At 39.8% G+C, this 230686-nt stretch carries 208 protein-coding genes and 10 pseudogenes (1 of these 218 cut by a window edge); 159 read left to right on the forward strand and 59 right to left on the reverse strand.

Translation table 11 applies throughout. The features are described from left to right. A pseudogene (locus tag J7E52_RS00810) lies at positions 1 to 156 on the reverse strand (DUF1641 domain-containing protein); the annotation flags it as partial. Between the two features lie 321 nt (positions 157 to 477). On the opposite strand from J7E52_RS00810, the gene J7E52_RS00815 reads away from it, so the two are divergent. Together J7E52_RS00815 and J7E52_RS00820 are read left to right on the forward strand one after the other, a co-directional pair. Beyond that, positions 478 to 648, forward strand: a complete 171-nt coding sequence (locus J7E52_RS00815; protein ID WP_214743271.1) for a hypothetical protein — start codon at positions 478 to 480, stop codon at positions 646 to 648. Between the two features lie 91 nt (positions 649 to 739). Further along, on the forward strand, positions 740 to 895 hold the full coding sequence (locus tag J7E52_RS00820) for a hypothetical protein (protein WP_214743272.1): 156 nt from the start codon (positions 740 to 742) through the stop codon (positions 893 to 895). Positions 896 to 1360: 465 nt separating this feature from the next. Here the strand turns inward: J7E52_RS00820 and J7E52_RS00825 are convergent, their stop codons facing one another. After that, positions 1361 to 1945, reverse strand: a complete 585-nt coding sequence (locus J7E52_RS00825) for a DJ-1/PfpI family protein (protein ID WP_214743273.1) — start codon at positions 1943 to 1945, stop codon at positions 1361 to 1363. Between the two features lie 150 nt (positions 1946 to 2095). On the opposite strand from J7E52_RS00825, the gene J7E52_RS00830 reads away from it, so the two are divergent. The 8 genes from J7E52_RS00830 to J7E52_RS00860 all read left to right on the forward strand — a co-directional run bounded on the left by J7E52_RS00830 (position 2096) and on the right by J7E52_RS00860 (position 11611). Then, the gene (locus J7E52_RS00830; protein ID WP_214743274.1) at positions 2096 to 2527 is read left to right on the forward strand and encodes an Lrp/AsnC family transcriptional regulator; all 432 of its coding nucleotides are present in this window, start codon (positions 2096 to 2098) and stop codon (positions 2525 to 2527) included. A gap of 127 nt (positions 2528 to 2654) precedes the next feature. Then, positions 2655 to 3485: an STAS domain-containing protein gene (locus J7E52_RS00835; RefSeq protein ID WP_309476836.1), complete on the forward strand. Its 831-nt coding sequence runs from the start codon at positions 2655 to 2657 to the stop codon at positions 3483 to 3485. Positions 3486 to 4127: 642 nt separating this feature from the next. Further along, positions 4128 to 4250, forward strand: a complete 123-nt coding sequence (locus tag J7E52_RS26735; RefSeq protein ID WP_286197331.1) for a hypothetical protein — start codon at positions 4128 to 4130, stop codon at positions 4248 to 4250. A 111-nt stretch (positions 4251 to 4361) separates the two neighbouring features. Further along, a complete protein-coding gene (locus tag J7E52_RS00840; RefSeq protein WP_214743275.1) occupies positions 4362 to 5051 on the forward strand; it encodes a WxL domain-containing protein in 690 nt (229 codons plus the stop codon). Between the two features lie 25 nt (positions 5052 to 5076). Beyond that, on the forward strand, positions 5077 to 5772 hold the full coding sequence (locus tag J7E52_RS00845; protein ID WP_214743276.1) for a WxL domain-containing protein: 696 nt from the start codon (positions 5077 to 5079) through the stop codon (positions 5770 to 5772). A gap of 95 nt (positions 5773 to 5867) precedes the next feature. Further along, positions 5868 to 6887: a WxLIP family cell surface protein gene (locus J7E52_RS00850; RefSeq protein ID WP_214743277.1), complete on the forward strand. Its 1020-nt coding sequence runs from the start codon at positions 5868 to 5870 to the stop codon at positions 6885 to 6887. After that, positions 6880 to 9216, forward strand: a complete 2337-nt coding sequence (locus tag J7E52_RS00855) for an L-type lectin-domain containing protein (protein WP_214743278.1) — start codon at positions 6880 to 6882, stop codon at positions 9214 to 9216. Before J7E52_RS00850 ends, J7E52_RS00855 begins: the two co-directional genes overlap by 8 nt. A gap of 892 nt (positions 9217 to 10108) precedes the next feature. Further along, positions 10109 to 11611, forward strand: coding sequence for a BglG family transcription antiterminator (locus tag J7E52_RS00860; protein ID WP_214743279.1), 1503 nt, complete (start codon positions 10109 to 10111; stop codon positions 11609 to 11611). Positions 11612 to 11738: 127 nt separating this feature from the next. On the opposite strand, the gene J7E52_RS00865 is transcribed toward J7E52_RS00860, so the two are convergent. Then, positions 11739 to 12263, reverse strand: coding sequence for a GNAT family N-acetyltransferase (locus tag J7E52_RS00865; protein WP_214743280.1), 525 nt, complete (start codon positions 12261 to 12263; stop codon positions 11739 to 11741). 156 nt (positions 12264 to 12419) lie between these two features. Here J7E52_RS00865 and J7E52_RS00870 point away from each other — a divergent pair, with 156 nt between their 5' ends. The 3 genes from J7E52_RS00870 to J7E52_RS00880 all read left to right on the forward strand — a co-directional run bounded on the left by J7E52_RS00870 (position 12420) and on the right by J7E52_RS00880 (position 13634). Beyond that, a complete protein-coding gene (locus tag J7E52_RS00870; RefSeq protein ID WP_100298038.1) occupies positions 12420 to 12566 on the forward strand; it encodes a hypothetical protein in 147 nt (48 codons plus the stop codon). 197 nt (positions 12567 to 12763) lie between these two features. Next, positions 12764 to 13042 carry a hypothetical protein gene (locus tag J7E52_RS00875; RefSeq protein ID WP_214743281.1) on the forward strand — a complete coding sequence of 93 codons (279 nt, stop codon included), beginning with the start codon at positions 12764 to 12766 and terminating at the stop codon, positions 13040 to 13042. A gap of 37 nt (positions 13043 to 13079) precedes the next feature. After that, a complete protein-coding gene (locus tag J7E52_RS00880; RefSeq protein ID WP_214743282.1) occupies positions 13080 to 13634 on the forward strand; it encodes a hypothetical protein in 555 nt (184 codons plus the stop codon). A 102-nt stretch (positions 13635 to 13736) separates the two neighbouring features. On the opposite strand, the gene J7E52_RS00885 is transcribed toward J7E52_RS00880, so the two are convergent. Next, a complete protein-coding gene (locus J7E52_RS00885) occupies positions 13737 to 14429 on the reverse strand; it encodes an FHA domain-containing protein (RefSeq protein ID WP_214743283.1) in 693 nt (230 codons plus the stop codon). Positions 14430 to 15374: 945 nt separating this feature from the next. Here J7E52_RS00885 and J7E52_RS00890 point away from each other — a divergent pair. The 8 genes and pseudogenes from J7E52_RS00890 (at position 15375) to J7E52_RS00925 (ending at position 26304) form a co-directional block, all read left to right on the forward strand. Then, positions 15375 to 15803: a hypothetical protein gene (locus tag J7E52_RS00890; protein WP_214743284.1), complete on the forward strand. Its 429-nt coding sequence runs from the start codon at positions 15375 to 15377 to the stop codon at positions 15801 to 15803. Positions 15804 to 16142: 339 nt separating this feature from the next. After that, positions 16143 to 17600: a protein adenylyltransferase SelO gene (locus J7E52_RS00895; RefSeq protein WP_214743285.1), complete on the forward strand. Its 1458-nt coding sequence runs from the start codon at positions 16143 to 16145 to the stop codon at positions 17598 to 17600. A gap of 344 nt (positions 17601 to 17944) precedes the next feature. Beyond that, positions 17945 to 18397 (forward strand): annotated as a pseudogene (locus tag J7E52_RS00900) (amidohydrolase family protein); the annotation flags it as partial. A 442-nt stretch (positions 18398 to 18839) separates the two neighbouring features. Next, the gene (locus tag J7E52_RS00905) at positions 18840 to 20135 is read left to right on the forward strand and encodes a uracil/xanthine transporter (RefSeq protein ID WP_214743286.1); all 1296 of its coding nucleotides are present in this window, start codon (positions 18840 to 18842) and stop codon (positions 20133 to 20135) included. Positions 20136 to 20422: 287 nt separating this feature from the next. After that, positions 20423 to 20677 (forward strand): heterocycloanthracin/sonorensin family bacteriocin, encoded by a 255-nt coding sequence (locus tag J7E52_RS00910; RefSeq protein ID WP_214743287.1) that lies wholly within the window; start codon positions 20423 to 20425, stop codon positions 20675 to 20677. Between the two features lie 145 nt (positions 20678 to 20822). After that, complete coding sequence (locus J7E52_RS00915; RefSeq protein ID WP_214743288.1) at positions 20823 to 22772, forward strand: putative thiazole-containing bacteriocin maturation protein; 1950 nt, start codon at positions 20823 to 20825, stop codon at positions 22770 to 22772. Beyond that, positions 22769 to 24712 (forward strand): TOMM precursor leader peptide-binding protein, encoded by a 1944-nt coding sequence (locus tag J7E52_RS00920; protein ID WP_214743289.1) that lies wholly within the window; start codon positions 22769 to 22771, stop codon positions 24710 to 24712. The genes J7E52_RS00915 and J7E52_RS00920 overlap by 4 nt, the downstream gene beginning before the upstream one ends. 23 nt (positions 24713 to 24735) lie before the next feature. After that, entirely contained in the window at positions 24736 to 26304 is a 1569-nt protein-coding gene (locus J7E52_RS00925) for a SagB family peptide dehydrogenase (protein WP_214743290.1), read from the forward strand. Positions 26305 to 26493: 189 nt separating this feature from the next. Here J7E52_RS00925 and tnpB read toward each other — a convergent pair. From tnpB to J7E52_RS00940, 3 genes and pseudogenes are all read right to left on the reverse strand, one after another. Then, positions 26494 to 27660: pseudogene (gene tnpB, locus J7E52_RS00930) on the reverse strand (IS200/IS605 family element RNA-guided endonuclease TnpB). A 66-nt stretch (positions 27661 to 27726) separates the two neighbouring features. After that, positions 27727 to 30762, reverse strand: a complete 3036-nt coding sequence (locus tag J7E52_RS00935; RefSeq protein WP_396020227.1) for a Tn3 family transposase — start codon at positions 30760 to 30762, stop codon at positions 27727 to 27729. Between the two features lie 102 nt (positions 30763 to 30864). Further along, positions 30865 to 31497, reverse strand: coding sequence for a recombinase family protein (locus J7E52_RS00940; protein WP_214743554.1), 633 nt, complete (start codon positions 31495 to 31497; stop codon positions 30865 to 30867). Positions 31498 to 32023: 526 nt separating this feature from the next. Between J7E52_RS00940 and J7E52_RS00945 the strand changes: the two genes are divergently transcribed. From J7E52_RS00945 to J7E52_RS00975, 8 genes are all read left to right on the forward strand, one after another. Beyond that, the gene (locus J7E52_RS00945) at positions 32024 to 32728 is read left to right on the forward strand and encodes a lantibiotic protection ABC transporter ATP-binding subunit (protein WP_034313281.1); all 705 of its coding nucleotides are present in this window, start codon (positions 32024 to 32026) and stop codon (positions 32726 to 32728) included. A 2-nt stretch (positions 32729 to 32730) separates the two neighbouring features. Next, a complete protein-coding gene (locus tag J7E52_RS00950; protein ID WP_034313279.1) occupies positions 32731 to 33483 on the forward strand; it encodes a lantibiotic immunity ABC transporter MutE/EpiE family permease subunit in 753 nt (250 codons plus the stop codon). Positions 33484 to 33536: 53 nt separating this feature from the next. Then, positions 33537 to 34181 carry a BsaG family lantibiotic immunity ABC transporter permease subunit gene (locus tag J7E52_RS27335; RefSeq protein ID WP_396020228.1) on the forward strand — a complete coding sequence of 215 codons (645 nt, stop codon included), beginning with the start codon at positions 33537 to 33539 and terminating at the stop codon, positions 34179 to 34181. Next, a complete protein-coding gene (locus J7E52_RS00955; protein WP_034313274.1) occupies positions 34174 to 34869 on the forward strand; it encodes a response regulator transcription factor in 696 nt (231 codons plus the stop codon). The genes J7E52_RS27335 and J7E52_RS00955 overlap by 8 nt, the downstream gene beginning before the upstream one ends. Next, positions 34854 to 36257: a HAMP domain-containing sensor histidine kinase gene (locus tag J7E52_RS00960; RefSeq protein ID WP_214743291.1), complete on the forward strand. Its 1404-nt coding sequence runs from the start codon at positions 34854 to 34856 to the stop codon at positions 36255 to 36257. Before J7E52_RS00955 ends, J7E52_RS00960 begins: the two co-directional genes overlap by 16 nt. Positions 36258 to 36619: 362 nt before the next feature. Beyond that, positions 36620 to 38050 (forward strand): MocR-like pyridoxine biosynthesis transcription factor PdxR, encoded by a 1431-nt coding sequence (gene pdxR / locus J7E52_RS00965; protein WP_214743292.1) that lies wholly within the window; start codon positions 36620 to 36622, stop codon positions 38048 to 38050. Between the two features lie 678 nt (positions 38051 to 38728). Continuing rightward, positions 38729 to 38923 carry a hypothetical protein gene (locus tag J7E52_RS00970; protein WP_214743293.1) on the forward strand — a complete coding sequence of 65 codons (195 nt, stop codon included), beginning with the start codon at positions 38729 to 38731 and terminating at the stop codon, positions 38921 to 38923. A 244-nt stretch (positions 38924 to 39167) separates the two neighbouring features. Beyond that, on the forward strand, positions 39168 to 39617 hold the full coding sequence (locus J7E52_RS00975) for a YfmQ family protein (protein WP_214743294.1): 450 nt from the start codon (positions 39168 to 39170) through the stop codon (positions 39615 to 39617). Positions 39618 to 39778: 161 nt separating this feature from the next. Here the strand turns inward: J7E52_RS00975 and J7E52_RS00980 are convergent, their stop codons facing one another. The 3 genes from J7E52_RS00980 to J7E52_RS00990 all read right to left on the reverse strand — a co-directional run bounded on the left by J7E52_RS00980 (position 39779) and on the right by J7E52_RS00990 (position 43027). Beyond that, positions 39779 to 40621: a MurR/RpiR family transcriptional regulator gene (locus tag J7E52_RS00980; protein WP_214743295.1), complete on the reverse strand. Its 843-nt coding sequence runs from the start codon at positions 40619 to 40621 to the stop codon at positions 39779 to 39781. A 146-nt stretch (positions 40622 to 40767) separates the two neighbouring features. Then, a complete protein-coding gene (locus J7E52_RS00985) occupies positions 40768 to 41460 on the reverse strand; it encodes an N-acetylmannosamine-6-phosphate 2-epimerase (RefSeq protein ID WP_214743296.1) in 693 nt (230 codons plus the stop codon). Between the two features lie 31 nt (positions 41461 to 41491). Continuing rightward, complete coding sequence (locus J7E52_RS00990) at positions 41492 to 43027, reverse strand: maltose/glucose-specific PTS transporter subunit IIC (RefSeq protein ID WP_214743297.1); 1536 nt, start codon at positions 43025 to 43027, stop codon at positions 41492 to 41494. Between the two features lie 367 nt (positions 43028 to 43394). Here J7E52_RS00990 and J7E52_RS00995 point away from each other — a divergent pair, with 367 nt between their 5' ends. The 9 genes from J7E52_RS00995 to J7E52_RS01035 all read left to right on the forward strand — a co-directional run bounded on the left by J7E52_RS00995 (position 43395) and on the right by J7E52_RS01035 (position 53294). Beyond that, complete coding sequence (locus tag J7E52_RS00995; protein ID WP_095679093.1) at positions 43395 to 43745, forward strand: DUF2294 domain-containing protein; 351 nt, start codon at positions 43395 to 43397, stop codon at positions 43743 to 43745. A 192-nt stretch (positions 43746 to 43937) separates the two neighbouring features. Then, on the forward strand, positions 43938 to 44975 hold the full coding sequence (locus tag J7E52_RS01000; RefSeq protein ID WP_214743555.1) for an ABC transporter substrate-binding protein: 1038 nt from the start codon (positions 43938 to 43940) through the stop codon (positions 44973 to 44975). A gap of 21 nt (positions 44976 to 44996) precedes the next feature. Continuing rightward, positions 44997 to 45926, forward strand: a complete 930-nt coding sequence (locus J7E52_RS01005) for a nucleoside hydrolase (protein WP_214743298.1) — start codon at positions 44997 to 44999, stop codon at positions 45924 to 45926. A gap of 24 nt (positions 45927 to 45950) precedes the next feature. Then, entirely contained in the window at positions 45951 to 46775 is an 825-nt protein-coding gene (locus J7E52_RS01010; RefSeq protein WP_214743299.1) for an ABC transporter permease, read from the forward strand. Between the two features lie 6 nt (positions 46776 to 46781). Further along, positions 46782 to 47570, forward strand: coding sequence for an ABC transporter permease (locus J7E52_RS01015; RefSeq protein ID WP_048687496.1), 789 nt, complete (start codon positions 46782 to 46784; stop codon positions 47568 to 47570). Between the two features lie 15 nt (positions 47571 to 47585). Further along, positions 47586 to 48650 (forward strand): ABC transporter ATP-binding protein, encoded by a 1065-nt coding sequence (locus tag J7E52_RS01020; protein ID WP_214743300.1) that lies wholly within the window; start codon positions 47586 to 47588, stop codon positions 48648 to 48650. Between the two features lie 16 nt (positions 48651 to 48666). Further along, positions 48667 to 50385, forward strand: coding sequence for an adenine deaminase C-terminal domain-containing protein (locus J7E52_RS01025; protein ID WP_214743301.1), 1719 nt, complete (start codon positions 48667 to 48669; stop codon positions 50383 to 50385). 198 nt (positions 50386 to 50583) lie between these two features. Continuing rightward, positions 50584 to 50736: a hypothetical protein gene (locus tag J7E52_RS01030; RefSeq protein WP_153246156.1), complete on the forward strand. Its 153-nt coding sequence runs from the start codon at positions 50584 to 50586 to the stop codon at positions 50734 to 50736. 653 nt (positions 50737 to 51389) lie between these two features. After that, positions 51390 to 53294, forward strand: coding sequence for an endonuclease MutS2 (locus tag J7E52_RS01035; protein WP_214743302.1), 1905 nt, complete (start codon positions 51390 to 51392; stop codon positions 53292 to 53294). A 547-nt stretch (positions 53295 to 53841) separates the two neighbouring features. On the opposite strand, the gene J7E52_RS26740 is transcribed toward J7E52_RS01035, so the two are convergent. Continuing rightward, positions 53842 to 54648 carry a hypothetical protein gene (locus J7E52_RS26740; protein WP_225989170.1) on the reverse strand — a complete coding sequence of 269 codons (807 nt, stop codon included), beginning with the start codon at positions 54646 to 54648 and terminating at the stop codon, positions 53842 to 53844. A 165-nt stretch (positions 54649 to 54813) separates the two neighbouring features. Between J7E52_RS26740 and J7E52_RS01045 the strand changes: the two genes are divergently transcribed. From J7E52_RS01045 to J7E52_RS01060, 4 genes are all read left to right on the forward strand, one after another. Then, positions 54814 to 55080: a hypothetical protein gene (locus J7E52_RS01045; protein WP_192824874.1), complete on the forward strand. Its 267-nt coding sequence runs from the start codon at positions 54814 to 54816 to the stop codon at positions 55078 to 55080. 330 nt (positions 55081 to 55410) lie between these two features. Beyond that, positions 55411 to 55824: an Rrf2 family transcriptional regulator gene (locus J7E52_RS01050; RefSeq protein ID WP_214743303.1), complete on the forward strand. Its 414-nt coding sequence runs from the start codon at positions 55411 to 55413 to the stop codon at positions 55822 to 55824. A 66-nt stretch (positions 55825 to 55890) separates the two neighbouring features. Continuing rightward, positions 55891 to 56793, forward strand: a complete 903-nt coding sequence (locus J7E52_RS01055; protein WP_214743304.1) for an NAD(P)/FAD-dependent oxidoreductase — start codon at positions 55891 to 55893, stop codon at positions 56791 to 56793. 46 nt (positions 56794 to 56839) lie between these two features. Beyond that, the gene (locus tag J7E52_RS01060) at positions 56840 to 57466 is read left to right on the forward strand and encodes a class I SAM-dependent methyltransferase (RefSeq protein ID WP_214743305.1); all 627 of its coding nucleotides are present in this window, start codon (positions 56840 to 56842) and stop codon (positions 57464 to 57466) included. A 256-nt stretch (positions 57467 to 57722) separates the two neighbouring features. On the opposite strand, the gene J7E52_RS01065 is transcribed toward J7E52_RS01060, so the two are convergent. Continuing rightward, positions 57723 to 57866, reverse strand: a complete 144-nt coding sequence (locus tag J7E52_RS01065) for a YrzO family protein (protein ID WP_133350491.1) — start codon at positions 57864 to 57866, stop codon at positions 57723 to 57725. A gap of 10 nt (positions 57867 to 57876) precedes the next feature. Beyond that, entirely contained in the window at positions 57877 to 58860 is a 984-nt protein-coding gene (locus tag J7E52_RS01070) for a DMT family transporter (RefSeq protein WP_214743306.1), read from the reverse strand. 134 nt (positions 58861 to 58994) lie between these two features. On the opposite strand from J7E52_RS01070, the gene J7E52_RS01075 reads away from it, so the two are divergent. The 5 genes from J7E52_RS01075 (at position 58995) to J7E52_RS01095 (ending at position 63109) form a co-directional block, all read left to right on the forward strand. Continuing rightward, on the forward strand, positions 58995 to 59891 hold the full coding sequence (locus J7E52_RS01075; protein ID WP_214743307.1) for a LysR family transcriptional regulator: 897 nt from the start codon (positions 58995 to 58997) through the stop codon (positions 59889 to 59891). A 374-nt stretch (positions 59892 to 60265) separates the two neighbouring features. After that, a complete protein-coding gene (locus J7E52_RS01080) occupies positions 60266 to 60442 on the forward strand; it encodes a hypothetical protein (protein ID WP_164855090.1) in 177 nt (58 codons plus the stop codon). A gap of 299 nt (positions 60443 to 60741) precedes the next feature. Next, positions 60742 to 61482 carry a hypothetical protein gene (locus tag J7E52_RS01085; protein WP_214743308.1) on the forward strand — a complete coding sequence of 247 codons (741 nt, stop codon included), beginning with the start codon at positions 60742 to 60744 and terminating at the stop codon, positions 61480 to 61482. A 210-nt stretch (positions 61483 to 61692) separates the two neighbouring features. Beyond that, the gene (locus tag J7E52_RS01090; RefSeq protein ID WP_095391537.1) at positions 61693 to 62562 is read left to right on the forward strand and encodes an RNA polymerase sigma-70 factor; all 870 of its coding nucleotides are present in this window, start codon (positions 61693 to 61695) and stop codon (positions 62560 to 62562) included. 85 nt (positions 62563 to 62647) lie between these two features. After that, a complete protein-coding gene (locus J7E52_RS01095) occupies positions 62648 to 63109 on the forward strand; it encodes a carboxymuconolactone decarboxylase family protein (protein ID WP_214743309.1) in 462 nt (153 codons plus the stop codon). 64 nt (positions 63110 to 63173) lie between these two features. Here the strand turns inward: J7E52_RS01095 and J7E52_RS01100 are convergent, their stop codons facing one another. The 3 genes from J7E52_RS01100 to J7E52_RS01110 form a co-directional block, all read right to left on the reverse strand. Then, on the reverse strand, positions 63174 to 63401 hold the full coding sequence (locus tag J7E52_RS01100) for a hypothetical protein (protein ID WP_214743310.1): 228 nt from the start codon (positions 63399 to 63401) through the stop codon (positions 63174 to 63176). Further along, positions 63401 to 63721 (reverse strand): YbjQ family protein, encoded by a 321-nt coding sequence (locus J7E52_RS01105; RefSeq protein WP_095391560.1) that lies wholly within the window; start codon positions 63719 to 63721, stop codon positions 63401 to 63403. Before J7E52_RS01105 ends, J7E52_RS01100 begins: the two co-directional genes overlap by 1 nt. Before the next feature lie 349 nt (positions 63722 to 64070). Further along, a complete protein-coding gene (locus J7E52_RS01110; RefSeq protein WP_214743311.1) occupies positions 64071 to 64604 on the reverse strand; it encodes a response regulator transcription factor in 534 nt (177 codons plus the stop codon). Positions 64605 to 64864: 260 nt separating this feature from the next. Here J7E52_RS01110 and J7E52_RS01115 point away from each other — a divergent pair, with 260 nt between their 5' ends. From J7E52_RS01115 to J7E52_RS01130, 4 genes are all read left to right on the forward strand, one after another. Further along, positions 64865 to 66682 (forward strand): sensor histidine kinase, encoded by a 1818-nt coding sequence (locus J7E52_RS01115; RefSeq protein WP_286197340.1) that lies wholly within the window; start codon positions 64865 to 64867, stop codon positions 66680 to 66682. Next, positions 66654 to 67400 (forward strand): LytR/AlgR family response regulator transcription factor, encoded by a 747-nt coding sequence (locus J7E52_RS01120; RefSeq protein ID WP_214743312.1) that lies wholly within the window; start codon positions 66654 to 66656, stop codon positions 67398 to 67400. Before J7E52_RS01115 ends, J7E52_RS01120 begins: the two co-directional genes overlap by 29 nt. Positions 67401 to 67541: 141 nt before the next feature. Continuing rightward, positions 67542 to 69335 carry a carbon starvation protein CstA gene (cstA, locus tag J7E52_RS01125; RefSeq protein WP_214743313.1) on the forward strand — a complete coding sequence of 598 codons (1794 nt, stop codon included), beginning with the start codon at positions 67542 to 67544 and terminating at the stop codon, positions 69333 to 69335. A gap of 143 nt (positions 69336 to 69478) precedes the next feature. Beyond that, a complete protein-coding gene (locus J7E52_RS01130; protein ID WP_065310844.1) occupies positions 69479 to 69634 on the forward strand; it encodes a DUF1540 domain-containing protein in 156 nt (51 codons plus the stop codon). Positions 69635 to 70131: 497 nt separating this feature from the next. On the opposite strand, the gene J7E52_RS01135 is transcribed toward J7E52_RS01130, so the two are convergent. The 3 genes from J7E52_RS01135 to J7E52_RS01145 form a co-directional block, all read right to left on the reverse strand. After that, positions 70132 to 70782, reverse strand: a complete 651-nt coding sequence (locus J7E52_RS01135) for an O-methyltransferase (protein WP_214743314.1) — start codon at positions 70780 to 70782, stop codon at positions 70132 to 70134. Beyond that, positions 70769 to 71071, reverse strand: a complete 303-nt coding sequence (locus J7E52_RS01140; protein ID WP_214743315.1) for a hypothetical protein — start codon at positions 71069 to 71071, stop codon at positions 70769 to 70771. The genes J7E52_RS01135 and J7E52_RS01140 overlap by 14 nt, the downstream gene beginning before the upstream one ends. Before the next feature lie 81 nt (positions 71072 to 71152). Further along, entirely contained in the window at positions 71153 to 71818 is a 666-nt protein-coding gene (locus J7E52_RS01145) for a GntR family transcriptional regulator (RefSeq protein ID WP_214743316.1), read from the reverse strand. A gap of 552 nt (positions 71819 to 72370) precedes the next feature. Between J7E52_RS01145 and J7E52_RS01150 the strand changes: the two genes are divergently transcribed. The 4 genes from J7E52_RS01150 to J7E52_RS01165 all read left to right on the forward strand — a co-directional run bounded on the left by J7E52_RS01150 (position 72371) and on the right by J7E52_RS01165 (position 76439). Next, positions 72371 to 73330 carry a U32 family peptidase gene (locus tag J7E52_RS01150; RefSeq protein ID WP_214743317.1) on the forward strand — a complete coding sequence of 320 codons (960 nt, stop codon included), beginning with the start codon at positions 72371 to 72373 and terminating at the stop codon, positions 73328 to 73330. A gap of 43 nt (positions 73331 to 73373) precedes the next feature. After that, a complete protein-coding gene (locus tag J7E52_RS01155; RefSeq protein ID WP_214743318.1) occupies positions 73374 to 73697 on the forward strand; it encodes a UxaA family hydrolase in 324 nt (107 codons plus the stop codon). Beyond that, positions 73669 to 74835: a UxaA family hydrolase gene (locus J7E52_RS01160; RefSeq protein ID WP_214743319.1), complete on the forward strand. Its 1167-nt coding sequence runs from the start codon at positions 73669 to 73671 to the stop codon at positions 74833 to 74835. Before J7E52_RS01155 ends, J7E52_RS01160 begins: the two co-directional genes overlap by 29 nt. Before the next feature lie 467 nt (positions 74836 to 75302). Next, positions 75303 to 76439: a 2-keto-3-deoxygluconate permease gene (locus J7E52_RS01165; RefSeq protein ID WP_214743320.1), complete on the forward strand. Its 1137-nt coding sequence runs from the start codon at positions 75303 to 75305 to the stop codon at positions 76437 to 76439. A gap of 260 nt (positions 76440 to 76699) precedes the next feature. Here J7E52_RS01165 and J7E52_RS01170 read toward each other — a convergent pair whose 3' ends face one another. Both J7E52_RS01170 and J7E52_RS01175 read right to left on the reverse strand, forming a co-directional pair. Continuing rightward, on the reverse strand, positions 76700 to 77086 hold the full coding sequence (locus tag J7E52_RS01170) for a MarR family winged helix-turn-helix transcriptional regulator (RefSeq protein ID WP_214743557.1): 387 nt from the start codon (positions 77084 to 77086) through the stop codon (positions 76700 to 76702). Positions 77087 to 77275: 189 nt separating this feature from the next. Then, complete coding sequence (locus tag J7E52_RS01175) at positions 77276 to 78367, reverse strand: low temperature requirement protein A (protein WP_214743321.1); 1092 nt, start codon at positions 78365 to 78367, stop codon at positions 77276 to 77278. A 236-nt stretch (positions 78368 to 78603) separates the two neighbouring features. On the opposite strand from J7E52_RS01175, the gene J7E52_RS01180 reads away from it, so the two are divergent. The 7 genes from J7E52_RS01180 to J7E52_RS01210 all read left to right on the forward strand — a co-directional run bounded on the left by J7E52_RS01180 (position 78604) and on the right by J7E52_RS01210 (position 85590). Further along, positions 78604 to 79164, forward strand: coding sequence for an NADPH-dependent FMN reductase (locus tag J7E52_RS01180; protein WP_214743322.1), 561 nt, complete (start codon positions 78604 to 78606; stop codon positions 79162 to 79164). Between the two features lie 170 nt (positions 79165 to 79334). After that, positions 79335 to 79973 (forward strand): isochorismate family cysteine hydrolase YcaC, encoded by a 639-nt coding sequence (ycaC, locus tag J7E52_RS01185; protein WP_214743323.1) that lies wholly within the window; start codon positions 79335 to 79337, stop codon positions 79971 to 79973. 746 nt (positions 79974 to 80719) lie between these two features. After that, positions 80720 to 82786, forward strand: a complete 2067-nt coding sequence (locus J7E52_RS01190) for a BglG family transcription antiterminator (protein ID WP_214743324.1) — start codon at positions 80720 to 80722, stop codon at positions 82784 to 82786. After that, positions 82783 to 83049, forward strand: a complete 267-nt coding sequence (locus tag J7E52_RS01195; protein ID WP_048883162.1) for a PTS sugar transporter subunit IIB — start codon at positions 82783 to 82785, stop codon at positions 83047 to 83049. The genes J7E52_RS01190 and J7E52_RS01195 overlap by 4 nt, the downstream gene beginning before the upstream one ends. Positions 83050 to 83065: 16 nt before the next feature. Beyond that, positions 83066 to 83332: a PTS sugar transporter subunit IIB gene (locus J7E52_RS01200; RefSeq protein WP_214743325.1), complete on the forward strand. Its 267-nt coding sequence runs from the start codon at positions 83066 to 83068 to the stop codon at positions 83330 to 83332. 31 nt (positions 83333 to 83363) lie between these two features. Then, on the forward strand, positions 83364 to 84632 hold the full coding sequence (locus tag J7E52_RS01205) for a PTS ascorbate transporter subunit IIC (protein WP_214743326.1): 1269 nt from the start codon (positions 83364 to 83366) through the stop codon (positions 84630 to 84632). A gap of 112 nt (positions 84633 to 84744) precedes the next feature. Then, positions 84745 to 85590, forward strand: coding sequence for an HAD family hydrolase (locus J7E52_RS01210; RefSeq protein WP_214743327.1), 846 nt, complete (start codon positions 84745 to 84747; stop codon positions 85588 to 85590). Between the two features lie 193 nt (positions 85591 to 85783). Here the strand turns inward: J7E52_RS01210 and J7E52_RS01215 are convergent, their stop codons facing one another. Then, the gene (locus J7E52_RS01215) at positions 85784 to 86203 is read right to left on the reverse strand and encodes a hypothetical protein (protein WP_214743328.1); all 420 of its coding nucleotides are present in this window, start codon (positions 86201 to 86203) and stop codon (positions 85784 to 85786) included. Positions 86204 to 86643: 440 nt separating this feature from the next. On the opposite strand from J7E52_RS01215, the gene J7E52_RS01220 reads away from it, so the two are divergent. The 14 genes from J7E52_RS01220 to J7E52_RS01285 all read left to right on the forward strand — a co-directional run bounded on the left by J7E52_RS01220 (position 86644) and on the right by J7E52_RS01285 (position 101770). Continuing rightward, positions 86644 to 87669, forward strand: a complete 1026-nt coding sequence (locus tag J7E52_RS01220) for a LacI family DNA-binding transcriptional regulator (RefSeq protein ID WP_214743329.1) — start codon at positions 86644 to 86646, stop codon at positions 87667 to 87669. Between the two features lie 244 nt (positions 87670 to 87913). Continuing rightward, positions 87914 to 88681, forward strand: a complete 768-nt coding sequence (locus tag J7E52_RS01225; RefSeq protein ID WP_286197342.1) for an SDR family NAD(P)-dependent oxidoreductase — start codon at positions 87914 to 87916, stop codon at positions 88679 to 88681. Between the two features lie 34 nt (positions 88682 to 88715). Beyond that, positions 88716 to 89903 (forward strand): iron-containing alcohol dehydrogenase, encoded by a 1188-nt coding sequence (locus J7E52_RS01230; RefSeq protein WP_214743331.1) that lies wholly within the window; start codon positions 88716 to 88718, stop codon positions 89901 to 89903. A gap of 4 nt (positions 89904 to 89907) precedes the next feature. After that, the gene (locus tag J7E52_RS01235) at positions 89908 to 91341 is read left to right on the forward strand and encodes an aldehyde dehydrogenase family protein (RefSeq protein ID WP_309476844.1); all 1434 of its coding nucleotides are present in this window, start codon (positions 89908 to 89910) and stop codon (positions 91339 to 91341) included. 63 nt (positions 91342 to 91404) lie between these two features. Next, the gene (locus tag J7E52_RS01240) at positions 91405 to 92028 is read left to right on the forward strand and encodes a cupin domain-containing protein (protein ID WP_214743333.1); all 624 of its coding nucleotides are present in this window, start codon (positions 91405 to 91407) and stop codon (positions 92026 to 92028) included. Between the two features lie 2 nt (positions 92029 to 92030). Beyond that, the gene (locus J7E52_RS01245) at positions 92031 to 92741 is read left to right on the forward strand and encodes an alpha/beta fold hydrolase (RefSeq protein ID WP_214743334.1); all 711 of its coding nucleotides are present in this window, start codon (positions 92031 to 92033) and stop codon (positions 92739 to 92741) included. Between the two features lie 43 nt (positions 92742 to 92784). Next, positions 92785 to 93561, forward strand: coding sequence for an HpcH/HpaI aldolase family protein (locus J7E52_RS01250; protein ID WP_214743335.1), 777 nt, complete (start codon positions 92785 to 92787; stop codon positions 93559 to 93561). Positions 93562 to 93634: 73 nt separating this feature from the next. Next, positions 93635 to 94873: an ester cyclase gene (locus J7E52_RS01255; protein WP_214743336.1), complete on the forward strand. Its 1239-nt coding sequence runs from the start codon at positions 93635 to 93637 to the stop codon at positions 94871 to 94873. A 64-nt stretch (positions 94874 to 94937) separates the two neighbouring features. After that, a complete protein-coding gene (hisD, locus tag J7E52_RS01260; protein ID WP_214743337.1) occupies positions 94938 to 96191 on the forward strand; it encodes a histidinol dehydrogenase in 1254 nt (417 codons plus the stop codon). 206 nt (positions 96192 to 96397) lie between these two features. Next, a complete protein-coding gene (locus J7E52_RS01265) occupies positions 96398 to 97624 on the forward strand; it encodes an MFS transporter (RefSeq protein ID WP_214743338.1) in 1227 nt (408 codons plus the stop codon). 272 nt (positions 97625 to 97896) lie between these two features. Continuing rightward, positions 97897 to 98862 carry an ABC transporter substrate-binding protein gene (locus J7E52_RS01270; protein WP_214743558.1) on the forward strand — a complete coding sequence of 322 codons (966 nt, stop codon included), beginning with the start codon at positions 97897 to 97899 and terminating at the stop codon, positions 98860 to 98862. 89 nt (positions 98863 to 98951) lie between these two features. Then, positions 98952 to 99956 carry a FecCD family ABC transporter permease gene (locus J7E52_RS01275; RefSeq protein ID WP_214743339.1) on the forward strand — a complete coding sequence of 335 codons (1005 nt, stop codon included), beginning with the start codon at positions 98952 to 98954 and terminating at the stop codon, positions 99954 to 99956. Next, a complete protein-coding gene (locus tag J7E52_RS01280) occupies positions 99953 to 100966 on the forward strand; it encodes a FecCD family ABC transporter permease (RefSeq protein WP_214743340.1) in 1014 nt (337 codons plus the stop codon). Before J7E52_RS01275 ends, J7E52_RS01280 begins: the two co-directional genes overlap by 4 nt. 15 nt (positions 100967 to 100981) lie before the next feature. Next, complete coding sequence (locus J7E52_RS01285; RefSeq protein WP_214743341.1) at positions 100982 to 101770, forward strand: ABC transporter ATP-binding protein; 789 nt, start codon at positions 100982 to 100984, stop codon at positions 101768 to 101770. A 64-nt stretch (positions 101771 to 101834) separates the two neighbouring features. Here the strand turns inward: J7E52_RS01285 and J7E52_RS01290 are convergent, their stop codons facing one another. Continuing rightward, positions 101835 to 102173, reverse strand: a complete 339-nt coding sequence (locus J7E52_RS01290; protein WP_214743559.1) for a YmaF family protein — start codon at positions 102171 to 102173, stop codon at positions 101835 to 101837. Between the two features lie 210 nt (positions 102174 to 102383). Between J7E52_RS01290 and J7E52_RS01295 the strand changes: the two genes are divergently transcribed. From J7E52_RS01295 to J7E52_RS01305, 3 genes are all read left to right on the forward strand, one after another. After that, positions 102384 to 103361, forward strand: coding sequence for a zinc-dependent alcohol dehydrogenase family protein (locus J7E52_RS01295; RefSeq protein ID WP_214743342.1), 978 nt, complete (start codon positions 102384 to 102386; stop codon positions 103359 to 103361). A gap of 205 nt (positions 103362 to 103566) precedes the next feature. Next, positions 103567 to 104877 (forward strand): amidohydrolase family protein, encoded by a 1311-nt coding sequence (locus tag J7E52_RS01300; protein ID WP_214743343.1) that lies wholly within the window; start codon positions 103567 to 103569, stop codon positions 104875 to 104877. A gap of 306 nt (positions 104878 to 105183) precedes the next feature. Continuing rightward, on the forward strand, positions 105184 to 105384 hold the full coding sequence (locus J7E52_RS01305) for a hypothetical protein (protein WP_214743344.1): 201 nt from the start codon (positions 105184 to 105186) through the stop codon (positions 105382 to 105384). A gap of 35 nt (positions 105385 to 105419) precedes the next feature. Here J7E52_RS01305 and J7E52_RS01310 read toward each other — a convergent pair whose 3' ends face one another. After that, positions 105420 to 106373, reverse strand: coding sequence for a bile acid:sodium symporter family protein (locus J7E52_RS01310; RefSeq protein ID WP_214743560.1), 954 nt, complete (start codon positions 106371 to 106373; stop codon positions 105420 to 105422). 297 nt (positions 106374 to 106670) lie between these two features. Between J7E52_RS01310 and J7E52_RS01315 the strand changes: the two genes are divergently transcribed. From J7E52_RS01315 to cobT, 4 genes are all read left to right on the forward strand, one after another. Then, complete coding sequence (locus J7E52_RS01315; RefSeq protein ID WP_095392471.1) at positions 106671 to 107087, forward strand: RrF2 family transcriptional regulator; 417 nt, start codon at positions 106671 to 106673, stop codon at positions 107085 to 107087. A 114-nt stretch (positions 107088 to 107201) separates the two neighbouring features. Further along, positions 107202 to 107909, forward strand: coding sequence for a nitroreductase family protein (locus J7E52_RS01320; RefSeq protein ID WP_214743345.1), 708 nt, complete (start codon positions 107202 to 107204; stop codon positions 107907 to 107909). 251 nt (positions 107910 to 108160) lie between these two features. Next, complete coding sequence (lepB, locus tag J7E52_RS01325; protein ID WP_214743346.1) at positions 108161 to 108706, forward strand: signal peptidase I; 546 nt, start codon at positions 108161 to 108163, stop codon at positions 108704 to 108706. 132 nt (positions 108707 to 108838) lie between these two features. After that, a complete protein-coding gene (cobT, locus tag J7E52_RS01330) occupies positions 108839 to 109885 on the forward strand; it encodes a nicotinate-nucleotide--dimethylbenzimidazole phosphoribosyltransferase (RefSeq protein WP_396020220.1) in 1047 nt (348 codons plus the stop codon). A gap of 88 nt (positions 109886 to 109973) precedes the next feature. Here cobT and J7E52_RS01335 read toward each other — a convergent pair whose 3' ends face one another. Further along, positions 109974 to 111374: a sigma-54 interaction domain-containing protein gene (locus J7E52_RS01335; RefSeq protein ID WP_396020221.1), complete on the reverse strand. Its 1401-nt coding sequence runs from the start codon at positions 111372 to 111374 to the stop codon at positions 109974 to 109976. A 266-nt stretch (positions 111375 to 111640) separates the two neighbouring features. On the opposite strand from J7E52_RS01335, the gene J7E52_RS01340 reads away from it, so the two are divergent. Continuing rightward, positions 111641 to 113317 carry an alpha-keto acid decarboxylase family protein gene (locus J7E52_RS01340; RefSeq protein ID WP_286197345.1) on the forward strand — a complete coding sequence of 559 codons (1677 nt, stop codon included), beginning with the start codon at positions 111641 to 111643 and terminating at the stop codon, positions 113315 to 113317. A gap of 588 nt (positions 113318 to 113905) precedes the next feature. Beyond that, positions 113906 to 114058 carry a hypothetical protein gene (locus J7E52_RS01345; protein WP_214743348.1) on the forward strand — a complete coding sequence of 51 codons (153 nt, stop codon included), beginning with the start codon at positions 113906 to 113908 and terminating at the stop codon, positions 114056 to 114058. A gap of 155 nt (positions 114059 to 114213) precedes the next feature. Here the strand turns inward: J7E52_RS01345 and J7E52_RS01350 are convergent, their stop codons facing one another. From J7E52_RS01350 to J7E52_RS01370, 5 genes are all read right to left on the reverse strand, one after another. Then, the gene (locus tag J7E52_RS01350; protein WP_214743349.1) at positions 114214 to 115398 is read right to left on the reverse strand and encodes a C40 family peptidase; all 1185 of its coding nucleotides are present in this window, start codon (positions 115396 to 115398) and stop codon (positions 114214 to 114216) included. 288 nt (positions 115399 to 115686) lie between these two features. Further along, complete coding sequence (locus tag J7E52_RS01355) at positions 115687 to 116523, reverse strand: TIGR03943 family putative permease subunit (RefSeq protein WP_214743350.1); 837 nt, start codon at positions 116521 to 116523, stop codon at positions 115687 to 115689. A 14-nt stretch (positions 116524 to 116537) separates the two neighbouring features. Then, the gene (locus tag J7E52_RS01360; protein ID WP_214743563.1) at positions 116538 to 117416 is read right to left on the reverse strand and encodes a permease; all 879 of its coding nucleotides are present in this window, start codon (positions 117414 to 117416) and stop codon (positions 116538 to 116540) included. A gap of 418 nt (positions 117417 to 117834) precedes the next feature. Beyond that, a complete protein-coding gene (locus J7E52_RS01365; RefSeq protein WP_214743351.1) occupies positions 117835 to 118467 on the reverse strand; it encodes a DNA-3-methyladenine glycosylase in 633 nt (210 codons plus the stop codon). A gap of 111 nt (positions 118468 to 118578) precedes the next feature. Further along, positions 118579 to 120144, reverse strand: coding sequence for an MDR family MFS transporter (locus tag J7E52_RS01370; protein ID WP_214743352.1), 1566 nt, complete (start codon positions 120142 to 120144; stop codon positions 118579 to 118581). A 241-nt stretch (positions 120145 to 120385) separates the two neighbouring features. Between J7E52_RS01370 and proC the strand changes: the two genes are divergently transcribed. Continuing rightward, positions 120386 to 121192 carry a pyrroline-5-carboxylate reductase gene (gene proC / locus J7E52_RS01375; RefSeq protein ID WP_214743353.1) on the forward strand — a complete coding sequence of 269 codons (807 nt, stop codon included), beginning with the start codon at positions 120386 to 120388 and terminating at the stop codon, positions 121190 to 121192. Between the two features lie 83 nt (positions 121193 to 121275). Then, positions 121276 to 122643: pseudogene (locus tag J7E52_RS01380) on the forward strand (FAD-binding oxidoreductase). A gap of 338 nt (positions 122644 to 122981) precedes the next feature. On the opposite strand, the gene ald reads toward J7E52_RS01380, so the two are convergent. From ald to J7E52_RS01410, 6 genes are all read right to left on the reverse strand, one after another. Further along, positions 122982 to 124115, reverse strand: a complete 1134-nt coding sequence (gene ald / locus J7E52_RS01385; RefSeq protein ID WP_214743354.1) for an alanine dehydrogenase — start codon at positions 124113 to 124115, stop codon at positions 122982 to 122984. A 171-nt stretch (positions 124116 to 124286) separates the two neighbouring features. Continuing rightward, positions 124287 to 125108 carry an EcsC family protein gene (locus J7E52_RS01390; RefSeq protein ID WP_214743355.1) on the reverse strand — a complete coding sequence of 274 codons (822 nt, stop codon included), beginning with the start codon at positions 125106 to 125108 and terminating at the stop codon, positions 124287 to 124289. 49 nt (positions 125109 to 125157) lie between these two features. Beyond that, on the reverse strand, positions 125158 to 126414 hold the full coding sequence (locus J7E52_RS01395; protein WP_286197346.1) for a PucR family transcriptional regulator: 1257 nt from the start codon (positions 126412 to 126414) through the stop codon (positions 125158 to 125160). A gap of 130 nt (positions 126415 to 126544) precedes the next feature. Next, complete coding sequence (locus J7E52_RS01400; protein ID WP_214743356.1) at positions 126545 to 127543, reverse strand: inorganic phosphate transporter; 999 nt, start codon at positions 127541 to 127543, stop codon at positions 126545 to 126547. 15 nt (positions 127544 to 127558) lie between these two features. Next, positions 127559 to 128179: a DUF47 domain-containing protein gene (locus tag J7E52_RS01405; RefSeq protein WP_076367635.1), complete on the reverse strand. Its 621-nt coding sequence runs from the start codon at positions 128177 to 128179 to the stop codon at positions 127559 to 127561. 238 nt (positions 128180 to 128417) lie between these two features. After that, complete coding sequence (locus J7E52_RS01410; protein WP_214743357.1) at positions 128418 to 129416, reverse strand: inorganic phosphate transporter; 999 nt, start codon at positions 129414 to 129416, stop codon at positions 128418 to 128420. 395 nt (positions 129417 to 129811) lie between these two features. Here J7E52_RS01410 and J7E52_RS01415 point away from each other — a divergent pair, with 395 nt between their 5' ends. Together J7E52_RS01415 and J7E52_RS01420 are read left to right on the forward strand one after the other, a co-directional pair. Then, the gene (locus tag J7E52_RS01415; protein WP_214743358.1) at positions 129812 to 130642 is read left to right on the forward strand and encodes an aldo/keto reductase; all 831 of its coding nucleotides are present in this window, start codon (positions 129812 to 129814) and stop codon (positions 130640 to 130642) included. A 478-nt stretch (positions 130643 to 131120) separates the two neighbouring features. Next, entirely contained in the window at positions 131121 to 131375 is a 255-nt protein-coding gene (locus tag J7E52_RS01420; protein ID WP_179086047.1) for a GlsB/YeaQ/YmgE family stress response membrane protein, read from the forward strand. A gap of 151 nt (positions 131376 to 131526) precedes the next feature. Here J7E52_RS01420 and J7E52_RS01425 read toward each other — a convergent pair whose 3' ends face one another. Then, complete coding sequence (locus J7E52_RS01425; protein ID WP_286197347.1) at positions 131527 to 132438, reverse strand: RluA family pseudouridine synthase; 912 nt, start codon at positions 132436 to 132438, stop codon at positions 131527 to 131529. A 232-nt stretch (positions 132439 to 132670) separates the two neighbouring features. Here J7E52_RS01425 and J7E52_RS01430 point away from each other — a divergent pair, with 232 nt between their 5' ends. Then, positions 132671 to 133090, forward strand: coding sequence for a DUF5365 family protein (locus tag J7E52_RS01430; RefSeq protein WP_214743359.1), 420 nt, complete (start codon positions 132671 to 132673; stop codon positions 133088 to 133090). A 68-nt stretch (positions 133091 to 133158) separates the two neighbouring features. On the opposite strand, the gene J7E52_RS01435 is transcribed toward J7E52_RS01430, so the two are convergent. Continuing rightward, a complete protein-coding gene (locus J7E52_RS01435) occupies positions 133159 to 133629 on the reverse strand; it encodes a thioredoxin family protein (protein WP_214743360.1) in 471 nt (156 codons plus the stop codon). Beyond that, positions 133629 to 134066: a disulfide oxidoreductase gene (locus J7E52_RS01440; protein WP_214743361.1), complete on the reverse strand. Its 438-nt coding sequence runs from the start codon at positions 134064 to 134066 to the stop codon at positions 133629 to 133631. The genes J7E52_RS01435 and J7E52_RS01440 overlap by 1 nt, the downstream gene beginning before the upstream one ends. A 190-nt stretch (positions 134067 to 134256) precedes the next feature. Between J7E52_RS01440 and J7E52_RS01445 the strand changes: the two genes are divergently transcribed. The 3 genes from J7E52_RS01445 to J7E52_RS01455 all read left to right on the forward strand — a co-directional run bounded on the left by J7E52_RS01445 (position 134257) and on the right by J7E52_RS01455 (position 138380). Further along, complete coding sequence (locus tag J7E52_RS01445) at positions 134257 to 135804, forward strand: carbon-nitrogen hydrolase family protein (protein WP_214743362.1); 1548 nt, start codon at positions 134257 to 134259, stop codon at positions 135802 to 135804. A gap of 152 nt (positions 135805 to 135956) precedes the next feature. Further along, positions 135957 to 137687: a phospho-sugar mutase gene (locus J7E52_RS01450; RefSeq protein WP_214743363.1), complete on the forward strand. Its 1731-nt coding sequence runs from the start codon at positions 135957 to 135959 to the stop codon at positions 137685 to 137687. Positions 137688 to 137852: 165 nt separating this feature from the next. Beyond that, positions 137853 to 138380, forward strand: a complete 528-nt coding sequence (locus tag J7E52_RS01455; protein WP_053533937.1) for an NADPH-dependent FMN reductase — start codon at positions 137853 to 137855, stop codon at positions 138378 to 138380. 131 nt (positions 138381 to 138511) lie between these two features. Here the strand turns inward: J7E52_RS01455 and J7E52_RS01460 are convergent, their stop codons facing one another. Then, the gene (locus J7E52_RS01460) at positions 138512 to 138754 is read right to left on the reverse strand and encodes a YhdB family protein (RefSeq protein WP_048689737.1); all 243 of its coding nucleotides are present in this window, start codon (positions 138752 to 138754) and stop codon (positions 138512 to 138514) included. Positions 138755 to 138886: 132 nt separating this feature from the next. On the opposite strand from J7E52_RS01460, the gene J7E52_RS01465 reads away from it, so the two are divergent. The 3 genes from J7E52_RS01465 to J7E52_RS01475 all read left to right on the forward strand — a co-directional run bounded on the left by J7E52_RS01465 (position 138887) and on the right by J7E52_RS01475 (position 141348). Beyond that, positions 138887 to 139855 (forward strand): M14 family zinc carboxypeptidase, encoded by a 969-nt coding sequence (locus J7E52_RS01465; protein ID WP_214743364.1) that lies wholly within the window; start codon positions 138887 to 138889, stop codon positions 139853 to 139855. Between the two features lie 49 nt (positions 139856 to 139904). Next, positions 139905 to 140225 (forward strand): DUF3889 domain-containing protein, encoded by a 321-nt coding sequence (locus J7E52_RS01470; protein ID WP_214743365.1) that lies wholly within the window; start codon positions 139905 to 139907, stop codon positions 140223 to 140225. A 241-nt stretch (positions 140226 to 140466) separates the two neighbouring features. Further along, complete coding sequence (locus J7E52_RS01475; protein ID WP_214743366.1) at positions 140467 to 141348, forward strand: radical SAM/SPASM domain-containing protein; 882 nt, start codon at positions 140467 to 140469, stop codon at positions 141346 to 141348. Between the two features lie 94 nt (positions 141349 to 141442). On the opposite strand, the gene J7E52_RS01480 is transcribed toward J7E52_RS01475, so the two are convergent. Beyond that, the gene (locus tag J7E52_RS01480; RefSeq protein ID WP_214743367.1) at positions 141443 to 141589 is read right to left on the reverse strand and encodes a hypothetical protein; all 147 of its coding nucleotides are present in this window, start codon (positions 141587 to 141589) and stop codon (positions 141443 to 141445) included. A gap of 576 nt (positions 141590 to 142165) precedes the next feature. Here J7E52_RS01480 and J7E52_RS01485 point away from each other — a divergent pair. The 8 genes and pseudogenes from J7E52_RS01485 to J7E52_RS01520 all read left to right on the forward strand — a co-directional run bounded on the left by J7E52_RS01485 (position 142166) and on the right by J7E52_RS01520 (position 148969). Beyond that, on the forward strand, positions 142166 to 143008 hold the full coding sequence (locus tag J7E52_RS01485; protein ID WP_214743368.1) for a MurR/RpiR family transcriptional regulator: 843 nt from the start codon (positions 142166 to 142168) through the stop codon (positions 143006 to 143008). Between the two features lie 63 nt (positions 143009 to 143071). Continuing rightward, positions 143072 to 144226 (forward strand): M20 peptidase aminoacylase family protein, encoded by a 1155-nt coding sequence (locus tag J7E52_RS01490; RefSeq protein WP_214743369.1) that lies wholly within the window; start codon positions 143072 to 143074, stop codon positions 144224 to 144226. 142 nt (positions 144227 to 144368) lie between these two features. Next, on the forward strand, positions 144369 to 144572 hold the full coding sequence (locus J7E52_RS01495) for a hypothetical protein (protein WP_214743588.1): 204 nt from the start codon (positions 144369 to 144371) through the stop codon (positions 144570 to 144572). Between the two features lie 163 nt (positions 144573 to 144735). Continuing rightward, positions 144736 to 146151 carry a SpoVR family protein gene (locus tag J7E52_RS01500; RefSeq protein WP_214743370.1) on the forward strand — a complete coding sequence of 472 codons (1416 nt, stop codon included), beginning with the start codon at positions 144736 to 144738 and terminating at the stop codon, positions 146149 to 146151. 160 nt (positions 146152 to 146311) lie between these two features. After that, positions 146312 to 146797 (forward strand): annotated as a pseudogene (locus tag J7E52_RS01505) (arsinothricin resistance N-acetyltransferase ArsN1 family A). 22 nt (positions 146798 to 146819) lie between these two features. Continuing rightward, on the forward strand, positions 146820 to 147020 hold the full coding sequence (locus J7E52_RS01510; protein ID WP_214743371.1) for a sodium/proton-translocating pyrophosphatase: 201 nt from the start codon (positions 146820 to 146822) through the stop codon (positions 147018 to 147020). A gap of 52 nt (positions 147021 to 147072) precedes the next feature. Then, complete coding sequence (locus tag J7E52_RS01515; protein WP_214743372.1) at positions 147073 to 147528, forward strand: MarR family winged helix-turn-helix transcriptional regulator; 456 nt, start codon at positions 147073 to 147075, stop codon at positions 147526 to 147528. A 67-nt stretch (positions 147529 to 147595) separates the two neighbouring features. Continuing rightward, on the forward strand, positions 147596 to 148969 hold the full coding sequence (locus J7E52_RS01520; RefSeq protein ID WP_214743373.1) for an NAD(P)-binding domain-containing protein: 1374 nt from the start codon (positions 147596 to 147598) through the stop codon (positions 148967 to 148969). 113 nt (positions 148970 to 149082) lie between these two features. Here the strand turns inward: J7E52_RS01520 and J7E52_RS27240 are convergent, their stop codons facing one another. Continuing rightward, positions 149083 to 149226 (reverse strand): helix-turn-helix domain-containing protein, encoded by a 144-nt coding sequence (locus J7E52_RS27240; protein ID WP_309476845.1) that lies wholly within the window; start codon positions 149224 to 149226, stop codon positions 149083 to 149085. A 12-nt stretch (positions 149227 to 149238) separates the two neighbouring features. Next, a pseudogene (locus J7E52_RS27245) lies at positions 149239 to 149511 on the reverse strand (recombinase family protein); the annotation flags it as partial. A 322-nt stretch (positions 149512 to 149833) separates the two neighbouring features. Between J7E52_RS27245 and J7E52_RS01530 the strand changes: the two are divergent. Genes J7E52_RS01530 through arsC form a run of 3 tightly spaced genes read left to right on the forward strand, consistent with a single transcriptional unit; the run spans position 149834 to position 151945 of the window. After that, positions 149834 to 150175, forward strand: coding sequence for an ArsR/SmtB family transcription factor (locus J7E52_RS01530; RefSeq protein ID WP_214743375.1), 342 nt, complete (start codon positions 149834 to 149836; stop codon positions 150173 to 150175). Positions 150176 to 150193: 18 nt separating this feature from the next. After that, positions 150194 to 151492: an arsenic transporter gene (locus tag J7E52_RS01535; protein ID WP_214743376.1), complete on the forward strand. Its 1299-nt coding sequence runs from the start codon at positions 150194 to 150196 to the stop codon at positions 151490 to 151492. A gap of 33 nt (positions 151493 to 151525) precedes the next feature. Next, positions 151526 to 151945 (forward strand): arsenate reductase (thioredoxin), encoded by a 420-nt coding sequence (arsC, locus tag J7E52_RS01540; RefSeq protein WP_214743377.1) that lies wholly within the window; start codon positions 151526 to 151528, stop codon positions 151943 to 151945. Positions 151946 to 152029: 84 nt separating this feature from the next. Here arsC and J7E52_RS01545 read toward each other — a convergent pair whose 3' ends face one another. Then, positions 152030 to 152800 (reverse strand): SurA N-terminal domain-containing protein, encoded by a 771-nt coding sequence (locus J7E52_RS01545; protein ID WP_214743378.1) that lies wholly within the window; start codon positions 152798 to 152800, stop codon positions 152030 to 152032. A 633-nt stretch (positions 152801 to 153433) separates the two neighbouring features. On the opposite strand from J7E52_RS01545, the gene J7E52_RS01550 reads away from it, so the two are divergent. The 14 genes from J7E52_RS01550 (at position 153434) to J7E52_RS01615 (ending at position 170552) form a co-directional block, all read left to right on the forward strand. Beyond that, positions 153434 to 154426 carry an alpha/beta hydrolase gene (locus J7E52_RS01550; protein ID WP_214743379.1) on the forward strand — a complete coding sequence of 331 codons (993 nt, stop codon included), beginning with the start codon at positions 153434 to 153436 and terminating at the stop codon, positions 154424 to 154426. Positions 154427 to 155183: 757 nt separating this feature from the next. After that, a complete protein-coding gene (locus J7E52_RS01555; RefSeq protein WP_214743380.1) occupies positions 155184 to 156542 on the forward strand; it encodes an MFS transporter in 1359 nt (452 codons plus the stop codon). Positions 156543 to 156606: 64 nt separating this feature from the next. Further along, entirely contained in the window at positions 156607 to 157062 is a 456-nt protein-coding gene (locus tag J7E52_RS01560; RefSeq protein WP_214743381.1) for a DUF3237 domain-containing protein, read from the forward strand. A gap of 77 nt (positions 157063 to 157139) precedes the next feature. Next, positions 157140 to 159350 carry a helix-turn-helix domain-containing protein gene (locus tag J7E52_RS01565; protein ID WP_214743382.1) on the forward strand — a complete coding sequence of 737 codons (2211 nt, stop codon included), beginning with the start codon at positions 157140 to 157142 and terminating at the stop codon, positions 159348 to 159350. Between the two features lie 150 nt (positions 159351 to 159500). After that, on the forward strand, positions 159501 to 160355 hold the full coding sequence (locus J7E52_RS01570; RefSeq protein WP_214743383.1) for a 3-hydroxyacyl-CoA dehydrogenase family protein: 855 nt from the start codon (positions 159501 to 159503) through the stop codon (positions 160353 to 160355). Between the two features lie 20 nt (positions 160356 to 160375). Next, on the forward strand, positions 160376 to 161152 hold the full coding sequence (locus J7E52_RS01575; protein WP_214743384.1) for an enoyl-CoA hydratase/isomerase family protein: 777 nt from the start codon (positions 160376 to 160378) through the stop codon (positions 161150 to 161152). 187 nt (positions 161153 to 161339) lie between these two features. Beyond that, the gene (locus J7E52_RS01580) at positions 161340 to 162515 is read left to right on the forward strand and encodes an acetyl-CoA C-acetyltransferase (protein ID WP_214743385.1); all 1176 of its coding nucleotides are present in this window, start codon (positions 161340 to 161342) and stop codon (positions 162513 to 162515) included. Positions 162516 to 162795: 280 nt separating this feature from the next. After that, a complete protein-coding gene (locus J7E52_RS01585; protein ID WP_214743386.1) occupies positions 162796 to 164343 on the forward strand; it encodes a class I adenylate-forming enzyme family protein in 1548 nt (515 codons plus the stop codon). Between the two features lie 25 nt (positions 164344 to 164368). Next, on the forward strand, positions 164369 to 164788 hold the full coding sequence (locus tag J7E52_RS01590) for an acyl-CoA thioesterase (RefSeq protein WP_214743566.1): 420 nt from the start codon (positions 164369 to 164371) through the stop codon (positions 164786 to 164788). 4 nt (positions 164789 to 164792) lie between these two features. Continuing rightward, on the forward strand, positions 164793 to 166499 hold the full coding sequence (locus J7E52_RS01595) for an acyl-CoA dehydrogenase family protein (protein ID WP_214743387.1): 1707 nt from the start codon (positions 164793 to 164795) through the stop codon (positions 166497 to 166499). Between the two features lie 177 nt (positions 166500 to 166676). Next, entirely contained in the window at positions 166677 to 167741 is a 1065-nt protein-coding gene (locus J7E52_RS01600; RefSeq protein WP_214743567.1) for a cupin domain-containing protein, read from the forward strand. Positions 167742 to 167761: 20 nt separating this feature from the next. Continuing rightward, entirely contained in the window at positions 167762 to 168610 is an 849-nt protein-coding gene (locus tag J7E52_RS01605) for a fumarylacetoacetate hydrolase family protein (protein WP_214743388.1), read from the forward strand. Positions 168611 to 168695: 85 nt separating this feature from the next. Then, complete coding sequence (locus J7E52_RS01610; RefSeq protein WP_214743389.1) at positions 168696 to 169925, forward strand: FAD-dependent oxidoreductase; 1230 nt, start codon at positions 168696 to 168698, stop codon at positions 169923 to 169925. Positions 169926 to 169994: 69 nt separating this feature from the next. Next, the gene (locus J7E52_RS01615; RefSeq protein ID WP_214743390.1) at positions 169995 to 170552 is read left to right on the forward strand and encodes a hypothetical protein; all 558 of its coding nucleotides are present in this window, start codon (positions 169995 to 169997) and stop codon (positions 170550 to 170552) included. Between the two features lie 234 nt (positions 170553 to 170786). On the opposite strand, the gene J7E52_RS01620 is transcribed toward J7E52_RS01615, so the two are convergent. Genes J7E52_RS01620 through J7E52_RS01630 form a run of 3 tightly spaced genes read right to left on the reverse strand, consistent with a single transcriptional unit; the run spans position 170787 to position 173377 of the window. After that, positions 170787 to 171329 carry a TVP38/TMEM64 family protein gene (locus J7E52_RS01620; RefSeq protein ID WP_214743391.1) on the reverse strand — a complete coding sequence of 181 codons (543 nt, stop codon included), beginning with the start codon at positions 171327 to 171329 and terminating at the stop codon, positions 170787 to 170789. 1 nt (position 171330) lies between these two features. Continuing rightward, complete coding sequence (locus J7E52_RS01625; RefSeq protein ID WP_214743392.1) at positions 171331 to 172008, reverse strand: response regulator transcription factor; 678 nt, start codon at positions 172006 to 172008, stop codon at positions 171331 to 171333. After that, positions 171986 to 173377 carry a HAMP domain-containing sensor histidine kinase gene (locus tag J7E52_RS01630; protein WP_286197352.1) on the reverse strand — a complete coding sequence of 464 codons (1392 nt, stop codon included), beginning with the start codon at positions 173375 to 173377 and terminating at the stop codon, positions 171986 to 171988. Before J7E52_RS01630 ends, J7E52_RS01625 begins: the two co-directional genes overlap by 23 nt. Positions 173378 to 174371: 994 nt before the next feature. On the opposite strand from J7E52_RS01630, the gene chrS reads away from it, so the two are divergent. Beyond that, a complete protein-coding gene (gene chrS, locus J7E52_RS01635) occupies positions 174372 to 174848 on the forward strand; it encodes a chromate efflux transcriptional regulator ChrS (protein ID WP_214743393.1) in 477 nt (158 codons plus the stop codon). Between the two features lie 35 nt (positions 174849 to 174883). Here the strand turns inward: chrS and chrA are convergent, their stop codons facing one another. The 4 genes from chrA to J7E52_RS01655 all read right to left on the reverse strand — a co-directional run bounded on the left by chrA (position 174884) and on the right by J7E52_RS01655 (position 178144). Next, positions 174884 to 175435 (reverse strand): chromate efflux transporter ChrA, encoded by a 552-nt coding sequence (chrA, locus tag J7E52_RS01640; RefSeq protein WP_214743394.1) that lies wholly within the window; start codon positions 175433 to 175435, stop codon positions 174884 to 174886. Beyond that, entirely contained in the window at positions 175435 to 176022 is a 588-nt protein-coding gene (gene chrB / locus J7E52_RS01645; RefSeq protein WP_214743395.1) for a chromate efflux transporter ChrB, read from the reverse strand. The genes chrA and chrB overlap by 1 nt, the downstream gene beginning before the upstream one ends. Positions 176023 to 176407: 385 nt before the next feature. Continuing rightward, entirely contained in the window at positions 176408 to 177280 is an 873-nt protein-coding gene (locus J7E52_RS01650; RefSeq protein WP_214743396.1) for a DMT family transporter, read from the reverse strand. A gap of 651 nt (positions 177281 to 177931) precedes the next feature. Next, the gene (locus tag J7E52_RS01655) at positions 177932 to 178144 is read right to left on the reverse strand and encodes a hypothetical protein (protein ID WP_214743397.1); all 213 of its coding nucleotides are present in this window, start codon (positions 178142 to 178144) and stop codon (positions 177932 to 177934) included. 401 nt (positions 178145 to 178545) lie between these two features. Here J7E52_RS01655 and J7E52_RS01660 point away from each other — a divergent pair, with 401 nt between their 5' ends. Beyond that, positions 178546 to 179220 (forward strand): response regulator transcription factor, encoded by a 675-nt coding sequence (locus J7E52_RS01660; protein WP_214743398.1) that lies wholly within the window; start codon positions 178546 to 178548, stop codon positions 179218 to 179220. Beyond that, on the forward strand, positions 179217 to 180215 hold the full coding sequence (locus J7E52_RS01665; RefSeq protein WP_214743399.1) for a sensor histidine kinase: 999 nt from the start codon (positions 179217 to 179219) through the stop codon (positions 180213 to 180215). Before J7E52_RS01660 ends, J7E52_RS01665 begins: the two co-directional genes overlap by 4 nt. A 22-nt stretch (positions 180216 to 180237) precedes the next feature. Here the strand turns inward: J7E52_RS01665 and J7E52_RS01670 are convergent, their stop codons facing one another. Continuing rightward, positions 180238 to 182202 (reverse strand): ABC transporter permease, encoded by a 1965-nt coding sequence (locus tag J7E52_RS01670; RefSeq protein ID WP_214743400.1) that lies wholly within the window; start codon positions 182200 to 182202, stop codon positions 180238 to 180240. Beyond that, a complete protein-coding gene (locus J7E52_RS01675; protein WP_286197353.1) occupies positions 182199 to 182945 on the reverse strand; it encodes an ABC transporter ATP-binding protein in 747 nt (248 codons plus the stop codon). The genes J7E52_RS01670 and J7E52_RS01675 overlap by 4 nt, the downstream gene beginning before the upstream one ends. Before the next feature lie 409 nt (positions 182946 to 183354). Here J7E52_RS01675 and J7E52_RS01680 point away from each other — a divergent pair. The 3 genes and pseudogenes from J7E52_RS01680 (at position 183355) to J7E52_RS01690 (ending at position 184948) form a co-directional block, all read left to right on the forward strand. Continuing rightward, positions 183355 to 183701 (forward strand): annotated as a pseudogene (locus J7E52_RS01680) (group I truncated hemoglobin). Between the two features lie 125 nt (positions 183702 to 183826). Then, a complete protein-coding gene (locus tag J7E52_RS01685) occupies positions 183827 to 184216 on the forward strand; it encodes a cupredoxin domain-containing protein (RefSeq protein ID WP_214743401.1) in 390 nt (129 codons plus the stop codon). A 177-nt stretch (positions 184217 to 184393) separates the two neighbouring features. After that, positions 184394 to 184948, forward strand: coding sequence for a hypothetical protein (locus J7E52_RS01690; RefSeq protein ID WP_214743402.1), 555 nt, complete (start codon positions 184394 to 184396; stop codon positions 184946 to 184948). Positions 184949 to 185028: 80 nt separating this feature from the next. Here the strand turns inward: J7E52_RS01690 and J7E52_RS01695 are convergent, their stop codons facing one another. Further along, the gene (locus J7E52_RS01695; RefSeq protein ID WP_214743403.1) at positions 185029 to 186441 is read right to left on the reverse strand and encodes a PQQ-dependent sugar dehydrogenase; all 1413 of its coding nucleotides are present in this window, start codon (positions 186439 to 186441) and stop codon (positions 185029 to 185031) included. A gap of 555 nt (positions 186442 to 186996) precedes the next feature. Here J7E52_RS01695 and J7E52_RS01700 point away from each other — a divergent pair. The 15 genes from J7E52_RS01700 to J7E52_RS01770 all read left to right on the forward strand — a co-directional run bounded on the left by J7E52_RS01700 (position 186997) and on the right by J7E52_RS01770 (position 205038). Continuing rightward, the gene (locus J7E52_RS01700; RefSeq protein ID WP_214743404.1) at positions 186997 to 187668 is read left to right on the forward strand and encodes a GntR family transcriptional regulator; all 672 of its coding nucleotides are present in this window, start codon (positions 186997 to 186999) and stop codon (positions 187666 to 187668) included. 468 nt (positions 187669 to 188136) lie between these two features. Further along, entirely contained in the window at positions 188137 to 189603 is a 1467-nt protein-coding gene (locus tag J7E52_RS01705) for a 4-hydroxyphenylacetate 3-hydroxylase family protein (RefSeq protein ID WP_214743406.1), read from the forward strand. A gap of 28 nt (positions 189604 to 189631) precedes the next feature. After that, positions 189632 to 190423 carry a carbon-nitrogen family hydrolase gene (locus J7E52_RS01710; protein WP_214743408.1) on the forward strand — a complete coding sequence of 264 codons (792 nt, stop codon included), beginning with the start codon at positions 189632 to 189634 and terminating at the stop codon, positions 190421 to 190423. Further along, entirely contained in the window at positions 190420 to 191097 is a 678-nt protein-coding gene (locus tag J7E52_RS01715) for a DUF2848 family protein (protein ID WP_286197355.1), read from the forward strand. The genes J7E52_RS01710 and J7E52_RS01715 overlap by 4 nt, the downstream gene beginning before the upstream one ends. Position 191098: 1 nt before the next feature. Beyond that, a complete protein-coding gene (locus tag J7E52_RS01720; RefSeq protein WP_214743410.1) occupies positions 191099 to 191815 on the forward strand; it encodes a cupin domain-containing protein in 717 nt (238 codons plus the stop codon). 574 nt (positions 191816 to 192389) lie between these two features. Continuing rightward, positions 192390 to 193211, forward strand: a complete 822-nt coding sequence (locus J7E52_RS01725) for an FAD synthetase family protein (RefSeq protein ID WP_214743412.1) — start codon at positions 192390 to 192392, stop codon at positions 193209 to 193211. Beyond that, entirely contained in the window at positions 193211 to 193672 is a 462-nt protein-coding gene (locus tag J7E52_RS01730; RefSeq protein WP_214743571.1) for a flavin reductase family protein, read from the forward strand. The genes J7E52_RS01725 and J7E52_RS01730 overlap by 1 nt, the downstream gene beginning before the upstream one ends. A 147-nt stretch (positions 193673 to 193819) precedes the next feature. Beyond that, a complete protein-coding gene (locus J7E52_RS01735) occupies positions 193820 to 194587 on the forward strand; it encodes an IclR family transcriptional regulator (protein ID WP_214743413.1) in 768 nt (255 codons plus the stop codon). Between the two features lie 437 nt (positions 194588 to 195024). After that, complete coding sequence (locus tag J7E52_RS01740) at positions 195025 to 196368, forward strand: MFS transporter (protein WP_286197356.1); 1344 nt, start codon at positions 195025 to 195027, stop codon at positions 196366 to 196368. 249 nt (positions 196369 to 196617) lie between these two features. Further along, a complete protein-coding gene (locus J7E52_RS01745) occupies positions 196618 to 197451 on the forward strand; it encodes a carbon-nitrogen hydrolase family protein (protein WP_214743414.1) in 834 nt (277 codons plus the stop codon). 238 nt (positions 197452 to 197689) lie between these two features. After that, positions 197690 to 199045 carry an APC family permease gene (locus J7E52_RS01750; protein WP_214743415.1) on the forward strand — a complete coding sequence of 452 codons (1356 nt, stop codon included), beginning with the start codon at positions 197690 to 197692 and terminating at the stop codon, positions 199043 to 199045. A gap of 27 nt (positions 199046 to 199072) precedes the next feature. Next, on the forward strand, positions 199073 to 200698 hold the full coding sequence (locus J7E52_RS01755; RefSeq protein ID WP_286197357.1) for an amidohydrolase: 1626 nt from the start codon (positions 199073 to 199075) through the stop codon (positions 200696 to 200698). A 34-nt stretch (positions 200699 to 200732) separates the two neighbouring features. Beyond that, on the forward strand, positions 200733 to 201632 hold the full coding sequence (locus J7E52_RS01760; protein ID WP_214743416.1) for a carbon-nitrogen hydrolase: 900 nt from the start codon (positions 200733 to 200735) through the stop codon (positions 201630 to 201632). Positions 201633 to 202059: 427 nt separating this feature from the next. Further along, positions 202060 to 203403, forward strand: a complete 1344-nt coding sequence (locus tag J7E52_RS01765; protein WP_214743417.1) for an APC family permease — start codon at positions 202060 to 202062, stop codon at positions 203401 to 203403. A gap of 18 nt (positions 203404 to 203421) precedes the next feature. Further along, positions 203422 to 205038 carry an amidohydrolase gene (locus tag J7E52_RS01770; RefSeq protein ID WP_214743418.1) on the forward strand — a complete coding sequence of 539 codons (1617 nt, stop codon included), beginning with the start codon at positions 203422 to 203424 and terminating at the stop codon, positions 205036 to 205038. Between the two features lie 191 nt (positions 205039 to 205229). Here J7E52_RS01770 and J7E52_RS01775 read toward each other — a convergent pair whose 3' ends face one another. Continuing rightward, a complete protein-coding gene (locus tag J7E52_RS01775) occupies positions 205230 to 206453 on the reverse strand; it encodes a chromate transporter (RefSeq protein ID WP_214743419.1) in 1224 nt (407 codons plus the stop codon). Further along, positions 206440 to 206648 (reverse strand): annotated as a pseudogene (locus J7E52_RS01780) (helix-turn-helix transcriptional regulator); the annotation flags it as partial. The gene J7E52_RS01775 and the pseudogene J7E52_RS01780, both read right to left, overlap by 14 nt. A 452-nt stretch (positions 206649 to 207100) precedes the next feature. Between J7E52_RS01780 and J7E52_RS01785 the strand changes: the two are divergent. Continuing rightward, complete coding sequence (locus J7E52_RS01785; protein ID WP_155727232.1) at positions 207101 to 207241, forward strand: hypothetical protein; 141 nt, start codon at positions 207101 to 207103, stop codon at positions 207239 to 207241. Between the two features lie 260 nt (positions 207242 to 207501). Here the strand turns inward: J7E52_RS01785 and J7E52_RS01790 are convergent. Beyond that, positions 207502 to 207922 (reverse strand): annotated as a pseudogene (locus J7E52_RS01790) (transposase); the annotation flags it as partial. Positions 207923 to 208831: 909 nt separating this feature from the next. Here J7E52_RS01790 and J7E52_RS01795 point away from each other — a divergent pair. The 6 genes from J7E52_RS01795 (at position 208832) to J7E52_RS01820 (ending at position 215927) form a co-directional block, all read left to right on the forward strand. Further along, positions 208832 to 209749, forward strand: coding sequence for a class II fructose-bisphosphate aldolase (locus tag J7E52_RS01795; RefSeq protein WP_214743420.1), 918 nt, complete (start codon positions 208832 to 208834; stop codon positions 209747 to 209749). A gap of 147 nt (positions 209750 to 209896) precedes the next feature. Continuing rightward, positions 209897 to 210427 (forward strand): thiol peroxidase, encoded by a 531-nt coding sequence (tpx, locus tag J7E52_RS01800; RefSeq protein WP_214743421.1) that lies wholly within the window; start codon positions 209897 to 209899, stop codon positions 210425 to 210427. Positions 210428 to 211064: 637 nt separating this feature from the next. Further along, complete coding sequence (locus J7E52_RS01805; RefSeq protein WP_286197358.1) at positions 211065 to 211730, forward strand: GntR family transcriptional regulator; 666 nt, start codon at positions 211065 to 211067, stop codon at positions 211728 to 211730. A gap of 374 nt (positions 211731 to 212104) precedes the next feature. Then, a complete protein-coding gene (locus J7E52_RS01810; RefSeq protein ID WP_214743422.1) occupies positions 212105 to 213502 on the forward strand; it encodes an NCS1 family transporter in 1398 nt (465 codons plus the stop codon). 120 nt (positions 213503 to 213622) lie between these two features. Further along, positions 213623 to 215005: an allantoinase AllB gene (gene allB / locus J7E52_RS01815; protein ID WP_214743423.1), complete on the forward strand. Its 1383-nt coding sequence runs from the start codon at positions 213623 to 213625 to the stop codon at positions 215003 to 215005. A 166-nt stretch (positions 215006 to 215171) separates the two neighbouring features. Further along, positions 215172 to 215927: an IclR family transcriptional regulator gene (locus tag J7E52_RS01820; RefSeq protein ID WP_214743424.1), complete on the forward strand. Its 756-nt coding sequence runs from the start codon at positions 215172 to 215174 to the stop codon at positions 215925 to 215927. 154 nt (positions 215928 to 216081) lie between these two features. Here J7E52_RS01820 and J7E52_RS26745 read toward each other — a convergent pair. Continuing rightward, positions 216082 to 216227, reverse strand: a pseudogene (locus tag J7E52_RS26745) (IS5/IS1182 family transposase); the annotation flags it as partial. A 682-nt stretch (positions 216228 to 216909) separates the two neighbouring features. On the opposite strand from J7E52_RS26745, the gene J7E52_RS01825 reads away from it, so the two are divergent. From J7E52_RS01825 to J7E52_RS01850, 6 genes are all read left to right on the forward strand, one after another. Continuing rightward, the gene (locus J7E52_RS01825) at positions 216910 to 217734 is read left to right on the forward strand and encodes a transketolase (protein WP_309476840.1); all 825 of its coding nucleotides are present in this window, start codon (positions 216910 to 216912) and stop codon (positions 217732 to 217734) included. A 1-nt stretch (position 217735) separates the two neighbouring features. Next, on the forward strand, positions 217736 to 218683 hold the full coding sequence (locus tag J7E52_RS01830; RefSeq protein WP_214743425.1) for a transketolase family protein: 948 nt from the start codon (positions 217736 to 217738) through the stop codon (positions 218681 to 218683). Between the two features lie 33 nt (positions 218684 to 218716). Next, positions 218717 to 220177 (forward strand): four-carbon acid sugar kinase family protein, encoded by a 1461-nt coding sequence (locus J7E52_RS01835; protein ID WP_214743426.1) that lies wholly within the window; start codon positions 218717 to 218719, stop codon positions 220175 to 220177. Continuing rightward, positions 220178 to 221935 carry a thiamine pyrophosphate-binding protein gene (locus J7E52_RS01840; protein ID WP_214743427.1) on the forward strand — a complete coding sequence of 586 codons (1758 nt, stop codon included), beginning with the start codon at positions 220178 to 220180 and terminating at the stop codon, positions 221933 to 221935. A 103-nt stretch (positions 221936 to 222038) separates the two neighbouring features. Continuing rightward, positions 222039 to 223019: a sugar phosphate isomerase/epimerase family protein gene (locus tag J7E52_RS01845; RefSeq protein WP_286197359.1), complete on the forward strand. Its 981-nt coding sequence runs from the start codon at positions 222039 to 222041 to the stop codon at positions 223017 to 223019. A gap of 208 nt (positions 223020 to 223227) precedes the next feature. Next, positions 223228 to 224478 carry an allantoate amidohydrolase gene (locus J7E52_RS01850; protein WP_214743428.1) on the forward strand — a complete coding sequence of 417 codons (1251 nt, stop codon included), beginning with the start codon at positions 223228 to 223230 and terminating at the stop codon, positions 224476 to 224478. A 351-nt stretch (positions 224479 to 224829) separates the two neighbouring features. On the opposite strand, the gene J7E52_RS01855 is transcribed toward J7E52_RS01850, so the two are convergent. Next, entirely contained in the window at positions 224830 to 226482 is a 1653-nt protein-coding gene (locus J7E52_RS01855) for a PucR family transcriptional regulator (RefSeq protein WP_214743429.1), read from the reverse strand. A gap of 785 nt (positions 226483 to 227267) precedes the next feature. Between J7E52_RS01855 and J7E52_RS01860 the strand changes: the two genes are divergently transcribed. The 4 genes from J7E52_RS01860 to J7E52_RS01875 all read left to right on the forward strand — a co-directional run. Beyond that, positions 227268 to 228620: an allantoinase gene (locus J7E52_RS01860; protein ID WP_214743430.1), complete on the forward strand. Its 1353-nt coding sequence runs from the start codon at positions 227268 to 227270 to the stop codon at positions 228618 to 228620. A gap of 390 nt (positions 228621 to 229010) precedes the next feature. After that, entirely contained in the window at positions 229011 to 229775 is a 765-nt protein-coding gene (allE, locus tag J7E52_RS01865; RefSeq protein WP_214743431.1) for a (S)-ureidoglycine aminohydrolase, read from the forward strand. Between the two features lie 127 nt (positions 229776 to 229902). Next, positions 229903 to 230286, forward strand: a complete 384-nt coding sequence (locus J7E52_RS01870; protein WP_207117649.1) for a cupin domain-containing protein — start codon at positions 229903 to 229905, stop codon at positions 230284 to 230286. A gap of 217 nt (positions 230287 to 230503) precedes the next feature. After that, positions 230504 to 230686, forward strand: the 5' end (the start) of a protein-coding gene (locus tag J7E52_RS01875) for a uracil/xanthine transporter (RefSeq protein WP_214743432.1). The gene runs 1122 nt beyond the window's last position; 183 of the gene's 1305 nt are visible here — the first part of the coding sequence; its start codon is at positions 230504 to 230506; the stop codon falls past the right edge of the window.

Here is a 230686-nt window from a genome sequence, read left to right on the forward strand (position 1 = left end):
TAAAATATTCACTAACTCAGTTAGTTTTGGTAACTGTTCAACTAAAGTGTTCAATGATTCCTGAACCTCAGGCTTTAATAATTGGTCCAGTACATCTAATTGTTTTTGGCGGGCATTAAGTTGTTCAGTTTGTGATTGGGTAATCGTTTCTGACATATCCAATTCTCCTTTGCAATACGCATTTTGTTGATGTAAATAGAAAAACTTGTAAAATATTACACAATGTGTGGCAAGAAAAAATACTAACAAAAATGTAATAAAAGCTAAACTATAGTATATCCCTTTAGTGGCTTGAAAACAGCTGATTTTTTAAAAAAGATTCATAAAATAATCTTTTCCTGCTTATTCGAAGAACGGATTCAAATGGAAGGCCCCATTCTTTACCTGAAATGGACGTTAAGAGGGAGTCTCTCATGGTCGCCTGTCATACATATTTCCAGCTTGATTTGCCATCCTAAATGATGGAGGTGAAAAAATGTGACGGATTCAGAATCTAAACTTACAGAAGAGAATGATGATAAGAAGCTTCATAAACTGGTTGGCAGTATGGAATATACTAAAGCACAACTATTGGAAGGTTTGAATGGAATTTCTGAAGTTTACCTCAAAAACAGTGAGGAAGGCACATCGGAAACACCTGATAAATAATCATGTTGTGTAAGCATAGCGAACCGGTTATGCTTACTTAAAATATCAGAAACAACCGAAAAGGGAATGGCTTGAGGAAAGCATACAAAGCGTGGAAGATAAATTCGCCAAGGGCGAGCTGGATTGTCTCGATGTCATTCGCCAGTATGGTGTCATCATCGATTATGCAACGAATAAAGTCCTGCCAGAATCAACAAAACAGTTCCGTGAATCCATGAAAACCCGTTCATTGGCTTATTGGAAGTAACGTGAAAAAGGTTCCGAAATCATTCGGAACCCCTAACTGTAGACAAACTCGAAGTAAAGTGAGTTTGCCTGCAGTTTTTTTATTTGAAAAAAGTTCATTTCAGTAATCCGCTCCCTTTCCGCAAACTGTCTGCCAAGCCTCCTTGCCGCAAGCGTCTTTGGGGTCTTGGATAGACAGTTATTCGGCAGGTGTGTCGCAAATTTCTTCAATCTAATGAGGTTTAATACGTACAAAAATCATGGTACTGGATGGGAACATTCCGTACCATGATATTGTCAACAAAGTTTCTATCTGAATTTTTAAAACAATGTTGATTGGAACGGAAGGTACGAGACTCCTGCGGGAAAAGCGCGTCTAGAGGAGACCCCGCAGGCGCAAGCCGAGGAGGCTCCACGACCGCCCGCGGAAAGCGAGTGCCTAGAGCGGAAATCAACATCCAAATCGTGTAGGTTTTTGAAGACATTCTTAATGGAAGCCCATCAATTCCTTCACATGTTTACAATTATCTTTCGAAGTGAGCATTTCCAAGAGCGTAAAGGCAACATCGAATGCAGTGGATGGATTGTAGGATGTTATGATATTGTCCGTGACGACAATCGGTTCATTAACGACAATCGCCCCAAATTCTTTTAGCTGGCCCTGCCTCTTACTGGTTGGATGGTTGTACGTAGTGGCCTTTCTTCCATTCAATATCCCGCTTTTTCCTAGTGGGAGAGAACCTACACAAATGGTTGCTATGATTTTGTTCTTATTATGAAAATACTTGATCACATCAAGAAACCTCTGATCATAGGCATCCTCATAGAAACCGGCTTCTTCAAAACCTCCTGGAATGGCCAAAGCATCGAAGTCATCAAGGTTCACTTGATCGATGGTCAATTCTGGCTGTACGATGAAATTCCATGTGCATTTCAATTGTTCGTGAAGTCCCACCGTAACCAGATCAGTCGTACCATCACCCTCTAATTTATTCCAGCCCAATACATCTGTAAATACACTCGCTTCAACCGCTTCGAATCCATTGGATAGCAGCATCAATACTTTTTTCATAGCAGCATCCCCCTTATTTATATTTGTGTTTATTATATAAAAAGCAAATCCCTTAATACATACGATTAATTACGTAATCATTTCAATTCAATTTATTTTATAATGTATTTAGACGAATTCTATTAATAATAAAAAGTGAGGGCGATTGAATTGGATCGAACGGATAAAAAAATACTTTCCTTGCTTGAGAATAATGGTCGCATGTCCATGAAAGAACTGGCACATGAAGTTTCCTTAACGGCTCCAGCAACGAAAGAACGTGTGAATAAATTAGAGGAAAGCGGAGTTATAAAAGGTTATAAAACGGAAATATCCCTTGAAAAACTTGATAGAAGCATAACGGCATTCATATTATTCGAAACGGATAGATGCAAAGACTTTTATCAATTTAGCTTGAACCATCCGGAAGTTCTGGAATGCCATCGGTTAGCCGGTCAATACAGTTATCTTATTAAAATAAGTACATTTTCCATGGAAACACTGGAAGACTTCGTCGATGAAGCCATTAAATATGGGAAATCGTCAACCCATCTGATATTTTCTTCCACATCAAAGAATGTACTTACAGGCGAGGAGATGTAACCGGCTTTAACCCATTTACTTTCCAACTTTTTATATATGACCAACTAGCAGGAAAAAGCTCCACCAATATAGAAAGTAATTAGTAACAAAAATCACAGTTGGAAGTTCAAAAAGGGAGTGGGGAAGAGTGAGTTTTGTTTATGAGGAAGAAAAAATCATGGAATTCCTTTTGCAGAATAAAAGTGAGTTTGAAGAATATCTTTTATCAGCAGCAGTCAATGTCAGGGATAAAATCGAAGAAATCCTGCTGATTGGAAATGTCGACCTTTTGAATAATGCACATAAGCTAATCCGTTATATAGTGGAACAGAATGAAACGGATATGATTACCTTTGCCGAAAAAGAGGGAGTTACGTGGGCCACCCACTCCTTGACGCTTTCATTCAAGCTTGAATGGATTCAGGCCCTCCGCAGAACGCTTTGGACCTTTCTGTATAAGTTTGAACAAGAAAAGAAAGCGTTTATTGAGGATTCCATGGTCTTTTTTGAATTAGAGAAAATAGTGAATGAAAAGGTCGATGTATTTCTTAAATCCTTTTTCGTCAGTTACTCCGATTACAAAGACAAATTGATTCTGGCTCAGCAAAACTTGGTGGAAAATCTATCCGTTCCGATCATTCCCATCACTTCCACCACCTGTGTCCTTCCGTTAATTGGGACAATCGATAATTCACGTATACAGATAATCGAGGAAAAAGTATTGATGGAGATAGGTAAACTGCGGATACAGACCTTGATCTTGGATTTATCCGGTATCATCGAAATGGAAGTTGAAATGATCAATGATTTGTTGAAAATCCTCGATGGAACGGCAATGATGGGATGTAAAGCTGTGGTGACTGGATTACGCCCTGAAGTGGTAACGAAAATGATCCGTTCAGGGGTTCAGATCGATAATAGAGCAGAAACAAAGGGTACACTGCAGCAGGCCCTGAAGGACTATCTTGTAGTCACCTAATCGTGAAGTGAAGTCGCCATGTTGTGGTGACTTTTTTTTGTAGGTAATTTGGAATATTGAGGAAATTTTTTTGCTGTTTTTTTCGACTCGAATAAGTAGATATGTATAGAAATTGACGTACAACGATACATTTATTCATTATAAGTACAAACTTTTACTGATTCTCGAAATGTAGGTATGTAGGAAACTAGGGAGATCACAGTAGATCAAGATCAACGGATCGTTTGTAGGTGTAAAAAATTCCTAATGAAGGTTAGCCTGAAGTAGGTTAACTTTTTTATTAATCGTTAAGTAGCGGCCGACTATCCGCAAACACCCTCATTCTATATGGTTTAAGATCCACTTCTGAATCTCCATCTTCTAAAAAAAACTTTGTGCCGACTTCTTCCCCTTACATTCCAACCAATAACACCTTTCTATAATTATAGCGAACTTTCTTTCTCACTTGATGCATAAAAAAACAACTTGTAAGTCACTAAAGAAAAGCAAAATCATGAGTTTCTTAAATGGAAACGCAAAAATCATTATTGAAACAACGTTTGAACTTTTTACTTATATAATGATTTTCATGAAGTTGAATCAAATACATGCAACCTTTCTTGTTCCTTTCCCTATCTCGATAACTTAGGAAACTCATTTTTATTGAAAGTCGCAAATATTCTAGTGATTGGCATCTTGTATGTATTAAAGGCATTGGGTAGCTTCGATATTTATGCAGCAGCCTATAAACCTACAACAGGAGGAATGGAGATGGTGAAAAAATAAGAGGTATGTTCATAGTTTTAAGGTCTTAGGAGAGGGATTCAAGAAAGATATTGTAGCAACTTCATTTATAGGCATTTAAATCTTCATAAAAATTAAAGGGGAATTGAAAAAATGAATTTGAAAAAAGTTTTATTTAAAGGAATGGCAGCAACAGCCTTGCTAGTATTCGTGACACCTACATTTGCAAGCGCGGTTGATCCAACTGAAGTATTAGGAAGTGAAAGCGGTAAAGGAGCCACTTCTCATGGCCATATCACAATAACGCCAGCAGATGAAACAACAGGTCCAACTGACCCGATCGTTCCTAGTGAACCGGATGGGGAAACAGGAAATACAGGGGCGTTAACAATTGATAATGTCTCGCCTTTAGAATTTAATACCCACCAATTATCCGGTGGAGCTGTGGAATATTCAACAACTGCAAAAAATCCAAACGTTCAAATTACGGATATTCGTGGTACTGGTGCTGGCTGGACATTACAGGTGTCAACTTCACCATTCAAGGATCAAACTGATGAAACGAAGATTCTAAAAGGTGCTTCTGTTACACTTCCAATCGGAACTGCAGTTACAACTCCAGGAAATGTTTCACCTGCACCAGAACTAAGGGCAGTACAATTAGGTACTGATTCTGCAGTAACTACACCACAAATCCTTATGACTGCTGAAAAATTAAAAGGAATGGGAACGTGGGTGGATCAATTTGAACCAAGCAGCTTGAAAATAAATGTTCCTGCAGGAAACTTAGCTGGAGAGTATGTCTCAACATTAACTTGGAGTCTCTTGGATGCACCACAATAATAAAAAAAACCATGAGGTGAGGAAGATGAAAGCAATCACCCTGTCAATAGTAGGAAGTGTGATACTGGTTGGAATGATCTTTTCGACAAATTCAGCCGAAGCAGCTGTCGTGAATAGCGCTATTTCCAAAAATTACATTAATTTTATTGCGGATGAGGGTATTACCAAACCGGTAGATCCTGCTAATCCAGACAACCAAGCTCTACCGAGTCCGATTGATCCTATAGATCCAGACAATGGCGGAACGGGAAATAGTGGATCTTTAACTTTGGACTATGTCTCCAACATCCATTTTGGAACACAAAAAATTATGAGTGGGAACACTACATATAACGCAAATAATAAAGATCCCTATGTACAAGTTTCAGATAAACGCGGAACGGGTGAAGGATGGGCTTTGACAGCAAAGGCTTCTGAATTAAAAATTAGCACTGGGGAACCTTTACAGGGTGCTGAGTTAACATTCAAAAATGGACAAGTAAAATCACAATCATCAAATGTTTCTGAACCGCCAACGGCTTATGACGTTACATTTGATAACCGTGATTCAAAAAAATTCATGGATGCACCTTTAGAAACTGGCCGTGGAACATGGCTGGACGTATTTTCAGGTTCTGACGGCGATAATAGTAATGTGCAACTAAAAGTTTTGGCTGGTTCAGCTGAAGCCGAAAGTTACAGTGGTACCGTAACATGGGAGTTAACCAACGCACCTAGCTAAATACTCAATAAATAGAGCTTGGCTTTATAAGAAATTATGTAAGCCAAGTTCCATTTATATATATCACATCATGTTGAAACTAGAGGGGGATATAGATGAAAAATGGGTTCTTTATTTTGATGATGTCCTTATTGATTGGATTAGGAATCATTTCGCAAAATGAAACAGCCTTTGCTGGAACCATGGAATATTCAATCAAAGCCAATATTCCAAAAAACCAAATCAATAAGAAGTTGACTTATTTTGACTTGTACATGAAACCGGGGGCCGAACAAACGATATCTTTAACAGTGAAAAATAACTCGAGTGAAAAAATCGACTTAATGATTGAACCGAATACAGCCGTAACCAATCAAAATGGAGTGATTGATTACAGTAAAAATAATCATAAAAAGGATAGTTCATTAAAGTATGCATTAACTGATCTCATTTCTCCAAAACAAAAAGTAACGTTAAAAGGAAATCAAACGAAAAAAGTGCCTTTTACGATTCAAATGCCAGATGAATCATTTGATGGAGTGATTTTGGGTGGATTCTATGTGTATGAAATAAATCAAGGAGACAAAAAACAAGAAAATGATAATGTTCAAATCAACAATGAATTTTCGTATGTGATTGGTGTCAAATTGACCGAAACGGATAAAAGGGTAAAACCTAATCTGAAGTTAAATAAAGTTCAAGCAGGGTTGATGAACTATCGCACAGTGGTGACTGCGAATCTACAAAACACGGAAGCTGTGATTGTGAATAACTTGGAAGTAAATGCTCGAATTACGAAAGAAGGAAAAAGGAAGATGCTTCACTCAGCAGAGAAAAGTGACGTATCCATGGCCCCGAATTCTAATTTCGATTTCCCTATTAGCTGGGATAACCAAGCGTTAGAGCCTGGCAAATATCATATATATATAACGGCAAAAGACGGCGATCAAACCTGGAAATTTGACAAAATGTTTGAGATTAAAGGTGATGATTCAAAGAAATTAAATAAAGAAGCAGTTGAATTGGAAAAAGACTATACACTTATTTTTGTAGGAATCGGCGTGCTAATTGCGGTATTAATCATACTGATTAATATTCTACTAAGAAGGAAAAAAAGCGGGGAAAAGAATGAATAAGAGTAAGATATTTACTAGAATCACTTTCTCATTTCTCATTATTATTGGCTTATTTTTTTCAAGTCTTCAAAGGCTGGGGCCAGTGGACATTCAAGTGGAGGCAGCCGGTCCAGTAGAAGATAATCCTCCATCCAGTATTATTTTGGATGGTCTATTTACCACTCCATCAACAGGGTCAAATAGCTCCATCATTAACAGTCAACTGGTTTCAATAACCCCTGGAACCGTAAGTCAAAAGGGGGCAATTTGGTCAATCGACGATCTTAAAATGGATTTAACCAAAGATTTTACAGCATCTATGTATTTGTATTTTGGGAATAATGGGGCTAATGCAGCAGATGGTATGGCATTTGTGATGCATAATGATTCAAGAGGTGTAAATGCTATAGCAAAATCTGGGTCAAGCTTGGGGGTTTGGGCAGACGAAGGCTATAATGAATCGAAAACATCGGGCATTCAAAATAGTTTTGCTGTTGAGTTTGATACCTATAAAAATGATGGTGATAATAGTTATTTTGATACTAATGTTAACGATGACCATGTTGCATGGGGTTACCCAGGGAAAGCCGATACTTATATAGATTATTCCTTTGGTGTTTGGCCAGTACAAAGTAATAGGAGAACCATGAAACATAATAACGTAGATGGCAATACTGGCGTACAGTATCCTGGTCTGTTATCAAATGGTACATGGCGTAAATTCGAAGTGACATGGGATGCTGCAAAACAAGCACTTACGTATCAATTAGAAGGATTAAATGCGGTTACTGTTGCTGTAAATGCACAAGATGTTTTTGGCTCTACAAAAGTTTATTGGGGATTCACTGGTTCAACAGGTCCTACTTACAAGCAAACCAATCGTGTCACTTTTGATAAAATACCGGCTTTAGTAAATGCAGAAGTTGAGCAAACGATAACTAGACAGGATGATTCTGTTGTTGGAGAGGGCTCTTCAGTTTTTAAAGGTGATGTATTAACCTATACGCTTTATTCGAAATATAACGGTGGTTTACAAAATTGGAAAAATATCATCTTGAACATGGTCTTGAATGATCATGTTACGTTTATCCCAGGCTCTATGACATTGACAACCCCTGGTGAGTCTGCAGCATTAGATGATACTTCGTGGTCAGGGCAATCCTTGGCACTTAGTATTCCAAATATGAATTCCACTCAAAATGTAGCGACCGTCTCTTTTCAAGTGAAAGTCAATGCAACAACGGAAGCTACCTCAGTTACTGAAACAGCTAGGTTTAATGGAGATAACTTGGTGATTGATACCAATTCAATTGATTATGTCATCCAGCCTAATCAAGCACCAGAAGTAGCAATAAATGATGCTGGCCCTGTTTACGTATCCGAAGGTGAAGATTATGAAGTGACAGGAACTTGGAAAGACAGTGATAATTCTAAAGGCACTTTTTACTATGAATTGAATTCAGAGGAAATCCAATCTGAAGAAAAAGAGAAAGATGTGTCTTCCGATAGTGCCGACTGGAGTTTTCTCCTTTCAAAAGACCAATTACATATGGGGGAAAACACTTTTGAAGTGTATGTAACGGATGAAAATGGAGGAAAGTCCAATGTAGCAACGCTACAAATCATTGTTTTAGAACCGCCATCTCTTACACTGGTTGATGCTGATACGGAAATACCTATTGATTTAGGAAGTGGCTATACAATAAAAGGGACATGGAGTGATGCAGATAGTGACAAAGTGGATCTATACTATGTGCTGGATAAAGGTGAGCCAATTACATTTGCATCTGGTTCAGCAAATGTTGCTGATAAAGGGGAAGAAGTCAGCTACGAGTATACCATTCCAGCAGATCAATTATCAGTAGGGACACATGCTGTAAATGTTTATAGTGTGGATGATACTGGTAGACAATCGAACGTGGAAAAACTCACCTTGAACGTCATTGGACAAGTTAGTTTCACCAATGTTGCTACGGATGTTAGTTTTGTAGACATGGAGATTCCTAATCAAGCGACATTTGCAAAACGAAATGCCGATTGGGATATTCGCGTGAAGGATACTCGTGGTACCGGTAGTTCGTGGCGGCTGACGGCTACTTTAAGTGAAGATTTTTCTGATGGAGCTGGACATTATTTATTAGATGCCTTAACTTTTGTTGATAAATTTGGAAAAGAAGAAAAAATGGTACTAGGAGTTGCCATGAATGTTTTTGAACATACAACCAAAAGTATGGATGAGATATCCATACATTGGCGAGAAAATCAGGGAATATTATTAAAAATGGAACCTTTTGTCTATATAGGTGATTATAAGGGGAGGATTAAATGGGATTTAGTGGATGCGCCATGAAAAATAAAGACTATGGTTAATAATTTTTTAGATGATCGAATATAACCAAATCAAACGTGTTCTTCTCCTTTTTTAAAGTGACGATAAGTGAATTTAAATTGAACGAGCCGAAGCTGATAGAACATTGGCTATCGTTTGAATGGACGACTTTACAAGGCTCAAGGGATGTCCAATTGGGCATGTCCGTTAATTTGCGTCAGGCATGCTCATTACGTAGCTAGCTAAAACATCCTATGCATACGATTGGGTCTAGTTAAAATCTAGTTTCAAAATAGGGCAAGTGTACCTGATTTATATAAAATGAAAAATGTAAAAAGCTCGGTTGCGCTTTTTCTTGTACACTAGCTCCTAATAGACAGCTCATTTTCGTTTTAACAAGTTGGTAAGCCCTTCGATGCATACTGGCTTCCTCTAAACGTGAATGAGGCTTTTTTTGTATATTCCTTTTCTAAAGAAGTGAATATAGGAAACCTGTATAGCCCTTATGATCGGTCAATACAGGTTTCCTTTTTCTTACATATAGATCCTTACTGCGCTTCTCTAAAACGTTCATAGCACTTAGTTCCGGAGAAAGGTTTCCACTGAATAAAAGTCTCCTTCTTTATGATCTTTATACATTTAATCCAATTATTTAGATCCGAGTTTGGAATAGAGGATTCTTTTTCTTCTTGCACTACAAATTTAGCAGCAGAAAATCATTTTAATGACCTTATTGGGTAGGTTCAAAAGCGGTATATAACAATTCATATTTGAACTAGTGTTCCAAGAAAGAAAAGGCGCAGATAAAAATGGGATTATTCAGGGAGTTTACTTAAGTGTTTAATGGGTATAAGGTAAATGCATTTAGGGCTAAGGTCTTATTTTAAGTGGACAAGTAGGAAGAGGTGATAGTATGAATCGATTTTATAAACGTTATTCAGACGTGATTTTTCACTTATTTAAAGATAATAAATGGAGTAATTTGACTGAATTATCCGATAAAACAGGGTATTCAAAAAGTACAATCCGACGTGATTTAAAATTCCTGGAGACTTTAATCCCCGAGGGATGGGGTTTTGAGAAAAGTGAAAGTCTTGGAATATGTCTTATTAAACCTGAAAATGGTACTCTAGAAAGTTTATTGGTGCAAATAAGAGAGAAGAATTCCTATTTTCACATATTAAAGTTAATCCTTTTGAATGATGGTGTTGATATTTCACAGATTTCTCAAGAGGTGCATATTAGTCGTTCCACCGCATATCGTCACCTTGAAAAATTACAGGAGGTAGTACGGGAAGCAGGTGTTGACTTATCTGCTAGCCCATTCAAATTAGTAGGAGATGAAAAAAAAATCCGACGCTTTATCATGCAAAATTTGGATTTTGCGACATTGGAAACCTATCCCGATAAAGATTCTCTCGATGAAAAGGAATTTCAAACAACTTTACTTCAATTGTTTTCAAAACATTCGATGTCATTTCGGACTGGTGCCTTACACCGACTTACAATGATTTTATATATATCTAACCTTCGTGTTTCCATGGGTTATTTCGTTTCATATCCAAAATCAGTCTTAATTAATTATGAAGGCAGTAAGTATTTTGAATTCTCCAAAGAACTAGGACATTACATGGAAAGATGCCCCACACGAGATATCCAGCTTCAGGAAATATTTTACTTATCGATTTATCTCATGAGTGAGGAAAAACCACTTAATAGATCACAACATCTTCGATACCTTCGAAACAGAATGAAAAGTAAACGAGGGTTTCCGTTGACTCAATTTTTAGACTCCCTTTCTGAATATGTTTGTTTTAATCTATCACAAGATGATATCTTCTTGTTTCATTTATACCAAACATTAAAGAGAATATCACTTGAAACAGAATTTGAAATGGAGACTGTAAGGAATTCCATGTTGCAATATCTTCCATATTTCGAATATAATCCAATTTTTCAGACCATAGAGGAGCTGGCTACTAAATCTTTCTTGACAGTTCCGCTTAAAATTAAGAAACTGGATGTTTTGGAAATATTCTCACTCCTTCAGGCAGCCATTTTACGAAATAAGAATCAACACACAATAATAGTTGCTTTAGTATGTCGTACATATACCGAAAAAGATTATATAAGGGAAGTGTTAAAGTATCACTACGGAAATCAGGTTAGAATTTCAACATTCGATCCCTCCAGCAGAGAGTTGATTTACAAGTATGAAGAGGTTGATTTAATCATTTCGACGGAAGAAGACACTGGTTTATTTCAGAAAATTCCGGTAATTAAGGTATCCTCTTTTCCAACTCCTTCAGAATTAATGCAAATTAAACAATTTTTTGAAGATCATTTTTTTGACCAATTCAATATGGACCCGGGATTGATTTATCCATATCAAAAAATGAATGCCGTTGTTAAATGATTCACTATGCAAAAAACAGATTCGACTTTATTTTGCACAAACGAATGCACCAATGGCAGGAAAACGTTGGTAAAGGGAAGAACCTAAGAATATCCGTTTCTGGGGTACTCCCTCTTTACCAGGGGTTTCACTTCAGCAAGGAATACACATATGTATCATGAGGGATACCGTTTTGGTAAATATAACTCCTTAATATTCCTTCCTGGATGAAGCCCAGCTTAAGCAAGAGCTCACTTGATGGCTGGTTTTCCAGAAAAACGACCGCGCCGATGCGGGTTAAATCAAGGTCGTTGAAACCGTAAGCGATAATTTCTTTTAGAGCTTCTGACGCAAATCCTTTACGCCAATGTGCTGGATGGATTTCATAACCGATTTCCGCCCGTCTGTATTTGGGACTGTGGGCATGAAAACCAATGGTACCAATCAATTCCTGTGTATCTTTTCTTTCAATTCCCCATCGGATAGCTCGTTTTTCAAGATAGTTTTTCGCAAAAGATGCTATGATATCCTTCGCCTGTTCGACATTTTCCAAAGAATCCTGGCCATAAAAGCGGGTGACTTCATCTTTTGATAAGCATTGGAAAACAGCTTCCGCATCACTTTCACGAATTTCCCGAAAGCGTAACCTTTCCGTGTTCAATACAGGAAACATTTTTTTCCCTCCTTATACATCAGTTTTACATCTATTCGGTCTTCGCGGCGGTTTTTCCTTTATTATGAAGTGCCTATTTTTCCGGTATTTTCGGTGGTAATCGGACAAGCTAACATTAGTTCAACATAAATAGCTTTGAATAAGGGGAGATAGATCATGGGAAAAAAACATCGTAACCGTATCGCTTCACCGAAAAAGAATAACCACATTCCGAAAGCGGATATTATTGCAGAACATGAAGCACACGGTAAGGAATATTCTGCGAATAAACGAAAGAACGGTCCTGGCTCCAATACAGATTGAGTAACTAACTTAGTGACCGCTCTTGCCTTTAAAGGGCAGGGCGGTTATTTGTGTTTCTTGCCAAATTTGGAAAGGACCATCCGCAAGGCATATCCGAATAAAATCATACATGATTCATATTTGGAACCGAACGAAGATGGAAAGCCCTTCTTCGTAGTTCAGTCGGACATTATTTGAAATACCGCAGCGGTCCCGTAGTGGACGGGGTGGTATTGGTGAATCCGGAAACGGGGGACACGATATACTATCCAAAAGGAAAAAAACCTAAATGGGTAGATCGGACATTCACATTGGAAACAGCCCTGGAATATTGGAGTTACTGGGGGAAATATGTTCACGGGTGGAAAAACCAGTCCTTGATTGGGCCGAAGAAAGATGTCCTGATCCCTAATGAGGATAATATGCAAGTTACGTTTAACGAAAAAGGCGAATTGATTTATGTAGTGGACTTTACCCGGGCAAAATCAAAAAGGTAACTCCAAAACCCTTGTAGGCTATGCCAAAACCGGTGAAATGACGTACTATAAAGGCGTCACGTCCGTTCTGACTGGAAAGGAGGCAAAATCCAACGCAAATGCGAGTGAGTTTTTGTCCAAATATCCCGGCTGGAAAGCCACTAATGGAATTTTCTATACGATTTACGGTGCTCCCACTTATGTGATTCCGGTTACAAAGGGCAGCAAGTTCCAAGGTGTGGAGATCGTTTACGCCAATAGCGATAATCCCCAAGTGGTCTTTGCAAAAACGAAAGACGAAGCTTTCCGTAATTATAAAAAACTGATTGCCTCTTTAGGGAAAGTGAGCGGTGTGACGCCTCAAAAAGGATTTGAGATGAAAGAAATAAAGGGGAAGGTAATGAGGATCAATGATGCCAATCTCTCAAATGGATACGTATTCCATATCGTCGAAGGCAATGCCAAAAGGTTCTCGGCGGACCCTGGTGTCAATGCGCTATCTGATATCGTGTTGACGAATGTAGGAGACCGGGTTGTGCTGAAGGTGATGGATATGGAAGAAGACATCGTTCCAGTCGATGAATTCACTAATCTGGACTTGCCAAAGAAATGATAATGGACCGGGTGGATACCTGCTTGCCGTCTTAGATATAAACATGGAAAAAAAAGCATTGTTATCAGCAATGCTTTTTTTCATGTCTTCGAATGATTGTCATTATAAGTCCGATAGATTGAATGAATGGATGGATTCCATATAATATCCTTTTTGAATGACGGCTTTTATTGCGAAGTGCCCATTTATCCGTTTCCGCACCCGGTACAGAAGTGAAGCGATTTCTTCTGCCGTCACAATTTGCTCGGGATCACCGACTCTCTCAGGCCATACTTGCTGGACAATCTCTTCCTTAGAAATAAGGTTGTCCAAATTTTCATAAAGCAGCTTAAAGCAATTGAATTCCTTTGTCGGCATTTTAATGGGTGCTTCCTCATTGATGATCACGGTCTGAAGGTGCTCATTGATAGTGACGATTTGCTGGAACTCGGGGTTCACCGGAGTGAAATCCCGTGTTAAATCGTTGTCGATGGAAATCATGAATTCAATCAGTCCATTAATCAAAGTAATCGAATCCCCCGGTTCAATACGACAGGGATTGCCCGGTACGAGCGGCATCTGGTTCACCGAGGTACCGTGTTTGCTTGCCAAATCCTCAATGAAGAGCTGTCCATCCTCCATATAAATCCGGCAATGTTCTCTGGAAACGAAGTCATTGTAAAGCGTGAAATCAGCTTTTGAGTGTTGGCTTGCACGGCCGATCAACAGGCTTTTCCCTTCAAAAACATAAGCGAATTCCTCGGTTTGGCCTTTGTGCAAGGCTCTTAATACAACCTTGAAAGTTTTATAGATCATTCACTTCATACCCCTTAAAAAGTCTGAATATTTAAATTATTTTTATGGATTTATCATTTTGGCTACATGGCTGTTTAGCGGGTTCAATTTTATAATTATAAATTATCAGTCGCTTACTTACTAACGAAAAATGAAAAAATACAAATTAGGCACAAAGCCATTATAACAAAGTGGAATGAAGGATGAAGAAGAAACTCTATTTTTGCTGATGTTCGCTTTGACTGTGGGAGGAGTGCTTCCTCAAAGCCGGCCAGGCAGCACCGGAAGAAGTTTGCGATGAAAATGTACCTTACGCTTGTGGAAAAGGAGTTGACCAAAGGTGAGTATGTGGAGAGATAGGATAAATGCCTTCAGCATCCTGCTGATGATCATTAGTATGATAGTATATATTATTTTTCCCCAGCCCTTTACCCTCATTCTGTACTGTATATTTGGCATTGCCTTTATCAGCCTGACTTTACTGAATTAAGCCTATCCTGTATTGGAAGTGGGATGTGTGAGACGAAGCGGGAAGGAAGAAAACAGAAAAGGTGGGGGAGGCATGCTGAAAACATGAATCCTCCACACGATTAGCAAGTTTCTGTTCACCTGTTTGGGAAAATCATAGATGATTAAAAAAAGCCTGCCGAATCAACGGCAGGCTTTTTTTACAAGCTAATTTTATAACGTTCCTTTCCTTATTTTATGATAAAAATGATACCAAAAGCACATATACCTGTTGTATTTTTAATGAAAAAGTTATTTTTATAATAATATATACCTATATTAACCGTTACTGTATTAATATTACTTAAGGAGGGGCGGGGATTTTGATTGATAGGGTATTTTCCTAGTTAGTAATGTTATGTCGGAAAATATTGACCAAGCTCTGCAGCAACTGAATTTTGGGTATTCCTATGATGGTTTTTCGAAAAAGAGAATTCAAGGAGGAGGGAATAACAGTATATGAAAAAATTAATATGGGTTATAGGTGCTTTCTTACTGCTTGGATTGATCTTAATGAATGTTTTTACTGATTCAGGAACAATGGCAGGTGATGGACTTGAAATTAATACAACCTATTTTAAAAACTCAAATGAATTAATGGCTGATATGAATATCTCTGGCTATATTCATAAAAGGAAACAGCTTGAAATAAAAACTATTTTAAAAGAAAAAAATACAATTTCAATAAAGAAAGATCGAACTGGTAGTGAATTAGAATATATAGTAATCGATTCAACGGGAGAAAAGGTATTCTCTGAAAAAATAAAAGGAGATACAATTCGTTCATTTGAATCAATGTCAGGAGAAGGAATCATCAAAATAGTTTTAAGTAGCGGGAAACATGATGCGATGATTAGTATAAATGAGGATGAGCTTAATAATGAATAGAGCAGAACTTGAAATCTTGAACCAATTCCGTACGGGGCTAAACCGTATCACAATTGTAAAGGCAGAAATGCTGATATTCTTAGGAGAAGAAGCAGGAACCCATTAAGGGTACCTGCTTTCTTTCTTTCTAAGGGAACCGATGAGGATATTGGCGCTTCCACAATCGTTTCATGGAATCCCGGAATGCGTCATGGATTTAACGCTACTTTAAAAGAGCCATTTTTATCCTTAGACGGTATAATTAATTGGCAGAAGTAGACATTAATATGGACTGCAACTGAGTTGAATCTTGAGAGAAAGAACCTTTATACAAAAGTCACAATAAGAAAAGGAGAAACCATGACTAATGAAACAGGATGGAATTTAGACAATAGCTATGCACGTCTTCCGGAAAAGTTTTTCACGAGCACGAACCCGACTCCTGTACGTTCACCGGAGTTGATCATTCTCAATGAACGTTTGGCGGATTCTCTTGGTTTGGACGTGAAAAAGCTGCAAAGCGAAGCTGGTGTGGCGGTGTTTGCCGGAAACGAGATTCCCGAAGGTGCTTCGCCTCTTGCCCAAGCATATGCTGGGCATCAATTCGGTCATTTTAACATGTTAGGGGACGGCCGGGCGATACTTCTTGGCGAGCAGGTCTTATCCGAAGGCGGGAGGGTCGATATCCAGCTGAAGGGTCCAGGAAGAACGCCATACTCCCGTGGGGGCGATGGCCGGGCTGCACTTGGACCGATGCTGCGCGAATACATCATCAGCGAAGCGATGCACGGGCTCGGCATTCCTACCACCCGAAGTCTGGCAGTGGTGACGACGGGTGAAACGGTAATCCGTGAAACCGGCCTTCCTGGTGCCATCATGACCCGTGTGGCTTCGAGTCATCTTCGTGTCGGAACCTTTCAATTCGCTGCGAAATGGGGCACGCTCGAGGAACTCAGGACACTTGCCGACTATGCAATTAAGCGTCATTTTCCAGACATTGAAGCCGATGAAAGCCGTTATCTCTCACTGCTGCAGGAAGTGGTCAAGCGTCAGGCTGAGCTTATCGCCCAATGGCAGCTGGTTGGCTTCATTCATGGGGTGATGAACACCGACAACATGACGATTAGTGGGGAAACCATCGATTATGGCCCTTGCGCCTTCATGGATGCCTATGATCCTGCAACGGTATTCAGTTCAATTGATAGACAAGGCCGCTATGCCTATGGCAACCAGCCGGTTATTGGGGGTTGGAATCTTGCACGATTCGCTGAGTCCCTATTGCCGCTGTTGCATGATGACCAAGATCAGGCCGTTACACTGGCCCAGGATAAGATTTCTGTTTTTAATGATCTGTATCACGCTAATTGGTTAGCAGGCATGAGGGCGAAGCTGGGGATATTCAACGAAGAGACTCAGGATGAAGCCCTTATTAATGGCATCCTCAGTATGATGAAGAAGCATGGTGCCGACTATACCAATACCTTCCGTGCTTTGACCTTTGATAAAGTGGAGGATACGGTCCTTTTCGGGACACCGGAATTCGCTCAGTGGCAAGAGCTCTGGCAGGCGAGACTGGGCAGGCAGAAGGAATCGAAAGAATCTTCGAATCAGTTGATGCAGAACAGCAATCCTGCAGTGATCCCACGGAACCACCGGGTGGAAGAGGCGTTGGAAGCGGCAGTGGAACAAGGGGACTACAGCGTGATGGAACGGCTTTTGGCTGTTCTTGCAAAGCCTTATGCACACTGCGAGGAACAAGCAGAATACGCCGCACTTCCTGTGTCAACAAAACCTTACCGGACCTTTTGCGGTACCTGATTATAAAACATGCATGGAGATTATGAAGCAGCTCCCGAGATTGAAGTCGATTCTTTGTCAACTTCAATCTCGGGAGCCATTTTTGTGTATCCATGCCATGGCTTAAGCTTTTCATAGTTTTGTTTTCAATTTTTTCTTGATAAGCGTAAGAATCGTACAGATCACTAGGATCGTCAATGAAGCCAATCCGCTAAACCATATGCTTTGGAATTCACTTGCATAAGGCCGAATGATGTATGAAGCGACAATGGCCAGGACCGCGCTTATCGGTATGTAATCAGCGACTTTCCCTTTGCTTAATACGATAACCAGGATTGGAGCCAGCAATGCCGAATATATATTTCGAAGAAGCCAATGAACTGGCTGACATTCTTAGTGATGCGGGGATTTCCATCGTCACCAGTGTCCCGATTAACAGGCAGATGCCCCCTGTCGATTTATTACATGAAAGAGGGGTTGAAGTATCAGTAGGCAATGATAATATCTTTGATGTATGGTCACCTCTTGGAAATGGTGACATCTTGGAGAGAGCAGGAAGGCTCGCGGAACGTTTCAGATGGATTGATGAAGTCTCACTTTCCCGAACACTCGGGTATATAACTGGGGGAAAGACCCCATTGGATGAAAAGGGTAACCAGGTATGGCCGAAGGCGGGGGATGTCGCAAGTCTTGTGTTGATTGACGCAAGCTGTTCGGCAGAGGCAGTTGCCAGGCGTTCTGAACGTAAAGCGGTCATTTATAAGGGGAACTTGGTTTCCGGTTCATTATTTAAACAAAAGCAGTCAATTGAACGGTAGTACTAACGAAAAAGGAACTCTGGATACTTCCGGATTTCCTTTTTCGTTTTGGGTATGGAACGGCTTCCATGTACTTTTACTTACTTATGTTATATGCTGTGGAAGTGATTTTTTTGGCTATATTGTATAGCCCTCCCATTTCATTATCGTTATTACCCCGATATATTTTAAACGGGCTGACTTCTGCTTGTCCATTTGCCTTGCAACCTTTAGTCAAGCCAACAAATTAGCAGGTTGCCTCAGTCTTTGTTACTATTAATGGTAACGTTATCATATGCGTCTGCAAAGGTCATATGACATAAATCATGTGTCCAGCAATGGCAGCAGACCATCCGGGGACTGTGTTTATTATATGATGTTGCCCTATCGCCTTTGTTAAGGGAAGGGCAATTGAAATTCACCATGAGCTTTAAAAGTATCATGTTCAAAGGAGATGGAATCTATGAAAAGTTGGAGATCTTCTGTGACTCTATTTTCTTCTTTTCAATGGTTGTTTTTTATTTTTGCAAATACGGTAGTAGTGCCCATATCGATTGGCGCAGCTTTTGACCTTCCTCCCAATGTCACGGAAATGACCATGAGAAGCTCGCTCATTTTCACCGGGATCGCTTGCGTGTTTCAGGGGTGGAAGGGGCATAAGTATCCACTTATGGAAGGTCACTCCGGTCTATTGTGGGGAGTAATGTTGAATTTAGGCTTATCTGCACCATCCATAGGGCTCGGTTATGCTGAGATAGGGGGGGGAATTGCTACTGGCCTCATTGCAGCTGGTGTCGTGACCCTCATTATTTCTGCCTTCAACCTGATTTCTTATGTCCAGAAGATTTTCACTCCCATGGTCATGACGGTTTATTTATTCCTTCTGACGTTCCAGCTCATTTTTGTCTTTTTTAAGGGGATGCTGGGGATTACCGAGAATGGGGAAATCAACATCCCGGTCAGTTTCCTATCAGTGGGGATTGTACTTTTAGTAAGTATATTAAAGGTAAAAGGACCAAGGACCATAAGCAATTTCTCCATATTGATCGGGATTATGGTGGGATGGATTTTTTACGAGCTGCTATTTCCGGATGCCGGGGGGGAAATGGGATCGACGGGTGTTGCTTTTTCATTTTTCCCATTAGGTGCTCCAAACCTGGAATTCGGGATCATAGCGATTTCCTTTTTTGCAGGATTACTGAATTTGTGCAATACGTTCGCTTCGATTCAGGCCGCATCGGAATTAATCGGTGATGAAGCTGAACACAAGCAGTATCGAAATTCTTTATTCATGACTGGCGGCTTTACCATTTTCGCTCCCGTGCTTGGCCTTGTTCCGTATACACCTTTTACTTCATCCATCGGATTTTTGCAGAGCACTCAAATCTATGAGCGGAGGCCCTTCTTGCTTGGAGGTATATTATTGACCATAATCGGGCTCATTCCTCCTTTCATCTCTTTCCTGGCCACCATGCCGATAACAGTCGGGAATGCAGTATTGTTCGTTGCTTACCTTCAGCTGTTCGGTACGGCTTTCAACAGCGTCAAGGGTCAGCATTTCACTTCAGACACGATTTTCAGGCTTGCCGTTCCAGTATTGATTGGTGTGAGTTTGATGAACATCCTGCCTAATGCGTTTTCAAACGTTCCCACGCTTTTACAGCCCTTTTTGACGAATGGGCTCATAATGGGCGTTTTGATATCAATCGTGCTGGAAAAATCGGTGAACTGGAATCGTTATGAACAACTGGAGAACTAATGTGACTCCGATGTAATTGGCTATACATAAAGGAAAACGAAAATGCCAAGGGACTTGTAATGACTTAATTTAAGAAGCGATCATGAAAACCGGAAGGGTGTTAACCTTCTGGTTTTCTGTTTTTCATTGCTCTTTTAATGTGAAAATAGGCGTTTTAATCAGTAGCAATACCCACTCCCTTTACATATTTTGTTGAAGGCAGTACTTGACGTGGTGTTAATTCCCTGACCATTTCGTTTCCTGTTCCAAGCATTGCCTTATTTATTAATACACGGAGGTTATATAAAATGTATGAATTTCAAAATCAATTGCAAAACCTTAATGTTGATGATTTCCAGGTAACTCAGCCAATTCCTTGGGAACAAAACCAGTACAATTTGGATGATTCGTCTCGACAATTCATTGGTGTGGGTGGTTGCTTTGGTTGTTTTGGCTGTTTCTTGTGCTTTGGCTGCTTTGGTTGCGGCGGTCGCTGTGGTCGCTGTGGTCGTTGTGGACGCTGCGGCGGGTGCGGCGGACGTTGCGGACGTTGCGGACAATAAGGATTCAGGTCTTCTAAAGAAAAGTCCCTGCATGTGCAGGGACTTTTCTTTATTGAAATAGACATAAGAGACAAATTGTCGTACATAGGATTAAAGTGAAGTGCTAATAGCAGTACTTAGAATGCTTCGGGTTAGGAGGAGCGGAATGGTGAATTTGACCCCTTCCATGCGTTTAAAAGTGAAAAGGGATACGTTTTTTCTTCCGGAACCAAATAGAGGTGTGTATTTCAGGAATAACATCAGTTCGTTCCGTATGGAGGGCAGCTCGATCGTCCAGTGGATTGAAAAGCTATTACCGATGTTCAATGGGAACCATACATTAAGCGAGTTGACGGATGGATTACCTGGCCCATACCGGAACCGGGTGATGGAAATTGCCGAGGTTTTGTACGGTAATGGGTTTGTTCGGGATGTAAGTCAGGACAGTCCCCATCAATTAAGTAATCAAGTTCTTGAAAGGTATGCTTCGCAAATCGAGTTTCTGGAAAGCTGCGGCGATTCCGGGGCACACCGTTTTGAAGCTTATCGAAAGAAAAAGGCGTTGGCTATAGGCTCTGGCCCATTGTTCCTTTCATTGGTGTCCTCCCTGATCGAATCCGGATTGCCTGCGTTTCATATCCACATTACGGACACGGTACCGACCAATAGAAAAAGATTGAATGAGATCGTGGCACATGCGCGTAAGACGGATGACGAGGCAGCGATAGAGGAGGTCGTGCTTGATGCGGGAGCAGAGATTGAATGGCAGGAGATCGTGCGGCCATTTGACTCGATATTATATGTGTCACAGGAGGGTGATATAGAGGAATTAAGAGAACTTCATTCGGTTTGCAGGAAAGGAAAGAAGACACTGTTTCCTGCAATGATCATCAATCAAGTAGGCATGGCTGGTCCGCTTGTCCATCCGGATTCAGAGGGATGTTGGGAGTCGGCATGGCATCGTTTACATCAAGCTGAGCTGGAAAAAAATCAGGCATCAGCTTCCTTTTCCGCCACAGCCGGAGCGATGTTAGCCAATATAATGGTATTCGAATGGTTTAAAGATGCTACAGGCGTTACGACAGCAGAACAAGCACATCAGTTTTATCTGTTGGATATGGATACATTGGAGGGAAAATGGCATCCATTCATTCCCCACCCGGAGGTGACGGGAAAAGGGACTGCTACATGGATTGAAGATTTTGATCATCGGCTCGAACAAAAATCCGGGCCGGGTGAGCCTGGGAAGGTGTTTATGTATTTCAGCCGGTTAACATCCTCGGAATCCGGAATCTTTCATATTTGGGATGAGGGAGATTTAAAACAGCTGCCGTTGGCTCAATGCCGCGTTCAGGTCGTCGATCCGCTGTCGTCAGGTCCGGCCGAACTGCTGCCCGAAATTATCCGTTCAGATCTGACGCATGAGGAAGCGAGGAGGGAAACCGGTCTTGCAGGAGTTGAAGCATATGCATCCCGAACACTCAGCCAGCTCGTTACGACTCTTCCGCCGCTTCAGGGGGCAGATGATATAAAGGAATCGATCGGTGTCGGGGCAGGGGAAACATTTGCTGAATGTGTTTGCCGGGGACTGCAAAGCAGTTTGGATACGGAGTTTTTAAATAAGCGGTTCAACCAGGAGAAACTAGTGACGGTGCAGTTGGATCAAGTGGAAGATGAGCGCTGCAGGTATTATTTACAAGCGCTGACCCGGCTGCAGGGAGATCCGATCATCGCGTTGGGTGAGGAAGTGTCCGGTTTCCCGGTAGTTTGGGCCGGAACGAGCGATGGCTGGTCAGGCGCTGTCGGTTTGAATGTAACGATCGCTTTACGGAATGCCTTGCAAAAGGCCGTCATGAAAGTCCAAAACCAGACCGTTTGCCTCACAGCTCCAGGTCTAGTGGCATCGCCTGTTCTTGAGGAAGAAAAGATGCCCCTGAATCTTGTGATTCCTTCGTGTGAGGTGAACGGGAATCCCGACCTAGTACAGTCCGCCATTCAAGTCTTGAAGAAGAACAGTAAGCGAATCCACGTTTTCGAAATGGATCTGGAACCTTTCTTGAAGGAAGAAATTGCAGGTGTGTTTGGGGTGTTTTTGCGAGAGGAGGAATCAGGGTGAAAACTGACATATTGGTTGTCGGGGAAGGAGTGTTGGCCGACCATGTTCATGGGAACCTGTCCGGCCAATATCAGGTGAACCGCCAAACCGATTTCGAGGCAGGAATACCGCAAACGACGGCTATGGTCGTTCTGCTGCAAGATGCTTGGAATCCCGCTGTCCATGTAAAGGCGGAAGAGGTGATAGGGCAAGCGGGCATTCCATGGCTGCGGGGGTTCGTGTCATTTGGAGAGGGAGTGGTAGGTCCGCTGGTGCGCCCGGGTGTTCCTGGCTGCTCACAGTGCGCGGACCAAAGGCATCTCATGGCCGGGCGTGATCGAAAAGAAATGTGGGGAATTCGCAGACAACTGGAGGAAAATGGGGGGATAGAGCGTGATGCTGCGGCATCCCGCACAGGCCTTTTACAGATGGCCCACTTGATTTGTGCAGAGGTAAGGAAGGTGATGAAAGGGGAGCGCGCCCGGTCGGAAGGACATGTATCATTAATCAGCCTGAAGACGCTGAATGGTTCGTGGCACTCTTTTTTACCTGATTCATTGTGTCCGGTTTGCTCAACATTACCTGATGACTCGAAGGAGCGTGCAAGGATTTCGTTGCAGCCAAGTCCAAAAATCAGTCCCGACAGTTACCGTACCCGTTCAATGGATGAGCTGAATGAAGTTCTGGCCAAGGATTACTTGGACCACCGCACAGGATTCTTGAATAATAAAATGATAGACCTTGTACCGCCATTTGCCGATGTAAGTGTTAATTTGCCTTTGTTTATAGGAGATGAGGGGGCGGCAGGCCGGACTCTCTCATATGCGGTCAGTGAGATGACTGCCATATTGGAGGGGTTGGAAAGGTATTGCGGAATGGAGCCCCGCGGCAAACGGACAGTCATACATGACAGCTACAACAACCTGAAAGATTTTGCGCTCGATCCCATCAGGATAGGGGTACACTCGAAGGAAAATTATGCAAAGCGGGATTTCCCGTTTCAACCGTTTAATCCTGACCGCTCGATAGATTGGGTGTGGGGCCACTCATTTTTGCAAGAGCGGCCAATCTTGGTCCCGGAATTGCTTTCCTATTACAGCCTGGGCTGCGGTCATGGATTTGTCTATGAAACTTCCAATGGCTGTGCTTTAGGGGGAAGTTTGGAGGAGGCCATTTTCTACGGCATCATGGAAGTGGTCGAACGTGATTCGTTCCTTCTGACCTGGTATGCGCAGCTGCCCCTCACACGTCTTGACCCTTATTCTGCAAATGACAAAGAACTGGAGCTGATGATTGACAGGGCGAGGGCGGCAGCGGGATATGATATCCATTTGTTTAATTCGACAATGGAACATGGGATACCGAGCGTATGGGCGCTGGCAAAAAACAGGAAACAAAAAGGATTGAATATCATATGTGCGGCAGGGGCCCATCTGGACCCGGTCCGGGCGGTGAAAAGCGCTGTCTTCGAGCTGGCTGGCATGATGCTGACCCTTGACGATAAATTGGAAGAGAACCAGGATGAGGTTGAGAAAATGCTGCATGATTCCTCACTGGTACGGAAAATGGATGATCATGGCATGCTGTATGGTTTACCGCAAGCTGAAGAGCGACTGCAGTTTCTGCTGGATGAAGACCGCCCGATGCGAACATTCGCTGAAGAATACGGGGAAAAGGTCAATCATCCGGACTTGACGGAAGATTTGCAGGAAATCCTTCAGGAGTTTCGCCGATTGAAACTCGAGGTGATTGTGGTGGATCAAACGACACCGGAAATTGCACGGAATGGATTACATTGCGTGAAAGTGCTGATCCCGGGGATGCTGCCGATGACATTCGGCCATCATCTTACCCGGATAACGGGGCTTGAGAGAATACTGAGGGTTCCGATGGAACTTGGATATGCAAAACGGCCGCTTGAATTCGAACAGCTCAATCCGCATCCGCATCCATTTCCATAAGCGGTGACTTAGGAGGTTGGAGGATGAGTCTAGAGGCATTTTTGCACAATTTGCATTTTGATATCGAAAAGGCAAGTCCGCCGGATTGGGAAGTGGATTGGAATGATGCACCGCTAACGTATAAGCTTTACCGTGACTTGCCTGTTTTTCCGTTATCACTCGAGGTGCCGCTGACGCTTGAGGGGGTCAGCGGGCCTTCAAAGCAGGACCTCGAAGGAATCGGTCATTTCCTCTGGTATGCATATGGCCTGACCCAAGTCAGTCAGGTACCGGGATCCTCGGAATCTGAGGACCTCATGCAGTCATTCCGGCGTTTTCCGCCATCTGGGGGAGCTTTGTATCCAAGCGAATTGTACGTATACTTGAAGATGGAGGGATTACCTGCTGGCGTATACCATTATGATGCAGCACACCACCGTTTGGTTTTGCTGCGGGAAGGGAATTTCGATTCCTATTTAACAAAGGCTCTTGGTGAAACCTTTGATATGTCCGCATGCTTTGGTACAGTTTTTGTATCGACGATGTTTTGGAAAAACTTCTATAAATATAATAATTTTTCATACCGTCTGCAAGGTCTGGATGCGGGCGTGCTTCTTGGACAGTTGCTCGAAGTGGCGAAACGGTTTGGAATCGCAGCCGGGGTGTGCTTCCAATTCCTTGATCGGGCCATCAATCATCTGCTTGGGCTTTCGGAAGAGGAAGAGAGCACGTATGCGGTGATCCCCTTATCGGCAGAACCTTCTTTTAGATTTAGAGAAGAAAGGAGTATGGACCGAACTGTCACCTCGACGGAATTATTGCTGGAATTGACGGATATTCAGCCTAAACACTATGTTCGGTCGCAGAGGATCAGGGAATTTCCGATGCTAACTAAAATGAATGAAGCATCCATGATCGAATCCACCCAATCATTTCGGCGGATCACTCCAAAAAATGGGGCGGAATCCGAGGGACATATGGTAGCCCTTCCTATCGTGAAGCGGTTGTCCTATGACTTGGCATCAGTTTGCCGAAAGCGATTTTCACCTGAAATGGACTTCGTACTCGGGAAAGTCAGTCAATCGCAACTGGCGGCTCTCCTGCAGGAGGCGACCGAATCGTTCTCCTATCGAAATGACTTGGATGGAACAAACGAGAACAACGAACATCGCGTTTCCTTATATGCTTGTTTGTATAATGTGGAAGACATTCAAGATGGTGCATACCATTATGACAGCACGACACATTCATTACGACAGATACAATCAGGAGATCATCGCCTCCGATTGCAATACGGAATGTCCCTCGATATCATGAATTTTCAGCAAGTGCCGATCTGCATCCATGTAGTTGGTGAGCGGGACCATTCCAAAACGCAACTTGGATATAGAGGATACCGCATCCAGCAAATGGAGGCGGGGATGCTCGTTCAGAAATTACTGTTAGCTTCGTCAGCCCTCGGAATGAACGGGCACCCGCTGCTCGGCTTTGATGTGAATATGTGTGATGAACTTTACAGGATAGGCGGTCCGCAAAGGAAAACGAGCCTGATCCAAATCCCGATCGGGCACTATCGGAATCGCCCTTGGCTGAAGGGTAGCCTGCATAGTTGAAGAAGATAAAAACGGCCTCCATTTCAATTAAGAATGGAGGCTTTCGTTTTTATTTTGAAGTACGGCAGAGTGCAATAATCTCGGCTGAAGATTATACTGAATTGAACTCCCCCCACTTATCGACCTTACACTCTGATTGAAGTGGGGGATTCCTAAGAACATTAGCCTATCGGCCAATTTTTAATTAGGCTATCCCGTAGTTCCTACGGTTAGAATCCTTATGGCTTCATTCATTAGATTGAGTCCTGCGTTAATATCTCGATCGTGGTGAGTAGAACAAGAAGGACAATCCCATTCACGAAGATTCAGATGTTTAACGCCTTTATTTTGGTACCCGCAGTTAGAACACAATAGGCTAGAAGCAAACGTTTTAGATACGGTCACGATTTGTTTACCATACCATTTTGCTTTGTATTCCAACATTTTTTTGAATTGGTACCAAGATACTTCACTAATCGCTTTAGCTAGTTTGTAATTTTTCATCATATTCGACACTTGCAAGTCTTCCATTCCAATAACATCGTGGTTTTTAATGATTTCGGTAGAGACTTTATGTAAGTAATCCATTCGGGCATTTGAAATTTTTTCGTGTAGGATGGCCACTTTTCGTTTTTGTTTTTGATAGTTTTTGGCTTCAGCCAATGGTTTCTTTTGAATCAAGGCTATTTCTTGTCGCCTTGAAAGAATTCGTTGTGCTTTGGCCAATTTCTTTTCGACCGTCCGGAAGAATTTTGGGTTTTAATAGACCGTACCATCTGAAAGAATCGCAAAGTTCTTCAAACCAAGATCTACACCGCACGAACGATTCGTTTTAGGAAGTACTGGTACATTGGTTTCCGCTAAAACGGAAATGGAATATTTACCCAAAGGGTTACGCCTGATTGTGGCATTGATGATTCGCCCTTCGACTTGCCGGCTTTTAGCAAAACGAACGAAACCGAGTTTGGTCAATTTGATTTTGTTTCCAATCATTTCGATATTTCCATTCGTATGTTTAGTCGTGTAGGACTGGACCGGATTCTTTTTCGATTTGAAGCGTGTTGACTTGTTTTGCTTTTTATAATATCGACTATAGGAATCTGCTAGATTTTCCACCGATTTCTGTAAGGCAATACTGTCTACTTCTTTCAGGAAAGAATACTCGTTCTTTAAAGCTGGAAGTTCTTTGATTGTTGCGTATTTATTCAGAAAAGAACCTTTCCATTCATTAGAGGGGAATTGGCCGTTTTGCTTCATTTCTTCACAGATATATCAGTAGGCATCTTTCTCCTTTTGTTTGCATAAAAAGAAGTTATAGACAAAACGGGAGCAGCCGATCGTTTTATTGATGAGAACTAGTTGGGTGTTCTTGCCCATCCCCCCGAAAAGGTGGAATAAGGAGTACTTCACTGAAAGATTAGGGAAGTACTCCTTAAACAGTGCTTACTCTGTTTCTGATATTACGTTTAATTGAGCTAATTCTTGAATGATTGCATCCATGTCAACAGACTCTTGTTGTATATTAAACTCGTATCTTCCATAGAAGTTAATATGTTGCCATGCAACTGGAGATATTTGTTTCATAACATCTGAATCTAGCCCCTTTTTTTCTCTGTAAGCCAACAAATTAGATAAAATACTAGCATTGTAATAAATAATGCAATTAGAGAGTAAGCGAATGCATTCGCCCCAGACATGTTGATCATTTTCATTTTTAAAACGTAACTTTCCAAAATTAGCAAAGGATACTGCTTTGCGTAATTTATGATAACTTTCCCCCCGATTTAATGCCTTTTGCACATTGCGACGTAAAGGGTTGGAATCAATGTAATTCAGAAAATATAGACTCCTTATGATGTTATCGTACTCCCATAAAGCACGTTTGGTTTTGTTCTTCCGTGCATAAGCACTCAGCTTACCAATTATAATGCTCTGTGTGGTTGTTTTAACTGCAAGGGATAGCATAATTCGTTGAATATTTTCCCATTCTTCTATAATGAGATTCGTATTAATCTTTCGAACTGGCTTGATCAGTTTATCTCCATATTGGCTTGGATGTTTAAATCCGTAAAGAGATTTGTTAACTTTATCGTGAATATCCTTGTAGCGAGGCGCAAACTGATAACCAAAAAAGTGAAGAATAGCAAAATTAACCTCATTGGTTCCGTGTGTATCCGTGGAATGCATATCAGGCTGAATATCCGTTGTGTTGTTGAATAGAATATCAAACACATAATGACTTTCATGCTCATTGGCCCCAATAATTCGAGCATTAACAGGGATATGGTTAGCTACCATTGTGTAGGAAACAATTTCTTTACCAAAACCAAAGTATTTAGGTGAATGACGAGAATTAATGGTATTGATTCGGGTCTCAATTTTCTGCCCGTCACTACTAGAATGAATCGTCTCACCAATGTCATAATGTTTAAAAATTGGGAGTTTGGCTATGGCATTACTGATAAAATCATTCGCTTCTTTTAAAGTCTCCAGACGAATAAAGTTATCAGATGTGGCAGCCAGTAACGGATAGCTAATATCTGAAATTTCTCCCATTCTACCTAAGCCCATGTTGGTTCCCCAAGCGATCAGACAGGCAACAAGAATTCGATTGTCTTTATTCTGTTTGGCATAACGCCCCAGAATGTGCTCAAATGAGTCAAGAAATTGACAGTGTTGTTGAACAAAATGCAAGACACTTCTAATGTCTATTTGCCTTAATGTATCATAGAATGAGTGATTAATGGACTCTGTATCCCGAGTATAAGGTAATGTCCATCGGGTATGTGAACCCCGTTTTTTGATTTGAAGATGTTCATTTTCCCCTGATGAAATGCTTCGGTTAACCTCATTAATTCGTTCTTCTAATTTTCTCTCAAGCTCCACTAAATGACTATGAATGGGTTGAGTGAAAATCATCAGACCAGTATCAGCGATTAACGTTTCTTTCTGTTGCCATTGACAATCATTGATCAGATCATCCTCAAAACTTCGAAATCGGATACTGTCACGACAAAAAATATCACCTGCTTCCAAACGGTTGCGCAGAAGGCGATAGACTAAAAATTCATAGCGATCAGCTAAAATTGTTTTTTGTTCATAGATATAACGCTTCACACCATCGGGTATGAAACCATCTGGTAAGTGTGCTGAACGGTATTGTCCTAGCGCTTTATTCTTATTAAAAGCCGTCTTCATAAAATTAACTGCTTTAATTAATGGATCATTAGGTGAAGGAGCTGCGAAATCAACCTGCAAAAATATGGGTCTTAAATAACGTTTAAATCGGCGTGCTTGCTGATCAATCTGTTCCCATTGGAAGGCAGTTTCATCATATTTTATATTTGTAGTGATCTGATTCGCTATGGATTCCAGTTTTTGACGTTCCAGAATAGTAAATGCACGACCTTGAATATCCTTAAAGGGAGTATCGGCAGGAATATGATCATCAGTGAATATTTTGAGAAGTTCCCCTGCTTTTTTCATGTCTTGATTACTCTCTGTATAGCACTCATAAACTCGTTCTTTCGCTGCTAATTTAGCTTCATCTGTATAACCTCTTACGCTATAAATGAAGGTGTTGATCAGATTGTCATGCATCCGTTGATAACGATGGGATACAAAACATAATAAATAAACATAAACAATCCACACATTTAGACGTTTGAGCTTGTAGACAGAGTAGTAACTGACTAATGAAGCATAGTACTTGATGCTTTCGTTAGAAATACCTAACATTGGTAACAGTTCTTGAGCAAGGTGATACAAATGCTGTATTTGTTTACCACGATTCATTTCAAGCTTTATTTCAGTGGCTCTAAAGTCTTTCGGTTCGTGTTTCAGTAGTGTAATTTCATACAGCCCTGAAGAGTCTTCAAGTAATCGATCTAAGGATTCAATATCAGTCTGTTTAAGATAATCCTGCATCAATGTGATTAATCGGTTTTGCTCATGGATTATTGCCTGTCCTATCATATCTTGTATAAAACTATAGCCGGGAACAACAATACAGTTTTCAGACAAATAATTCATGAGTTCTCGAAAGATATAAATGGGCTTACCACAAAACGCTGCAGCTTTTTGAGCTTTTTCCTCCATCTTACGCCGTTCTTCGGCACCGCAACTACGGTAGTTAAATAATTTAAGAATCAATTGTTGTTGTTTTAACCTAGTAAACTTATCAATTGAACTCAAGTCATCAATCTTACTATTGTTGAAATGTTCCTTTAGAACATGCTGAAGATCCTCTTCTACCTCATGGAAGTCAAATGTTAAAAATAGTTGTTTAGCTTTGAAATAGCCAAGTTGTAGAACGAAATAAGCCTTAGATTTTATAGAACGCAATGTGTGTAGCAACTCTTTCTCTGGCTGTGAGAGAGAAAAATAAGAACAGCGATCTTCGTATGTGAAGCTTGGTCGATCATAAATAATCTTTATTTCATCCTCACTAAGAATCTTCAACCGTTTTTGGCTAGTTATATTTTTTCCATATTCATTTACCCTTTCCATATGGGGATGTGAGCAATTCAGGGAATGAACTACATCTGAAAAATTCCCCAATAAAATAAGGAGCTTCAAAAATCAAGGGAGCATTCCAATCTCAAATTCCCTGATTACCTTATAAAATGAGTTCTTTTTCAGCCTAAGTAACTTCATGAATTCTACACCTGTGATATCTTTGTTTTTCCATTTCGGATAGTGAGAGTTTAATAGTTGGCGCTGTTCATGGGAAAGTGTCTGTAAATTGAGCTTAGGTCGTCCTAAATGCCTACCTTGAGATTTGGCCAGCGCTATGCCTTCGGCTTGGCGTTGTTTAATTTTCTTTCGCTCTTGTTCAGCCACATAAGACAGCAGACTTAGAAACTGATCTTCCATCAGTTTGCCAATATCGCCCATCTCCCTATATTTTCGACTATCAAACAACGTTTCGTTTTCCAACACTACAATATCTGCTTGAATGTTTCTTGTAATGTGTTTCCATTCATGGATAATCCCCTCGTAATCCCTCCCTAAGCGATCTAGAGCATCCAGATAAAGAAGATCCCCTTTTCGCAGGATACGCTTCATCGTCTGGTAGCTGGGGCGATTGAAATCTTTTCCACTTTGTTTATCAACAAAGATCATTCGTACCTCGATGCCTAGAGCAAACATTTTTTTGATTTGACGTTCTTCATTCTGATCTGTAGATGAAACACGAACATAACCGATCTTCACCATGAACTTCCTCCAGAAGATTTATTTTCATCTACTATTTTACTTTATTTCGTTTCCAAAGGTATATTGAATTTAATAAACGTTTGTAAAATGATTTTCATACATTTTCAAACGCATGAATTAGACTTTATCATACGGATTTTAAAGGTACACCTTTATAAACGAAAAAAGATCCTAAGAATTGAGTGTTGAATAGCAATAAAGTTGTTCCGCAAACAGGCCATTTAACGGGTGCGAAATGTTCCTAGCTTAAATGAAATGAGGTCACACATTTTCAGTAAAGGTCAGGCAGTTTTAGATTTCTAAAACTGATGGGTTGTGTCGAGGAGTCGGATGAGGAGGTAACTTTTTGTTTTGGGGTAGAAATAGGGGAGGATTGGGGAAGGTCATGACTCAATTAAGTCATGACCTTCTTTACGAATTCCTTTATGCAATAAAACATTGGTAAAAAACAAATTCCTTATAGTTTCCTTATTTTTGTTTTTTATAATTACCTAAGAAAAGATAAAGAAGGAGCTTGATAATAATGACAAATTATATATTAACGACGAGACATTTAGAAAAAAAATTCACAAATGAAACAGCCTTATCGGATATAAATTTGCACGTAGGTTATGGAGAAATATATGGTCTTTTAGGATTAAATGGAGCCGGTAAATCAACGTTAATGAAAATTATTTGTGGTATCTTCAACAAAACAAAAGGGGAGATCATGTTTGAAGGGGATCAATGGAAAAGGAGTGATTTAAAAAAAATAGGATCTTTGATAGAAGGTCCTGCAATTTATGGAAACTTAAGTGCTTATGATAATTTGAAACTTTTTTGTTTGCAGGAAAGCATCCCTTTTGAAGAAATTAATCAGGTGTTAAATAAGGTGAACCTAACCAATACAGGAAAGAAAAAGTCAAAGGAATTTTCATTGGGAATGAAACAAAGATTAGGAATTGCTATGGCATTAATAAAGAGACCCAAGTTTTTGGTGTTGGATGAACCGGCGAATGGATTAGATCCAGCAGGCATAAGGGAATTAAGGCAACTGTTGAATGATTTAAAGAGTGAAGGCATCACAACCATGATTTCTAGTCATATCTTGAATGAGATTCAGATATTATCGGATACTATCGGCATTATTCATAATGGAAAACTAGAATATGAAAATAAAATCGATCCTAGAGAAAACCTTGAGGAATTATTCTTTAAAATCACGTCTGGTAATAGAAAGGATGTATAAGCATGACTACTTTTATTAAAGCTGAATTGCTGAAAATGAAATCATCTTTATCTAAGAATTTATTATTAGCGATGCCAGTCCTCTTTTTGCTTTTTGCTGTCTTTTCAAGTATTTATGCTGAACAACAGCCGAACACAAATATATTTTTGACAATTATTTATAATCTTTGGCCCGTATTCTTTTTACCAATAGGGTTGGCTATGGCGTGTGGTATTAATATCAATTTAGAAAAAAGAAGTGGCAATTATAAAGGCGCATTATCGAATAATATACCTTTACCCAAACTGTTGTTTTCAAAAATTATTTCAATGGTGATTTATCAATGTATTTCATCGGTATTAGTGATCATAGTGGCTATAGTGGGTTCGTTACTGATTAACAAGGAATTGCCGATTATACCGCAAATAATTTTTGCGACAGCATTAATAACGATTGCCTCATTACCATTAATACCTTTTTCTTTAACATTAGGTCAGTATGTCGGTGCCATTATAACAACTTTAATAAGTCTTGTTGGTTCAATTGGATCTGTGTTTATTGCTTTAAAGTCTTACTTCTGGATTCTTCCATGGGGAAGTATGTTAAGGGTTCCTGCAGAGACAATGGGGATCCATCCCAACGGGACACCAATGGAAAATTTCGATCTAGTACCAGATTTTTATACCTTAGCCATCGCCATGATTGTTAGCATTATTTATTTTGTCGTTTTATCTTGGTTCTCAATATTGCTCTTTAAAAGGAAAAGATCTGTATGAGTTATTATAAAGTAATGTTATATAAAATGGCGAAATCTTATTGGTTTCTTATAATGGCGCTGGCTCCAATTCTATATGATATTTGTGCATTTTTATATCTAAAGAGGTATGATAACTCAGCAAGCATATTCCACGGCTACACAGTCTACTTTAATTGCGCCATACCATTTGGAATCTCATTAATGATAAGTCTATATATTAAATACGAGGAACAGATAGGGCATTTTAATCATTTACTACAATTGTCGGATAGGAAAAAGTGGAGTATGGATCTAATTCTCATTAGTGTCGTATCTATTATGGGAAGTGCTTTAATTAGTTGCGTTCCACTATGGTTACTTATAGGCAATCGATTTCTAGGTAACATATTGTTATACTTCATTTTAACCACTATTTTTTCATTGACTGTGGTCCTTATCTTATGGTTTATTGCATTAAAAATAAATACAAATGTTTGTCTCGGTATAGGCGTCTTTTTTAGTATATTTCTTATCTATTTTGGTGCGAACAGTTTAGGCGATTCTATATGGCAGTACATCCCTCTTTTATACGGGACAAGATATTTATATTGGTTGACGACGAATCATTATGAAGTAACATCTATTGTGGCTAGCCTATATGTTATTGTCAATGCCATTTTATTAGGAGCGTTTATGCTTTGGTTTAATAAATGGGAAGGAAGAACAATTAATGAATAAACGTATATTGATTGCAGAAGATGAGGAAGATATGCGGAAAATACTTTCTCTTCATTTAAATTCAAAGGGCTATGAAGTTTTAGAAGCAAAGGATGGCATTGAAGCAGTTGACAGGGCAAAACAAAATATAGATTTAATTTTGCTAGATATCATGATGCCGGGAATGGATGGTTTGCAAGTGTGCAAGAAAATTCGTAGTCAAGTGGCTTGTCCAATAATATTTATTAGTGCTGCTTCAAATGACATGAATAAGATGAAAGCTTTTTCTTTGGGTGGAGATGACTTTATATCAAAACCCTTTTCTCTAAAGGAATTAATGTATAAAATTGAAGCTTTATTTAAAATGAAGGAACGCCTTTTGCAAAATTATGAAGAAAATAAGAGGCAAAGAATGATCATTGATGACTTACTTGTTGATATTTCATCACGAGAAATGATGTATAACAAACAGGTTATACCATTTACGAAAAAGGAATTTGACTTGCTCGTATTATTACTTTCGTCACCGAAACAAATTTTCACCAAAGATCAAATATACGAAAGCATTAGTGGGATTGATGGACAGGGCGATGCAAATTCTGTAGTGGAGCACATTAAAAATGTCCGGAGTAAATTGTCCTCTGCAGGTTTTCCTGACAATCACCTTCAAACCGTTTGGGGAATTGGGTACCAATGGAACAATCGATAATTAAAGATATAAGAAGGTTATATACAAAGAGTATACTATGGACCATTATAATGACTGTGATCACAGTCATTATTTCGCTTTTAGTCATTTTTGGAACCATTGAAAGACCAGCAAATTATAACGAAAAACTGATTCAAAAACAGAGCGAAATCATGAAGAATCATCCATCGAAATATATGAAGCCGTCTGAGTTCAATAAGATGAAAAGATATCTCGAAAAGAACGATGTCATCCTAAACAAATATAGCCCTAGTGGGAAACTCATTGATGGCAGTGAGTTTAGTGGTTTATTTCAGGGGAAAAATGTTATTGATATGTTTAATCAAATCCACTTTTATAAAGGTTATTATCATTTAGTGCAACCTGTGGTTATAAATCATCAAATCAAGGAAATATGGGTTTATTCTTATCAGATAAAAAGTCGAAATACAGTCCCACGTTATATTATTTTTGGTTTTACAGCTTTATCTTTTGTTTCACCGATTGTTTATTTTATATTATTTTCGAGATACTTTATCAATAAGCTCTATCGATCCATAAAGGAACCGTTGGAAGAATTATTAAATGCCTCAAACATGATTCGAACAAAAGACTTGGAATTCAGTCTGAGTTACAACAGCAATAATGAAATTGGTCAATTAACCCAGTCTTTTGGGCAAATGCAAAGAGAATTAAAAAAGTCTTTATATGAAAATTGGAGAAAAGACTCAGAATGGGCAGTCATGATGTCAAGTTTGTCACATGATTTAAAAACGCCTGCGACACTCATTGCGTTAAGTACGGAAATACTGAATGAGGTAGATGAGCTAACACCCAATCAGCAATCACAGGTAGACATCATAAATAGAAATATCACGAAGGTAAATAACATATTAAAAAGCATGGGTCATGCAAGTAATGTAAAGGATCCAACCTTGATTGACAATGTGATGTCCATTAATGAATTAATCCAAGGTTTAGAAAGTGACATTATTCCTTTAATAGAGAAGAAGAATATTCAATATAAGCATGATTTAAGAGTAAATCAAGACCTAAGAATCCCCTATTTAAAAGTTAATCGAATCTTAGAGAATCTATTTGCAAATGCCATTCAATATACACCTGAAAATGGAGAAATCCGTTTTTTTATCGAGGAAAAGAACAATCATATTCACTTTGCAGTTGAGGATTCTGGATCGGGAGTAAAAAGGGAAAATCGAGATTTGGTGTTTTCTAAACACTTTAGGGAAGATAGGTCAAGGTCCAATTCGTTGGGTAACGCTGGATTAGGTCTGTTTATTGTTAAAAACCTTGTTGAAGAATTAAACGGAAGCATAGAGATCGTAGATCCCTTAGTGTTGTCGGGAACACGTATTGAATTTGATATTCCACAATTGCGCTTTTCTTGAATAAGGAAGCGCCCATTCTCTATTTAACGGGGATTTGTTTTTCGGAAAATCCCTTAATCCACCTTTTCGAGGGGATGGGCAAAAACACCCTAGTTGTTCCTTCGTTGGATAGATTCGAAATTTATAAGTTTTTACAACCATTGGTTTCACCCCCTTATAGTTATTATTAATCAGGGAACGTATGTTTGCCAAAAGATTACTTTGGCTTATGCCAACCGCCATTCATCTCCCCCTTCACACGCTTGAAAAGTGAGTCTTCTGGAGGGAAATGATAAAAGGTTTTACTGCTTTTGGGAATGAATAAGTATATAAAGTTAATAATTTAGTACGCTTTTAACTAAACATTTTAAAGGATGTAGCTTATGGAATGGAAAACTGACAGAAAATCCAAGAAGCCTTTATATAAACAAATAGCTGCTTACATCGAGAGTGGCATTGCTGATGGAACATTTTTATTGGATAAGCCGCTACCGTCCGAACGCTTCTTGGCAAGTGAACTGGGAGTTAACAGAAGCACAGTTGTTGCCGCTTATGATGAATTGGAAGCAAATGGACTGGTTGAACGAATAAAAGGTAGCGGAACGATGATCAGCAAGGATATCTGGGGAATTACACGAAAACGTATACCTAGTTGGAATAGATATATCGAAGCGGGTTCCTTTTTGCCCAATATGCCAGTAACCCAAAGAATACGTAAAGAGACGGAAGGGCATAACCTTTTTAACTTTGCTAGTGGGGAGCTTTCAGAAGACTTATTTCCAGTCCAATCCTTACGTGAAATCATTTCTAATAGGTCCTTCATTGGTAGTTTGGGTTATGATCACCCTCAAGGCAATGCGGTTTTGAGGGAAACGATAACCAATCATGTTAAACGTTATAGGAGAATTGATACGCATCCATCTTCCATACTCATTACTTCTGGTGCACAGCAAGCCCTACATCTGGTGGTCCAATGCTTGTTAAAGCCAGGAGATGCCGTTGTTTTGGAAGATCCATCATATAGTTACAACCTTCCCATCTTTCAATCCGCGGGGCTAAGAATTCTTCCTTTACCAGTTGATAAAGATGGCATCAACCCGGAGGATTTACTTGAACTCCATAAAAAACATCGGATCAGGATGATTTTTTTGAACCCTGTATTTCAAAATCCTACAGGAACTGTGCTTCATATCAACCGTCGCAAACGGATTCTGGAACTTTCCTCCGAATATGGAATACCGATCATAGAAGACGATCCTTATAGTTTAACTTCCTTTGCCGGTGAAGAAATTTCCACTCTTAAATCGATGGACAACAACGGAAATGTTTTATATATAAGCTCGTTGTCAAAAATTGTTGCTTCCGGATTAAGGATTGGGTGGATTATAGGACCGAAACCAGTTATAGAGAGACTGTCTGATGCTAAGCAGCAGGTTGACTTCGGCCATGGCTCATTCACTCAATGGATAGCAAATGATTTTTTGGATTCAGAGTATTTTCCTGCCCATATTGCCTACTTAAGGGGGCAACTGGAAAAAAGAAGGGATGCAATAGTTTCGAGTCTTCAAAAATTCCTGCATAAAGAAGTTGAGTATTATTCGCCAAATGGTGGAATTCATTTGTGGTGTAAGCTGAAAGTGCCATTGAACGAAATAAAGTTACTGGAGGAATCCATCAAAAGGGGAGTCATATACGTTCCCGGTTCAACATTAGGTACAAATAAGGAATATGTACGCTTTACTTTTGCAAGGGAAAATGAGGATTCCATTCACGAAGGCATCAAAAGGTTTGCAGAGGCTGTAAAAAGTTTATAAACATATGCTTTGATATTCACAAGAGAGAATCATGATGAATCCATGATTCCAGACTGTAGACAAAATCGATGAAAATCGAGTTTGTCTACAGTTTTTTTATGGATTGTACAATGTAGACTTTGATTTCCGCTGCAGGCACTCGCTTTCCGCGGGCGGTCCGGGAGCCTCCTGGGGGGTCTCCCCTAGACGCGCTTTTCCCGCAGGAGTCTCGCACCTTCCTCTCCAATCAACTATTTATAAGCTTTAGATAGAAACCATACCCGAGGTGTTGAAGGTGTTGTTTTGAGTCAGTTCAGGAACATCATTTGATCAAAGTTACGTTTTCCGAACCCCTTTTTTGTCTTTTTCGTGGAAGCAAGTTAGGTCTGGGTTGCACAAGACCTGGTAACTTAGCCGTTCCTTCAGAGGCGCTTTGCACTTTGCTATGTATATTAAGAAAAAGATATCAGCAAGTGGATGGTGGAAATTTCACTTGATTGGATGGTCCTAAAATTGGTTGTTCTTTTATTATAGAGAAGTAGGGTTTTCTAATATATTTACGAAAAGCGATCTACCTGGACAATTTAATTTTGATATGCAAATTAGGAACGATTTTTTATGTAGTTACACTACGATATACGATGGAATAATTTGAAATGGTTCAAGTAAATAGATAATAGTATGGGGAGGCGTTGAATCATGACAATAAGTGTAATATTAGTAGTAGCCATTAGTTTAGTTGCCTTGGTTGGCACCCTTTCGTTAGCGGGGAAGAGTGATAGTGATTATTCTGCAGCAACGAGAGGGAATTTGTTCAACCTTAGTTATATTTATATTGGTCTTGCCCTAGTATTAACTGTGTGCATCATCTACTTCGTAATAAAATTAGCCTAACATACCACGTGAATCAAAATGCATAAAAATAAAGGCTTAATTGTATAAAGGTCATGTTTTGTACGAGTGATTTACAAGACATACTCTATTTATGGAAAAATGTGAATTTATTCACAAATTTGACGAAAATATGAACGGAAAGATTCTGATAGATACCTTAAAAAAATTACCTTTGTAAGCTGAGTGAACAATCAAATGAAGCTTTTGACATTTGATAAAAAATTTATAGCGGAGATGATCAAATATGACATTGCCTGTATTGATTTTGACAATTATCTTAAGTTTGCTTAAATTATTAGTTACCTGTCTTCCAACCGATGCAGTGAATTGGATTCTGAGTAAATTTAAAATACATTCAGAAATCAGTGACGCGAATGCAATCGTAACCTTTGATGGAAAACGTTTGGAAGGTGAAGACAAAATTCAAGTAATTAATTATTTTAACGAAGCTAGGTTTTTGAAAAAAAATCATATATTCCCAGGGAACGAGAAATTGTTTTTACACCCAGAGAACAGTGGGACTCAAATAATAATTGATACTAAAAGAGGAAAAAACGATGTTAGATTATATGTGTACATTTACAATGATCACGTGGATGTAGTCAAACAATACAAGCATAAAGTAATTGCGTATAGCCTTCTTTCCGAGAGCCTCCAAGAACGTTCCATGCCAGTAATGAGGAATTTAGCTTAATAAGAACAAAAAAAGACGTCATTTAAAGTGAACTGCACCCCAATTGTTAGTAACATCTAACCAATTGGAGATGCAGTTTTTTTTATAAGATGAATAACGAAAATGACTTTCGTTCAGGTTCAGCTAAACAAACAAGCTGATTTTAACGAATCGTCCAAAACTCAGTCGGTCTCGGTTAATACCTTTAAAGTCTTTTCCCTGATGCTTATCCTGTTTTTATAATCTTTAGCAACCAACTCTGTATATATTAAATCAAAAAGTAATAGTAGCGGAAGCAATGGAGAGATGTTTTGTCCCATATGCATGCTGTTTTTGCTCGTGACCAATAGCGATAAATCGCCAAGGTGTGAGAGCTCGGAATTCTTATCTCCAGTAAAGACCAAGATGCGTGAGCCTTGTTTCTTTGCGATTTTAACTGCAGAAATCACTTCTTTCGTAGTTCCGGAAATGGAAATGCCAATGACAACGCTATTCTCGTTACTTAAAGCTGCATCCATCATTGACTGATGGGGATCTGTAATGGCTTCAACAGTTAAGCCGATACGGAAAAACTTGGACTTGAACTCCTGGGCCGCTATACCTGAACTCCCAATTCCATATACATGTATCTTAGTTGCCTGTGTAAGGAAAGATACCGCTTTCTGGATATCGTCATATGTGGTTATATGAAAGGTATTATCAATGATACCTAAGTGATCTTGATACAGTTTAGCGAAATAATCCACCTGCTTGATGTTCTTCATGTTTTTCGGTGTATTTCGGAGGTCCACGAACCTTTTCAACTCATGCCTGAACTCATTGAATCCGGAAAAGGCTAATTTCTGGCAGAAACGCGTAATGGTTGCAGGTGAAATATGAAGCTTTTTAGCTATTTGACTAATGGTTAACTGACTTACTTCTTCAGGGCGCTGCAGAATATAATTGGCCAATTCTTCTTCTGTTTTGGTGAATTTGTCCATGCTGCACTCTATGCCATATATGAGGTTTTCTGCTAGATATTCCATGTGATCACCCATTTCAAATTTCTTATATGTATGTATTCATAGTTTAATGTATCCATTACGGACGTCAATAACCTGAGGAACCATGAATCGTAAAAAAGACCCAAACTGTTGCCAGTCTGGGTCTTTTCATTATTATTTGCCATTCACTATTTTTGGATCGCATCCACGAATCTTTTAGTGATTTGCTGCGGTCTGGTAATGGCACCGCCCACCACTACAGCATGGACATTCATATCCAATACAGAGCGGGCGATTTCTGGTGTTATGACATTTCCTTCAGCGATCACTTTCGCTTTTTTGACTGCTTTTACTATCTCTTTGAGCACAGCATAGTCATCCTGATATATTTTCTGGCCGAGCGTTTCGTCCGTATAGCCATATAAAGTGGGCGCTACAATATCGAACCCTAATTGTTCGGCGAATATGGCTTCCTCTATGGTGGATACATCCGCCATTAGTAAAACATCCGGATATTTTGCTCTTATTTCACCATAAAACTGCTTTAATGTTTTACCGTCCGGTCTTACCCGGGATGTAGCATCCGTCGCAATGATTTCCGCTTTGGTTTCCATCAATGCATCAATTTCGGCCATGGTGGGAGTGATATAGACATCGTTTTGTCCATATACCTGTTTAATGATCCCTATGACTGGAAGGTCCACATTCTTCTTGATTTCCATTATGTCAGCTACAGAGTTTGCGCGAATGCACTTTGCACCGCCTTCTTTGGCAGCAATGGCCATGCGTCCCATAATAAAAGAGCTGTGGAGCGGCTCATTCTCCAATGCCTGACATGATACAATTAAGCCTTTGTGAATTTTATCCAGCACCTGTTGCATGTTTAACACGTCCTTATCGTTATCTATGTTCTCAATGACCCAAGTATTCTTCCACTTCATTTTTGATGATCGTCACTTGGGGACCGTAAACTATTTGAATGCCATTTCCTTTTTTTACGACGCCTTTTGAACCGGTTTGTTTAATGACGTCCTCTTTCACCAATGATCCATCCTTTACCGTGACACGCAAACGGGTTGCACAGCAATCGACTATATCGATATTTTCCTGTCCGCCTAATCCATTGACGATGGTCTGGGTTCTCTCTGATGCCGTTACTTGTGTAACAGGGACCTGTTCATCATCTTCACGGCCAACCACTTTTAAATTCTTCTTCCTGATCAAGAATTTAAATGTGAAGTAGTATAGGAAAAACCATGGAATGCCGACGAGCAGTACATAAACCCAGTTTGTTTTACTGATACCCTGGAGTATCCCGAATAAAGTAAAATCAATAAATCCTCCAGAAAAGGTTTGACCGATCGTTATATTGAATATATCTGCCATCATGAAGGCAAGTCCGTCAAACAAGGCATGAAAAACATAAAGGATCGGGGCGACAAATAAGAAACTGAATTCAAGCGGTTCGGTGATCCCTGTCAAGAAAGATGTTAAGGCTGCTGAAAGAAGCAAACCGGCCACGACTTTCTTATTTTTAGGTTTAGCGCAGTGATAAATGGCCAGTGCCGCGCCAGGTAAACCAAACATCATCGTGATGAACCGTCCGGACATGAACCGGGAAACACCCTCATAGTACTTGACGGTTGTCGGATCGGCCAATTGCGCAAAGAAGATATTCTGGGTCCCGCTTACAATCTGCCCTTTAATCTCCATCGTTCCGCCTAAAGCTGTTTGCCAGAAGGGAAGGTAGAAAATATGGTGCAGCCCTAACGGCCCGAGCATCCGTAATATGAATCCGTAAAAGAAAGTCCCGATCGTACCTGTGCTCGTTACCAGCGCACCTAATTGGTTTATGAAAAGCTGGAAATAAGGCCATACGATAAAAAGCGCGGCTCCAACCAAGATGGATGCGAAGGAAACGATGATGGGAATGAAACGTGAACCCCCGAAAAACCCTAACACTTGCGGAAGCTGAATTTTATTATATTTATTGTGCAAAAGTGCGGCAACGATCCCTACTACGATACCGCCGAACACACCGGTCTCCAGTGTTTGGATCCCGACCGCCATTCCCTGTCCGGCACCTGCCAAATTCTCTTTGGCAAGTTCCCCGTTTATTTGAAGCAGTGCATTTATTGAACTGTTCATGACGAAATAGCCGATCATGGCTGCCAGTGCAGCGGTCCCTTTATCCGAACGTGCCAATCCTACTGCAACACCTACGGCAAAAATGACCGGCAAGTTGCCGAATACGATGCTTCCTGCAGAACTCATGATCGTGAAAATGGCCTGCAGCCAAGCAAAGTCTAAAAAAGGATAGGCCTCAACTGTATTTGGATTGGAAAGAGCACCGCCAATTCCCAGCAATAAACCGGCCGCTGGCAAAACGGCAATCGGGAGCATAAAAGATTTACCGAACTGCTGCGCTTTCTCGAAAGCTTTCTTCATAATGATTCCTCCCTTATTTAACGAGCCTTTGATACTCTTTATTTTTTATCGCTCTACGCTCTATACTAGCTATATTAAATCCATTTGAGAGCGTTTTCAATGCGATGCAAGGTTATATCAACTGTTTTCAATCTTGTGCTTATTTCTCTGAAAAAGTTTTCATTAATAGAAGGTGCTGGAATGAATAAAAAGTTATATGAATATATTGAAATCTTTATTGCTTATTTTTATAATTCGTGTATTGGTGAGTAAATGTACTATTTAATAAGAAAAAACATTTTTTTTATCCAAAATCCGAATATTATCTTGTGCAATCAAGAAAAAGTATATATAATTACCTCAAACGATAGTTTGGCAGGTGATAGTCATCTTACCGATAAACGCTAACGAAACAAAGAAATTGCTTTCTCATATGTATAATGAGGTATCGAAGGAATTGTTCGGCTTTGGTACGACGCTGCTGAAGGTTACTGTTGAGCAGAATGTGATTACATTTCAGGCCAAACATCGACGTGCCCCGCGCTCTGAAGCTTTAGAAGGGGAAGTTCCCAGCCTGAAGCAGGAGGTTGACTTTCATATGTCCCTGCTTTATAAAAAGAAACTGAAACAAAAGCTGGAAACGCAAACGAATTGGGATATTGAAGCCGTCCTGAGGGATTATGACTCAGCGACGCAGCTGGCATTCACCAATATTGTATTAAAGGAAAAAATTATATAATCATATAAATGGATTTCCCTTCGGATTTATCTGGAGGGAACGCCACTAGATAACCAAATGATAAGTTTATCTTTGTTTACAAAGAAAAGACAATCTTGGGTAGAATTTCAATTCTATTTAAGATTGTCTTTTTTTTACATTTAAATATGTAGAAAGGAAATTATAAACAATATAAAATTGGAGGTTTGAATGATGAAAAAAATATTGATGATGTTATCGCTTTTCACATTAGTTTTAGCTGCATGCTCTTCTAAGGAGGATGGAAAGGAAAAACCAGCCAAATTAGTCGTTTCCACTTGGGGATTCGCCGATGATTTCTTCCGTCCGGAAGTCTATGAGCCATTTGAAAAGAAGCATAATGTCGAGATTGTCGTTGATTCAGGAAACAATGCAGATCGATTGAACAAGGTACGCCAAGCTAATAGTGATGTGGATGTTATCTATTTATCCGACTACTATGCACAGCAGGGCATCGATGAAGGGTTATTTGAGAAGGTTGACCACAGCAAAATTCCGAATATTGATAATATATACGACAAAGCAAAAGCACCGAATGGCGAGGACTTTGGACCTGCCTATACGATTGCACAATTTGGCATAGCTTATAATCCCGATGAAGTGAGTAAACAGATCACCTCTTGGAAAGATCTTTGGAGCAAGGATATGGCAGGGAAGATCACGATCCCATCCATCACTTCAACAACTGGACCGATGTTTTTGGATGCCGCTTCAAAAGTTAGCGGAAGTAAAGAATTCAATGAAGATAAAGCGTTTGATCAAATGAAAAAGATCATGCCGAATGCAGTTAAGGAATATGGGCAAACATCAGAGTTCGTCAACATGTTCTCGCAAGGGGAGATCGCTGCAGGCCCAATCATGGAAATGTATTTTGGCGATTTACAGGAAGCCGTTCCTAATGCTATGTTCATTTCCCCTGAAGAAGGCGGCTATGCAGTGATGAATACGGTGAATATTGTTAAAGCCAGCGATCAAAAAGAATTGGCCGGCGAATTCATGAATTACATCTTAAGCAAGGAAGTTCAGGAAAAATCAGCGAAAGCGAAAGTGGATTCCCCTGTCAATACGGAAGTCAAGCTCTCCAAGACGGAAGCGAAAGGCTTAACATATGGAGATGACGTCATTGACAGCCTGCGTGTATTGGACATGAAGTTTGTGAATGAAAACTCTAAACAATGGATCGATCGCTGGAATCGTGAGCTTACACACTAAGAAAGAAACGAGGTGTGCTTGATGAAGAAAAAAATGATTCTTGATGTGGATACTGGAATAGATGATGCGATCGGGATCATTCTTGCTGTTAAAAGCCGCCAATTCGACATATTGGCGGTAACTACAGTGAATGGGAATGTATCACTTGATACGGCCACACTGAATACATGTAAAATATTGGATTTATTGAATGAACAGGACATTTCAGTCATAAAGGGGGCAGATAGCCCAATTATCAGGAGCCCCTTTTTTGAACACCGGATCCATGGGGAAGACGGGATTGGCGGAGCCTTGAAGGATGTGCCGGTCAAAAAGCAGCCTGATGATGGATTTGCTTCTGATTTCATCATCAATTCCATTTTGAATTTTCCTAGTGAAGTGACGCTTGTCATGACGGGACCTCTTACGAATTTGGCATTGGCGGTGAAAAAGTGCCCGCAAATCACCAAGCTCGTTAAAGAAGTCATTTTTATGGGCGGAGTTGTCCAAGGAGTTGGCAATGTCACGCCAACCTCTGAATATAACACGTATGTCGATCCTGAAGCAGCCAAAATCGTATTACAGGCGGGATTCACATCGATCACGCAAGTGGGTCTTGATGTCACGAGAAAGGTTCTATTGGGTGAAGAGCTTATCCAATTGATTCAAAACCATGAACTTGCTGACTATATAAGGCAAAGTACATCAGATTATCGGAAAAGGTATTTTGAACGTAACGGCATATGGGCATGTGCGATGCATGATCCATTAGCTGTAGCCATTGCTTTGCAAGAAGATCTTGTCACCAGAGAAGAATATTATGTGGATGTTGAAACAAAAAGCGAGCTTTGTGACGGACAGATGGTTTGCGACTTCCAAAATAGGCTGAAGAAGCAGCCGAATGCGCAAGTTTGTCTGGACGTCGATGCGGAAGCGTTTTTCGACCTGTTCATTCGCATAATCAATTCATAAATAATACGAACAGGGGGTTCCGAGGTGAAGAAACGCTATCTATACCTGTTGCTGTTACCAGGCGTTCTATTTTTAACGATTTTCATGATCATTCCGATCCTAATGACGATTGGCACGACCTTTTTTCATGAAGGCGGCGGTTTTTCCATACAAGGATATCTCGAATTTTTCCAAGACCGATACTTTTTTGAAATTCTGCTGACGACACTTAGGGTGAGTCTGTTCACGACAATCATTTGCATTCTATTGGGATTTCCAGCAGCTTATTATATTTCAAAACTGAAACAACGAAAAAAAGCCATCATGCTTTTGCTGACGATCTTCCCGCTATTAACAAGCCCTGTTGTCCGCTCATTCAGCTGGATGGTGATCATCGGTAAAAACGGTGTGGTGAATAAATTGCTTATGGGCATGGGCTTGATTGAAAAGCCGCTTGATATATTGTACACGCCCACTGCCATCATCATCGGATTGGTCCATTTATTCCTGCCATTGATCATCGTGACGCTGGTGGGTGTGATGGAGAACATCGAGATGGACTTATTAAAAGCGGCGGAAAGCCTTGGAGCATCAAGATTGGCCGTATTCTCAAAAGTGATCATTCCGCTTTCGGTTCCAGGTTTGGTCATTGGCAGCATCCTTGTTTTCGTAGGAAGCTTCACGGCTTATACTACGCCTGCTTTATTAGGCGGGAAACAGCGGGTCATTTCGACCTTTCTTTATCAAAACGCGATTACATTGAACGAATGGCAAGTGGCATCGATAGTCGCTACGATAATGATTGCCGTGACAGTCCTGATCATATCGATCATGAATGGTTTGGCAAAAAAATTAAATCCAAAGGGGTAGAGGTGTATGCAGGAAAAAAATCGAGGATTGGCCCTGTTTACATTCCTGGTGTTCCTTTTTTTACTAGGGCCTTTGCTTATCATATCCGTTACGTCATTTGAAGGCGGAAATATTTTGAAGTTCCCGCCAGAAGAGTTTTCTTTTAGATGGTACGAAAATATTTTTAATGTGGACATGTTTTTGGTCGCTTTTAAAACGTCCATCCTTGTTTCACTGGGTGGCAACCTTTTGGCACTGTTACTGGGAGTGCCGGCTGCCTATGCATTAAGCCGGTTTGATTTCAAAGGGAAAAGCGTGATAAATGCCTTTTTCGTTTCGCCGATATTAATACCGGGAATTGTGCTGGGCTTTGCGTTTTTACGTTACATTGTGGGGACTTATCAGCTTCCGATATATGCGGCCCTGTTTGTGGGACATACTGTTATCATGCTGCCTTTCATCATCCGTGTGATTTCTTCAAGCTTATCAAACTTTGACTTTTCCATTGAAGAAGCGGCCGAGAGTCTTGGAGCGAGTAAATTGGGCACATTCTTTACAGTCGTCCTCCCGAATATAAAATCAGGAATTCTGGCGGCAGTCATGATCGCCTTCTTGGAATCCTTCAATAATGTAGACATTTCAGTTTATATGACAGGCCCTGGGGTAAGTACGTTTCCGATTCAGATGCTGACGTATGTGGAGAACTACTTCGATCCCACCATTTCGGCCATTTCCGTATTGCTCATGTTCATAACGGCTTTCTTCATGTTTATAGTAGAACGGCTCATGGGATTGTCTTATTTCACAAAACGATAAAGGAGGTAATGATGGGTGGCTTTATTCACTTTACAAGATATATCTGTAGCATATAACAAACAGAATATATTAAAGGATTTCAATCTTGAGATTGAAAAAGGGAAACTGGTATCCCTTCTTGGCCCGAGCGGCTGTGGGAAAACGACGACCCTGCGTTTAATTGCCGGGTTTTTACAGGCGAATGAAGGGAAGTTTTTATTCAAGGAAAAGGACTATACGAAAGTGCCCGTCAACAAGCGGAACTTTGGCTTTGTGTTCCAAAACTATGCATTATTTCCGCATTTGTCGATATTCGATAATATCGCATTCGGTCTCCGTCTGAGAAAGAATGCTAAAAGTGAAATCGAAAAAAAAGTAATGAATGTGCTTGAGATCGTTAATTTGAAGGGTTTTGAAAAACGATATCCCCAAGAGCTTTCCGGAGGGCAAAAGCAGCGGGTCGCGATTGCCAGGGCGCTGGTGATTGAACCGGACATCCTCTTATTTGACGAGCCATTGAGTAATCTTGATGCCAACTTACGGGTGAATATGAGAGTCGAGATTCGCCGTATCCAACAAGAGCTGGGGATTACAACGGTGTATGTTTCCCATGACCAGGAAGAATGCTTTTCGATATCCGACCAGGTGGCGATCATGAATAAAGGGATCATCGAACAGCTTAGTGACCCTGCGACCATTTACAAATATCCTGAAACCAAATTTGTCGCGGACTTCATCGGCTTCAAGAACTTCATTGACTTCGATAAGCGGACAGATCATGACGGTAAAATCGAACTGAACAAATCTGGATACTCATTTGTGCTGTACAAGGATCCGCAGATGAGCAATTCAACGGGAAAAATAGGCGCCATCAGGCCGGACGATCTGTTGATCAGGGAAAAAGATAACACAGGAGCTGTTCAGGAAAATAGTTTACCTGGCCGAGTCAAGGTAAGTACGTATCTTGGAAGAAGCTATCAATATGTCGTTGAAACTCCAATAGGGGATTTCACTGTGAACAAGGAAATGGCGGAATCCTATCGGACGGGTCAGGAAATCATCCTTGAAATTCCGAGAAACCAGATGGTGCTTGTTGACTAGCTTAGGAGGGTAAGTTATGCGAATAGATATGCTTGTAAGGGATATCAACGTGTTTAACAGCTATTTTAAAAGATTCATTAAAGGGAATGCAGCCATCAAGGATGGAAAGTTCTATTATATTGGTGAACGTGAATTGGATGCCTTCGAGCCGGATATAATCGTTGATGGACAAGGGAAGTATATGATTCCAGGTCTGATCGATATCCATCTCCACATTGAAAGTACGATGGTGACGCCTGCGACTTTTTCCTACGGGTTAATCAAAAATGGCGTGACGACGATCGTGCCGGAACCGCATGAAATGGCCAATGTTTTCGGCATTTCCGGTGTGAAGGAAATGATCAAAGCAAGTCAAGATTGCGTAGCGGATATGTTTTATGCCATCCCTAGTTCCGTTCCAGCCACTTCGATGGAAACAACAGGCGGTTCGATCGAAATAGATGATATAGACGAATTGATGCAAACGGAGAACATTATATGTCTCGGCGAGATCATGAATTACTATGAGGTCATAACCGACCCGGATTGCAAAACGAATAAGATCTTGTCCCATATCCGTTCCCGTTATCCAGATCTGATCATAGAGGGGCACGTTCCAAAGCTGCTCGACTTGGACTTGCAAAAGATTATTAATGCCGGAGTGAACTCAGATCATACACACCAGACCGTGGAAGGGATGGATGCGAGGATCGCTGCCGGGATGTTCATTGAGATTCAAGAGAAATCAATGACTGAAGAAGTGATAGATTACTTGAAGGAAAATCAGGTGGATGAACATTTCTGCTTTGTCACCGATGATGTCATGACCGACTCTTTCCAAAACAGGGGACATCTGAACGTCCTTTTAAAGAAAGCCGTTCAAATGGGGATGACTCCGGAAAAAGCCATTTATGCATGCACCTATACACCTGCACAGCGGATGCGGATGTATGACCGCGGCGCCATTGGACCTGGAAAAACAGCAGATTTCCTGCTGCTATCGGATTTGGAAACATTTGAAATTGAACAAGTATACAAAAAAGGTGACCTAGTTTATGAATCTTCACGCCCATATGTCCAAGAAGTGAAGGATAGACAATTTCCTGAGCATTTCTATCAAAGTGTGAAGCTTGCGGAACTTACGGAAAATGATTTTACCATCACAATCCCGGATAAACTTGAACGCAGCATGTGCCGGATCATCAATGTGCAGAATGGTTCTACTTTCACATCTGAAACCCATGATCGTTTAGAAGGGAAGAATGGTGAATTATGCTGGGAAGGAAGCCCTTATGGTTTAATCGCCACATTCGAACGATACGGGAAAAACGGTAATCGGGCGCACGGGTTGATCACCGGCGATGTATTGAAACGTGGAGCTGTCGCCACAACCTATTCGCATGATAACCATAATCTTCTGGTGATTGGCCATAATAAGCAGGATATGATGATTGCCGCTAACGAAGTAATAAGGAAGCAAGGCGGTGTCTGCTGCGTCCATGATGGCAAGGTCCTATCGATGATTCCTCTTCCGGTTGGAGGGATTCTTTCCGAAGAGCCGATGGACATCGTATCAAAGCAAGTTCAGCACCTGACAGATGCACTTAAGTCGTTAGGCTACGAACATTATAATGTCATCATGTCTTTAAGCACCTTATCGCTTCCTGTCAGTCCGGCACTGAAAATAACCGACCATGGATTGATCAACGTGAACGAAGGGAAAACAGTCCCTCTCATAATGGATGATGAAGCTTAAACCGAAAAGGGGATTATCCAATGGATAATCCCCTTTTCTTAATGACTTACCTGGCGTCAAATGTTAGCTGGACTTGTTTGTTTTCATATAATTACCATTAAGGGGAATATATGTTAAAATAGAGGAACAACTGAGGATAGAGTGGTAGGTCATGCTTTGCTTTTCCATCTAATGATAGATTGGAAAGGAGGTGACCGCTTGATTCATTTCTTATTGAACTTGATTACAGATATGGGTAAAGAGATATTTGTTGCTGTAGCAACCAGTCTTATCCTGTCTATGTTCGCCAAGAAACGGAAAAAGAACCACTCATCCTCCCAAGATGGCAATGGTTCTTCTTCTGACGATTAATTAAGTTAGTTGTGACCAACCACTCTTGCTAGTTGTCGGCCTCATGTTAGCGCATGAGGCTGTTTTTAGTTTATGTCAATATAAGGATAACATACCCCAATTTTAAAGTAAATATTCAGACAATGAAAAGGGGAGTACTATGGGCTTGGTTGCATTTTTTTCTTGAATATTTTAATAAAACTTTGGAAAATGGCAGAAAATGAATTGACTCTTTCTTACTGATATGGTATGTTAATTCCAATCTAAGAAAAGGTGTGGTGTTTTATGTCGGGAGTAGGTATCAACTAATTTAGTTGAATAAGGTATTTAATCACTGATATGTCAGTGGATTACGTATGCCTTTTTTTACAGTGCAATTCTGCATTGTGAATACCTACCTTAAGACTGCTTCCTTTTCCATAAATCGTGTAACATGCAGGTGTTACGGCGAAAAGCATGGTGGGATTTGTCCTATCATGCTTTTTTGTGTACGCAGGTCTATTCGAGCTGCCCTATTTGTTATCGATTTTAGGTACTTATCCATGGATAAGGCCGATGCCCGCAGGAGCTTTCTACTCAAATGGCTTGTTCATTTGTAAAGGTAGGGGGACCATTGCGGGCATTTTTTGGATTCGGGAATTTTAATCACTCACTCATTCAAGGAGGATCATTAGATGAATACAATGACTTATGAAAAATTACAATATACCCAACTCAAGGAAATGGTCAAAAACCATTGCGTAAGCGGTTTAGGAAAAGCGTTATTAGATCAGCTTAAGCCGAGCAGCACCTTGAAGGTCGTTGAAAATCGTTTGAACGAGACCACGGAGGCAAGGAACTTACTGAATGCGGAAAGCCATATTCCCTTAAAGGGCATTTCACATATTGGCCTCCATATCGACAAACTGGAAAAAGGAATGATTTTGGAGCCGTCAGAGTTAGTGGCGATAGCGGACTTCTTAAGAGGCTGCAGGAATATAAAGAAATTCATGACCGATAAAGAGTTCTTTGCACCGACACTGCATTCCTACGCCCGCTCCATGACTGAATTCAGGAGCATTGAAGAAGAAATCCAATTCACCATAAAGGGAAATGCTGTCGTTTCCGAAGCAAGCAAGGACCTGAAACGGATTAGGAACCAAATCATCAAGACAGAAAGTAAAATAGAGGAACGGCTGAATAAGTTCTTGAAAAGCGGAGCCAATAAAGAGTTCATTCAGGAATTTTTCATCAGTAAAAAGGATGATCGCTACACCATCCCGATCAAAGCTTCCTATAAAAATCAAGTGGCCGGAACGATCGTGGAAGTATCGGCAAAAGGGGCTACCGTTTTCATTGAACCTGTCTCTGTTACGAAATTGAATGTAGAATTGGCAAGTTTAAAAGCGGAAGAATCGATGGAAGAGTATCAACTTTTGGCCACATTATCCGGAACGGTTTTCGAACAGCTGAAACCGATCAAGATAAACATCGAGTTGATCAGTCAATATGACATGATCTTCGCAAAAGCCAAGTTCAGTAAAAGCATGGATGCCATCGAACCGAAAATCAATGATCACGGTTATATTAAATTAACGGGCTGTAAGCATCCACTTTTGCCCCAAGACAGCGTACCTTTGGATTTTGAAATCGGTAAGGACTATCGCAGCTTGATTATTACAGGCCCAAATGCCGGGGGTAAAACAGTCGTCCTTAAAACGATCGGCATCCTTACTTTGGCTGTCATGTCAGGACTGCATGTTGCCGGGAAAGAGGGAACGGAGCTTGCCGTCTTCGATCAGGTATTCGTCGATATCGGTGATAATCAAAGCATCGAAAATGCACTGAGCACGTTTTCATCGCATATGAAAAACATCTCGGAAATCATGGGGGCAATAACCAATAACTCCTTGCTGCTGTTCGATGAAATCGGGAGCGGAACGGAACCGAATGAAGGAGCCGCATTAGCGATTAGCATCCTTGAGGAATTTTATCAAAGGGGGTGCATAACCGTTGCGACCACCCATTATGGTGAAATCAAGCGCTATTCGGAAATACACAGTGATTTCATGAATGCGGCCATGCAATTCAACAGTGAAACACTTGAGCCAAAATACAAGCTGTTGATCGGTCAATCCGGGGAAAGCAATGCCCTTTGGATAGCTAAAAAAATGAATGTCCGTGAAAAGGTTCTGCAAAAGGCAAAGCTCTATATCGAAAATAAAGACTACGACTTGGAGCGTGTCCAGGAAGGTAAAATCAAAAAAGCGAAGCCAGCAGCCGTTCCTAAAGAATCAGCTTATGAATATGAAGTCGGTGACAAAGTGAAGGTAAGCGAACTGAATGGATACGCGATCGTTTATAAGAAAAAGGATTCCTTCAATAATGTCACCGTACTTTTCGAAGATACTTTCAAGGAAGTTCATGCCAATAAGCTCGAGCTTGAAATAAAGGCCGTCGATTTATATCCTGAAGGCTATGATCTCGATTCTTTATTTGTCAGCTACAAAGAAAGGAAATTGAACCATGACTTAGAGCGGGGATCGAAAAAGGCATTAAAGAATGTAGCAGCGGATATCCGGAAAAAGCTTGGTGAATAAACTGATGATTAATGAAATCGTAATATAGAGGTTGTAAAAACCGTGTTCCACCCAAAAGTTAGACATCGGCAGGGTATGAGTTCTGTTTAACAGGGCTCATACCCTTTAATTTTGTTTTAATTTCTCGTGTGGAGAAAGAAGGATTAGGCTCTAGATGCAGATATAAAGGTATTAAACAATCAAAAATTGTAAAGAGGGAATTTTAATAGTAATCAAGTTTAATAGCTATTGAATTTAAAAAAATATTCAAAAAACGAAGTAACAACAAAATCAATTAGAGATGAAAGATAAAATAAGAAAGGGATACATACATCATCTGAAAAAGGTTGTTAGTATCACCTAGATATTTAGCTTCTTACATCTTTTGAATAATCAAACATCTTTAAAATGAAAATTGAACTTAGAAAAAGTACTGGTATTCCTACAACAAAATAATAAATACCTTTGGGCATATACATATCAAAGAAATATAAAAATAATACTACCCAGAGAAATAGGACAATATATTTTTTTGATTTTTTCATTATTAATCAATCATCCTTTGAATTTAATAAAAATCTATCCAACCATTATTAGGCCTTTTATCTCTTTTATCAAGTTGTTTTGCTATCTGATTGCCAACATCTAAATAATTTAAAGCTATAGTTACACAAGCACCTGTAGCTAAAGCTAATTTTGGAGCTCCCCATGCCTTTAAACGACTAACCACAGTTTTTGTGAATAACTTTTCTGCTTCTTTTTTACCTTTTTTAATAATAAATGCTTGAATAGCCCCAACACCGCCGCCTATAGCAAAGCCAATTGCTCCATTAAATACAGCGCCAGCAAACTTTACACCAACTTTCACCTGAACAGCATGTGCCTTTTCAATGGCAAATGTTTTGTCAAAAATCTTTTTGGCAGAAACTTCTATTTCATCATCATTTTCATAAGTTGTTGTGTTAATTTCTTCAACTTGTTCTATTAACTCAGTTTGTGCCAATGAAAGATCATTATATGTTTCTGAATTTTCATCAAAAAAATCAACCATGGCATTAGCAAATAATTTTTCTTCTTCTTCATTTTCTAATCCAGCCAAGGCTACTTGTTCTTCTACAATGGAATCAAATAATTCTTTTTCTTCAGTAGTCATTTTATCAATGGATGGCATATTTGCAACTTCATCTTCTAGGTCAAAATCTTTAGATACGACATATTCATCTAAATCAACTTTAGTTGAAAATCCCTCCACTTTTTCTGTAGCTAAAACATTTTCAAGGATTGGTTCTTCGCTTGCAAAACTACTTATAGATGTTAGTGAACTGCACAATAACATTAAAACTGTCAGTATTGATACCTTCTTAAATAACGACATTTTACTCCCCCTTCAATAAATTAATTAACTCAAAAAATCTCAGAAATATATTTTAACGGTGCGTTCAGGGGTAAACTGCTAACATAACTGCCTAGAATAGTAGTCACAGTTTACTAAGCCTTGTTTCCAAAAATAAACTATTTTTTTAGTTGGTGGGTTCCAAAAATGACCAGTACAATTTCAAAAATGATACGGCTCTCCTTGTTTAGCGGGATAGATGTCACCGTACTTTTCGAAGATACCTTCAAGGAAGTTCATGCCAATAAGCTCGAGCTTGAAATAAAAGCCGTCGATTTATATCCTGAAGGCTATGATCTCGATTCTTTATTTGTCAGCTACAAGGAAAGGAAATTGAACCATGACTTAGAGCGGGGATCGAAAAAGGCATTAAAGAATGTAGCAGCGGATATCCGGAAAAAGCTTGGTGAATAAACTGATGATTAATGAAATCGTAATATAGAGGTTGTAAAAACCGTGTTCCACCCAAAAAGTTAGACATCGGCAGGGTATGAGTTCTGTTTAACAGGGCCCATACCCTTTTTTGCTTTACTTTCTCGTGTGGATATACTTGTTCTAAAAAGGAATACATAATATGAGCGTACTGTTGTTTAAATAATGTAAGTTTAGATTATTACAAGGAAAAATTTTAGCAGTATGATCATCGTTAGGTGAGGTGAAAAGGTTTGCGGTTTTTCGTAGCTTGAGTTACAATCAATTACGGATATTAAAAGTCTGTAATAGTTTTAATTATGAGGTGCATCAATGAAGTATTCAAAGGCAACCAATTATGCACTACATACAATGGTGCATTTAACGATGGAACCAAAAGGTCAGACGGTAAGCGTGGATCAGCTGGCGTACATGCAGGATTTGTCCCCGACGTACTTGTCGAAGATTTTGACGAAGCTTGTGAAGGCTGGATTAATTGAATCAGTGCCAGGGGCAAAAGGCGGCTATAGCATATCACGCCGCGCGCAGGACATTTCGTTTCTGGATGTTATTGAAGCGGTGGAGGGGCAGTCGGTGCTTTTCAACTGTGAGTTTGACCATGAAGAAAGCGAGTGTTTAATTGAGCGCGTGATGATCGAGGCGGAAGGCAACATGAAGAAAGAACTGGCTGGACGGACGATTCAAAGCATTGCGGAGCAGAGCCAGGAGACAAAAAAAGAAAAATAAATTTTTTTACACAAATTAAGGATATTAAGGGTCCTTAATAGATATTATGAAGAAGGAGTGTTGCATGTGTTGGATTGTGTAATTATTGGCGGAGGACCTGCAGGACTGAATGCCGCATTGGTCATGGGGCGTGCTGGACGGAAAACAATTTTGTTTGATGAGGATAAACCTCGTAACCGGGTGACGCAGGAGTCGCACGGATTTATCACACAGGATGGGGTAAAGCCGTCAGAATTCAAGAAGCGGGCAAGAACGGATGTCCAGAAATATCCGTCCGTCTCCATTAAGGAGGAGCGGGTGGAGATTATTGAAAAAGCCAGTGGTGTGTTCCGAATTCAAACGAAAGGCGGAACGGATTACATGGCGAAAAAAGTGCTTCTCGCAACAGGTCTTCGGGATGTTTTGCCGGAGATTCCAGGCATACAGAATGTATACGGAACGAGTGTTTTCAGCTGTCCTTTTTGTGACGGCTGGGAAATGCGCGGCAAAGCATTGGCGGTAATTGCAGAAAATGAACGGGCTTTTCATATGGGAAAACTGCTGTCAAACTGGAGCGGTGATGTAATGGTGTTTACAAATGGCTATCAGGTGCTTGATGAGGAGAAGGATATCTTGGCTAGGCAGCACGTGACAGTCGTGAAAGAAAAGATTGAAGTTAAATCGAAAGGAGGGCAGCTGACATCGATCCGGCTGCAAAACGGACAGGAAATCAAAAGGGAGGCAGGTATTGTGGTGACAGACTTGGTGCAGTCTGCTCCTTTTGCGGAACAGCTCGGCTGCGAAATCACTCCGAACGGCGGGATTAATGTGGATTCATTTGGACGAACAACGGTTGAAGGGGTATATGCATGCGGGGATACATCACTCAGCACGCCTTCTCAGCTAGTGATTGCGGCGGCGGAGGGCAATAAAGCGGCGGCTGGAGTCATCATGGATTTAGTTGAAGCTGCATTTCTTTTGGAGGCATAAAATCCTTTTTTAAAAGAAAGAGACCATTTGTAGAGGAGAATGAAGTATGACGGAAATCTGGGAATCAAGTTTTATAGAAAATCAAATGATGTGGGGACTTGAACCTTCAGACTCTGCAATCTCGACAAAGGATTTTTTCCTTGAAAAGAAAGTTAAGGATCTATTGATTCCTGGTATTGGATATGGCAGAAATGCCAAGATTTTTACGGACAACGGAATAAATGTAACAGGTATCGAAATTTCAAAAACAGCAATTGAATTGACAAGGAAAAATGGGCTTAATCTTAATATTTTTCATGGTTCAGTAACCGATATGCCTTTTGATAATAAACTTTATGATGGTATATTTTGTTATGCCCTTATTCACTTATTGAATAATCGTGAGAGAGATAAGTTTATTAAAGATTGCTATAATCAGTTAAAGCCAAACGGATATATGATTTTCACCACTATTTCAAAAGAAGCCCCAATGTTTGGTAAGGGCAAACAACTGGATAAAGACTATTTCGAGATAATAGAAGGGATGAAAATGTTTTTTTATGATCCTGACTCGATTAAACAGGAATTTGGAAATTATGGGCTGATAGAGTTTTCGGAAATTGTTGAGCCCCATAAGAATATGGAAAATAAACCTCCATTTAAATTTATAATGGTAAAATGTCAAAAAGACTAGAATGGCTTTATTCATAAAAAGGGCATGTTTTGATCAATCATTTTTTCAATCACATGCTCTTTTCTATTTGCTTTCAGCCGCCGAGCAAAGTGAAGGCAAGTGGACTGTGGACATGCAATCAAGGAGGTTCATGCCAATAAGCTGAGCTTGAATATAGGGCCGTCGATTTAGCTTGGTGAATAGTACGATCATCAAAAATGCAAAAAAGCCCCTCTAAATGAGGAGCTTTTTTGCGTTGTATTTCCAAAAGTCTATTTTATTGAATTCTTTTCCTTCTTTCATTATATAGATTGATCAATTCTGCATTTTGCTCATTCATCTTTTTCACATTCTTATTAATCGTTGCCAATTCCCAAAGTACAGCCAATCCAAAGATTAGCATAAGCGTTAATAAATCCATTGTTGCCCTCCTATTGATGTTGTGTACCTTTAATTAAATGATTCTTTTCACTTGGATTCATTTCCTTAACCCGGGAAGGCAAGTTCGTTCTTTGAAAATAATTGTTTTGAATCAAAGCATATATCACTAAAAAAGTTCCGAGTAATTCGAATGATGATAGTGATCCTCCTTGGATGAAAACGATGGCCAACGTGGTGATTGGAACTAAATTGATAAATAGGATTCCATTGATCGGCGTTAAAAGTTTAATGCCTAAATTCCAGCTTAAAAGGGCTATGGCACCAGGGAAAATAATCATGAAGATCATCTCGCCATAAATGGATTGCATAACCTCTGCCGTAGGGACGGACAGACCCATTGCCGTTGCGAGGAAGGTTATGATGGCTGATACTGCTGTTCCTAAAATGCATGTTAAAGTCGAATAGCGAAGTGTTGACCATCCGTTAAATTGGTTGCCGCCCATCGTATAAATAACCCACCCTATAACCCCGATAAGGATGAAAAGGATAGGGATGACGCTATCTTTCAATAAAAATACGAATGATAAGCTGCCGTTGGTAATGACAAGAATGGCCCCTATCAAGGCAAGTAACATGCTGGCGATGGTATACTTCATGGGTCTGGCATTTTTGAAAACCCACAGAATTAAAATTGAAATCAAGGGCATTAATGATTCCATGATGGAAGCAACAATCACCCCGTTATGTCCCAGTAAATCTTGACCTGCGAAAATGAGAAAATTGTAGACAGTGAACGCCATCGTCCCAAAAAACAATAGCTTCTTTCCTTGCCCTTCCAGGCTAAAAGACTTCTTACCCTCTTTAATTAAAAGCAATATCCCTAAAATGACGCTAACAGCTAAATATCGCAAAAAAGCGAAATAAAAAGGATCAATATACATTAAGGCCCTTTCTGCAACTGGAAACATCGCTCCCCAAGAAATGCTGGCAGTCAAACATAAAAGTGCACCGATTAAAATTTGATTTTTTTTCATAAAAGCTTCCCCTCGAAAATAATGATTGATTTAATTCCTATACACATCTTATGATAAAGTCATTATCATGTAAAATGACTTAAAATGAATATAATCATCATTATTAATGATAGTTGAGAAAGAGGGGCACTTTTGTGGAAATGAGGGATTTGCAAATATTCCAGTGCGTCGCTAAATATGGCAGCGTAAGTAAGGCGGCTGTTGAGTTGAATTACGTCCAATCCAATGTAACGGCGAGGATTAAGCATTTAGAGCAGGAGTTACGGACGCCTTTATTCAATAGGCATAAACGTGGCATGTCACTAACTGCGGAGGCCAGAAAGATGCTGGAGTATGTAAACAAAATTTTGCTTGATGTAGAAGAACTCAAGCAAGTATTCCTGGATAGTGAAACACCTACAGGGATATTGAACATCGGTACAGTTGAAACGGTCAGCGATCTTCCCAAGATTCTGGCCTCCTATCATAAACAGTATCCAAATGTCGATTTATCCATAAAGGCGGGGTTAACGGAAGACTTAATCAAAGATGTCATTGAACACAGGCTGGATGGCGCTTTTGTTACAGGACCGATCAAACATCCGCTCATTCAGCCATACGATGTTTGTACAGAAAAACTTGTATTAGTTACAAGAAATCAAACATTTAACCTTGAAGAAATCATAACAGAGCCATTTTTAGTATTCAGTCAAGGGTGTGGCTATCGCTCCAAACTGGAACAATGGCTGAGGGAAGAAGAAGTGATGCCCAAAAGGATCATGGAGTTCAATGTATTGGAAACGATCTTAACCAGCGTAACACTCGGTCTTGGCGTTACCCTCGTACCACAATCGGCGGTGAATCATCTAACAGCCAATGAAAAAGTCCACGTGCATGCAATTCCGGAAGAATACCGCAATATCTCGACAATCTTCATTCACCGTAAAGATGCTTATATGACAAACTCCATGAAAAGCTTCCTGCACACGATTGAAGCTCATCATGAAGACCGGTTCAAGCAAAGCCCAGAAACAGCTCCTGAGCTGATATGAAGGAAGGGGAAGCAGCAAATCGCTTTACATGGAAGGATAGAGGATCGCTGAATAGGCTACGAAACTATTCATAAAAAAGTAAAACATAAAAAACATGGGGATACTGGGACAGCGATATAGCATAGTATGGTATTTATTATTGCTTCGGTTTCCTTATGCTTGTCGTTTATTAATCATGTTCTAACGTTAACTTGGAAAAGCATTGTGAATCATTTAGACAAAAGCCAACGATTTCGTTGGCTTTTTGTCATACATTCAAATTAGAGAAAAGATATCCTTCTATAGCTAAACTGGTAGTTTAGCTATAGAGAAATTGTATTGTTTCTCATTTATTGGGAAAATATATAAATAGGAGTAAGAAGGAGGGAACAGAGATGGAAGTAAATATGAGTGTTGAAGAAGTCGTGAATCAAATTTCTGCATTGGTAGAAAAAGAAGGGAAGCCGCCTCGAAAGAAAGAGGTAAAGAAGTCAGATCCAGAGTTAATGAAAAATGCATTGTATTATTTTCCTAGTTGGGATACTGCAGTGGAACATAGCATTGGATCTTGACCATAAACGATACATAAACATTTATTTTTCAATTAGTCTATATGAGGCAATGGAAGTTATGAAGGCCGCCAATTGGCGGCCTTTTAAACGTGCGATTCTTTACTGTCTATCGAGTAGTTTAGTTGAATAAAGATATGGACGCATCAAAAGGAATCAATTTCATATTTTCCTTTTCGGAACGAGTGGAGTATCGATCCTTTTTAGTCGATAAAGTCTGATACTTCAATGAAGCATAGTGTAACTTTTTTACATATGGGACCGTATAATAATTTGTTAAAACACATGAAAAGAGGGTTCCAATGAAAAAGATATTGTTGATTTTGGCAGCCGTTTTTTTGGTAACAGGACTTAGTGCTTGTAAAGGTGTCCAGGAGGAAAATAAGGAATCCCCACCAATTTCAGAAAAGCCAAATGATAATCCTAAGCAAACCGACGGACAAGATGAAGATCCTCCAGGTGAATCGGTCGATGATCCGGCAAAAGATCGGCCAAATACGAAAACGGATATGATCATATTGGAAGGTATGGAAGAAACATTCCGATTCACGCTTCATCATAGTCAGGCATTGGGATTCTCAACCTACATCGTGGATGACATGGTCGTTGAAGAGGCTAGTTCTGGTGAAGGAGATGCAATGATTGTTTTTGCGAATTTTGCAGGCAAGAGAAATGAGGATGCCAAAGTTCAGATATTTTCCAAAAGTGAAGGTACGAATGCGACAATAGAAGAACAGGCGGAGTTTGCGAGGGAAGCTGTGAAAAGCAACGATTTTGAGATTAAACAGCGATCTGATAATACGCCTAACCGATTCGATTGGTCTGAGGTCGAATTTGACATTAGTCAGAAGGGCAGTAATTACTCCATATTGGGTACAGTGTCGGTTTTTCAACATGGCGACCGCGTTTACCATGCGATCGTTCAATACCCGGAAGATTATGAAGAAGGCTTCATGCCGCGGGTTGTAAAAATGTTTGATGATATCGTATGGTATGAAGTACCATTGATAAATGGGTATCCGAAATTTGGTACACCATTTTAATAGAAAATGGTAATGAATTTGTCGGAAAAGGAATCCTGTTGAACGGTAGAGAGCTAGTTTGTCTACAGTCTGAGAGCAGCTTTTTTGCTGCTCTTTTTTGTATGATAGGATTGTCTGCTTTATTCAGATCAAGAAGGATAAATGATTGGGTTAGAGAATAATTAGTGATAGGTTTCGAAAAACGAATTTGATAGAAAATAGGTGAAGCAAGTGGAGTTGGATACATTATATAAGACATATCGACCTTTTCTTTTTTCCATCGCATACCGGATGCTTGGATCGGTTACCGATGCAGAAGATATCGTTCATGATTTATTCCTGCAGCTTAAGCTTGATACCGACGAAATTAAGGACATGAAAGCATACCTTGCGAAAATGACGACAAATCGCTGTCTGAATTTTTTGAAATCAGCCCGTAAGAGAAGAGAGGTTTACACAGGACCTTGGCTGCCAGAACCTCGGGTGAACGAAACAGATCAGCCTCTAGATAAGGTCGTAACGGATGAAACGGTTGCATATGCCTTCCTCGTTTTGCTGGAACAGCTTTCACCTGTTGAAAGAGCGGTTTTCGTGCTTAGGGAAGCATTCACTTACAGCTATGAAGATATCGCCGAGATGCTAGAAAAGAATGAAGTGAACTGCAGAAAGATCTACAGCCGGGCTAAGCGGAAATTACAGAATGATAGGCCAGTCCATCCGGAGGATACGAAACATGTCGATCTGTTGGCAAAAACATTCATAAAAGCATCTGCGACAGGAAACTTTGAGGAGTTTTTGGATCTTCTTACAGAAGATGTTGTCCTTGTTACTGACGGCGGAGGAAAAGTGCTTTCTGCATTAAACCCAATTGTAACCAAACAGCGCGTATCCTCCTTTCTTAAAGGCGTTTCTGCTAAAGGAGGCTTCATAGGAGAACTTCTTCCGGTGATGGTCAATGGCCAGGAGGGAATTTTGCAAATGAAAGAAGGAAAGCCTATCAAAGTCATCTGCTTTGAATTAGATCCAAAACAAAAAAATATCCGCAAAATCTTCATTGTCACCAATCCCGATAAATTAAATCATATTCCTGTGATAGATTGAGGGCTCTCATTTTTGGATGTCACAAATCAAACCTCTATTTTGTCTTATAAGTGGAACCTAAAAAGATTTAATGGGGGAGATTGACATGGAACAACGGATTAACTACATGAAGACAAATCGTGAAGTGGTCAAATTAATGATGGGTTTGGAGGAGTACAAGAAAACAACGGAAATCGATAGCGCATTAATCGAATTGATTAAAATTCGCGCGTCTCAAATCAATGGCTGTGCGTACTGCTTGGATATGCATACAAAGGATGCCCGGGCAATGGGTGAAACGGAACAAAGAATTTACTGTTTGAGTGCTTGGCGTGAATCACCATTCTATTCTGATTCGGAAAGGGCAGCTCTGGAATTGACGGAAGCGGTCACGGCCATTTCTGCCAACGGTGTACCTGATGAACTGTATGAGAGGGTTCGCCTTCATTTTGATGAAAAACAATATATCGATCTCGTTACCATAATCATCACGATCAATGGCTGGAACCGATTGGCCATTTCAGCCCAAAACATACCAGGGCACTATAAGCCTGTAATGGAAAAATAATGTCGTTATCAAAACCCCTTGTATGGTTACAAGGGGTTTTAATTGTAAAAACGTGGCTTTTTAATTATTTTTCTTTTTTATAAAAGCGTTCACCCGTATCAGGATTATAATACACCCTTGTTTTTTCTCCTGTCACGGGGTCAATATTTATTTCATCTGTCGATTGAAATCCATCAGGAACTTTTACACCGTGATTGCGTTTAAACCGTTTATCATAGATAAAGTATCCAAGTAAAATGCATAAGATAACTATAATAATTTGTAATATATAGTACCCTATGATGAATATCATTATATTTTCTCCACAATGACGGCGGTTCCATATGCAACAATTTCGCTCATATTCGTACCGATTTCCCCAGAATCATATCTCATCATTATAATTGCGTTTGCACCCATTTCAGTGGCATTTTTTATCATACGGTCCATAGCTTCTTTTCTTGAATCTTCAAGCATCGCTGTATATTGCTTGATTTCCCCGCCTACCAGGGATTTTAACCCTGCCATGATATCGCCGCCAATCCCTCTGCTTCTTACAATTAGACCGAAGGCAGGCCCTTTTACCTCTACAATTTTGTATCCTTCAATTTTTTCTGTGGTAACTACCAACACATTAATCGCCTCCGACTTATTTACTTTATTATTTAAAACTTTTCATGAACTTTTCCTGAACTGAAGGCATAAACAAATGGTCTAAGTTCGCATGAAATTTAAATATTACATGTAGTTCCTTGTTTATCAAGCGCAGTAATCATTCGTTTAAAATTTTAACATAATATAAGCTTTATCCCTCTTACAATAGGGATTTCACTTCTTTAACATGTAACATATTTCGGGTAAGCATAAAAAATCCCATTTCGCAGAAAAGAAATGGGATTAAATTCATCAGTGTTTTTCCTGCTGTTTTTTGAGCTAATTGCCCACCTTCAAAATGAATTTTTGCTTTTTATTTCTAAAGGTACTATAAACTGCGGTTTTCCATCTTAACTTCATGAAGAATTTCATGCAATTTATTCTTATAATACAAGCTGATTAATTGTGATCTGGAGGCTACGTTTAATTCTTCAAACAATTTATTTACATGGTTACGAACTGTAGAAATACTTATATGCAGATTATCAGCTATTTCTTTATCTTTGAGACCTTGAGTTATGCTCTGGATTATCCGCAAATCAACTTTATGAAGCGGTTCCCTGGTGAATAAAGTTGATTTATCTGTTTTTATTATTTCTTCAATTAATAATTTCTCACGGTACACATGTAACTCGTAGGAGATTTGATTAGCGAGCATTTCAGAAATCATTTTAAAATGTTCACTATCATCCGTTGTGAATATACCTACATAGCCTTGCAATTCCTTATTTTTAATTTCATGGAACGGGGTAGATATAACACTAAAATCCTTTCCGGAAATTTGATTTTTAGTTTTTACAGTAGTATTTTGCAATGAACTTAAAGCAAATGCATTATTTTCAACAGCTTCTTTTATAACCAATTTACATATATCTTTATTTTCTGAATTGCTATAGCTTGTTTACTTTACTCGTTTCACAATAAACTATTTTGGGGTGTGGTTGGTTCCAAAAAAGACGACTGCTGTTTCAGAAATGACACGGGTCCTGGAGATGGTTTTTAGGGAATTATGTGATTGGTATTTCCACACCGAGCATTGATGAAATTCTATAAATAATGCTTATACACCCATTCTCCTAAACCTAAAACAAAATTCGACAAGGATTTCATTGCTGGTGTAAGATGAATGAAAAAGCCAGAAATGGGGTGAATGCATTGGTTGATTTATTACCGTCGCTGTTTGAAAAAGTGGGGATCATCGTAATTGCTGCATTCCTGCTTTCTTATATGAAACCCTTTCGGCAAATGATAGGCCATGAACATGAAATGTCAAAGAAAATCATGTTTATCGCACTTTTTGGAGCATTCGGCATCATAAGCAACTATACAGGAATCGAAATCGGGAAGCATGCCATGCCAGAGGGTGATTGGCATGCTGAGATTGCTCCCGATAACGCGATTGCCAACACAAGAATCATGGGCGTGGCAATCGGCGGTTTGCTGGGGGGACCATTTGTTGGATTGGGAGTAGGGTTGATTGCAGGGCTTCACCGTTATTTTCTTGGGGGTTTTACGGCGGGGGCTTGTGCGATCGCCGCGATTTTTGCTGGGGTTTTATCGGGTTTTTTGGGGAAAAGGCGGCGAAAGCATGGGACAATCACCCCTTGGTTTGCCCTTCCCATTTGCATGGCATTGGAAGCGATCCAAATGGGCATCATCCTGGTGACGGCCAAACCATTTGAAAGGGCGTGGGAGCTCGTACAAGTAATCGGACTTCCCATGATCATCATCAACGGGTTCGGGACTTTACTATTCATGCTCATCATTCAATCGATCACGAGGGATGAAGCACGGACCCGGGCCGTACAAACGAATCTTGCGTTTTTGATTGCAGATCAAACATTGCCCTTTTTCCGGCAAGGTCTGAATCAAACTTCATGCAAGAGAATAGCCCAAATCATCTTGGAGCTGACTGAGGCCGACGCCGTGGCCATTACCAATGAACATAGCGTACTTGCCCATGTTGGTGCTGCGTCCGATCACCATGTCCCAAAGGTGGGAATAGCGACAGGCTTAACGAAAAAAGCCCTTGAACAAGGGAAAATCATCGTGGCCAAAACAAAAAAGGACATTTATTGTTTTCATGATCAATGCCCATTGCAGGCGGCCGTAGTCCTGCCATTGCAGGTCCAGCAGAAAACGGTCGGGACTTTGAAGATGTATTTCAAGCATCCGGATAAATTAAGCCAAGTGGAACAGGAGTTAGCTGAAGGATTGGCTAAACTATTTTCCACTCAATTGGAACTCGCTAAAGCGGAAATGCAAACGAAATTATTAAAAGATGCTGAAATTAAGGCCTTGCAGGCACAGGTCCATCCTCATTTTTTATTCAATGCAATCAATACGATATCCGTTTTATGCCGGACGGATGTAGAGAAGGCAAGAAATTTATTGCAGGAGCTCAGTGCCTTCTTTCGCTCTAATTTACAAGGGGCCCGACAAATATTGGTGCCGCTGGAAAAGGAATTGGAGCATGTTAACGCTTATTTATCACTGGAGCAGGCGCGTTTTCCAGATAAATATCATATCGACTATCGCATTGAACCAAGGCTTAAGGAAGTTCTCATCCCTCCATTCACGTTGCAGCCACTTATTGAGAATGCGGTACACCATGCATTTCCACATGTGAAAAGCAAAGGTGAAATCATCATTCACGCATACTTTAAAGACGATATGATGCGCATTGTTGTGGAGGATAACGGAAAAGGGATTTCAAGCGGGAGAATAGATGAATTGGGTAAGCATGCTGTAGAATCGACTAAGGGTACAGGAACGGCCCTCCATAATATCAGTGAACGGCTGGAGGGGATCTATAAAGGTCAGGCCGGCCTTTCGATAGAAAGTGAAGCGGGGCACGGAACACAAGTGAAAATATCAATACCACTCAACGAAAAAGGAGCATATGTCAACGATGATGAAAGCATTTATCGTAGAGGATGAACCACTGGCAAGAGATGAATTGAAATATCTATTGAAGAGGAGCAGGCAAGTAGAAGTCGTGGGTGAGGCCGAGGGGATAGAAGATGCCATGAGGGATATTTCCCGCCTTAAACCTGAACTTGTCTTTTTGGACATAGAGCTTGCAGATGGTAATGGTTTGCATTTGGCTAAGCAATTGGCGGGACTTGACCCGGCACCTTCGCTCATTTTTGCGACCGCTTATGATGAGTTTGCCCTCCAAGCCTTCGAGTTATATGCATTTGATTATCTATTAAAGCCATTTAATGAAAAAAGGATTCGTCAAACATTGGATAAGCTCATGAAGCAGCGTCAAATCGGGGAAGACGAATCCAGGATTGCACCTCCCACCAGCCGGACGGCGGTGGAACAGACAGGTAAATTGGCTGTAGTGATAGATGATCGGATCGTTTTGATCGACCGGGATAATATTTTATTCATAGGACTCATGGATGGAAAGACGATCATTAAAACGGAAGAAAATGAATATAAAATCGGTGACCCTCTCATCGTGCTTGAAAGGAAGCTCGATAAGCGCTCATTTTTACGGGTGCATCGCGGTTTTATCGTGAATGTCATCCATATATCCGAAATACAGCCTTGGTTTAACTCGACTTATAATCTCATCATGAGTGACGGATCAAACATTCCGGTTAGCCGCACGTATGTGAAGGAGCTTAAGCAGCTTATCGGCTTTTAAAAATTTTCATAATTCTGCATTTTAGCTTCTTCATAATGCAGTCCACCCCTCGATATCTGCATTATAACTTGAAAACCCATTGAAGCCGCTTTCATTGTGATATCATTTTTTTACGATGTAAGAAATAGAGGGGGTTCAAATATGAATGCGGTTACAATTGTCATAGGCTCCATTTGTATATTAATGATTGCCTACCGTTTATACGGGACATTCATAGCACTGAAAGTATTAAAACTCGATGATTCCAAGCCGACACCGGCCCATAAATTAGAAGATGGAAAAGATTATGTTCCAACAAATAAATGGGTGGCATTCGGCCACCATTTTGCAGCCATTGCAGCCGCTGGTCCTTTGGTGGGGCCGATCCTTGCTGCACAATTCGGCTATTTGCCAAGTTTATTATGGCTTTTAATCGGGGCTGTAATCGGGGGAGCCGTCCATGATGCCGTCGTGCTTTTCGCCTCGATGCGTAAAGACGGCAAATCCCTTTCGGAAGTTGCGAAAGAAGAACTTGGACCTGTAGCAGGCTTCTGTACAGGACTCGCAATGCTTTTTATCATTATGATCACGATGGCAGGACTTTCAATGGTCGTTCTTCATGCTTTGGAAAATAATCCATGGGGCACGTTTGCAGTCGGGATCACCATACCAATCGCCATGGGTGTAGGGCTTTACCATAAAAAAACCGGCAACCTGAAAGGGGCGACCATCGTCGGGTTCGCGCTCATCATGGCCGCAATTTTACTTGGTCCGAACATTCAAGGAACGGCACTTGGTGAATTATTGACACTTGAGGCGAGCACCCTTGCCATCATTTTGCCGATCTATGCTTTCTTCGCTGCCGCATTGCCTGTTTGGCTGCTGCTGGCACCTCGTGATTACTTGAGTACTTTTATGAAAATCGGTGTATTTGCCGCATTGATTATCGGCGTTTTCGTCGTGAATCCAGAAATTCAGTTTCCTGCGTTTACAGAATTCATTAATGGCGGGGGCCCGATTGTAGCCGGTCCTGTTTGGCCATTCATTTCAATAACCATCGCCTGTGGGGCGATTTCAGGATTCCATGCATTTGTCGGATCGGGTACAACTCCAAAAATGTTAAACCGTTGGAGTGATATCAAATCCGTTGGTTTCGGAGCGATGCTTGTCGAATGTGTCGTTGCCATCATGGCTTTGATTGCTGCGGTTTCACTGCAGCCAGGTGATTATTTTGCGATTAACTCCACACCTGAAGTATTTCAAACATTAGGCATGGAAACCGTACACCTTGATGAACTCAGTGAAGAAATCGGCATTAATCTGGAGGGACGGACAGGCGGGGCAGTTACACTTGCTGTCGGCATGACCTATATTTTCACCGAAATACCCTTCTTTGACAAACTGGCATCGTTTTTCTTCCAATTCGTCATCATGTTCGAGGCGGTGTTCATATTAACCGCAATCGATTCAGGGACACGTGTTGCCCGTTACTTAATCCAGGACTTTTTCGGGGAGTTCTATAAACCATTAAAACGAGTCGATTGGCTGCCGGGGAACATCTTCGCCAGCGCATTAGCCTGCTTTATCTGGGGATACCTGCTTTACTCTGGGGACATCGGTTCGATCTGGGCACTCTTTGGCGTATCCAACCAGCTCATGGCTTCGATTGGACTCATCATCGGTGCCACCGTCGTACTGAAAATCGCAGACAAACGCTGGTATATCTGGACATGCCTCGTACCTCTTGCCTACTTATATGTAACAGTCAATGTAGCAGGGTACTGGATGGTGAAAAACGTATACCTGAACCCGGACTCTGCAGGATTCAGCATCTTGAACGGAATACTATCGATCACCATGTTAATCCTGGGCTTGATCATCCTGGTTGCCGCCTTGAAAAAATGGAGGGAGCTTTGGAAAATCCCTCAAGCAGAACTATTGAAAAGATCCGCATGAGCATACAAAAATCCGGGCGGAAACTGCCCGGATTTTTGTTCGTTATGATGCCCGCATTTAAAATGAAGACACCAAAACCTGAAAAAGGAAAGTATCAATAACCCCAACTTTGTTAATGATAGCAAATGAGGAGGTGTGATAAGATGGCAAAAGATGTTCTATGTGAAGTGAATAATTGTAAATATTGGGATTCTGGAAACAAATGCAGTGCAGATGCTATTTATGTTGTCAGCCATAAAGGGAACCAAGCATCAAATAGCAAAGAAACGGATTGCAAAACATTTGATCCAGAAATTTAAATCATCCGGGGTAACCATCAACTGGTTACCCTTCTTTCATATTTATTATTGATAATAAAAATCATTTTCATTCAAGAATATAGAAATTCATTTTATTTTTTTCTTCATGACTTAGTGAGTTTGATTGATATAATCGAGAGTTTGATCGATAAATTCGAGAGTTAGGGCGATATACTCCTGAATTATGCTGTTTACTCTTGATTAGAGCACTTTACTCGTGAATTAGGGCAGTTTACTCGTGAGTTAGAGCGCTTTACTCGTGAGTTCGCAGTTTACACGAGAGTTTGAGCACTTCTCGTGAATTAGGGCAATTTACTCGTGAGTTAGAGCGCTTTACTCGTGAATTTAGCAGTATTACTCGTGAATTAGGGCAATTTACTCGTGAGTTCGCAGTTTACACGAGAGTTTGAGCAGTTTACTCGTGAGTTTTGGCAATTTACTCGTGAATTAGGGCAATTTACTCGTGAGTTCGCACATTACTTTTGAATTTGAGTATATTACTCGTTAGTTTGCACGATTACTTTTGAAATCGTCAGCCCATCACCGATTGGAATTAGCATGGATTCCAATTGAGGGTGATTGGCAACCGTTTCATTGAATGCCTTCATGAATGCAGTGTAATGTTTAGGTTCAGCATCCGGATCTGCGACACTGCCCCTCGCAAGTACGTTATCCATGACGATCAAAGCACCCGGTTCTGCCAGTTTAATGCAATATTGCAGGTAATTTTCATAATTGTCCTTGTCAGCATCTATAAAGAAAAAATCAAATTTCTTGTTATCACGAACGAGTTTTTCAAGGCTTTGGAGAGCTTCTCCCGTCATATATGATACTTGATCGCCAAAGCCAGCTTTGGATAGATTGCGATAAGCTAGCTTTGCGTATTCCTCCTTTAATTCAAGGGAGGTTAATATTCCTTCGCTGCCGAATCCCCTGGCAAGGCAAACTCCGCTATAGCCCCCAAGAGCGCCTATTTCCAAAACATTTTTAGCTCCTGAAATGGATACAAGCATGGTAAGGAGTTTTCCAGATGAGGGGGATACCGATATGGACGGCAATCCGTTTTCTTGTATGGATGTAATGACTTCTTCCAAAAGGACATCTCCGGTATAAAACACTGAATCGATATAACTGTTAATTTGTTTCATTCATTTCCATTCCTTTCTCACCATTATTGGAAGTTTCCTTTTCTACACTTTTCTTATCGGCTGCTTCATTTTCTTGTATTTCAAATAATTGAATGAAATCGTTGATTAACATATCAATCGCTTTTAATTCACCGACTAAGATTTGATTGATGGATTGAAACTCTGGTTTATCTAACTGTTCCATAATGATTGAACGTTTAAGATTCATCATTTCTAAAAAAGCAATTGCCCTTCCACGGCGAAATGTTTTTGGGCCACACTTCATTGGCGGCCTTCTTTCTATTATCATAATCTGTTGAAAGGGGTAGCATTTTTGGGTACACCCTGTCAGGGAATATCACAATCCATCACAAATAGCCTTATTTCTCAATTAGAGGTTCATAGGGGACAAGCGTTTGAATGAACCCTTTAAATGTTGCTCCATTGCATGTAAAGATTGTTTTAAATCTTTATTTCGTAGGGATTTGATGATTTCTTGATGTTCCTCTGTACCTTCTCTAATGTCGACTTGGCCTTTAGGATGGTATAAACGAGAGTGATGAAGATGGATGTTCAAACCTTTCCATGAATGAGTTAAAAATGGATTTCCTGCAATATCAAAAATCTTAGAATGGAATTTCTCATCAGCATCTATAAATGGTCGAAATTGTGTATAGATTGGTTCGTCCGGAATGCTCACTTCCCCCTCTTCAAGAATGCATTCTAATCTTTTGAGATATTCTTCCGTTATTTTGCTTACCGCTAATTCCACTGCCTTTAATTCAAGAACTTCACGAGTTTCAAATAAATGTTTGAAAGCAGTTTGATCAAGTAGAGGAGTAACAATATAACCTCGATGCGGTGTGAATTCTACAAGACCTTGGGCATGAAGGCTAGATAATGCTTCACGTACAGGAACAATGCTGCACTTTAACATTTCGGCTATTTGATTGATTGTAACTCTTTGTTGGGGTTTTAACCGTTGATCGAGTATTTCTCCTTTGATGAATTCACGAATTTGACTTACAACAGATGGTCTTTCGAGATTCATGACCATAATATTTCCTCCTTACTTAGTACTGTCAGTTACCGTTTTTTTTTACTTCTTCAACTATTAGATGTATAAATTGTTTTTTATGAAAATAAGAAAGTTAAGCCCAGACTAATCCAGATTCCATCAGAAAAATCGAAGCTAGAAGTTATCTCAACTTTTCAAATCATGTAGAAGACCTTTTTTGCCCGCTTGAGTTGTTATGCATAAGCATTGATAAGCTTTTTACTACTTATCAGTCTTTTTTGGATGACTTAAACCCATCTCAAGATATACTGAATAATTACATGAGAAGTGTACATTCTAATTTTTGCTCTCTTTAAACATTTTACACAAAATTCTAATAAATGTATTGCCTAAACAAAAATATTGTATTAGGATAAATCGTATAATGATATATCATAATATGATTTATTATATCATAGCCTCTCTAGTGTATGGTTCTTAATGTTTGTTGGATTGTTTGCTACTTCTTTTTTCAAAGCAGAAGATGAAACATATTCCGTTGTTAATTTTCTGAATAATCAAATTAATTTTGTTTTCTAACAGAAGGGTGGAATGTTGATGAATGAATCAAGAGAATTTCTTAGATTATTGGGTTATCCGAGTGGAGACCTATATGATCTTCCTACATCTACTAAGCGTTTCCCGGATGGTGCTCAATATCGGATTGAAATACCAAGTGTAGAAGGACCTCGTGCGCTACAAGCAACGTTAGAAGAGGCTGACCGTTTGGGTGTAACGATTCACAGGGTATCGCAAGGCAGTGGGATTATGTTGTTAGCAGATGATGAGATTAAAGAAATGTGTGAAATGTGTGCTGAACCTGGAATAGAGTTAAGTCTCTTTGTAGGTCCACGGGGAACATGGGATATTAGCGCACAGCCATTTACAACCGCAGGAAAAGTGGCAGCTCTTAGACATGAAGGGGCAGACCAGCTTGTTTATGCGATGGAAGATTTAAAAAGAGGAGCAAGTTTAGGTTTACGTGGAGCATTAGTTGCCGATGAAGGGCTGTTGCTCTTAACAAAGGAAATGAAAAAACAAGGAATCCTGCCACAGGACTTTGTGGTAAAAGTGTCTGTTCAGATGATGGCTTCTAATCCTGTATCTATTAAATTAATGGAAGATTTGGGAGCGGATACATACAATGTCCCAACAGCTTTGACGTTACCTAAGCTTGCGGCGATCCGGCAGGCTACAGACATGCCAATTGATCTATATGTAGAAGTTCCTGATGGATTTGGTGGTTTTATTAGGCACTATGAAATTCCAGAGTTTATTCGCATTTTGGCTCCTGTCTACATCAAGTTTGGATTACGTAATCACCCAGATGTGTATCCATCAGGAAAGCACTTGGAATCAATTAATGTGGATTTATGCAAAGCGAGAGTGCATCGGGCTTCATTAGGAATGCAAGTAATCGAGCGCTACTTTTCGGAAGCGGTTACATCTGAATTAGGGGCAGAGGGATTAGGTATTCCAGTCAGTAAATCATTGAATAAAACAAGCATATAAATTCCAAATAAATTATGGAATTAAATATAAAGGGGGAGCTTATATGACTACTTTGTATCGAACCGTTATGATGCAACCGAATGACAATGTGGCAACTGCTTTGACTAACATTCCAGCTGATAATCTAGTTCATGTCTCATGTCAGGGGAAAGTATACGAAATTAAGGTAAAGGATGACATCGAATTTGGTCATAAATTTGCTGTTGTCGCGATTGAAGCAGGAAATGATGTATTCAAATACGGTGAAGTAATTGGGATTTCTGTAAAGGATATTGAAGTGGGTGAACACGTGCATATCCACAATGTAGATGGAAAAAGAGGAAGGGGAGACAAAACGAATGAAACAAAATCAACTATGGGGTTATAGACGACCGGATGGTCGAGTGGGTATCCGTAATCATGTTCTTATTTTGCCTACAATTGTATGCGCAACACAAGCTGCAAAAAATGTAACAGATCTTGTCCAAGGCACAGTATCCTTTATTCATCAGCACGGTTGTGCTCAAGTTGGAGTCGACTACGATCAAACGTTTCGAACATATGTAGGAATGGCTACTAATCCAAATGTGTATGGTGTTGTCGTCATGGGGCTTGGATGTGAAACGCACCAGGGAAGAAGTGTTGCTGCTGAAATTGCAAAGTGTGGAAAGCCAGTTGAATTGGTATCCATTCAAGACCATAGTGGAACGCTTGGGGCAACAGCAGAAGCTGCAAGAGTTGCAAGTCAAATGGTACAGGATGCTTCTGCCTTAGTTCGAGTGCCATTCGATATTAGTGAATTAATTGTTGCAACAGAATGTGGTGGGTCAGATGCTTGTTCTGGGCTTTCTGCAAATCCAGCGGTAGGTTTTGTCAGCGATATGATTGTTGACAGAGGAGGAACAGCGATTTTGGCTGAAACAACAGAGCTAATTGGAGCGGAGCACCTTTTGGCAAATCGTGCTGTAGATGAGAGAGTAGCAAAGAAAGTGTATCAAGTTATCGAGGCAATGGAAAATCGTGCAATTATGATGGGTGTTGATATTCGTACTGGAAACCCAAGTCCTGGTAACCGAAAAGGTGGTCTTACAACATTAGAGGAAAAATCACTTGGAGCAGCAACTAAAGCCGGAACGAGACAATTACAGGAATTAATTGACTATGCTCAAATGCCGACGAAAAAAGGGCTTGTTTGGATGGATACTCCTGGTCAAGACATTGAGCAATTAACAGGAATGATTGCGGGGGGAGCCCAGGTCGTTTTATTTACAAGCGGACGTGGAACACCAACTGGTTCACCTATCGCTCCTGTAATTAAGATTGCGACCAACACTCCAATGTTTGAAAAAATGAGAGAAAATATGGATGTCAATGCTGGAAAAATCGTTGAAGGATCAGAATCTCTAGAATCTGTCGGCCAACGAATCTTCGATGAGATTATGTTAACAACCGCTGGAAAGCTTACGAAATCAGAAATTCTAAAACAACATGACTTTGGAATATGGCGAATTGGTCCAACATTTTAATTTAAAGTTAGTAAGGTAGGTTATTAGAATGACAGTATTAAGAGTAAAAACCGAGATAAAAACATACAAGAACTACATAAATGGTGGGTGAGTTTTTCTTCTATAAATAAGGTAGGTATTAGTATCAATCTATGATGAAGACGGGTATGTTCAACAATCCAACGAAAAAATGTTAATGAACCTGTAGAAGTTGCTAAGAGAGCACAAATTCACTGGAGAAAACTATAAGGTACGCAAGAAGAAAATATCTCTATAGGATTTGTATGAAGGAATTATTGAAACCTATCATACTAGAAGTTGGTTTGTAAAAAAGCATTATTGATTATTCTACTCGAAAGCTTCCTAATGAAAGCGTTGTCAATTGAAACGGACCAAAAACTATAATGCACTTACTGGGACAAATATTACAAAGAAAACAATGAATTTTTCATACCCTTAAAAGTTAAAGAAAAATGGAGGTTTGAATAATGAAAATAAAACAATCAATTGAAAAAGTCCCTGGTGGATTGATGGTTGTCCCTCTTCTTTTTGGTGCTCTGGTAAATACAATTGATCAATTGCACCTCCCTTTCATAATGAATTTTCTAAAGAGTGTTGGTGTTGCTCCGAATGAAGCCGGATATTATGAATTTTTAATGATTGGAGGATTTTCACAGGCTTTGTTTAAAGAGGGTGCTCTAACATTGTGTGCATTGTTTTTATTTTGTGCCGGGAGCCAAATGAACCTTCGAGTAGGTGGAAAGGCTTTAAAGAAAGGGGTCATATTAACTACTTCTAAATATATAGTCGGCGTTGCTATTGGAGTTTCTTGGGGCCTTCTCTCCGACCCTGTCAATGGTTGGCTTGGTTTATCTAGTATGGCCATAATTGCAGCTATGACTAATGGTAATGGTGGAATGTTTGCGGCGCTGACAGGCCAGTATGGGAATCGTTCGGATGTGGGTGGGACAGCTGTCCTTTCTCTCAATGATGGTCCATTTTTCACTTTAATGGCTCTTGGAATGATGGGGGCAAGCTTCCCTGTAATTGCTTTTGTTGCTGTACTTTTACCAATAATAATTGGAATGATATTAGGTAATTTAGACAAGGAAATTCGTGGTTTTTTAGCTTCTGGAGAATCTCTTGTCATTCCTTTTTTCGCCTTTGCACTAGGGGCAGGAATGAACTTATCAAACTTTTTTAACGGAGAAGTTGTTGGAGCTGGAATTGTCCTTGCATTGATGACTGTTATTTTCACTGGTGGTATAGGAGCACTTGTATTTAAGTTATTTCGCGAGAAAAGCGTTATTGCCCCTTGGGCAGAAGCATCTACTGCTGGAAATGCAGCGGCTACACCTGCAGCAATTGCGGCTGCTGCGACCGTAGCAGGTGGTTCCGGATTAATGACAGTATCAGAAGCACAAGTATACAAAGATCTGGTCAGCATAGCCACGGCTCAAATTTCTGTCGCAACTATTACAACAGCTCTCCTCTGTCCAATTGCGGTTATTTTAGTAGATAAGTATCAACAAAAAAGAGGAATTGATGGAAAACTAGAATTTTATGACCAGTCCAAAAAGGCGATGAAAAACGGCGAAATTTCAGTCGAAAATGATATTATTTAAATGATTGTTGTCTTCAATAATAGATCTCATAAAACCCCATATTAACAATCAGTATAAAAACTTCAGGTGTTCCTATGTAGGCAGTATCATAAACCCAAAACCTCGTATCCTAACAACTTAACTACTGAAACTGTCTGTTTTTATTCCTAATTACTTTAGTTTATTACCAAAAAGTTTCATAACCTAATTTTACACGGCATCACGTTCGAATTTAATTATCAATAAAAAAACAGATCACCATTCAAGCAGGTGACCTGTTTTTATTTTTGAACTTTACTAAGTAAATCCAAAAGCTGTTGTTTTTCCGTCTCATTCAAGTTGGCAAATTGTGAAGCCTGAAAATGCTCTTGTTTTGGAACAACTTCATGAAAAAACTCTTTTCCTTCCTCAGTCAATGAAAGGTATTTTGTTTTCCATTCCTGTTCCCGTTTAATCAATCCCAATTCTTCCATTTTCCTTAATAGTTGAGTGATATTGCCTTTCGTCACAAAAAGCTTGTTTGCCAGTTCTTGTTGAGACAATCGCTCATGCGAACCCACTTGAACCAAGATATCGAATTGGGCTGCCGTTAGATTCCATTTCTTTAAATGTTGATTGGATTCACGGATACTTTGGTTATATATTCGCGTCATTCGGAACCATAACATTAAACCCAGTCGTTCCTCATTATTAGATGTGGAGGGATTTGTTATGTCTTCTTTCAAGAATGTCACCTCATTCTTTCTTTGTCACAGTCAGTTTATGAATAAACTAATTTGATGTCAAATGCAAAAACTTCCAAATTCGATATAAAGAAACCAGTATTACGTTTGATACTGGTTTCTTTGATTCCATTATTATGTGGTCGTTAGTTTAGCAAAGATGATAAAAAACAGAGTTAATTCGCCTATTATCACAATATTCGGTACCGCGAAAATCAAATTACAAATAAAAAAGACTGCTAAAATCCCTAAAAATAACCCCAAATGATATATTTGCAGCCGTTGGTGCTTATGTCTATATTGGTGGAAAACAAAAGTGGTTGAAATGAAATAGAGCAATACGGAACCAAAAACAAAATATAGAATAAATGAATAATGGACCTCATGTAAAAACAATAATCTGATGGCTGCTGCAATCATGCTTATAGACATTAAAATAAACAGATGACCGTAAATGATGATTTGGCCGGAAGATTGTACAGACTTGTCGACTTTCTTCTCCATGTTATCGAAATATTGCCACCACATAGCTATTATCAGGGCAAATGAAATGATGGAAAAGGCTATAGAATCCCAATTTCCTTGTTTAGGTTGAATGACAGCAAGAGTGCTGACAAGAGCTTCCCCAAAGAGAATGATGGTAAATAGACCAAAGCGCTCCAACAAGTGGGCCGTATTTGTAGGAACCTTTTCCAAGCACTTTCTACCAAGGATCGGGACAATGATATCGATCAGGATGCCCAAGTACAACACAGCATATCGAAGCCAAGAATCAAAAAGGACGGAGAATAAAGAAATGACGATTCCAATCCAAAAATACCTTCCCAAAAAAAGTGCTGCCTTTTTTCGAACTCCCTCTTCCATCCGTTGTACAACAAGATATTGGATGGCAGTCACGGCTCTTAAGCCAATATAACCAATTAAAAAAGAAAGGTAATAAGGATCAAAATCAACAGATAAGCTTGATGTCATAATCAGGACAAAAAACATTTGCAATATCAAAAATAGCCGTTGATGAAATACATCCTTTCCAAACCGGTTAATAAATATGGTTTGCCCTACCCAAGCCCACCAGATAGGAATAAAAATCAACACGAACTTAAATAAATATTCTGGATGGATATATCCATCCTCAACATGCAGTAAAACATGAGTTGCGCCCGCAACGGCCGCCACAAATAACAAATCATAAAAGAGCTCTAACCATGTAACTTTCTTTTCATCCATTTCTGCACTCCTCCCAATCGCCTTATGGTTTATAGTATGTTGGAAAAATTCAGAAAATGGAAGAGGGTTCAATATGACTTTGGAGAATGGAATTTAGAATTCATGATCAATTATAGGAAGTTCTTTTTACCCAGCTATTATGTTTTGCCATATATAGTGATTAGGAATAATGTCACTTTTTACTATTGGTATATTATGGTATTGCAGGAGATGATTTCAAATAGGGAGGGAATTAGATGACCAGAACCATCGGCCTTATTTGCGGCAGTTTACGGGAAAATTCTTATAATCGAATCATTGCTCAATCATTGACAGATTTGGTTGATTCTTATCAATTTCGCTGGATCGAAATTAACGATCCTCCGTTGTTTAACGAAGACTTAGAAATAAGTGGCGTTCCCGAAGCAGTATCATCATTTAAATCTGCCATTCAGGACGTCGACGGTATCATTATCGTAAGTCCAGAGTACAATTCTGGAATACCAGGCGTATTAAAAAATGCATTGGACTGGGCATCAAGACCCCGGGAGTCTGCCGTTCTTACCAAAAAACCAGTTGGCCTGATCGGAGCCACTCCTGGAGGAATGGGTACTGCATTTGCCCAAATGCAAATCAGGCAAGTACTGGAGGCCATGCAAGTTCATGTTCTTCCATTTCAAAAAATGCTGATTTCGCAAGTACATAAAAAGATTGATTCCGATCAAAAAGTGCTTACTGACGATCAAACAAAACGTTATCTTGAGCGTTATTTACAACAATTCATTCATTGGATCGATCACACTCCAGTTCTAGATTAATAATCAATGATTCTTAATATATATATATAATTGACAGGTTATAAGTTTATAGATAAACTTATAACAGCAGTCAGTTAAGTTATAAACTGACTGGAACCAACGAAGGAGTTGGGGGAATTTCCCTACATATGAACTTTCTTCGATGCTTTAATAAAAGGAGGACTTTAAAAATGTCTGATCTCTATTCTCGTCTTTCAAAAGATGATGCTGCTGTTCTTTTAGTGGATCATCAAACCGGTCTTATTTCCGGCCTAGTGCGTGATTATGGTGTTGATGAATTCAAGAACAATGTGATGGCTCTTGCCAACACCGCTAAGTTTTTTGATTTACCAGTCATTTTAACGACAAGCTTTGAAAACGGACCAAATGGACCGCTCATGCAAGAATTGGAAGAACTCTTTCCTCATGCACCGAAAATAGCCCGTCCTGGACAAATTAACGCATGGGATAATGAAGATTTTGTTAAAGCAATCGAAGAAACAGGAAAAAAACAACTTATCATCGCGGGCGTAGTTACAGATGTCTGCGTTGCTTTCCCGGCACTTTCCGCTTTGAACGCTGGTTATGAAGTATTTGCTGTCACTGATGCTTCTGGAACTGTCAGCAAACAGGTAGCTGATGCGGCATTATCGCGTATGGCCCATGGCGGTGTGCAGCTTATGAACTGGTTTAGCGTAGCGTGCGAATTACAGCGTGATTGGCGCAACGATGTCGAAGGTTTTGGTGCTTTACTTTCCAGCCAGCTTCCTGGTTATCAAAATATAATCGGAAGCTATAGGGGAGCTCAGCGCGATCTCAGCAAAATATAAAGTTAACGCACTGATTGAATAAAGGGGGGCACATTTGTCCCCTCCCAAACTGTAGGCAAACTTGATGAAAATCGAGTTTGCCTACAGTTTTTTTGGGATTAGTACAATTTGTCCACTCCAGGCACTCGCTTTCCGCGGGCGGTCCGTGAGCCTCCTCGGCGCTCTTTGCTCCTGCGGGGCTCAGCTGGGCACGCTTTTCCCGCAGGAGTCTCGCACACCCGTTCCAATCAACTCCAACTTATTTAATAATAAAAACTGCAGGCAAAGGGAATGGTCATCCCGAATCCTGTTACCGAGGTGATTTTAACCAAATTTTTTAAACAAAGCTTGGTTAATGCTCCATGATTTTTTTATTTTTTATATGGGATGAAATCAAGCTAGAACTTTTTTTGAGGGTTTGTAAAATATGAACATTGATTTCCCCTTCATTTTTGATTTGGTAAATGATAAGTTTAGCCCTGTCATCTTATTAAAACGGCTTATCATTCCAAACCCTTCTTCACCCTCGCCCCCTTTCATAGCCCGGTCTCATGACCTCACTGCGCCTCCAGACTAAATGCCAATATGCCTCAAATCGTACAAAGTATCCTTCTAAATATTGTCTGTATTGAAAATTGCTTACGGTATTGTGCACAAATGTTCAAAGAGTATATTATTGTGCAGTACCTATGACAACATTCGGACTTAGAAACGCTACTTTTTTAATAAGAAGTGAGATATCGTAGAAGCAGGGAGAGGGATTGAGAATGTTTTTAGATGAAAGAAGCGCCAATTTACTAAAACTATTACAGCATTCGCCCATTTCGAAAATGAAAGAACTTGAAGCCCAAACAGGCTTGACAAGAAGGCAAATCCAATATGGTCTGAGCAAAGCGAATGACTGGCTCCAATTTCATGGATATCAACCGATTCAATATAATCGTGAAATGGGCTATTCCTTTTCTGAAACGATCAGGGATGAAGAATTGAATGTAAAACTGACAAAACGCAATTATATATTTTCAGAGACAGATAGGGAAAAAGTTTTTTACCTCATGATCCTGTTAAGCTCAGAGGAATTGTCCGTCCATCATTTCCAGACGATCACCGGGCTTTCACGAAATACGGTGTTGAAGGATTTGAAAAGGCTTAAAGAGAAAAACGGGGACATATCGCTCAAAATTCAGTATTCCAAACAAGATGGCTACGTGGTGATTGGGGAAAGCCGAATAAAGAGATATATTATTGAACGTCTCGTGCATGATGTACTGAACAGCCCCAATAGTGAATTGATCATGGAGTGCATATGGGGAAATCATGAAAAGCAAATCGGCGCGATCCGCTTACAGCTTGAAAGGATCGAACGTAAATTGGGCATAACCTTTACGGATGAGCGCCTTCATGAACTGAGCTATTTATTTTTATGCACAGATCAGCTCATAGGAAAAGGGGAAGAGTTACAGGCCGACCAGAGCTGGGCTCCGTTTGTTGCGATGGAAGAATACAAAATGGTTAAAGAAATGACGAGAACGAATGCCTTTCGATCGGTATGGAGCGAAACGGAAAACTTATACGCAACCTTACATTTACTGAGCATGAATCGAACGAAGGACATTTCCCCGCTTAAGGATGATGAAGTCATTCAACACCTTTTGCAGGAAATCGTGGAAGAGTTCGAGAGGCTGGCATTTGTTCACCTGAAAGACAAAGAACAGCTATGCCAACAATTATACGTTCATTTCAAACCGGCATACCATCGCCTGCGGTATGGTCTCCCGCAAATGAACCCGATGACGGGCCGGGTGCAGAAGGTCTATCCTGAACTGCATCATTTGACAAAAAAATCCCTGTGGGTGTTGGAGAAGGAGATTGGCTGTCCAGTATCAGAAGAGGAAGTGGCATACTTCACGATTTATTTTGGCGGCTGGCTGCGCAGGCAAGGGACGACATTGGATGATCGAAAACGGGCGATTGTCGTATGCCCGAATGGTATTGGCATCAGCAATATCCTCATTTATACATTGAGGGAATTATTTCCGGATATTTTGTTCCTGGATGTTCTGTCCGTCAGGAATGCGGCTGAATACCCACTGTCGTACGATCTTGTTTTTTCAACAGTGCATATGAGAACAAAAGCGGCATTATTCGTTGTACCGCCCATTTTGGAAATGCAGGACAAACATACATTGCGCCAGCAGGTCATGCAGGAATTGTATGGCTATACGACGGAAAGTGTGGATGTTGCAGCTTTATTAAAAATCATATCCAAGTATGCAACCATCCATGAACAGGATCAGCTTGAAAAGGCTTTGAAGTCGAATATGTATACCCATACACCAAAAATAACCCAATTTTCATTAAAGGAGGCAGAGAAGCCTGTGTTAGAAGAACTGCTGAATATGCAAACAATCCAATTAAAGCAGCATGTTTCCGATTGGAAAGAAGGCATTCAAGTCGCCGCCAAGCCTCTCGTGGACTTAGGAACCGTCGAAGAACGATATGTGGATGCCATGATCGAGGCAATAGAAACGAACGGACCATATGTAGTGATAACGCCCGGAGTGGCGATTCCCCATGCACGTCCGGAGCAAGGGGTCAGGTCTTTATCCATGAGCTTGCTGAAATTGGATGTAGCCGTTGACTTTGCGCCGGATAAACCGGTTCGCCTGATCATCATTTTGGCGGCCGTGGATAACGATTCGCATCTGCGGGCATTGATCCAGCTCACTCAATTATTGAATGAACCAGCCAATATAGAAGAAATCTTACGCACTTCAGATAAATCGGTCCTTATGGAGTACGTTCATAAATATTCGAAGGAGGAAACGGAATGAAAATCATGGTAGTATGCGGGAACGGATTGGGAAGCAGCTTCATCATGGAGATGAATGTGAAGAAAGCATTGACGGAAATGGGGAAGACGGCCGAGGTGGATCATACGGATCTGGCATCCGCAAAAACGGTTCAGGCGGATATTTTCCTGGGAGCGGCGGATATTGTCGGTCAGCTGGATGATGGAACCCGGACGATCGTCACACTGGAGAACATGATGAGCATCCCTGAAATCAAATCTAAATTGGAAATGCATGTAGGATAAAAAAGGAGAGAGTGATATGAAGAAAATCATGGTAGTATGCGGGAACGGATTGGGAAGCAGCTTCATCATGGAGATGAATGTGAAGAAAGCGTTGACGGAAATGGGGAAGACGGCCGAGGTGGATCATACGGATCTGGCGTCCGCAAAAACGGTTCAGGCGGATATTTTTCTGGGAGCGGCGGATATTGTCGGTCAGCTGGAAGATGGAACCCGGACGATCGTCACACTGGAAAACATGATGAGCATTCCTGAAATAACATCGAAATTGGCTTCACATCTATAAGAAGAAAAGATAAAGAAGTGGGGGAGAGGCAATGCTGGAACTTATCATGAATGACATCTTGGGTACACCTTCCATACTTGTGGGGCTGTTTGCCCTCATTGGACTGCTGTTACAGCGGAAAGCAGTAGCGGATGTTGTATCTGGAACGCTTAAAACAGTCATGGGCTTCATTATTATTGGAGCGGGAGCGGCAGTGCTCATTGGCGCCCTTGATATATTCAGTAAAATGTTCGATCATGCATTCAATGTACAAGGCGTCATACCGAATAACGAAGCCATTGTCGCAGCCGCCCAAAGTGATTTTGGGACTTCGACTGCACTTATCATGGTTTTTGGTATGGTTGTCAATGTTTTGCTAGCTCGTTTCACGCCATTTAAATATATATTCTTAACGGGACACCATACCTTATTCATGGCTTGTTTACTTGCAGTCACCCTATCGGTCGGCGGGCTTAACGGTTTTCCGCTTATCTTGGTCGGTTCCATTTTATTAGGAGTATGCATGGTGATGTTCCCAGCCCTCCTTCAGCCATACGTACGGAAAATTACCGGAAGTGATGATTTTGCCATCGGCCATTTCGGAACAATCGGATATTTTGTATCCGCGACTGTTGGAAAATGGTTTGGAAATAAGGAAAAAACGACGGAGCAAATCAAGGTTCCTAAATCTTTAGGATTCCTGAGGGACACATCAGTCGCTGTATCGCTTACGATGACGATTTTCTTCGTGATCGTCGCATTGTTTGCCGGACAGAACTATATCGAAACGGAATTATCCGGCGGTTCGAACTTCATCGTATTTTCTTTCATCCAGGCGATAACATTTGCCGCAGGAGTCTACATCATCCTTGCAGGGGTACGGATGTTAATTGCTGAAATCGTTCCTGCATTCAAAGGGATTGCCGATAAAGTGGCGCCGAATACAAAACCTGCATTGGACTGTCCGACCATCTTTCCATTCGCTCCAAATGCAGTGATCATCGGGTTCCTATTCAGTTTCCTGGCTGGACTATTATCGATGTTCCTCCTTCCGGTACTAGGATTGAAAGTTATCGTTCCGGGACTCGTACCGCATTTCTTCACCGGAGCTGCAGCAGGTGTATTTGGAAATGCCACAGGTGGCAGACGCGGAGCGATGCTCGGGTCCTTTGCCAACGGACTCATCATTAGTTTCCTGCCGGCGATACTCCTGGTCTTCTTGGGGAATGTAGGGTTTGAAGGTACCACATTTGGTGATTCGGACTTCGGTGTGGTCGGTCTCTTGATCCTAAGCGTCATGAAACTTTTAGGATTATCCTAAACTGTTATACTAATAAGGTAACAAAATAAATGAATGAAACCAGCAGCCTAAGATCTTATAGATAATGGGCTGTTGGCATTTCATCATCATTCGGATATTTGAGGTGATTTGCATGACCAACAAGGCAATTGTGCTCGATTTGGATGGCACGACATTGAACGAAAGAAATACTGTGAATGAGACGCTGGAACAATACATAGGCGAACTTAGAAAAAGCGGTAAACTGATTTTCATTGCAACAGGAAGAACACTGGAAGAAGTGAGGGACGTTTTGCCGTCCGGCATGGAAGCCGATGGAATGGTGACAGCCAATGGAATGTCCGTATTCATCGGAAAGGAACAGATTGTCGAACACGCCCTGTCGACGGAACTTGTGGAAGAATTGGTCGCCAAAGCAGGGGCGGAAGAGATTTATTACGAAGTTCACCCGAACGATGGAACAAGGATGGCATTACTTAAGGATAAAGACTATATGGTTAAACAAGGTTTGGTAGCAAAGCCTGAGACAGTCGATGAAAATGAATGGTTATCAAGGCAAGATGCAGTGGAAGACAAAATAAGATGGTCAGAACAACTGGATATAAGCAGCGTCGCCAAAATCTACTTTTTCAGCAATGAAATGAATACGATTCGAAAATGGAAAGCGGAGTTGGGTAAAATCAAGCAGTACAATGCCTTTACTACAGCTTCCTCCACCCATCATAATGTAGAAGTGACAGTGGAAGGCATCACAAAAGCAACAGGCGTTCAACTGCTGCTGAAACATTTCAAGCTAGCACCGGAAAATATTCTGGCAGTAGGTGATGGCGAAAATGACCTCCCGCTATTCAAACTGGCCGGGCATTGCGTCGCCATGAAAAACGCCACTGACCTGGTCAAAGAACAAGCCGATGAAGTGACGGAGTATTCATATCGGGAAGATGGACTGTATCGCTTTTTGAAGGAAAAGTTTCACTAAATAACCTGGAAGGCAAAAAGATCCAATCTTGTTTGTGAGATTTGAACGTAGGGCACTCGCTTTCCCCTGGCGGTCCGGGAGTCTCCCCAGCGCTCTTTGCGCCTGTGGTGTCTCCCTTGGACACGCTTTGTAGGATAATCGAGGTCCATAAATGGTAAATAAATAGACAGCATTTCTGCTGTCCAATTAATATCTACCTAATCTGAACAATATCGTTATAAATTTCATCATCGTGTTCCCAAACTACGGACACAACTGTGCCTTTTAATGGCTTGGGGCCTAAATAAAAATCATCTGAAAAAGGATGCAGAACAGTAATTTTGCCATCTTCCGCCCTTCCTTCATCAAAACTATTGATACTTGTTTTAACTCTATCATTTTCTTCAACTACAATGGCTTTTACAGTTACATTATCGTTATTTCTTTGATTTAAATGACCTTCCCATCCATATGGTTCACTGGAATCTATATTTTTCGAATAAGTTACCTTCCACATTCCATTTTCTGAAGTTCCTGATATTACTATACTTGAGTAATACCAATAAACGCAGATTACAATGAGAGCTAACGGTACTATAACTTTCAAATATTTATTTCTAATCATATAACCCACTAAACGTTTCCTCCCAATACTTATCAATTACTTTTAGTTTCATCTACATTTTACCATAATGCGGAAAAAATGAGGTTTATTATACAACTCATTTTGCTTATTTGTTTATTCAGATGAACCCTCAATGGATTTCTGAAATCAGCTGGAAGGTTTTTTTAAAAATTGCAGGCAGGCTCAATGTATACAGTCTGGAGCCCATCTTTAAAGATCGGCTCTTTTTTCTATAGGATAAGATAAGCAACAAACGCTGTTTCATTCCTCATATCTTGCGAAAAGTGCAAGCTGACGCAATCCAAAACCCAAAACAGTTCCATTACTGGAAGTAAAATTTTAAATATTATGATATATTAAAGGGAAATCATAATGTTTATATTGATATAAATACGTTATTTTAGTTTCCTAGGATAACAATTTCCAGACGTAGAAAGGATTAATGAAGTATGAAGAGAGTGACGACAGAAGATGTGGCAAAAATTGCGGGTGTTTCACAATCAACAGTTTCCAGGGTGTTGAATGATTACCCCTATATTAAGAAAAATACGCGTGACAAGGTTCTTGCTGTAATTAATGAGCTGGGATTTACAAGGGATGAAATTGCCAGAAGCCTCGTTGAAAAAAGAACCAAATCAATAGGTTTAATATTAGGGAGCATTTCAAATCCATTCTTTGCGGAAACGGCGGAAGTCATCATAGAAAGGGCACAAGAATTAAAATATGATGTCATCGTTTACAACACTGGGCATAAAGATGAAAATTTGGAACAAGCCATTAATTTGCTGATTGGCAAAAGGGTAGAGGGAATCATCCTTACGAGCGTTAGTAAAAACTATACTGAAAAAATCAAGAAGTTAAATGATAATGGATTTCCCGTATTATTATATAATAGTTTCCTCGATATCAAGGACGTTAACTTTATCGTAATGGACAATAATAAAGGTGCAAGGCTCGCTGTTCAGCATCTAATAAAATTAGGACATAAAAAAATAGCGAAAATATCCGGCCCATCCAAATACTTGGCGACTTATGAGCGAACGATAGGTTATAAAGAAGAGCTGATGGAGAACGGATATGAAATTGATGAAGGTTTGATTTTCAATAGCGAATTTTCCTATGACAAGATTTATTCATTTACAAAAAAACTGCTGAAAAAGAAGGACAGGCCGACTGCAATCATAGCCGCTTCGGATCAGATGGCTCTAGCGGTCCTGGATGCAGCCTCAAGCCTGAATTTGAAAATTCCTGATGATTTATCCGTTGTTGGGTTTGATAATATAAGATTGTCCGCTAATGAATTTATAGGGCTGACCACAATATCTCAACAAATGGATCAAATGTCTTTAACAGCACTGGAAAAATTAATCTTTCTCATAGAAAATAAAGAAACATCATCTTCATCCATACAAATTTTCCTGAAGCCTGAACTGATGGTCCGCAAAACAACAGGGCCAGCCCCCATACAAGATTAAGGGGAATGGCCGGTTTTGGATTGGACATTAAGTGTATTATCTCTCCTTAAAAAGAAATTGGTCATTTTAAAAATTTTTGACTTAAAATCATTTTTACTATTTACAAAAGTCAGAAAGTTGTTTATATTTTAATTTGTAATCGGTACCAATAATTTCGCTTCATTTTGAATACGTATTCAAAATGGAAATGCAAAATGCCTGAATGTACAAAAATCGCCTCGATGAGGTAAAGATAGGTGATAGATTGGATATAAATCATTTATTTAATTTAAGCGGTAAAGTGGCCATCATTACAGGGGCAAGTAAAGGAATCGGTAAAGACTTAGCCCTTTTGCTTGCGCGGGCTGGGGCCGATATAGCGATAGTTGCCCGCAATAAAGAGCAACTTGAAGAAGCTGCACATGAAATTGGGCAAACCGGTGCAAATGTTTTACCCGTTTCATTTGACTTAACAAAGGTTGAAGAAACGGCGCAAGTAATGGAAGGGATATACAAACACTTCGGTAAAATTGATATTTTAATAAATAATGCAGGAATAAACGTGGCCAAGCCAGCTGAAGTGTTGACACCGCAAGATTGGGATATGGTACTGGACATTAATTTAAAAAGTGTATTTTTTACGAGCCAGGCTGCAGGGAAGTATATGATCGACCAAAAAAAAGGCAAGATCATAAACATGTCTTCGCAAATGGCATTCGTCGGTTATTACAAACGGGCTGCATACTCCTCCAGTAAAGGGGGAATTACACAGCTGACGAAAGCGCTTGCGATAGAATGGGCACCGCATCAAGTCAATGTCAATGCCATTGCTCCAACCTTCATTGAAACACCGATGACCAAGCAGATGTTTGAAGATGAAACATTCAAAGAGGAAGTATTGAGCAGAATTCCGCTTGGCAGACTTGCTAAAACGGAGGATTTATTTGGCGGTGTGGTATATCTGGCTTCAGATTGTTCAGATATGATGACAGGTCAAACATTGGTGGTTGATGGCGGTTGGACTGTCTGGTGAGTTTTTTGAATACGTATTCAAAGGAGGGTGAATAATGTCTGCTGCTCAAAGTATTATCCAGGATTTTCGAATGCCGACTGTTTTCCGGGTTGGTGTTGGGGCATTTACGACGTTAGTGAAGGAAATAGAAGAGCTGGGAGCAAAGAAGGTTGCGGTTGTTAGTGATAAAGGTCTGGAAAAAGTGGGCGTCGTTCAAAAAGTGTTGGATCATATTAAGCCCCTTTCCGTACAAATCATTACATATACGGAGATTTCGGGAGAGCCAACGTTTCAGCTATTGAAGGATGCCGTACAAACGCTGGATGCCGAAAAATGTGATTTAATCATCGGAATCGGCGGGGGAAGTGCGCTGGATGTAGCAAAAGCAACAGCTGCATTATGCGGGAAAGGCGATATAACATCCTATATAAACGGTGAAAATGTGGTTGAATCGAGAACGGTCAAATGCATTCTTTTGCCGACAACTTCAGGAACAGGTTCGGAAGTTACGATGAATGCCATTTTCGGCGATGAAGAGCAGCAAGTAAAAAGGGGGATCGTAAGCCCGGTATTCCTTCCGGATGTAGCAATCATCGATCCGGAATTGACCATTTCCTGCCCGTCACGTGTAACTGCGGCATCAGGGGTGGACGCCTTTACACACGCCATTGAATCTTATATTGCCATCAAGGCTACACCGCTTACGAAGGTTTATTCCGAGAAAGCAATGAAACTGTTTTCTTCGAACATTACGAGAGCGGTCCATAACGGGAATGATTTGGAATCTCGAACAGGGATGAGCTGGGTAAGCTCGTTAGCGGGTGTGGCTCTGGCAAATGCAGGGGTTGGGGCGGTTCATGCACTGGCATATCCACTAGGCGGTAAATACCATATTGAGCATGGAGTCGCAAATGCCCTATTAATGCCATTTGTTTTTGAAGTTATTGGGAAAACATGCACGGAAGAAATGATGGATGTAGCGTCCTTTTTACAGCTGGGGGATTTCAAATCAAAGCCAAGCGAAGCGTTAAAGGCAGTTGTTGATTATATGTATCAGCTTCTGGAAGATCTTGATTTACCTACATCGTTATCAGAGCTTGGTATTGAAGAGGACTCATTACCGATGCTGGCGGAACAGGCTGCAAAAATTGATCGCTTGCTATCGAATACTCCTTATAAGCTAAATGAACAAAAGATTCTCGGAATCTATCAAAGCGCCTTTAAAGGAAGGGTGGGAAACTGACTTGATCACGACAAATTCCGATAAAAAGAGATTATACATTGGCGGCGAGTGGCTGGAAGGAAAGAATCATTACGATCTTCTATCGCCTTATTCCGGAAAAGTGATTGCGCAAGTGCCTTTGGCAGAGAAGGAAACCGTTCTAAAAGCGATAGAATGTGCTGAACAAGGTGCAAAAGAAATGAAAAAGTTAACGGCCCTTGAGCGCTCAAATATCTTGGAGCGTGCAGCTAGAATTTTTAAGGAAAGGCTTGAGGAGTGTGCATTAATACTCGCTAAGGAAAATGCCAAGCCCTTAAAGGCTGCAAGAGGAGAAATTTTACGCACGATTGAAACATACAAGTTTGCAGCAGAAGAGGCAAAACGAATTCATGGTGAAACGATTCCGATGGATGCCGCTAAAAATGGCAAAGGCCGTTTCGCTTATACAAAGCGTGAACCGCTTGGCGTTATTGCTGCCATCACACCCTTTAACTTTCCATTTAATTTAGCTGCACATAAGCTTGGTCCTGCGTTTGCTGCTGGCAACTCAGTCATTTTAAAGCCAGCTTCACAGACACCGCTTAGTGCGTTGGCCGCAGCCGAAATTTTTGAAGAAGCAGGCTTACCTAAAGGTGCCCTGAATGTTGTCACAGGTAAAGGAAGCGTCGTCGGCGATGTATTGGTCACTGATCCGAGAATTAAAATGGTTACATTTACAGGAAGTGTCGAAGTCGGTTTGGGGATCAAAGAAAAAGCGGGCTTGAAAAAGGTGACATTGGAGCTTGGTTCAAATTCAGCTGTCATCATTGACAGTGCCGATGACTTGGATGCCGTTGCGCTCCGCTGTGTAGAAGGTTCATTTGCCTATTCGGGCCAGGTTTGCATCTCTGTCCAACGAATTTATGTACAGGAAGATTTATATGAGGCATTTTTGCAAAAGTTTACAGAAAAGACGAAGCAACTTAAATTTGGGGATCCGGAATCCGAAGATACAGATCTTTCCGCGTTGATCACCATTAATGAAGCCAAACGAGTGGAAGGGTGGATTGAATCGGCTAGAAAGGCTGGAACGGAAATCGCATATGGCGGTCAAAGAACAGGTGCAGCCCTTCATCCAACCATTATCAAAAATGCAGGTTCAACACAGGAAATAAGCTGTCAAGAAGCATTTGCCCCAATCGTTTCAGTGAATTCCTATAAAACATGGGATGAAGCGATCGACCTTGTGAATGATTCTTTATACGGTCTTCAAGCAGGTGTGTATACGACTTCCATGCCAAAAGCCTTTGACGCTGTTGAACGGCTTGAGGTCGGGGGTGTTATCGTGAATGACATACCATCATTCAGGGTTGACCAAATGCCATATGGCGGTGTGAAAAACAGCGGGACTGGCAGGGAAGGTGTTAAGTATTCAGTCGAGGAAATGACAGAATTAAAACTAGCCGTCTTTACCCTCTAAATAGACCGGTCATGAAAATTGAGAAATAAAAAAAAATTAACGAACACGGAAGGGGAAACTAAAATGTCAGTACAAGAGCCTAAAGTAAAAAAATCGGTAACGAATGAGGAAATGGAAAACAATTGGATCGTCCGATTTGATCAAATGAAATCAAAAGGAATACCGTTAATGTTCATTGATAGCATCATTCCGGGTCATCAACGTATCAACTATACATTAATAGGCGATACAGCAAGTGAAAATGATAATTTCACTCCTGAAATTACCGAGCCGCATGGTTTTCAAATTGGAATGGTGAAAGCCCAAAAAGGAAACGGGCCTGCTTACCATACACATGATTACATTGAATCCTTCCTTCCTCTTTCAGGAAAATGGCGTTTCTACTGGGGGAAGGGTCCAGACGAAATTGATGGCGAAACGATCATCGATCAATGGGACTTAATTTCATTACCGCCAGGCTTATGGAGAGGTTTCGAAAACATCAGTGAAGAAGATGCTTGGATCTTCGCCGTTCTTGAACAACATAAAGTATTTGATGGAAAAGACCCTTACTGGTCGCCAAAAGTGATCAAGGATGCAGCTGAATATGGATTTTTTGCCAATGATTTAGGCAAAATGATTAAACCGGATAACTTTGAAGAACTTGAAAAGGAAATTGCCGATAAATTGAAAATGGGTGAAAAATAAGGATGAATAAAGTACCGCTCATTTTGCTTCCGGGTACACTTTGTGATGAACGTCTATGGGAAATGGTGAACCTATCAGATCTTGCAGATGCGAAAGTCTGTGATGTATCAAAGGCTGATACTATAGAAGGAATCGCAAAGTCGGTATTGGAAGAGGCGCCTGATATGTTTGCACTTGCAGGCTTATCACTGGGTGGCATCATTTCTCTGGAAATCATGCGCCTTGCACCAGAACGGGTCATGAAATTGGCATTGCTTGATACAAACCCAAATCCTCCTAGCCTGGAACAAATCGCAGGCTGGGAGAGGTTCATCGATATGGCGAATGACGGTCAATTTCTGGATATTACAATCAATCACCTTCTGCCGGTGTTAATCCACCACGACCGGAGAAATGATGAAGCATTAGTTTCGAAGATTATCGATATGGCTGAAAAAGTCGGTATCGAAGGATATATCAATCAGTTAAAAGCAGTGATGACGCGCTCTGACCAACGTTCCATCCTTCCTGCCATTGCATGCCCGACCATGATTTTGGTAGGAAGGGAAGACAGGGTGTGTCCCCTGCACATGTCCGAGTTTTTAACGGAAAACATCCCGACGGCGAGACTTGAAATCATAGGCCATTCGGGCCATTTAAGCGCTTTGGAACAGCCTGAAAAAGTAAGTGCTGCATTGAGGAAATGGTTGTCATGTGATGGGAACTGGACGTGATCTTTACAGCATTGAACGAGTCTGTAGAAAGAGAGGGAAGACGATGAATAATAATGCCATAAAGGAAAAAATAAAACGTGGGGACCAAGTTCTTGGTGTGTTTTTAGGAATAAATTCCCCGCCATTAGTCGAAATGCTCGGTTATGCCGGCTTTGATTTCGTCGTAATAGATGACGAGCATGGTGCATTCAGTCCATCAGAGCTTGAAAACATTATCCGTACGGCAGATTCTGTCGGGCTTGTCCCGATCGTCCGGGTTTCATATGATCCTTCCAGTATTCAAAAGGCTTTAGATCGCGGGGCAAAAGGTATACAAGTACCAATGGTCAATTCAAAAGAAGAGGCATTTGATGTAGTTAAGCGGGCTAAATTCCCTCCATATGGAAATAGAGGGGTGTCGTATTCAACAAGGCCAGCTCGTTACGGAAAAGATAGTGGAAAACCTTATTTAGATGAGAGTAATGAAAATGTTATGATAATTGTGCATATTGAAACGCTTGATGCAGCAAACAATTTTGAAGCCATTGCAACAGTTCCTGGAATTGATTTGGCATTTATCGGTTCCACAGACCTCTCGGTGAACATGGGATATCAACTAGAAGGTGCAAGTCATCCTGAAGTGCAAAAGGTCATCAATGAACTGTACATAAAAGGTAAAGAGCTCGATGTGCCGATCGGTACCGTAGCCGGTGATAGCAATGCTGCTAATGGGGCTTTTGACAAAGGCGCAAAATACGTTGGAGTCATATTAAATAATTTGCTTACATCTGCATTAAGTGAAGTTGTCTCTGCAAGCAAGGCCACTCAATCTGTTAAATGACTATAAAAGGAGTCCCTGTATTTTGGTTATGGACTTTTCAACGAAACTACTTTATACGAAAAGGATGGGTATTATGGCAGAAAAGAAGACAGGTTCAATCGAAGTAGCTCCAAAAGAAGAAAAAACAGCAAAGAGCACAATCCAACCGGTCAAGAAATCACCAAACTTCATCTTCTATGCTGATGCTGAAGACGTTAATATGCTCGATACAAAAGATGATTATGACTACATTAATATAGAAGAAACGAATCAAAAGAAACAGAGGATGAACGGTTTTAACCCAGAATACAATAACATCGTTGATTATATAGTGAAAATTACACGTCAAATCTGGAAAGAGAAAGACATCGGGCTTATTTACGATACGTATAGCACAAGCATATCTGTTCATAAAGGGTTGATCAATAGCCATGGGGTTAACGAAGTCATCTCAGGTACGCTGCAAACATTGCACGCTTTTCCGGATCGGAAGGGACTGGGATGGAGTGTAATCTGGTCAGGTGATGATGAAGCAGGGTTTTTCACTTCACACCGAGGGCGTTCAGTTGCAACGAACCTTGGAGATAGTTTATACGGTCCTGCCACCGGAAAGAAAGTGATGTTCAGAACAAGCGCTGATTGTATGATTTTAAATAATAAGATTTACGAAGAATGGCTTGTAATGGATACATATCATCTTGTCCAGCAACTTGGATTGGATCCGGTCGAGTTTGCTAAAAAAATGGCTAAAAGTACGCAGAAGCTTGCTCCTTCGATACAGTTTGGGTTTAAAGAGACAGCAGAAACGGGACTTCCTCCAAAACTATTCACTCCATCTTCTGATGAGTTCGAGATAGGGGAGTTCATGCAGCTTGTATTCAATCGGATTTGGGCTCGACGCTCATTTAATTTTGTTCGGGAATATTATGAGGAAAATGCGGTCGTACATTATGTCTGCAACAAGGATGTAATCGGAGTAAGTGAAATTCAAGGAATGTTCATGAGCCTCTTTGCCTCCATACCGAATGGGAAAGTGATCCTTGAACGGGTAACTTGTAATAGACGCGGATCTGACAGTGATTGGGATGTAGCAGTTCGCTGGAGAATACAGGGAGTGCACGAAGGAACAGGATACTTCGGAGCCCCTAGCGGAAAAGCCATTGATATTGCTGGAATCAGCCACTATAAAATCCGTAATGAAAAGATTTCGGAAGAATGGCTATTGTTTGATGGAATGGAAGTGTTGCGTCAGATCTATTTGCCTGATGAAAACGAATCACAACAAGATGGTGAATCCACGATCGATGATGGGAACTTTACCGGCGTATCTTGATTGTCCAGTTGACGGCTGTGCTGCAGCCGTCTCTTCACTAAAAAATGATTAGGGGGAAAATAGGATGGAATATATAAAGAAAGCGGACGTATTTGAACAGACCTCTTCACATGAAGTAGAACAAACAGTGAAGTCCATCATTGAAAATGTAAAAGCAGGCGGGGATGATGCCGTACGGGAATATGAAAAGAAATTCGGTGATTCCGATCGTCCGGTCCGGGTTAGTGAAGAGGAGATCGAGCGTTGTATCAGGACTCTTCCTGAAGAGGTAAAAGTGCTGATTGATCGGGTCGTTGAAAGAGTTTCCGAATTTGCTAAAGCACAGTTGAGCTGCCTAACTCCATTCGAAAAGGATTTTGGCGAGGGAATCAGGATGGGGCATAGAATCGTACCGATCGAAAAGGTGGGTGCTTATGTACCAGGCGGGAGATTCCCGTTATTATCATCAGGACCGATGGTCGTTGCCCCAGCAAAGGTAGCGGGAGCAAAAAGAATCGTTGCCTGCAGCCCAGCCAATTATGAAGGCGGCATCCATCCGGCAGTTTTATACGGCTTGCTCCGCTCCGGTGCTACAGACATTTTTGCAATTGGCGGTGCGCAGGCAATTGCGGCCATGGCATATGGAACCGAATCCATCCCGGAAGTGGATATCATCGCTGGGCCAGGAAACCGGTTTGTAGCAGAAGCAAAACGCCAAGTGTTCGGTAAAGTGGGCATAGACCTTATTGCTGGACCGAGTGAAGTGATGGTTTTTGCTGATGATTCCGCATCACCTGTGAAAATAGCGGCCGATTTACTTGCACAAGCTGAACACGATCCGTACGCACGGGCCATTCTTGTCACAACTTCCCGAACGGTTGCCGAAGAAACTGAAAAAGAAATCGAAGGCTTTTTGAAAACCTTCTCACCATCTTCCCCTGCACACGAATCATGGGAAAAAAGAGGGGAAATCATTTATGCAGATTCATTTCAAGAAGGACTGGATATTTGCAATGATTATGCCATTGAACATTTACATTTGCATATCAATAATAGCCGCGAATTGATGGATAAACTAAATAACTATGGATCATTGTTCCTTGATGAAGGCAGTTCAGTCGTCTTCTCTGACAAAGTCTCTGGAACGAACCATACATTGCCGACTCAAAAAGCAGCAAGATATACCGGGGGACTTTGGGCAGGAAGTTATGTGAAAGTCATGACACATCAGGAAATCACAGGCCAAGGCATTCAATTCCTGGCATCCCATGCGGAAGATCAATCAGAAATCGAAGGCTTGGAAGGCCATAAATTATCGGCAACTGTCAGGTTGACATGAGTGTGCTCTAAATGATAGAAATTGCTGAAAACGCATTCAATTAGTGGTGCAGCCGCTAGAATAAATGGATACTCCCATTCTGCCTGAAATGTCGGGTGGATGGGCTGTATCAACCCTGGAAAATATATGAAAATATGTGTAATCACTAAGAGCATCGCCTTTCTGTCCAGTGGGGCGAAAGGGAGGGGAATGAAAGGGTGGAATATATGAACAAAACTAATAAAATTAATAATCGAAAAGAAACCATCTTATTCTTTATCATTAGCTTGTTGTTCTTTGTCACCATTACGGCATTTGATCCATTTATCTCCTCTTATGCTAAAGATCTTGGGTTCGATTCAGTTATAATAGGCAGTATTATCGGAATATCAGGGATTGTTGCTTTATTGACACGACTTCCGATAGGTGTATTTTCGGATATGCTGCATAAACGAAGATTATTTATCCAAATGGGGTTGCTGATAACCATCGTAATGTGGACGCTAGCCTTTTTCATACCAAGTTCAACAACATTGTACCTTGGGAAAATTTCGGACGGTTTAACTGGTTCCACCTGGGTTATTTACAATGTTATGTTCGCCTCTTATTTTGGAGTGAGGGAAGCTGCAAAAGCCGTAGCGATATTGGGTGTTGCATCGCCGGTTGGCTCCATCCTCGGGACAACCATCGGTGCATTAGTGGCCAATAGCTATGGGTATCGGTATAGTTTTTTAGTAGCGGTGGCCGCCGCCATACTAGCGCTTGTTTTAACTTTTTTCACAAAAGACCTCAGTATTAAAGGGGTAAAAGTAAAATACGATAAGAAAATACTTGTCGAGCAAATCACCGATAAAAAAATCTGGGTCATTTCGGTTTTGGCAACGATTGCTTTGATGGTCACCATTGGAACAAGGGATACATTCACACCTTTAGTTGCAACGGACCTTGGAGCAAATCCACTCTTGATTGGCATGCTGGCAAACACTCACCTGGTGATATATGGTTTAGCGGCTGGATTATGCGGAGCCCTTTTTTATAAAAAAATCGGTTTAATGAACACGGCGATTTTGGGAGCGGTTTTACAAGGGGTCATCATCATATTGATTCCTTATGCTGAAAATTTAACGATGCTTTTTCTACTACAGGCATTTCAAGGTTTCGGTTATGGGCTGATCTTTACGGTTGTCACTTCCTGGGCTGTTGAAAATATTCCTGAGATTAAACAATCCACGAGAATGGGCTTGTTCCAAAGCTTATATTCTGCTGGAATGTTTTTAGGACCCGTCCTGATTGGCATCTTGATCGAAGTGTTTTCAAGATCAACAGGCTACTTGATCATGGGGGCATTATCAATTGCTTCAACCATTCTTATTAAAACTTCCATAAAACGCTCAAAAAAAGAAGCTACAAATGAAGAATATCCTCTTGAAGAGATGCTGATGGAAAGAAAATAGATTCCTTGAACAGGCAAGGGTAAAAGGAGCAGACCTTAACGGGTTTGCTCTTTTTTATTTTGACTGTTTTTAAAGTTCAACTTCATGTAATCAATAAAATGCATGCAGGTTTTCTTAATGGCCATAATGATTTTTATTCCCAAAATTTCATTAATATTGACGGTATCAATCTCTGACTTTATCATTACAACAGGATAATGATAATCATTTTCAATTATGTGTTCGTTTGATAAGAAAGTAAATAGGTATAGATGTAGGAAAGGGTGCAAAAAATGAGAGAATCTAGAAAAGTAAGAACATTTGGGGGAGGAGCGTTAATCCTGTTATTTGCGATTATGATGATGTTAACAGGATGTAATAATTCTCAAAAAACAACAGAAGCAGAGAAGACATCTACCGAAACAAGTAATCAAGAAATAAGGACGATTAAGCATGAAATGGGAGAAACGGAAATTAAAAATACTCCTAAAAAAATAGTTACGCTTGAGTTATCTTTCGTTGATTCTTTAAATGCCCTAGGGATAAAACCTATCGGGATTTCAGATGACAACAAAAAAGATATGATTACAAAACTTGTAGGTCAAGAAATGGATTATACTTCTGTTGGAACACGTGAGCAGCCTAATTTAGAGGTTATCAGTTCTTTACAGCCGGATTTAATCATTGCAGATGCTGAGCGGCATAAAGGGATTTATAAAGATTTACAGCAGATTGCTCCTACCGTTGTCTTAAAAAGTCGTGAATCTACATATCAAGAAAATTTGGATTCTTTTAAAACGATCGCTAAGGCAGTAAATCAGGAAGATGCTGCAGAAAAAAGATTGAGCGAGCATGAAAAAACGATTAAGGAACTTAAATCAAAACTTACAGTTGATTCAAATATGACGGTTTTACCTGCAGTTGTACGAGATACTTCATTCCAAGCTCATACTTCTTCTTCTTATGATGGAGAATTGCTGGAACGCATGGGATTGAAAAATGCCATTCAGCAGGAACAGCCACATGCCGAGATGAATCTGGAGCAGCTTGTCGAGATTAATCCGGATGTGCTGCTTCTAGCGAACAATGAGGGTAAGTTACTTACTGATGAGTGGAAAGACAATCCTCTTTGGAAAAACTTGAAGGCTGTAAAAAACGGACAGGTGTATAGTGTTGATCGAGATTTATGGACGAGATACCGTGGTGTTGTATCGGCAGAGGCCATTGCTAAAGACACTTTAAAAATGCTTGGTGAATAATAGAGGAACAAAAGCGAAGTAAGAGAACACATTCTTACTTCGCTTTCCATTAGTATCAAATCTTTGTTAGGAAGTGTGTTGTATAGTCAATGGAAACTGTAGTTAGAAGTAAACTGAAAGTGTATTCTACAGCTATCGCTGGAATCGTTTTGCTGATTATAGGAGTACTGACGAGTATTTCTGTGGGAGCGGCCGATATTGATGCATCAATGGTTTTGAAGTCTTTTTTTGAGGTCGACTCTTCCAAGGAACAGACGATTATAAGGACTCTTCGATTGCCCCGAGCTTTAGTTGGAGCATTGGTCGGTGCTAATTTAGCGGTGGCGGGTGCTCTCATGCAGGCAATTACCCGGAATTCATTAGCTTCTCCACAAGTGTTTGGTGTTAATGCCGGTGCCTCATTTTTTATTGTGTCAGCTTTTGTTTTCTTTCCTAACCTTTCTTCCGTCTCTCTAGTTTGCGTTGCATTCATTGGTGCAGCAGTGGGAGGGATGGCGGTCTATTCTTTTGCTTCGGGAGGAGGAATGACACAAGTAAAGCTGGCATTGGCTGGAATGGCTGTTCACTTTTTTTTATCTTCTTTAACGCAAGGCATGATCATCTTTAATGAACAAGCGAAAGATGTGCTCTACTGGTTAGTCGGGTCTATTAATGGGAAAACATGGGCGCACGTAAACATGATTCTTCCTTGGTCTCTTTTCGGGCTAGTTGTAGCTGTCTTGTTCTCTCGATCTGTTTCTATCCTTGTCTTAGGAGAAAATATGGCGCAGGGACTTGGGCAACGGGTGTATCGAATCCGTATTTTAGCAGGAATTTTGGTGATCATATTGGCAGGATCTTCGGTTGCCGTCGCAGGCCCAGTGGGCTTTGTAGGATTGATCATTCCTCATATCGTCAGGAGACTGGTGGGCGGGGATTATCGAAGAATCATCCCTTTTTCTGCATTATTCGGTGCTTTGCTCTTAGTTTACGCAGATATTCTCGCTCGGTTTATCGCTTATCCTTTTGAGTCGCCGGTAGGAATCGTAACAGCTATGATCGGTGCGCCATTCTTCCTTTATTTAGCGAAGAGGGGGAGGAATATTAAGCAATGAAACTAAAACGGACATTTGGGTTGAAATCAACTTTGCACCCTTTTTCTATTATCCTATTGCTGACGGTTACCATGCTGATTTTATCATTGGTGAGCCTGGGCTTAGGGGCGATTTATATCTCACCTTTAGAAATTCTCCAAAATTTCCTTGGAAATGGCATGCAAAGTCAGGCATTCATTCTGCACAACTACCGTATACCACGTATTTTAATTGCCGTGATAGTTGGGGCCGGATTGGCAACGGCAGGAGCCATTCTGCAAGGAGTCCTTAGAAATCCATTGGCTTCTCCCGATGTGATTGGGGTAACAAAGGGGGCCGGTTTGGCAGCTGTTATAGTCATTGTTTTATTTCCGCAATCGCCCATCATGATACTGCCTCTTTCAGCTTTTATCGGAGCGGCGGTCATGGCGGCAATTTTGATGATTTTCGTTTATAAAAAAGGAGCTCAACCAAATACAATAGCTTTGGTGGGAATTGCTTTAGGGGCCATATGTCAAGCGGGCATAGAGTATTTCATGGTCAAGTTCCCGGATGATGTAAATACGACACTGCTGTGGTTGACAGGCAGTCTATGGGGAAGAGGATGGGATCAAGTATTCATTTTGCTTCCATGTCTTGTCCTTGTCCCGGTATTGATTGCATTAACTTCAAAAATGGATGTACTGAGCCTTGGCGACGATATAGCTACAGGTCTCGGTGAAAGATCGAAATTACTGCGTTATATATTGTTATGTGTTTCTGTCATTTTAATCGGAGTCTGTGTAGCAGCGGTTGGTTCCATCGGGTTCATTGGTTTAATTGCCCCCCATATTGCCCGGAGAGTGGTAGGGTCAAAATTCAAGGTTCTGCTTCCTGCTTCAGCTCTTTTCGGTTCTATCTTTCTGCTCGTTGCCGATAGCCTGGGAAGAGGGTTATTCCCTCCAATAGAAATACCCGCCGGAATTATCACTGCGGTGATTGGGGTGCCATATTTTTTATATCTATTACGCCGTGAACGAAAAATAACATAAGGAAGGCTGAATATCATGACAACATTATCAGCAGAGCATCTTTCCCTCTCTTATGGGTCAACTCAAATCATTGATAATATCGATTTAGAAATTCCTGAAGGTAAGATCAGTATAATCATAGGTTCCAATGGTTGTGGCAAATCCACCATTCTACGGTCTCTAGCTAGATTATTAATGCCACAGCAAGGCACGATCTATTTAGATGGAAAAGCGATTCATCATCAATCTTCCAAGGAAGTGGCAAAGAAATTGGCTATCTTACCCCAAGCTCCGGAAGCTCCTGAAGATATAACCGTTAAAGAACTATGCTATTATGGCAGGCATCCGCATAAAGGCTTATTTTCCAGGCAAACCCCGGAAGATCATGCCATTGTCGACCGTGCATTATCAGCAACAAAAATGACGGAGTTTGCTGATCGGACATTGGATGCATTATCTGGAGGACAAAGGCAAAGAGCCTGGATTTCGATGGCTTTAGTACAAGAAACCGACCTATTATTGTTAGATGAACCGACAACCTATCTAGACTTAGCGCACCAAATTGAAATATTGGAATTACTGCGCGATTTAAACGTAACTTATGGGCGTACGATTGTTATGGTTCTGCATGATCTAAATCAAGCGGCACAGTATGCCGATCATCTGATTAGCATCAAGAAGGGGAAAATCTATAAAGAGGGACCGCCTGAAACGGTATTTACAAAAGATATGATCAAGGACGTCTTCAGACTGGAATGCTGTATTATTGAAAACCCTGTTGATCAAACGCCTCTTTGCATTCCTATTGGCTTATCTCAAGATTAGATATAATAAAATGGGAAGCAAGAAAACATCAGGGGGATTTCAATCCCCCTGATGTTTTTTTATCTTATTTATTCCCTGGAGCAGGTTGATCGACCCCTTTAATTCTATGTCTATGCCCATCATCTTCCGTTGTGTAAAAGTCGTAATAATGGACGTGCATTCCATTTCCAACCGGAATGGGTGGTCCCGAATATGCCTTATAATAATGGGTATGTCCATCCTCAAATAATACATATCCTTCAGTATAATGAATATGTTCTCCCTCTTGTGATGGAATGGGCGGGGATGTTACATCTAAACATTGATGGACATGGCCGTCCGCTATGGAAGTATAATCAACAGATCCATGATTATGATGTGGTACAAACCCAGATACAAAATCATTTTTTCCTACATTATTCAGTCTCTTCACCCCTTGTACATGAATAAACAAACGTTTTATAAACCATATGCTTGGAACAATAAGAAGATTCTTAACGTCAAGTTTATGGAAAGGGGTAAAAAGCGGAAAACCAGGATACATGAACAGTTAAGTTTTTTAGAATACTGGCCAGTGGGATCAGTTTAAATGATAAAATAGATAGACTTATATTATTAAAGGAGACTTATTATCTTGGAAGCCAAATGTGTTAAATTCTATGAGTTTGGGAATCCGCAAAAGGTTTTAAAAGTTGAAAATAAACTTATTCAAAAACCTTTCGAAGGGGAAGTCCTCGTTCGGATGAGCACACGTCCCATTAACCCGTCTGACTTGCTGCCCATTCGCGGTGCATATTCCCACCGAATTCCCTTGCCTTCCATCCCTGGTTATGAAGGGGTCGGCATTGTCGAAGAGGTGGGTCCATCGGTTTCGAAAGAGCTGTTAGGCAAGCGTGTTCTGCCTTTGCGCGGTGAAGGGACCTGGCAGGATTATGTTAAAACATCTGCGGAGCTGGCCATCGTCATTCCGGATTCGATTGAGGACCATATTGCAGCGCAATTATATATAAATCCGATAACCGCATGGCTAATCTGTACAGAGGTATTAACATTGAAACCGGATGATGCATTACTCGTAAATGCTTGCGGATCTTCCATTGGCCGTGTACTTGCCCAGTTATCCAAGATTCTTGGATTTAAGCTGATTGCTGTAACGAGAAACAATAAGTATATGGAAGAACTGCTTAAACTTGGTGCTTCATATGTGATCGATACGTCCCGATCATCATTGCATGATACAGTGATGGAATGGACGAATGGGCGCGGAGCGAAAGCAGCCATAGATTCAGTGGGCGGCATCGATGGTTCAGAGCTAGCTTTTTGTGTTCGGCCTAATGGCATCTTATTGACGATTGGCCTTTTATCAGGACAGTCTGTAAATTGGGCAAAAATTTCACAAAGGACAAAAGTGAATGTTAAAATGTTTCATCTTCGGCATTGGAATCAGCAGGCTTCCGTTCAAACTTGGCATGAAACGTTTAACCTTTTGATGGGTTTCATTGCTGATGAAAGGTTGAAATTCATGATGCCGGATTCCTACTACAGCCTTCAAGATGTGCAAGAAGCCATAAATGTCACGGGCAATAGAGGGAAGATTTTTTTAAGCAGCTGATCTTGCATGCTGAATTGCAATGGTGGTTTGCTGATTGAACGGATATATTGAGGGAAGCATTCATCTTGGAGCACTTCCAATAGGTTCCTAAGGTAAATGAAAATGGCCCCTGATAATATGGAATTACTTGATTACCTGTTTGGTTCTAGTTTAGAATGCGGAATAGAACATGTTGATGCATGAGACGACTTTGGAGGAAATACTTATGAAAACAATATATATGAATGCTACATTTTTTACTATGGACAAGGAAAATCAAATCTTTGAAAACGGCATGATGATTGTACAGGATCATACGATATCCTACATCGGCCAGCATGTTGAAGAACAATTGGCAGATGCAGACCAAGTGGTCAACCTTGGCGGTAAATGGATTATGCCAGGCCTTGTGAATGCCCATTCGCATATTGTAATGACCCTTTTACGCGGTATCGGGGACGATATGCTGCTGAAGCCATGGCTTGAAACGAAAATATGGCCGATCGAAAGCCAGTTTACAACGGAAATCGCCGCTGTAAGTTCACAGCTTGGCATTATGGAAATGATGAAATCAGGAACCACGACATTTTCGGATATGTTTAATCCTAATGGAATTGATGCAGGTGCTGTAATGGAGACGATCGGCGAAACAGGAATGCGCGGAGCCTTTTCCTACACGATCTTCAGCTTGGGTACGGAAAAAGACCAAAAAGCGAACCTCATGGGGGCTGAACAGTTTTCAAAAAACTATAAAACATTTGCCGATGGCCGCCTGACTACAATGGTCGCACCACATAGCCCATATGCCTGCACACCTGAAGCGATCATGGAAAGTGCACGGATTGCAAAAGAGAATGATTTGATGGTGCACATTCACGTATCGGAAACGGACTTTGAAATCCTCGACATCGAAAAACGTTACGGGTCCCGTCCAGTCGAGCACCTTCGCCGTCTAGGGCTGTTCGATCAGCCTACAGTGATGGCACATGGTGTGGTTCTCAATGATGAAGAGCGGGCGATCCTAAAACAGCATGATGTTCGCGTTGCCCATAATCCAATCAGTAACCTGAAGCTCGGATCTGGAATAGCAGACGTAGTCAGCCTTCTAGATGCAGGCATTAAAGTGGGAGTGGCAACAGATGGCGTCGCCTCCAATAATAACTTCGATATGTTCGAAGAAATGAGGACAGCTGCATTACTGCAAAAAGGAATCTATAAGGATGCCACTAAATTCCCTGCCCAAACGGCACTCGCCATGGCCACAAGAATGGGAGCCGAAGCAGTAGGCATGGGCCATACAGGATCACTGGAAGCTGGTAAAAAAGCAGATTTCATCACCATTTACCCATATGACAAAGAACATCTGCAGCCGCTGAGTGAAGCCTATTCGCACCTGCTTTATGCAGCACGCGGAAATGATGTATGTGATGTATACATTGATGGCAAAAACGTCGTGAAAGATGGCCGCTGTTTAACGATCGATGAAGAAAAAGTAATAGCCGAAACCAATCGTCTGCAAGGTACCCTATCACGATAACGCTGATGGGAAAACAGAAGAAGGAGCTGCAAATGGCAGCTCCTTTTTTATGGATTAAGTGACGGGGCGAAAAATGGTGTATGTCGAATTAATCTGGTTGTAGGTCGGAATAAATTGGGTGTAGGTCGAATTATTTTGATGTAGGTCGGAATAATCTGGTTGTAGGTCGAATTCACCCACTGATGGCCATATTATTCCGTTTTAGTCAGGAATGATTCTATCAAATGGCAGTCATAAGGGAATTACCGCTAGTATTATGGTATAAATAGATCTTAACATTTAGAAAGCCGTCGTGAGTCCAGTTTCTTGGAAATATTGAAACAAAGGAATCCGGTAGAAAATATTAATAAGAAAATAGGTATCGCAAAAACTGTTAAAAACGAAAAGACGAAAAAAATGCTGCTGACCGCCAATATTAACCAACTGATAATCAGCAAGCAACTGGATAAAAAATCTTTGACAGCATGGATCATGAATTTCACCACCCTAGGAAGATCTATGTATTAATATACATAATTTTACAATTGTGTTGTTTCGGCTGATCATCCTTCATTCACACCACGATGAAAATGCTTTTTCATGACATAGCCAAAAAAGGAAGCAAGCATTTGTTGAAACAGCATGCCAAGTACAACGGGTACCGCGACGGCAGCAGGGAAATAGGTGGTTGCAAGAACGGCTCCAGCACTGATGTTTCGCATACCGCCTGTAAATGTCAAGGTGATGATATCCGCCTTATCCCATCTTAAATTTGCGCCGACCATCCAAGAAATGGCATAACCAGAAGCAGCTATGAACAAAACCAAGAAGGCCATGATCATTAATTTCTTATCGAACTGGGTTAAGTAAGGCGCGATTTTTGAACTGTTCAATATGACTACGATTCCAACGCTTATCTTGGAAAATGGAGCTAAGCGGGGGGATAGTGTATACTGTATCTTCCCTTTTGTAGCTTGATTCAAGAACATGGCAAGCATGGAGGGAAGAACGACCATTCCGATCAATCCTTTCACCATCGACCCCAAATCCATTTCAATCGAACCGCCTCCAAAAAAGGAAACGCTATAAGGAACGATGAATGGCGAGAGTAGGGTGTCTATCAAGATGATGGTTAGGGCAAGTACGGCATTCCCATTATAAATGGATACCCAGATCATACTGGTGACACCGGTTGGAATCACTACAGCCAGGACTAGGCCGGTAATTGTGAAAGCATCACCATGAAACACTAAATGGCCGAGACCAAAAGCCCAAACAGGCATAAATATATGAAGGATGATCAATACGATGAAAACAGGTAAAGGGTGGGTGACTGCCTGTTGCAGAGATTTAAAGTTGGAGCCTAAACTTCCGGAAAATGTAATGAAGGCAAATATCCATGGAACAAGAAAGGTGTAATCCATTAGATGTTCGGCCAATAATACCCCAATAACCACGCTTATCGGCGTGATAAGGGGCATAACTCTATCCAATTGTTCATTTATTGTTTTCAGCATCATCCATCCACTTCCTGAGCAAAGTAAATTCTATTAAGTAAGTTTACCATATTCCTAAAAATATATTTTGTAAGACAAGCAATTTGTCTATTTATTTTTTCTGGATTTTAAAAGATCTGGTGAGGGATTCCTCGTTCCTATTACTATCACTGCCCTGGAACTCGCATCGTTCCAAAAAGGGCTTCAAGCTTTCCACGACGGATGGTTCTTTAAAAGGAGGTTTTAGGCAGGATTGTTCGATGCAGCGTTGTATATTCATCGAAAAATAGTTTAAAGTAGAGGAGAGAGGTGAAAGAAATGTCAGAAAAGGTTTCCAGTATCATGTGGTTTAGTCTTGCCGTACAAGCCCTGCTTGTTCTTGCTGATCATGATGGATTATGTAATAGTAATAAATTGGCCGTTAAGCTTGATTCGGAGTCAGGTTTTCTTAGAAAAATATTAAGTAATTTAGTGAAGGCAGGGCTGATTCAAGCGAAGGAAGGCAGGGATGGGGGATATTCACTTGCCAAAAATCCCGAACAAATCATTCTTGCAGATATATACTCTGCAATTAAATCCGAACCTTTTTCAAAAGGCTTTCTTGATGTGAATGATAAACAATGCTTCCAACCATCTTCCCGCGAAGCGTTATGCGGTTTGAAAAACGAGATGGAGAGCTGGATTATACAAGGCTTGGAACAAAAGACGATTGCTGATTTACTATCTAAATCTTAATGTGAAAAACGAAATTGACAGGGTTTCGTTTTTATTTAACTGTATTTGACAAAAGAACAGTATGAGTTATATACTGTTCCTGTGTTAATTACAGTTAAATGGAGGTCATTATAAATGGCAAAAAATATAATGAGTAAAGAAGAGTACCTAAATAAATCGAAAGAATTGAATATACCGTTTGAAAAGCCAAAAGTCCTTAATGATACGGATTTCATTACGGTAGCTAAAGAACGGAGATCTGTTCGCCAGTACGATGCTGAATACGTTATGACTGAAGATGAAATTCGTGAAATCCTGGATATTGCGATTCAAGCACCATCTTCTTCCAACTTGCAGCCATGGAGATTCCTTGTGATTCAAGATAAGCAAACCCAACAAGAATTGCTTCCCATCGCAAATAACCAACAACAAATCGTCGATGCATCTGCTGTCATTGCCGTTTTAGCTGATATAGAAGGTTACAAAAATGCAGAGCGGATTTATGGTGAATTAGTCAATAAAGGGATCATGCAGAATGAAATCAAAGAGCCATATGTTGCCTCCATTCTGCATAATTACGGTAACTTTTCCGCTGAAAAGGCTTTAAGCGTAGCCATGATTGACGGTGGCTTGGTTTCCATGCAGATCATGTTAGCCGCAAAAGCAAAAGGATATGATACAGTCCCAATGGGAGGGTTTGATGAAGCCAAGTTTGTGGATGCATTCAATGTACCGGAAAACTTCAAACCGGTCATGTTAATTTCCATTGGAAAAGGAACTAAAGCAGGGTTTGAAAAAGTCCGTTTGCCACTCGATACTATATTGACTTGGAATAAATACTGAGGAACAAACTAAGTAAAAGGATAGCTAAAATTCGCTATCCTTTTTTTCATGGTTTGAGTTTGGCTCTGAAAATCATTTAATCTCGCAAGCGATAAATGAATATGTTACAATTTTTCCAGATATTTCTTTGGAATGTCTCCTCAAAAGTCCCCGACCGCAAAAGGATCTTTAAGGGGATAAACAGAGCAAAAGAATTGCGCTGCAAGCCAATAATTGGTTTAGCCGTTCACAATGGATGGGAGGGAGTCCTTATGAAGAATATGAAAAGTGAAGTGTTTTCGTGGGTGAAATCCATCTTATTCGCGTTAATGATCGTGTTCATTTGCCAACAGTTTTTATTTACGCCAGTCACAGTAAAAGGTGAATCAATGGAGCCGACTTATGAGAATGATGACCGGATCGTGGTAGCTAAACTCGGAAAGCCGGAGCGCTTCGATATGGTCGTATTTTATGCTCCGGACGCGGAAGAGAATTATATAAAAAGGGTGATCGGTTTACCAGGTGACAGTGTCGAAATGAAAGATGATGTCTTATATATCAATGGGAAAAAGTATACAGAACCATATTTGAAAACAAAAAAAGGCGAAATTCCGCCTGAAGAAAATCTGACTGAGAATTTCACCCTGAGTGATTTACTTGGGAAATCCAAGGTACCTGCGGGTCATTTATTTGTCATGGGGGATAATCGAAGGAATAGTTGGGATGGAAGAAGATTTGGTTTTATTTCAGAAGAATCACTTGTGGGCAAAGTGAAATTTCGCATCTACCCATTAAATGAAATGGGAGTGCCGAAGTGAATGGATCACAGTGACCACAAGTAAAAGCTTAGAGGATAATTATATGGACTAAGTTGCATTTATAGCAGATGATGGATAGGAACCTTTTCCTGTGGTTAAGGTTTTTCATTTTGGATTGTGGGGGGTATTAATATGACGAAAGGGTTAGCTGCCATCTCCATCCCGATGCTGGATGAAGAAATGGGACGGCAGGTTAAAGGCCATGTCGATTCGCTGACGGTTCCTCAAGGAAGCTTAGGACGGCTTGAAGAATGGATAATCGAATTGGCCAAGATGACAGGGGAGGCATTTCCGGACATTTCAAAACCGGGGGTGATTGTGTTTGCAGCCGACCATGGAATTACGGAAGAAGGGGTTTCGGCTTATCCAAAAGAAGTGACGGAACAAATGGCTCTCAATTTCCTGAATGACGGTGCGGCCATCAATGTATTAAGCAGGGCGATAGATGCTTACTTGGACATTGTCGATATAGGGATCGATGCAGATATCGAAGCACCGGGATTAACTTCGAGAAAAGTCCGCTATGGAACTCGAAACTTTTATAAGGAAGAGGCGATGACAAAGGAAGAAGTAATTCAAGCGCTTGAAATTGGATATGACCGTGCAGAGAAAATGATTGCCCGTGGAGCGAACTGCCTGATTCTTGGTGAAATGGGAATCGGAAATACGACTTCCAGTACCGCCATCATCTCCATCGTAAGCGGGAAAAGCGTCGACTCACTAGTGGGGCAGGGAACAGGATTGAAGTCAGAAGGCATTTTACATAAGAGAAGAATAATTGAAGAAGCGATTTCATTAAGAAATCCTAATCCTGATGACCCAATCAATATTTTGATGAATATCGGTGGATTCGAAATTGCAGGTATGGCAGGGGCCATGCTTGCAGCAGCGAATAACCGTATACCGATTCTTGTTGATGGTTTCATTACAACCACGGCTGCTGTATTGGCAAACCTTATTTCCGGACGTGCAGCCGATTATATGTTTGTTGGACATCGATCTGCAGAACCGGGTCATGGAACGGCCATAGAACTGCTTGAAAAGGAGCCGATCCTTGACCTGGGAATGAGAATTGGGGAAGGAACAGGGGCTGCCCTGTCATACCCCATCCTTAAGGCAGCGACATTGGTCATTAAAGAAATGGCAACATTTGAATCTGCAGGTGTGTCAAATAAGTAAGGAATAGGAGACCTTCGATACGCTGGTCTCCTATTGATATAGGCTAAAAAAGGTGGATGCTGCAGTGGAATATTCTTTCATCCAACTGTTAATTAATGGGCAGATGATCTTTATATTTCTTCATTTTCCTGACGACTGAAGGCTGGCTGATACCTAAGAATTTAGCCATTTCATATGTGGACTTACATTGTTTACTCGCTTTCATCATCATCCATTTTTCGACTTGTTCGAGGGCTGTATTGAGATCACTATCATCAACCATCATATTGTCGATCATTAGGGTATCATCTATTTTCTCCAAAGATTCTTGTCCATGGAAATGGGAGGGGAGAAAGCCTGGGAAAATGATGGAGTCTTCCGAGGTCAAAATGAGCCGTTCAATCAGGTTTTCCAACTCACGCACGTTTCCTGACCATTTATGCTGAATCAGTATTTCGTAAGTGGAAGGATGCAATTTCTTATCTGACTTATATTTCTTGTTGATGATTTCGAGATTATGATTGATTAAGATGGCAATATCTTCTTTTCTTTCGCGCAATGGCGGTATATGGATGGGAATCACATTTAAGCGGTAATACAAATCTAACCTGAATGTTCCCTTTTCCACCATTTCCTCAAGGTTTTGATTGGTTGCCGTTACAAGCCGAAAATCGATCTTATGCTCTTTTTTTCCGCCCACTCTTTTAAAGGTCTTCTCTTGCAGGACATTTAATAATTTCACTTGCATATCCAGGGGAAGCTCCCCGATTTCATCCAGAAATAAGGTTCCGTTATCCGCTTGTTCGACCAGCCCCTGCTTCCCCTGCTTCTGCGCACCGGTGAAGGATCCCGCTTCGTATCCAAACATTTCAGACTCAAAGAGACTTTCTGGGATGGTACTGCAGTTGACTTCGATGAATGGCTCTTTGCTGCGGTAACTCTGATTATGAAGCCGGCGGGCGAAGACGCTCTTTCCCACACCGGATTCCCCAAGAAACATGACCGTTGCATCGGTTTTGGAAACACGGTGTATCGTTTTGGAGATTTGCCGCATTTCCTTGCTGCGATAGATCAGCTCCTCCTGTTCCCTAAGTTCCTCGACCTCCGATTGGTATTCTTGAATCTTTTTCTCTAGTTGACCGTACTGATCCTGGAGGTTCCTGATTTCAGTTTGATCTTGGGCATAGCTGACGACACGAATCAATTCACCATTACCATCAAAGATGGGATAGGCAGTCGACATGACGATTTTTCCCGTCTTCGTTTGCTGCATGATCTGGACAGGTGTTTTCTCTTTCAATACCATGGCGGAAATCGAAGGTGAAAGGATTCCTTCCGTTTCGAGCTGGTAAACGGATTTCCCAAGATAATGTTCGGGTTCAATTCCATATATCCACCAATGGTTAGGATTCGTGAATAAAATGAATCCTTTTTCATCGGTCACGGTAATATTGTTATTGGATGTGTTGATTATGCATTCCAAAACTCTTTTGACATTGTTATCACTCATCATTTTCCCCCTTATCCACTGTTCCGGTGATTCAAATATAAATCAAAAACAGAGCTGAAATCAAGAATTTTCAGATATTTTGATTTGGAATTGAATCATTTTTTAAGAGAGCATGCCTGCGATAATCTCACTTCCTTCATACATCAAAGCTAAAAGTAGAGTAATAGAATAGTGAAACTACCTTAAGTATATGGAGACTTACGGTTAACCTACTTATGTTTGGGTATAAATATAGTAAAGAGTAATCGATTGAAGGAGTGATTGAATTGGCTTTGAACAGAACCGTGGGACAATATTTATACGACTGCTTAAAAGCAGAAGGCATTACAGAGATTTTTGGTGTGCCTGGAGACTATAATTTCTCATTGCTAGATACTTTGGAAGATTACGATGGGATTGAGTTTATTAATGGACGAAATGAACTCAATGCTGGATACGCAGCGGACGCTTATGCCCGGGTGAAGGGCATGTCGGCACTCATCACCACCTTTGGTGTCGGTGAAATGAGCGCATGTAATGCGATTGCTGGCGCGTACAGTGAAAATGTGCCGCTCATACATATTGTCGGCTCGCCAAAGTCCATGATGCAACAGGAGAAGGAGCTTGCCCATCATACGTTAATGGACGGGGATTTTGATGTTTTCCGTAAGGTTTATGAGCATATCACCAGTTATACAGCAATTCTTACACCAGAAAACGCAGCTAGGGAGATACCTGCTGCAATCCGAGTCGCGAAAGAAAAGAAAAAGCCCGTTTATTTGGTAGTGGCTATCGATCTCGTTGAAAAACCGTTGCTTTCCCACAGTGAGACTTCTGAAAATGTGGCCAAATCGAATGTAGATGGGTTGCAGTCAGCAGTAGAGCATATAAAAGGTATGTTAGAACATGTAAACAAAGCGGTTCTGCTTGTCGACGTGAAAACCCTTCGTTACAACCTGCAGAAACCCGTAATGCAGCTCGCCGAGAGGTTAAACGTTCCAGTTGCATCATTAATGCAGGGAAAAAGCGGATTTGATGAGAGCCATCCCCAGTATATTGGTGTATACGGCGGAGCTTTCGGATGTAAGGATGTAACTCAGACTGTTGAAGAAGCGGATTTCATCATAGCCGTTGGTGCTGTTTGGTCAGACGTCAATACTTCCAAAGGTACAGCAAAGCTTGATCATTTGAAAATGGTGGAAATTCAACCTGACACATTAAAAGTGGGAGCAGCCAGTTATCTGAATGTCAGGGCGGAGGATATTCTAAATGCGCTTCAGGACATTGGCTACCGGCAGAAAGAATCTTTTGGAAACATCTCGTTTCCTTATGACACAATGGTGGAAGACCCCTCAGCACCACTGGAAGCGGCTTCCTATTATCCTCGGTTTCAGCAAATGTTGAAGGAAAATGACATTGTTGTCACGGAAACAGGAACATTCTCTTATGGAATGTCACAGGTCAGGTTGCCGAAAGGGGCAACCTACATAGCTCAGGGAGGCTGGCAAAGTATCGGATATGCGACGCCCGCAGCTTTCGGTGCTTGTATAGCGGATAGAAACCGGCGTGTCCTTTTGTTTACCGGGGACGGCTCGATACAGCTGACAGCACAGGAAATAAGCTCGATGCTGGAGAACGGCTGCAAGCCCATCGTGTTCATCCTCAACAATAACGGCTATACGATAGAAAAATTCTTAAACGTAAAAGTCGAGATAGAAAAACAGAAATACAACGAGATACCGGAGTGGGATTATACAAAACTGGCTGAAGCGTTTGGTCAAGAGGCATTTACAGCAAGAGTCGGGACGAATGGTGAACTGGATGAAGCCATTACAAATGCTCAGGACATGAACGGCGATAAACTTTGCCTTATAGAATTGGTCGTAAAAGATCAAATGGACGCACCGGATTATTTGCGAAAAATGAGGCAGTATCTTGAAAAGCAAGAGAAACTTCAGGATTAGTACAGTGTCCACTCCAGGCACTCGCTTTCCGCGGGCGGTCCGGGAGCCTCCTCTGCGGAAAGGGAGCGGATTTCCGAAATCAAGCTGGAACGTTTTTTTAGAAAAAACCTGCAGGCAAACTTGCTCTTCTTATTAGTATACAGTCTGAAAGGTCTTCTGTGATGAAGGCCTTTTTTTGTTGGTAATGTAGATATTGTACTTGCTATATATCTACAAGGCACGATCAAGGACAAGAATGGCAAGCTGTACAGGCAAACAGGATATATCCAGAATGACAATACCAGTATTGGTACCTGTCATTTCAAAATTGAAAACAAGAAATTTTAAACTAAGTGTATTATGAAAATGTCGCGAAGTAAGAGGGAATATACTTTTCCATAGAGAAAACCATTCTTTTTACGCTTGGCAATTTCTGTAGATAAGGGGGCACAAAAACGCGTAAAAATGTATCATTAGCGCGGATAATAGAGTCGAATATAGAAAATCTCAACAATAATCCGCTATTCATAGATCTTATTGAAGAAAAGGTTCATAAAAAGCAAATGGAAATGCAGGAAAGACATTTAACAAAACAGGCAGGTGAGGAAAATGTTATTAAGAAAAGCTTGGTTATTACAACAAACGATGGCCTATCATAGAAAAAAGAAGGATGAAATAGCCCAACGAAAGGAATTATCAAGCTCGGAAGGAGTCCGTATCAGTAAACAACTCAATTATGCGATTATGGAGATGCAAAGGTAATGCGCGAGTGAGGATGGATTCAAAAAAGATAAGGAGAAGAGTTAAAAGCCATAACACCAGTTGGCGGCTATTTGGTATTATGATACGCGAAAAAGCGTGTATGATATTTTATCAAAACACGCTTTTTGCTCTTGATTGTTTATTGCCATCATCACTTAGTTAAGGACTCTGACTGCCTTCACAAAGCTAGGTCCCCAGTAAGAACTGTTAATGTTAGCGTAGGATACACCTTTAGATGTGGAAGCATTCAGCATTTGACCGTTACCGGCATAAATTCCTACATGGTTGATTACACCATCATTATTGGTATCGAAAAATACTAAATCCCCTTTTTGGAGGGATTTTGAAGATACAGACGTACCAACGTGTGATTGTGCCACTGAATTTCTAGGCAAGGAAATACCTGCACTTTTGAATGCCCTTAATGTGAATGAAGAGCAATCAAATACGTCAGTGCGTGAAGTGCTCGCACCGTAAACATACTTGGCTCCCAAGTATTTAGCGCCAGCAGCCAAAACTTGATCCGCTTTGGTCGATTTGGTCGGTTTGGTCGGTTTATTAATTGAAGATGCCGAGGCTTTCCCTGAAACACGGATTGTTTGGCCTATACGAATACGATCTGAATTAGAAATATTAGGGTTTATTTTAAGTAAGGCACTAAGGGAAAGGTTATATCTTTTAGCGATGGTTGATAAGGAATCCCCTAATTTAACCACATAAACATCTGTTGTACTTTTACTATTATCCGGAGTGCTTGTAAGGGTATTAACCTTCAAGACCTGGCCGGGAAAAATAAGAGTACCAGTCAAATGGTTTTTAGACTTTAATTGTTGTACAGTCATATTATTGACTCTGGCGATTTTGTCCAGGGTGTCCCCGGATTTGACTTTATATGTAGCATTTGAAGTACTGTTGTTAGCCGTAGAGCTGGATGCAGGAGCTTGTCCGGAAACACGGATGGATTGGCCAATATAAATGCGATCCGAATTAGAGATGTTAGTGTTTAATTTAAGCAGGGCACTAAGGGAAAGGTTGTATCTTTTAGCAATCTTAGATAAAGTATCCCCCAGTTTAACCACATATTTTTCGGTTTTATTTATATTTTTATCTGTCTGGGTGTTAGGGGTATTGAATTTCAAGATTTGCCCGGGAAAAATAAGATTACTAGTCAAATGGTTTTGAGATTTTAATTGTTGTACAGTTGTATTATTAGCTTTAGAGATTTTATCAAGGGTGTCCCCTGATTTAACTTGATAAGAACCAGCATACGCAGAAGTGCCGGCGATTAGGGTACCTATAATGGTTCCTGCAAGAATGAAAGAGTTTTTCGAATTGTTCATTTAGGAAAGTTCCTCCTGATGTGGTAAAAAAATATGTAGCATTTATATTATAAAGGTAAGGTATATAAAAAACATGACCCATATAAATAAAATTCAACTTTTTCGTCATTTTTCAGGTTATTTTGTAGATCTGTCATATCGAGTGGATTCAAGTGGAAGGGTCATATCCTTAATATCGCTTAAAGAGATAACCAGTCTAAAAGATATTTCATAAATGGAAGTTTTGAGGCAATTAAAAAAAGAAAGGTAAGAATAATATAATATCCTCACCTTTCCATGATGAATTTTTTAATATTGTCTATAAACATAGGGATCGTCAGGTTCAGCGATTTTACTTTGTGATGATACTTTTAGAAGGGGAATGGTTTTCTTGAAAGGCTGATAATAAATGGATTCCAATTCACCTGTCACGGAATACCACTCATCATTTTTTGGATGCATCCCTTCAGGAAATTCGATTAGCATACCGAATACCCCAGAGTCTGCGACACAGTGAATGACCCCAAAACGAAACAGGAATACCTGGTTTTTGGCTAGCTCATCTGAATTGTACGAAAACCCGGTTAACGTTATTTGTTTGCCAGTGAACTTTCCAGGTGAGTAATAGATGGCTTCTAAGTCGTTTAGATAGCTTTCATCGGTTAAATGAAGACTATCACGTTCAACTAAGTCTTTGAGCGAGTTATCCATTAAAGTTAAATAGTCATCCTTGCCATAATAAAGACTCGTATCCGGCTGCAGAAATTGATGCTGGCTATAATCATCTGAGTCATCATACACCGGGAAATGAAATCCTTTTTTTTCTACGATATTCGAGTCCATAGTGGCAACAGGCAAAAAGAGACCGGTGAAAATGGGAATGGCGTATAGGAAGTAAGTCAGGTTCCTTTTCCATTTCTTGTTTTCCTGGGAGTGATCATGTCCGCACTGACAATTAAGACATTCTTCTTGATTACCTTCTTTAAAATATAAGTAGGATCCCATTAACGTGAAAATCGCCAGTATATAGATGGCAATCTGTGAAACATAAGAATATTCCATATTGATGTATTTCGATATATTCCCTGAGGCGTTTAAATGCATGAATAAAAAAGTAAGTCCAAGTAATATGAATAATCTTCCCATAAAAAACACCCTCTTTAAGAAATAAACAATAAAGTCAGGCCTAAGACGGAAATAAATATATAGGCCATCAAACATAAAACGAATTTTGTTTTGAAGGTACCTAAAAGCATGATCGTATTTTTAATATCGAACATGGCCCCAAATACAAGAAAAGCAACTAGTGAAGAGGGCGAGAAGGTACTTCTAAAAGAACTTGCAACAAAGGCGTCCGCTTGGGAACACAAGGACATGACATAGGACAAAGCCATCATGACTACATTCCCGGATAGTTTTCCTTGCCCGATTTCAAGCAATAGGGATGTTTTCAAAAAGGTTTGAATGGCAGCGGCCAGCAGTGCACCAATGATTAAGTATTTTCCAACAGAAAAGAACTCTTCAATCGAGTGTTTAAACATACCCGTTATTTTGCCTTTAAATGTAAGTTTATGGTGATGTATATGTTCGATATGTTCGTGTTTAAGCTGATTTGTCTTGAATTGAAAAGACAGGATGCATGCAATGATCAGGACGACCGCAAATGCAATTCCGCCACGATAGAAAACCATGCTCCAGCTATTGCCAAACGCGATATAGGTGGAAAACAGGACGATCGGATTGAGAATCGGCGCAGAAAGCATAAAGGCGATGGCCGCTGAAAGAGGAACCCCTTTAGCTATCAAACGGCGGGTAATCGGGACGATCCCGCACTCGCAAGCAAGAAAAAAGACCCCTGCACCTATTGCCGATAGAACAGATAAGATCGGATTTTTCGGTATGATTTTTGCAATCATCTCTTCTGACACAAATATTTGGATGATTCCAGATATAAGGACTCCCAGTAAAATGAAGGGAAGGGATTCAATTAGGATACTAATAAAAATCGTATTCATTTGCAAAAGTGCTTGAACGTTCATCATAAACCACCTTCCATATTGCTGACTTAACTATAGTAGGTATGTAGTGGAAGGAAGTCAATTTATTATTACTGGGGTAATAGGCTGGAAGTTGAATAGGGAGGGGAATGGTGGAAATTAGATTATATTGAGGGATGTTGAAAAGGGGACGGAATAGTGAAAGGTTATTAGTAGTCACTATAAAGAAGGGTAAGAATTACTTCAACTAACGCCTTGTTCCTTGATATGTATTTCGTGATGCGAAGGCCATTGTCATTACCCCATAATCAGGCGACTAGGATCTCCCTGCTAATATAATTCCCTTTTCAGAAATCGAATGCCTTGTATTTAGCTGTTCTTACGGACATAGTAAAATCCCCTCAAAGTTGTATTGTGTAACATCCACAGAATTTACACTGTTCACTTAGAGGGGATACTATCATGGTTTTATTTTCGGAACAGCTTTATTAATTAGGTTCTTACGGGATATGAACGGATTGTCGGTAACCCAGAAGCGCCAAGGGTAATCTTTTGCTGCCCCGGAGTTGTCGATTCCGACGCGGGGGCCGCTGGATATGTGTTCAGGCTGTTTTCCGGCAGCTAGATATAGCGGGGGAACCGTAAAAGATCGACCATAATCATCCATGGTGATGCCTAGTGCCTTTGTTAACTTCCCTGGTCCATCGGTCCATTTACGAATATCGGCAATTCCGCGTCTTTCATGCATTAACTCGAGCCCGGAATAGGGTTCAACCGCCCGGATTAAAATGGCTTCCGGATTTTCAGGCCCGCCGCTTACGACATTGACCAGTGTATGTGTGTGCATGACGTATGTATAGATCAATCCGGAATTATCGAACATCACTTCCGTCCGTTTTGTCCTTCTATTTCCAAAACTATGTGCGGCCCTGTCCCCAGGTCCAATATAGGCCTCTGTTTCAACAATGAATCCAGAAGCGGTTCCATCCGCTGTTTCTTTTACAATGAGGCAGCCAAGAAGGGATTTTGCCAGTTCAAGGGTGGGTTGCTGATAAAAATCGGCAGGTAAAATTGAATGGTTTATCTTGTTCATGGTATCACTCCATTTAGTCTCATACAGATAAAATTCCCTTATCGACGAAAAAGAAACATGATGGGATAAAAAAGGCCGGCTGATTATATCAGCCGGTCCCGAGCATATTTTTTAGCCTAATTCTTTTTCTGTTTCTTGATCTTTTTTAATTCGGCCTGAACCCACGGAAAGGGCAACTAATATCCCCGCGGAAACAAAAAAGATACCGGTGATGAAAACACTGGAGAATGCATCGATCCAAGCATTCTCAATCGTTTTTACAAGGACATTGCTGACTTCTGCGGGCATTTTAAGGTTTTCCGGATAAAGCATGATGTTGAATAATGCATCCGTTTTATCAGCTAATGCCTTCAGTGCCTCATGTAATATAGGGTCCTTTTGGCTTACGACCGCATCATCCATATTTTGCTGGAGATTATGATTCATGACAGCATTCAAAATCGTGATGCCCATCGTTCCTCCTATTGATCGGAAGAATGTCGAAGCCGCTGTAACCGACCCTAGCTGTGATTTTGGAAATTCATTTTGAACGGCAATCATCAATGTCGGCATGACAAGACCCATACCTATCCCAAGGATGGCCATGAATGAGTAAGCAGTGAATATGGTCGTACTGCCGTCCATCATACTCATTAGGAAAAAGCCAAGCGTCGCAAAGGCCATTCCAAATGTAAGCACGGTACGAAAACGGAATTTCAACAATAACCGCCCGCCAATGATGCTGGAAAGAATCATACCGATCATCATCGGAGTCATCGTCGACCCCGCTTTTGTTGGTGAAACTCCCAGTACCCCTTGCATGAACAGCGGGACGAACATGATTGCCCCGAACATGCCAAGGCCAAGCAAGAATCCCAAAATATTCGTGGTGGAAAAAACTCTATTTTTAAAAAGGGATAAATCAAGGATCGGTTCGACTGCTCTTCTTTCAAAAATGATGAATAGGGCAATGAAGACAATGGTGCTGCCGAAAATCAAGAGAGATTCTAATGATAACCATTCGAACTTATCACCACCGAAGGTCAAGCCCAGCAGTAACAGGACAATACCAGGTATCAAGGTGAAAATCCCTAGATAATCGATATTCACTTTCTCTGTTTTCCTTATGGCTTCATGTTTCAATCCTACATAAATCAAAATCGCAGATAGTAAGCCCGTCGGTACATTGATCAAAAAGATCCAATGCCAGCTGATATGGTCAACGATCAGGCCGCCCAGAAAAGGGCCGATGACAGAACTTAAACCAAAAAGGGCTCCGAATACACCCTGCCATTTGGCTCTTTGTTCCGCCGAGAATATATCGCCGATTATCGTTTGGGATAAAGGCATGATCATCCCGCCGCCGATTCCCTGCAGCCCCCTGTAGATGATCAACTGCTCCATCGAAGTGGCTGTGGCACATAAAAACGAACCGATTGTAAAAATGATCGTGCCAAGCAGATAAAGGGAACGTCTGCCATATAAATCAGATAGCTTTCCAACAATGGGTACAACAGTCGTTGAGGCTATTAAATAGGCAGTCGTTACCCATGCAAAGATGGTAAAACCATTCAATTCCCCGATAATTGTCGGCATGGCCGTACCAACGATCGTCTGTTCCAATGAACTGAAAAACATTCCAATGATCAATCCTGTTATGACAAGCTTGGTATTGACCGCTTTTTTTTCCATTTGCATAGCATTTCTCCATTCCTATAACTGTATTCCTTATTCGTTTGTGACTAATAGGTCAAAATTATAAATCTCTAATGACCATTTAGTCAACATTTTTTTTTTGCAAAGATTCATCCATATCACTTAAGTAATTCGACCGGAAACCACCAAATCCTTCCTAATTAATGTCTCCAACGTGTTTCCATTTATCATATCCGATATAATAAGAAGGAATATAGTGAACTTATGATTGGAAGTGTAAGATATGAATAAAAAAATCGGATTTATTGGATGCGGCAAAATGGGTAAGGCAATGCTTGAGGGCATGCTGCTTGCAGAGGTCATTTCACCTGAAGGGATCATGGTCAGTACTGCGAGTGTGGAGACCAAAACTAAAATCATCACGAAATATAACGTTAAAGGTACTCTGGATAATAAAGAGGTTGCCAGTTTTGCCGATTTTCTCTTTCTAGGGATCCAACCTGCCATGCATAAGCAAGTGCTTGAAGAAGTGAAGAATCATGTGAAAGAAGACGCTGTGATCATTACTATGGCGGCTGGGATCACTATATCCCTAGTTGAGAGCAACCTTGAAAAACAAGTGAAGGTTGTCCGGACGATGCCAAACACTCCTTCGCTTGTCGGTGAAGGCATGACGGCCATGAGCATTAATGATCAAATTACCGATGCTGATATAGAGGATGTGACTGCCCTGCTGAACAGTTTCGGTAAAACGGAAATCCTCCATGAAGATTTGATGGACGCAGTACCGGCCATCAGCGGTTCGTCGCCTGCATATGTATATATGTTCATCGAGGCACTGGCTGATGGAGGGGTCCGTGATGGCATTCCACGAAAACAAGCATACCGAATGGCAGCACAAGCTGTAATGGGAGCTGCTAAAATGGTACTTGAAACGGAAAGACACCCTGCTGCTTTAAAGGATGATGTCTGCACGCCGGGCGGTTCAACTATAGCTGCGGTAGCGTCTTTAGAAGAGAATCAGCTAAGATCCAGCATTCTACAAGCAATGAAGGCCTGCACGGATAAAACGAAAGGTTTCAGTAAATGAAGAAAGACGGGTTGCCTATTAGCGGGCAATCTCGTCCATTTGCCATTTTCAGAATGTTTTGTGAAAAAGAAGGAGGCTGCATAATGACTGGTTATATAGAAGAATTAAGGAAGATATTGACGGAAGAACAAGTAACGGTGAATGAAACAGTATTGGAGCAGCACAGCCATGATGAATCATATCACACTCCGCACCTACCGGATATGGTCATATATCCAAGGGATACTGCGGAAGTAAGCGCAGTCATGCGTTATGCGAATCAGCATGAAATACCGGTCATTCCATTTGGATTAGGATCAAGTTTGGAGGGGCATGTCGTTCCAGTCAAAGGGGGAATTTCCCTGGATTTGTCCTTAATGAATCGAATATTGGAAATCAGGGAAAATGATTTCCTTGTGAAGGTCCAACCAGGTGTGACAAGGACGCAGCTCAATAAAGAATTAAAAAAATACGGTTTGTTCTTTTCCGTCGACCCTGGTGCCGATGCTACATTGGGAGGGATGGCAGCTACGAATGCAAGTGGGACCACCTCGGTCAAATATGGGATAATGCGCGATCAGGTCAGGGATTTGGAAATAGTTTTAGCAAACGGTGAAGTGATTCATTCCGGAAGCTTAGCGACAAAATCATCTTCAGGCATTCATTTGAATGGCTTGTTTGTCGGCTCTGAAGGTACGCTAGGCGTATTTACTGAACTGACATAAAAGGTATATGGCATTCCTGAAGTCACAATGGCCGGGAGAGCCTCATTCCCAACCGTCGAGCAGGCAGTATCTGCGGTTAATGGGATCATGCTTGCTGGAATCCCGATTGCACGAATTGAATTGGTAGATGCCGAGTCCATAAAAAAAGTTAATCAATTCATGGACAAATCCTATGAAGTGAAACCAACTTTATTCCTCGAGTTTCATGGGAATTTTGCCGGACTGGAACAGGACGTCAAATTTGCCAAGGAAATCGTAAGTGATTTTGGCTGTGGGGATATCCAGTTTGAAACCGACTCAAAAGCACGTAATGCCTTATGGGAAGCGCGCCATAATCTCGCGTACGCATTCATTCACAGCGCCCCGGGGAAGAAGCTGATGGTGACCGACGTAAGTGTGCCCCTTCATGAATTATCGAATGCCATACTGGATACAAGGAGGAAAGTCGAACAATCCAAAGTGGAGGGGGCGATTGTAGGACATGTAGGTGACGGGAATTATCACGTATTGTTCATGATCGATCTGCAAAATCCTGAAGAAGTAAAAGAAGCGAAGAGGTTAAATGAAGAAATCGTCGAATATGCATTAACAAAAGGCGGTACATGTACGGGTGAACATGGGGTAGGCCTTGGAAAATCGAAGTATCAGCGAAGGGAGCATGGAGGAGCTTACGAAGTGATGAAAACGATCAAACAGGCATTGGATCCGAAAGGAATAATGAATCCTGGCAAGATCTTCATAGATTAAGAGGAATATTTCATTTTGTTAGATTAGTAATCAAACAGACGTGATCCCATATAAAATGTAGTGGCAAATCTTTGCCTATTATATATCCGGAAAAATCGCCTGTTCGTGCCGATAATCCGACTATATTCGGAAAAATCGTCCGTCCGAGCTGATAATCCGACCTATATCCGGATAATTCGACCGTTGTGCAATTTAATTCGACCTATACCCAGATAAATCACACGTAGTGCAAGATAATCCGGCCTGATTCAGATATCGTACGAAGACGTACAGATTCATCGAGGTTCTCGTCCAAAAAAAATAAGACCCCAGACAAGATTCTGGAGTCTTATTTTTTATTAAGCGTTAATGTTATTTGGGTTTACGGCGTTTTCAACACTTACGTAGTTGTAGCCAAGGTCTGTGGCAACTGCTTCGAACGTGATTTCACCGTTCGCCACATTGACGCCTTTTGCAAGGGCATCATTTTCAAGAATTGCTTTGATGGCGCCTTTGTTTGCAATTTGAAGTGCAAATGGCACTGTTACGTTAGTTAAAGCAACTGTAGAAGTTTGAGGCACTGCTCCTGGCATATTCGCCACTGCATAATGCACTACTCCATGTTTAACATAAGTAGGGTTATCATGAGTTGTTATGTGGTCGACCGTTTCAAAGATACCGCCTTGGTCGATTGCAACATCGACAATGACTGAACCTGGAGACATCGATTTAACCATTTCTTCAGTAACGAGCTTAGGAGCTTTAGCACCTGGAATCAATACAGCACCGATAACCAAATCGGCATCTTTGACTGCTTCTGCAATATTATAAGGGTTGGAGATGAGTGTAGTCAGTTCATTTCCGAAAATATCATCAAGTTGACGAAGGCGGTCTGGGCTTAAGTCAAGAATGGTAACATCTGCGCCTAATCCAATAGCGATTTTAGCAGCATTCGTTCCAACCATGCCTCCGCCGATAACAGCGACTTTACCACGTTTAACTCCAGGAACTCCGCTTAAGAGTATTCCTTTACCGCCGTTATTTTTTTCAAGGAACTGAGCACCGATTTGTGCAGCCATGCGTCCTGCAACTTCACTCATTGGTGTCAATAAAGGAAGTGTGCGGTTTACTGCAACCGTTTCATAAGCAATGGCCAAGACACCGCTTTCTTTTAAGGCCTGAGCTAATGCCGGTTCTGCCGCAAGATGTAAATATGTGAAAAGGATCAAATCTTTCCGGAAATATTTATATTCAGATGAGATAGGTTCTTTTACTTTCATGATCATTTCTGTGCTTGACCAAACGCTAGCAGCGTCCTCGACTATAACAGCACCAGCTTCTTGATATGCTTCATTTGTAAAACTGCTTCCTAGACCTGCGTTCATTTCGATTAATACTTCATGTCCTGCATTGACTAATGCTACGACCCCAGCTGGAGTGATAGCTACACGATTTTCATTGTTTTTGATCTCTTTTGGAATTCCTATTCTCATCTTAATCCCTCCAATAATATGTTTTACTATTTGTATAACAAGTATAGTTGGAAAAAGAAACAGTTAGTATGTGGAAATCAGAAAAATGAAAAAGGTGTATTTGTGGAATTCCACAAACGCAGTTTCAAAAAACAAGGACTCGCCAGGATCAAGATCCAATTTAAGCTGAATTCAATCCTTCGCAATAGGTTCTTGAATGCGCTCTAAAATCCTTCTTTTCTTATAAAGCATGATTCCAGTATCGGCTATATCGGCAATCATGGAACGATTTGTAAGGGCGCCAAATATTATTCCGGCAACAGGAACCATTTGCAAAAGCTTTTTCCAGCCAAACTGGTCGCGATATGTATAAACGACTTCTCGCCATCCTTGCAGTTCGGATGCTATTTCCCTTTTTGATTGCGAATCAGTCTGGTTCATTTTTGACAATTCATTTAATAGAGCCTTTTTGCCGACAACATCCGATGTTGTGAATTGCAGACATTTGACGATGAAAATACGTTCTTGGCGGTCTCTAGGATTAAAGCCATATGTGATGGCGATATCCTGAAGGGTTTTGATCGACATGCCGAGAAGAAGGGGGATGTCGATGGCCAAGGTGAAGATTCCGCCAATCCCGGTAGTGGCACCTTGAACCGTTGCCAATTTGCTGCCTGAATTTTTAATATCCTGACTCACGCCATCCATGGTATGGAGGGGGATGCTTGAAACATCTTCCAGGGCAGTGATATTCAACTCGGGATTCTTGGTTTGCAGCTGACTTAGAATATGAGCTTCTTTCGTTAAATATTTTCCGCCATTCTGAATGTAGCTGCCGATTTCATCAAGCATGACACCCAATTTTTTCTGAATGAAATCCGGTGTCAACTTATCCAATAGCTTGAAGGGGATTCGCCCAATCCGTTCCCAAAACCATAGTCCTTTCTGATCCTTCTCCCATTTTTCAATGATTGCTAATTCTTTTTCAAGTTCTTCTTTTGTTTCAAATTTCATAAAATCAACCTTTCCACACTTCTAGTATTTCATATCAGGGAATATATCATTAATGTTTCTTGTGAAATTCATCATATTGATTAAGTTTAATGTTAAGAAAGAGGGACATTTTTTGAATCGGGTCTTTTAACCGGATATTTCCCACTTCCGAGATCCTTTTTAATCGGTAATTCAATGTATTCACATGGATATGAAGATTCTTTGAAGCCTCATTTGGGTTGCAGTCTTTCTCAAGATAGACAGTGAGTGTTTGCAGCAATTCCGTTTGGTTTTTCATGTCGTATGCTTTTAGCTTAAGGATGGAAGGATGAACACGACGCTGTTTGTTGCTTGCGAGTGATTCAATCATTTGAAACATGCCAAGTTCTTCATAATGTAAAATGAGTTTCATGTCATCAGGGAAAATATTCTTCATTTTTAAGGTGTATTGAGCTTCTTCGTAACTTGATTTAACATCCATTAGGTTTTTATACATATTGCCAGCCGTTCCAAGGATATGCTCAACACCGAAACGCCGTTTCATCTCCAGAATGAAAAAAGGAATGAACTCATAAATCGATGAAGTGAAAGAAGGGCTGTTTTCCTGGTTGGCTCCCGCGAAAAGAATGAGTTTGTTATGGTCTATGGCAAATAAGGAACTGTTTATCTTTTGCGTGGTCGTTAACATGTATGAAATGTAGCGCTCCACTTCACGATTGATCTCTTTAGGAAACTCGAATACCAATATGGAAAAAACCACTGGAACATGGATGGAGATTTTCGTGTAATTTTCAATTATTTCCGATTCTTCTTGGTAATGCCCGGTCAACATGCGCCAAAGGAACTCTTGATGACCTGCTTCTTTCCTTTTCTTTTTCAATTGCAATTGCTGTAACTGGTTCTTCGCCTCCTTGGCAGCGAATTGCAGAAATTTCATATCTTCTTCGGAGAAAGGTTCATTTACTTCCAAAGCCCAAATGAATCCAAGTACTTCATTATTTTTCCGGATGGAAACCGCAACCCTGTTACCGAGACCTACATCATTGATGGCCCCAATTTTAATGGGGGCATCTTCTTTCAATAATGCGGGGATGAAGCCATCTTTCCATAAACTGTTGATGACCTTTTCAGGGACACGTCTTCCGATTATCGTCATGATCCGCGCCTGATCCGTAGTATCATCGTGTGTGCTATAAGCAAGTAAGCGGTGGTTGCCGTCCTCGATTGTAATGGGGCAACCTAAAACAGAACTGATTCTATCGGCAAACTCCATCATATCTCCATAAAGGTCTTTAAAAATATCTCTATTTTTTTCGATTTCCTTCATTTTTTTTGCCCCTCGCTATAAAAATTCCTTCTCCTTGAATTTTAAACGATTTCTTATTAATAAGCATAGATAAATCCTTTGTCAAAAACAGAAAATCCCTACCGATGGAAACCGGAAGGGATTTTTCATTTTAGAATAGGAAGTTTATTAAAAGATAAATCAAACCTGCTAATGTTGCCGAGATGGGAATGGTAATGAACCAAGTGATGATCATTCGTTTTGCCGTTCCCCATTTTACGCCCTTGACACGATGCGCTGAACCAACACCAAGGATTGAAGACGAAATAACATGGGTTGTACTGACTGGCATGTGTATCACGGTCGCGCCGAAGATGATGAAGGCACCGGTTAAATCCGCTGCAACACCATTGATCGGACGGATTTTCATGATTTTGCCGCCAACGGTTTTAATGATTTTCCATCCGCCAACGGAAGTTCCAAGTCCCATTGCTAACGCACAGGAGAATTGAACCCAGAAGGGGATATCGGTACTTGATGCATAACCATTTGCAATAAGGGCCATCGTGATGATACCCATCGCTTTTTGAGCGTCGTTCGTTCCGTGGGTATACGATTGAAGTGCTGCAGTAGCAATCTGTATAGTACGGAATTTTTGGTTTGTTTTTGTCAGGTTATTGTTTTTAAAGACTACTTTAAAGATGCTGTATACGATAAACCCGATTGCAAAAGCAATTAGCGGGGAGAAGATCAAAGCTTGAAGAATTTTCATGAAACCTCCCCAGTTAAGTCCAGCGAATCCTGCTGCAGCAATGGCTGCACCAGCAATCGAACCAATCAATGCATGGGAGGAACTGCTTGGTATTCCGTAATACCATGTAAGAAGGTTCCATATGATGGCGGCAAGAAGAGCAGCCAGAATTACATATGAACCATTCGGAAGCGTGAACGGATCCACGATATCCTTCGTTATGGTCTTCGCCACTCCAGTAAATGTCATGGCTCCGACGAAATTCATGACGGCTGCCATGATGATGGCATGCCTAGGCTTCATGGCCTTAGTTGAAACAGCAGTCGCTATTGCATTGGCTGTATCATGAAAACCATTGATGAAGTCAAATGCTAAAGCAAAGAAAACGATTAATATTGTTAAAATTAATAAAGTATCCATTTATTGTGGTACTCCTTAGGCGTTTTTCATTATGATTGTTTCAAGTGTATTGGCCACCGCTTGACAGTGATCGGCGATATCTTCAAGGCTTTCGTAAATTTCTTTATATTGAATGATTCTGATTGGATCTTTTTCAACTGTAAACAAGTTTTTGATTGATTGACGTTGGATTCCGTCACAAACGGATTCAAGATCTTTAATTTTGATTGCATTTTCACGAATCATTGGCAATTTTTTAGTGGATAGTGTATCGACAGCATTTTCAATCTCATACGTACACTGTTTGATTGCATCCACAAACTTAAGCATATACTCATCTGCATTGACAATTGAGTACATTTCGAATAGTGCCGCACAGTGTTCCAAACCGTCTATGACATCATCCATTCTCATGGTTAATTCAAGGATATCCTCCCGTTCGATAGGAGTGATGAAGGCGTTGTTCAGCTCTTTGATCACATTATGGACCATTGAATCACCTTTATGCTCATAGTCTTTCATCGTATCTGAAAATACTTTTAGATCGGAGATATTTTTCAGTTTATAATCCGCGAAATAGTCAGCACCTTCTTTAAGGTTTTGAGCGATGTTAAAAAGCATTACCGCGAATTTGTCTTTTTTTGATTTAAAAGCCATGTTAAAGCCTCCCAATTAGTCATGCAAATTTACGCACTTTAGTCGTACGTTTAGTATTAACAAATTGATTGTATCGAATTCATGTAGTATCCGGGAAGGTTTTTCGACGAAAATTTACAAAATCTTAATAAAACTTTACATAAAAAAACAAGGAAAATTAAAAAAAGGGAAAAAACCTACCAATTATAAGGGAAAATCTCAGAAAAAAAGCCTTTCCGATATGGAAAGGCAAAAGGTTCTATAAAAATAAAGCAATCAAATAGTAAATGATTCCAGCTAAGGAAGCGGAAATTGGCAGTGTAATGAACCAAGTGATCAACATGTTTTTTGCGGTTCCCCATTTTACCCCTTTGATGCGGTGTGCAGAACCGACCCCAAGTATTGAAGAGGAAATGACATGTGTCGTGCTGACAGGCATATGCAGGAAGGTTGCACCGAAAATGATCGCAGCCCCAGTCATATCGGCAGCAACACCATTAACCGGCCGGATTTTCATGATTTTACCGCCAACGGTTTTGATGATCTTCCATCCTCCGATTGATGTACCAAGCGCCATGGCTATTGCGCAGGATAATTGCACCCAGAAAGGAACTTCAGAGGTAGAGGCATATCCGTTGGCGATCAAAGCCATCGTGATGATACCCATGGATTTTTGAGCATCATTCGTTCCATGTGTATAAGACTGGATGGCTGCCGTGAGAATTTGTATTCTCCTGAATCGCTTATTGGTCTTTCCTAAATTATTATTTTTGAATACAACCTTGAAGATACTGTATACAATGAATCCAAGCGTAAAGGCAAGGATGGGAGATAGAATCAATGCTTGTACAATTTTAGTGAATCCACTCCATTTAATCGCATCGAATCCACTAGCGACGATGGCAGCTCCCGCTATTGAACCAATGATCGCATGGGAGGAACTGCTTGGAATGCCAAAATACCAAGTGATTAAATTCCATATTATGGCCGAAATCAGGGCAGCAAGGATTACATAAGTACCATTGTTCAATGTGAAAGGATCAACGATATCCTTCGTAATGGTATGCGCAACACCGGTAAAGGTCAGTGCTCCTAATAAATTCATGACCGCAGCCATGATGATTGCATGACGCGGTTTAAGCGCCTTGGTTGATACTGCTGTAGCGATGGCGTTAGCCGTATCATGGAAACCATTGATAAAGTCAAAGACTAAAGCAAAAATAATAATTAGCACTGTTAAGATGAGTATGCTATTCATACATGGAGGACTCCCTTGATTTCAAGTATGTAAAGTGTATTTCGATTATGGCCTATGAATGGGCGCAAAACAGTTTGCAACTCCTCAATATTTAGAATGGGAGTTTTACGTTTGATTATTCTTTAAAAGCTGGCACCTTCTTTTTTTGGGTTTTAAGTCGAACTATTCAATTGTAACGAATTTCATATCTATAAGGATAGATGTTTCGTCATTTTTTTACAAAATATTTAACTTAGTGAATGATTTAAAAGATAAAATGTTTCCTTTTATATATATAAATGGTATTCAAGGGGGCGTTTTCGCTTAAGGAACACTATAAATCCCGAGGCTTATGGTTAGAAATAGAAGGTGAAGGGATGTATAATTGGTAAATAAAAGTAAGGGGGAATGATGGAATGATTTCAAATATTGGGGAAATGATCACCTTACATAATGGAGTTAAAATGCCACAGTTGGGTTTTGGTGTATTCAAAGTGAAAAACGGCAATGAAACCGTTGAGTCCGTCAAGAAAGCGATCGAAGTTGGATATCGTGCGATCGATACGGCGGCCATTTATGAAAATGAAGAAGGTGTTGGTCAGGCGATTCGGGAATGCGGCGTGCCTCGTGAAGAATTGTTCATTACATCTAAAGTGTGGAATACAGAACAAGGATTCGAAACGACGCTCCAGGCATTTGATGATAGTTTAAATCGCCTTGGCTTGGAATACCTGGATTTATACTTGATCCATTGGCCGGGAAAAGATAAATATCTGGAAACCTGGAGAGCTTTGGAAAAGCTTTATAAGGATGGAAAGGTGAAATCGATCGGTGTAAGTAATTTCCATGTTCATCATTTGGAAAATTTACTTGCAAACAGTGAAGTGAAGCCGGTCGTCAATCAAATTGAATTGCATCCACTTTTGACTCAAGTCGAAATTCGTGACTACTGTGCAAAGCATGAAATAAAGGTGGAATCTTGGAGCCCGCTAGGCAGAGGGAACCTATTGGAAGAGCCGACAATTAATCATATAGCGAAGAAGCACGGGAAAAGTTCAGCACAAGTGTTGATTAGATGGCATCTGCAACATGATTTAGTTGTAATACCTAAGTCGATTACGCCGTCCCGTATCGAGGAAAATGCACAGGTATTTGATTTTTCATTAAGCCTGAATGAAATGAATCAAATAGATGCCTTGAACAAAAATGAACGGTTCGGCAGCAATCCCGATGAACTTTTGTTCTAAAAAGAATACTGCAATTGATAGGAGGGTGTCCCGATAATTGGGGCATCCTTTTTCTTTTTCCTTTATGAACATAATTGAGACAGTTACTGCTTATACTAACAATGTGACAAAGTTAAAGCCTATGGTATACCCGTTTAATATGTCTGATAATCCTGTTTTCGTTGCCAAATATTTTTAAAAAAATTAGGTTTTAGATTAATTAAACGGGGAAAATAATGAGTACAGCGGCAAACAAAAAGAAAAAAATCACTAACATGAGGGATTGTCCAATCAGTTACTCAAGGGCTATAGCTAGCTAACTCTACCCAATAACTAAAACATTCACATTCATTAGATATTGTGCGAAATCGGCATCATACCATTTGAATGTAAAAGTTAAAATAACTGAAAAAAGGCATGACAATATGGAAGTGATTTGATTTCTTGGAGTCTGCTGCAGAAATGAAAAAAATAACTAATTTGAAGGAGGAAATATATTATGGGATTTTTATGGTCATTAATTATCGGAGGTATCATTGGTTGGTTAGCAGGTATGATCGTTGGACGTGACGTACCATTTGGAATTATCGGTAACATTATCGCTGGTTTTGTTGGTGCATGGTTAGGTTCATTAATTCTTGGAAACTGGGGACCTTCAGTAGCTGATTTCGCTATAATTCCAGCATTGATTGGTGCAATCGTATTTGTCTTCGTCTTAAGCCTTATCTTAAAAGGCATGAGAAAAGCTTCATAAATACAAAAATAAAGCTGGCCCAAGTGGCCAGCTATTTTTTTTTGCCAAAATGAACGGATTTCGTTCCGACATGCGTATATTCGGCCGTATAGCGGAAGAATCCGAGCCAAAAAGCAGAAACTCCGTCCGAAATGGAACGGTGTTTTTCTGTTTAAATGGTCCCATCGAATATTTCAGGTTCATCAATGAAAGGAGCTTCAACAATCATTTTTTCTTCTGAAATGGGGTGGATGAATTCGATTTTCCTTGCATGAAGGGCTTGACGTGGAAATGTCCTTTTTCCGCCATATAAGGTATCTCCGGCCAAGGGGTGGTTCAAATGACTGAAATGCACCCTGATCTGATGGGTTCTGCCGCTTTCCAGAGTGCAGCTGACGAGCGTCAAGTGTTTCTTAGAATCGCGTTTGAGCACCCGATAGTGGGTGACCGCCGTCTGTCCTGTAGGGGAAACCCTTCTTCTCGTGGCATGGTGGCGGTCGCGGCCAATTTTTTCTTTGATTTCGCCTTCATCCTTTTTAATGTTTCCTTCGACTAAAGCTAGGTAAGTCCGCTTGATTTCCCTTTCTTCCAACATTCTATCCAGCATGGACCCAATGAGGCGGTTTTTGGCAAAAAGGACCGCGCCGGTAGTATCTTTATCAAGCCGATGAATATGCTTGATCATACAGGTCTGGCCGGTTTGTTGAAGATGGTGCGCGACTCCATTGAGGAGGGAGCGTGCTTCCCCCGGTTGAGATGGGTGAGTATCCATTCCAGCCGGTTTATTGGCTATCAACAACACATCATCTTCATATAAGATGGAAATTCCTAAGTCTGCCGCTTGAACTGTTTCATTTTCAGCGTGATCCAATAAGGGGATGCTGATCGTATCTCCTTCATTAAGGCTAGTTGACCATGTGACGGAATTCCCGTTCACTGTCACTTCTTTACTCATCCTCCATTCATGCACTAATTTCTTTGGGGCCTTCCAACGCTCCCTAAAAAGCTTTTCCAATGTTAATCCATTACAACTTTGGAGAACTTCCATTATTAAATATTGGTTAGTTATTCTGAAATTTTCCAATTTAACTCCTACTTTCGACTGCTTTGATTTTTGATTAAATGAAAAAAATATATAATAATTAAGAATTAGTCATGAAAAAGTAACCTTGGACCTATTGCTGAAATTTTCGTGGTGGAAATTACCACATATTTTTTACAATATTTATGTTATTCTATTGGGAAAGAAATCGCTTGTCCTAGAATATACATATAATAGATAGGTCTAACGGATCTGAAAAAAGGTGGTTTTTTTAGTGAAGACGGTCTTTTCTTCAACGGAAGAACAAGAGCAAGAAATAGCGAGTCTCGTTTCTTGTTTCTACGAAACTGTATTTCCAAAATACTTTACGGAAAGTGAAATCCTTCATTTTCGCGAGATTGGCGTTTTAGAGCCCAATCAAAGTTCTGCTACTTACTTGGCAACATTAAGAGACGCATTTCAAGTAATGACATGTCTTCAAGTCCTTATGTCGATATTAGACAAACAAAAGAGAGAAGATTTTATAGTGATGGAACCTGAATCTGAAGAATTGTTCCAACATAACATCACTCTATTGAATGAATGCGGAATATTCTTCCCCTTTTATTATGACCATTTTTCAAGTATGAACCATGAAGCGGATAATGATATGCAGATGATGGACATCCAAGTGGCGAATCAATATTTAGTATAAGGCAAAAAAAATGAGCCGGCTATAACGGGAGAAGCATTTCCGTTAGGGCCGGCTCATTTTTTCTTTCCTTAATTAATATCGTGGTCCTTGAACCATTTCTCGAACGTTTCCGCATCTTTATAGCCAACGATCCGTTCTTGTTCCTGACCATTTTTATAGTGAACGATCGTCGGTGTGCTTTTGATGCCATAATCGCTAAATCCTTGTTCAAACTCCAAAAGATTGTATTGAACTAGATCGATTCCCAATTTTTCTGCCAAAGGAGCTACGATTGGCGTGGTCTTTTGACAATGCGGGCACTCAGGACTATAGAAATAAACGGTCACATCTTCATTATCCTGGAGGTCCTGCTCCAATTCTTCCGGCAGGATCAAGTTTTGATAATTGGGGTCATCCAGCTGATCGACAGTAGCGGGTTTAAGCTTATCCTTACCGTATGGATTTCCTTTTGATTTTTCTTCTTTTTTCATGTTTGTAAAAACGCCCAGCAGGACAAATATCGCGACGATTATCACTAAAAATATAGCCATTTTCTTCATTAAGCTGCAACCTCCTTGGATCTTGTCCATATGATGTAACTGCATATGAAAATAATGATGAATGCAGTCAAGGCTAGGAACGGGATGGTGATGAAACCAAATACGTTTATATATTGTCCTGTACATGGAACCCTTCCGCATGCAAGGGTGTGGTCAGAAAAGAATGAAACCTTTTGTATCAAGAAATGGTACGTGGAAATGAATGCACCGATAGCGGATAATATCATCGTATAAAAGCTGATCCAATAATCTTTTCGAATGATTGCAATTCCTAAAATGATCGTAAAAGGATACATGATGATCCGCTGATACCAACAGAGCGCACAAGGTTCATATTGCTTGATTTCAGAAAAATATAAGCTTCCAAACATAGCAATGATGGAAGCAGCCCAGGCTACAAATAATAAGTTTTCCACACTGCGTTTTGTATTGTTCATGGTTCCTCTTCCCCATCTCTTTTTACTCTCATGAAAAGTATAGTATGTAAGGACCGCGTCTGTAAAATATATATTCTTTTAACGGACATTCAGAATGTTTTTATTTGAAATCCTTGGGTAGGTTCGGTTGTTTTAATTTTTGAATAAGGGGTATAATTCTTATGGAAGAGATTAAAGGAGTCTGAGGAAAATGCCTAATTTGGACCTGCATAAATATGAAAAAATAATGGAAATACGTAATATGAGGCAAGGAGACATAGATGAAATAATTGCTTTGCAGTCGAGTTGCTTTCCTGGAATGGTTCCCTGGAAGCGAGATCAGCTTGAGAGCCATCTGGCAATTTTTCCGGAAGGGCAGTTTGTGGCTGAATATGATGGAAAAGTGATTGGCTCATGTTCCAGCCTCATTATTAATTTTGACGAATATGATGATCGCCATACATGGGATGATGTAACCGATAATGGGTACATCACGAATCATAATCCGGACGGTTATAATTTATATGGAATCGAGGTCATGGTTCATCCTGAATTCCGCAGGATGAAAATTGGTCAAAGACTATACGATTCAAGGAAAGAACTTGTTGCCCATTTAAATTTAAAAAGCATCATTATCGGGGGAAGGATCCCGAATTACCATAAACATGCGGATGAACTGTTACCAAGGGAATATGTGAAAGAAGTGCAATTGCATAAAATATATGATCCGGTTCTTTCGTTCCAGCTACTAAATGGTTTTACACTTATGAGGATCAATCCGAATTACTTGCCGGATGATCTGCAATCCAATAAGTATGCTACGCTCATGGAGTGGAATAACGTTGATTATCAGCCGAAAACAAAACGTTATTATAAAACATCAGAACCGGTACGGATTTGCGTCGTGCAATACATGCTGCGTAAAATCGATTCATTCGAAGACTTCGCTAACCAAGTCGAATATTTCACAGACGTTGCTTCGGATGCTAATGCGGATTTCGCCGTGTTCCCGGAATTGTTCACCACCCAGCTGATGTCTTTCTTGAATGAAAGATCACCAAGCTTGGCTGTCCGGAAACTGTCGGATTTTACGGAGCAATACATTGAATTGTTTACCACTTTAGCTGTAAGGTATAACGTCAATATCATCGGCGGTTCCCATTTCGTTAAAGAAGATGATGACAATATCTATAATATCGCTTATTTATTCCGTCGCGATGGGACAATTGAAAAGCAATATAAGATTCATATTACACCGAATGAAAGAAAATGGTGGGGGATTAACGCAGGTGACCGCGTTCGTGTCTTTGATACGGACTGTGGAAAAATCGCGATACAAATTTGTTATGATATCGAGTTTCCGGAACTCGCCCGGATCGCTACCGACATGGGAGCCAAAATCATATTCACTCCATTTTGTACAGAAGACAGGCAAGGCTACCTGCGAGTTCGTTATTGTGCCCAGGCCCGTGCCGTGGAAAACCAAATTTATACCGTCATTTCCGGAACGGTCGGAAATCTTCCGCAAACGGAAAATATGGACATCCAATACGCCCAATCGGGAATCTTCTCTCCATCTGATTTCGAATTTGCGCGTGACGGCATAGTCGGGGAAACCAGCCCGAACCTTGAGATGGTCCTCATTGGCGATGTTGATTTGGAGATCTTAAGGCGGGAGCGTCAGTCTGGTACTGTTAAGCAATTGAAAGATCGCCGCCATGATATTTACCATTTGCATTACAAAGATGGTGAAAAATAAAGAGGAAAACGAGCTCGGATGTGAAGAACGCTGGATTATGTTCTTTTCATTACGAGCTTTACTTCATTTATTGGAATAAATGTGATAATTTTGTATATGTAAGGCAGATACATAATGATTACAAATAAGGCGTTTTGGAGGAGATGTTGGAGATGAACTGGAAATCTTTATACACCACTTGGGCAGGGTACCAGAATTTAAATGGGGAATTACGTGTCCTCCTTGAGGAAATGCACCGGGATGAAGCACAACTCGAAGATGCCTTTTATAAAAATTTGGAATTTGGAACAGGCGGAATGCGTGGGGAAATCGGGGCGGGAACGAACCGGATGAATCTTTATACTGTAAGGAAGGCAACGGTTGGTTTGGCTCAATATATCTCTTCGTTTGGGGAAGAAGCAAAAGGAAGGGGGGCGGTGATCGCTTATGATTCGAGACATAAGTCCCCGGAATTTGCACTCGAAGCAGCTAAGACCTTGGCTACATTTGGGGTGAAGGCTTATTTATTCGATGAATTGCGCCCGACTCCAGAATTGTCATTTGCGGTTCGAGAGCTGAATGCTTTTGCTGGAATCGTCATCACGGCAAGCCACAATCCGCCTGAATATAATGGTTACAAGGTTTATGGGCCAGATGGGGCACAATTGCCACTGGAAGCAGCGGATCAAGTGATCAGCTACGTGAATGCCATAGAAAGTGAGCTTGAAATTCAGGTTGAAGAAGCTGAAGTCCTTAAAGGGCAGGGCCTCATCGAAATGATCGGGGAGGAATTGGATGCAGCATATAATCGTGAGCTGCTAACGGTTCCCGAGAATCCGCAGCTTGCCGAGGAAATAGATGTGTCAATCGTCTTTACACCGCTTCATGGAACGGCAAATAAATCCGTCAGGCGGGCACTGCAAAGCTTAGGGTATCAAAATTTGCATATCGTTAAGGAGCAGGAATTGCCAGATCCGGATTTTTCGACAGTTCAGTCACCAAATCCAGAGGAACCAGCTGCATTTGAAATGGCCATTGAGCTTGGAAACAAGGTGGAAGCGGACTTATTGATAGCAACGGACCCAGATGCCGATCGTCTTGGAATTGCCGTGAAAAACGAGATGGGCCAATATGTTGTCCTGACTGGAAATCAAACAGGTGCCCTTTTCCTGGACTATTTACTGTCCCAGAAAAAAGAAAAAGGGAAGATTCCTCAAAATGGGGTCGTCTTAAAAACCATCGTCACTTCTGAAATCGGGCGGACGATCGCCGAGTCATATGGCTTGAAGACGGTTGATGTACTTACAGGGTTTAAGTTCATCGCCGAGAAAATAAATCAGTATCATGAAAGCGGGGAAAATAGCTTTTTGTTCGGATATGAAGAAAGCTACGGTTATCTGATTAAAGACTTTGCACGTGATAAGGATGCCATTCAAGCTGCAGTGCTTGCTGTCGAAGTCTGTGCCCATTATAAAAAGCAGGGATTGACACTATATGAAGGGCTGCTGAATGTGTTTGAAAAGTACGGCTTTTACTTGGAAGGATTGCGTTCATTGACTTTAAAGGGCATTGAGGGAGCGAAACAGATTTCTGGAATATTGAATCAATTCCGTCAAAATCCCCCTTCCCGAATAGCTGGCATTCCGGTAGTCGCTGAAGAAGATTATCAAAGCAGCAGAAGGCGTACATTACTTTCAAATGGTGAAGAATTGATCGAGCTTCCGAAATCAAATGTATTGAAGTATTTCCTTGAGGATGGTACATGGGTTTGCCTGCGTCCTTCAGGCACTGAACCGAAAATTAAATTCTATTTCGGGGTCCAAGGTAAATCAATGCAGGAAGCTGAATCCAAGTTATCGGGAGTCATGGAAGATTTCATGAGCAAGATCGAAGCGTTGGTTTAAATGTATGAAAGCTAAACGAAAGACTTCTTCGGTCTTTCGTTTTTTTTTGAGGGCAATTTTTAGTTGCATGAAAAATCAAAATTCTAGGAAATTCCTTTTCTGTTTTGGTATACTGTATTGGCGACTGATCTCGGAAAACATCGGGAATAATGGAGGTATATATTCATGAAATTAGTAATCATTAATGGTTCACCACGTAAACAAGGGCGTACGGGGATTGCCTCACGCTACATATCCAAGAAATACGGAGCGGAACTTATTGATTTAAGCAATAGCGAAATCCCTTTATATTCAGGTGAAGGTGAGCAATATCAATTGGAAGTGATTCAAGGTCTTCGGAAAAGCATCGAGGAAGCTGATGGCGTAATTCTGACCACTCCGGAATATCATGGTTCCATGAGCGGAGCCTTGAAAAATGCCTTGGATTTTCTAAGCAGTGAACAATTCACGCATAAGCCAGTCGCTCTATTGGCTGTCTCGGGCGGAGGAAAAGGCGGGATCAACGCCTTGAATTCCATGAGGACAGTGGGTCGAAGCCTTTATGCAAATGTGATCGCCAAACAATTGGTTCTGGATCCACATTGCTTCGATTACGAAAATGATGGTTTATTTGAAGAATCTGCGGTACTTGTAGAAGGCATGATTGAAGAACTTAAAATGTATGCAACTGCATATGCCACAATGAAAAAATGATGAGATGAGGGTCAGGTATTAAAATACCTGACCCTTCCTTGTTTTTATAGGGTTTCACCAGCCAAAGTTATATCCCCGAAGATCAATCCTCTTGTATAAATTTTCCCGTTTTGCAAAAACTATAGTTGATTTTAGCTTGGAAGTTCACTTAAATAATCACTTGTTTTCTCTGCCGCATGATCCAGATAACGAAGCAGTGCATACAGCTGGGATTGAACGATTTGATAATCATGCTCAAACCTGTAAGCGTGCAAAAAATGTTCTATTTTTTTCGAAAGAAAGTGATCTTTCGTTCGAACCATCAATACTAACAAGCTGTCCCAATCAGAACGGTGTGTGTGAAACAATGCCTGATCATAATCCGCAATCCTCATGTTCTTCTCCCCCTTAATAAGGAGCTATTTGTATTTTGTTCAGATATGACAGAACATTTCCTTACAATAAGTGGCGATGTATTTGGACCGCGGTTGTTGCTTTTTACCTGAATAAAAATAAAAGGTGAGTACATGAGAAAAATAATGGTAATTGGAATGCTGGTGCTGCTTTTTTTCCCTGAACCATCGCTTGCGGCAAAAGTGTATTCCCCTGAACAGATGGAAATGGATCTGAAAGTAATCCAAAAGCAGTATGGATTGGACGTTCAAATAATCGGGCAAACTGAAAAGGGGAAAAATATAAAGGCAGTCAAGTTAGGAAAAGGGAAAAGATCGATTTTGCTGGTGGGATCACATCATGGACGGGAATGGCTTAGCTCCATACTTTTAATGCGTATGCTTGAAGAGTATGCAGCCGCCTATCAAGCGGGCAGACCTGTTGGAGAATATCAAACGGAATCATTGGATAAGGTGAGCATCTGGTTCATCCCGATGCTGAATCCAGATGGGGTCAGCATCCAGCAAGGAGATTTATCCAACTTAAATGTTCTTGAAAAGGCTGCAGTATGGAAAATGAACCGATTTAGCAGGAATTGGTCCCGGTGGAAAGCCAATGCTAAAGGCATTGATTTAAATAGGCAGTATCCGGCTGGATGGAAAGAAGTCATGAGTCATGAAACAAAACCGACGTATCAATTTTATAAAGGCCGGCAGCCACTGGAAGCAGCTGAAGCGAAAGCGCTCACGGATTTCACGAAGGAGATCGATCCTCTTATTGCCGTTTCCTATCATACCTCAGGAAGGGAAATCTTTTGGCATTACAAAAATAAACGAAAAAATATGGCAAGGGATTATGGGATTGCCAAAAAGGCTGCCGAATTGACTGGATATGAACTGACATTTCCGGAAAAAGAAGCGGTTGGAAGCGGGTTTACGGATTGGTTCATAACTGAATTCCACCGCCCGGGAATGACGATCGAGCTTAGTTATTTAGTGGATGAAACTAATCCGCCATTGACTGTGTTTCCTGAGGAGTGGGAGAGGAATCGATTAGTTGGAATCATGCTTGTAAAAGAAGCGAAGCAGCTGCATAACAACTGAATAATTTTACATAATAATACTAAGCGGAAAGTATGAGGAGGAAAAGATTTTGAAAAAAGTCATCGTGATGCTAATGGGGATTTTTTTGATTATGCAAGCAGGATCCATTTCAGCGCATGCCCAAAAACCCGATTACGAAAAATACGGAAAAATTGCGATTACAGTAGTGCAGGCAGATTATCCTGAAGTTGAGATTACCGATTACGAATATAAGGGCAGAAAAACTGTAGCGAAAAATCTAGTCGAAGACGATTTCAGATTTTCAGTCAAGAATAATGGTCAGGAGTTCAATGTCATCGTGACCGTACAACATGATTTGAAAAATGAAAAATTACTTAGTTTGAAGGTCACAGAACAAAAAGGAAAGTGAGATCGGAACAAACGGAATACTTAGGGTATGCACCTTACCGAACATCTTCACCTGGAGAAGATGTTTTTTTCTGATTTTTTTTAAAAGGTTGTCCAGAAATGGTGGATATCGGATTAGCTGCCAATGGGAAGTGATGCCAGCCGTTCAGCTGCCATGAAGTTTTCATTGCATTTATGAGCAACTAACCAGTATAGTTAGTATCAGATTGAAACAATAAGCTTGATTGTAGGGGTATCAGAAAATGAGAAAGTTTAAGAAAGTTTATGTGGAAATTACGAATATATGTAATTTGAAGTGTAATTTTTGTCCAAGCTCCAGCTTGCAAAGGACCCTGAAATTCATGGATCCAGAAGGGTTTACGGAAGTTATCAAGAAAATCAAACCACACACCGATCATATTTATTTTCATCTGATGGGTGAACCGTTTTTAAATAAAAATTTGGGTACATTCCTGGATATCAGTGCTGAAAATGACCTGAAGGTTAATATTACAACGAACGGTACTTTGATTCAAAAGGTCAAAGACAAGCTGCTCTCCAAAAAAGCCCTTCGGCAGGTGAATATTTCACTTCATAGCTTTGAGGCAAACGATACGAGCAATAGTCTTGACTCTTATGTCAGTAATATTGCCGATTTCATAAATGAGGCTAATGAAAAAAGTGAAGTGATTTGTGCCATTCGTTTATGGAATATGGATACGGATGAATTAAAAGCGAGTAATGGCCTGAACGACGATATTCTGAGCATGCTGGAGGAGAAGCTTTCATTGGACATTCGCTTAAGTGAAGCTCTTCAGCAAAAGAATAATATAAAGTTGAGGGACCGGGTTTATATAAACATGGCCGAAAAATTCGAGTGGCCGGAATTGGACCGTGACATCATCGATGAAAATATTTTCTGCTATGCTCTTAGAGATCAATTAGGCATCTTGGTGGATGGTACAGTCGTACCATGTTGCTTGGATAGTGAAGGAAAAATACCGCTGGGAAATATATTCGAAACATCACTTGAAGACATTTTAAATGGTGAACGGGCGAAAAATATGTATGATGGTTTTTCAAGAAGATGTGCAGTTGAAGAATTATGCAAACGATGTGGCTATGCAAAGCGTCATAAAAAATAAATGAAGGAAAACCACAGAGTCCATCTTCGTGGTTTCAGATTGCAGGCAAACTCGATGAAAACTCAGTTTGCCTCCAGTTTTTTATTTGAAAAGTTCAGTTGATTTCAGAAATCCGCTCCCTTTCCACTGACTGTCTGCCAACCCTCCTCGGCGCAAGCGCCTTTGGTGTCTCGGCTAGCCAGCCCTTCGGCAGGAGTGTCGCAAATTTCTTCAATCCAATGAGATTACAGAATAAACCCATAAAGACTGGACACTTTATTCGGCAGTTCACGCAGTTTATCGACCTAAACCACACTTTATTCGGCAGTTCACGCAGTTTATTCGACCTAAACCACACTTTATACGACGGTTCACGCAGTTTATCGACCTAAACCACACTTTATACGACGGTTCACGCAGCTTATCGACCTTAAACCACTCTTTATTCGACGGTTCACGCCCAGTATTCGACCTACCCCGTACATTATTCGACCGTTGACGCCCAGTATTCGACCTACTCCGAACTATATTCGACGGTTCACGCCCAGTATTCGACCTACTCCGCACATTATTCAACCGTTGACGTATTTTTTTCGACCTTCACCTCACTATTCGGACTCCGACCCCCATTTTGTCGCCAAACTGAAATCACGGAGTCTCTCTTCATGGTTTTTTTGTGATTGAAGCATTGCTCTCTCATTTTTTATTAAAAATTCAGAATATTATTGTTTTATTAAAAGTCCCGTGATAAAATACTCTCTATTATTGATGAAGTGAAAACTTCATATTGTCATATAAAATGTTTTGGATTCATATCTTGCTTTAGAGGGGATGTTTTATGGATTTACAGCAAAAAGTTAAAGAAGTATTCCCTGGTTTATCTACTGGTCAAAAAAAGGTAGCAAAATACTTGTTAGTGCATTCACATACATTTGCAGTCACTTCGGCTCAAAAGATTGGAAAGGATATAGGAGTGAGTGAAACGACCATAATCCGTTTTTGCTATTCATTGGGGTTAAGTGGATATGCGGAACTTCAAAAGCTCATTCGCAATCAGTTGATATACGAGAGAAGCAGTTTGGATGAATATCATTCTTCAAAACTTGAAGCCGCGAATCAGCCAAACATCATGGCTCAAGTGATGGGGCAGGATATCATCAGCATCGAAAAGACAATGAAAAATTTATCAAATGAAGATTTCTCCAAAACAGTCGATAAATTGGCGGCAGCTGATAATGTTTTGATATCCGGACACCGATTATCATTTTCGGCAGCACATTGGTTAACCTTTACGCTTAGGCTTGTTAGAGAAGAGGTTCATTTATATAGGCCTGATACAGATGATATTTTTTTACTGTTGAATAAAATGACTGAAAATTCCGTTTTCTTAGCCGTTTCATTTCACCGCTATGTTAAAGAGACTGTGAAAATAACGGAAATGGCCAAAAAAGCGGGGGCATTTGTAATTGGTGTTACGGATTCCGAACTGGCTCCGATTGCTGAATACACTGACATTTTATTGCCCATTTCAACACCAAGGACTTCCACTATCGATACGGCACCGGTGTTATTCTCATTATTGAATAGTTTAGTAGCTGGTGTATCGATTAAGGACGAACAGGGTTTCAAAGAAAGAAAAGCTATATATGATGCGTTCAATCAAGACGATTTTTTCTTTTGAGATAAAACTTCCAGCAGTTCGGTGAACAAGCCGATTAAACCGGTTTACAAGGGGGAGACAGAAATGGATATCACACAATCTATCGAAAAATTAAGGCCTCGTATACTCGATATCTTTGACCATTTACACGCACATCCTGAAACGAGTTGGAATGAAGTGAATACGACAGCTTTCATTTCAAATATTTTAACGGAGAATCAGTGTACGGTGAAAACATTCGAGGACTGTACAGGAGTGATTGGGGAAATCGGGGATGGGAATTTCACGGTCGGGTTACGATCGGATATCGATGCACTTTGGCAGGAGGTGCATGGGACGTTTCAGGCCAATCATTCCTGTGGACACGATGGGCATATGACCTTGGCACTTGGAGTATTCCTGGTATTGAAGGAAATGGACTTTCGACCAAGAGGCAAGCTGAAATTCATTTTCCAACCTGCTGAAGAAAAAGGTACGGGTGCCTTGAAGATGATTGAAGAAAAGGTATTGGATGATGTCGATTTCCTTTATGGAGTCCACTTAAGACCGGTTGAGGAAGTGAAGGATGGGCAAGCGGCACCAGCCATTGTCCATGGAGCCGCTCAGTTCATTAAAGGTGAAATAGCGGGAACTGATGCGCATGGGGCCAGACCGCATCAAGGGCAAAATGCCATCGAGATAGGGGCGGCATTCATCACTTTATTAAATGGTATCCATCTCAATCCATCCATCCCTTATTCGGCAAAAATGACGCAGTTTTTTGCTGGCGGCGAAAGCTCCAATATCATCCCGGGGAGAGCCACTTTTTCATTGGATTTACGGGCACAGGATAATGCTGTGATGGAAGAGCTCACCAAAAAGGTGGAAAAGGTTGCAGAATCCTTGGCCATTGTCCATGGAGTCGAAGTGAAACTCGAACCGGGAACCACTGTTGCTGCAGCAACCGTAAACGAACAAGCCCAGGAAATAATGTCTGAAGCGATAGCCGATACGCTCGGGGAAGAAAATCTGGTAGCGCCTGTCATTACAACCGGGGGAGAGGATTTTCATTTTTATACGGTGAAAAGACCTGAACTCAAAGCGACGATGCTTGGATTGGGCTGTGATCTGGCACCAGGGCTCCATCATCCGAACATGACGTTCAACAAAGATGCCCTGTTATCGGGAATCGAAATCCTGGCCAAAGCCATCATCCTTACTTTCGAGAGATATGGAGAGGGGGGCCGCTTACATGACTGATGAATTAATCATTAAATCCCTATCCACACTGGAGGATTTACAATAAGTGCAGCACTTGAAATCCTTGTATGGGGTATGGTTTGTGTTCCGACCCATCAGACGATTACCGCATTCGCCACGCTAGCCCGTAATGGGAGGGACCATGAGGAATAAGCTATGTGGTATCGGATTGGGGATTGGGTATCCTGTTTTCCTTGCAAGTTTCGTTGGCTTTATTAAATTGGTTGGGACGGTATACCCAGTCACAGGTTACTTAGGTTTTGTCATCATTGTAGCACTTATCATTTCCCGGATCCGTTCAAAAACGAATAAAGAGGCTGTGAATACGGATTTCGCGAAATTTTAATATCAAAGGGATTTGGTGCAGAACTGCATGAAACATTTGGCCTGACATCTTCTACATGGAGGTGTTTTTTTTCTGTTATCGAGGACCTTTACTCATGATCACGGCATTTTTCCTCCTTTTTTTCATACATTAGTTTAAAGGCGGAAGACAAGGGGGATATCGGATGAATGAAGCGGAGCAAAAGGCTCTGGAATATGCCATTAGTGAAATTACCGAAATAGCAACTGGGTTCGGGTTGGATTTTTACCCGATGCGTTATGAAATTTGCCCTTCAGAAATCATTTATACATTTGGTGCCTATGGGATGCCGACCCGTTTTTCTCATTGGAGCTTTGGGAAGCAATTTCATAAAATGAAGCTGCAGTACGACTTTGGATTAAGTAAAATCTATGAACTGGTCATTAACTCTGATCCTTGTTACGCTTTTCTGCTGGACTCCAATTCACTTGTACAAAATAAATTGATTGTTGCCCACGTTTTGGCGCATTGTGATTTCTTTAAGAATAATATACGCTTCAATAATACTAAGAGAGATATGGTAGAAAGTATGTCGGCAACGGCAGAAAGAATCCGTGAATATGAAATACTGCATGGCAAAAAGGAAGTGGAAACCTTCCTTGATGCACTTTTAGCCATTGAAGAACATATCGATCCGTCGCTGATGAGACCGAAGCTTGCCTGGACGATGGAGGATGAGGAAGAAGAAGAGGAAATAAAACCGACAGCCACACAATACGATGATTTATGGAACCTTGAAAATAAGGATAAACCGAAGAAATCCAACATTAAAAAAAGAAAAAAATTCCCGCCAAGGCCTGAAAAGGATATTATGCTTTTCATTGAACAGTACAGCAGGGATTTAACCGAATGGCAACGGGATATCATGACGATGATCAGGGAAGAGATGCTGTATTTCTGGCCGCAGCTGGAAACGAAAATCATGAACGAAGGCTGGGCATCATACTGGCATCAGCGCATAATCCGTGAATTGGATCTATCCTCAGGGGAAGCCATTGAATTCGCGAAACTGAACGCAGGCGTCGTTCAGCCATCAAAGACCAGCATCAATCCTTATTATCTCGGCTTGAAAGTGCTTGAAGATATTGAAGAACGCTATGATAATCCAACCGAAGAAATGATCAGGCTGGGCGTCAAGCCTGGATCTGGCCGGGAAAAGATGTTCGAAGTCAGGGAAATCGAATCGGATATCTCCTTTCTCCGCAATTATTTGACGAAAGATCTGGTCATGCGGGAGGATATGTATTTATTCCAAAAGCAGGGCAAGGATTATAAAATCGTCGATAAGTCATGGGAACATGTTCGTGATCAACTCGTCAGTATGAGGGTTAACGGCGGTTTCCCTTATATCACAGTAAATGATGGGGACTTCATGCGCAATGGGGAACTTTATTTAAAACATTGGTATGAAGATATTGAACTGGATCTGAAATATCTCGAAAAGGTCATGCCATATATCTATCAGCTTTGGGGCCGCCCCGTGCATATGGAATCAGTCATGGAAGGAAAAGAAGTCCTGTTTTCCTATGATGGAAAAGGCATTCACCGGAAATATTTATAAAGCTGAAAAAACTGCCGGTCACTCGGCAGTTTTCTTGTTTTATCTTGTTAAAGACTACTTTGAATAAAAAATCCATAATACTTGTAATTTGCAATTATTAATGTTATAAATCGACTATAGAATATTGAAAAAATCATGTGGCAAACGAAAGGGGAAAGGCATGATCATTCGTGAAGCGATTGAAACGGACATGGACTCTGTCAAAGATATGTACAATCAAGGGATTGAGGATAGAATTGCCACGCTGGAAACGGAAACGAAGGATAAAACCTACATGGAGGAATGGTTTGCTAAGCACGTCGGGCGTTATAAGTTAATTTTCGCCGAGCAAGAAGGGGAAATTGTTGGTTGGTCTTCCTTGAACCAATATAACAGCCGCAATGCTTAAAAAGGGGTTGCCGATTTATCCGTTTACATCTCGAGAGATCATCGAGGAAAAGGGATAGGCGGTTTATTGCTGCAATCGATCGAAAAGCTCGCAATAGAAAATGACTTCAATAAAATTGTGTTATTCACTTTTCCTTTTAACCAGATTGGTCAAGGATTGTACAGAAAACAAGGTTTTCGCGAAGTGGGAGTGTTTAAAAACCAGGGAATAATGGATGGGGAATATGTCGATGTCATGGCTATGGAGAAATTACTGTAAAGTAAATAGGGGGGTGGAGGTTATGACCGTTAACCATTCAAGCATATTGTCTGTTGAATATTTCGAGGCCTATTTCAAGCTGGTAATAGCATCTCGTGAACCTGTGGCGGATAATGCAAAGAAATACATCGAACAGAATTTTTTCAAAGGCAAGAAGTGTTATTATGGCGAGCAGACTCGACGGAAATTCATAACGGCTTTTAATAAGCTAATGGATAAATAAAAAAGTTGCAATTTGCAAATAATACAGGTATAAATAAAGTGAGGTGACAGAAATGGAAAATGAAAACCTTAGAGGTCTCTTCCAACTCTTGACTAGACGGTTTGGATTATTGAATAAAAATTGCTGCAGCGCAGATGGGATAGAGATTTCACTCGTTCAAAGCCATATCCTGTATGAAATAAACCGACAAAACAATTCTTCCATCCAGCAAATTGCAGAAACACTGGGGACGGACATTACGACGTTCAGCCGACAAATCCAATCCTTAATAAAATTGAATTTGGTCAAAAAAACGCAAGATGCTGAAGATCGGAGAATTTCTACCCTTTCCCTGACCGATGAAGGAATGAAGGTCAATCAATTAATCGATCAGCAAATGAATGATTACTTGAATGAAATCTTCAAGACAATGAATGAGTTTGAAAAGGAATCCGTCGTGCGTTCTCTGAAACTGCTTAATGATAAAATGCTGAAGTCTTCCGTATGCTGTACTACTCCCTGGGGGTAGTATAATTTTTCAATAATACTTGCAACTTACAACTTTTTAATGGGTGAAAATATAGGAGGGAATATTTATGGTTCAATTTGATAAAAGAGGATTGCCGGTAGCCATTATAGGCGGGGGTCCTGTGGGGCTTGCCGCAGCCGCTCACTTACTAAAAAAAAGGGAGAAGTTTATCGTTTTGGAAGCGGGGGACTCAGTGGGTTCCAGCCTGCTGGAGTGGGGACACGTCAGAATGTTTTCCCCATGGCAGTATAACATCGATCAAACAGCAAAGGAATTACTTGAGCAGTCTGGGTGGACTTCACCCAACCAAGAAGCTTTGCCAACAGGTCGTGAAATGGTAGAAGAATACCTTCTGCCACTAAGTAACCTTCCAGAAATAAAAGAACAGATCATGTTAAGGGCAAAAGTAGTCGGTGTTGCTAAAATGGCACACGATAAATTGAAAACTGGAAAACGGGACACCGTTCCCTTTCAACTCTATGTAGAGGTGGAGGGTGGCACAAAAGTCGTTGAAGCGAAGGCTGTTATTGATTCATCCGGTACTTGGAGGAATCCAAACCCGATCCTTTCCAACGGTATCTGGACGAATGCCGAAAGAAAATTACACAATCAAATTCACTATGGCATTCCAAACGTCGTCCAACTGGAAAATAGATATCAAAATAAATCAATCATGGTGATTGGGAGCGGTCATTCTGCAATAAATGCCCTATTGGATCTCGCATCATTACAGCAAAAGTTTACGGATACAAAAATCTACTGGGTTCTTCGTAAAAAACAGATCAATGAAGTGTACGGCGGTCAAGAAAACGACGGCTTGGCGGCTCGTGGAGAACTTGGCATTAGAATTCAGCAATTAGTGGAGTCTGGACGAATCAATATCCTCACCCCCTTTCATATTAACGGAGTTTATCCAGCAAAAGGTAAAATAACTGTGACGGGAGAACTGAACGGGGAAGAATTCACTCTCGGCGATATCGAGGAAATCGTTGTAAGTACGGGTTTTAGACCAGATACATCCTTTTTAAATGAAATTAGGATAAACCTCGATTCAGCTGTCGAAAGCATAAACGCGCTTGCTCCGCTTATTGACCCCAATATCCATAGCTGCGGAACGGTGCGACCGCATGGTGAACAAGAATTACGGCACCCTGAAAAGAACTTCTACATTGTTGGCATGAAGAGTTATGGAAGAGCACCTACATTCTTACTGGCAACAGGATATGAACAAGTCCGTTCCGTGGTGGCTTATTTAACAGGGGATGTCGAGGGGGCAAAAGAAGTGCGCTTGGAACTTCCTGAAACAGGAGTTTGCAGTGTGAATCTGGCATCCAGTTCATGCGATTCTAATATTCCTGCAACTAAAACAAACGAAAGTTCTTGCTGTGGGAGTCCTGTTCCAGTGAGATTGGAAATTAAAAATAATACCTGTCGTAAATAAAATAGAAGACCAGTCTGAAGTCAGGCTGGTCTTTTCCTAAAAACATGATTAATGGCGGAGCAGCTTTATCCTTAATGGCTTGTCAGATTACCATTAAAAAGTTGATAGCAAAATTAATTTTCTAAGTATCTATATAAAGTGGATTTACTAATCCCTGTTTCGTTTTTAATTTCAGCTAGACTGAATTTTTTACTTTCGTACATGATAATCGCACGCTGTACATTTTCATCGGGTTTTCTAGGTCGGCCCGTTGTAATTCCTTTTTGTTTTGCGTCTGATAATCCTTTTTTTGTTTTTTCGCTGATCACATCACTTTGAAATTCTACAAGGTGCTTTACGATATCATAAAAGGGATATCCAGATTGATTTTCAGTGTCAATGTCCTCTTTAAGTGAGTGGAGAAAAGCTCCTTTACCATCCATCATTTCCAATAATTCAACTAAATGCCGTGTAGAGTATGCTAAAGCAAATAGATTTGTAACAACTATTTTATCTCCTCGATCGAGGTTGTTCATCAGGTCATCAAGTTGCGTTCTTCTTTTAGCGGATGAATGTTTTCTTTGGAAGGAGCCTTCTTATTTATTTTAAAGGGGTGTCTTCAGAATATCAGGAAAAAATATAGAGGCAGAGTGTGCCCAATATTCCCTTTTCTTTGAGTTTTTACTTGTATGTTGATCTCGGTCTTTTTTTTTAGAAAAGGTAAGAAATACAGTCTTTCAATGGTAAGTACAAAAGCTTTATTAGGTTAAAATTATATTGCTGAATATTTAATGCTTGATTAAATAAGAATATGCTTATACAATGATACTGAATAATTACATAAGTATATACTTATTTACTTTAGGATAGGAGGGATGAAATGCTATGAATGAAGCGTTGGATTTGGAAACCACGGCAAACATTCTTAAATTACTAGGTGATAAAACCCGTTTGACCATGATTAAGATCATGGCTGAGCATGAATGCTGTGTCTGTGAATTTGTGGATTTATTCGAGATGAGCCAGCCAGCTATCAGCCAGCATTTACGAAAGTTGAAAGATAGCGGAATCGTGAATGAAGCAAGGAGGGGACAATGGGTTTTTTATTCGTTAAACCCGTCTTCTTCCTATTACTCATTTATTCAGACGGTCATCAAGGACTTGCCAAGTCAAAATTTTAAATTAGAAGAATTAACAGCACAAGGAAAACGGATTTGTTGTGACTAACTAGGAGGTACTACTTCAGTGGGATCAGTTATTTTGGCAGTTATCATCTTTTTATTAACACTCATATTCGTCATCTGGCAGCCAAAGGGATTGTCGATCGGATATTCAGCTTGTGGCGGTGCGGTTTTGGCCTTACTTGTTGGAGTCGTGGATTTTACTGATGTCATAGACGTGACATCGATAGTCTGGAACGCCACACTCGCCTTCATCGCCATCATCATCATCTCGCTCATTTTGGATGAGATAGGATTTTTTGAATGGGCAGCACTGCATATGGCTAGGGCGGCCAAAGGAAATGGAGTAAGGATGTTTGTCTATGTAAGTATCCTCGGTGCTCTTGTGGCTGCTTTTTTTGCGAATGACGGAGCGGCACTTATTCTTACACCGATTGTATTAGCAATGGTTCGGGCCTTGAAATTTAGTGATAAAATGATTTTCCCGTTTATCATCGCCAGTGGGTTCATTGCCGATACAACCTCACTGCCTTTGGTGGTGAGTAACCTTGTAAACATTGTATCCGCAGACTTTTTCAATATCAGTTTCGCCGAGTTTGCTTCAAGAATGATCGTACCGGACATCTTTGCACTTGTAGCAAGCATCTTGGTTTTATATTTGTTTTTCCGTAAAAGCATACCGAAAAATTACGATGTATCACAGCTTAAAAAACCAGCGGAAGCCATTCAAGACCACAGAATGTTTAGGCTGTCATGGATCGTATTAGGGATATTGCTGGTTGGTTATTTTGCAAGTGAATTTATTGGGGTTCCTGTATCCATCATTGCAGGCATCGTCGCCATCTTCTTCCTCATGATGGCTAGAAGGAGTCCAGCGGTCAACACGAAAACCGTTATCAAAGGCGCACCATGGGCAATCGTCTTTTTCTCAATTGGAATGTATGTAGTGGTGTACAGCCTGCGAAATGTTGGATTGACGAATGTATTAACAGATTTAATCCAAGTTACCGCCGATCAAGGATTATTCGTAGCAACGATTGGGATGGGCTTCATCGCTGCCATTCTGTCATCACTTATGAATAACATGCCAACCGTCATGATTGATGCCCTTGCCATTTCCGACACCCATACAACAGGCGCAATCAGGGAGGCCCTTATCTATGCCAATGTCATCGGTTCGGACTTGGGCCCGAAAATCACTCCGATCGGTTCTTTGGCTACGTTATTGTGGCTGCATGTCCTTTCTTTAAAAGGCGTGAAAATCTCATGGGGAACCTATTTTAAAACAGGAATCATCTTAACCATCCCAACATTGTTCATCACATTGGTCGGCTTATATATATGGTTACAAATTATTCATTAAACACTTACTTTACCAACAAGGGAGAGAAACAGCATGGCTAAAAAAACACTTTACTTCTTATGTACAGGGAACTCTTGCAGAAGCCAAATGGCAGAGGCATGGGGGAAGAAATATTTAGGTAACGAATGGGAAGTGCTTAGCGCAGGAATCGAGGCCCACGGGTTAAATCCAAAAGCTGTAAAAGCAATGAATGAAGTTGGATTGGACATCTCCAATCAAACATCGGATATCATCGACCCTGACATATTGAATAATGCCGATTTTGTCGTTACATTATGTGGCGATGCGGCAGACAAATGTCCAATGACGCCACCGCATGTTAAACGTGAACATTGGGGCTTTGATGACCCGGCAAAAGCCGAAGGAACAGATGATGAAAAATGGGCTACCTTCCAACGTGTTCGTGATGAAATAGGAGAAAGAATTGCACGTTTCTCTAAAACGGGTGAATAAATAAAATTGAAAAGCCGTGAGTGTTAGTAGGCGGGCAAAAGACCATAAAGAAAAAGCTGCCAAAATTGGCAGCTCTTTTCATCATTAAATCTTAATATCGACCTTAGCATTTTTCTGAAGTTCTTCCACATGCTTCACAAGCTTTTCTTGTTTCTTTTGCTGCTCTAGTTGTTCCTTGATTTGCGGCTTCATTTCTTCGAGTTTCTGTACCTTCTGTCCGCTTGTTTTAGCTTGCTCTGCAACCTGGTCGTAATACTTTTGGATTTCTTCATCAGTTGCTTCTTCCACTTTAATCTCTTTTTCAACGTACTTCGTATATGGGATGTTCTCTGCGATCTGAGCATTCAGCGTTTCCGTATTCAGACCTGCTTGCTTCATCGCTTCCTTGAATTTCTCTTCACTCTCATATTGCTTTTCAATTTCGGCAAGTTGCTTTTCAATTTCGGCCTTGGAAGCTGTGTAGCCCTTTTTATCAGCTGCTTGAAGCAGCAATGTTTGCCCCACTAAAGAGTTGAGCGTTTGCTCTTTAATTTGTTTGGCTCCCTCCTTGGTTGTTGGGTCTTGTCCGAATTGCTGCATCTGCATTTGTGTGGTTGACAGCACGGTATTATATTCCGCACCTGAAATTTTTTCGTCATTGACGATGGCCACCGTTTTCTTTTCATCCACCTTTTGCTTGTCTAGTTTCTTCTGCATTTCTTCCATCTGTTTTTGCTGTTCCTCAGTTGCTTTAGCCGTTTCTTTCTCAGTTGTCTCTTTCTCGTCATTTTTCTTATCTGCTTCATCGTTCGAACCACAAGCCGTTAGAACAACTGCCAATAATCCAATGATGATTGGGTACAATAGTTTCTTCATATTTCAGTCTCCTCTCGTATTCAATGCTAAAAAATCATCTAATGCGCATTATAAAGGAATTTCCCATTAAAACACAATAAATTCATTCTTTTTTTCCAGAAAACAGGAAGATAGTATAGGCATTATCTCATTATATAAGTGTAACATTCGCGGAAATGAACCCATTTACCCTTCGACATGCAAAATTCTTAATGGGAATGCGAAGGCTTGATACTTGGTGGCAGTCAGAAACTTGTAATCAATCTCTTAATCACAAAACGTAACTACTGTAAATTGGTTTAGTAAAAGAAAGACTCGTCAGAAGATTCTTTGATACTCTTCTAGAATTAAGCGGTTTAAACTCCAGGTTAGTATTCAAAACATACAAAAACACATTTCCTTTTTCCTACAGAAAGCGCCTAACAATTTTAAAGGCAAGTTATTAATATAAAGACAAGGAAAAAAATCCAATTTAAAATAAGAGACTATCTGTTGATTTGTCGGAGCTTCCATTACAGTTTGGTCCTAATAAAGGAGGATACAATTCATGGACGTGGTTGAGTAAGAGTGTAGATTATGTAAGCGCTCATAAATCAATACATCCTATGGGTTATTATCATTAATCTTTAAATTATATTCTAGGAGGATAATTGAATGAAAATAAAAAAGTCTCCCTTTCTTTCTTTACTAATGGTTGGTATTCTCGCCGTTGCTACTCCACTTGCTAGTGCAGCTGACAACAAGGCTAAAATGTTAGAAGTCCCTATTAAGGAACCTTCTGTTAATTTAATATCAGAAGTTGTTTACTCTCAGCAACCTATTTATGGTGATTCCAATGTTCCACTAGAAATGGATATATTACAGCCTGAAGGTAAAAAACCACTTCCTGCAGTTGTATTTGTACCAGGAGGTGGATTCATGTCAGCTAATAAAGATAAGTCTGTACAACAAAGAATGACTATTTCAGAGGCAGGTTACGTTGTCGCTAGTATTGAATATCGGGTTACACCTCAGAGTACCTTCCCTTCATCACTTGAAGATGTGAAAGCGGGCATTCGCTACCTGCGTGCCAATGCTGAAAAATTTAATATCGACCCTGAGAATATCGTTGTAATGGGTAGTTCAGCTGGCGGATATCTTGCTGCGTTTGCTGGAATAACAAATGGTTTGGCGGAATTCGATAAAGGGGAAAATCTAGATCAAAGCAGTGATGTGAAAGCGGTTATCGATTTATATGGACTTTCTGACTTAACGAGAGTTGGAGATGGCTTTTCAGAAGAGATTCAGGCACTTCACAAATCTCCTTCTGCACCAGAAGGTATGTGGGTAAATGGACCTTCCGTAATGAGCCCTGGTGGTTCAATTTTTGATAATCTTGAAAAAGCAGCCAAAGCAAACCCCATCACGTATATCACTAAGAATGCACCTCCGTTTTTAATCATGCACGGAGATAAAGATACACTTGTTTCACAAAACCAAACTGAAATATTACACGAAAATTTAATTAACAAAGGGGTTGATTCCACTTATTATGTTGTAAAAGGTGCTGGCCATGGTGGAACTCACTGGGTGCAACCAAAAGTCTTGAAAATCTTGATTAACTTCTTAGATAAACACGTAAAAGGTAAAGAAAATAAAAAGAACTAAAGTGAGAAAAATGAATTGAAGCTAAATCCTTCCGTGAATCGTACGGAAGGATTTCTTAGTGTGCAGTGGATTCCAATGGATATACGAAATTTTCATCTCAGTAAAACAAGAAACAAAAAGTCTGCAAAGGTCTTCTTCCAGAAAAGCTTTGCAGTCTATTTGAAATCAAACGAAAAAGTAGAAAGAAAAAACTCTACATAAACATTAATACGAAACTAACAAGCAATTTTCAAATGAATAGTAGACTCGGTAGAAGATACTGATAAGGCCATAACAAACAAGGTTTAATAGCTTGGGTTAACTGAGAAGTCTACATAATATTATCTTACTAATAATTTATGGCTCGCCCTTTATAAATTGTTTAGGAATCGGCAGAGAGTAGGATCAAGGGAGATTTGAAAACGGAGTTCCCTGCTTTTCTAAAAACGCTATAAATATTATTCGAATGATTGAAGTCTAAGAAGAATACTGTGCAAATTAAATTAGCGAACGTCTTCTTTCTTATATATCACTAAGCAGTTTTACTAGTTGGATAGGTTGCACTATCCGAATAGACTACATAATAACTGAAAATAAACTTCTTTTTTCCTACATTAAGTGGCTAACATTCCTTACCGCCAGCTAATAAAATTAGATTATGGAAAAGTCAGATACTTAAAAAGGAGGGAGCAGAGGTTACAAAAAAATGAAAGCGTTTCCTATTGGTGCAGGGTACGATTTGTTAAATGAAATCTAAATTTAAAGGGGGGCAATAATAATGAAGTTGATTAACCCAATGAAAGTAATTGACGGAAGCCGCATTCATTCATTCCATATTTGGCTTGTTTTTTGGCTTTTTCTCGTCATTTTGTTCGATGGATATGATGTTGTCATTTACGGGGCTGTCGTTCCATCCCTTATTAAGGAATGGGGAATATCGGATGTGACAGCAGGTGCAATTGGTAGTTATACGGTAATGGGTACAGCGGCCGGCGCAATCGTATTCGGGTTACTTGCAGACAAATTGGGCAGGAAGAAAATTATCTTGTTGACCATTTTCCTCTTCAGCTTTTTCACACTGCTATCTGGGTTCGCCAATGGACCGACAATGTTTATAATTTTTCGGGTCATTGCAGGTATTGGCCTAGGGGGAGTCATGCCAAATGTTATTGCCTTGACCACTGAATTTGCACCTAAGCACATCCGTTCTGCTCTAGTGTCATTCGTTTTTTGTGGTTATTCGGTTGGAGCTATAGCAGCAGCACTTACAAGCCGGTCGCTTCTGCCGACTGTTGGCTGGGAGCCCGTTTTCTGGCTCGCGGGAATCCCTCTTTTGTTCTTTCCATTGTTAATCAAAATCATACCGGAATCTGTTAGCTTCCTAATTCAAACTGGTAAAGTGGAAGAAGCCAAGAGAGTTCTTGCCAAGATTGATCCAACTATAAACGTGAAAGAAGCAATAGAACTTAAGAAACCTGATGAGAGAGCACCAGGTTCACCTGTTATAAAATTGTTTGAACAAAAACGTGCAATAAGCACCGTAATGTTCTGGATTTCCTGCTTCAGCGCTTTTATTTTGATTTACTCGATGAATACATGGCTTCCACGCCTTATGATGCAGGCTGGTTATGACCTTAAATCAAGCCTCACCTTTATTGCGGTCATGCAAATCGGAGCTATTGTAGGGACCATCGTATTTGGCCGATTGGTGGATAAACTGGGCTTTAAGAAAGTACTTGTTCCCCTGTTCTTCTGTGGTGCGATTGCCCTGTCGCTCATCGGCTTCACGAACAGTCCATTTATCGCATATGGCCTGATTTCAGTAATAGGTGCTGCATCGGTGGGTGTACAGAATATGTCAAATGCATTTGTTTCCCAGTATTATCCTACTGAAATGCGTTCCACGGCCCTAGGCAGTACCATGGCTTTTGGACGTATGGGGGGGATAGTGGCTCCAACATTCGTAGGTATTCTTCTTACAATGAACTTGCAGCCCCAGTATAACTTCGCAGCAATTGCAAGCGCCGCTGTGCTTGGGGGATTCGCGATGCTGTTCGTTCAGGAGAAGCATGGTAATTATAATAAGGAAACGGACAAACCTGAATCGGAAGAAGATCGTTTGAATGCCGCTAAATAATAGTCGTAAATCCCGATGAGATACTCTCTTCGGGATTTACGACTGAGAGGAAGGGAAAGAGGAAATGAGCATAAACCTGAAGCATATTTTTACGGCGAACATACATGTGGACGATCCTCTTGAAGTAGGGGATGTGGGAACGGGTATAAGAAGAGTCATCCCTATAACGGGTGGAACGTTTTCCGGGCCTGGGATAAAAGGAATTGTTTTACCGGGTGGCGCGGATTACCAGATGATTCGATATGACGGCATGACGGAGGCACTTGCCCATTATACGATTCAAACAGAGGAGGGGGTGCTTATTTATGTTGTGAACAAAGGTTACCGGCATGGTCCCAAAGAAATTATTGACCGTATCATCCAAGGGGAAGAGGTCCCAATTGGATCTTATTATTTTAAAACGGCTCCCTTGTTTGAGACAGGGAGTGAAGAATATGCCTTTTTAAATCGAAATATTTTTGTAGGAGAAGGCATTAGAAGACCTTCTGATGTGCAGATGAAATTTTATCAGGTACTATGATTTTTAGTTTTCCCTCTTTCATTATGTGTTTCTTCATTTACAATAGGATTAGGGAGAATTAGGAAGGAGGGATGGTTTTGTCTAGCAGTAAAAGAGAAAAATTAATGAGAAAAGTAGATAACCATTTGCGAAAGACATCGCGTTATCTGATTAAGATTGACACCGAAGAAGAGGCACTGCAGTACTTGACCGATTCCTTTCGATCTGAACTATACTGCGATTTTGTTGGTGTCGTGTTAGAAGAGGGCGGGCAGCTTTTACCGAAAGCGTGGAGCGGCAACATCCCTTCTGTAACCGAGGCCTTTCCATTTTCCACAGATGACTGTTCCTCCAAATTATTTCGTCAAAGTATGACGTATAAAACAGCGGAAGTGCCGGAAAAATGCCATATGGCAAAAGTATTGAAGAAGGCCAACATTAAAACCTGGTTTACTGTCCCCCTCAAAGACGACATTCACCATTTTGGCTTCTGCATAGTTGGTTTCTTAAGCTTCGTCCCGCTTTTGGATATGGAAGTTCACTTCGAGGAATTTGGAAAGGATATGGCAGTTGCCATGGCAATGGCGAGGGAAAAGGAAACACAGCTGAAAAAAATAGAAGGCATTGAATGGATTAGCAAAAACCTCTCACTCGATGCACCTCTTGAACAGCATATCGCCGAACTGACGTCTAGGGCAGGAAAAGGGACCAATGCCGATTTTGCCTGCATTTATTTATATAATGAAAAAGAAAACTGTTTTGTTTTCCAACAACCTGCTTACGGGAAGATGGAATACGCACACAAAATCATGATCCAAGACAATTATATGCTGAAAGACTACTTTCCCTTTCTGGAAACACCTGGTGGGAATCAGCTAACGATTCCTCTTTTCAATGATCTGAAACCAATAGGAGTCCTGCATGTTGGGAACAAAGGCACAGGTGTATTTTCAGAAGATGATTTGAGAATGTTGGAGCTGTTGTCCAAACACGTTGCTGCTTTGCTCGAAAATGCTCGTTTATATCATAGCGAAAGAGATCATAAACACAGGCTTCAATTTCTTTTGGATTCTCAGCAAGCGCTTGTAAAGGAAACCGTTGAAGTTGACAATTTTGATGGCATCACAACCATGCTCGGCGGAATATTTCAAAGTTCGGTCATCTTATTTGACCGGTTTATGCGGGAGTTATCAGTTCTCGACTCTGGACATGAAGGTGGTCCGCTATATACACATCAGTTGGCTGAAAGAGCAAAGGAAGAACTCGGTAATCAAAAAGGGAACGAACTTATCACTATGCAAGATCCCACTAACGCAGACTATTATTTTTCATTCTGGCCAGTTAGTGGCGGTGGCAATTTACTTGGCTACCTAGCCATTCGCAGGTCTGGTGTAGAAATGGATGAGTTCGACCGTCTGACGGTCGATTTGGCTCGGAATATTTGCTCAATCCAGTTTATAAAGCAAAAGCTCGTCCTGGATGCAAAAGAACAGGCAAAGGATAGCTTCATTAGCAAATTGCTGACAGAAAAAATTGATAATGAAGAAAGCATTATCCAATATGCAAACTTATTTCAATGGGACCTGTTCAGCCGCCATCGGTTGGCTGTTTTGTCCATAGAGCTTGATGGAAGTGAAATGGAAGGAAGCAATCTTCTTGAACAGCAGACGAAAAAAACGCTTGTTTGGGACTCAATAAAATCTCATCTGTCGGAGCTCGATCGCACTTTTATATCTGCATCACATGACGAAAAGTTTGTTCTACTTGTTTCAACTGAAATGGAAGGGGATAAGCCGAAAAAGTTTTGGGCCACGCTTTTTGAAAGTATTCAGAGCTGGGCCGCGAAGGGATCTATCGAATGTAAAGTGCTGATGGGGATCGGGAGTGAAACGGAGAATATCCAGGATTATTATGTGAGCTATCAGCAGGCCGTTCAAGCATTGAATATAGTAAGTAGTCGGTTCGCAAACACAGGTTATTCACTTTTTAAAGACCTCGGTTCCTATACCATTCTCCATCACTTGGGTCATTCAACTGCCATTGATTTATTTGTGAAGAGTCAACTAGGACCTCTTATCAAATATTCAGAAGGGAAAAACATCGATTTGTTCAATACTCTCCATGTTTTCCTTCAAAATAACGGGAATGTAAAAGGCACGGCTGAAGAACTCTATATTCATCGGAGTTCCCTCATATACCGGCTTGAAAGAATCGAATTGCTTCTGGATGCCGAATTAAATGATGCTGAAGTCCGGTTCAATTTGATGATGGCATTAAAGCTTTATGATATGAATGGTGGACTTTTCTAAAACAGCCTATATAGGCTGTTTTTTTATCCTACAAAATAGCCGAAGTAATTATAGTTTTTTCCCTCATTTTGTAGGTACAAACCTAAGATTACCAAGGTTATAATTAATTTACAGAATATTGATAATTTTATATAGTCGGGAGATGGAGAGATGGCAATTCAAACAATCGGGGTAGTTGGTGCAGGTTCAATGGGTTCAGGTATAGCGAATCTAGCGGCAATGAATGGGTTTACTGTTATCTTATGTGACATTGAAGACAGCTATTTGGAAAATGCAATAAAACGTATTGGAAAGTTTATGGATAAAAGTGTTGCAAGGGGAAAAATGACCGAAAATCAAAAACAGGAAACGCTTGGACGCATCCAAACCACAACGCACCTCGAAGAAATGAAAGACGCGGACGTCGTGATTGAAGCCGTTCTGGAAGACCTTAATCTAAAAAAGGAAGTGTTCTCTGCCCTCGACCAAATCGTTCGTGAAGGCGTGATTCTGGCAACTAACACATCATCGATGTCGATTACAGAAATTGCAGCAGCGACACAACATCCGGAACGGGTGGCTGGTATGCATTTTTTTAATCCGGCACAATTAATGAAACTTGTAGAGGTGGTTCGTGGATATCAGACAAGTGATGAAACTGTAGAGGGATTGAAAGCGCTCTCTAAACAGCTGACCAAAGAGCCGGTGGAAGTGAAAAAGGATACGCCGGGATTCATTGTCAACCGGATCATGATTCCACAGTTTATCGAGGCGATCAAGCTGCTTGAAGAAGGCGTGGCATCTGCTGAAGATATCGATAAGGCCGTTACTCTAGGCCTGAACTATCCTATGGGTCCATTCACACTGCAGGACTTTGCGGGTGTGGATATTGGGTACCATGTGATGGAGTATTTCAAAGAGGAATTCAACGATGATCACTTTGCTCCCCCTCTTCTTCTGAAACAGCTAGTCAGGGCGGGGAGACACGGTAAGAAGACAGGCGCTGGGTTTTACGACTACGAATAATAAGAATGGGGTTGAATTGAATGTATAAATTTTTATTGTGTGAAATCGAAGATAAAATCGCGGTTGTAACCATTAACCGGCCGCCCGTCAATCCATTGAATACAAAGGTATTCCAAGAACTTTCAATCATATTTGATGAGCTTGAAGCCAATGAAGATGTTCGAGCGATTGTCCTTACTGGCAGCGGAGAGAAAGCATTCGTTGCAGGAGCTGACATCAATGAAATGGCAAGTCTTGATCTTGTCGGAATCAATATGATGAACAAGACATCCAGAACGGTATTTACGAAAATTGAGAATGTGACAAAGCCGGTCATTGCTGCGTTGAATGGAATGGCGCTGGGTGGGGGTCTCGAGCTCGCGCTTGCCTGTGACCTGCGTATAAGTTCCGATCGTGCGAAGTTTGCTTTCCCGGAAGTTGGCCTCGGTATCATTCCAGGGGGAGGAGGTACCCAGAGGCTACAGAAGATCGTCGGACAGGGTGTTGCCAAAGAACTGCTTTATTTCGGCGATATGATCGATGCGCAACGGGCATTGGATTTACATATCGTCAATAAATTGGTCGCAGCTGGTGAGGTGCTGGAGACAGCGAAGGAATGGGCCGGGAAATTGGCAAAAAAACCACCTGTTGCTCTTCAAATGGTGAAGACTGCAGTCAATGCAGGAGGCAATACTGACCTTGAATCGGGTTTGATTATCGAAAGCGTATGCTTTGGCAATGCATTTTCAACGGAAGATCGGAAAGAAGGACTTAAGGCTTTCGTTGAAAAAAGAGAACCAATTTATTCAGGAAGATAAACAGTGAAGCAACACTAGATAAGTAAAACCCATAAACGTAGATATGAAGGCAATTAAAGAGGTTTTCAACTGTAGATTCCAGGACATTTAATGGTGGTAGCTAGGAACATGAGGCGAAATGATCTGCCCAAAACTACGAGTATTGATTATCAGGTTTAAAATAAAAAATTAAAATGAGGTGAATGAAGTGAAGGAAATCTTATTGTTAGAAGGAGCAAGGACGCCATTTGCTGAAATTTCCGGATCATTCCGTGATATCACAGCAACGGACTTAGGCGTCTTTGCCGCAAAAGAAGCCATACGGCGAGCCAAAGTTTCTGGTGAAGATATCGATCAAGTTGTATTCGGGAATGTGCAGCAATCAAGCAAAGATGCCCATTTGCTGGCGAGACATGTTGGGTTAAAAGCTGGTACCCCGATTCACGTCCCTGCATTGACCATTAATAGACTGTGTGGAACGGGTGTTGAATCTATTTTAACAGCGGCACGTTACATTTTAACAGGAGAAGCGAATGTCATATTAGCAGGTGGAACTGAAAGCATGAGTCAGGTACCACATGTAATTCGCGGAATGAGATGGGGAAGTCAACTAGGGGCGCCTGTTGTAGAAGACTGGGTATGGGACGGCCTATACGATACTTATGGAGAATGTACAATGGGTGAAACCGCTGAAAATTTGGCTGCCAAATATAGTCTGTCCAGGGAAGAAGTCGATCAGCACGCTCACGCAAGCCATGAACGTGCCCTTGCTGCAAGAAAAAAAGGCTATTTAAGTGAAGAAATTGTACCTGTGAACGTGAAAGGCAGAAAAGGCGATAAAGTCATAGAAAACGATGAACACATTCGGGAAACTAGCATGGAACAGCTTGGGAAACTGAAGGCGAGGTTTGTTGAAAACGGGGTAGTTACACCAGGTAATGCGAGTGGTATGGTTGACGGAGCGGCGGCAGTCATTGTCGCCTCAAGTGACTATGTGAAAGTAAAAGGACTGAAGCCGATTGCTCGACTTGTTTCCTGGGACGTAGTCGGAGTAGAGCCAAAGTACATGGGGATTGGACCTGTTCCGGCCATTCAAAGTGCATTAAAAAAAGCTAACTTAACAATCGCAGGCTTAGATCTGATTGAAATCAATGAAGCATTCTCAGCTCAGTACCTTGCTTGTCAAAAAGAATTAGGCTTTGACCTTGAAATAGGAAATGTAAACGGCGGGGCAGTTGCAATGGGGCATCCGCTAGCGGCGAGCGGAACAAGAATCGTAACCGCACTCATTTATGAATTGAGAAGACGCAATAAAAAATACGGGGCAACAGCTGTTTGCATTGGCGGGGGTCAGGGAATTGCGGCAATTTGGGAAGCATTATAAAGTTGTGATTTATAGAACCGTATAATCAAAGTTTAAGGCAGTCCTTTCCCAGGGATTGAAAGGATTTTGTGTACAGATGACGAAATAACTGATGAAAATGCAGGGATTCATGGTCATTGGGATTAGGATTCCATAACGAGGCGTTCATGCTGAAAATAGAAGTTAATGTAGGCTAAATGGTACAGTTAAAAGGGAAAACAAGTTTCTGGTTAGAAAAATCACATTTAGAGGCAGGAAAAAATGGCGAGATTTTTAGAACCATACGGGAGCGAGTGAGTATATGGAAAAAGATCAGAATCTTTTGACAGTTTATGGCTTATTGGAGCGTGCTGTTTCAGTTAATGGGGATAAAGAAGCGATATATGATTTGAAGAGACGGGTCTCCTACCATGAAATGAAAAAGGATGTGGAACGGTTTGCCGGGACACTCTACAATCTGGGCATAAAAAAAATGGACCGGATTGCAGTGTCATTGCCCAACTGGTATGAAACAGCGGTTATATTTTTTGCTGCAGCCAAAATTGGGGCGGTGATCGTCCCCTTTAACCATAAATATCGAACACATGAAGTCGAATACATCTTAAAGAATTCCGAGCCGAAAGCGTTGATAGTGACGGAAGAATTTGATCAAAACTTTGGGTTAAAAGAAGCGCAGTCGATTGTGCCGTCATTGATTTCTGTACGGTTCACACGGGATGGCCTCCATCCATATGAGGACCAAACCGATTGTGATGTCATGGAAGCAGAAATTAATGTAAATAACGATCTATTTTGTATTTTATATACGTCCGGGACAACCGGCGTGCCAAAAGGCGTTATGATCACGCATAGAGGTGTGGTACAATCCGCGAATACATTGGCAGGCGAACTTAGATGTACTGAAGAGGACGTTTTTGTTGTATCAGCGCCGCTGTTTCATATCTTTGGCATGGCATGCAACTTGTTTTGCGGCGTATCCGCCGGGGCACGAATGGTGTTACAGGAAAAATATCATCCCCGTGAAACTCTTAAACTGATTGAACAAGAAAAAGTTACGATAAAGATGGGTGTACCGACAATGTTCATTAAAGAAATGGAACTGGATGATTTTGATAGTTACGACTTATCGACATTGCGTACAGGCATGGTGGGATCTGCTCCAATTCCACCAAGTAAAGTCAAGGAAATACGAGATCGCATGGGCATAAAACTTTGTCAATCATTTGGGATAACGGAAACGGTTACGGTTACATTGACTCCTTATGATGATGACGAACAGAAAATAACGAAGACACTAGGAAAACCGATTCCTGGGGTTGAGTTGAAAATTGTTGATGAAAACCGGCTTGAAATCCCATTAGGGGAAACAGGAGAGATAGCCCTCAAAAGTTTTGGGATAATGAAAGGCTATTACAAAATGCAAGAACATACGGACCATGTTCTAGATCGGGAAGGCTGGTTCTATACCGGTGATCTAGGTGTGCAGGATGAAGAAGGATATCTGCATTTTGTAGGCAGAAAAAAAGAAATGATAATCCGTGGGGGCTATAACATATATCCTCAGGAAATTGAAAGTGTGCTGACCAAACATCCAAACATAATGGTTGCTGCAGTCGTGGGCATTCCAGATGAAGTGCTTGGTGAAGTGGTGTGCGCGTTCATTCAGTTAAAAAAAGGAACAGAAATTTCAGAAGGTGAAATTAAAGCCTTTGTAAAGAAACAAATAGCAAATTATAAAGTCCCGGAAAAACTCATGTTCATTGAGGATTTTCCAATGACGGCTAGCGGAAAAATCCAAAAATCGAGACTTCTTGATCAGATGGATGCGAAGATCAGTCGTCCAGTCTGAAATTGAAAGGAGCATATCTAACATGATAGCAGAATATTCGTTCCAGGTAAGATGGGGTGACACGGACGCAGCAGGAATAGTGTTTTATCCCAACTTTTATAAATGGATGGATGAAGCCACTCATGAATATTTGTCAGCCCTAGGGTATCCATCCTCCAAACTTTATGCAGAACAGCAAATTGGTGTCCCTTTATTAGAAGCTAACTGCATTTTCAAATGTCCTCTTCTCTTTGAGGATAGCGTGGTTGTGCAAAGTACAGTTGAAGAATTACAAAACAAAGTATTTAAATTGCGACATGCTTTTATTAGAGGCGAACAAATAGTAGCTGAAGGGTATGAATTACGTGCCTGGACATCATTTGAGGGTAAGCCGAAGGCGCTACCGGTTCCTGAAGATATCCGAAAAAAAATGATGCCGAAAACCCACCAGTCTATGAAGAGGTGAATACATGCTTACGGAAAAAAAGGAAATCAAACATTTTTTGAATACTGAAATCCTTCCTGACGAAATTTTCACACCCGAAGACTTTAGTGATGAACATATTATGCTGGAAGAGATGACTGGGAAATTTGTGAAGAACAGAGTTTATCCTGCATTAGGAAACATAGAAAACCAGGAGTTTGATGAAACAGTGCGTCTTATCAAAGAGGCAGGTGAACTCGGGCTGATCAGCGCAGATATTCCAGAGCAAGATGGCGGGCTAGAGCTTGGCAAAGTCAGTGCGTCCATCATATCTGAAAAAATGGCGCTTGGCCGTTCGTTTTCCATTACATTTGGAGGGCAAACCGGAATTGGGGCGTTGCCAATTGCCTATTTTGGAACTGTGAAACAAAAGGCGATGTATCTCCCAAAAATGTTATCTGGTGAGACTATAGCTGCATATGCATTAACCGAACCTTCATCCGGCACGGATGCAATGAGTGCAAAGACAACAGCGGTACTTTCAAAATGTGGGAAATATTACATTTTAAATGGAGAAAAACAGTTGATTACCAACTCTTCCATCGCTGGCCTATTTATTGTGTATGCAAAAGTGAACGGTGAAAAGTTTACTGCTTTCATTATTGAAAGAGATTACGAAGGAGTCTCCATTAGTCCTGAAGAAAAGAAAATGGGATTGCGGGGGTCTTCCACATGTTCTCTTATTTTGGATAATGTAAGAGTACCTTCTGAAAATGTTATTGGTAAAGTAGGGCGTGGGCATATTATTGCGTTTAACGTATTGAATATCGGCCGCCATAAGCTTTCAGCCACTTCATTGGGAACTGCAAAGAGATCGATTGAGCTAGCAGTTAGCTATGCCAATGAAAGGAAGCAATTTGGCCAGCCTATTTCCAGCTTCAACTTAATCAAAAATAAACTGGCTGATATGGCTATAAAAACATACGCTAATGAAAGTTCCGTGTATAGAACTGCAGGCGCGATGCAGGAAGGGTTTGCAAATATGAAACAAACGGGCTCCGATGACTTTTGTGAAACGATTTCCCGTTATGCTTTAGCATGTTCGATCAACAAAGTTATGTCCACGGAAGTTCTTGACTTTATCGTAGATGAAGCCTTGCAGATCCACGGTGGATATGGCTATATGGAAGAATATGAAATAGAGTCACTATATCGTGATTCCAGGGTTAATCGGATTTTTGAAGGTACGAATGAAATTAATAGAACCCTGATTGCTTCAACATTACTGAAAACCTATGAATTGCCTAGTAAGAAAGGAAATGTTGACGAAGGTACGCTGCTACGTGAAAAGCAGACACTTCACCTGATGAAAAAGCTTTATCATTCTACAATAGAGTCTGTTCGGAAGAACGGCCTGATAAATCTAAATCAAGAACAGGAAACAGCTGCATTTATCGCGGACCTAGTCATCGGAATTTATTCGGCGGAAAGCTCCATTTTACGAACGGAAAAAGCAGTACAGATAACAGGGAAAGATAAAAACAGCCAAAAAATTGCTTATACGAAAGTATTTATACATGAAACATCCCAAATGGTCGCCATCAGAGCCTTAAATATTCTAAATCATCTCGGTGATGATGAAGCATTTTCGCGGATTGCTGGCCGTCTTATCATGAGTTGCCCGGAAAATATTGTGGAAGTGAAGCGTAAAATTGCGGATGTAATTATTGAAGATGAAAAATATGTTTCTTAGTTATTAGTGCAGATACTTGATCAGCTACCGAGATAATTGGGAGAGGTAAATAAAGTTCAATTATTAGATTTAATTATGGAATCGCTTTCAAATCGTGAATTTATTTTAAAAGGAGTGAATTGAGTGGCTAAAAGTGAAGTTTATACACAGGAAAAGCTAGATCAGTATTATGAAGGAATGAAGAAAGGAAATCTTGGCCCTCTATGGTACGACCTTGGCCATATGGTAACCAAAGAGCCTGTACATGATGTAGAGCCGTATTTATGGAAGTGGAAATCCATCCGTGAATATGTGCTTACTGCAGGGGAATTGCTGGAGCCGGGGAAAGACGCAGAACGCCGTGTAGTGTATCTTCAAAATCCGAGCCTTCTGAAGCGAGGTCTTGTTGGCTATGGGACACATACTTTATATGCTGGCATTCAGCTACTGTTACCTGGTGAGAGCGCCCCCTCCCATCATCACTCGCAATCTGCGATCCGTTTTGTTATTGAAGGGGACGGGGCATATACTGCGGTTAATGGAGAGAAAACGTATATGGAACGTGGAGACATGATTTTGACGCCGGCCTGGACTTGGCATGAGCACAAGCATGAAGGGACAGAGCCGATGTTTTGGATGGATGGGCTAGATGTAGGTCTCGTCCGCACGATGGCTGCATCGTTTTTTGAGCCATATGAGGAAGAGTCTTACCCGATGGAGGCACCAGAAAACTATGCTAATCAGCAATTTTCAATGGGAGCGTTTAAAAAGCTAAATGAAAAATCAAATCCTGATTATCCATCACCAATTTTCGGTTACAAATTCGATCGTGTTAAATATTTGCTTAATCAGATGACAGAAGCAGATTTTGACCCGTTTGACGGCTATGCGATTGAATATATTAACCCAACCACAGGTGGCTCTGCTGATTCCCGTATTGGCACAATGATGCAAAAGCTGAAACCAGGTCAGCAAACGAAAGCGCACCGACATGTTCACAGCGCAATTTTTCATGTTCTTGAAGGTACAGGCTATACGGTCATTGATGGTCAGAAGTTTGAATGGGAAAAAGGGGACTTCTTTATTCTACCACCATGGAGCAATCATGAGCATGTGAACACGGGATCAGAAGATGTGTTCCTATTCTCCTTCAATGACAAACCCGTCATGGAAAAATTAGAGCTTGAATTCAGCGAGGGATACCAAGAAAATGCTGGACACCAGGTAGTGAAAAAAGTCTTTATTCCTGACAGAACCGTTTGAGAAGAGAAGGGGGAGGCATTGTGAAGATTGCTATTTTTAATGACGATTTACTTGGAGTGGTAATGGGAGACCGTGTAACAGATGTATCAAAAGTAGCAGGGTGGGATAAAGCTGACCCGAATTCTTCTTTCCTCAAGCTCGTTGAAAATTTTAATGAACTAAAAGAGGAAATGAATCGGGAAGCGGAAACAGGAACTTCTTATTCATTGAACGAGGTGACATTGAAGTCCCCCGTACCAAGTACACGGAAAATTTGGGCTGCACCTGTGAACTATCGAAAACATCAAGAAGAAATGAATGAAATATTCAACAACGCGCCTAGGACAATTGAAGAAATTGCCTTGTTTCTTAAATCACCTGAGTCCTTATCTAGCCCCTCCGATCCCATTTTACTTCCTTATAAGGATCGTCGTACGGACCATGAGGCTGAGCTTGGATATGTGGTCGGTAAAAAGGCGAAAAATATAAAGGTGGAAGAGGCAAAAGATTATATCTTTGGTTACTTTGCCTTATTGGATATTTCCATTCGGGGCAATGAAGAGCGGACCTGGAGAAAGTCGTTTGATTCATTTACTCCGATCGGACCATGGATTGTGACTTCCGATGAAATCGAAGATCCAAATGACTTGGCCATGACATTATGGGTGAATGGAGAAGTGCGTCAGGATGGAAGTACAAAACATCTCATTTACGATTGTTACAAATGTTTTGAAGTGGCATGCGATAATATGACGCTCCTTCCTGGAGATATTGTGGCAACGGGTACCCCTGAAGGAGTTGGTCCGATTGAAGAGGGGGATTGTGTCCGCATTAAAATTGACAAAATTGGTGAATTCACCGTAGATGTTAAACTAGCCGGTGAAGTTTAAGGAATTGTAAAACTGAAAATGTCTATTTGCCTTATAATTCTAACCACAAATAATCATAAAATATTAAATAAGGAGAATCTCATCTATGGAAAAAATAAATAAATGCGATGTAATAGTTGTTGGCGCTGGCCCGGTTGGTTTAGTTGCAGGTCTTGCATTGAAGCAAAAAGGAATTTCTTCTGTAGTTATAGAAGCGGATCCGCACGGACGTCCTCGTCCGGGTAGCCGGGCGATCTATATGCACAGTGCGACTCTAAAACTTTTGGAAGAAATTTCGAAAGGACTGGGGTTCACACTGGGGCGCAATGGGATTATTTGGCCTGTTAAGCGAACACTTTATAAAGGAAAAGAAGTATATGTTCGTAATTATGGATTTACGGATAATACCGATCAAAATACATTACCCCATTTCACGGCATTGCACCAAGATGATATCGAAAACCACCTTTATGATGCCTGTCTTGACGCTGGTGTTGAGTTCGTTTGGAATTCACCAGTGAAAAAATTGGATATTACCGGTGCTGGGGTGAGATTGACTACAAAATCCGGTGAAGTGTGGGAAGCACAATACATTATTGGCAGTGACGGATCACATTCAGTTGTAAGAGAACAGGCTGGTTTAAAATTTGAAGGACCGCGAACGGCAGATACATTCCTTGTAGTTGATGTAAAAGAGGATGAGGAAAATCCCCTGCCGCTTGAGCGTACATTTCATTATCAACACCCAGCAATGGGAGGAAGGAATGTGATGTTTGTTCCGTTTAAAGGTGGCTGGCGGGTGGACCTTCAGCTTTTAGAAGGGGACAATCCGGATGACTATACAAATATCGATGGTGTCAAAAAGTGGCTTCCAAAAATGATGGATGCTAAATATGCAGAGCGTATTACATGGGTATCTACATACCGTTTCCACCAGGTCGTTGCCAATTCCTTTACAGATGAAAAAAGGCGAGTTCTTCTCGCCGGTGAAGCAGCCCATTTATTTGCACCTTTTGGTGCCCGTGGATTGAACTCCGGAGTACCGGATGCAATTATTTCTGTACGGGGGATTAAGAAAGCGCTTCAATCTAACTCTGAAACGGAGCGAAAAGAAGCAATTGATGCAGCTGCCACCGAAAGACGTATTGCCGCAAAGTGGAACCGTGATGGATCAACCACTGCATTACATCACCTTCAAGGGGATGCCCCTGAAATGAACCTAAAGCGTGAACTTGCAGCATCCCTCGTATCCATAGTTCCAAGACTGGGACGCTGGCTCGATGAAGGGCCATATGGACCGAAATTTGGTCCTCCAGAACTGACAACAAAATATTAACAGACATTGGTCGGCAGGGAAATCCCAGTCAGCCTGATAAAACGGAAGGTATGAAAGGAGCGGACTAATATGGCTTTAGCCGGAATAATCAATGAAGAAAAGTACGGTACGGACGCACGGCCTGCCAATGAAATGATTTTGCGACTTACATCCATAGACTGGTATTCACAAGTCGGGGTGAAGTGTAATGAAGCAGAGAAAAAAGTAGATCAGTTTATGAACGCAATTGGCGTCAGTGAATATAAAATAAAGTGGCTTTCGGCAACTCAGGTTTCAGAGGCAATCAGCTGTCTTTCGTTTGAAAGCAGTACACTTTGGGAAGTTCTAAAGGAAATACCAGATCAACTTAAGGAAAAGATCGATGCCGCTGGAAATGAAAAACTGCTTGCAGATATCGTGGACAAAGTGCCGGAGGCCGTTTTTCATGGAGCATATAAACATGCATTCAACGCATTTAGGGATGAAAAAGCAATAAAGTTCCTCGTTGGACATGCCATGTATATAAGTGTTCTTGCTTGTGCAGCTGAACTTGCTGGTGAAGAAAACCCATTTTCCTTTATTGTAGAATTGCTTGAAGCTGGACATCTGCCACTCGGTCCTGAAGGAAATACATTTTATCTTCTATAATTTAAGAAGCAAACATGATAGTGATGTTTGCGTGCTAATATCACCTACTCAGACATATCTACCGGATAACATATTGTAGTGTTAAGAACAATTGCAAACAGAGACTTTTGAAGACTACCATCTTCCAATAAGAAAACAAGGTTGCCAGAAACGGAAAATCTGGTGCAGCCTTGTTTTCGCTTCAGTTTTATATACGAATAGTTATATGCCTAAGAACAACTTGTTAGATTCGGATTATAACTTATTTCTATAAAAGTAATAAATGACTGCGATTACCAGAATCAACAGTATCAAAACGATCCTTACATCGTCCGATGCTTTCAATACCTGTGTCACCGAATACGCCTCGACAAGGAGGGCAGGCAGTTTTCCGATGGATGTGGCGAGGAAGAAAATCATCATTCCCGTCTTGCTTAATGCTGCTGTAAGGTTGATCACGCCGGATGGTATAAAGGGAAGGAGCCTAAGCATCAGGATCATCCAAAATGCATGAATCCCATGTGACTTCTGCAGCTTCATGACCCACCGGTTCTTCATGAACGTCGGTTGGAATATTTGAAAGCCCTTTCGATATAACCAAAAGCTGACCACTGCACCGGCAATTTCTCCCACGTAAGAAAGGATCAATCCCTTTTCAAATCCAAATACGGTGATATTGGCGGCAGTGATGAATACGCTAGGAATAACGCCAAGCACGCTAATCAATATATTGAATACTAAACTTACAGCAATGGAAAAAGGGCCGCTGGAAAGTAATGCCTCAGTAATGAAATTCATATCAATCCACTGAACTCCATTTATATCCGATGCCCCAAACCGTTTTCAAATGTTGATCTGCTGGAAAACCGGCATGACGCAATTTCTCTCTAATATTTCGAATATGGGAATCGATTGTCCGATCTTCCGTATCCGTTTTAAATCCCCAAATGGTTGAAAGCAGGTGGTCTCGGGAAAAAACTTGATCTGGGGAGTTTACAAACAAGCACAACAGTGAGAATTCTTTTGGTGTTAATGGGATCGTTTTGGAATCATAATGGGCTTCATAAGCGGATTCATTTAATTTTAGCCCCCTAAAGATCACATGATCAGCTTGATTATGCACTCGCCGCGTCACCGCTTCGATTCTGGCAAGTAAAACATCTTCATTGAAGGGCTTCGTAATATAATCGTCTGCGCCCTTTTTCAACCCTTTCACCATTTCTTGTGCAGCATCCCGGGCGGTGAGCATGATTACGGGAATATTGGAAAACGCACGGATCCTTTCGCACGTTTCCCACCCATCCATCTCAGGCATCATTACATCAAGAAGGACTAGGTCCGCATGTTTATGCGCTAAGAACTGTAAGGCTTCATGTCCAGATTTCATCTTACAGCATGTATATCCGTGAGGCATCATGTATAGCTCTAATAGATCAAGCATTCTCTGTTCATCATCAACCAGTACGACTGTCTTCATTTGTTATCTCCTTAAATGTGATGGTGAAGCATGTCCCTTTCCCTAAGTTGCTTTTAACCGAAATGCTTCCTCCTTGTATCTCCACTAATTGCTTGACGATGGAGAGCCCCAATCCGAATCCACCGGTATCTCTGGCGCGTGATTTCTCGACACGATATAAACGGTCAAAGATATGGGGGATATCTTCAGGGGGAATGCCGACCCCTTGATCGATTATGGAGATGGAAATCCTGCCAAGGCATTCAGTGGCTTTGATGCTGGTGACTGTGTATTCGTTCGAGTACTTCAGCGCATTATCCAGCAGGTTAAGCATGACTTGCTCAAACCGTGAGGGATCTATATCTATAAATAAATCATCTTTACATTCCAGATTCAATTGAATTCTTTCATTTGCAAAAGCCGGTAACACTTTTTCATGAATGTTTTGCAGGAATGAAGAGAGCTGGACGGTTTCTTCTGATATGGTGAATGTATTTACATCCATTCTAGCCATATTGAATAGCTCGTCCAATAACCTGTTTAATCGTTCTGATTCATCATGGATGATCTCTAAGTATCGTGTTCGTTCGGCAGCATTCAAGTCTTTCCGGCGGGCAATATCAGCGTATCCCTTGATATAAGTTAGCGGCGTGCGCAGTTCATGAGAGATACTTGCCAAAAATTCATTGCGTTCCTTCTTTAAATAGTTCAATTCATTAGCCAAGCTTTGAATGGATTGGGCAAGCTCCCCAAGTTCATCATGAGATCGTACTGGTACAGCCACTGAAAAATTCCCTTTGCTGAGTTTGGTTGTCGCTTCCTTCATCGCTAACAGCGGTCTTGTCAAAGCTTTTGATAGAAAATAAATGGTGATAAGCATGAAGAAAAGGAGCAATGCAGTCGCAAGAAGGAAATGCCTATTCAATTGTGCGATTAAATCCTCAACATCTCTCGTATCTTTGAACATATAAACATAGCCTTTTTTTTCTTCATCACTGATAAATGGCGTAACGGTGGCTATATATCTTTCATCCTTCCAACTTGATTGGATGATCTGACCTTTTCGGGGGACTTGCGGGAGGTTTTTTGCCAAGATTTTTTTCATTCCCCCATTTACCTTTTCGGAAGATATCAGAATATCTCCTCTTGTGTTCGTAATCACGACATCAGTATCGGTATGGTATTCCATCAGGCCGATATGCTGAAGGGTAGAGCCGGAATACGTGATTTCCAACACATCACGATGACTATTGCCACGGGCCTTCAGTGATTCCAATTCCTGATTGATACGGGAATGGATCACTTTATTATGCAAGTAAACCATGGAAACGGTTTCCATCAAAAAAATGCAAACAAATATAGATAGTCCGAGCTTAAAGGAGATTTTCAAGGAGCATTCACCTTCTTATAGAATAAAGTCAGTTTAGCGAAAAAGTATGAAGAAAGTATGCAGTTTTTTTCAATTTCTTTGCATCTCTTAAACAACGATAATCCGAATGATGACTTGATGCAAGAAGTACAACATTTTTCATGGGTCCGAACTGTCATTTTTTCAGTCTTGGATATAGGGTAATGGGAAATCAGGTTGTTTTTTGATGCTTCCTCCAAAAAAATATACTTAGCATTGCTAAGCAGCCCTTTGTATAAATCAAATGGGAATATACATACCACTTCTCCTATGGTCCGGTCTTTTAACTTCAATTCTATCATTCATTATATTTTGGAAGCGGTGCACCTGAAGGCTCGTTTTATTATCACTATCCTTAAGGAAAAGAACAACTATGACAAATTGAAACTGCCGGGAAAATGGGCAGTTTTTTGGTTTTAGTCTATTAAAAATGTTTTGTATTAAGGAAACATTTTGTCGTGAATGAATATTATGTAAAAAAGGAGCTGATCCATATGAATTGTACAAACCGTACGCAGAAAAAAATAATGGCTTATTCCGCATTATTCAAAAAAATGGGCATTCTCAATGATGAGGAATACAAAAATATCGCAAAGACCTTTCAAACAAAGGATTGAGGAAGTGTCCATTGGAAATTCATAAACTTTTATCCTGCATTAAACGGGCTGTAAAACCCCCGCCTTCCAATTTTCGAAGCAGGAGGGGGACTGCAGTCCATTAGGAACTTAAGGGGGTGTCGGCGATGCCGTCAATATGTCCGGCTCTTATTCCTATCGAATTACATCTTTTTGGGGGCTGAACTCAGCTGGATGAACTACATATATGAAGGACATACATGTGTAAATAGGAGGGGGATCATTGAAAAGGGATGCCAAAAAAATTTCTGATGCTATTAGAAGTGAAAAGGAAGATTGTTGTGATCCGATGGTGTTCTCTGCGATAATGGAATAAAGAAATCGAAAAGGAGTTACGTAGGATGGCAGAGGACTTTAAGATTCCCAGCTTGAAAGTTGATGAGATCGATAAGAAAATCATATCGGTTTTACATGAAGATGCACGAATTTCGTATACCGACTTAGCGAAGAAAGTGGAGCTTTCCAGAGTTGCGGTTCAGATGAGAATTAATCATCTTGTTGAAAACGGTGTGATCGAGAGGTTCACTGCGGTCATAAATCCAGCTAAGGTCGGCATCCATGTTTCGGCATTCTTTAACGTTGAGGTTGAGCCAAAATATCTGGAATCGGTCGCGCAGCAATTAGAAAGTGAATCGGCTGTAACGAGTTTATATCATATGACCGGTCCGAGTAAACTCCATATGCACGGAATCTTTACTGATAATCAGGAGATGGAACGTTTTCTCAATGAGAAGCTGTATGCGGTCGCCGGTGTTGTCAGCGTTGATTGCCAAATTCTCATTAAACGTTATAAAAGTCGGATGGGCATGAAGCTTTAATAGAAAATCCCCCTATATATAGGCGGATTTTTTTATTATGTGAGCGGGATGATAAAGCCGCCGTACGCAAAGGCAAGAATGATTACGAATGCAGGGTGGATCTTGAATTTACCTAAGGCCAAGAATGCCAATCCAGCGATGACGATTGAATGGATGTAGCCGATGGAACCGACGGCATCCGCGGCCATATTCCAGGTGAGCAATAACATCATGATCGCAATCACGGGCTGTACAAGCAGGGACATGCCTTTTACGATAGGCGATTGCTTGTATTTTTTCAGGATTTTTAATAAATATATCAAAGCCACGGCTGAAGGGATGATCGTGCCTGCCAATGCAGCTAGAAATCCTGGCCAGCCATATACATCATATCCGACATATGCGGCTATTTTCGTGGCGATCGGTCCTGGGAGTGAATTTCCTAACGCAAGCATTTGTGAGAACTCGGTATTATCAAGCCACCCATAACGGGTGACGATTTGATCATACATTAGCGGAATCGAGGCTGGACCTCCGCCGTAACCAAGAATATTGGCTATGCAAAACGCTAGAAAAACAGCAACTCCTATTGGGATAATAAGACCCATTAAGCGGATTCCTCCTTTCCATCAGCCTTGTTATTTTTCAATCTATCCTTTAATGTAAAATGAAACGCCCCATATAAAAGAAAAATCATAATGACGATACCCGGATGCAGGGAAATCACCTGCAGAAGCAAAAAGGAAATCGCAAAAAAGGTGATTCCGAGCACCTTTCCTAACCCTTTTACCGCCTTTTCGCCAAATTCATAAGCCATTTGACCAAGCATGACAGCAACGACCGGCATTACAGCAGCGATCATATTACTGATCATTGCCGAATTACTTAGAACATTAATGAATGCAATCAAAAAAACCATTGCAATGCATGAAGGTAACACGTGAGCGGCAACACTTACGATGGCTCCCGGCCAACCTTTTAATTTATAACCAAGATATGCTGCCATCTTCGTGGCAATCGGTCCTGGGAGTGTATTGGCAATCGCCAAAGTGTCCCCGAATTCATCATCGTCGAGCCAGTGATAACGGGAAACTGCTTCATGGCGGATGAGCGGGATGACTGATGGCCCGCCGCCGAAACCTAATATCCCCGTTCTCATCATCCCAATCGTCAATTCCGTAAATGGATTTTTCAAAAACGATTCCTCCTTTGTTATAAAATTTAGCATTCATTTCCAAAAGATTATAAAATAATGATAACAAAAAATGCTTTCGCAATGTACATAAAATAATGATAGTAATTACGTAATGAATGTATATTTGGGATTTTTCAATATAATCGGCTGAAAAAAACAAAGGAAAACATCTTTTTGTCTTAAGGAATGAAGGTTTGAGTTAATCAAGAAAGACTCGTTGGGACGGTGCAGCGGTGAGTTCTTGGATTCCGCCATATTATGGACATAAAGAACTTTTCCCAATCCCCTTTTTTAACACAAAAGTACCCTATAGGCAGCTTTTTTAAAGTGACTGCTCCATAGGGTGCATTTTAATATATCACTCTAATAAACTTGTTAATGTGGGTTATTCTTCCCGAATGACTAATAACACACCGATAAAAATTAATATTGTACCGATCCAGAAAGACAAGCCGATTTGTTCACCTAGTATTAACCAACCTAAAAAAGTACCGACTATAGGCTGTAAAAAGAAAAATAATCCACCACTTGAAGCGGTAAGCATTTGCAGTCCGCGATTCCACAGTAAAAAGGCACATGCTGTGGAAATAACGCCCAAGTATAAAAGGCCGCCCCATATGGATGGATGCATGATTGCTTGGAAATCGAGCTCATCCAATCGACTAATCGTAACAGGTGTTAAAAGGACAATTGCCACAAGCACTGCATAGGTCGTTATAACAATTTGTGAATATTGCCCAGGTACACGTTTAATTAGAACAGACATAAGTGCCCATGTTAATGCCGCAATAAGCAGCGATACGCCACCAAGTTGGTGAGATGAACCGATATGGGCATTTCCGACAATGATACCGACACCGATTGTCGCTAAAATAACAGAAATTGATTTTTTAAAAGTGATCTTTTCTTTTAAAATGATGCGTGCAAATATCACCATAAACGCAGGTGTTGTTGAAGTGATGATGGCTCCCATTTGCGCAGAAGAAAGTAGTGTACCAACTTCCTGGGTTACGATGGAAATTGTGTTTCCAACAAGTCCTATAATGAAAACCAAAAGCCAATCCCGTTTTTCGATCCGCCAAGATTGTTTTGTTATGAAACCAATTGTCAGCAATGCCAAAATCGCAATTACATATCGTAAAAATACTAATTCAAGTGGCGGAACAACGTCTACCACAACTTTTACCACAACATACATCCCGCCCCAAATGCTAGCAGCGAGTGATAAATATAAAGAACCTAATATAGTGTTTTTCATTTTTGTACCCTCCGTTTTAACTAAACATTCCAGTCCCTAACGGAGATGCAAGTTTTCTGCCGTTAAGGAAGAATAACTGCAGGTACATCATTTTCGAATAGTGGTGACCACATCATCAGCTCTCAGCTCACTTTCAAAAAATATTTATTTTCAATGATTTTAGTTAATTATAAAGCTATTCCGGGCTGCTACTAATCATTCGATTGAAAAATCAGTAAGTTATAACTCATACTCAATTTAAATATACAAGATTTTAGTTATTAATAAAATACCATTAAAAAACAGCTCCTAAGAAAAATTAAGAGGGTGGTTCATTCAAATTTGCAATCTTACCATAAAATAAAAGCGAAAGATCATTCGTCAATCAAGGTAGTATACTAAAACTTAAAACACATGAAAAACCCCACCTGTTCCTATTAACAACTGGTGGGGTTTCTATTTGGCTTAATGGATTCTAGTTGGAAAGAGGGATTTATAGGGAAGGGAAACAAATGGTACAGTAATAATAATGTTGGTTAAATTGTCGTAACGGTAATGATGTAAGTGATAAAGCTGGAAAGAAAGCGTGGATTAGGATTGAAAGGCTCCCTTAAAGTGTTTAATCCTAATCCACCGTTAAGTTAAATGTAGTGCATGACCTTTCCGTAAGCATCACAATCCGTTATATTTTCTTTCAATTTTCCTGAACTCATCTGATAGTTCAAATAGGGTGTGTAATACGGCTGTTTGAATATATAGATTCATATAATTATCATTGCTTTTCTTTTGAAAAGATAAATCATGTTTTTCATTAATTTTCCGAGTTATACATTCATTAATTTCGCTCCACATTTCTTTTGTTCCTTCTTTAATTTTAGTCTCCATAATCTCCCACTCCTTTTTTATTAGTTTATCCACTCTATTACATTCTTATACTTGTTTTTTGGCCAAGCTGGTTACTTTTTTATCTTAAAATTAATTTCTACTGTTCAAGTCATGATTCTTTGCGCAGGAAAAGGGAGAGAAGCGATTGTAGCAATTAATAACTACTAATGGGTGATGAATGCTCCTGCTTTTCGGGTTTGTTTTCAAACAGCAGGATACCCAAAGTGGGATTTCTAAGGAGTCACTATCGCATCTCATATCTATAGTTTCTTTGTTTGGGCCATATTCTGGAGTGACGTATTGTATAAATGACAGGAGTTTGGAATAATTAGCATGATGATATAAAAATATAAAAAGCATGTTAAACCTTTATCGATTCAGTCCATGAATAGGAGATTGTTATGTTTAAAATTATGATAATTGAAGATGATGAAAAGATTAGAAACATAGTGGCGGATACCCTAACAAAGTGGAAATATGACGTTGTGGGGATTATGGAGTTTGACCACATTTTAGATGATTTTGAGAAATTCCAGCCTGATTTGGTACTATTGGATATAAATTTGCCAACCTTCGATGGCTTTTATTGGTGTCAGCAGATCCGTGCAATCTCAAGTGTGCCCATACTGTTCCTTTCCTCTAGGAATCAAAACATGGATATCATCATGGCCATTAATATGGGAGGGGATGATTTTATCCAGAAGCCATTTGATTTAGATGTACTTGTAGCAAAAATCAGTGCATTGCTACGCAGGAACTATACTTATCAAAATGGACATAACTTAAAATTAACGCACCGGAACTTGTCATTGCATGTAACAAACTCAACTATCGAATTTGAGGAACAGACCATTGAACTTTCACGTAATGAGTTCATCATAATGCAATTGATGATGCGCAAAATCGGGAAAATTGTTTCAAGAGATGACTTGATGCAAGCTCTTTGGAATGATGAACAATTTGTCGATGACAATACACTGACTGTTAATGTAAATCGATTAAGGCGTAAGATCTCTGGAATTGGATTAGAAGACTTTATTGTGACACGTAAAGGAATGGGGTATCTGATCGAATGAGGTTCATACAATTTTTAAAACATGAGAAGCCTTATATCTTTTTAATGGTTTTTGTCTTTTGTATGGTTTCTGCCGTTTATCACACTGACCCCAATATGACATGGAACTGGAACACTTTTCTATATGCTGGTGTATTGACTCTTTTCGTATTGATTTTTTTCTTTTTGTACCGGTATCAGCAGAATGTACGCGCGATCCGAGCCATGGGCGACGAAGATCATGAGAACCTTTCTTTAGAGGCAGCCTCGTTACAGCAGTTGATTGAAGAGAAGGAAAGGGAACAAATAAGGTCACTTAATCTGATTCATGAGAAACAAAACGAGTATTACGATTTTATTGTATCGTGGTTTCATGAAATCAAAACACCCATCTCAGTGCTGCGATTGATGCAGCAGACAGAGATCGATGCCAAAAGCTTTCATGATGAGCTATCTAGGATAGAGCATTATGTGGATCAAGCACTTTATTATGCAAAGTTGGATAACTTCAATCAAGACTATGACATCAAGAATTGTGATTTGGACCTATTGCTGAAAGAGGTCATAAAAACTCATTCCAAAACATTTATTTCCAAGAAAATCCGCCTGCAGTTACAGATAGAAACAACCACCATCCAAAGTGACCCCAAGTGGCTGCAATTTATCCTGAATCAATTAATTTCAAATTGCTTGAAGTATACGAAAGAAGAAGGAGAAATAAAGATTGAGACAGGTTCCGATTTAAAAGAAAAGCAGCTGATTATTAGAGATAATGGAATTGGTATAGAAAAAACGGATTTACCACGGATATTCAATAGGGGGTTTACAGGATCCAACGGGCGTACCTACACAAAATCGACAGGGATGGGGTTATATTTAGCACAGCAGTTATCCAATAAACTTGGTCACTATATCACATGCACCTCTGAAACAGGTTTGTATACCGAATTTGTCATGCACTTTCCTAAAAATGTCGATCCCTATTTCATTATGCAAAAAAACGCAATGAGACCTTGATGAAGTCCATTGCGTTTTTTAATTAATATTTCTGATTTACGATTTTGTAGTAGAGATTCGCAGAAGACAGATAAAACAATACATAAATCACGAAGTACATAGCAAAGATGCACCAGAGCATCGAAGTAAGCTGCGGAAAATCTTGTACAGAATCCAGGATATAGTATTTTAAAATGAGCCAGCTATGCAGAATGCCTAAAACTAGCGGAGGGAAGAAAACAAAGAGAAGTTGTTTACGAATCACGCTTTTCAATTCACGGTCTGCGGTCCCTATCTTTCGCAGAATGGAATACTGTCTCTGTTCTTCCGTTGCTTCCCGCAATTGTTTAAAGTAAATAACGCTAGCCAATGCAAACAGTGCAATGACAGCCAGGAAAGCAGCTGCAAATAACATTAAAGATGAACCTTCTATTTGCTTTGAATACACATCAGCAAATGAAGAATAGTAAGTGTCGGGCTTCTTCGTAACAATGGCATGTATATCACTTGATAAGGATTCAGCCTGCTTCTCATTTTCGATTTCATAAATTTCAAAAGGGATCGTTTTGGCTTTGCTTTTTAAGTTTTGATAAGCCTCATCTGAAATGATCAGGACTGCGGGCTTTAATAACATGGATTGAACAGGGTCGCTGGCCCAGCCTAATAATGCGTAATCTTTCTTCTCTATTAGTTTTAGAGTGATATCTTCATTTACACTCACTTTAAAACTTGGAAACTGACCGGAGGGGAAGGATTTTGGGGAATCCATTCCTTGTGACAGAGTTACAGCTTCCATATCTTCTAAATGGATTTCCTCCTGATTTCCACGCAATGAGATGATTTCGTTATATGATTTTTCTGGAAAAAGGAAAACATCCTTTGTAAAATACTCAGGGTTCTCAAAAGCAAGGTCCATGTTTGTAGTTGGCTTTCCTACTATAGCTTCCAAAGTTTTGTGATACTCTATTGAGTGGCCGGAATTTTCTATTTTAGCGTCAATTTTCTCGTTTGTTTCATCATCCAATGACTGAAACGCAATATCATTCGGTAAATTCCTGCCGACAGCTTCAAACTGGACAGCATAATTGATCGAAACGAATCCAATCAAGAAAATAATGGTCGCACTGAACAAAGAGATGAAGGTAAGGTTTAACGTATTCGACCTTATTTGGAAGCGCAATGACGAGATCCACAATACCCGATTGCCTTCATGGAAATTATGCTTCTGGCGGATCTTTTGCAGCAGCCAGCCGGAGAACTGGCGGAAGAACAAATACGTTCCGCCGATCATGCCGACTGTGACAGCAATCATGGCAAAAGTTGCGTGTTCTTGCCATATGCTTGATTCTTTGCCCCGGCTTATCAGAACGAATTCCGTTGCTAATAACACTAACGAAAAAGCTGCCATAATGAACGAAGAAGGTATCGGTTTTTCCATTTTTTCTTTGGCATGAAACAACTCCACAAGCTGTACGCGACTGATCATGAAGAAACTTTGGATACTTGCGATGATCGCTAACAAGAGAAACAGGATGATTGTCGAGCCGATCGCTTGATAAGGAAAATTTAGCGTAATGACATTGTCGTATTGCATTAAGTTCATTAATGCCATGCCGAAAAACTTGGACAGTAGACCGCCAAGAAGTATTCCAATTACAAGCGAGAATGATCCAATGAGCAAATTTTCAACGAAAACCATTCGTGTAATCTGGCTTTCTTTCATACCTAGAAGCAAATAGAGTCCAAATTCCTTTTTTCTTTGCTTCATAAAGAAAGAGTTAGCATAAAGAATAAAGAAAATGATAAAGAGGAAGATGACCACCGAGGCAATCGACACCCCCGTTTGAAAACTCTCCTTATTATTGAGTACATCCAATATATCCTGGTTATACATCAGTGATGAGAAGGTGAAATGGACCATCACACCTGTAATCATGGCAAATAGATAAATCGTATAAACACGGAAATTACGCTGAACGTTCCGGAACGTTATATTCAGTAAGTTCACCTTTGATTCCCTCCCATGGCACTCTGGATGTGAAGGATTCGATTAAAGAAGTCACTTTGACTTTGGTCGCCTTTATAAAGCTCGTTTACGATTCCTCCATCTCGCAAGAAGATAACTCGTTTACAGAAGCTTGCTGCATAGGAGTCGTGTGTAATCATAAGAATAGTCGTTTGGAACGTTTCATTCAAGCTCGATAACTGTTCCAATAATTGTGTTGCTGATCTGGAATCAAGAGCGCCTGTAGGTTCATCTGCAAAGACAATCGCAGGGTTTGTAATAATGGCGCGCGCAGATGAGGCCCGTTGTTTTTGACCACCTGAAACTTCTGTAGGGTATTTATCCTGAATTTCTTCTATGTTCAATGCCTGAATGACTGGTCTCAGCCGTCTTTCCATCTCATCCGTTGAAAATTTCCTTAATGAAAGGGGCAGAAGAATGTTCTCTTTAATCGTTAAAGTATCAAGCAAGTTGTAATCTTGAAAGATGAACCCCATTCGTTCTTGGCGAAATGTACGCAATGCTTTTTTGTTTAAATCCAACAGGGCCTGCTCTTCAAGCCAGACCTCCCCGCCAGAAAATTTATCAATTGTCGATAGCACATTCATCAGTGTTGTTTTTCCTGAACCGGAAGGCCCCATAATAGCCGTAAATTCACCCGAAGTAATGGTCAGGTCAATATTTTTTAAAACCTGTGCATTTCCATAGGATTTAGATAGGTTTTTAGTTTGTAATACTTTTTTCAACGTAAATCTCCTCCTCATGTTACATACTATAAAATTCATCCTTTTTTCCCACCATAGATGTAACAGGAAGTAAGATTACAATTTTGTCACATTGCAATTTGAATATAAAAAAAATCAGAGAACAGTAAATGCAATAATTGGAATTCCCTAAATCAATTATGCATATTCAGCAGCTTGGTAGCAACAAGTTGAATATAACCGAGTCCTTCTTCAGTGAAAGGGAGCGATTAATGACAATCATTTTCTAATGAACTAACGGGTTCTTCACTTCATTATGGGAGGTTGCTTTGGAAGGATAGTTATAGTGAACATAGGTGGGGGGGCAGCTTAATAAAGGGATTTGGATGAAAGAGATTGGAATAAAAAAGAAATTAATACTTCTATAAAATTACAAATTAGGAGTGTATATATGGAACAAACACTTTATGAAAAAGTTGGCGGAGAAGAAGCGATAGCAAAAATTGTGGACTATTTTTACTCCGAGTCGGTCCTTAAGGATGATACAGTCAATCATTTTTTTGAAAAAACCGATATGGAAAAACAACACCGTCATCAAACAAAATTCATTAGTTTTGCATTAGGTGGTCCAAAACAATATTCTGGACAATCCATGGCAAAAGCTCACCAAGGATTGAATCTGCAACCAGCCCATTTTAATGCCATTGTAAAACATCTCACTTTGGAGTGAACCAATCTGACATAGATACAGCTTTAACTAAAGTTGCTACACTAAAAGATGATATTTTGTATAAATAATTGTTATTGAGTTAACAGGTGCTTTGCTTCAGGAGCTGACTAGCTGCTCCTGAAGCAACCAAATTAATAGTAATAATATTTTATGAATTAGAAAAAAATAGTGTTTAAGAAAGGAGGGATTGCGAATGTCTGTGAAAAAGTGGGTAACAAGATTGGTCGTTGTGCTTGCAATGGTTTTAGTTGTGACAACAGTAGGCTCACTCGGCGTATTTGCCGAATCCGGTGTTGTAACACAGCCTACGGAGACGAGGAAATCGATTGAGGTCGAATTGAACGATGATTTCTTTAATCCGAAAGTCATTACTATTCCGAATGGAACAGCCACAACGTTGATATTGAAAAACAAAGGCAGTAAAGAGCACACCTTCACACTGGAAAAGCTCGGAATTGACGTTGAGGTCCAACCAGGTGAAGAAAAAAACATTGACGTGAATCCGAAACAGCCCGGTACATATGAACTGATATGCCGGTACCATTTCCAGGAAGGAATGGTTGGGAAAGTAATAGTCGAATAAGAGGCAGGGCCAAAAGGCCTTGTTTTTTTAATAGGCGATTAAGTTTTAGAGAGATTTTTTATTAAGCTTATTTTACATTCACAGGATAATGATGTTTGGATTATTAATTGTTCCACCTCTAATGAATGGTAATATAATGTATCGTAACGTATAAACCATTTAGAATGAGGTGGAAAGATGTACTTTTTTAAACCTATTTCTGATGAGGTTCGTTTATCTCAAATAATATTCAATAAACATAAAAAAACGATGAAGCTCATTTTAGGGTCTATTTTTGCCTGTATTGCTGCCATTCTGCAGGCAGCTGCTGGCATTTTTCCAGGTATCGGATATTTTATAAGTCCGCTGGCCACTGCACCTATTCTGTTATGTTCCATGTTTTCCATTCCATTTGGAGTAATGTCCTACTTTCTGACCATTATGTTGTTATTCATCCTACAGCCAACTGAACTGATTGTATTTCCTTTTACAACAGGATTGTTAGGACTTGGCATAGGGGCATCTTTTTACTTTTTTAGGAAGAGATTAAGTGTTATTGCTACTGGAGCAATTCTTTTAATGTTAGGAATTATGGTTCTAATATTTATTTTTCACTTTCCAGTTTTAGGTCCAGCCGTCTCTGTTTCCTTTTCATTTCTTACAACAGGCTTTTTATTTGCTTTCATTTATAGCTGGTTATGGGTTGAAATTGCTTTAATCATTTTTAAAAGATTAAAAATGATTATAATTTAGTGATTCTCCATCACTTGGTTTTAATCTCGATTCATTAAAGCCATGTAAGTCCAAATTAAGTAGAATTTTATAGTTTAGATTCATGGAATTATTTCAAAAACAGCGCCTTGGTTAAAATCAGTCACTTTCATAGAGCCATAAACCGCTAAATATAATCTGGTTTGATTCAGATTCGTTCCCAAACTAACATAATAGGCTGATTGGGACCCAAAATCATAATCGGTTTGTATCACACTAAAATCATTTTGTTCACCATTTGGTTTTACGATGGTATAAGCTAAAGCACCTCTAACCTGAGGTTGAGATCCTTTCCGGGCAAGATCGGTAAACACAACGCTTCCTGTTAAACCAGGGATTCTTTTTCCCATATAGGCTTGCACTCCTGTAAGTGCAGTTCCTCCAAACTTATCGGGTCTGGTATCTTTATGAAAATAACTAGTTAAAGGCTGAAGACGACTCCCTGAAAGTGTTATTGCTTCATTGTAATAAGCAATTGTTTTCTCATCCAAAGTCGGATTATCATTGCAGCCTCTTATAATCGAAGCAGGAAAAGCACCTTCCCAACCCCGCCAGCCAAAGTTAATAAATCCTTCTTTGTCAGGTTCAGAATTCATGAAAGAAGCTTGAACAAGCTGAGTAACCGGTATTGGTTTATAATGAACGAATGAAAAAATCGACTCGACCAAACTCTGGCCGACATTTCCCGCATATTTAATATATTGATTATAAAACCTTTGAAATGAAATGCCTGGTAAATTGCGAACCCCTTTAGCCATTACCATGAGCGTTTCCTGAATAGTTGTGGGAAGTTCATTAAAACGTGTGACAATGGGTGGATCATTGATGGATATATTCTTACCTACATCAATTTCAATTATTTTACCGGCGATTTCCAGATCGTCCTGGCTTAAGTTAAATGGATCATAGCCTGATCCGCCATCTCCGGTTGTTAAAACAAGGTTTCCTGTTTCAGGTGAAAAGTTTAAACTATTGACCCCATTATGATTTGAAAATGGTCTTCTTAAGTTAAGTAATGTCCGTCTTTTTTGGGGTAGACCATTCGTGTGTAAAGTCCATTCTTCAATTGTATCAATATGATCATATTGAGTTTCCCTATTTATCCACCTTAGGTTTAAGGTTCTAGGATCACACGGGTTAGGCTTAAAAGATTCAGGAATAGCACCTGGTCCTTGTGTTCCAGCTACTGAATAATGAAGATAAAACAGACCGTTATAATAAAATTCGGGGTGAAACGCTAGCCCTAGCAATCCCCGTTCATCATATCCGCCACCAGAAACACCTAGTTTTAGGATTCGCGGGCGAATATCTAAAAAAGTCCTTATATCTCCATTTCCTATGTAAAAGATCTCTCCTACCTGGGTTGCAATAAATAATTTTTCAATTGAGTCACCTGGAAGTATGGTTGTTTTCAAAACAGTAGGTAAATTTAACTTACTTGCAATGGGCTGTAAACCAACCGTAACTTTTATCAACTGACTTCGCATCCTTCCTATTGTTTTCTTTTATAAGAATATGATTAGTACTATCTATTAGTACCAAATTAGCCCGGGGAATCTGATAAGGCATTGCACCACTTTCCGCACGAGCGTAATTAAACTGTAGGAGTGCGTTAGTTGAACTAAAATAAGTGGAATTTTTTAGTTTTACGTCAGCCATAGTTGGAGTTATGACTCCATTTATTTGCTGCAATTGAAATAATTGAGTACAAGTTAAGTGATATATTACTGATTAGCAGTTTGAGCCTGTATGGTGTTTCTATTGTTTGTATGATTATGGCTGTATAAAGGAAAGAAAAAATAAGATAAAAAACATGGTTTTGACTTCCATAAGGCTAAATGACTTTGCGTTTCATGAAAATTACAAAGGCGCTGGCCGGTTTGGGAAAATTCTGAAAAATAAAAAATATATTATTGACTTATGTCTAAGTTGTTATGTATTATGTATACATAACACATATGGAGTTTTAGCCAATCATATAGATTCAAATTGTTCATATTGTAAAGACTTATCAAAAAGGACGGATTAATATGGCAGGAATTCATTTAAAACCAATCGAAAAGGAAAAAACCACGCAAGATAAAGTTTATAAGCAAATAAAAAAAGCCATTTTATTTGGTGGTATTACCAGTGATGAAATATTTACAGAAGTTCAATTAGCGGAAAGGTTAAATACTTCAAGGACGCCGGTAAGGGCAGCTATACAAGATTTGGTGAAGGAAGGATTGCTTGTTTCCATTCCAAGGAAGGGTTTAACGGTAAGAAAGATTACACCAGAGGAACAGGATGAAATCTTTTTACTAAGAAGTGCTATTGAAGTTGAATCGGTGAAAAAACTAACAAAAGAAATTACATCACCTGAACAACTGAGGTTACTTAAATTAATTCTGAAGCAACAAGAAGAAGCATTGCAAAATGATGATGCTATTAGTTTTATCAGGCTGGACCATGAATTTCATATCTCGCTGACAAGGCTAGCAAACTTCACCATAATAGAGCAAGTTTTGAACAATCTTCATAACCTTACTCAGCTTATGGGTTTAAAAGCAGTCAGTAAACATGGGAGAATGAAAAATGTTTTAATGGAACATACTCAGATTATCCAAGCCTTAGAGGAGAAAAATCCCGAACTGGCTTCACAGGCGATTTTAAACCATTTAGAAAAAACAAAAGAAACATTAATTATTGTTGATAATTCCTGATTTTCTATCAAATGCTTGAAGGGAGGGATTGCTCCTAGTAAAAGGCAGTTTACTAAACTCCGGGAATTAGAATAAACTTCAGCCTATGAAATTGATGATTTTTACTCAAGGTCAAACCAATTCTTTTTCACCTTTAGAGCAAAAGCCTTGTGAAAATTCTTCCGAATGCTTTTTCCTTGGTTTTTGCTTAGATAGTAAGCCATAGTGTTGGAAGATCCGTCTATAGTTCATTGCAAATGAAAGCGTTTACCCGTCGTTAATGTTCATAGGTAAAGAGTAAAGGATATGAAGGTCGATATGTCATGTCTTTACCTACCATAATTACATGATTGGAATTGGCAAAGCCTTTAATGTATACATAATACATAATACACCATACACAATACAATTAAGGTTCGCCTGTTAAGCTGTTAAATCGTTTCTTGTTTTAGAACATGTACTTATTCAAACATATAGGAGGAATCAGGTATGGTTAGAACAGGTAAAGAATATTTACAGTCATTGAAAGATGATAGGGCAATCTATATAAATGGGGAACGAGTACAGGATGTTACGACCCACCCAGCTTTTACAGGAATTACAAATACCATCGCAGGCTTATACGATTTAGCATGGGATGAATCTCAGAATATGATATACAAAACTGAGGACGGTACACTAGCAAATAAAATTTATATGATTCCAAGGAGTCAGGAAGAACTTAAAGAAAGAAGATTGGCGATTTCTAAATGGTCTGAAGCAACTTGTGGATTTGTCGGAAGAAGTCCTGAACACGTGGCCAGCTTTTTGGCTGCGTTTGCCAGCTCACCCGAAGTGTTTGATCGTGGAGGAGAAGGTTATGGAAATAATGTTTTGAATTTCTATAAACATGTGCGAGATGAGGATCTTTATGTAACATACGTAATTATTCCGCCACAAATTGATCGAAGTAAAGCAGCTCATGAGCAGGAAGATAAATTTCTCCCGGTTGGAGTGTACGAAGAAAGAGAGGACGGAATTATTGTTCGGGGTTCTCAAATGCTCGGTACTGCATCAGCAGTATCAGATTACTTATTTGTAAGTTGCCTTACACCACTCAGACCTGGTGATGAAGATTATGCTTTGTCTTTTGTACTGCCGATTCATGCTAAAGGATTAAAATTTTATGCGAGGCCTGGTTATGCTGAAAAATCACCAAGCACGTTTGATTACCCATTGTCCTCTCGTTTTGATGAAAGTGATTCATTAGTTGTTTTTGACGATGTATTTATTCCTTGGCAAGATATTTTTGTTTACAAAAATATTGACATCGTGAGAGCCCAGTTCCATGAAACACCTGCTCACGTATTAGGCAATAATCAAGCGCAAATAAGATTTAGCACTAAATTGAAATTTTTGATTGGTGCTGCTCGAAAGGTTTCTGCTATGAATGGAATTGATAAAATCCCTTCAGTCCAAGAGAAATTAGGGGAACTTGCTTCTATTGCGGCTTCTGTAGAAGGTAATCTTTTAGCTTCTGAATATAATTGTATCATCGACAAAAACGGTGTGGCACGACCGAATCCACGTTTTCTTTATGGTGTAGTGGGTCAACAGGAAACCATCTATGCTTCCACTATTAAAATCTTAAGGGAGCTATGCGGTGGAGGTGTTTTACAATTACCATCTTCATATAAAGAACTCATCAATCCTGAAACGAAAGATGATATGTATCAATATATACGTTCTACGGGAGTTGGGGCTGAGGAGAAAATTAAACTATTTAAGTTAGTATGGGATATCATTGGTTCAGAATTCGGTGGCAGGCATCAACAGTATGAAATGTTCTATAATGGTGCACCCTTCGTCACGAAAGGCTTTTCATTTAGAAATTACGGCTATGATGAGCCAGTTCAAATGGTGGATAAATTTTTAGGAAGCTATTCTCTTCCCACTCAGGTGAAAGAACTAATATAAGAAATATAAAGAAAAGGATGTTGCAGAAATGAAAATTGCATCAATACAATTAGAGATTAAAGATAGTGAATCTAAATCTGCTCGCATAGATCGTGTGGAGTCAATGATTGATGGATTAAAAGGACAAGATTTAATAGTTTTGCCTGAAACGTGGGCAACGGGGTACTTTTCATTTGATCGTTATATTGAAGAATCAGAAGAATTGAATGGGGATTTTGTACAACGATTCTCCTCAAAGGCCAAAGAAGTTCATTCATATATATTTGCAGGCAGTTTTATAGAAAAAAATAATGGAAAATACTACAACACTAGTGTTCTATTTTCTCTTGATGGGACACTTATAGGCACCTATCGAAAAATGCATTTATTCCGTTATGGTTCAAAAGAAGGTCAAATATTGACGAGAGGAAATGAAACAACTGTTGTAGATACAGAATTCGGGAAAGTTGGCTTATCAACTTGCTATGATTTGCGATTTCCTGAATTGTATCGTGCAGAAGTGGATTTAGGAGCAGAATTACTTCTTGTTACATCTGCCTGGCCGCATAGAAGGCTGGAGCATTGGAAATTATTCAATTCAGTCCGAGCATTGGAAAACCAGTGTTTCTTGATTTCAAGTAATTGCGTCGGTAATACTAATGACGTCCTTTTAGCTGGCCATAGTCAAGTGGTTGACCCATGGGGGATTGTTGTGGCTGCTGGAGGAGATGAAGAAACTATTATTAAAACAGAGATTGATCCATCTCAGGTTACTAAAATTCGTGATGTATTCCCTAATTTGAAGCACCGAGTTTTAGATAGACAGGAGGAATTCAGTTGATAAACATTAATGTTTGTGGAAGAAATATTGTCGCAGACCCTAAACGATTACTTATTGCCGGCTATACGGGAAAAGACCAGGAATCTGTAAAAAAACATATTGATGAATTGAAGGAGATCGGCGTTCCAGCTCCTCCACAAGTTCCGATGATTTACGATCTTTCAACAAATCTTATTACGACCAGTAACTCAATTTCAGTTATTCAAGAAAGTAGCAGCGGAGAAGCAGAAGTGGTCATCATGAAAATTGAAGGGAAATGGTATTTAGGACTAGGCAGTGATCACACGGACCGCGGGCTTGAAAAAGTGTCTATTCAGAAATCCAAACAAGTATGCAGCAAGCCTATTTCAACACAATTTTGGTCCTTGGATGACGTAAAAGATCGATGGGATGACATTGAAATGAGAAGCTGGATGATTGTTGATGGGGTGAAAAAAGAGTACCAAACAGGCAAACTAGGAGAATTCCTGCATCCTGAAGAATTGCTCAAAATTATCGAGGAACGTGGATATGATAGTGAGAATATGATTGTGTTTTGCGGAACATTACCGATTAAAAATGGTGAATTTATTTATGGGGAAGCATTTTCAGCAGAATTATATGATCGTTTAACAAATAACAAAATTCAATTGAATTATCAAGTTCATATTTTAACGGATGCGGAGGTAGTTTGACATGGAAAAATCAAAAATAGAAATTGATAGAAAACCAGAAATTGAATTTGTTGAGTATAAAACCTTTGAGGCTGTTCCTTCAAAAACTGTAGAAGGTGCATCTCAACGAATTATTGCGCAGATTCCAGATACTAATGTAGCAACTCGCATTCTTGAACTAGAGGCAGGTACTGATACATCCCCAGATGGAGTGCAAGTCCATGATTTTTGGGAAGAATTATATATTATTGAAGGATCCTTAATTGATTTACGTCTAAATGAGGAATTTACAGCAGGAATGGTTGCTTGCCGTCCTCCAGGGATGGAGCATGGACCATGGAAATCGCCTAATGGTTGCAGGATTTTCGAAGTTCGCTATTATGCAGATCAGAAAAAGGAAGAACATGAATTTGTCGATCATAACACTTTTGAAGCGCAGCCTTTTAGTAAGGTTAAGAGCCTTTCTGAAAGAATCATAGCTTCTGACCCTACTACAGGAGTTGCTACAAGAATTCTTCAAAACGGTCCAGGGACAGATACCTCGCCTAATGGAGTGCAAGTCCATGATTTTTGGGAAGAATTATATATTATTGAAGGATCTTTAATCGATTTACGACTAAACGAGGAATTTACAGCAGGAATGGTTGCTTGCCGTCCTCCCGGGATGGAGCATGGACCGTGGAAATCACCAGATGGCTGTAAGATTTTCGAGGTCCGTTACTACTCCAAGGAACAATGAACAGGTATGTAATGGGATCGTGCATTCCTATAAGAATTTGGTAATCCATCAAATGGCTTCTCGTGACATCAAACAACGAGGAGCCTTTTATCTCTGATACATTCTTACGCAGGAGCCAAATGCTGAATGCTCAAATTGATAATTGGATGATCTCAGGAAGTGAGTATTTTGAATATTCTGTGTAATGAATTGTGTATACAGAATTCATTACACAGAAAAGGATAAGGAAATGTAAGTGACTAGATCAGTTGAAGGATAAGAATTTGATTCTCTTGCCTGAAATATGTGCTTATGATACTTCACCATGTGTACTAACTTGGAATCTTTAACTATGGAGTGCGCATTCATGATTATTGGAAAGTTCAATTTTTGACTTAGAATTACCTACAGGAATGCTTGATGTCCGTCCATCGGGAACGAAACATGATTCTTGGAAGTTACCAAACGGATGCAAGGTTTTTGAGGTCCAGTATTACATAAATTATCTTGATGACGGAGAAGGTGAAGCAGGTTGGAAGTTTTCCATTTAGTACATCCACTAAAGGAATCCCGGTATCCAAGGGAACCCCACGTAATGGCATTAGGTTTTTTTGACGGTGTCCATTTAGGTCATCAATCTTTGTTAAAGAAGACCAAGAGAATAGCCGAAAAGGACAATCTTAAATTCACGGTGATGACCTTCGATCCACATCCAAATGATGTAATCAAATTGGAGAAAGATTGGAGATATTTAACTCCCCTAGCTTTAAAGATTGAAAGACTGGCAGCCATTGGAGTGGACAAGCTTTTTGTCATAAAGTTTAATTTATCATTTGCTTCCCTTTTGCCATCTGATTTTATTAAACAATATGTTTTAGGTCTTCAAGCTAAACACATAGTGGTAGGATTTGACTTTACCTTTGGTAATAAAGCTCAGGGGACTGCTGATTATTTGCAAAAAATGAGCAAAAACAACCCTTTTGATGTAACCGTCATTTCAAAACAGGTACATAATGACGAAAAAATAAGTTCAACCTTAATTAGGAAAATAGTAAGGGACGGAGATGTCCACCTTGTTCCCTACTATATGGGACATCATTTTCAAATTAAAGGGGTCGTTTATAGTTCAAATAGACATAAACACGAGAAAAAGAAAAATATGGAAATCTATACCGGAAATAAGTATATCCTGCCTGCACCAGGTGTATATAGTGTAGAAATCAAAAACCGGAACAGAACTTGTCATGGGTTATTTATAAGATATGGGTCCAGCAGGAGAAATGATGAAATAAGCGGTCAAATTATAGAAATGCTGAAGGGAGGTGTTGTGGAAGAAGTGACAGTTAAATTTTTAAAACAGATACATTTTGAGTCAGAGTCTCAGTGCAGTTCAAATTTTAAGGAGGTTATGAAATGATGGATGATAGAAATTTTAGAAATGCGATGGGGAAATTTGCTACAGGAGTAACAGTCATTACAACACTTTTAGAGGATGAAGCACATGGTATGACGGCGAATGCATTTATGTCAGTTTCCCTTAACCCAAGATTGGTTTTAATATCCATAGGCGAAAATGCTAAAATGCTAGATAAAATTAATGAATCTGGAAAATTTGCTGTAAATATATTGTCAGATGCTCAAAAAGAGTTATCCATGCATTTTGCGGGGCAGATTAAAGTAAAACGTCAGATTGAATTTGGTTGGATAAATGAACTGCCGATAATAAAAAATGCTTTAGCAAACATCGTATGTAAGGTCCATAGTAAACAAATAGCTGGGGACCATATACTCTTTATAGGAGAAGTGACGGAACTCGTCATTAACGAAGGGGCACCACTAGCCTTCTATGAAGGGAAATACGGCAAAATACTCAGCTAACGGTTTATGGCAGGATTATTGTTGGAGTTTGATAGTTAAAGTTGTGTGGAAAGGTTTGAATCCCAACGTGGAGCGTACTAGTTTTCTTAATAGACCGTAAAGCTTTCTTGAAAAAGCGCGTCTTGTTTTGTTAAGGAGGGGAAACTCATGCAAAATAAGACAGTCGTCAGATCAATGGATATCCTTAATCTTTTCTTGACGCATTCAAAGCTAAGTTTTAATGAAATCGTGCATTTTTCAGGGATACCTAAAACATCTGTTTATCGAATGGTAATGTCACTTGAAGAGATGGGTCTTCTCGACAAAGATAGAGATGGAAAGTATTCACTTGGCCTGTTATTTCTTCGGTTTGGCCATTTAGTAGCCGCACGCCTCGATATTCGGGAGGTAGCTTTGCCGATTATGCAAAAACTTCATGATAAGGTAGGGGAAGCTGTTAATCTCCTCGTACAAGATGGCAATGAGGCAATCTGTATCGAAAAACTGGATACAAAACAGCATGTAAGGCTTTATACGGCAATTGGCCGGAGAACACCGCTTTATGCGGGAGCGTGTTCTCGTGTCATTCTCGCTTTTCAGCCGCAGTATGAGCGGGAACAATATTTAGAGCAAATCGAATTGAAGCCGATCGCATCTGGAACGATTACAGATAAAGAGAGACTTCGTATTCTTCTAGAAGAATCTCAAAAAACGGGATTTACGGCCAGTCACTCGGAACTTGAAAATTATATATCTGCAGTAGCCGCTCCTATTTTTAATAACAAAGGATATATCATAGCGGGCATCAGTGTTTCTGGTCTTGAGGTGAATTACCAAAAGGATTTGCTGCCTCCATTGGTTGAAAAGGTTAAGGGTGCAGCACTCGAGATTTCACGGGAATTTGGATATACCGATAAATGTCTTTGCTTAGGCTGATATATCAATATGTCCACGGTTGAGAGATAAATTGCGATTGTCTAAGCTTTTTCACCAGAACGATTATTGTCTTTATTGAAGGTATTTTTATAATGTATTGTGTATACATCATACATTATACAGAATACTTATGAAATTGGAAGCTCATTAACTGCATGTTCAAGATGATGACGAATAAGAAAGCAATTCTAGAGGTACGAAGTTAGCATCATGCATCTTACAGGACAAACTAAAGAAGACGAAAGGGTTAGAATTTGACCTCATATACAAGGTGAAGAGTAAACAAGTAGCAGGAAATCAGACTCTCTTTATTGGGGAAGTGACCTAGTCCGTTATTAATGATGGTTTCTATTAATGGAAATTGGAAGAAGATCAGCAAGCCATCCACATCCAAGAATCCACATCCAGGAACGTAACTAATCCGGAGGTGCGTTAAATTGAGTGGGAAAAAGAAACTGGACAAGAAATCAAAAAAGATATTATTTGCAAGTTTACTTGGCAGTACCATTGAATTTTTTGATTTCTTTCTTTATGGAACCGTTGCTGCACTTGTATTTAATAAACTGTATTTTCCTAATGATGATCCGTTTGTAAGTTTATTGCTTGCTTATGCATCATTTGGTATTACATTTTTTATACGACCACTTGGCGGCCTTGTTTTTAGTCATTTGGGAGACAAGTTTGGCAGGAAAAATACTCTCGTGCTTTCACTTTTATTAATGGGAGTTTCTACTGTATGTATTGGACTCCTTCCAACATATAGCATGATAGGGCTTTGGGCACCAATCCTTCTTGTTTTTTTTCGTCTCGTTCAAGGTATTGGACTTGGCGGAGAATGGGGAGGGGCAATACTCTTAGCGGTTGAATCTGCACCTAAAGATAGACGTGGCTTTTTTGGAAGCTTTCCCGCAATGGGTATCCCTCTTGGGATGTTACTTGGGACACTCTCTATTTCATTAATGAGTTTACTTCCAGAATCACAATTTCTTTCATGGGGATGGAGAGTGCCATTTGTACTAAGTGCGATTTTGGTGGTTATTGGTATTTGGATAAGAAAAGGGATTGAGGAAACATCGGCTTTCAAAGAAGAGAAAGAAAAAGGAAACGTTGTAAAAATCCCACTTTTTGAGACACTGCGATATCACTGGAAGGCAGTTTTAATTTCTTTAGGTGCAAAATGCGTTGAGGTAGGCCCATTCTACTTATTTTCCACATTTTTTATATCCTATGCTACAGAAACACAAGGTTTTTCAAGGACTACAGCTTTAAATGTAGTTACTGTTGCAACAATTGTTACAGCGATTTGCATGCCATTTATGGGAATGTTATCTGATAAAATTGGCCGTAAACGTGTTTTTCTTATTGGTACCATCGGAATAACTCTTTTTGCTTTTCCATACTTTTATTTATTTTCTTTGCAATCCACTCCTTGGTTATACGTTATTTCAATAGTGGGCTTAGGAATACTGTGGCCTCCAATTGCGGCGACTATTGGTACAATGTTTACTGAAATGTTTAGTACGAATGTTGGTTATACAGGAATAACGCTTGGTTATCAAACAGGTTCTGCATTATTTGGTGGAACTGCCCCAATGATTGCGACTATATTAGTAGGCACCTACAATAATTCTTGGATTCCGCTTGCATTATTTTTAGTATTTCTTTGTATCGCATCTCTTATCTCAGTATTATTTGTCCGCAATAGTCAAAGTAAAAGTAATCATTTCCCTGAAAATAAGACAATAGGCGAAAAGGATACAGATAATCAAATAAGCGGGTAATGGATTGTCTTTCTAAGAGGGAAATAGATTGATCTTTAAAAATGGTGACGGTTACACAGTTGATGGAGAGTGAAGTTGGGAGAGAAAGACGAGATTCTTTACGTTGGTGATGACGAGGGTGTTGAGTAATCAAAGGGACCGACACCAAAGTAGAAAGCCTTTAATCTTATTTGATTTATCAATATTGGCACAATAATTGTATTGTTTTAGGTGAGTTTTTTTATCATCGAATAAAGGGAGGCTTTTATTATGAAAAAGGTAAATATCGCTTTGGCACAACTCAGTTGTGAAGAAGGGAAAGTTAAGAACAATCTTACTCGTTTAGATAATGTCGTTGATAAATATGGTCATTCTCACGACCTCATTGTGTTTCCTGAGACATTTATTACGGGATTTCTTTCACAAGAGGTTTGCCGTACATTAGCCGAGCCATTAAATGGACCAATTGTTAAACATTTAGAACGTCAAGCGAGGAAATCTAATACCTCAATTGTTGTTGGTTTATACGAAAAGGAGGGAGAAAACCTTTATAACACAACTGTTTTGGTTGGACCGACAGGATTATTGCTCTCTTATCGGAAGACCCATTTGTGGGCAGGCGAATCTTCTGCCGTTAAAGCCGGAAATTATTTTCGGAGCTGCAGTTGGCAAGGAACAAATATCGGTCTGCTCATTTGCTACGATATAGAATTTCCTGAAACGGCTCGTGCAGTTGCAAGTATGGGGACAGAGCTATTGGTGTTGACAGATGGAAATTGGGATGGTCCGGTACACCGTCTTGCCATTAAAGCCAGAGCGCAAGAGAATCAAATGTTTGTCGCTATGGCAAATCGAGTTGGACAGCAAGAGGAAACTGCGTTTTGTGGAGAGAGCGTTATTGTTGATCCATTTGGAAGGGTAATTGCTGAAGCGGGACGTGATGAAGAGGTGTTATCAGCATCGATAGACTTGTCGCTTATTCATGAGAGTAGACAGCAATATCACTATCTGAAAGAGCGCAGGGTGCTATTTAATGACCTTCAAAGGAAATTGGAAAGGGAATTCGGGAAATTAAAATCCAATAGTTTGAACCCTCTGTCTTAGGGGCAATTACGGCTCGTCGCTTAATTCGACCCTTATTCGGATCAACCGGAATACGCGGTGAGACATCTTCGACTAACGACTAATTATGCAATCTTAAATAATTAATGTAAGATTGCATAAACCTTTTAATTTATTGAATTATCTGTATATTGCAATTGTTGGGAAAATGCCATTAATCCCCACTTGGTATGGTATTTGCATATTAGTTAATTAATCACGAATAAGGGTGGAGTGATACATGGAGAATGCAAAATTAAGACGTTCGTTAACAGTGTTTCCTTTAGTGCTATTTGGATTGGCTTATATGGCACCTACAACAGTGTTTTCTACTTATGGGGTTGTTGCGGAAATAACGAAAGGGATGGTGCCTGCTGCTTATATAATAGCTTTGGCTGGTATGTTATTTACAGCCTATAGTTATGGTCAAATGGTTAAGGCCTACCCTGTTGCCGGTTCTGCATATACATTCACTCAAAAGGCTTTTAATCCTCACCTTGGATTCCTAGTGGGCTGGGTTATCCTATTGGACTATTTATTTTTGCCAATGATCAATGGATTACTGATCGCTATTTACTTAAACGCATATTTTCCTTCCGTTCCTTTTTCCGTCTGGTTAATTGCCTTTGTCATTTTAATCACCATTGTAAATATAATTGGAGTGAAAATAGCAACAAAAATAAATCTTTTATTAGTTGCCTGTCAATTTTTAATAATAGTTATATTTACATTCCTCTCAATTAAAGGGTTACTTAACGGAATGGGTTCAGGAACATTATTCATGAGTTCTCCATTTGTGAATGGAGATATACCACTATCTTTAGTATTAGCAGGATCTTCTGTTTTATGTTTATCTTTTTTAGGATTTGATGCTGTTACCACATTTTCGGAGGAGACCATCAATCCGAAAAAAATAATACCAAAGGCTATTTTCCTCGTCGCATTAATAGGAGGAGGTCTGTTTGTCACCATCTCATACATCAGTCACCTTGTTTACCCAAATTTCCAAGCCTTTAAAGATCCAGATTCCGCTTCCTTGGAAATTGCTATGTACATCGGGGGTAATTTATTTCAATCTATTTTTCTAGCAGGATATATTACCGGGGGGCTGGCATCTGGTTTATCAGCTCATGCAAGTGTTTCGCGACTTTTGTATGCGATGGGGAGGGATGGAGTTCTTCCAAAGAAAATTTTTGGTCATATTCATCCAAAATTTCAAACTCCAACACACAACATCATCTTAGTGGGTATTTTTGCTTTATCTGCTTTATTTGTTGATTTAGTGACAGCCTCATCCTTTATTAACTTCGGGGCGCTCGTTGCATTTACATTTGTTAATCTTTCGGTTATTTCCCATTATTTTATTAGAGAAAAACAGCGAAACGGAATTAACACACTAAAATACCTAATATTGCCGCTGATTGGCACTAGTTTCACAATTTGGTTATGGACTAGTCTTGATTCAAAGGCACTCTTACTCGGACTAGGATGGTTTGGGATTGGTTTCATCATGCTGCTTTCAAATACGAAAATGTTTAGTAAGCGGCCGCCAGAGCTTTCTATTGATAGTGCGATTGAAAAAGAAATTCAAGCATAAAAGCTATATTCATCAAGGAGGATAAAAATGGTAAGTGCAGACATCATTCTTTCTGGTCAGCATGTTTTTACTGGGCTGCAAGATGAGCCAATAAAAGCAGCTATCGCCATTAAAGATAATAAAATTATTAAAATCGGTTCTAAAGAAAATATAATGTCATTCCTTGGAGATCAAACAAAGGTGTATGACATGGAAGACGGACTAATTATTCCGGGATTTCATGATTTTCATATGCACATTATGATGGGAAGCATTTTACAGAAGGATAGTGCCAAATTATTTGATGCAGCTTCAGCAGAAGATGCAGCCAAAATAGTGGGTGAATTTGCTGAAACGAGACCAAATGATGAGTGGATATTCGGTGTTGGTTGGGATCATACCAATTGGAAGGACAAAGTGCTGCCACATAGAAAAACACTAGATAAATATATTAGTGATCGTCCTGCTTTATTATTCAATGCAGAAGTGCATTACGCTTGGATCAATAGTAAAGCAATGGAAATGATTCAATTAACGAAGGATACCCCAGATCCGGAATATGGAGAAATTGGAAAAGATGAAAATGGGGAACTGACAGGCCTTCTATTTGAACAGGCAATTGGGTATGCATCAGAACATGCATACAAATTACCGAAAGATAAACGTGTAAACCTATTCCAAGGTTTTCTTAATGAAACAAAAAGATTGGGAATCACATCCGTTAATGATTTATACGGAGCTAAAATTGCGCCAAATCCATTAGACGATCTTGAAATTTTTAAGGAGTTTGAGAGAAAAGGATTACTTACAACTAGAATTCACTTTTCTCCGGAGTTAAAAATGGATTTAGCTTCCGCAAAGGAATTACAAAGAAATTATCAGTCAGACAGGCTCACCTTTTCTGGATTAAAACAATTTATAGATGGTGTTGTGACAAGTCATACTGCTTTTTTATTGGATCATTACAAAGACCGTCCTGAAACAAAAGGCGGAACCACTTATCCAGCTGAAACAATTAAACAATTAGTAAAAAAGGCAGATAAGGAAAAATTTCAAATTCGTTTCCATGCTATTGGTAACGGTGCTGTCCGCTTAGCATTGGATGCATTTGAAGAAGCGAGAAACGTAAATGGAGAAAGAGATGCTAGACATGTCATAGAACATGTGGAGGTATTGCATCCAGACGATGTTCATCGCTTTAAGGAATTAGATGTAATCGCTTCCTTTCAACCTAAACATATCGAATTAATGGAAAGTGAGGCATATACAGCCAGAATCAGTGAAACACAACAACCTCTCTATTATCCTATTAAAACACTAGTGGATACTGGTGCTAAAATTGCCTTTGGTACAGATTTTCCTGTAGTACCCCTAAATCCCATGATGGGTATTTATCAGGCAATCACAAGAAAAGATTTAACCGGGAAGGCGTGGCAAGAGTCGGAAGGAGTAACATTGGCACAAGCATTAAAATACTACACGGCTACACCGGCATTCGGGTCTTTTAGAGAAAAAGAGTTAGGCACATTGGAAGCAGGGAAGATAGCGGATATCGCAGTATTAAATAAAAATTTATTTAGCATATCAACAGAGGAAATTCTTGAAACAGAAGTGAAGATGACGATCATGGATGGAAAGATAGTATATGAAAACCAGGTCATCACAACCGTATAAGATAAACAAATATAAAAAGGCAGGTAGTGAGAAAATGTCAAAAGTAAAAGTTGGTCTTATTCAAATTCATTGCGGAGAATTCATTGAGCAAAATATTCAAAAAACGATAGAGAAAATAAAAGAAACAGTAAATCAAGGTGCACAAATCGTTTGCTTACAGGAATTATTTTCTTCGCAATATTTTCCGCAAACGGTTAGTGTGAAAAATTATGATTTAGCTGAAGATGTAGATAGCGGTACATTAGCCGAAATGGGTGAATTAGCAAAGGAATTGGCAATTGTCTTGATTGTACCTTTTTACGAAAGAGCAGGTGCAGGCATTTATTTTAATAGTGCAGCTGTATTTGATGCTGATGGAGAATGTTTAGGGATTACTAGAAAAAATCATATTCCGGATGGTCCCCAGTATCATGAAAAATATTATTTCGTTCCAGGCAATACTGGATATCCTGTCTATGAAACGGCTTATGGAAAAATAGGAGTTGGGATTTGTTGGGACGAGTGGTATCCAGAAGTTGCCCGAATTTTGAGCTTACAAGGTGCAGAGATATTATTCTATCCTTCTGCTATTGGTTCAGAGCCAGATCATCCCCAGATATCAACAAGATCATCCTGGGAAAAGGCAATTTCCGCTCATGGCATTTCTAATGGTGTATTTGTTGCTGCGACAAATCGAGTGGGCCAGGAAAAGGACATGAATTTTTACGGCGGTTCATTCATTAGCGATACATTCGGGAATATTTTAGCTTCACTTGATGAGGAAGAAGGAATTATTGTACAAGAAATTGATTTAAAAGAAATAGAAGAGACTAGAAAAATTCTGCAATTCTTTAGAGACCGTCGTGTCGATACATACGGCCCTATATTACAAAAAGAAATACTGCCGACCCCATCCCCTTCAAAAAAGGGAACAAACAAAGCACTGTTTAGTTAATCATTAAAAAATAAAGCAGGTGTTTTCTCTTATCACATCCCATTACATTTCCATCAAGCTGAATTTGTTTTTAAAGTAGGGATTGCTGTCTTATTTTACGCTTACCACATCGTAATTAAGGCTTACGCAATCCTTCTTCTCAAAATTGGGCATACTTGGCCTGAAATTTAAAAGAAGATAGATTAATAGAACGATTGTTGATGGACACCTAGTTTATGTTCAGGCGAGGACATTAGTAAAATAATAACCGGCTCTGCTACCTTTGCCATCTAATGTTTCTTTATGAATGTATTTTTAAGAGATCCGGAAAAACGGTTCCGTCGGACAATAAATACGATAGAAAGAGAGCGGAGGAAGGGCTGCAGAATTAAATCAGTATTGAATAAGAATGGTTACGATGTAACGTATGAACAAGGAGGATTGATTAATGAATACTGATTCACCAACTCTTAAACGTTCTCTTTCATTAAAATACATTGTTTTTTTTGGTTTATCCTTTATGGCTCCAACAACTTTATTTGCAACATATGGAGTGGCTGTCCATAGCACAAATGGGATGATTTCAACCGCATATGGCGTTGCCTTACTCGTTATGTTATTTACAGCCTATAGCTATGCGCAATTGGTGAAGGCCTTTCCAACTGCAGGTGCTGCTTATACGTTTACACAAAAGTCCCTTAGTCCGCATATTGGTTTTCTTGTAGGTTGGTCAATATTATTGGATTATGTATTTAGCCCAATGATTAGTTCCTTATTCTTAGGGATAGCTATGAAGGCCTATTTCCCTTCCATTCCTATGTACTTTTGGATTATTATCTTTATCCTTACAATTACGGTCGTAAATATTCTTGGAATCACTGTAGCAGCAAAGTTTAATACAGTTATACTGTTTTTGCAATTCGGAACATTTGCCCTTTTTACCGTATTTTCAATTAAGGGTCTTCTAAATGGTCAAGGAGCAGGAACACTTTTTTCTATACTTCCTTTTATTGATTCAAATTCAAATATGCCGGACATCATGTCCATAGTTCCTGTTTTATGCTTTTCTTTTTTAGGATTTGATGCCGTAACGACACTATCTGAGGAAGCGAAAGATCCTAAAAGAACTATACCAAGGGCCATTTATCTCATTACAATCATTGGTGGGGCCCTATATATTGTCGGTTCCTATTTTTTACAGATTGTCTGGCCAGACTACCAATCTTTTAATAACCCGGAATCAGCTTATATGGAAATTGCCATGTATGTAGGTGGTAACTTTTTGATAAGTTATATGCTTGCAGAAGGAACCATGTCATGCTTTGCATCAGCGATTGCATCTGGTTCGAGTGCATCCCGCATTTTATATGCAATGGGACGTGAACGTGTACTTCCTGTCAAAATATTTGGATATCTTTCTCCTAAATATCATACACCTGTATTTAACATATTAATCATAGGAGCCATTGCTTTTAGTTCACTTTTCTTAAGTCTTACATTTGCCGTTTCTCTCATAAATTTTGGAGCATTGCTTACTTTTACCTTTGTTAATCTTTCTGTTATCGCACACTTTTTTTTCCAAAAAAAACAGAGATCCATTATGGGAACCATTCGGTATCTTATTATTCCGTTAATTGGCGCTTCGCTTACAGGATTATTTTTTGTGAAATTAGACATCCATTCACTTATACTGGGTGGAGTTTGGCTTGCGTTGGGATTTTTATACCTATTAAATCTTACGAATATGTTTAGGCAGCCCCCGCCGGAGCTTGTTTTTGAAGAGGCCAAATAATAGAAGGGATTGATTGATATGAGTCAACAAATAGCTGATATACTTATTTCAAGTAATGCTGTATTTACAGGGCTTTCCGACCAACCTGAACCTGCTGCAATTGCGATTAAGGGCAACAAAATCATTGCGGTTGGTTCTGAAGGGAAGGTTAAACCTTATTTAGGCGAGAATACGAAAATCTATCAATTTAACGATCAATTCATCATGCCGGGTTTTCATGATTTCCACCTTCATATGATGGATGGGGCTGTTGCGATGAATAGTGTCAATTTATTCTCGGCCCGTTCTGAAGAGGAAACGTTAGAAATGATTCGTCAATTCGCCGAATCACGACCGGAAGATTCATGGGTAATTGGCTTGACATGGGATGCAGGTTATTGGGATACTCAGCAATTACCGACTCGCCATTCATTGGATCGTATCCTGTCCGATCGTCCAGCGCTTATGATTCACGCTGAAGCACATTCTGTATGGGTGAATACGAAAGCATTAGAGATTGCTGACATTACTCGAGATACAGAAAATCCGGCTTACGGTATAATCGGAAAAGATGAAAACGGAGAACCTAATGGACTTTTATATGAAAAAGCAATGGATGCGGTGATCCGCCATGCTTATGATTTTACAAAAGAACAAAAAAGAGAGCTGTTTACGAATTTCCTTGCTCATGCTGCCGGTTTAGGAGTAACTTCAGTTCACGATTTATTTGCAATGGAATCCATGGAAATTCTCAATGATCATGACCTTTTCAAAGAATTTGAAGACAAAGGAGAGTTAACAGCGCGTATTCATTTATGGCCTGCTTTAAATGGCAACTTTGAAAATGTCAAACAATTACGGGATACATACCAATCCGATAAACTCCGTGTGTCAGGGCTGAAGCAATTTATCGATGGCGTCATTACGGCTCGTACGGCTTATTTACTCGAACCTTATGCGGATCAACCAGAAACACGCGGGGAGGCGACTTTCCCTCCTGAGACGATAAAAAAGTGGGTAGTTGACGCAGATAAAGAGGACTTTAGCATTCGTTTCCATGCGATTGGGGATGGAGCGATTCGTCTTGCTTTAGATTCCTATGAAGAAGCACAAAGAGTGAACGGTAAGCGTGATTCACGTCATTCCATCGAGCATATCGAAGTGATTCATCCAGACGATATCCATCGTTTCAAAGAGCTTGCCGTGACGGCTTCGATGCAGCCAGATCATTTTGCGATGTCTGAACGAGGTGTTTATACTGATCGAATTGGTACTGAAAGAGAAAAGCATGTTTTTTCAATTAATACATTGAAAAAAGCCGGTGCGAACTTGGCATTCGGGACCGACTTCCCAGTTGATATCCTTAATCCGCTTCTACAAATCTATCGTGCTGTAACCAGAATCGACAGCAGTGGAAAAACAGTGTGGCATCCGCATGAACGAATCACATTGGCCGAAGCATTAAAAGCTTATACAATCGGTTCAGCTTACGGGACATTCCGAGAACATGAATTAGGGACATTGGAAGTGGGGAAGCTTGCTGATATCGTTGTCCTCGACCGTGATCTTTTTGCGGTTCCGCTTGAGGAGATACCTGAAACGAAAGTGAAAATGACAATCATGGACGGTGAAATCATCTTCACTGATCCTGAATAAGACAAATATGCTTAAATGTAATGGAGCATAATGGGTTCGTCGATTATAACGAAATATAGTTAAAAGAAATAGCAGGTGGGAATACCTGTTATTTCTTTTAACAAGCAGTTTTTTCAAAATTTAAAATAAAATGAATAAGATAAAAATGTGTCAATAAAAGGTGAAACGATAAATGAATAAAATACCTCGATTCATATTAACGTCATAAGTGAACCGCCAGCAGCACCGGTTATCACTATAAACCAAGCAGGCAATTTCCAATACACAAGCATACTAAATAAGATGGCAGCAAAAGCAAAGTCTATAGGAGCTAAGATGGAGCTGGTCCAAATGGGATTATAAAAAGCCGCAATCAAGATGCCTACAACTGCTGCATTTACTCCCATTAATGCCCCTTTTACTTTAGAATTACGGCGTAATGTGTCCCAAAATGGCAATGTCCCTAAAATAAGAAGAAAGGCAGGTAAGAAAATAGCAACTGTTGCTATTAAGCCGCCTTGCCATCCATTTATTACGGCACCAATGTAGGCTGCAAACGTAAATAATGGACCCGGTACAGCTTGTGTTGCACCATATCCAGCAAGAAATGCCTCTTTGTCTAGCCATCCAGTAGGGACAAATTCACGTTCAAGCAATGGCAAGACTACGTGTCCACCACCAAACACTAAAGAACCAGACCGATAAAAGCTATCAAACAGAGCAATCCAATTTGATGAAGTAACTTCCCGTAAAATTGGAAGTAGAAACAGTAATCCGAAAAATAATGCTAAACTAACAAATCCGAAACCACGAGAAATCGGAAAATGAATTTTAGATTCATAACTTTCGTCGTGTCGTTTATAAATTAGAAAACCAATTAATGCGGCCAATATAATAATACCAACTTGCATATAGGCAGTCTGCCAAATCAAGGTCCCAATCAAGGCTATTAATGCAATTGTCTTTCTCTTTATATCTGGAGTTAAATTTTTTGACATCCCTAAAATGGCGTGTGCAACTACGGCTACTGCCACTATTTTTAATCCGTGGATCCAGCCTGCATTTGAAACATCCATTCCTTTTAAAAATAATGCTAATATTACTAAGGCTATTACCGAAGGCAGTGTAAAACCAAGGAAAGCTAAAATCCCACCGATGAAACCTCCCCGCATAACTCCGACTCCAATTCCAACCTGACTGCTAGCTGGACCAGGCAAGAATTGACACAAAGCAACTAAATCAGCATAGCTTTTTTCATCCATCCATTTTCTTCGTCTAACATACTCATCATGAAAGTAACCTAAATGTGCTATTGGGCCACCAAATGATGTTAAACCAAGCCTTGTTGAAACTAATAGTATTTCAAATAGTGACTTAAAACTTCTGTTTGTTTTGTTTTGATCCACTAAAGTATTCCTCCTATTATATAAGTTCATAAGCTTTCTTTCTGGCTTCCATAAGAACTTTATTTCCTTTTTCAGTGGTCGAATAATAATTTCTTATTTTCCCATCGACGTTTCGTTCCTCATTTATTAAAAGTCCATCAGATTCCATTGTGTGAAAAATGGGATATAAAGTACCTGAATGGTTTATCCATGTCCTTTTAGTTCTTTGAACATCCAAAGACCAAAATCGATTATCTATATGGAAGTATACTATTTAGAAATATTTAGTTTCTAATTCCAACAATTAATTTACACACTCTTAATATTTGCTCAAGTTAACATCATTTATCAAAAAGTGGAAACCTTTATAGCTTTTAATGTTTAGAAAAATCCATAATGAAATTCATTACCGGAATCTGATCATCGGCTTCTTTTCTTGTAGAGAATAAAAGCAGGTTATATGAAGAAGAAATGAAAAAAGATTTGGATTTTCCTTCAATAAGCAGTAAGAGGAGGTATTCAAAACCTAGCGTACTATTTTTTGTTAAGTGAGACGGTTAGCGAAGAACAATGTGGGAAATACTAAGAGTATGAAGATATTATGGAATTTTCAGAAAAATACATTGACGCGAAAATAAGGTTGTTATATATTATTAATAAGTTAAATTTATTGTTATATAACAGAAGGAGGAGTCAAGATGATGAACATTCAGGATAAAGCCTATGAAAGTTATTTAAAGATTTGTGAAAGGTATGAAATCGAGTCGATAAACTTCGACCACTTCATCAAAAATTTAACTAAAGACCAGTTGGATGAATACAGTAAATTAGCCGTTTAAATGAAAGGACGTGATTGCAAAAGATGGACCTCCCGGTTGATGTAGGCATAGAAGCCAGTTAGAAACCCCACCAGTTGCTATGGGAACAGGTGGGGTTTTGTCATGTGTTTTAAGAGCTTATTTTTAATTAATAGGATAACTCGACTGACGAATAATCTTTTGCTTTGATACAAGTAGCGATAACCATTTTAGTTTCATTTAAAAGGATTTAGTCTACAAGATATATAACTCTGTATCTTGCCGTACTATGTGAGGTATAAGGAGTTCAAGAAATGCCGTGTCACCACTTTTTGATGGTCTTTGCTTTTTTGTACACCGTGATAAGGATGAGCATGTTGCACAAATTTGTTTTGGCGATTTGTACTCGCGATAGCCCTCTTTATTTGTTGTTGAGTACTTTAAAATTTCGCCCGAAGGGCAAAGGTAACAATCAAAGTGTTCATCGTAAACATAGTCATGTTTGCGAAAGAATCCTTCTTTTGTGCGAGGACGTGTATAGGGTAAAGCAGGTGTGATTTCTTTGTTAAATAGGTAGCTAGTAATCGCTGGCGTTTTATAAGCTGCATCTGCGGCAACTGCTTCCGGTTTTCCAACTTTCTCAATCACTTGTTCAACAAGCGGCTCTAAGATATGACTGTCATGTGTATTACCAGGTGTTACAATCGTTCCCAATACAAAACCGTTGTGCTAGATATTCTTCCTTAATTAAAGAAATGGATAGGTAGTAAGATCAATCTTTTTGGATAACCGACGATTTTCTTATAAAACCAAAACAATAAAATATCAATTACTATTACATTACTAGTAAAAGAGAAGCTGTGTTATGAAATTTAGTAGGTAGGAATGCAAAATTCAGAATTTTCTTGAAAGTAATTCATACACATGTTAGAATTCATTTCAGGTAAGAATATTATAAATAAGATGATATTGAAATTATAGTGAAACTCAGTTTCTTAATAGGCAACAAAAACCAATAATGAAGGACTAAAGAATCTATGTAGGAAATAAAAGTCCACGGGGATTTACAAACATTAAACGACGCCTTCTTGCCTATTACCTTAAAACCTCAAAAATCAGCACAATGATTGTTATACATATCGACATAACTAATAATTCTTTTTATACAAGGATTTTTTGCTAATAGAAAGAAACGATGTTGCTTATTAAGGAACTATGTGCGTTGATTAAACATCTTCAGTTTTAATATTCTTCAAATCTATTTATAAGGGGGTGAGAAAGATGATTGGAAAGCGCTTCATTGAAATCGAACTATAGATAGTTTGACGGGAAATAATATTTAATAAAATTAGCTTACAACACCAATAAAAGTTATGTCGATGTAAATATGCTAATGATTTATTTTTGGAATGGAAGAAATGTAAGCGCTTGTATAAAAGTTATCAGTTGGTAATGTCCCGCGTTTTAGACTGTAACATCGTAACTAGTTTAGAAAAGGCACTTTACATGATAGAAATGAAATCATTCGGAAAAAGTAATTAAAATTAAAAGAGAACATCGTTGCTTATTAGTTAACAGAAGGGGGGTGAATGAACGAAATAAGTTAAATCACCTTTAAGGGAGTTTGAATGAATGAAAGTAAATTTAAAACCAAACAATGTTAGTTCATTAACAAAGGTACTTGCAGTAGCTACGCAAAATCAATTTGCTGTCGGTTCGTTTACTCCTAGAGCTACAAAGATGGTAGCTCCTATACTTAGAGCGGCCCAAGAAAAGAAATCTGCGGTTATTGTTCAAACTTCTGAGAGGGAGCAGGAACGATATGGAATTAATTTAGCGGAATTTAGCCGAGAGTTTTATCGTGTGATCCAAGAGGAGAATATTACGATCCCTGCTGTGTTACATTTAGATCATACGAAGGATTTCAATGTAATTGCTGAAGCCATCGAAGTTGGTTTTACATCTGTTATGATTGATGCATCAGAGCAACCATTTAAGAAAAATATTGAGATAACAAAAAAGGTTGTTGAGTATGCACATTCAAGAGGCGTAACTGTTGAAGCTGAATTAGGAAAGATAGGGACAACCGACTTTATTGAAACCGACGTTGATGAAGAGCTATTTACAGAGCCTGAAGAAGCAAAACAGTTTGTTGAAGAGACATGTATTGATGCATTAGCGGTTTCTGTCGGAACTTCACATGGGGTTTATCTTGTTAAAGATCCAAAAATTGATATTGAACGTTTAAGAGAAATTCGTGCATTAACATCTGTACCTTTAGTGTTACATGGCGGTTCAGGCACTCCTTCAGAGATGATTAAGAATGCAATTCAAATTCCTAATGGTGGAATTAGTAAAGTGAATATTGCAACAGATTTAGAACATATGATGTTAAAAACTCTTAATCGAGATAATTATGTTACAGAAAAAGAGTGGTCGGAACTACCAACTGAAACATTAACTTTAGTCCAAAATGCAGTTCAGAACGTAGTAAAAGAAAAAATTGAAAACTTTTTAATAAGTAGCGATAGCGCTTCTTACTATGTTTAAGAAGTAATATTATACTAACTTTGAACTGTACCCATTATTTTAGACACATAAGATAAACCCTTTAACCACATAATAGATGGCTATACTACTTATCGTTGAAGATAACTTTTTTAGAAGAATTGCTAAGGTAATAGGAGGAAAAATAATATGTCTTTAGAAAGATCTAGTATAGTAACCTTTGCTGGTAATCCAGTTACGTTGATTGGGAGTGAAATTCGTGTTGGTGATAAAGCGCCAAATTTTGAAGTATTAGCAAACGATCTCTCAAAAGTTACACTTGAAGATTCAAAAGGGAAAGTCCGCCTTATTTCATGTGTTCCCTCTCTTGATACAGGAGTATGTGACGCGCAAACACGGAAATTTAACCAATTAGCTAGCAATCTAGGAAATGATGTAGAAGTGTTGACAATTAGTGTAGATCTTCCATTTGCACAAAAAAGATGGTGTGGGGCAGCAGGAATAGAACAAGCCCAAACCCTTTCAGATCATTTTAAGATGTCATTTGGAACAGCTTATGGCACATATATAAAGGAACATCGTTTAGAATGCCGTGCAGTATTCGTTGTAGATGAAAAAGATGTCGTACAGTATGTTGAATACGTTCCGGAAATTACGGAACATCCGAACTATGAAGCAGCTATAAAAGCAATTAAGTCATTTATAAAAGTTAAAAAGTGATATAAGTAAGCAATATATAAAGAACGCATATTGTTTTCATTAATCCTAAGAAATAAAATGTTTACCGGCATTAAAATCTTTTTTTTCCCAGTTTATTTTATTCTAATCTCAAAATAGAAAGGCTGCCTCACAAAAGGTCAGCCTCTTCTTCTATATGGTTTTAATAATGGGGTGGTGAGGTGCAAACATTGAGACAAAAAAGTTGTTATTACCTTAAAGGAATAGGGTTAAAGTTTAAAAATTGCATCCGGCTATGATAATAGTAATATTAAGTTTTTGTTAATAAGGAGTCTTGAATATTCTGAATTTTATGATTTTTTGTTGAAAAACTAAGTTAGTGGTGATAGTATAAAAATGTGAGAGAATTTATTAAATATAGAATAAAATGTTATATTTACTCACTTACTGGAACGACGTTGTTTATTGAGGGACAAAAAGAGGTAACTAGACTTTTTAAATTTTGGCAATGATATTTGAAAACAGATAGATTGAAGTATTTTAAACAACTTAACTTAAATGACCAGGTTGTATACAATTTAGTATCATATAATTATCCAATTCAAATATTTTTTTACCCAGTATTGTATACAATACTGCATTCAATTTTGAATTCTTCATTGAGGGGAGGTATAAAGTGTTGAATAGTTTAGAAGTAGATATCTATAAAAAAATCAAGCAAGCTATTATCCAGCAAAAGCTTCGGCCAAATATGCAACTAATAGAAAAGGATCTTGCTGAATCGTTTGGCGTAAGCCGTACCCCTGTTCGTAATGTTCTGCGCAGATTGGAATATGAAAAATTAGTGAAAATTAAAGAGCATAAAGGTACCTTTGTCTCTTGTTCAACAATTGAAGAAGCAAAAGAAGTATTTGAAATGAGGAGAATCTTAGAAGGGGAAGCAGTGCGAAGAGCATGCAGACTCTTTAACAAGGAACAATTACAAGAACTAGAGACTCTAGTTGAAGAAGAACGACATATTTATGGTAGTCTGGATTTTTATGAATCTTTAAAAATATCTGGGGATTTTCATTTGAAAATAGCTGAAATCGCAGGGAATTCGTATTTTTATCAATATCTCGAAGACTTAATTTCCCTAACTTATGTGATTATAGCGATCTATGGAAGAGGGAAAATGGAAACATGTGGTTCTCACGATCATTTGCAAATTTTTAATGCCATTAAGCAAAGGGATGGTGATCTTGCAGAACGCTTATCTCTCATTCATCTTAGTGAAATTGAGTCGAATCTTCATTTTAATGAGAAATTACAGATCTCGTCTTCCTTGTCTGATATATTTCTTTAATTGTAAATTGATATACGATTCATTGAAAGGCTTTCTGATAGGGGCTTTTTAAGGAGGTGATGCAGCCCTTCGAAATCATTTTCAAATTTAATGTAGTTGTCATGTTCTTTTTTTTGCGACTTTAAAGAAACGTTGTTGCCTAATGCGCGACTATACCTCGAGTCAAACACAATAAGATGGTGGAGGATTGATGGTAAATAGACTTTTAACAAAACAAATTGGCATTTTAATTCCTGTGAATGAAGAACAGAAAAGAACACTTAGAAGAAAGATTGTATCATATCCTAGCCTTGGCAAACATCTAAGACCTAACTTGTTAACCAATGCATTATGTCAGAAATGCGGCAAACAATAAAAAAGGGGTTTGATGTATCATGTCTACAAATTTAGAAAGTTACGTTCCACAAGAAACGCAGATCCAACATGATACGGGTGTGGATGAATCACTAAATCCGAAAACCGAGGAAGGTAGGACGGTAAGTCCGTTAGACTATATTTTCATGTGGGTTGGAGACGGTGTTAATCTAGGTAATATGACGCTTGGGGCTAGTATGATTGTAGCGGGAATCGCTACGTTAAACATCTTTCAGACATTTGCCGCGGCTATCATGGCAATTGGTATCATTTCAACTGTTTTTGCTTTAAATGATAGGCTCGGATACAGAACGGGAATACCATATGTTGTACAGCTTAGAATGTCCTTTGGGCTGAAAGGTTCCGTAATATCATCACTGATGCGCGGTATTCCCGCCATCGTTTGGTACGGTTTTCAAAGTTGGATTGGCGGTACTGCCTTAAACGAAATTGCGAAGATTATTACGGGGGGCGCCTTTGATAATGTTGCCATTTGCTTTGTAGTGTTACAGCTGGTGCAAATTGGGCTTTCGCTGTATGGATTCCATGCCATTAAATGGGTGGAAACCCTTGCGTCTATTGTTATTGTACTAGCGCTTCTCTATGTATTTGGCGTTCTACTAACTTCCCATAGCGATGTTATTGCAGAAAAATGGGTTCATGCAGAAGGATCATGGGGCTTACCTTTCTTTGCATTGATAATGATGTTTATGGGAAATTATGCGGCTATCTTTTTAAGTGCAGCGGACTATTCAAGAGAGCTAAAATCTGGTATTAGTGACACAAAACGCGGGTTTTTGTACTTTCTTCCTATTTCAATAGCGTACGGCTTGACACTTGCAATCGGTGGAATGCTTGCTTCCGCAACCGGTATCAACAATCCTGTGAAAGCGTTTGCGGTCGTGGTGGATAACTCTTATATTACACTCTTTGTATCCGCATTTATTGTTTTGGGTGCGGTTGCAGTAAACATGGTTGCCAATATTATTCCGCCAACCTATGTAATTACATTGCTTACAAAAATGAAATATAAACCTGCAGTTACCATTACCGGACTGCTTGCATTTTGCTCATTCCCTTGGGTTCTTGTGCAGGATTCTTCGGCAAAGGGTCTTGGAATTTTCATTCTTATGTATTCCGCATTTTTAGGACCGATTGTTTCTATATTATTAGTCGAATATTATATATTAAGAAAGCAAAAGGTAAATGTTGCAGATTTGTATAAGGAAGACGGTCCATTTGCCGGGTATAATCCAGCAGCGGTGCTTGCATTGCTTATCGGCGCCGGTGCAGCCTTTGTGAAAGTGGAGCTGGCATGGATTATAGGCGTTGTTGTGGCAGGTATTGCATATTTGCTTTTGATGAAATTTGCATTTAAAGATTCAAAATTCAAAAAGGGTACTATTTTTGAAAAGTAAACCTGTATTTCTATGTTTCTAGGGGTTTATTCTCTCTGTCTATTTATATTGGATTGATGCAATAAACAAGGCAGTTGAGTAATGGTAATATACAGAAAATTGCAAAAAGGGGTTGGGAGAATGAAGTTTGATTTAGTTATAAAGAACGGAAATGTAGTATTTGAAAATACAGTAGAACAACTAGATATCGGTATACTTAATGGTAAAATTGCAGAAATTTCAAAAGAAATAGTCGGAGAATCTGCTGAAATTATAGATGCTTCTCATCAATATGTCATGCCTGGGATGATAGATGCCCATGTCCATATTTGCGAGCCAGGCAGAACGGAGTGGGAAGGGTTTGTAACAGGAACTCAAGCACTAGCTGCAGGGGGGACAACATCATTTGTTGATATGCCATTAAACGCTTTACCGGCAACGACTACAAAGAGTTCACTGCATTTAAAATTAAAATCTGCTGAAAATAAGGCGTATGTTGATTATGCTTTGTATGGTGGATTAGTTCCTGATAATCTCGAAGATTTAGAGGACCTTTCTAACGAAGGTGTTGTGGCCTTCAAATGTTTTATGGCAACATGTGGTAGTGAGGAAATTGGGGATTTTAAAAATGTTGATGATTTTACTCTATATCAAGGTATGAAAAAACTATCAGAATTGGGGCATATTTTATCTATACATGCTGAGAATGCAGAGCTTACTGATAAACTGGCAATTGAAAAGAAAAAACAAGGGAAGACAAAAGCAAGAGATTATGTAGAGTCCCGCCCCATTTTTACTGAGGTTGATGCTGTAAAACGTGCTTTGTTATTAGGTAAAGAGACTGGATGTAAATTACATTTCGTTCATATTAGCAGTGAAGAGGCTGTTGAAGAAATCCTTAAAGCACGTAAACTAGGCCAAGAGGTTACGATAGAATCGTGTCCTCACTATTTCACGTTAGACACGGAAACCTTTGAAAGGATAGGACCTGTTGCGAAATGCGCTCCACCGCTTCGTACTAAAACAGAACAAGATAAATTATGGGAAGCTCTTAAGGAGGGGAAAATTGATATCCTGGCCTCAGACCATTCCCCATGTCCTCCAGAAATGAAGCAGAGCAACACCAATAATATGTTTGATGTGTGGGGAGGGATTAGTGGCTGCCAAAATAATGTTGATTTAATGTTTGACGAGGCTGTTAAGAATCGTGGGGTTTCTGTAAGTGAATTTTCAAAGATGATTGCGACAAAGCCTGCAGAAATATTTAACTTAAGAAATAAAGGAAGCATTAAAGTTTCCTATGACGCTGATATCATTCTCCTTGATCCAAATAAATCATACACCATTCAGCCAGAAGATTTGTATTACCGTCATCAACAAAGCCCTTATGTTGGAAGAAAGATTAACTGTCGGGTGACGAAAACGTTTGTAAGGGGACAACTAGTATTTGATATTGAGAAAGGGATTGTAAGTCATCCAATTGGGAAGTTTATTTCGGCAAAAAGTAGTTTCGTACAAGCATAAAGTTATCTAAAGAAGGTTGACCTAAAAGGGCGCTTAAGTGGCTCTTAATGGCGTCATACCTTCTTTTTGTTTTATTTTTTGAATGGTATTATGTCTGTGGATTGCTCTTGTGGTAAAATAAAGAAAAAGGATCAGTAATATAGGATTTAATCGGAGGTTAATATAAATGGTTAAGTCAGTAGATAGGGCGTTAACAATTATTTCATTAGTAAGCAAGCGTAAAGAAGGGATTGGGGTTACTGAGCTGGCATCCAACCTAGATTTAAATAAAAGCTCTATATTCAGATTATTAAGTACTCTTGTAGATCATGGATTCATCGAACAAAATCCTGAAACTAAAAAATATAGATTAGGCTATAAATATTTAGAATTAAGTTCGATGCTACTTGAATCTATTGACTTGAGAACTCAAGCTAAACCTTTTCTGGAAGAGTTAGAATCACATATTAATGAAGTGATCCACTTGACCGTATATGATCAAGGAGAGGTAATCTATATTGAAAAACTTGAGGGAAGTGAAACCCTTAGAACACATTCACAAGTAGGAAGACGGGCCCCAATGCATTGTACGGCAGTTGGGAAGGTAATCTTAGCCCATCTGCCATTAAATGAGATCGTAGATATAATTGACAAGCATGGTTTACCAAAACATACTGAACAAACGATTATAGATAAAGAATCTTTTTTTAAAGAATTGGGAAAAATAAGGAACGAAGGTATCGGTAGAGAAGTTGAAGAAAATGAACAAGGAATCACCTGTATTGCAGCACCAATTTTTGATCATCGGAAGAAAATTACTGCTGCTGTTAGTATTTCAGGACCAAGCATCCGAATGACTGAAGAAAGATTAACTGAAATTAAACCAATTATAATGGATATTGGTAAAAAGATTTCCAAAAGGCTTGGTTACACAGACAATTAAATCATTTGAAAAAAGAATTGGTATAAGACCAATTCTTTTTTGACAAAAGGGGTTCGGGATTTTTCCTTCCTTATCAAATTTATCAGGTGGAAAAGGCTTCTTTCCATGGTTTGTCCAATCCTTGATTTATTTCATTTTGAAGGCATCCTACCTCTGAATACATACCTTTCACCAAGTCATAAATGAAAGTGAAATCAATGGCAGCCTCCATTTTACGAACCAAATGGTTCGGTAGCACCAGTTGATCTAAATAATCATTTCAAGTTGATCTCGCTGAATAGAATCATGTTTAGAAAGCATCCTCATCACCTCAAGTTTTAATACTTCTATTTTAAAACAAATATGACTCTAGGCAAAAATGTTCTATCTAAAAGGTAAAACAAAGTTGATTGGAACGGAAGGTACGAGCCTCCTGCGGGAAAAGCGCGTCTAGGGGAGACCCCGCAGGCGAAAGCCGAGGAGGCTCACCGACCGCCCGCGGAAAGCGAGTGCCTGGAGTGGAAATCAACGTCAAATTGTACAAGCCATAAAAATAGACAAACTCGATTTTCATCGAGTTTGTCTACAGTCTGAAAGAATTGGTTTAAGACCAATTCTTTTTTTTGTAGACAAAAGGGGTTCTAAAAGTTAAAACAAAGTTGTTTGGAACGGAGGGTGCGATACTTCTGCGGGAAAAGCGAGTGCCCGGAGAGGAGATCAACGTTCAAATTGTCTACAGTCTGAAAGAATGTATAAGACCAGCTCTTTTTTTGTAGAAATTTATTGAATCAACTTTATCTTCGAATAGGAACTTTGGTGTTTTGTCCTACGAAAATTTTTATAAAAAATTTAATGGTAAAATACTTGAAATATTCAAAAAACGGTGATAATATCAAAATAAGAAACAAGGTTAGTTAATAAGCAACAAGATACTTATTTTTATTTTTTTAATTATTTAATGAAACCACGTTGCTTATTATGCGACTATAAGGAGGAGTAAATAGTGGATTTTTCTAAAGAGAAAGGCGAATTTTATAATAATCTAACGAAAACAATTCGCCGGCACATAGTTAAAATGACGAACCATGCTGGAAGTGGTCATCCCGGTGGTTCTTTATCAGCAACTGAATTAATGTCCGTCCTATTTTTTGAACACATGAATGTTGATCCTGACAACCCAGATTGGCAAGACCGAGATTGTTTCTTCTTATCTAAGGGGCATTGTACACCTGTATTTTATTCAGTATTAGCTGAAAAAGGTTTCTTCCCGGTTGAAGAGTTAATGACCTTCAGGGATGTTGACGGTAGGTTACATGGACATCCATGTGGAGAGCATATTCCAGGTGTAGACATATCTTCAGGATCACTTGGTCAAGGATTATCAGTAGCTAATGGTGTTGGATTAATTGCAAAACTGGATGGCAGCAATAGAAGATCATATTGCATGATTGGTGATGGAGAATTACAAGAAGGTCAAGTATGGGAAGCGGCAATGACAACTGCACATTACAATCTTGATAACGTTTGTGCGATTATCGACTGGAACAAAATTCAACTTGATGATTTTGTTGAAAATGTAAAAGGTGTAAAAAATCTTGGTGATAAATTTAGAGCTTTCGGTTGGCACGTTGTTGAAATTGATGGTCATGATATTAATGCAGTTAATGAAGCGTATAAAGAAGCTAAACGCACTAAAGGCAGACCTACTGCAATTCTAGCTCATACGGTTAAAGGCAAGGGAGTTTCATTTATGGAAGATACACATGATTGGCATGGAATGGCTCCGAATGATGAGCAATTAGAAATCGCTTTAAAGGAGTTGGCTTAAGATGGCAAATCAAGAAGCACCACGTAAAGGTTTTGCTGATGCACTAATCAGACTTGGAGAAAAACATGACAATTTAGTAGTACTTGACGCGGACTGCGCAAAATCAAATATGACAAATCTATATAAAAATAGATTTCCAGAACGCTTTTTCAACATCGGTATTTCTGAATGTGATTTAGTAGGTACTGCAGCTGGTATGGCAGTAGCAGGTAAAGTACCATTTGCGAATGCTTATGCAAACTTCCTTACTGGGCGCGCATTTGATCAAATGAGAATTTCTGTATGTTATTCAAATAACAATGTGAAAATTGTCGGTCATAACGCTGGTACATCAGCTGCTCAAGAAGGTGCAACACATTTACCGCTTGAAGATATTTCTTTAATGCGCTCACTTCCACGTATGACTGTAATTGTTCCAGCTGATGCGGTTGAAATGGAAAAAGCAGTAGAAGCTGCTTATTACCATGACGGACCTATTTACCTGCGTGTTGGCAAATTACCAGTACCGATCGTTACAAAAAAGGAAGAACCATTCAAAATAGGTAAAGCAATTAAATACCGTGAAGGATCTGATATTACGATCATCAGTACTGGGATAATGCTTGATGAATCACTAAAAGCAGCAGGTGAATTAGAAAAGCAAGGTGTAAGCGCTGAACTTTTACACATTCATACAATTAAACCTATTGATAAAGAGGCCATTATTGCATCTGCTGCGAAAACAAAACATGTTATCACAGTTGAAGAGCATTCAATTATAGGTGGATTAGGTAGTGCTGTTGCTGAAGTATTATCAGAAAGCCAACCAGCTAAATTAAGAAGAATCGGTACAAATGACCGTTTTGGAGTTTCTGGAAAAATGGATGAATTACTTGATTTCTTTGAATTAAGAGCACACCGTATTGTTTCTACTGCAAATGAATTATTAGGGCATAGAGTAACTAGCTAATCACATTTTTAGATAATGAAAGGGGGAGGGTTTTTGTCAAACGCAACCCAATATCTAAGTTTAAAGGATACTTTAGAAAATCCTCTCTTCTCTAAATCGGATGACAGCCTTCGTGCTAAAATCAAAGCTCATTTAAAACAAACAAAACATAAGTTTATCGTTTTAGATGATGATCCAACTGGTGTCCAAACGGTACATGATATTTTTGTCATCACGGACTGGGGAAAAGACTGGATTAAAAAAGGATTATCTGATGAGAGAAGTGTACTTTATATTTTAACAAACACAAGAAGTTATAATGCAGAAAAAACGGAAAACATCAATAGAGAGATTGTCCAAAACATTGTTGACGTTACTAAGGAAATGGGCATAAATTATTCAATTATCAGTAGAAGTGACTCAACATTAAGAGGGCATTATCCACTTGAAATTGATGTGCTCCAAGATGAATTATTAAAAACTGCTGATGTACAGATTTCAGGTCATTTAATCATACCGGCTTTTTTTGAAGCACATCGTTACACCATAGATAATATTCATTATTTAGGTATGGATGGTCAGCTTGTCCCAGTAAATGAAACAGAATTTGCGAATGATTCCGTTTTCGGTTTCAATACTGCTAATTTGCCGAAATGGATTGAAGAGAAGACAAATGGAAGTGTAGCTTCAGGGTCAGCTTTGATCATTTCACTTGAAGATATTCATAATGGCGGCATTGATAAAGTTTATGAGATTTTATTATCTGCTAACAATAATACTCCTATTATAGTAAATGCTAAATCTTACTATGATTTAGACATCGTATCATTAGCAGTCCTTAAAGCAATTGATTCTGGCAAGCAATTCTTGTTTAGAACTGCAGCATCTATTGTAAAATCGATTGCGGGAATTCAGGATCGTCCATATTTATCAGCTAATGAGATTGTTTCAAATGATGAAAACCAAAACAATGGTGGATTTATAATTGTAGGTTCTCACACGAATAAAACTACGGAACAAATTAAGGAACTAATGAATAAATACCCGATTGAACAAATCGAAATTAATGTTGTGAAAGTTCTAAATAAAGAAACAAGAACTGAAGAGCTAACACGAGTATGTCATTTAGTAGATCATAATATTTCTTCTAATCGCGATACGCTTGTATATACAAGTAGGGATTTAATTAGTGCGAAAGATAAGGAAGAAAACTTAAAAATTAGTCAAACTGTTTCAAGTTCTTTAGTTAAAGTTATTCGCTCACTAAAAGTAAAGCCGAAATTCATCATTGCAAAAGGTGGTATAACTTCGAGTGATGTGGCAACTGACGGCTTAGATATTAAATATGCAAAAATTTTAGGGCAAGCGATCGCCGGTGTTCCAGTATGGTTAACCGGAAGTGAAGCTAAGTTCAAAGATACACCTTATATCGTATTTCCAGGCAACGTTGGGGATAAAGATTCGATTGCTCAAATCTTTGAAAATATAAAAAAGGATCAAAAGGGAGAGATATAAATGGCTAAACAAAAAATGACAGCTGCTGAGTTAATTGCCTTGTATTTAGAAAAAAGAGGGGTGAAACATGTTTATGGTGTACCGGGAGCTGCAATTTTACCATTCTATGATGCAGTAAAAGAATTAACTAAAATTGAATCATATATTGTTCGTCACGAGCAAACTGGTGCTTTCATGGCTGATGGTTATTCAAGAGCAACTGGTGAAGTAGGCGTTTGTGCTGCCACATCAGGTCCTGGTGGAACCAACTTCTTAACTGGCCTTTACGGTGCATGGATGGATTCCATACCAATGATAGCCATTACCGGTCAACAAAAAAATAGTTTAATTGGAACCATGCAATTCCAAGAAGCGCCTATCGTTGAAATGGCAAAGCCCGTAACGAAAGCTGCATACCGTTTAACTGACGGTTCGAAAGCTGCTGAATTTATCCATGAAGCATGGGTAACAGCTACTACTGGCAGAAAAGGTCCAGTTCTTCTTGATTTACCAGTTGATCAACAAAAAGTTGAAATAGAAGTCGACTTAGATGAGCTTATCGGTTCTACTCCAGTCGATAACTTACCACAAGCTTCTGACGCTGATATAGAGAAAACATTAGAATTATTAAAAGATGCTAAAAGACCGGTCTTACTATCTGGTGGAGGGGTCAACATTGCAAACGCTACCATTGAATTAAAAGCGTTAGCTGAAGAACTGCAAATCCCTGTAGTAACTTCTGGCATGGGGATGGATACATTCCCTAACGATCACCCTTTATTCGCTGGGCGTATGGGAACGATGCTTGATACTCCATTTGGTAACAAAACAATTGTTGAAGCCGACTTAGTAATCAACCTTGCCGGACGTTTCGCTGATCGTTCAACTGGTAATGTTTCGATATTCACACAAAACGGTAAGAAAATTATCCACGTAAATCTTGATAATAAGGAAATTGGTAAAGTTGTACCAACGACTTTAGGTATCGTTTCTGATGTTAAAACATTCATGGTTAAACTTGCAGAAGCCCATAAAGCACTTGGTGCTCATGTAGCCGCAACTGCCGAAGTAGGTACTAGAGTTAACTTAACTGAAGAGCGTAAGAAATGGGCACGTAAAACGGATTACACAACACTTCCAATCAGACAAGAGCGTGCATTGCGAGAACTTCGTGAATTCTTAGATCGCGATGCCTTCGTATCACATGACTGCGGTATCAGCCAAATCTGGTCTAGTCAATTATTTGAAACGTATGTACCAAGAACATACTTATTAACTGGTGGTGCGGGGACAATGGGGTGGGGCCTTGGTGCAGCAATGGCAGCGAAACTTGCATTTCCTGAAAGACAAAGTGTAAACATCCTTGGTGATGGAAGCTTAGGGATGTCATTACAAGATATTGCTACAGCTGCAAAGCATGATATTCCGGTAATTATTTTCTGTATGAATAACTCATTAATGGGATTAATTCGTCAACAACAAAACTGGTTCTATAATGAACGTCAAATTTCTACGGACTTAATTTACAAAAATGAATTATGTGATAATGAAGAGCGAGGAATCGATTTTGTTAAAACGGCTGAAGGTATGGGTGTTCGTGGTGAGCTTGTTACACATTATGATGATATCAAACCAGCTCTACAACGTGCAGTTGACTCAGGTAAACCATATTTAATCGAAGTTATAGTTGATCCAGATCCTAAGAACGCATGCGAATTCTCTAATAACGGTGCACTTAACGGCTTCAAATACTCTGAAAAAATTGATTATTCTAAATAATCATCACTCTTGATGGAAGTGATTTTTTTGAAGCAATGGGATATAACCTATTGCTTCAAAAAACATATTAGTTATAAAAAGTAGTCTTGACTGTACTTAAATAATGGGTTTATTAAAGGAGGGAAGCCGAAAAATCGGCGAAACAATGTCAGCAAATCTTCATAATTCTATGAAAGTCGGAATTGTTCACTTTATGGCTTATCCGGAAACAATGGGTGGAGATGGCCCAGCTGTTGAAACAATTAAGAAAATTGTACAAGATGATTTTTTCTCTGGAATTGAAATTACATCTATTAACAATCCTGAAGAACGTAAAGAGGCTACTCAAATTTTACAATCTGGTGGAATGAATGTAGGATTTGGTGCACAACCGATTCTATTAAGAAACAAAGGAAACCTTAATTCTTTTGATGAAGCTGAGCGTAGAAGGGCTATCGATTTAGTAAAAGGCGGAATTGACCAAGCTTACGAAGTAAATGCTGCTAAACTTGGTTTCTTAAGTGGGGCTAAACCAGATACTCAACAAGATGTTGCCTTACAATTACTAACGAATTCCATCAAGGAATTATGCGATTATGCAAAATCTAAAGGTGACTTAGTACTCTCACTTGAAACATTTGATGATGAGACTGATAAGAAATGTCTAATCGGTTCGAATAAACTTGCTGTTGAAGTTGCAAAAGAAATTCGTAAAGTAGATCCCACTTTCGGTTTAATGCTTGATTTAAGTCATTTACCAATGCAACGTGAAACGTCTCATGATGCATTAACGGTTGCTCGTGATTATATTAACCATGCCCATATCGGAAATTGCTATATTAAAGATACTTCTGATCCTGCTTACGGCGATCAGCATCCGCGTTTCGGATATCCAGGAAGTGAAGTTGATGTTTCTGAATTAGCGGAGTATTTACGATCTCTATTAGAAATTGGTTACATCGGTGAAGGTATAAAGAATATAGTCGCTTTTGAAGTAAAACCTGTAGGTACAGAAGCATCAGATATTGTAATTGCACAGTCAAAACGCACTCTCGTTGATGCATGGTCATTATTACATTCAAAAAAAGGGCGTTTAGTTGGTTAGCCTATATATATGTACGATATGTATTAAACGGTGACAAGTGCTTTTGCTTGTCACCGTTTAATCTAACTTTTAATCAGCTTATCATGCAGAATTCCTATTGAGCAACGACTAAATAAGGTGTTAAAATATTACTTTGAATCAAAAAACTGGATTTTGTAATAAATGACAAAAATTTTCTTAGAGATTAAATTGGCAAGGAAGTGATCGATTGGTTAAACTTCAGAAGGATGTTGATGCTATAAGAATCAACACTAGAACCGAAGAACTTGCTGCTTGTTCATCTACATCTGTTGGTGTCACTAGACTACCTTTCACAGTGGAAAGTTTAAAAGCAGAAAGTCTAGTTGAAGAGTGGATGAAAGCAGCTGGGATGACGGTAAGAAAAGATGCGCTTAACAATATAATCGGACGTTATGAAGGGAAAAATCCTACAGCTCCAGTTTTAATGATTGGTTCACATTTAGATAGCGTGATTGAAGCAGGTAAATATGATGGTATTTTAGGAGTTATAACTGGAATAGAAGTTGTTCAAACTCTTAAGGATAATGGCATTATATTATACAATCCAATCGAAGTGGTAGGTTTTTGTGATGAGGAAGGAGTAAGGTTTCACTCAACTTTCCTTGGTAGTAAAGCGATTGCAGGAACTTTTACTGCTGAAGATTTAGAAAGAGCAGATGAACAAGGAATAACAATTGCTGAAGCGTTGAAAGGAATTGGTATTGCTGACCCATATGCTTATAAAAACGCTAGTCGTACTCCAGAAGAACTTCTCGCTTATTTGGAACTCCATATCGAACAGGGGCCTGTGCTTGAGAAGGAGAATGAACCTGTCGGCATAGTTCGTGGGATTGCTGGTGCTACAAGATTTTATTTTGAAATTATCGGGAAACCTGGACATGCAGGGACAGTTCCTGTTGCCCTTAGACAAGATGCGCTTTTAGGAGCTAGTGATCTCATTTCCTACATTGAGAACATCGCTATCCAAAATGAACCATTAGTGGCGACTATCGGTAAACTTACTGTAAGTCCGGGTGCTAGTAATGTAATACCTGGCCTTGTAACAGGGACGCTGGATATCCGTGATTTAAATGTTGATCGTAAGAAAAAAGCCATTGATGCCATATTAACTGAAAGTGAAAGAGTAGCAAAAGCTAGGGGACTCCAAATTCATTTTGAACAGGTCATGGAAGCCGATCCTGTATACTGTGATGAACAATTGATTAAAGTAATCGAGGAGTCCATTAGCGAACTGGATGGTAGTGCTATCAGTCTTGTAAGCGGTGCTGGTCACGATGCAATGGCTATGGCGGATGTAACGAATGTTGCAATGATTTTTGTTCGTTGTAAAGATGGTCTTAGTCATCATCCTGATGAATTCGTTACAGTAGAAGATATGGGTGCAGGAGCTAGAGTTCTTTACTCTACAGTGATTAAGATAGCCACAAAACAATATTGAGGGACATATCAGGTTTTGTAGAGAATATAAGACTATCAACTAATAGAGAACTTACAAAAATAACTCGTGATCCGCCTGTATCGGATCACGAGTTTTTTCAAAATGAATACATTTCAATTTTAGGACAGAGATCCTTCATTCGATGAAACAGACATGCGTATCGACAATGATCCAATGTTATAAAAGGAGTTCTGTATGTTCATAAAAAAAGCATTGAAATTCCTGGATTCCTCCATAATCCAAGTCACTTCCAGAAAATAAAGTCGAGATTTACTCTTCATATTGATCTCTGTCTGCGTGGGCAGTTTACCTTCAGTCAATTTCTGCTTTAGTAGTAATTACAATAACTTATTAATCACTGTTACCCCTGAAAATAGAACTCATGAGTAAAGCTATACGTAAATGAAGTGAGTTTTTTGAATCATGAACGGAATAATTCAACATGTCCTCACATTTGGCAATTCGGTATTTAACGGTATTACGGTGAACAAACAGTTTCCTGGATGTAATAGCAAGTTCACAATTATTATCCAAATATACCAATAAGGTATTAACTAAGTCTTTTTCATCTTTATTTTTAGGGTAGGATAGAGAACGTAAAGTATTTTCATAAAATTTTTTTAAATCTTTTTCGGGAATTAATCGAATCAATTCTATTAATTGCTTGGTTTCGTAAAAGTTGATAAATTTATTTTGAAACAGTTCAGCCCCATTTGTCCATGCTTCCACTGCCTCTTCGTATGTAAGGTGGATATAGGTAAGGTCATTAGAAAAGTTACCAACTCCAAACGACAACGAAATTTTTAGATTTGAATAAGCCTCATTCTGGAATTCCTTCAGCCTTTCTTCTATTATGCTTTTAATCGAATCATTAATATTCAGAGGAGCTTGCATCAAAATAACAAAATATCCATCTTTCATAAAAACGATGTTGTTAGTATCTATTTTTAAAAATGATTTATGTAAAAATTTATATAAATAGTCGTATAATCTATTCATTATGTCTGCACTTTTTTGTAAAGCGTTTTGTTTATCATCATCAATCTTACATACAATGCATACGTATTTCATATTGTCGATTAAGCCATGCTGTTTTCCCCTATGAATAATTTCTTGTTTGTTAGAAATCTTTCCATCAACAAGGGAAGCAAAAAAGTTATTTTCTAACAAACGACTGTTTTCTCTAATAGCCTCGTTTTTAAGCAGCGTGAATGAAATGACTGTTGATGCTTGTTCTATAGCTAATTGGGAAGATGGGTATGAAAGCTTCTCAGGGTGAAGAATTAATAGAAAATATGGATAGGGACGCATTGTTTTCACCCGAAACATTTTTATAGAAATGTCCGTATTTTGGATGTCGATTGTGAGCTGGTTTTTCTCTAGGTATGTTTCTATATCACGTTTAATGTGTTCTTGAATATTTTTCATAACGATTTTCATATTTCCTGTACGAAAATGATGAGAAAAGGATGTCACATCACCAATAGGATCAAGTAGGAGAACAGGACATTTTAATAGGGAGCCAAGATTTTCAATTAAAGAATTCAGACTGTAGCCTTTTATCATCATATTGGTAAATTCCTTGTGAATATGCATCGCATAAAATAACTCTTCAATTTGGTTATCCCATATAAAGCTTAATAATTGATGAGCAACCGCACCTAATGTTAATGTCTCTGGAATTTGAATAATTGGAAATTCTAATGAGTCAGCCAATTCGATTACATCCTGCGGTATCTTATCAATGAATCTTTTAAGTTTAATGGCAATCCCTGCACATGGAAGTTCATTAATTTGGGAAATGAGATTGCATAATGCATGAGGGTCGTTTTTAAAAGCGTATCCTGTTGTCAATAATAGGGAGTTCTTAGCTAAAAAATTGATGGCATCTGGTGTTTCTGAAATCTCAATTGATTCTACTTTCCTTTTAAGTCCGGCATGTCCAGCAATAATTTTGGCTTCTTGAAACACATCAACGATAAATAAATCTTCTACCTTTTTCATCATACACCTTCTAATTCTACATTTTGTCAGTTTTTATTACTAGAAAGGGAAGCAAACGAATCTTGTTAAATTTGGACAAAAATTTAAATGAAAATTGTTTACATTGCATAATGATTTTTTGAATGAATCCGCTTATAATCAATTGTATAGAGGATTGAAGGTTAATGAAACTGTTTTCAAGATTTTTTTTTACATTCCATAAATCCCAAGTTTTTATTAATTTAGAAACTATATTCCTATTTTGAAGGGCATACAATCCGCCAGTTTTTGCCTGCTCTCAAGCTATTATTTGCTCATTTTTCTCAGGTACGATACTCGCATTCGTTCATCTATATTGTTTTTGTTAAAAAAGTACAACAGAAACGAGAGGATGTGGTTAAAGGGGCTTAATTGATGGGAAAGTGAAATAGTCAGTAAAAAAGTCCGAATATTGAAAAATCATTTTTAGGGCAGGAGTAAATGATGATGACCGCCTTGGCGAGGAAATGCCGTACAAAAAAAGATAACAACCAAGGCTGCGCATCTCGCTTCCTGTTTCCATAAAGGTGGATTAAGTTGGGGAAATGGATTGTAAGTTTCATTCCAAAATTGCTTGATAGAAGTTTTAGTGGAATCTACTAAATCTCAAAACGATGTTCAGAATGTAATAGTTGTATTTTATTCTGAATATATACGATTTCAACAGCCCAAAGCAAGATGTTCGTTTCTTCATTATGCAACTGTAAAAGAGGATTGGCCTTAATAGTTTTTATAAAAATTGATTTCCCATAGAAAGGAATGAAACTATGGCTACATATGATTTACTCATTAGAAATGGAAATCTTGTAATGTTTGATTCGATTGTTCAAGGAGATATTGCAATTAAGGAAGGGAAAATTAAAGAAGTGACTATCGGAAAAAATATTGAAGCTATAGCAACAAGAGAAATTAATGCTGAGGGGCAGCACATCCTTCCAGGATTAATTGATACTCATGTTCATTTCAACGAGCCAGGCAGAACTGAGTGGGAAGGTGTTCAAACTGGTAGCAGAAGTTTAGCGGCAGGTGGGGTGACAACCTATTTTGATATGCCATTGAACAGTACACCACCAACAATCAATAAAGAATATTTGGCATTAAAGAGAGTTTGCTCCGAAGAAAAGTCGGTAGTCAATTGCCGCTTTTGGGGTGGACTTATACCAGAAAATATTGAGAATATTAAGGAACTTGATGAAAATGGAGTAATTGGATTTAAAGCTTTTATGTCACCGAGCGGAATTGTCGATTTCAATCATGTCGATGATATTACGATTTTTAAAGGGATGAGAGAAATTGCCTCTGTAGGTTCACTTTTAGCCGTTCATGCTGAAAGTACAGTCATTTGTGATCAGCTAGCACAAGAAAAACAAAGACAAAATAAGACGACTGCAAAAGACTTCGTCGAATCAAGACCGATAATTTCCGAAATTGAAGCGGTAAGAAGAATAATTTCATATGCAGAAGCTACAGGGTGTAAACTGCATATTGTTCATGCGAGCAGCCGCAAAGTAGTGGAAGTCATCAATCAGGCAAAGCAAAGAGGCCTGGATATTACGGTAGAAACATGCCCTCATTATTTATCTTTGACATTAAAAGACTTAGAGGAAAAAGGCGGATTGGCAAAATGCTGCCCTCCACTGCGTGATGATGAAGAAGTAGAACAATTATGGGAAGCTGTAGCAAACGGTGAAATTGACGTAATAGCATCCGACCATTCACCAGCACCTGCCTCTATGAAAGAAGTAATAAATGATGACTTTTTCAGTGCCTGGGGTGGGATTTCCGGTGCCCAATCTACGCTCAATATTATGTTGACAGAGGGGCATTTCAACCGTAATCTTCCTCTGGGGAAAATTGTTGAATTAACATCAACGAACCCAGCTAAGTTATTTGGCCTTTATCCCCATAAAGGGATAATAGCCGTTGATAGCGACGCTGATCTGGCGATAGTTGATCTGAACAGAAGCTTCGAGCTGAAAAAGGAAGATTTGTTCTACCGCCATCAGCAGTCGCCTTATGTTGGCAGGACATTCAAAGGGCAAGTAACGACAACGATTGTGAATGGGGCTATTGTTTTTGAAAATGGAAGCATTACCACTGTGGAAAAAATTAAAATCTAGGATTGTTAAGCTATAGAACTGAGATTTTATTAGCTTATTATGGATGAGTCGCTTTCAGACATTTATTTTAGGCTTACACAATCTTAAAAGCAAAAGAAGCCTGTAAGGAACTAGGACCTGATTACCTAAAAGAGAAAATCATAGATGAAGAAATAAGAAATAATGTGTTTTATCTATAATAGACAAAAATATAAAACGTTTTTATCGATTAGGCATAAAGACTAATTAAATGAAAGCAGTTAATATTTATATAAGGGACTTAATCGTTTCTAACACAAGCTAATAATATATGAAAAGAAGCTTCAATTATAAGTTGATTTATAGCGGGAACAGGGCACACCATGAGTCACATATTTCAAATAAAATACGATTAAAAGGAGAGTTTAAAAGATGGGTTATCCTAAAGATTTATTAGCAAGCAGATCAATAATTGAGCACGGTAAATATGCTTTAATTGCACCTGAAGGATTGGTTAATAATGTTGTTCCGGGATTTGAGAATTGTATCATTTCCATTTTGGGTTCTCCAAAGCTTGGAGCAAGCTTTGTCGATTACATGGTGACAATGCAAAAGGATGGAAAGAACAGTGAGGGGTTTGGTGGACAAGAAGATGTTGAGACATTTGTCTATGTTATTGAAGGGAAAATAAAAGCTGCTGCAGGTGAACAAGAGTTTGTCCTCGATGAAAGCGGTTATTTATACTGTCCGCCAGGAACAAAGATGTATTTAGAAAACCAATCGGATGGAGATTCTAAACTATTCCTATATAAGCAAAAGTATCGTCCACTTGAAGGACGGAGGCCATGGGTTTATTCAAACCATGCGAACAACATTGAATTCAGGATTTATGATGATATGCATAATGTCCATCTTAAGGATCTTTTGCCTGCTGATATAGATTTTGATATGAATTTTCATATTCTTTCCTTTGATCCTGCTGCATCTCATCCGTTCATCGAAACACATGTGCAAGAACATGGAGCCTACTTACTCTCGGGAGAAGGGATGTATAACCTGGATAATCAGTGGGTTCCTGTAAAGAAAGGAGATTACATTTTTATGGGTCCATATGTACATCAAGCAGCCTATGCGGTAGGCAGAGAAAATTTAACATATGTTTACTCTAAAGATTGTAATCGTGATGCATCCTTGTAAAAGGTCACATCATTTAGAAGAAATGCGTAGATGACAACTTCAAGAGATTTAATGCGGGCAGAATTGTATTTTAGGGAGATCCGGTAAGTGTAATTCAAACCATTAAATATAAAAGAGGTGCTGAGAGATGGACCAGAATGTAATTTTGAACAAAAAGTCGATAATAGAGGAAAGAGTTTTTGAAATCGATAAAATAGCAAAATTCGATTCAAATGCACCACAAAAAAATTATTTCTATGAAACGGATAAAACTGTTGGGGCAGTTTGGTGTCTTGAACCTGAGCAGGAAGTATTTTTACATTCCCATTCGAATGTTGATGATATTTGGGTTTGCATTGAGGGGGAAGGAACATACTTTCCTGATCTAGAGAATGAGATCACGATCAGAAAAGGAATGGTTGTATTGGCCAAGCCTAATCAAATTCATGGAATGCGTAATACAGGAAACAGTCGATTCATGTTTGTAGGCTTTGCTGCAGGGGCATTGCCTATGGATATAACAAGATATTAGAAAAAGGCTAAGATAATTAAACATTACAAAATAATTTAAGTTTCTTCTTTTAAAAAACAAAAAAGTGATTAAGGCGAAGCGATTGTAATGAAGACAGCGCTTCGCTTATATTTTTATTTATAAAAAGTGATGATTTGTAATTTTTACGATTGGTTTCCTTAAAAACTAGCAAACAGATTTTATGAAAATCCAGAAATCGGAAATGGTGATGATTAAGATGAAACAGCAAGGAGTTACTGTAACATTATTCTCCTCTTTACAGTGGCTTTTTTTTATTTTTGCCAATACGGTTGTCGTACCAATTTCTGTAGGAGCAGCATTCCAGCTTCCTACAGAAACAATTGAAATGACGATAAGATGCTCCTTTATCTTTACGGGAATATCCTGTATTCTGCAGGCA

Origin of the sequence: Bacillus sp. ISL-34 (assembly GCF_018613325.1) — a bacterium.
In the GTDB taxonomy this organism is placed as follows: domain Bacteria; phylum Bacillota; class Bacilli; order Bacillales; family DSM-1321; genus Peribacillus.

What these genes read in the sequence shown, in the direction of transcription:
- J7E52_RS01845 (WP_286197359.1), top strand. Translation starts at nt 222,039, where the DNA reads ATGGGTTTATTAAAGGAGGGAAGCCGAAAAATCGGCGAAACAATGTCA.
- J7E52_RS01595 (WP_214743387.1), top strand. Translation starts at nt 164,793, where the DNA reads ATGCTTACGGAAAAAAAGGAAATCAAACATTTTTTGAATACTGAAATC.
- J7E52_RS01140 (WP_214743315.1), bottom strand. Translation starts at nt 71,071, where the DNA reads ATGATAATAGAAAGAAGGCCGCCAATGAAGTGTGGCCCAAAAACATTT.
- J7E52_RS01615 (WP_214743390.1), top strand. Translation starts at nt 169,995, where the DNA reads ATGGCTTTAGCCGGAATAATCAATGAAGAAAAGTACGGTACGGACGCA.
- J7E52_RS01180 (WP_214743322.1), top strand. Translation starts at nt 78,604, where the DNA reads ATGACCAGAACCATCGGCCTTATTTGCGGCAGTTTACGGGAAAATTCT.
- cstA (WP_214743313.1), top strand. Translation starts at nt 67,542, where the DNA reads ATGAATGCGGTTACAATTGTCATAGGCTCCATTTGTATATTAATGATT.
- J7E52_RS26740 (WP_225989170.1), bottom strand. Translation starts at nt 54,648, where the DNA reads ATGTCGTTATTTAAGAAGGTATCAATACTGACAGTTTTAATGTTATTG.
- J7E52_RS01025 (WP_214743301.1), top strand. Translation starts at nt 48,667, where the DNA reads ATGCGAATAGATATGCTTGTAAGGGATATCAACGTGTTTAACAGCTAT.
- J7E52_RS00980 (WP_214743295.1), bottom strand. Translation starts at nt 40,621, where the DNA reads ATGGAATATCTAGCAGAAAACCTCATATATGGCATAGAGTGCAGCATG.
- J7E52_RS01005 (WP_214743298.1), top strand. Translation starts at nt 44,997, where the DNA reads ATGAAGAAAAAAATGATTCTTGATGTGGATACTGGAATAGATGATGCG.
- J7E52_RS01455 (WP_053533937.1), top strand. Translation starts at nt 137,853, where the DNA reads ATGAAATTAGTAATCATTAATGGTTCACCACGTAAACAAGGGCGTACG.
- J7E52_RS00880 (WP_214743282.1), top strand. Translation starts at nt 13,080, where the DNA reads ATGACGTACTATAAAGGCGTCACGTCCGTTCTGACTGGAAAGGAGGCA.
- J7E52_RS01400 (WP_214743356.1), bottom strand. Translation starts at nt 127,543, where the DNA reads ATGGATACTTTATTAATTTTAACAATATTAATCGTTTTCTTTGCTTTA.
- J7E52_RS01745 (WP_214743414.1), top strand. Translation starts at nt 196,618, where the DNA reads ATGAAAAAGGTAAATATCGCTTTGGCACAACTCAGTTGTGAAGAAGGG.
- J7E52_RS01490 (WP_214743369.1), top strand. Translation starts at nt 143,072, where the DNA reads ATGGATATCACACAATCTATCGAAAAATTAAGGCCTCGTATACTCGAT.
- J7E52_RS01160 (WP_214743319.1), top strand. Translation starts at nt 73,669, where the DNA reads ATGAAACAAAATCAACTATGGGGTTATAGACGACCGGATGGTCGAGTG.
- J7E52_RS01585 (WP_214743386.1), top strand. Translation starts at nt 162,796, where the DNA reads ATGGAAAAAGATCAGAATCTTTTGACAGTTTATGGCTTATTGGAGCGT.
- J7E52_RS01810 (WP_214743422.1), top strand. Translation starts at nt 212,105, where the DNA reads ATGTCTACAAATTTAGAAAGTTACGTTCCACAAGAAACGCAGATCCAA.
- J7E52_RS00945 (WP_034313281.1), top strand. Translation starts at nt 32,024, where the DNA reads ATGACAAATTATATATTAACGACGAGACATTTAGAAAAAAAATTCACA.
- J7E52_RS00840 (WP_214743275.1), top strand. Translation starts at nt 4,362, where the DNA reads ATGAATTTGAAAAAAGTTTTATTTAAAGGAATGGCAGCAACAGCCTTG.
- J7E52_RS00895 (WP_214743285.1), top strand. Translation starts at nt 16,143, where the DNA reads ATGACTAATGAAACAGGATGGAATTTAGACAATAGCTATGCACGTCTT.
- J7E52_RS01775 (WP_214743419.1), bottom strand. Translation starts at nt 206,453, where the DNA reads ATGAACTTATATAATAGGAGGAATACTTTAGTGGATCAAAACAAAACA.
- lepB (WP_214743346.1), top strand. Translation starts at nt 108,161, where the DNA reads ATGAAGAATATGAAAAGTGAAGTGTTTTCGTGGGTGAAATCCATCTTA.
- cobT (WP_396020220.1), top strand. Translation starts at nt 108,839, where the DNA reads ATGACGAAAGGGTTAGCTGCCATCTCCATCCCGATGCTGGATGAAGAA.
- J7E52_RS01665 (WP_214743399.1), top strand. Translation starts at nt 179,217, where the DNA reads ATGAGGTTCATACAATTTTTAAAACATGAGAAGCCTTATATCTTTTTA.
- J7E52_RS01610 (WP_214743389.1), top strand. Translation starts at nt 168,696, where the DNA reads ATGGAAAAAATAAATAAATGCGATGTAATAGTTGTTGGCGCTGGCCCG.
- J7E52_RS01600 (WP_214743567.1), top strand. Translation starts at nt 166,677, where the DNA reads ATGAAGAAAGGAAATCTTGGCCCTCTATGGTACGACCTTGGCCATATG.
- J7E52_RS01495 (WP_214743588.1), top strand. Translation starts at nt 144,369, where the DNA reads ATGAGGAATAAGCTATGTGGTATCGGATTGGGGATTGGGTATCCTGTT.
- J7E52_RS00990 (WP_214743297.1), bottom strand. Translation starts at nt 43,027, where the DNA reads ATGAAGAAAGCTTTCGAGAAAGCGCAGCAGTTCGGTAAATCTTTTATG.
- J7E52_RS01860 (WP_214743430.1), top strand. Translation starts at nt 227,268, where the DNA reads ATGGCTACATATGATTTACTCATTAGAAATGGAAATCTTGTAATGTTT.
- J7E52_RS01520 (WP_214743373.1), top strand. Translation starts at nt 147,596, where the DNA reads ATGGTTCAATTTGATAAAAGAGGATTGCCGGTAGCCATTATAGGCGGG.
- J7E52_RS00850 (WP_214743277.1), top strand. Translation starts at nt 5,868, where the DNA reads ATGAAAAATGGGTTCTTTATTTTGATGATGTCCTTATTGATTGGATTA.
- J7E52_RS01220 (WP_214743329.1), top strand. Translation starts at nt 86,644, where the DNA reads ATGAAGAGAGTGACGACAGAAGATGTGGCAAAAATTGCGGGTGTTTCA.
- J7E52_RS00950 (WP_034313279.1), top strand. Translation starts at nt 32,731, where the DNA reads ATGACTACTTTTATTAAAGCTGAATTGCTGAAAATGAAATCATCTTTA.
- J7E52_RS01130 (WP_065310844.1), top strand. Translation starts at nt 69,479, where the DNA reads ATGGCAAAAGATGTTCTATGTGAAGTGAATAATTGTAAATATTGGGAT.
- J7E52_RS01755 (WP_286197357.1), top strand. Translation starts at nt 199,073, where the DNA reads ATGGTAAGTGCAGACATCATTCTTTCTGGTCAGCATGTTTTTACTGGG.
- J7E52_RS01085 (WP_214743308.1), top strand. Translation starts at nt 60,742, where the DNA reads ATGAAAAAGATATTGTTGATTTTGGCAGCCGTTTTTTTGGTAACAGGA.
- J7E52_RS01045 (WP_192824874.1), top strand. Translation starts at nt 54,814, where the DNA reads ATGACCAGTACAATTTCAAAAATGATACGGCTCTCCTTGTTTAGCGGG.
- J7E52_RS00885 (WP_214743283.1), bottom strand. Translation starts at nt 14,429, where the DNA reads ATGATCTATAAAACTTTCAAGGTTGTATTAAGAGCCTTGCACAAAGGC.
- J7E52_RS01420 (WP_179086047.1), top strand. Translation starts at nt 131,121, where the DNA reads ATGGGATTTTTATGGTCATTAATTATCGGAGGTATCATTGGTTGGTTA.
- J7E52_RS27335 (WP_396020228.1), top strand. Translation starts at nt 33,537, where the DNA reads ATGGCGCTGGCTCCAATTCTATATGATATTTGTGCATTTTTATATCTA.
- pdxR (WP_214743292.1), top strand. Translation starts at nt 36,620, where the DNA reads ATGGAATGGAAAACTGACAGAAAATCCAAGAAGCCTTTATATAAACAA.
- J7E52_RS01545 (WP_214743378.1), bottom strand. Translation starts at nt 152,800, where the DNA reads ATGAAGAAACTATTGTACCCAATCATCATTGGATTATTGGCAGTTGTT.
- J7E52_RS00915 (WP_214743288.1), top strand. Translation starts at nt 20,823, where the DNA reads ATGGTGAATTTGACCCCTTCCATGCGTTTAAAAGTGAAAAGGGATACG.
- J7E52_RS01435 (WP_214743360.1), bottom strand. Translation starts at nt 133,629, where the DNA reads ATGAAGAAAATGGCTATATTTTTAGTGATAATCGTCGCGATATTTGTC.
- J7E52_RS01115 (WP_286197340.1), top strand. Translation starts at nt 64,865, where the DNA reads ATGAATGAAAAAGCCAGAAATGGGGTGAATGCATTGGTTGATTTATTA.
- J7E52_RS01410 (WP_214743357.1), bottom strand. Translation starts at nt 129,416, where the DNA reads ATGAATAGCATACTCATCTTAACAGTGCTAATTATTATTTTTGCTTTA.
- J7E52_RS01390 (WP_214743355.1), bottom strand. Translation starts at nt 125,108, where the DNA reads ATGAAATTTGAAACAAAAGAAGAACTTGAAAAAGAATTAGCAATCATT.
- J7E52_RS01770 (WP_214743418.1), top strand. Translation starts at nt 203,422, where the DNA reads ATGAGTCAACAAATAGCTGATATACTTATTTCAAGTAATGCTGTATTT.
- J7E52_RS01690 (WP_214743402.1), top strand. Translation starts at nt 184,394, where the DNA reads ATGTACTTTTTTAAACCTATTTCTGATGAGGTTCGTTTATCTCAAATA.
- J7E52_RS01830 (WP_214743425.1), top strand. Translation starts at nt 217,736, where the DNA reads ATGGCAAATCAAGAAGCACCACGTAAAGGTTTTGCTGATGCACTAATC.
- J7E52_RS00955 (WP_034313274.1), top strand. Translation starts at nt 34,174, where the DNA reads ATGAATAAACGTATATTGATTGCAGAAGATGAGGAAGATATGCGGAAA.
- J7E52_RS01360 (WP_214743563.1), bottom strand. Translation starts at nt 117,416, where the DNA reads ATGAACGTTCAAGCACTTTTGCAAATGAATACGATTTTTATTAGTATC.
- J7E52_RS01445 (WP_214743362.1), top strand. Translation starts at nt 134,257, where the DNA reads ATGCCTAATTTGGACCTGCATAAATATGAAAAAATAATGGAAATACGT.
- J7E52_RS01395 (WP_286197346.1), bottom strand. Translation starts at nt 126,414, where the DNA reads ATGAAGGAAATCGAAAAAAATAGAGATATTTTTAAAGACCTTTATGGA.
- J7E52_RS01660 (WP_214743398.1), top strand. Translation starts at nt 178,546, where the DNA reads ATGTTTAAAATTATGATAATTGAAGATGATGAAAAGATTAGAAACATA.
- J7E52_RS01450 (WP_214743363.1), top strand. Translation starts at nt 135,957, where the DNA reads ATGAACTGGAAATCTTTATACACCACTTGGGCAGGGTACCAGAATTTA.
- J7E52_RS01570 (WP_214743383.1), top strand. Translation starts at nt 159,501, where the DNA reads ATGGCAATTCAAACAATCGGGGTAGTTGGTGCAGGTTCAATGGGTTCA.
- J7E52_RS00860 (WP_214743279.1), top strand. Translation starts at nt 10,109, where the DNA reads ATGAATCGATTTTATAAACGTTATTCAGACGTGATTTTTCACTTATTT.
- J7E52_RS01150 (WP_214743317.1), top strand. Translation starts at nt 72,371, where the DNA reads ATGTTGATGAATGAATCAAGAGAATTTCTTAGATTATTGGGTTATCCG.
- J7E52_RS00870 (WP_100298038.1), top strand. Translation starts at nt 12,420, where the DNA reads ATGGGAAAAAAACATCGTAACCGTATCGCTTCACCGAAAAAGAATAAC.
- J7E52_RS01315 (WP_095392471.1), top strand. Translation starts at nt 106,671, where the DNA reads ATGTCAGAAAAGGTTTCCAGTATCATGTGGTTTAGTCTTGCCGTACAA.
- J7E52_RS01240 (WP_214743333.1), top strand. Translation starts at nt 91,405, where the DNA reads ATGTCAGTACAAGAGCCTAAAGTAAAAAAATCGGTAACGAATGAGGAA.
- J7E52_RS00905 (WP_214743286.1), top strand. Translation starts at nt 18,840, where the DNA reads ATGAAAAGTTGGAGATCTTCTGTGACTCTATTTTCTTCTTTTCAATGG.
- proC (WP_214743353.1), top strand. Translation starts at nt 120,386, where the DNA reads ATGAATAAAAAAATCGGATTTATTGGATGCGGCAAAATGGGTAAGGCA.
- J7E52_RS01750 (WP_214743415.1), top strand. Translation starts at nt 197,690, where the DNA reads ATGGAGAATGCAAAATTAAGACGTTCGTTAACAGTGTTTCCTTTAGTG.
- J7E52_RS01200 (WP_214743325.1), top strand. Translation starts at nt 83,066, where the DNA reads ATGAAGAAAATCATGGTAGTATGCGGGAACGGATTGGGAAGCAGCTTC.
- J7E52_RS00910 (WP_214743287.1), top strand. Translation starts at nt 20,423, where the DNA reads ATGTATGAATTTCAAAATCAATTGCAAAACCTTAATGTTGATGATTTC.
- J7E52_RS01705 (WP_214743406.1), top strand. Translation starts at nt 188,137, where the DNA reads ATGGTTAGAACAGGTAAAGAATATTTACAGTCATTGAAAGATGATAGG.
- ald (WP_214743354.1), bottom strand. Translation starts at nt 124,115, where the DNA reads ATGAGAATAGGAATTCCAAAAGAGATCAAAAACAATGAAAATCGTGTA.
- J7E52_RS01245 (WP_214743334.1), top strand. Translation starts at nt 92,031, where the DNA reads ATGAATAAAGTACCGCTCATTTTGCTTCCGGGTACACTTTGTGATGAA.
- J7E52_RS01795 (WP_214743420.1), top strand. Translation starts at nt 208,832, where the DNA reads ATGAAAGTAAATTTAAAACCAAACAATGTTAGTTCATTAACAAAGGTA.
- J7E52_RS01350 (WP_214743349.1), bottom strand. Translation starts at nt 115,398, where the DNA reads ATGAACAATTCGAAAAACTCTTTCATTCTTGCAGGAACCATTATAGGT.
- J7E52_RS01475 (WP_214743366.1), top strand. Translation starts at nt 140,467, where the DNA reads ATGAGAAAGTTTAAGAAAGTTTATGTGGAAATTACGAATATATGTAAT.
- J7E52_RS01415 (WP_214743358.1), top strand. Translation starts at nt 129,812, where the DNA reads ATGATTTCAAATATTGGGGAAATGATCACCTTACATAATGGAGTTAAA.
- J7E52_RS01820 (WP_214743424.1), top strand. Translation starts at nt 215,172, where the DNA reads ATGGTTAAGTCAGTAGATAGGGCGTTAACAATTATTTCATTAGTAAGC.
- J7E52_RS01250 (WP_214743335.1), top strand. Translation starts at nt 92,785, where the DNA reads ATGAATAATAATGCCATAAAGGAAAAAATAAAACGTGGGGACCAAGTT.
- J7E52_RS01655 (WP_214743397.1), bottom strand. Translation starts at nt 178,144, where the DNA reads ATGGAGACTAAAATTAAAGAAGGAACAAAAGAAATGTGGAGCGAAATT.
- J7E52_RS00975 (WP_214743294.1), top strand. Translation starts at nt 39,168, where the DNA reads ATGACATTGCCTGTATTGATTTTGACAATTATCTTAAGTTTGCTTAAA.
- J7E52_RS01135 (WP_214743314.1), bottom strand. Translation starts at nt 70,782, where the DNA reads ATGAAACAAATTAACAGTTATATCGATTCAGTGTTTTATACCGGAGAT.
- J7E52_RS01650 (WP_214743396.1), bottom strand. Translation starts at nt 177,280, where the DNA reads ATGAAAAACACTATATTAGGTTCTTTATATTTATCACTCGCTGCTAGC.
- J7E52_RS01530 (WP_214743375.1), top strand. Translation starts at nt 149,834, where the DNA reads ATGAATGAAGCGTTGGATTTGGAAACCACGGCAAACATTCTTAAATTA.
- J7E52_RS01155 (WP_214743318.1), top strand. Translation starts at nt 73,374, where the DNA reads ATGACTACTTTGTATCGAACCGTTATGATGCAACCGAATGACAATGTG.
- J7E52_RS01465 (WP_214743364.1), top strand. Translation starts at nt 138,887, where the DNA reads ATGAGAAAAATAATGGTAATTGGAATGCTGGTGCTGCTTTTTTTCCCT.
- J7E52_RS00985 (WP_214743296.1), bottom strand. Translation starts at nt 41,460, where the DNA reads ATGCAACAGGTGCTGGATAAAATTCACAAAGGCTTAATTGTATCATGT.
- J7E52_RS01370 (WP_214743352.1), bottom strand. Translation starts at nt 120,144, where the DNA reads ATGCAAATGGAAAAAAAAGCGGTCAATACCAAGCTTGTCATAACAGGA.
- J7E52_RS01265 (WP_214743338.1), top strand. Translation starts at nt 96,398, where the DNA reads ATGAACAAAACTAATAAAATTAATAATCGAAAAGAAACCATCTTATTC.
- J7E52_RS01560 (WP_214743381.1), top strand. Translation starts at nt 156,607, where the DNA reads ATGAGCATAAACCTGAAGCATATTTTTACGGCGAACATACATGTGGAC.
- J7E52_RS01080 (WP_164855090.1), top strand. Translation starts at nt 60,266, where the DNA reads ATGGAAGTAAATATGAGTGTTGAAGAAGTCGTGAATCAAATTTCTGCA.
- J7E52_RS01170 (WP_214743557.1), bottom strand. Translation starts at nt 77,086, where the DNA reads ATGTTATGGTTCCGAATGACGCGAATATATAACCAAAGTATCCGTGAA.
- J7E52_RS01100 (WP_214743310.1), bottom strand. Translation starts at nt 63,401, where the DNA reads ATGATATTCATCATAGGGTACTATATATTACAAATTATTATAGTTATC.
- J7E52_RS00970 (WP_214743293.1), top strand. Translation starts at nt 38,729, where the DNA reads ATGACAATAAGTGTAATATTAGTAGTAGCCATTAGTTTAGTTGCCTTG.
- J7E52_RS01480 (WP_214743367.1), bottom strand. Translation starts at nt 141,589, where the DNA reads ATGGGTTTATTCTGTAATCTCATTGGATTGAAGAAATTTGCGACACTC.
- J7E52_RS01855 (WP_214743429.1), bottom strand. Translation starts at nt 226,482, where the DNA reads ATGAAAAAGGTAGAAGATTTATTTATCGTTGATGTGTTTCAAGAAGCC.
- J7E52_RS01405 (WP_076367635.1), bottom strand. Translation starts at nt 128,179, where the DNA reads ATGGCTTTTAAATCAAAAAAAGACAAATTCGCGGTAATGCTTTTTAAC.
- J7E52_RS01620 (WP_214743391.1), bottom strand. Translation starts at nt 171,329, where the DNA reads ATGAATTTCATTACTGAGGCATTACTTTCCAGCGGCCCTTTTTCCATT.
- J7E52_RS01310 (WP_214743560.1), bottom strand. Translation starts at nt 106,373, where the DNA reads ATGCTGAAAACAATAAATGAACAATTGGATAGAGTTATGCCCCTTATC.
- J7E52_RS01730 (WP_214743571.1), top strand. Translation starts at nt 193,211, where the DNA reads ATGGATGATAGAAATTTTAGAAATGCGATGGGGAAATTTGCTACAGGA.
- J7E52_RS01230 (WP_214743331.1), top strand. Translation starts at nt 88,716, where the DNA reads ATGTCTGCTGCTCAAAGTATTATCCAGGATTTTCGAATGCCGACTGTT.
- J7E52_RS01515 (WP_214743372.1), top strand. Translation starts at nt 147,073, where the DNA reads ATGGAAAATGAAAACCTTAGAGGTCTCTTCCAACTCTTGACTAGACGG.
- J7E52_RS01145 (WP_214743316.1), bottom strand. Translation starts at nt 71,818, where the DNA reads ATGGTCATGAATCTCGAAAGACCATCTGTTGTAAGTCAAATTCGTGAA.
- J7E52_RS01320 (WP_214743345.1), top strand. Translation starts at nt 107,202, where the DNA reads ATGGCAAAAAATATAATGAGTAAAGAAGAGTACCTAAATAAATCGAAA.
- J7E52_RS01365 (WP_214743351.1), bottom strand. Translation starts at nt 118,467, where the DNA reads ATGAACAAGATAAACCATTCAATTTTACCTGCCGATTTTTATCAGCAA.
- J7E52_RS01760 (WP_214743416.1), top strand. Translation starts at nt 200,733, where the DNA reads ATGTCAAAAGTAAAAGTTGGTCTTATTCAAATTCATTGCGGAGAATTC.
- J7E52_RS01870 (WP_207117649.1), top strand. Translation starts at nt 229,903, where the DNA reads ATGGACCAGAATGTAATTTTGAACAAAAAGTCGATAATAGAGGAAAGA.
- J7E52_RS01270 (WP_214743558.1), top strand. Translation starts at nt 97,897, where the DNA reads ATGAGAGAATCTAGAAAAGTAAGAACATTTGGGGGAGGAGCGTTAATC.
- tpx (WP_214743421.1), top strand. Translation starts at nt 209,897, where the DNA reads ATGTCTTTAGAAAGATCTAGTATAGTAACCTTTGCTGGTAATCCAGTT.
- J7E52_RS01000 (WP_214743555.1), top strand. Translation starts at nt 43,938, where the DNA reads ATGAAAAAAATATTGATGATGTTATCGCTTTTCACATTAGTTTTAGCT.
- J7E52_RS01335 (WP_396020221.1), bottom strand. Translation starts at nt 111,374, where the DNA reads ATGAGTGATAACAATGTCAAAAGAGTTTTGGAATGCATAATCAACACA.
- allB (WP_214743423.1), top strand. Translation starts at nt 213,623, where the DNA reads ATGAAGTTTGATTTAGTTATAAAGAACGGAAATGTAGTATTTGAAAAT.
- J7E52_RS01625 (WP_214743392.1), bottom strand. Translation starts at nt 172,008, where the DNA reads ATGAAGACAGTCGTACTGGTTGATGATGAACAGAGAATGCTTGATCTA.
- J7E52_RS01280 (WP_214743340.1), top strand. Translation starts at nt 99,953, where the DNA reads ATGAAACTAAAACGGACATTTGGGTTGAAATCAACTTTGCACCCTTTT.
- J7E52_RS00925 (WP_214743290.1), top strand. Translation starts at nt 24,736, where the DNA reads ATGAGTCTAGAGGCATTTTTGCACAATTTGCATTTTGATATCGAAAAG.
- J7E52_RS01065 (WP_133350491.1), bottom strand. Translation starts at nt 57,866, where the DNA reads ATGGATTTATTAACGCTTATGCTAATCTTTGGATTGGCTGTACTTTGG.
- ycaC (WP_214743323.1), top strand. Translation starts at nt 79,335, where the DNA reads ATGTCTGATCTCTATTCTCGTCTTTCAAAAGATGATGCTGCTGTTCTT.
- J7E52_RS01440 (WP_214743361.1), bottom strand. Translation starts at nt 134,066, where the DNA reads ATGAACAATACAAAACGCAGTGTGGAAAACTTATTATTTGTAGCCTGG.
- J7E52_RS01460 (WP_048689737.1), bottom strand. Translation starts at nt 138,754, where the DNA reads ATGAGGATTGCGGATTATGATCAGGCATTGTTTCACACACACCGTTCT.
- hisD (WP_214743337.1), top strand. Translation starts at nt 94,938, where the DNA reads ATGGAATATATAAAGAAAGCGGACGTATTTGAACAGACCTCTTCACAT.
- J7E52_RS01015 (WP_048687496.1), top strand. Translation starts at nt 46,782, where the DNA reads ATGCAGGAAAAAAATCGAGGATTGGCCCTGTTTACATTCCTGGTGTTC.
- J7E52_RS00855 (WP_214743278.1), top strand. Translation starts at nt 6,880, where the DNA reads ATGAATAAGAGTAAGATATTTACTAGAATCACTTTCTCATTTCTCATT.
- J7E52_RS00845 (WP_214743276.1), top strand. Translation starts at nt 5,077, where the DNA reads ATGAAAGCAATCACCCTGTCAATAGTAGGAAGTGTGATACTGGTTGGA.
- J7E52_RS01275 (WP_214743339.1), top strand. Translation starts at nt 98,952, where the DNA reads ATGGAAACTGTAGTTAGAAGTAAACTGAAAGTGTATTCTACAGCTATC.
- J7E52_RS00960 (WP_214743291.1), top strand. Translation starts at nt 34,854, where the DNA reads ATGGAACAATCGATAATTAAAGATATAAGAAGGTTATATACAAAGAGT.
- J7E52_RS01255 (WP_214743336.1), top strand. Translation starts at nt 93,635, where the DNA reads ATGGCAGAAAAGAAGACAGGTTCAATCGAAGTAGCTCCAAAAGAAGAA.
- J7E52_RS01095 (WP_214743309.1), top strand. Translation starts at nt 62,648, where the DNA reads ATGGAACAACGGATTAACTACATGAAGACAAATCGTGAAGTGGTCAAA.
- J7E52_RS01355 (WP_214743350.1), bottom strand. Translation starts at nt 116,523, where the DNA reads ATGGGAAGATTATTCATATTACTTGGACTTACTTTTTTATTCATGCAT.
- J7E52_RS01050 (WP_214743303.1), top strand. Translation starts at nt 55,411, where the DNA reads ATGAAGTATTCAAAGGCAACCAATTATGCACTACATACAATGGTGCAT.
- chrA (WP_214743394.1), bottom strand. Translation starts at nt 175,435, where the DNA reads ATGGGTCTTATTATCCCAATAGGAGTTGCTGTTTTTCTAGCGTTTTGC.
- J7E52_RS01190 (WP_214743324.1), top strand. Translation starts at nt 80,720, where the DNA reads ATGTTTTTAGATGAAAGAAGCGCCAATTTACTAAAACTATTACAGCAT.
- J7E52_RS01485 (WP_214743368.1), top strand. Translation starts at nt 142,166, where the DNA reads ATGGATTTACAGCAAAAAGTTAAAGAAGTATTCCCTGGTTTATCTACT.
- J7E52_RS01700 (WP_214743404.1), top strand. Translation starts at nt 186,997, where the DNA reads ATGGCAGGAATTCATTTAAAACCAATCGAAAAGGAAAAAACCACGCAA.
- J7E52_RS01070 (WP_214743306.1), bottom strand. Translation starts at nt 58,860, where the DNA reads ATGAAAAAAAATCAAATTTTAATCGGTGCACTTTTATGTTTGACTGCC.
- J7E52_RS01300 (WP_214743343.1), top strand. Translation starts at nt 103,567, where the DNA reads ATGAAAACAATATATATGAATGCTACATTTTTTACTATGGACAAGGAA.
- allE (WP_214743431.1), top strand. Translation starts at nt 229,011, where the DNA reads ATGGGTTATCCTAAAGATTTATTAGCAAGCAGATCAATAATTGAGCAC.
- J7E52_RS01035 (WP_214743302.1), top strand. Translation starts at nt 51,390, where the DNA reads ATGAATACAATGACTTATGAAAAATTACAATATACCCAACTCAAGGAA.
- J7E52_RS01710 (WP_214743408.1), top strand. Translation starts at nt 189,632, where the DNA reads ATGAAAATTGCATCAATACAATTAGAGATTAAAGATAGTGAATCTAAA.
- J7E52_RS01510 (WP_214743371.1), top strand. Translation starts at nt 146,820, where the DNA reads ATGACCGTTAACCATTCAAGCATATTGTCTGTTGAATATTTCGAGGCC.
- chrS (WP_214743393.1), top strand. Translation starts at nt 174,372, where the DNA reads ATGGCAGAGGACTTTAAGATTCCCAGCTTGAAAGTTGATGAGATCGAT.
- J7E52_RS01345 (WP_214743348.1), top strand. Translation starts at nt 113,906, where the DNA reads ATGTTATTAAGAAAAGCTTGGTTATTACAACAAACGATGGCCTATCAT.
- J7E52_RS01785 (WP_155727232.1), top strand. Translation starts at nt 207,101, where the DNA reads ATGATGAACATTCAGGATAAAGCCTATGAAAGTTATTTAAAGATTTGT.
- J7E52_RS01060 (WP_214743305.1), top strand. Translation starts at nt 56,840, where the DNA reads ATGACGGAAATCTGGGAATCAAGTTTTATAGAAAATCAAATGATGTGG.
- J7E52_RS01285 (WP_214743341.1), top strand. Translation starts at nt 100,982, where the DNA reads ATGACAACATTATCAGCAGAGCATCTTTCCCTCTCTTATGGGTCAACT.
- arsC (WP_214743377.1), top strand. Translation starts at nt 151,526, where the DNA reads ATGGCTAAAAAAACACTTTACTTCTTATGTACAGGGAACTCTTGCAGA.
- J7E52_RS01195 (WP_048883162.1), top strand. Translation starts at nt 82,783, where the DNA reads ATGAAAATCATGGTAGTATGCGGGAACGGATTGGGAAGCAGCTTCATC.
- J7E52_RS00825 (WP_214743273.1), bottom strand. Translation starts at nt 1,945, where the DNA reads ATGAAAAAAGTATTGATGCTGCTATCCAATGGATTCGAAGCGGTTGAA.
- J7E52_RS01575 (WP_214743384.1), top strand. Translation starts at nt 160,376, where the DNA reads ATGTATAAATTTTTATTGTGTGAAATCGAAGATAAAATCGCGGTTGTA.
- J7E52_RS01500 (WP_214743370.1), top strand. Translation starts at nt 144,736, where the DNA reads ATGAATGAAGCGGAGCAAAAGGCTCTGGAATATGCCATTAGTGAAATT.
- J7E52_RS01210 (WP_214743327.1), top strand. Translation starts at nt 84,745, where the DNA reads ATGACCAACAAGGCAATTGTGCTCGATTTGGATGGCACGACATTGAAC.
- J7E52_RS01205 (WP_214743326.1), top strand. Translation starts at nt 83,364, where the DNA reads ATGCTGGAACTTATCATGAATGACATCTTGGGTACACCTTCCATACTT.
- J7E52_RS01555 (WP_214743380.1), top strand. Translation starts at nt 155,184, where the DNA reads ATGAAGTTGATTAACCCAATGAAAGTAATTGACGGAAGCCGCATTCAT.
- J7E52_RS01840 (WP_214743427.1), top strand. Translation starts at nt 220,178, where the DNA reads ATGGCTAAACAAAAAATGACAGCTGCTGAGTTAATTGCCTTGTATTTA.
- J7E52_RS01725 (WP_214743412.1), top strand. Translation starts at nt 192,390, where the DNA reads ATGGCATTAGGTTTTTTTGACGGTGTCCATTTAGGTCATCAATCTTTG.
- J7E52_RS01765 (WP_214743417.1), top strand. Translation starts at nt 202,060, where the DNA reads ATGAATACTGATTCACCAACTCTTAAACGTTCTCTTTCATTAAAATAC.
- J7E52_RS01550 (WP_214743379.1), top strand. Translation starts at nt 153,434, where the DNA reads ATGAAAATAAAAAAGTCTCCCTTTCTTTCTTTACTAATGGTTGGTATT.
- J7E52_RS01165 (WP_214743320.1), top strand. Translation starts at nt 75,303, where the DNA reads ATGAAAATAAAACAATCAATTGAAAAAGTCCCTGGTGGATTGATGGTT.
- J7E52_RS01120 (WP_214743312.1), top strand. Translation starts at nt 66,654, where the DNA reads ATGATGAAAGCATTTATCGTAGAGGATGAACCACTGGCAAGAGATGAA.
- J7E52_RS01175 (WP_214743321.1), bottom strand. Translation starts at nt 78,367, where the DNA reads ATGGATGAAAAGAAAGTTACATGGTTAGAGCTCTTTTATGATTTGTTA.
- J7E52_RS01735 (WP_214743413.1), top strand. Translation starts at nt 193,820, where the DNA reads ATGCAAAATAAGACAGTCGTCAGATCAATGGATATCCTTAATCTTTTC.
- J7E52_RS00865 (WP_214743280.1), bottom strand. Translation starts at nt 12,263, where the DNA reads ATGTTTCCTGTATTGAACACGGAAAGGTTACGCTTTCGGGAAATTCGT.
- J7E52_RS01685 (WP_214743401.1), top strand. Translation starts at nt 183,827, where the DNA reads ATGTCTGTGAAAAAGTGGGTAACAAGATTGGTCGTTGTGCTTGCAATG.
- J7E52_RS00890 (WP_214743284.1), top strand. Translation starts at nt 15,375, where the DNA reads ATGAAAAAATTAATATGGGTTATAGGTGCTTTCTTACTGCTTGGATTG.
- J7E52_RS01720 (WP_214743410.1), top strand. Translation starts at nt 191,099, where the DNA reads ATGGAAAAATCAAAAATAGAAATTGATAGAAAACCAGAAATTGAATTT.